At 64.4% G+C, this 226,775-nt stretch carries 208 protein-coding genes, 3 tRNA genes and 3 pseudogenes (2 of these 214 only partly in view); 118 read left to right on the top strand and 96 right to left on the bottom strand.

The window, feature by feature from the left end; translation table 11 throughout:
• Nucleotides 1-670, top strand: the 3' portion of a protein-coding gene (locus tag AXW83_RS21545; protein ID WP_066617132.1) for a beta-1,6-N-acetylglucosaminyltransferase. Its footprint begins 269 nt before the window's first position; 670 of the gene's 939 nt are visible here — the last part of the coding sequence; its start codon lies beyond the left edge, outside the window; its stop codon occupies nt 668-670.
• Between the two features lie 134 nt (nt 671-804).
• On the opposite strand, the gene AXW83_RS21540 is transcribed toward AXW83_RS21545, so the two are convergent.
• Genes AXW83_RS21540 through rfbF form a run of 4 tightly spaced genes read right to left on the bottom strand, consistent with a single transcriptional unit; the run spans nt 805 to nt 4,495 of the window.
• Nucleotides 805-2,094 carry an NAD(P)H-dependent oxidoreductase gene (locus AXW83_RS21540; RefSeq protein ID WP_066617129.1) on the bottom strand — a complete coding sequence of 430 codons (1,290 nt, stop codon included), beginning with the start codon at nt 2,092-2,094 and terminating at the stop codon, nt 805-807.
• On the bottom strand, nt 2,091-2,660 hold the full coding sequence (rfbC, locus tag AXW83_RS21535; RefSeq protein ID WP_066617126.1) for a dTDP-4-dehydrorhamnose 3,5-epimerase: 570 nt from the start codon (nt 2,658-2,660) through the stop codon (nt 2,091-2,093). Before rfbC ends, AXW83_RS21540 begins: the two co-directional genes overlap by 4 nt.
• On the bottom strand, nt 2,611-3,717 hold the full coding sequence (locus AXW83_RS21530; protein WP_066617123.1) for an NAD-dependent epimerase/dehydratase family protein: 1,107 nt from the start codon (nt 3,715-3,717) through the stop codon (nt 2,611-2,613). The genes rfbC and AXW83_RS21530 overlap by 50 nt, the downstream gene beginning before the upstream one ends.
• Nucleotide 3,718: 1 nt before the next feature.
• A complete protein-coding gene (gene rfbF / locus AXW83_RS21525; RefSeq protein ID WP_066617121.1) occupies nt 3,719-4,495 on the bottom strand; it encodes a glucose-1-phosphate cytidylyltransferase in 777 nt (258 codons plus the stop codon).
• Nucleotides 4,496-5,113: 618 nt separating this feature from the next.
• On the opposite strand from rfbF, the gene AXW83_RS21520 reads away from it, so the two are divergent.
• Nucleotides 5,114-5,863 (top strand): WecB/TagA/CpsF family glycosyltransferase, encoded by a 750-nt coding sequence (locus AXW83_RS21520; protein WP_168166131.1) that lies wholly within the window; start codon nt 5,114-5,116, stop codon nt 5,861-5,863.
• Nucleotides 5,864-5,911: 48 nt separating this feature from the next.
• On the opposite strand, the gene AXW83_RS21515 is transcribed toward AXW83_RS21520, so the two are convergent.
• The 3 genes from AXW83_RS21515 to AXW83_RS21505 all read right to left on the bottom strand — a co-directional run bounded on the left by AXW83_RS21515 (nt 5,912) and on the right by AXW83_RS21505 (nt 9,912).
• The gene (locus AXW83_RS21515; RefSeq protein WP_066617116.1) at nt 5,912-6,769 is read right to left on the bottom strand and encodes a hypothetical protein; all 858 of its coding nucleotides are present in this window, start codon (nt 6,767-6,769) and stop codon (nt 5,912-5,914) included.
• 28 nt (nt 6,770-6,797) lie between these two features.
• Complete coding sequence (locus tag AXW83_RS21510) at nt 6,798-8,222, bottom strand: polysaccharide biosynthesis/export family protein (RefSeq protein WP_082767310.1); 1,425 nt, start codon at nt 8,220-8,222, stop codon at nt 6,798-6,800.
• Nucleotides 8,223-8,511: 289 nt separating this feature from the next.
• Nucleotides 8,512-9,912: an oligosaccharide flippase family protein gene (locus AXW83_RS21505; RefSeq protein WP_066617109.1), complete on the bottom strand. Its 1,401-nt coding sequence runs from the start codon at nt 9,910-9,912 to the stop codon at nt 8,512-8,514.
• A gap of 629 nt (nt 9,913-10,541) precedes the next feature.
• On the opposite strand from AXW83_RS21505, the gene AXW83_RS21500 reads away from it, so the two are divergent.
• The 5 genes from AXW83_RS21500 (at nt 10,542) to AXW83_RS21485 (ending at nt 14,239) form a co-directional block, all read left to right on the top strand.
• Nucleotides 10,542-11,660, top strand: coding sequence for a glycoside hydrolase family 5 protein (locus AXW83_RS21500; protein ID WP_066617107.1), 1,119 nt, complete (start codon nt 10,542-10,544; stop codon nt 11,658-11,660).
• A gap of 34 nt (nt 11,661-11,694) precedes the next feature.
• Nucleotides 11,695-11,892: a hypothetical protein gene (locus tag AXW83_RS27305; RefSeq protein ID WP_156640285.1), complete on the top strand. Its 198-nt coding sequence runs from the start codon at nt 11,695-11,697 to the stop codon at nt 11,890-11,892.
• A 115-nt stretch (nt 11,893-12,007) separates the two neighbouring features.
• Nucleotides 12,008-12,367 (top strand): DUF883 C-terminal domain-containing protein, encoded by a 360-nt coding sequence (locus tag AXW83_RS21495; protein WP_066617105.1) that lies wholly within the window; start codon nt 12,008-12,010, stop codon nt 12,365-12,367.
• Between the two features lie 3 nt (nt 12,368-12,370).
• Nucleotides 12,371-12,799 (top strand): hypothetical protein, encoded by a 429-nt coding sequence (locus tag AXW83_RS21490; RefSeq protein ID WP_066617103.1) that lies wholly within the window; start codon nt 12,371-12,373, stop codon nt 12,797-12,799.
• 180 nt (nt 12,800-12,979) lie between these two features.
• Nucleotides 12,980-14,239, top strand: coding sequence for a sensor histidine kinase (locus AXW83_RS21485; protein WP_168166130.1), 1,260 nt, complete (start codon nt 12,980-12,982; stop codon nt 14,237-14,239).
• Between the two features lie 21 nt (nt 14,240-14,260).
• Here AXW83_RS21485 and AXW83_RS21480 read toward each other — a convergent pair whose 3' ends face one another.
• Both AXW83_RS21480 and AXW83_RS21475 read right to left on the bottom strand, forming a co-directional pair.
• Nucleotides 14,261-14,641 (bottom strand): response regulator, encoded by a 381-nt coding sequence (locus tag AXW83_RS21480; protein WP_156640283.1) that lies wholly within the window; start codon nt 14,639-14,641, stop codon nt 14,261-14,263.
• A 162-nt stretch (nt 14,642-14,803) separates the two neighbouring features.
• A complete protein-coding gene (locus AXW83_RS21475) occupies nt 14,804-15,304 on the bottom strand; it encodes a DUF992 domain-containing protein (protein WP_066617091.1) in 501 nt (166 codons plus the stop codon).
• A gap of 105 nt (nt 15,305-15,409) precedes the next feature.
• Here AXW83_RS21475 and AXW83_RS21470 point away from each other — a divergent pair, with 105 nt between their 5' ends.
• Nucleotides 15,410-15,649, top strand: coding sequence for a hypothetical protein (locus AXW83_RS21470; RefSeq protein WP_066617089.1), 240 nt, complete (start codon nt 15,410-15,412; stop codon nt 15,647-15,649).
• 16 nt (nt 15,650-15,665) lie between these two features.
• Here AXW83_RS21470 and AXW83_RS21465 read toward each other — a convergent pair whose 3' ends face one another.
• Both AXW83_RS21465 and AXW83_RS27300 read right to left on the bottom strand, forming a co-directional pair.
• Nucleotides 15,666-16,388 carry an extensin-like domain-containing protein gene (locus AXW83_RS21465; RefSeq protein WP_066617088.1) on the bottom strand — a complete coding sequence of 241 codons (723 nt, stop codon included), beginning with the start codon at nt 16,386-16,388 and terminating at the stop codon, nt 15,666-15,668.
• Between the two features lie 140 nt (nt 16,389-16,528).
• On the bottom strand, nt 16,529-16,693 hold the full coding sequence (locus tag AXW83_RS27300) for a hypothetical protein (RefSeq protein WP_156640281.1): 165 nt from the start codon (nt 16,691-16,693) through the stop codon (nt 16,529-16,531).
• A gap of 191 nt (nt 16,694-16,884) precedes the next feature.
• Here AXW83_RS27300 and AXW83_RS21460 point away from each other — a divergent pair, with 191 nt between their 5' ends.
• Nucleotides 16,885-17,103 (top strand): DUF1328 domain-containing protein, encoded by a 219-nt coding sequence (locus AXW83_RS21460; RefSeq protein WP_066617086.1) that lies wholly within the window; start codon nt 16,885-16,887, stop codon nt 17,101-17,103.
• Between the two features lie 156 nt (nt 17,104-17,259).
• Here the strand turns inward: AXW83_RS21460 and AXW83_RS21455 are convergent, their stop codons facing one another.
• On the bottom strand, nt 17,260-18,054 hold the full coding sequence (locus AXW83_RS21455; protein ID WP_066617081.1) for a response regulator: 795 nt from the start codon (nt 18,052-18,054) through the stop codon (nt 17,260-17,262).
• 197 nt (nt 18,055-18,251) lie between these two features.
• Here AXW83_RS21455 and AXW83_RS27295 point away from each other — a divergent pair, with 197 nt between their 5' ends.
• The 3 genes from AXW83_RS27295 to AXW83_RS21445 are packed head-to-tail and all read left to right on the top strand — an operon-like array spanning nt 18,252 to nt 20,717.
• Nucleotides 18,252-18,518 carry a NepR family anti-sigma factor gene (locus AXW83_RS27295; protein WP_236841733.1) on the top strand — a complete coding sequence of 89 codons (267 nt, stop codon included), beginning with the start codon at nt 18,252-18,254 and terminating at the stop codon, nt 18,516-18,518.
• A complete protein-coding gene (locus AXW83_RS21450) occupies nt 18,505-19,065 on the top strand; it encodes a sigma-70 family RNA polymerase sigma factor (RefSeq protein WP_066617076.1) in 561 nt (186 codons plus the stop codon). Before AXW83_RS27295 ends, AXW83_RS21450 begins: the two co-directional genes overlap by 14 nt.
• Nucleotides 19,065-20,717: a sensor histidine kinase gene (locus tag AXW83_RS21445; protein WP_066617074.1), complete on the top strand. Its 1,653-nt coding sequence runs from the start codon at nt 19,065-19,067 to the stop codon at nt 20,715-20,717. Before AXW83_RS21450 ends, AXW83_RS21445 begins: the two co-directional genes overlap by 1 nt.
• A gap of 9 nt (nt 20,718-20,726) precedes the next feature.
• Here AXW83_RS21445 and AXW83_RS21440 read toward each other — a convergent pair whose 3' ends face one another.
• Entirely contained in the window at nt 20,727-22,181 is a 1,455-nt protein-coding gene (locus AXW83_RS21440; protein ID WP_066617067.1) for an AMP nucleosidase, read from the bottom strand.
• A gap of 276 nt (nt 22,182-22,457) precedes the next feature.
• Here AXW83_RS21440 and AXW83_RS21435 point away from each other — a divergent pair, with 276 nt between their 5' ends.
• The 4 genes from AXW83_RS21435 to AXW83_RS21420 all read left to right on the top strand — a co-directional run bounded on the left by AXW83_RS21435 (nt 22,458) and on the right by AXW83_RS21420 (nt 25,273).
• Nucleotides 22,458-22,997 carry an SRPBCC family protein gene (locus AXW83_RS21435; RefSeq protein WP_066617064.1) on the top strand — a complete coding sequence of 180 codons (540 nt, stop codon included), beginning with the start codon at nt 22,458-22,460 and terminating at the stop codon, nt 22,995-22,997.
• Between the two features lie 70 nt (nt 22,998-23,067).
• Complete coding sequence (locus AXW83_RS21430) at nt 23,068-23,550, top strand: DUF1579 domain-containing protein (RefSeq protein ID WP_066617062.1); 483 nt, start codon at nt 23,068-23,070, stop codon at nt 23,548-23,550.
• Nucleotides 23,551-23,577: 27 nt separating this feature from the next.
• Entirely contained in the window at nt 23,578-24,009 is a 432-nt protein-coding gene (locus tag AXW83_RS21425; protein ID WP_066617059.1) for a VOC family protein, read from the top strand.
• Nucleotides 24,010-24,058: 49 nt separating this feature from the next.
• Entirely contained in the window at nt 24,059-25,273 is a 1,215-nt protein-coding gene (locus AXW83_RS21420; RefSeq protein ID WP_066617057.1) for a TIGR03862 family flavoprotein, read from the top strand.
• A gap of 13 nt (nt 25,274-25,286) precedes the next feature.
• Here AXW83_RS21420 and AXW83_RS21415 read toward each other — a convergent pair whose 3' ends face one another.
• Complete coding sequence (locus AXW83_RS21415; protein WP_066617056.1) at nt 25,287-25,739, bottom strand: tetratricopeptide repeat protein; 453 nt, start codon at nt 25,737-25,739, stop codon at nt 25,287-25,289.
• Between the two features lie 175 nt (nt 25,740-25,914).
• On the opposite strand from AXW83_RS21415, the gene AXW83_RS21410 reads away from it, so the two are divergent.
• Entirely contained in the window at nt 25,915-26,136 is a 222-nt protein-coding gene (locus tag AXW83_RS21410) for a hypervirulence associated TUDOR domain-containing protein (protein WP_066617054.1), read from the top strand.
• A 29-nt stretch (nt 26,137-26,165) separates the two neighbouring features.
• On the opposite strand, the gene AXW83_RS21405 is transcribed toward AXW83_RS21410, so the two are convergent.
• Nucleotides 26,166-29,621, bottom strand: coding sequence for a class I SAM-dependent DNA methyltransferase (locus AXW83_RS21405; protein ID WP_066617050.1), 3,456 nt, complete (start codon nt 29,619-29,621; stop codon nt 26,166-26,168).
• Between the two features lie 362 nt (nt 29,622-29,983).
• On the opposite strand from AXW83_RS21405, the gene uvrB reads away from it, so the two are divergent.
• Nucleotides 29,984-32,668: an excinuclease ABC subunit UvrB gene (uvrB, locus tag AXW83_RS21400; protein ID WP_082767306.1), complete on the top strand. Its 2,685-nt coding sequence runs from the start codon at nt 29,984-29,986 to the stop codon at nt 32,666-32,668.
• A gap of 39 nt (nt 32,669-32,707) precedes the next feature.
• Here uvrB and AXW83_RS26775 read toward each other — a convergent pair whose 3' ends face one another.
• Entirely contained in the window at nt 32,708-34,249 is a 1,542-nt protein-coding gene (locus AXW83_RS26775; RefSeq protein WP_082767305.1) for an RNA-directed DNA polymerase, read from the bottom strand.
• A 956-nt stretch (nt 34,250-35,205) separates the two neighbouring features.
• On the opposite strand from AXW83_RS26775, the gene AXW83_RS21395 reads away from it, so the two are divergent.
• Nucleotides 35,206-35,610, top strand: coding sequence for a baeRF12 domain-containing protein (locus AXW83_RS21395; RefSeq protein WP_066617047.1), 405 nt, complete (start codon nt 35,206-35,208; stop codon nt 35,608-35,610).
• 67 nt (nt 35,611-35,677) lie between these two features.
• Here the strand turns inward: AXW83_RS21395 and AXW83_RS21390 are convergent, their stop codons facing one another.
• Together AXW83_RS21390 and AXW83_RS21385 are read right to left on the bottom strand one after the other, a co-directional pair.
• Nucleotides 35,678-36,526, bottom strand: a complete 849-nt coding sequence (locus AXW83_RS21390; RefSeq protein ID WP_168166129.1) for a dihydrodipicolinate synthase family protein — start codon at nt 36,524-36,526, stop codon at nt 35,678-35,680.
• A gap of 32 nt (nt 36,527-36,558) precedes the next feature.
• Complete coding sequence (locus AXW83_RS21385) at nt 36,559-37,398, bottom strand: IclR family transcriptional regulator (RefSeq protein ID WP_082767304.1); 840 nt, start codon at nt 37,396-37,398, stop codon at nt 36,559-36,561.
• Nucleotides 37,399-37,627: 229 nt separating this feature from the next.
• On the opposite strand from AXW83_RS21385, the gene AXW83_RS21380 reads away from it, so the two are divergent.
• The 9 genes and pseudogenes from AXW83_RS21380 (at nt 37,628) to AXW83_RS27895 (ending at nt 44,137) form a co-directional block, all read left to right on the top strand.
• Nucleotides 37,628-38,566: a PfkB family carbohydrate kinase gene (locus AXW83_RS21380; protein WP_066617041.1), complete on the top strand. Its 939-nt coding sequence runs from the start codon at nt 37,628-37,630 to the stop codon at nt 38,564-38,566.
• On the top strand, nt 38,563-39,618 hold the full coding sequence (locus AXW83_RS21375) for a tagatose 1,6-diphosphate aldolase (RefSeq protein WP_066617038.1): 1,056 nt from the start codon (nt 38,563-38,565) through the stop codon (nt 39,616-39,618). Before AXW83_RS21380 ends, AXW83_RS21375 begins: the two co-directional genes overlap by 4 nt.
• A gap of 25 nt (nt 39,619-39,643) precedes the next feature.
• Nucleotides 39,644-40,408 carry an SDR family NAD(P)-dependent oxidoreductase gene (locus AXW83_RS21370; RefSeq protein ID WP_082767303.1) on the top strand — a complete coding sequence of 255 codons (765 nt, stop codon included), beginning with the start codon at nt 39,644-39,646 and terminating at the stop codon, nt 40,406-40,408.
• Nucleotides 40,409-40,458: 50 nt separating this feature from the next.
• Entirely contained in the window at nt 40,459-41,142 is a 684-nt protein-coding gene (locus tag AXW83_RS21365; RefSeq protein ID WP_066617036.1) for an amino acid ABC transporter permease, read from the top strand.
• The gene (locus tag AXW83_RS21360; protein ID WP_066617034.1) at nt 41,142-41,801 is read left to right on the top strand and encodes an amino acid ABC transporter permease; all 660 of its coding nucleotides are present in this window, start codon (nt 41,142-41,144) and stop codon (nt 41,799-41,801) included. Before AXW83_RS21365 ends, AXW83_RS21360 begins: the two co-directional genes overlap by 1 nt.
• The gene (locus AXW83_RS21355) at nt 41,785-42,513 is read left to right on the top strand and encodes an amino acid ABC transporter ATP-binding protein (RefSeq protein WP_066617032.1); all 729 of its coding nucleotides are present in this window, start codon (nt 41,785-41,787) and stop codon (nt 42,511-42,513) included. Before AXW83_RS21360 ends, AXW83_RS21355 begins: the two co-directional genes overlap by 17 nt.
• 78 nt (nt 42,514-42,591) lie before the next feature.
• Nucleotides 42,592-43,410, top strand: coding sequence for a transporter substrate-binding domain-containing protein (locus tag AXW83_RS21350; RefSeq protein ID WP_066617029.1), 819 nt, complete (start codon nt 42,592-42,594; stop codon nt 43,408-43,410).
• Between the two features lie 321 nt (nt 43,411-43,731).
• Nucleotides 43,732-43,905: pseudogene (locus AXW83_RS27900) on the top strand (hypothetical protein); the annotation flags it as partial.
• 70 nt (nt 43,906-43,975) lie between these two features.
• Nucleotides 43,976-44,137: a hypothetical protein gene (locus tag AXW83_RS27895; RefSeq protein WP_236841999.1), complete on the top strand. Its 162-nt coding sequence runs from the start codon at nt 43,976-43,978 to the stop codon at nt 44,135-44,137.
• A gap of 354 nt (nt 44,138-44,491) precedes the next feature.
• On the opposite strand, the gene AXW83_RS21340 is transcribed toward AXW83_RS27895, so the two are convergent.
• Together AXW83_RS21340 and AXW83_RS21335 are read right to left on the bottom strand one after the other, a co-directional pair.
• Complete coding sequence (locus AXW83_RS21340) at nt 44,492-45,157, bottom strand: GntR family transcriptional regulator (RefSeq protein WP_066617023.1); 666 nt, start codon at nt 45,155-45,157, stop codon at nt 44,492-44,494.
• A 54-nt stretch (nt 45,158-45,211) separates the two neighbouring features.
• The gene (locus AXW83_RS21335) at nt 45,212-46,621 is read right to left on the bottom strand and encodes a flagellar biosynthesis protein FlgA (protein ID WP_066617014.1); all 1,410 of its coding nucleotides are present in this window, start codon (nt 46,619-46,621) and stop codon (nt 45,212-45,214) included.
• A gap of 183 nt (nt 46,622-46,804) precedes the next feature.
• On the opposite strand from AXW83_RS21335, the gene AXW83_RS21330 reads away from it, so the two are divergent.
• The 5 genes from AXW83_RS21330 (at nt 46,805) to AXW83_RS28310 (ending at nt 51,588) form a co-directional block, all read left to right on the top strand.
• A complete protein-coding gene (locus AXW83_RS21330; protein WP_066617012.1) occupies nt 46,805-47,839 on the top strand; it encodes a 4-hydroxythreonine-4-phosphate dehydrogenase PdxA in 1,035 nt (344 codons plus the stop codon).
• A 70-nt stretch (nt 47,840-47,909) separates the two neighbouring features.
• Nucleotides 47,910-48,905 carry a tripartite tricarboxylate transporter substrate binding protein gene (locus AXW83_RS21325; RefSeq protein WP_066617010.1) on the top strand — a complete coding sequence of 332 codons (996 nt, stop codon included), beginning with the start codon at nt 47,910-47,912 and terminating at the stop codon, nt 48,903-48,905.
• Between the two features lie 172 nt (nt 48,906-49,077).
• Nucleotides 49,078-49,566, top strand: coding sequence for a tripartite tricarboxylate transporter TctB family protein (locus AXW83_RS21320; protein ID WP_066617006.1), 489 nt, complete (start codon nt 49,078-49,080; stop codon nt 49,564-49,566).
• A 32-nt stretch (nt 49,567-49,598) separates the two neighbouring features.
• A complete protein-coding gene (locus tag AXW83_RS21315; RefSeq protein WP_066617004.1) occupies nt 49,599-51,113 on the top strand; it encodes a tripartite tricarboxylate transporter permease in 1,515 nt (504 codons plus the stop codon).
• 160 nt (nt 51,114-51,273) lie between these two features.
• Entirely contained in the window at nt 51,274-51,588 is a 315-nt protein-coding gene (locus AXW83_RS28310; protein ID WP_442855201.1) for a type 2 periplasmic-binding domain-containing protein, read from the top strand.
• Here AXW83_RS28310 and AXW83_RS21305 read toward each other — a convergent pair.
• Nucleotides 51,506-52,381, bottom strand: a complete 876-nt coding sequence (locus tag AXW83_RS21305) for a LysR family transcriptional regulator (protein WP_082767302.1) — start codon at nt 52,379-52,381, stop codon at nt 51,506-51,508. The two genes, AXW83_RS28310 and AXW83_RS21305, sit on opposite strands and share 83 nt — an antisense overlap.
• Nucleotides 52,378-53,253 (bottom strand): LysR family transcriptional regulator, encoded by an 876-nt coding sequence (locus tag AXW83_RS21300; RefSeq protein WP_082767301.1) that lies wholly within the window; start codon nt 53,251-53,253, stop codon nt 52,378-52,380. Before AXW83_RS21300 ends, AXW83_RS21305 begins: the two co-directional genes overlap by 4 nt.
• Nucleotides 53,254-53,367: 114 nt before the next feature.
• On the opposite strand from AXW83_RS21300, the gene AXW83_RS21295 reads away from it, so the two are divergent.
• From AXW83_RS21295 to AXW83_RS21280, 4 genes are read left to right on the top strand one after another with little or no spacing between them, the layout of a single operon-like run.
• Nucleotides 53,368-54,894: an ABC transporter substrate-binding protein gene (locus tag AXW83_RS21295; protein WP_066620989.1), complete on the top strand. Its 1,527-nt coding sequence runs from the start codon at nt 53,368-53,370 to the stop codon at nt 54,892-54,894.
• 46 nt (nt 54,895-54,940) lie between these two features.
• Complete coding sequence (locus tag AXW83_RS21290; protein ID WP_066616985.1) at nt 54,941-55,876, top strand: ABC transporter permease; 936 nt, start codon at nt 54,941-54,943, stop codon at nt 55,874-55,876.
• A gap of 3 nt (nt 55,877-55,879) precedes the next feature.
• The gene (locus AXW83_RS21285; RefSeq protein ID WP_066616983.1) at nt 55,880-56,692 is read left to right on the top strand and encodes an ABC transporter permease; all 813 of its coding nucleotides are present in this window, start codon (nt 55,880-55,882) and stop codon (nt 56,690-56,692) included.
• A 39-nt stretch (nt 56,693-56,731) separates the two neighbouring features.
• A complete protein-coding gene (locus AXW83_RS21280; protein ID WP_066616981.1) occupies nt 56,732-57,652 on the top strand; it encodes a serine hydrolase in 921 nt (306 codons plus the stop codon).
• 85 nt (nt 57,653-57,737) lie between these two features.
• On the opposite strand, the gene AXW83_RS26760 is transcribed toward AXW83_RS21280, so the two are convergent.
• Nucleotides 57,738-58,492, bottom strand: a protein-coding gene (locus AXW83_RS26760; RefSeq protein ID WP_156640278.1) for an IS5 family transposase whose coding sequence is annotated in 2 segments (ribosomal slippage) — nt 57,738-58,159 and nt 58,159-58,492 — 756 coding nt in all. Because the reading frame shifts where the segments join, the coding sequence is not laid out codon by codon here.
• Nucleotides 58,493-58,810: 318 nt separating this feature from the next.
• Here AXW83_RS26760 and AXW83_RS26755 point away from each other — a divergent pair.
• The gene (locus tag AXW83_RS26755; RefSeq protein WP_442855256.1) at nt 58,811-59,839 is read left to right on the top strand and encodes an NAD(P)H-dependent flavin oxidoreductase; all 1,029 of its coding nucleotides are present in this window, start codon (nt 58,811-58,813) and stop codon (nt 59,837-59,839) included.
• 36 nt (nt 59,840-59,875) lie between these two features.
• Here AXW83_RS26755 and AXW83_RS21260 read toward each other — a convergent pair whose 3' ends face one another.
• The 7 genes from AXW83_RS21260 to AXW83_RS21230 all read right to left on the bottom strand — a co-directional run bounded on the left by AXW83_RS21260 (nt 59,876) and on the right by AXW83_RS21230 (nt 66,052).
• Nucleotides 59,876-60,622 (bottom strand): aspartate/glutamate racemase family protein, encoded by a 747-nt coding sequence (locus tag AXW83_RS21260; protein ID WP_066616975.1) that lies wholly within the window; start codon nt 60,620-60,622, stop codon nt 59,876-59,878.
• Between the two features lies 1 nt (nt 60,623).
• On the bottom strand, nt 60,624-61,346 hold the full coding sequence (locus AXW83_RS21255) for a maleate cis-trans isomerase family protein (protein ID WP_236841732.1): 723 nt from the start codon (nt 61,344-61,346) through the stop codon (nt 60,624-60,626).
• Between the two features lie 48 nt (nt 61,347-61,394).
• Nucleotides 61,395-61,955 (bottom strand): TIGR00725 family protein, encoded by a 561-nt coding sequence (locus tag AXW83_RS21250; protein WP_082767299.1) that lies wholly within the window; start codon nt 61,953-61,955, stop codon nt 61,395-61,397.
• A gap of 27 nt (nt 61,956-61,982) precedes the next feature.
• Entirely contained in the window at nt 61,983-62,981 is a 999-nt protein-coding gene (locus tag AXW83_RS21245; RefSeq protein WP_066616972.1) for a carbohydrate kinase family protein, read from the bottom strand.
• Nucleotides 62,978-63,802 carry a carbohydrate ABC transporter permease gene (locus AXW83_RS21240; protein WP_066616970.1) on the bottom strand — a complete coding sequence of 275 codons (825 nt, stop codon included), beginning with the start codon at nt 63,800-63,802 and terminating at the stop codon, nt 62,978-62,980. Before AXW83_RS21240 ends, AXW83_RS21245 begins: the two co-directional genes overlap by 4 nt.
• Nucleotides 63,799-64,632, bottom strand: coding sequence for a carbohydrate ABC transporter permease (locus tag AXW83_RS21235; protein WP_066616968.1), 834 nt, complete (start codon nt 64,630-64,632; stop codon nt 63,799-63,801). The genes AXW83_RS21240 and AXW83_RS21235 overlap by 4 nt, the downstream gene beginning before the upstream one ends.
• Nucleotides 64,633-64,747: 115 nt before the next feature.
• On the bottom strand, nt 64,748-66,052 hold the full coding sequence (locus AXW83_RS21230; RefSeq protein ID WP_066616965.1) for an extracellular solute-binding protein: 1,305 nt from the start codon (nt 66,050-66,052) through the stop codon (nt 64,748-64,750).
• 158 nt (nt 66,053-66,210) lie between these two features.
• On the opposite strand from AXW83_RS21230, the gene AXW83_RS21225 reads away from it, so the two are divergent.
• Entirely contained in the window at nt 66,211-67,005 is a 795-nt protein-coding gene (locus AXW83_RS21225; protein ID WP_168166128.1) for a GntR family transcriptional regulator, read from the top strand.
• A 50-nt stretch (nt 67,006-67,055) separates the two neighbouring features.
• On the opposite strand, the gene AXW83_RS21220 is transcribed toward AXW83_RS21225, so the two are convergent.
• The 3 genes from AXW83_RS21220 to AXW83_RS21210 are packed head-to-tail and all read right to left on the bottom strand — an operon-like array spanning nt 67,056 to nt 70,589.
• Entirely contained in the window at nt 67,056-68,453 is a 1,398-nt protein-coding gene (locus AXW83_RS21220; protein WP_066616960.1) for a CoA transferase, read from the bottom strand.
• 31 nt (nt 68,454-68,484) lie between these two features.
• On the bottom strand, nt 68,485-69,432 hold the full coding sequence (locus AXW83_RS21215; protein ID WP_066616958.1) for a Bug family tripartite tricarboxylate transporter substrate binding protein: 948 nt from the start codon (nt 69,430-69,432) through the stop codon (nt 68,485-68,487).
• A 20-nt stretch (nt 69,433-69,452) separates the two neighbouring features.
• A complete protein-coding gene (locus tag AXW83_RS21210; RefSeq protein WP_066616952.1) occupies nt 69,453-70,589 on the bottom strand; it encodes a PrpF domain-containing protein in 1,137 nt (378 codons plus the stop codon).
• Between the two features lie 119 nt (nt 70,590-70,708).
• Here AXW83_RS21210 and AXW83_RS21205 point away from each other — a divergent pair, with 119 nt between their 5' ends.
• From AXW83_RS21205 to AXW83_RS21170, 8 genes are all read left to right on the top strand, one after another.
• Nucleotides 70,709-71,587, top strand: a complete 879-nt coding sequence (locus AXW83_RS21205; protein WP_168166127.1) for a LysR family transcriptional regulator — start codon at nt 70,709-70,711, stop codon at nt 71,585-71,587.
• 277 nt (nt 71,588-71,864) lie between these two features.
• Nucleotides 71,865-73,739, top strand: coding sequence for a molecular chaperone HtpG (gene htpG / locus AXW83_RS21200; protein ID WP_066616945.1), 1,875 nt, complete (start codon nt 71,865-71,867; stop codon nt 73,737-73,739).
• Nucleotides 73,740-73,975: 236 nt separating this feature from the next.
• Nucleotides 73,976-74,623 (top strand): 3'-5' exonuclease, encoded by a 648-nt coding sequence (locus AXW83_RS21195; RefSeq protein WP_156640274.1) that lies wholly within the window; start codon nt 73,976-73,978, stop codon nt 74,621-74,623.
• Between the two features lie 537 nt (nt 74,624-75,160).
• On the top strand, nt 75,161-76,564 hold the full coding sequence (locus AXW83_RS21190) for a bifunctional enoyl-CoA hydratase/phosphate acetyltransferase (RefSeq protein WP_066616939.1): 1,404 nt from the start codon (nt 75,161-75,163) through the stop codon (nt 76,562-76,564).
• A complete protein-coding gene (locus tag AXW83_RS21185) occupies nt 76,561-77,754 on the top strand; it encodes an acetate/propionate family kinase (RefSeq protein ID WP_066616933.1) in 1,194 nt (397 codons plus the stop codon). Before AXW83_RS21190 ends, AXW83_RS21185 begins: the two co-directional genes overlap by 4 nt.
• Nucleotides 77,751-78,524 carry an enoyl-ACP reductase FabI gene (gene fabI, locus AXW83_RS21180; RefSeq protein WP_066616930.1) on the top strand — a complete coding sequence of 258 codons (774 nt, stop codon included), beginning with the start codon at nt 77,751-77,753 and terminating at the stop codon, nt 78,522-78,524. Before AXW83_RS21185 ends, fabI begins: the two co-directional genes overlap by 4 nt.
• A gap of 78 nt (nt 78,525-78,602) precedes the next feature.
• On the top strand, nt 78,603-80,999 hold the full coding sequence (locus AXW83_RS21175) for a phosphoketolase family protein (protein WP_066616928.1): 2,397 nt from the start codon (nt 78,603-78,605) through the stop codon (nt 80,997-80,999).
• 246 nt (nt 81,000-81,245) lie between these two features.
• Nucleotides 81,246-81,950: a site-specific integrase gene (locus AXW83_RS21170; protein ID WP_210179733.1), complete on the top strand. Its 705-nt coding sequence runs from the start codon at nt 81,246-81,248 to the stop codon at nt 81,948-81,950.
• On the opposite strand, the gene istB (AXW83_RS21165) is transcribed toward AXW83_RS21170, so the two are convergent.
• From istB (AXW83_RS21165) to AXW83_RS21130, 9 genes are all read right to left on the bottom strand, one after another.
• On the bottom strand, nt 81,947-82,789 hold the full coding sequence (istB, locus tag AXW83_RS21165; RefSeq protein WP_066620442.1) for an IS21-like element helper ATPase IstB: 843 nt from the start codon (nt 82,787-82,789) through the stop codon (nt 81,947-81,949). The genes AXW83_RS21170 and istB (AXW83_RS21165) overlap by 4 nt on opposite strands.
• 20 nt (nt 82,790-82,809) lie before the next feature.
• Nucleotides 82,810-84,309 (bottom strand): IS21 family transposase, encoded by a 1,500-nt coding sequence (gene istA / locus AXW83_RS21160; protein WP_066614042.1) that lies wholly within the window; start codon nt 84,307-84,309, stop codon nt 82,810-82,812.
• Between the two features lie 44 nt (nt 84,310-84,353).
• The gene (locus AXW83_RS21155) at nt 84,354-85,058 is read right to left on the bottom strand and encodes a threonine ammonia-lyase (protein WP_066616927.1); all 705 of its coding nucleotides are present in this window, start codon (nt 85,056-85,058) and stop codon (nt 84,354-84,356) included.
• Nucleotides 85,055-85,228 carry a hypothetical protein gene (locus AXW83_RS27290; protein WP_156640272.1) on the bottom strand — a complete coding sequence of 58 codons (174 nt, stop codon included), beginning with the start codon at nt 85,226-85,228 and terminating at the stop codon, nt 85,055-85,057. Before AXW83_RS27290 ends, AXW83_RS21155 begins: the two co-directional genes overlap by 4 nt.
• Nucleotides 85,225-86,265, bottom strand: a complete 1,041-nt coding sequence (locus tag AXW83_RS21150; protein ID WP_066616926.1) for a succinylglutamate desuccinylase/aspartoacylase family protein — start codon at nt 86,263-86,265, stop codon at nt 85,225-85,227. Before AXW83_RS21150 ends, AXW83_RS27290 begins: the two co-directional genes overlap by 4 nt.
• 108 nt (nt 86,266-86,373) lie before the next feature.
• Nucleotides 86,374-87,156, bottom strand: a complete 783-nt coding sequence (locus AXW83_RS21145) for a transporter substrate-binding domain-containing protein (RefSeq protein ID WP_066616925.1) — start codon at nt 87,154-87,156, stop codon at nt 86,374-86,376.
• Between the two features lie 42 nt (nt 87,157-87,198).
• Nucleotides 87,199-87,930 carry an amino acid ABC transporter ATP-binding protein gene (locus AXW83_RS21140; RefSeq protein ID WP_066616922.1) on the bottom strand — a complete coding sequence of 244 codons (732 nt, stop codon included), beginning with the start codon at nt 87,928-87,930 and terminating at the stop codon, nt 87,199-87,201.
• Nucleotides 87,917-88,564 (bottom strand): amino acid ABC transporter permease, encoded by a 648-nt coding sequence (locus AXW83_RS21135; RefSeq protein WP_082767538.1) that lies wholly within the window; start codon nt 88,562-88,564, stop codon nt 87,917-87,919. Before AXW83_RS21135 ends, AXW83_RS21140 begins: the two co-directional genes overlap by 14 nt.
• Nucleotides 88,564-89,226: an amino acid ABC transporter permease gene (locus AXW83_RS21130; protein ID WP_066616918.1), complete on the bottom strand. Its 663-nt coding sequence runs from the start codon at nt 89,224-89,226 to the stop codon at nt 88,564-88,566. The genes AXW83_RS21135 and AXW83_RS21130 overlap by 1 nt, the downstream gene beginning before the upstream one ends.
• A gap of 141 nt (nt 89,227-89,367) precedes the next feature.
• Here AXW83_RS21130 and AXW83_RS21125 point away from each other — a divergent pair, with 141 nt between their 5' ends.
• Both AXW83_RS21125 and AXW83_RS21120 read left to right on the top strand, forming a co-directional pair.
• Nucleotides 89,368-90,165 (top strand): IclR family transcriptional regulator, encoded by a 798-nt coding sequence (locus AXW83_RS21125; protein WP_082767296.1) that lies wholly within the window; start codon nt 89,368-89,370, stop codon nt 90,163-90,165.
• Nucleotides 90,166-90,637: 472 nt separating this feature from the next.
• Nucleotides 90,638-91,918 (top strand): amidohydrolase family protein, encoded by a 1,281-nt coding sequence (locus AXW83_RS21120; RefSeq protein WP_156640270.1) that lies wholly within the window; start codon nt 90,638-90,640, stop codon nt 91,916-91,918.
• Between the two features lie 4 nt (nt 91,919-91,922).
• On the opposite strand, the gene AXW83_RS27285 is transcribed toward AXW83_RS21120, so the two are convergent.
• The 3 genes from AXW83_RS27285 to AXW83_RS21110 form a co-directional block, all read right to left on the bottom strand.
• Nucleotides 91,923-92,105 carry a hypothetical protein gene (locus tag AXW83_RS27285; RefSeq protein ID WP_156640268.1) on the bottom strand — a complete coding sequence of 61 codons (183 nt, stop codon included), beginning with the start codon at nt 92,103-92,105 and terminating at the stop codon, nt 91,923-91,925.
• Nucleotides 92,106-92,908: 803 nt separating this feature from the next.
• Nucleotides 92,909-93,454, bottom strand: coding sequence for a hypothetical protein (locus tag AXW83_RS21115; RefSeq protein WP_066616909.1), 546 nt, complete (start codon nt 93,452-93,454; stop codon nt 92,909-92,911).
• 33 nt (nt 93,455-93,487) lie between these two features.
• Nucleotides 93,488-93,721, bottom strand: coding sequence for a hypothetical protein (locus AXW83_RS21110; protein ID WP_066616906.1), 234 nt, complete (start codon nt 93,719-93,721; stop codon nt 93,488-93,490).
• A gap of 172 nt (nt 93,722-93,893) precedes the next feature.
• Between AXW83_RS21110 and AXW83_RS21105 the strand changes: the two genes are divergently transcribed.
• The 6 genes from AXW83_RS21105 (at nt 93,894) to AXW83_RS21080 (ending at nt 97,282) form a co-directional block, all read left to right on the top strand.
• On the top strand, nt 93,894-94,508 hold the full coding sequence (locus AXW83_RS21105; protein ID WP_210179617.1) for an SOUL family heme-binding protein: 615 nt from the start codon (nt 93,894-93,896) through the stop codon (nt 94,506-94,508).
• A gap of 314 nt (nt 94,509-94,822) precedes the next feature.
• Nucleotides 94,823-95,458 (top strand): isochorismatase family protein, encoded by a 636-nt coding sequence (locus tag AXW83_RS21100; RefSeq protein ID WP_066616903.1) that lies wholly within the window; start codon nt 94,823-94,825, stop codon nt 95,456-95,458.
• A 292-nt stretch (nt 95,459-95,750) separates the two neighbouring features.
• Nucleotides 95,751-95,827, top strand: a tRNA-Arg gene (locus tag AXW83_RS21095).
• A 246-nt stretch (nt 95,828-96,073) separates the two neighbouring features.
• Nucleotides 96,074-96,586, top strand: a complete 513-nt coding sequence (locus tag AXW83_RS21090) for a hypothetical protein (protein ID WP_156640266.1) — start codon at nt 96,074-96,076, stop codon at nt 96,584-96,586.
• A 261-nt stretch (nt 96,587-96,847) separates the two neighbouring features.
• Entirely contained in the window at nt 96,848-97,096 is a 249-nt protein-coding gene (locus AXW83_RS21085) for a hypothetical protein (RefSeq protein ID WP_066616890.1), read from the top strand.
• A 113-nt stretch (nt 97,097-97,209) separates the two neighbouring features.
• Nucleotides 97,210-97,282, top strand: a tRNA-OTHER gene (locus AXW83_RS21080).
• 16 nt (nt 97,283-97,298) lie between these two features.
• On the opposite strand, the gene AXW83_RS21075 is transcribed toward AXW83_RS21080, so the two are convergent.
• From AXW83_RS21075 to AXW83_RS21045, 8 genes are all read right to left on the bottom strand, one after another.
• On the bottom strand, nt 97,299-97,634 hold the full coding sequence (locus AXW83_RS21075) for a hypothetical protein (protein WP_066616888.1): 336 nt from the start codon (nt 97,632-97,634) through the stop codon (nt 97,299-97,301).
• Between the two features lie 410 nt (nt 97,635-98,044).
• Nucleotides 98,045-98,356 carry a hypothetical protein gene (locus AXW83_RS21070; RefSeq protein WP_066616886.1) on the bottom strand — a complete coding sequence of 104 codons (312 nt, stop codon included), beginning with the start codon at nt 98,354-98,356 and terminating at the stop codon, nt 98,045-98,047.
• A complete protein-coding gene (locus AXW83_RS27280) occupies nt 98,353-98,529 on the bottom strand; it encodes a hypothetical protein (RefSeq protein ID WP_156640264.1) in 177 nt (58 codons plus the stop codon). Before AXW83_RS27280 ends, AXW83_RS21070 begins: the two co-directional genes overlap by 4 nt.
• On the bottom strand, nt 98,526-98,987 hold the full coding sequence (locus AXW83_RS21065; RefSeq protein WP_066616883.1) for a hypothetical protein: 462 nt from the start codon (nt 98,985-98,987) through the stop codon (nt 98,526-98,528). The genes AXW83_RS27280 and AXW83_RS21065 overlap by 4 nt, the downstream gene beginning before the upstream one ends.
• A 37-nt stretch (nt 98,988-99,024) precedes the next feature.
• Nucleotides 99,025-99,807, bottom strand: a complete 783-nt coding sequence (locus AXW83_RS21060; RefSeq protein ID WP_066616881.1) for a hypothetical protein — start codon at nt 99,805-99,807, stop codon at nt 99,025-99,027.
• Nucleotides 99,808-99,868: 61 nt separating this feature from the next.
• Nucleotides 99,869-100,246 (bottom strand): hypothetical protein, encoded by a 378-nt coding sequence (locus AXW83_RS21055; protein ID WP_156640263.1) that lies wholly within the window; start codon nt 100,244-100,246, stop codon nt 99,869-99,871.
• A gap of 12 nt (nt 100,247-100,258) precedes the next feature.
• The gene (locus AXW83_RS21050) at nt 100,259-100,507 is read right to left on the bottom strand and encodes a hypothetical protein (protein WP_066616869.1); all 249 of its coding nucleotides are present in this window, start codon (nt 100,505-100,507) and stop codon (nt 100,259-100,261) included.
• Between the two features lie 3 nt (nt 100,508-100,510).
• Complete coding sequence (locus tag AXW83_RS21045) at nt 100,511-100,900, bottom strand: hypothetical protein (RefSeq protein WP_066616866.1); 390 nt, start codon at nt 100,898-100,900, stop codon at nt 100,511-100,513.
• A gap of 96 nt (nt 100,901-100,996) precedes the next feature.
• Here AXW83_RS21045 and AXW83_RS21040 point away from each other — a divergent pair, with 96 nt between their 5' ends.
• The 6 genes from AXW83_RS21040 to AXW83_RS27275 all read left to right on the top strand — a co-directional run bounded on the left by AXW83_RS21040 (nt 100,997) and on the right by AXW83_RS27275 (nt 104,343).
• On the top strand, nt 100,997-101,263 hold the full coding sequence (locus AXW83_RS21040; RefSeq protein WP_066616855.1) for a helix-turn-helix domain-containing protein: 267 nt from the start codon (nt 100,997-100,999) through the stop codon (nt 101,261-101,263).
• Between the two features lie 2 nt (nt 101,264-101,265).
• Nucleotides 101,266-101,556, top strand: coding sequence for a hypothetical protein (locus AXW83_RS21035; RefSeq protein WP_066616852.1), 291 nt, complete (start codon nt 101,266-101,268; stop codon nt 101,554-101,556).
• The gene (locus AXW83_RS21030) at nt 101,556-101,954 is read left to right on the top strand and encodes a helix-turn-helix domain-containing protein (RefSeq protein WP_066616849.1); all 399 of its coding nucleotides are present in this window, start codon (nt 101,556-101,558) and stop codon (nt 101,952-101,954) included. Before AXW83_RS21035 ends, AXW83_RS21030 begins: the two co-directional genes overlap by 1 nt.
• Before the next feature lie 223 nt (nt 101,955-102,177).
• Nucleotides 102,178-102,606, top strand: a complete 429-nt coding sequence (locus tag AXW83_RS26750) for a BLUF domain-containing protein (protein WP_082767295.1) — start codon at nt 102,178-102,180, stop codon at nt 102,604-102,606.
• A gap of 160 nt (nt 102,607-102,766) precedes the next feature.
• Complete coding sequence (locus tag AXW83_RS21025; protein ID WP_066616846.1) at nt 102,767-103,666, top strand: glycosyltransferase; 900 nt, start codon at nt 102,767-102,769, stop codon at nt 103,664-103,666.
• A 497-nt stretch (nt 103,667-104,163) separates the two neighbouring features.
• The gene (locus AXW83_RS27275) at nt 104,164-104,343 is read left to right on the top strand and encodes a hypothetical protein (protein ID WP_156640261.1); all 180 of its coding nucleotides are present in this window, start codon (nt 104,164-104,166) and stop codon (nt 104,341-104,343) included.
• Between the two features lie 38 nt (nt 104,344-104,381).
• Here the strand turns inward: AXW83_RS27275 and AXW83_RS27890 are convergent.
• Together AXW83_RS27890 and AXW83_RS28060 are read right to left on the bottom strand one after the other, a co-directional pair.
• Nucleotides 104,382-104,564, bottom strand: a pseudogene (locus AXW83_RS27890) (SOS response-associated peptidase); the annotation flags it as partial.
• A 649-nt stretch (nt 104,565-105,213) separates the two neighbouring features.
• Entirely contained in the window at nt 105,214-105,336 is a 123-nt protein-coding gene (locus AXW83_RS28060) for a hypothetical protein (RefSeq protein ID WP_257722105.1), read from the bottom strand.
• A 404-nt stretch (nt 105,337-105,740) separates the two neighbouring features.
• Here AXW83_RS28060 and istA (AXW83_RS21010) point away from each other — a divergent pair, with 404 nt between their 5' ends.
• The gene (gene istA / locus AXW83_RS21010) at nt 105,741-107,240 is read left to right on the top strand and encodes an IS21 family transposase (RefSeq protein ID WP_066614042.1); all 1,500 of its coding nucleotides are present in this window, start codon (nt 105,741-105,743) and stop codon (nt 107,238-107,240) included.
• A 20-nt stretch (nt 107,241-107,260) separates the two neighbouring features.
• Nucleotides 107,261-108,103, top strand: coding sequence for an IS21-like element helper ATPase IstB (gene istB, locus AXW83_RS21005; RefSeq protein WP_066620442.1), 843 nt, complete (start codon nt 107,261-107,263; stop codon nt 108,101-108,103).
• A 264-nt stretch (nt 108,104-108,367) separates the two neighbouring features.
• Here the strand turns inward: istB (AXW83_RS21005) and AXW83_RS27270 are convergent, their stop codons facing one another.
• Nucleotides 108,368-108,565 carry a hypothetical protein gene (locus AXW83_RS27270; protein ID WP_156640259.1) on the bottom strand — a complete coding sequence of 66 codons (198 nt, stop codon included), beginning with the start codon at nt 108,563-108,565 and terminating at the stop codon, nt 108,368-108,370.
• Nucleotides 108,566-108,725: 160 nt separating this feature from the next.
• Here AXW83_RS27270 and AXW83_RS21000 point away from each other — a divergent pair, with 160 nt between their 5' ends.
• From AXW83_RS21000 to AXW83_RS20970, 7 genes are all read left to right on the top strand, one after another.
• A complete protein-coding gene (locus AXW83_RS21000; RefSeq protein ID WP_066616837.1) occupies nt 108,726-110,369 on the top strand; it encodes a hypothetical protein in 1,644 nt (547 codons plus the stop codon).
• Nucleotides 110,370-110,383: 14 nt separating this feature from the next.
• Nucleotides 110,384-111,538 carry a phosphatase PAP2 family protein gene (locus tag AXW83_RS20995; RefSeq protein WP_082767293.1) on the top strand — a complete coding sequence of 385 codons (1,155 nt, stop codon included), beginning with the start codon at nt 110,384-110,386 and terminating at the stop codon, nt 111,536-111,538.
• Nucleotides 111,539-111,695: 157 nt separating this feature from the next.
• A complete protein-coding gene (locus AXW83_RS20990; RefSeq protein ID WP_066616831.1) occupies nt 111,696-113,699 on the top strand; it encodes a S8/S53 family peptidase in 2,004 nt (667 codons plus the stop codon).
• Nucleotides 113,700-113,945: 246 nt separating this feature from the next.
• A complete protein-coding gene (locus AXW83_RS20985) occupies nt 113,946-114,248 on the top strand; it encodes a hypothetical protein (protein ID WP_156640257.1) in 303 nt (100 codons plus the stop codon).
• A gap of 39 nt (nt 114,249-114,287) precedes the next feature.
• Nucleotides 114,288-114,536, top strand: a complete 249-nt coding sequence (locus AXW83_RS20980) for a hypothetical protein (RefSeq protein ID WP_066616825.1) — start codon at nt 114,288-114,290, stop codon at nt 114,534-114,536.
• Nucleotides 114,537-114,650: 114 nt separating this feature from the next.
• Nucleotides 114,651-115,292 carry a LysE family translocator gene (locus AXW83_RS20975; protein WP_066616822.1) on the top strand — a complete coding sequence of 214 codons (642 nt, stop codon included), beginning with the start codon at nt 114,651-114,653 and terminating at the stop codon, nt 115,290-115,292.
• 61 nt (nt 115,293-115,353) lie between these two features.
• Nucleotides 115,354-115,677, top strand: a complete 324-nt coding sequence (locus AXW83_RS20970; protein ID WP_066616819.1) for a HigA family addiction module antitoxin — start codon at nt 115,354-115,356, stop codon at nt 115,675-115,677.
• Nucleotides 115,678-116,059: 382 nt separating this feature from the next.
• On the opposite strand, the gene AXW83_RS20965 is transcribed toward AXW83_RS20970, so the two are convergent.
• Nucleotides 116,060-116,860, bottom strand: a complete 801-nt coding sequence (locus AXW83_RS20965) for an alpha/beta fold hydrolase (RefSeq protein ID WP_066616816.1) — start codon at nt 116,858-116,860, stop codon at nt 116,060-116,062.
• 305 nt (nt 116,861-117,165) lie between these two features.
• On the opposite strand from AXW83_RS20965, the gene AXW83_RS20960 reads away from it, so the two are divergent.
• Nucleotides 117,166-119,016, top strand: coding sequence for an ABC transporter ATP-binding protein (locus AXW83_RS20960; RefSeq protein WP_066616807.1), 1,851 nt, complete (start codon nt 117,166-117,168; stop codon nt 119,014-119,016).
• Between the two features lie 118 nt (nt 119,017-119,134).
• On the opposite strand, the pseudogene AXW83_RS26740 reads toward AXW83_RS20960, so the two are convergent.
• Nucleotides 119,135-119,338, bottom strand: a pseudogene (locus tag AXW83_RS26740) (class II aldolase/adducin family protein); the annotation flags it as partial.
• A 430-nt stretch (nt 119,339-119,768) separates the two neighbouring features.
• Nucleotides 119,769-120,095: a hypothetical protein gene (locus AXW83_RS27265; protein ID WP_156640255.1), complete on the bottom strand. Its 327-nt coding sequence runs from the start codon at nt 120,093-120,095 to the stop codon at nt 119,769-119,771.
• A 22-nt stretch (nt 120,096-120,117) separates the two neighbouring features.
• Here AXW83_RS27265 and AXW83_RS20950 point away from each other — a divergent pair, with 22 nt between their 5' ends.
• The 6 genes from AXW83_RS20950 to AXW83_RS20925 all read left to right on the top strand — a co-directional run bounded on the left by AXW83_RS20950 (nt 120,118) and on the right by AXW83_RS20925 (nt 135,817).
• Complete coding sequence (locus tag AXW83_RS20950; protein WP_066616801.1) at nt 120,118-126,612, top strand: Calx-beta domain-containing protein; 6,495 nt, start codon at nt 120,118-120,120, stop codon at nt 126,610-126,612.
• A 42-nt stretch (nt 126,613-126,654) separates the two neighbouring features.
• On the top strand, nt 126,655-128,394 hold the full coding sequence (locus AXW83_RS20945) for a type I secretion system permease/ATPase (protein ID WP_066616787.1): 1,740 nt from the start codon (nt 126,655-126,657) through the stop codon (nt 128,392-128,394).
• Nucleotides 128,391-129,716, top strand: a complete 1,326-nt coding sequence (locus tag AXW83_RS20940; RefSeq protein ID WP_066616773.1) for an HlyD family type I secretion periplasmic adaptor subunit — start codon at nt 128,391-128,393, stop codon at nt 129,714-129,716. Before AXW83_RS20945 ends, AXW83_RS20940 begins: the two co-directional genes overlap by 4 nt.
• Nucleotides 129,717-130,162: 446 nt before the next feature.
• Entirely contained in the window at nt 130,163-131,008 is an 846-nt protein-coding gene (locus tag AXW83_RS20935; protein WP_066616771.1) for an ImuA family protein, read from the top strand.
• 13 nt (nt 131,009-131,021) lie between these two features.
• Nucleotides 131,022-132,461, top strand: a complete 1,440-nt coding sequence (locus tag AXW83_RS20930) for a Y-family DNA polymerase (protein ID WP_335339325.1) — start codon at nt 131,022-131,024, stop codon at nt 132,459-132,461.
• On the top strand, nt 132,458-135,817 hold the full coding sequence (locus tag AXW83_RS20925) for an error-prone DNA polymerase (RefSeq protein ID WP_066616766.1): 3,360 nt from the start codon (nt 132,458-132,460) through the stop codon (nt 135,815-135,817). Before AXW83_RS20930 ends, AXW83_RS20925 begins: the two co-directional genes overlap by 4 nt.
• On the opposite strand, the gene AXW83_RS20920 is transcribed toward AXW83_RS20925, so the two are convergent.
• Together AXW83_RS20920 and AXW83_RS20915 are read right to left on the bottom strand one after the other, a co-directional pair.
• Nucleotides 135,811-137,661: an AI-2E family transporter gene (locus AXW83_RS20920; protein WP_236841731.1), complete on the bottom strand. Its 1,851-nt coding sequence runs from the start codon at nt 137,659-137,661 to the stop codon at nt 135,811-135,813. The genes AXW83_RS20925 and AXW83_RS20920 overlap by 7 nt on opposite strands.
• Nucleotides 137,662-137,986: 325 nt before the next feature.
• Nucleotides 137,987-138,277 (bottom strand): hypothetical protein, encoded by a 291-nt coding sequence (locus AXW83_RS20915; RefSeq protein WP_066616764.1) that lies wholly within the window; start codon nt 138,275-138,277, stop codon nt 137,987-137,989.
• Nucleotides 138,278-138,493: 216 nt separating this feature from the next.
• Between AXW83_RS20915 and AXW83_RS20910 the strand changes: the two genes are divergently transcribed.
• The 3 genes from AXW83_RS20910 to pgm all read left to right on the top strand — a co-directional run bounded on the left by AXW83_RS20910 (nt 138,494) and on the right by pgm (nt 143,520).
• Nucleotides 138,494-139,987, top strand: a complete 1,494-nt coding sequence (locus AXW83_RS20910) for an amidase (protein WP_156640249.1) — start codon at nt 138,494-138,496, stop codon at nt 139,985-139,987.
• A gap of 51 nt (nt 139,988-140,038) precedes the next feature.
• A complete protein-coding gene (locus tag AXW83_RS20905; RefSeq protein ID WP_066616762.1) occupies nt 140,039-141,625 on the top strand; it encodes an ABC transporter substrate-binding protein in 1,587 nt (528 codons plus the stop codon).
• A 245-nt stretch (nt 141,626-141,870) separates the two neighbouring features.
• A complete protein-coding gene (gene pgm, locus AXW83_RS20900; protein WP_066616761.1) occupies nt 141,871-143,520 on the top strand; it encodes a phosphoglucomutase (alpha-D-glucose-1,6-bisphosphate-dependent) in 1,650 nt (549 codons plus the stop codon).
• 18 nt (nt 143,521-143,538) lie between these two features.
• Here the strand turns inward: pgm and AXW83_RS20895 are convergent, their stop codons facing one another.
• From AXW83_RS20895 to AXW83_RS20885, 4 genes are all read right to left on the bottom strand, one after another.
• Entirely contained in the window at nt 143,539-143,802 is a 264-nt protein-coding gene (locus AXW83_RS20895) for a hypothetical protein (protein WP_066616760.1), read from the bottom strand.
• Nucleotides 143,803-143,846: 44 nt separating this feature from the next.
• Entirely contained in the window at nt 143,847-144,017 is a 171-nt protein-coding gene (locus AXW83_RS27255) for a hypothetical protein (protein WP_156640247.1), read from the bottom strand.
• Nucleotides 144,018-144,229: 212 nt separating this feature from the next.
• Complete coding sequence (locus AXW83_RS20890; protein WP_066620982.1) at nt 144,230-146,515, bottom strand: NADP-dependent malic enzyme; 2,286 nt, start codon at nt 146,513-146,515, stop codon at nt 144,230-144,232.
• Between the two features lie 124 nt (nt 146,516-146,639).
• Entirely contained in the window at nt 146,640-148,478 is a 1,839-nt protein-coding gene (locus AXW83_RS20885; RefSeq protein ID WP_066616758.1) for a methyl-accepting chemotaxis protein, read from the bottom strand.
• 102 nt (nt 148,479-148,580) lie between these two features.
• On the opposite strand from AXW83_RS20885, the gene mutS reads away from it, so the two are divergent.
• Nucleotides 148,581-151,331, top strand: coding sequence for a DNA mismatch repair protein MutS (gene mutS, locus AXW83_RS20880; RefSeq protein ID WP_082767292.1), 2,751 nt, complete (start codon nt 148,581-148,583; stop codon nt 151,329-151,331).
• Between the two features lie 18 nt (nt 151,332-151,349).
• Here mutS and AXW83_RS20875 read toward each other — a convergent pair whose 3' ends face one another.
• The 5 genes from AXW83_RS20875 to AXW83_RS20855 all read right to left on the bottom strand — a co-directional run bounded on the left by AXW83_RS20875 (nt 151,350) and on the right by AXW83_RS20855 (nt 154,585).
• A complete protein-coding gene (locus tag AXW83_RS20875) occupies nt 151,350-151,640 on the bottom strand; it encodes a type II toxin-antitoxin system RelE/ParE family toxin (protein ID WP_066616756.1) in 291 nt (96 codons plus the stop codon).
• Nucleotides 151,630-151,887, bottom strand: coding sequence for a type II toxin-antitoxin system ParD family antitoxin (locus AXW83_RS20870; RefSeq protein ID WP_066616753.1), 258 nt, complete (start codon nt 151,885-151,887; stop codon nt 151,630-151,632). Before AXW83_RS20870 ends, AXW83_RS20875 begins: the two co-directional genes overlap by 11 nt.
• A gap of 49 nt (nt 151,888-151,936) precedes the next feature.
• The gene (locus AXW83_RS20865; RefSeq protein ID WP_066616750.1) at nt 151,937-152,803 is read right to left on the bottom strand and encodes a C40 family peptidase; all 867 of its coding nucleotides are present in this window, start codon (nt 152,801-152,803) and stop codon (nt 151,937-151,939) included.
• 39 nt (nt 152,804-152,842) lie between these two features.
• A complete protein-coding gene (locus AXW83_RS20860; protein WP_066616742.1) occupies nt 152,843-153,196 on the bottom strand; it encodes a MarR family transcriptional regulator in 354 nt (117 codons plus the stop codon).
• An 81-nt stretch (nt 153,197-153,277) separates the two neighbouring features.
• The gene (locus AXW83_RS20855) at nt 153,278-154,585 is read right to left on the bottom strand and encodes a leucyl aminopeptidase family protein (protein ID WP_082767537.1); all 1,308 of its coding nucleotides are present in this window, start codon (nt 154,583-154,585) and stop codon (nt 153,278-153,280) included.
• 193 nt (nt 154,586-154,778) lie between these two features.
• On the opposite strand from AXW83_RS20855, the gene AXW83_RS20850 reads away from it, so the two are divergent.
• Nucleotides 154,779-155,654 (top strand): tetratricopeptide repeat protein, encoded by an 876-nt coding sequence (locus AXW83_RS20850; protein ID WP_066616740.1) that lies wholly within the window; start codon nt 154,779-154,781, stop codon nt 155,652-155,654.
• A gap of 22 nt (nt 155,655-155,676) precedes the next feature.
• Here the strand turns inward: AXW83_RS20850 and AXW83_RS20845 are convergent, their stop codons facing one another.
• From AXW83_RS20845 to AXW83_RS20830, 4 genes are all read right to left on the bottom strand, one after another.
• Entirely contained in the window at nt 155,677-156,492 is an 816-nt protein-coding gene (locus AXW83_RS20845) for an ABC transporter permease (protein ID WP_066616738.1), read from the bottom strand.
• Nucleotides 156,489-157,319, bottom strand: coding sequence for an ABC transporter permease (locus tag AXW83_RS20840; protein ID WP_066616732.1), 831 nt, complete (start codon nt 157,317-157,319; stop codon nt 156,489-156,491). The genes AXW83_RS20845 and AXW83_RS20840 overlap by 4 nt, the downstream gene beginning before the upstream one ends.
• Nucleotides 157,320-157,541: 222 nt before the next feature.
• Nucleotides 157,542-158,672: an ABC transporter substrate-binding protein gene (locus AXW83_RS20835; protein ID WP_066616730.1), complete on the bottom strand. Its 1,131-nt coding sequence runs from the start codon at nt 158,670-158,672 to the stop codon at nt 157,542-157,544.
• Between the two features lie 29 nt (nt 158,673-158,701).
• Entirely contained in the window at nt 158,702-159,808 is a 1,107-nt protein-coding gene (locus tag AXW83_RS20830; protein ID WP_066616728.1) for an ABC transporter ATP-binding protein, read from the bottom strand.
• Between the two features lie 129 nt (nt 159,809-159,937).
• Between AXW83_RS20830 and AXW83_RS20825 the strand changes: the two genes are divergently transcribed.
• Together AXW83_RS20825 and AXW83_RS20820 are read left to right on the top strand one after the other, a co-directional pair.
• The gene (locus tag AXW83_RS20825) at nt 159,938-160,447 is read left to right on the top strand and encodes a 2'-5' RNA ligase family protein (RefSeq protein ID WP_066616726.1); all 510 of its coding nucleotides are present in this window, start codon (nt 159,938-159,940) and stop codon (nt 160,445-160,447) included.
• A gap of 74 nt (nt 160,448-160,521) precedes the next feature.
• The gene (locus tag AXW83_RS20820) at nt 160,522-161,292 is read left to right on the top strand and encodes a GAF domain-containing protein (protein WP_066616724.1); all 771 of its coding nucleotides are present in this window, start codon (nt 160,522-160,524) and stop codon (nt 161,290-161,292) included.
• 84 nt (nt 161,293-161,376) lie between these two features.
• Here the strand turns inward: AXW83_RS20820 and AXW83_RS20815 are convergent.
• Nucleotides 161,377-161,452 (bottom strand) — tRNA-Ala (locus AXW83_RS20815).
• Nucleotides 161,453-161,666: 214 nt separating this feature from the next.
• On the bottom strand, nt 161,667-162,068 hold the full coding sequence (locus AXW83_RS20810; protein ID WP_066616722.1) for a TIGR02300 family protein: 402 nt from the start codon (nt 162,066-162,068) through the stop codon (nt 161,667-161,669).
• 163 nt (nt 162,069-162,231) lie between these two features.
• Between AXW83_RS20810 and aroA the strand changes: the two genes are divergently transcribed.
• The 3 genes from aroA to AXW83_RS20795 all read left to right on the top strand — a co-directional run bounded on the left by aroA (nt 162,232) and on the right by AXW83_RS20795 (nt 165,223).
• Complete coding sequence (aroA, locus tag AXW83_RS20805; RefSeq protein WP_066616718.1) at nt 162,232-163,572, top strand: 3-phosphoshikimate 1-carboxyvinyltransferase; 1,341 nt, start codon at nt 162,232-162,234, stop codon at nt 163,570-163,572.
• 23 nt (nt 163,573-163,595) lie between these two features.
• The gene (gene cmk, locus AXW83_RS20800; RefSeq protein ID WP_066620973.1) at nt 163,596-164,222 is read left to right on the top strand and encodes a (d)CMP kinase; all 627 of its coding nucleotides are present in this window, start codon (nt 163,596-163,598) and stop codon (nt 164,220-164,222) included.
• Nucleotides 164,223-164,356: 134 nt separating this feature from the next.
• The gene (locus AXW83_RS20795; protein ID WP_236841730.1) at nt 164,357-165,223 is read left to right on the top strand and encodes a DUF1194 domain-containing protein; all 867 of its coding nucleotides are present in this window, start codon (nt 164,357-164,359) and stop codon (nt 165,221-165,223) included.
• Nucleotides 165,224-165,230: 7 nt separating this feature from the next.
• Here AXW83_RS20795 and hrpB read toward each other — a convergent pair whose 3' ends face one another.
• Nucleotides 165,231-167,729: an ATP-dependent helicase HrpB gene (hrpB, locus tag AXW83_RS20790; protein WP_066616715.1), complete on the bottom strand. Its 2,499-nt coding sequence runs from the start codon at nt 167,727-167,729 to the stop codon at nt 165,231-165,233.
• A gap of 43 nt (nt 167,730-167,772) precedes the next feature.
• The gene (locus AXW83_RS20785; protein ID WP_066616714.1) at nt 167,773-168,561 is read right to left on the bottom strand and encodes a class II glutamine amidotransferase; all 789 of its coding nucleotides are present in this window, start codon (nt 168,559-168,561) and stop codon (nt 167,773-167,775) included.
• 166 nt (nt 168,562-168,727) lie between these two features.
• On the opposite strand from AXW83_RS20785, the gene AXW83_RS20780 reads away from it, so the two are divergent.
• Nucleotides 168,728-170,152: a sodium:proton antiporter gene (locus AXW83_RS20780; protein ID WP_066616712.1), complete on the top strand. Its 1,425-nt coding sequence runs from the start codon at nt 168,728-168,730 to the stop codon at nt 170,150-170,152.
• Nucleotides 170,153-170,271: 119 nt separating this feature from the next.
• Nucleotides 170,272-170,487, top strand: coding sequence for a hypothetical protein (locus tag AXW83_RS20775; RefSeq protein ID WP_066616709.1), 216 nt, complete (start codon nt 170,272-170,274; stop codon nt 170,485-170,487).
• 4 nt (nt 170,488-170,491) lie between these two features.
• Here AXW83_RS20775 and AXW83_RS20770 read toward each other — a convergent pair whose 3' ends face one another.
• The 3 genes from AXW83_RS20770 to AXW83_RS20760 form a co-directional block, all read right to left on the bottom strand.
• Nucleotides 170,492-171,487, bottom strand: a complete 996-nt coding sequence (locus tag AXW83_RS20770; RefSeq protein ID WP_156640245.1) for an Lnb N-terminal periplasmic domain-containing protein — start codon at nt 171,485-171,487, stop codon at nt 170,492-170,494.
• Between the two features lie 154 nt (nt 171,488-171,641).
• Nucleotides 171,642-173,252, bottom strand: coding sequence for a phosphoenolpyruvate carboxykinase (locus tag AXW83_RS20765; RefSeq protein WP_066616705.1), 1,611 nt, complete (start codon nt 173,250-173,252; stop codon nt 171,642-171,644).
• 208 nt (nt 173,253-173,460) lie between these two features.
• Nucleotides 173,461-174,252 (bottom strand): HugZ family pyridoxamine 5'-phosphate oxidase, encoded by a 792-nt coding sequence (locus AXW83_RS20760; protein ID WP_066616702.1) that lies wholly within the window; start codon nt 174,250-174,252, stop codon nt 173,461-173,463.
• A 142-nt stretch (nt 174,253-174,394) separates the two neighbouring features.
• Between AXW83_RS20760 and AXW83_RS20755 the strand changes: the two genes are divergently transcribed.
• From AXW83_RS20755 to trxA, 15 genes are all read left to right on the top strand, one after another.
• Entirely contained in the window at nt 174,395-175,096 is a 702-nt protein-coding gene (locus AXW83_RS20755; RefSeq protein WP_066616699.1) for a response regulator transcription factor, read from the top strand.
• A 37-nt stretch (nt 175,097-175,133) separates the two neighbouring features.
• The gene (locus AXW83_RS20750; RefSeq protein ID WP_066616698.1) at nt 175,134-176,933 is read left to right on the top strand and encodes a sensor histidine kinase; all 1,800 of its coding nucleotides are present in this window, start codon (nt 175,134-175,136) and stop codon (nt 176,931-176,933) included.
• A 7-nt stretch (nt 176,934-176,940) separates the two neighbouring features.
• A complete protein-coding gene (locus AXW83_RS20745) occupies nt 176,941-177,402 on the top strand; it encodes an HPr kinase/phosphorylase (RefSeq protein WP_066616696.1) in 462 nt (153 codons plus the stop codon).
• Between the two features lie 109 nt (nt 177,403-177,511).
• Nucleotides 177,512-177,913 (top strand): PTS sugar transporter subunit IIA, encoded by a 402-nt coding sequence (locus AXW83_RS20740; RefSeq protein ID WP_066616692.1) that lies wholly within the window; start codon nt 177,512-177,514, stop codon nt 177,911-177,913.
• 11 nt (nt 177,914-177,924) lie between these two features.
• Nucleotides 177,925-178,257 (top strand): HPr family phosphocarrier protein, encoded by a 333-nt coding sequence (locus AXW83_RS20735; protein WP_082767290.1) that lies wholly within the window; start codon nt 177,925-177,927, stop codon nt 178,255-178,257.
• A gap of 116 nt (nt 178,258-178,373) precedes the next feature.
• Nucleotides 178,374-178,631, top strand: coding sequence for a DUF4258 domain-containing protein (locus AXW83_RS20730; RefSeq protein WP_066616690.1), 258 nt, complete (start codon nt 178,374-178,376; stop codon nt 178,629-178,631).
• Nucleotides 178,628-178,825 carry a DUF2283 domain-containing protein gene (locus AXW83_RS20725; protein ID WP_066616688.1) on the top strand — a complete coding sequence of 66 codons (198 nt, stop codon included), beginning with the start codon at nt 178,628-178,630 and terminating at the stop codon, nt 178,823-178,825. Before AXW83_RS20730 ends, AXW83_RS20725 begins: the two co-directional genes overlap by 4 nt.
• 164 nt (nt 178,826-178,989) lie before the next feature.
• Nucleotides 178,990-180,390 carry an adenosylhomocysteinase gene (ahcY, locus tag AXW83_RS20720; protein ID WP_066616687.1) on the top strand — a complete coding sequence of 467 codons (1,401 nt, stop codon included), beginning with the start codon at nt 178,990-178,992 and terminating at the stop codon, nt 180,388-180,390.
• Between the two features lie 412 nt (nt 180,391-180,802).
• Nucleotides 180,803-183,229 (top strand): sensor histidine kinase, encoded by a 2,427-nt coding sequence (locus tag AXW83_RS20715; RefSeq protein WP_066616683.1) that lies wholly within the window; start codon nt 180,803-180,805, stop codon nt 183,227-183,229.
• Nucleotides 183,226-184,770, top strand: coding sequence for a tRNA (adenosine(37)-N6)-threonylcarbamoyltransferase complex ATPase subunit type 1 TsaE (tsaE, locus tag AXW83_RS20710; protein WP_066616680.1), 1,545 nt, complete (start codon nt 183,226-183,228; stop codon nt 184,768-184,770). The genes AXW83_RS20715 and tsaE overlap by 4 nt, the downstream gene beginning before the upstream one ends.
• Nucleotides 184,771-185,017: 247 nt before the next feature.
• Nucleotides 185,018-185,725: a nucleotidyltransferase family protein gene (locus AXW83_RS20705; RefSeq protein ID WP_066620964.1), complete on the top strand. Its 708-nt coding sequence runs from the start codon at nt 185,018-185,020 to the stop codon at nt 185,723-185,725.
• On the top strand, nt 185,718-188,810 hold the full coding sequence (gene addB / locus AXW83_RS20700; RefSeq protein WP_066616678.1) for a double-strand break repair protein AddB: 3,093 nt from the start codon (nt 185,718-185,720) through the stop codon (nt 188,808-188,810). The genes AXW83_RS20705 and addB overlap by 8 nt, the downstream gene beginning before the upstream one ends.
• A complete protein-coding gene (gene addA, locus AXW83_RS20695; protein WP_066616670.1) occupies nt 188,807-192,325 on the top strand; it encodes a double-strand break repair helicase AddA in 3,519 nt (1,172 codons plus the stop codon). The genes addB and addA overlap by 4 nt, the downstream gene beginning before the upstream one ends.
• Nucleotides 192,322-192,981: a DUF1345 domain-containing protein gene (locus tag AXW83_RS20690; RefSeq protein ID WP_066616668.1), complete on the top strand. Its 660-nt coding sequence runs from the start codon at nt 192,322-192,324 to the stop codon at nt 192,979-192,981. Before addA ends, AXW83_RS20690 begins: the two co-directional genes overlap by 4 nt.
• A gap of 114 nt (nt 192,982-193,095) precedes the next feature.
• Nucleotides 193,096-193,416 (top strand): thioredoxin, encoded by a 321-nt coding sequence (gene trxA, locus AXW83_RS20685; protein WP_066616666.1) that lies wholly within the window; start codon nt 193,096-193,098, stop codon nt 193,414-193,416.
• A 78-nt stretch (nt 193,417-193,494) separates the two neighbouring features.
• On the opposite strand, the gene AXW83_RS20680 is transcribed toward trxA, so the two are convergent.
• The gene (locus tag AXW83_RS20680) at nt 193,495-193,890 is read right to left on the bottom strand and encodes a DoxX family protein (RefSeq protein ID WP_066616664.1); all 396 of its coding nucleotides are present in this window, start codon (nt 193,888-193,890) and stop codon (nt 193,495-193,497) included.
• A 275-nt stretch (nt 193,891-194,165) separates the two neighbouring features.
• Between AXW83_RS20680 and AXW83_RS20675 the strand changes: the two genes are divergently transcribed.
• Nucleotides 194,166-196,310, top strand: coding sequence for a transglycosylase domain-containing protein (locus AXW83_RS20675; RefSeq protein ID WP_066616662.1), 2,145 nt, complete (start codon nt 194,166-194,168; stop codon nt 196,308-196,310).
• Between the two features lie 10 nt (nt 196,311-196,320).
• On the opposite strand, the gene AXW83_RS20670 is transcribed toward AXW83_RS20675, so the two are convergent.
• The 3 genes from AXW83_RS20670 to AXW83_RS20660 form a co-directional block, all read right to left on the bottom strand.
• Nucleotides 196,321-197,517 (bottom strand): multidrug effflux MFS transporter, encoded by a 1,197-nt coding sequence (locus tag AXW83_RS20670; protein WP_066616660.1) that lies wholly within the window; start codon nt 197,515-197,517, stop codon nt 196,321-196,323.
• Nucleotides 197,518-197,578: 61 nt separating this feature from the next.
• Complete coding sequence (locus AXW83_RS20665) at nt 197,579-198,319, bottom strand: M48 family metallopeptidase (protein ID WP_066616659.1); 741 nt, start codon at nt 198,317-198,319, stop codon at nt 197,579-197,581.
• A gap of 43 nt (nt 198,320-198,362) precedes the next feature.
• The gene (locus AXW83_RS20660; protein ID WP_156640243.1) at nt 198,363-199,664 is read right to left on the bottom strand and encodes a polyhydroxyalkanoate depolymerase; all 1,302 of its coding nucleotides are present in this window, start codon (nt 199,662-199,664) and stop codon (nt 198,363-198,365) included.
• Nucleotides 199,665-199,841: 177 nt separating this feature from the next.
• Between AXW83_RS20660 and AXW83_RS20655 the strand changes: the two genes are divergently transcribed.
• Both AXW83_RS20655 and AXW83_RS20650 read left to right on the top strand, forming a co-directional pair.
• The gene (locus AXW83_RS20655) at nt 199,842-201,194 is read left to right on the top strand and encodes an ActS/PrrB/RegB family redox-sensitive histidine kinase (protein WP_066616657.1); all 1,353 of its coding nucleotides are present in this window, start codon (nt 199,842-199,844) and stop codon (nt 201,192-201,194) included.
• A gap of 78 nt (nt 201,195-201,272) precedes the next feature.
• A complete protein-coding gene (locus AXW83_RS20650) occupies nt 201,273-201,839 on the top strand; it encodes an ActR/PrrA/RegA family redox response regulator transcription factor (RefSeq protein ID WP_066616654.1) in 567 nt (188 codons plus the stop codon).
• Between the two features lie 21 nt (nt 201,840-201,860).
• Here the strand turns inward: AXW83_RS20650 and AXW83_RS20645 are convergent, their stop codons facing one another.
• Nucleotides 201,861-202,895 (bottom strand): aldo/keto reductase, encoded by a 1,035-nt coding sequence (locus AXW83_RS20645; protein WP_066616651.1) that lies wholly within the window; start codon nt 202,893-202,895, stop codon nt 201,861-201,863.
• Nucleotides 202,896-202,899: 4 nt separating this feature from the next.
• Complete coding sequence (locus AXW83_RS20640) at nt 202,900-204,084, bottom strand: MFS transporter (protein WP_066616648.1); 1,185 nt, start codon at nt 204,082-204,084, stop codon at nt 202,900-202,902.
• Between the two features lie 96 nt (nt 204,085-204,180).
• On the opposite strand from AXW83_RS20640, the gene AXW83_RS20635 reads away from it, so the two are divergent.
• Nucleotides 204,181-205,194, top strand: a complete 1,014-nt coding sequence (locus AXW83_RS20635; protein ID WP_082767288.1) for a LysR family transcriptional regulator — start codon at nt 204,181-204,183, stop codon at nt 205,192-205,194.
• Nucleotides 205,195-205,208: 14 nt separating this feature from the next.
• Here the strand turns inward: AXW83_RS20635 and AXW83_RS20630 are convergent, their stop codons facing one another.
• A complete protein-coding gene (locus tag AXW83_RS20630) occupies nt 205,209-206,264 on the bottom strand; it encodes a glycosyltransferase family 2 protein (protein WP_236841729.1) in 1,056 nt (351 codons plus the stop codon).
• A gap of 119 nt (nt 206,265-206,383) precedes the next feature.
• Here AXW83_RS20630 and AXW83_RS20625 point away from each other — a divergent pair, with 119 nt between their 5' ends.
• Nucleotides 206,384-207,559 carry a glycosyltransferase gene (locus AXW83_RS20625; protein WP_066616645.1) on the top strand — a complete coding sequence of 392 codons (1,176 nt, stop codon included), beginning with the start codon at nt 206,384-206,386 and terminating at the stop codon, nt 207,557-207,559.
• Between the two features lie 13 nt (nt 207,560-207,572).
• On the opposite strand, the gene AXW83_RS20620 is transcribed toward AXW83_RS20625, so the two are convergent.
• Nucleotides 207,573-208,682, bottom strand: coding sequence for an AbrB family transcriptional regulator (locus tag AXW83_RS20620; RefSeq protein ID WP_066616642.1), 1,110 nt, complete (start codon nt 208,680-208,682; stop codon nt 207,573-207,575).
• Nucleotides 208,683-208,964: 282 nt separating this feature from the next.
• On the opposite strand from AXW83_RS20620, the gene AXW83_RS20615 reads away from it, so the two are divergent.
• The 3 genes from AXW83_RS20615 (at nt 208,965) to AXW83_RS20605 (ending at nt 212,396) form a co-directional block, all read left to right on the top strand.
• Nucleotides 208,965-209,993, top strand: a complete 1,029-nt coding sequence (locus AXW83_RS20615; protein WP_066616639.1) for an amino acid ABC transporter substrate-binding protein — start codon at nt 208,965-208,967, stop codon at nt 209,991-209,993.
• Between the two features lie 169 nt (nt 209,994-210,162).
• A complete protein-coding gene (locus AXW83_RS20610) occupies nt 210,163-211,353 on the top strand; it encodes an amino acid ABC transporter permease (RefSeq protein ID WP_066616636.1) in 1,191 nt (396 codons plus the stop codon).
• Nucleotides 211,350-212,396: an amino acid ABC transporter permease gene (locus AXW83_RS20605; protein ID WP_066616633.1), complete on the top strand. Its 1,047-nt coding sequence runs from the start codon at nt 211,350-211,352 to the stop codon at nt 212,394-212,396. The genes AXW83_RS20610 and AXW83_RS20605 overlap by 4 nt, the downstream gene beginning before the upstream one ends.
• Nucleotides 212,397-212,454: 58 nt before the next feature.
• On the opposite strand, the gene AXW83_RS20600 is transcribed toward AXW83_RS20605, so the two are convergent.
• Nucleotides 212,455-213,015, bottom strand: coding sequence for a GcrA family cell cycle regulator (locus AXW83_RS20600; protein ID WP_066620960.1), 561 nt, complete (start codon nt 213,013-213,015; stop codon nt 212,455-212,457).
• A 538-nt stretch (nt 213,016-213,553) separates the two neighbouring features.
• Here AXW83_RS20600 and AXW83_RS20595 point away from each other — a divergent pair.
• Genes AXW83_RS20595 through AXW83_RS20585 form a run of 3 tightly spaced genes read left to right on the top strand, consistent with a single transcriptional unit; the run spans nt 213,554 to nt 216,749 of the window.
• A complete protein-coding gene (locus AXW83_RS20595; RefSeq protein WP_066616625.1) occupies nt 213,554-214,774 on the top strand; it encodes an aspartate aminotransferase family protein in 1,221 nt (406 codons plus the stop codon).
• Between the two features lie 44 nt (nt 214,775-214,818).
• Nucleotides 214,819-215,739 carry an ornithine carbamoyltransferase gene (gene argF, locus AXW83_RS20590; RefSeq protein ID WP_236841728.1) on the top strand — a complete coding sequence of 307 codons (921 nt, stop codon included), beginning with the start codon at nt 214,819-214,821 and terminating at the stop codon, nt 215,737-215,739.
• Complete coding sequence (locus AXW83_RS20585; RefSeq protein ID WP_066616619.1) at nt 215,739-216,749, top strand: Hsp33 family molecular chaperone; 1,011 nt, start codon at nt 215,739-215,741, stop codon at nt 216,747-216,749. Before argF ends, AXW83_RS20585 begins: the two co-directional genes overlap by 1 nt.
• Nucleotides 216,750-216,751: 2 nt before the next feature.
• Here the strand turns inward: AXW83_RS20585 and AXW83_RS20580 are convergent, their stop codons facing one another.
• The 3 genes from AXW83_RS20580 to AXW83_RS20570 form a co-directional block, all read right to left on the bottom strand.
• Nucleotides 216,752-217,630 (bottom strand): transglutaminase family protein, encoded by an 879-nt coding sequence (locus AXW83_RS20580; protein WP_066616616.1) that lies wholly within the window; start codon nt 217,628-217,630, stop codon nt 216,752-216,754.
• A gap of 158 nt (nt 217,631-217,788) precedes the next feature.
• Nucleotides 217,789-218,067, bottom strand: a complete 279-nt coding sequence (locus tag AXW83_RS20575) for a hypothetical protein (RefSeq protein WP_066616613.1) — start codon at nt 218,065-218,067, stop codon at nt 217,789-217,791.
• A gap of 119 nt (nt 218,068-218,186) precedes the next feature.
• Nucleotides 218,187-219,992 (bottom strand): ABC transporter ATP-binding protein/permease, encoded by a 1,806-nt coding sequence (locus AXW83_RS20570; protein ID WP_066616610.1) that lies wholly within the window; start codon nt 219,990-219,992, stop codon nt 218,187-218,189.
• A 213-nt stretch (nt 219,993-220,205) separates the two neighbouring features.
• Here AXW83_RS20570 and AXW83_RS20565 point away from each other — a divergent pair, with 213 nt between their 5' ends.
• The 3 genes from AXW83_RS20565 to AXW83_RS20555 all read left to right on the top strand — a co-directional run bounded on the left by AXW83_RS20565 (nt 220,206) and on the right by AXW83_RS20555 (nt 222,862).
• Nucleotides 220,206-220,961, top strand: a complete 756-nt coding sequence (locus AXW83_RS20565) for a Crp/Fnr family transcriptional regulator (protein ID WP_066616607.1) — start codon at nt 220,206-220,208, stop codon at nt 220,959-220,961.
• Between the two features lie 112 nt (nt 220,962-221,073).
• The gene (locus AXW83_RS20560) at nt 221,074-221,847 is read left to right on the top strand and encodes a class I SAM-dependent methyltransferase (protein WP_082767286.1); all 774 of its coding nucleotides are present in this window, start codon (nt 221,074-221,076) and stop codon (nt 221,845-221,847) included.
• A 124-nt stretch (nt 221,848-221,971) separates the two neighbouring features.
• The gene (locus AXW83_RS20555) at nt 221,972-222,862 is read left to right on the top strand and encodes a glutaminase (RefSeq protein WP_066620951.1); all 891 of its coding nucleotides are present in this window, start codon (nt 221,972-221,974) and stop codon (nt 222,860-222,862) included.
• A gap of 56 nt (nt 222,863-222,918) precedes the next feature.
• On the opposite strand, the gene gyrB is transcribed toward AXW83_RS20555, so the two are convergent.
• The 3 genes from gyrB to recQ form a co-directional block, all read right to left on the bottom strand.
• Nucleotides 222,919-225,342 (bottom strand): DNA topoisomerase (ATP-hydrolyzing) subunit B, encoded by a 2,424-nt coding sequence (gene gyrB, locus AXW83_RS20550; protein ID WP_066616605.1) that lies wholly within the window; start codon nt 225,340-225,342, stop codon nt 222,919-222,921.
• 117 nt (nt 225,343-225,459) lie between these two features.
• Complete coding sequence (locus AXW83_RS20545; protein ID WP_066616603.1) at nt 225,460-225,777, bottom strand: Rdx family protein; 318 nt, start codon at nt 225,775-225,777, stop codon at nt 225,460-225,462.
• A 62-nt stretch (nt 225,778-225,839) separates the two neighbouring features.
• A protein-coding gene (gene recQ / locus AXW83_RS20540) for a DNA helicase RecQ (protein WP_066616600.1) crosses the window boundary here: on the bottom strand, nt 225,840-226,775 show its 3' portion. 897 nt of this gene lie beyond the right edge of the window; only the last 936 of its 1,833 coding nucleotides appear in the window; its start codon lies off the right edge, out of view; its stop codon occupies nt 225,840-225,842.

The following is a 226,775-nucleotide window of genomic DNA, read 5'->3' as shown; positions in this document are numbered from 1 at the left end:
CCTGAGCGGTCAGGACTATCCGATCCGACCTCTGCCGGAGCTGGCAACTAGGCTCGGCGAGACCGAGTACGACGCGCACTTTTATCATTTCGACGCGCTGGACCCTGTGCAGGCCCGGTCCGGCCCGATGTCCTGGCCGCCGCGCGAGGTGAAGAACCGCTATCTGTTCCGCTATGCGCTACTGAAGCCGTTCACCTCGCCAACCGAGCGCATGATCTACAAGATCCCGCGCCACTTGCTGGAACTGACCGACAATTACAGGCTGGAATCGGGCTACGGTCTGTGCTGGGGGCGCAAGCCTGACAAGACGCCGTTCGGCCCAGACTTCTCTTTGATCGGCGGCAGCTATTGGATGACGATCAACCGCCGCTGCGTCAAAGCGCTGCTGGACTTCGTCGACGAACGGCCCGATATCACCGCCTATTTCCGGGACCTGATCGCGCCCGAGGAAGCGTTCATCCAGAGCGTTCTGGTCAATGACAAGCGCTTGAACATTTCCCCAACCGAACTGCGCTATTTCGACTTCATGAACAGCGAGCATGGCCGCCCGAAAACGTTCGGCGGCGACGACATCGAGATGCTGCGTGAGAGCGGTTGTTATTTCGCTCGGAAATTCGACGAGACGGAAAACCCAGGAATCCTGGAACTGGTCGACAGCAAGCTGCTGTGACGATCGAGACCAGGCTCGCCAACTCGTCGCCAAGCGTCCTGTTCTCCAGCTAAAAAAAATAAGGCCCCGGATCTAGATACGATCCGGGGCCTTATTTTCACTTCGGCCGAGGCAGAGGCGAATTCAGCGCCCGCTCAAACCGGGAAAGCCTGGTTCTGCTTGCTGCGCAGCGCATCGATCACGCGACCTGGCGGCAGCTCGACATCGGCATAGGTCAGGACCTGATCCTTCTTGACGTCGCGCACCAGCTTGCAGCCCTCGGCGATGCCCATCGGCAGCAACTTTTCCGCCGACGAGATCTTGTAGGTCTCGCACTGACCATAGGTCTGGTAGCCGCCGATGCCATCGATCTCGCCGCCAGCGACGAGGTCGATCTTCGCCGTCGCGACGACGTCGACCAGGGGCTCGGAAATCGGCTGGAGAACCGCATCGCCGCAGAGCACGACGCGGGCGACCGAAAGCGGCACCTCGAAATGGCAGAGATGGTAAGGCGTATAGAACGAGTAGAGCGGCCCCTCGCCAAGCTTGTAGAGGTTGAGGTAGTGGCGCTGCTTGGGATCGTCATGGGTGGCGAGCACATAGACGCCCGGACCCGGCTTGGAGCCGACGACATAGTCGACGACGCCGCCGAGACTGCGCAACTGCTCGACATCGTACATCTTCGTCAGTTCGTCGACATGGCCGAGATGGTCAAGACCGACCATGCCGCGCTTGGCAATAGTCATGCCGGTGGCGTTGGCCACGATCGCCTGCTCGAAATTGATCTTCGTGCCGTCGGCGAAGCTTGTGACCATGTAGGGGTTCTGCCCCCATTTTTCGGCAAAACCCTTCTGGGTCGTCGGGTTCCGGTAGGGGTCCTGCAGGCCCTTTACGTTGCCGCAGACGAGCGGCGTCAGGCCGATCGACTTGACGAAGCGAAAGAGATTCATCTCGACGCCGGGCTGGTCGCCGTCGCTGCCGGTCAGGATGATGCCGGCGGCCTCGGCCTTCCGGCGCAGGATCGAGCCGACGGTGCCGTCGAGTTCGGCGTTCATCGAGACGATGTGCTTGCCGGCCGCGATGGCCGCCAGGGTGACGACCGCGCCGTATTCGATTGCTCCTGTCGCATCGATGACGCATTCGACGATCTTCGAGTCGGTGAGCACCGCCGGATCGTCGGTGATCGCGTAGGTACCCTCCGCGATGCAGGCATCGAGTTCGGTGCCGCTGGCGATCTGCTTGATCCCGGCAACGCCGGCGTTCTCATAGGCGAAGCGGGCCCGCTCGACATTGCGGTTGCAGATGGCGACGAGCCGCAATCCCGGCACGGAATTGACAATCTGGTTGGCGATGCCTTGCGCCATGAAGCCGGCGCCGAACATCGCGACATTGACCGGCCGGCCGGCCTTGGCGCGCTCGGCCAGCTTGGTATCGACGATAATCATGCGAAAGCCTTTCCGATCAGGTCGATGCCGTGGAAGTCCTTGTCGAACAGGGGCCAGTTACGGTCCTTGTCCGACACCTCGACCGGCTCGCGCGGCCAGACGATGCCGTGCCAGGGATCGTCATAGCGCATACCGCGCTCCGACTTCGGGTCGTAGGTGTCGCTGACGAGGTAGAGCGCCTCGGCATCGTCGCTTAGCGTGATGAAGCCATGCGCGAAACCGCGCGGGACATACATCATGGTGCGGTTCTCGGCGTTGAGCTCGGCACCGAACCATTTGCCGAAGCTGGGCGATTGCGGGCGCAGATCGACGATGACATCCCAGAGGCTGCCGCGAATGCAGCGCACGACCTTGACCTCCGCCGAGGGCGGAAGCTGGTAATGCATGCCGCGCAGCGTCCCGGCACGGGCGCTCAGCGAGGTGTTGATCTGCTTGAAGCGTGTCTCGAGGCCGGCCTGGGCGAATTCGTCCTCGCAGAAATAGCGTGCGAAGAAGCCCCGATCGTCGCCGCGCTTCTCAAGCTCGATCGTGAAGGCGCCCGAAAGCGGTGTTGGCAGAAACTGCATCGAAACCTTCCTTTTGCCATCTCAGATCGTCGGTCAACATCTTCTCGTCGAGCATGCATTCGAGCATCTTGAGACGGATCATGTAGGACTGACGGAAATTCTTGTTGTCGAAACCGAGCTGATTCAAACCGTCGCGAAGGCCCGCGATCGAGCTTTCCAGCGTCTGGAGCGGCTGGTGGTCGGGCGCCAGACGGCGGAACTGCTCGAAATCGACCTTGTAGGAGCGCTTGTCCGGCGGGGCCGAGGTGTTGATCGAGACCTTGGTGCCGGGCACGGCGTCCTTCACAGCGTTCGCCAGCTGATGAACCTGATAGTTCCAATCCTCGGAGCCGACATTGATGCAGAGATAGTTGCCGCTTTCGGCCGTATCGCGGATCAGCGCCCATTCAATGGCACGCGCCATGTCGCGGACATGGATCAGCGGGCGCCAGGGCGTCCCGTCGCTGAGCACGGTGATCTCGCCCGAGGACAGGGCGCAGGCGACGAAATCGTTGATCACCAGATCCAGCCGAAGCCTCGGCGACATGCCACAGGCGGTGGCGAAGCGCAGGCAGCTGATTGCCATGCCGGAGTTGGAGAGCGAGAGCAGGCCCTTCTCGGTGTCGATCTTGGAGCGCGCATAGGCGGTGAGCGGATTGACCGGGTCGGTCTCGGAGCGGGCCCGACCGTCCTCGGCAAAGCCGTAGACGCTGCAGCTCGAGGCGAAGACGAAGCTCTTGACGCCGGCACTCGCTGCCATCCGTCCGAGATTCACGCTCGCCTGATGGTTGATGTCGTCGGTGACCTGCTCGAATTTGCCACCCATCGGATCGTTCGAGACGGCGGCGAGATGGACCACCGCGTCGAAGCCGGTGAGATAGTCCTCGGTGATGTCCCGGACATCGCCGAAATCCTGCTGATCCAGAGCTCGCTCGGGCATCGGATTGTAGGTCGTAAGGCACTGGGCGAACCAGGCGCTGTCATAGCCGGTCAGGTGGGCCTGCGGAAACACGCTGCGCAGATGGCCGCACACGACGGGGCCGACATAGCCCATATTGCCGGTAATCAGGATCTTCATGTCAGTTGTCCCACATCTTCCAGGGCGCCTTGCCGCTGGCCCAGAGTGCTTCGAGCTTGTTCTTGTCGCTCAACGTGTCCATCGGCTGCCAGTAGCCGGGATGGTGATAGACGCTGAGTTGCCCGTCATCGGCGAGCTTCTCCAGCGGCTCCTGCTCCCAGACCGTCGTATCGCCTTCGATATACGAACCGACCTTGGGGTTGAGAACGAAGAAGCCGCCATTGACCCAGTTGCCGTCGCCATCGGGCTTTTCACGAAATGCGGCGACCTTGTTGCCCTCGATGCGCATCGCGCCGAAGCGGCCGGGAGGCTGGACGGCGGTGACGGTCGCCAGGCGGCCGCCTTTTTCATGGGTTTCGATGACGGCCTTCAGGTCGACATTGCCGACACCGTCGCCATAGGTCAGGCAGAACGCCTGATCGTCACCGACAAAGGGCAGGATCCGCTTGATGCGGCCGCCGACCATCGTGGTCGGTCCGGTGTCGATCAGCGTCACACGCCAGGGCTCGGCCTTCGATTTGATGACCGTGGTGTTGCCCGTCGCCAAATCGATAGTGAAATCAGACAAGGCCATCTGGTATCTGAGGAAATAGTCGCGAATATAATCGCCCTTGTATCCAAGGCATATGATGAAATCATTGATCCCATGATGACTGTACATCTTCAAGATATGCCACAGAATTGGGCGGCCGCCGACTTCGACCATTGGCTTTGGTCTGACGGACGTTTCTTCAGCAAGTCTTGTTCCAAGTCCACCAGCCAGAATAACGGCCTTCATGAGATAGCCCCCTATTGGTCCAGATCCGATGCCCTCAATATGTGACATCGGCTACGAAAGCCACTGCGTTCGGACGGTTACCTTAACGCCTCACACCCTATTTCATCGCGACGCAGACATAGTCGTCGCACCGCATCAAAACAGGCCACGACTGTCGCATTATAGAAAGCAACGGCCCTCGTCACGAAGGGTGCCGTAGCGTCCGCCTGCGCACGCCGATGGTTCGCGATTGCAGCGGCACGCGCAAGCCTGAGGAGAGCAGCAAATTGGTTGTCATGCTCCGGGGCTCAGCGTCAAGCCGGCAACCCGGCGTGTCCACCCTACGGAGAACTGCGCCTGAAGGCACTCCGTCGTCGCGAAAAACAGCGAAGCGGAGATCGAAACGGCTTTCAGCGAAGACGCAATGATTCCACAGAAAAGTCATCTCACCCTCGTAGCTCGTTAATCATGAACTCCATCAAACTGTCGCGATGGCCATATGCCGCTATTCATTTTTAACTTGCCCCGGATACATCTGGAGGAAAGGACCAAATTCGATATCTCGCGACTCGCGGGGCTCGCGGCAGGGTGATGTTCGTGGCGCGACAAGCGCCTCGCAGAACGACAGGCAAGACGGTGTTGGACAAGGTTTTTGGCGTTCCGATCTCCGAGCAATCGATCGTCCAGATCGCTCGGCAATTGACGGCAGAGCCTGTGCCGACCAATGCGGGACTGCGCCTCGTCTGTACGATCAATCTCGACCATGTCGTCAATCTGAGACGCAGCGCGCGGTTTCGAGACGCTTATGCCAAGGCGTGGATGGTCACCGTGGATGGAACGCCCGTGTTCCTCTATGCCAAGATGATCGGCGCCCATCCGATCGAACGCGTCACCGGATCGGACCTGTTCATCCAGATCCTGAACCTCCTGCCGAGGCGGGAGTGCCGGCTTTTCTTCGTCGTCTCCAGCCACCAGACTGAGGCGGGAATTGTGAGGAAATTGCTGTCACAGGGCTTCGAGCGGGACCGCGTCGCTTTCGACATACCTGAATTCGGCTTCGAGAAGAGCGAAGCCCAGTCGGAGCGACTGGCGCAGCGGATCCGGGAGTTCCAGCCCACACATATCTTTTTCGGCGTCGGCTCGCCCAAATCGGAGGTCTGGCTGGCGGAAAGAGTGGACCAGCTCGGCGACGCCTATGCCTTCGGCTTCGGAGCCGGCCTGGATTTCTATGCGGGAACGGCACGCCGCGCGCCTCTCGTGTTCCGCAATCTCGGCCTGGAGTGGTTCTGGCGGTTCACGCTACAGCCCAAGCGGCTCTTCAGGCGCTACTTCATCGATTCACGATATTTCGTCGGAGCTGTTATCGACGACTGGCGCAGCCGCCACTGAGCCGTATCCGGAAGCTTTGGCGAGTTCCGGGCTCTGCGCCACGCAGGGCTATCGCGTCTTCTTCCAGGGATTGAAGAGCAATGTCCTGGCCGAATAGGCGAATGCCTCGGTGAATTTGGCCAGACTCAATCGGCCCTGGACGACCAGCACGACGCCGATCATGACCTTCCGCACCATTTCATACATCAGTCGGCCATGCTGCCGCGCGAAGCGCGCCAGAACGTAGAGCCCGCCGCGGTAGTATTTCGCGACGCTTTCAAGGTCCGACTGCTTATGCCCGACGAGTTCCAGATCGATGAAGGCGCTCCGTTTGGCCGACAGAGCCGATCGCAGCGCGAAATCCGTATCTTCGCCGCCCTGGTTCGGGGTGCCCAGGCCCAGCACGGGATCGAAGCTCTTCACCTCCGCGGCGACCGCCGACCTGACGAAGATCGAATTCGACGTCGAACGCCGGATGATAGTCCGGAAATTCGCACCCTCGAAGGGCAGCGGCGCCGGCGCCTCGACCGGCGACAGTGATATCCTGCAGATCGCGAGCCCGATGTCGCCGTCGGATGCGAAAAGGCCGGACATGCCGGCGAGCAGGTGCTGCGGATACCAGCAATCGTCGTCGGGAAACGCGACCACGCCGTCAGCGGAAAAAGCGCCATCCTTCAGGGCGAGTTCCAGCATCTCGTTACGCGCGGCCGAGAGAGAGACCCGGTCGGCCCGCCAGATCACGGATGCGTCATAGGTGAATTTCGCGGATATCTCGCCGCATTCGACTTCGGTGCTCCGCTGCAGCAGGACGTAATGCTTGACGTCCAGTCCGGGGGCCATATTCCGCTCGACCGACCGAACCATCGTCCAGAAGTCGGCGCTGCGTCCCGACTGCATGTCGGTCGTGGTGAACAGGACGACGCGCATGATCCTCAAACTATCCGATTCGCGGCCATCATTTGGAACGGCCAGCTTCCACGTCGTATTCGTTCTGTAGCGAGATTTCGACAGTGTCACCCGGAAGCAGGGCCGAATCCTCGTTGCCCGCGATCTCCTGCTTCTGGTCGATCAGCGAGCGGAAGATCGTGATCTTGACCTTGGCCCCGGGGCCCCTCACCAAGCGGGATTTGAGCAGGCTGGTGTGCTCCAGCTTGTCGGCGTTGGCTGCGATCCGCGCCTGCAGGCTGCCGTAGCCCACGACCTGATCCTGCCTCTCGTTGACGAGCGCGAGGCGATAATTATTGTCGAAACGGTCCAGATTTCGCTCCGCATCGGAGAGATCGCGAACGGCCTGGTCGAGTTGCACCTTCGTCTGCAAAAGGCGGGTCGAGGAGGTCAGCTGAATGCGGCGGATTTCCATAAGACGCGACAACGGAACGGTGCCGCGCTTGTTGAATTCGAGCATCTGCTCGTATTCCTTGGTGTCGGCCTGAGAGCCCTCCTCCTCAGCGGAGGTCAACTGCGTCAGGGTCCTGACCTTGTCCTTGTACTGCTTCACCAGCGCCAGGATGTGCTTCTGCTCTTTCTGGTAGTCGTCCTGCCGGCGACGCAGCGTCTCCGTCTCGGCCCTGACGATCCCGTCAATGTAGTCGCGCTGCAGCGGGATATCCTTGGTATCGATCGCGCCGATCTGGGCCTTGCCCTCGATCTCCGCATCGAGACGGGCCAGACGCGCCCGAACGCGGGTGGCCTCGGCCCAAAGCGATTCGTAGAGCCCCTTGAAGTCAGCCGATTCCGTGAAGGGGTTCACGAGACGGTAGCGCATGATGTCGAAACCACCGGCAAGGGCGACCGCCTGACGGACGCTCATCCCGGGCCTGTAGATCAGTTCGCCGGGCCTGCCGACATCGCCCGAGACATAGACGGGGCGGAATTCGGCGATGGTGACGTTCACGTCGTCGGCAGCCAGCGCGACGTAACCCTCGCGGCCGTCGGGAAAGCGCTGCTGGAGCGGGCGGCTGATCACCAGATCCCGGATGATCGCCTTCGCATCGGCGATCGGCATTCCGATGACGCGCACGCGCCCCGCCAGCGGCAGAGCGACCTCACCGTCCATCTCGACGATGGCCTTCTGGCGCAGTTCGGGGAAACCCCGGACCGACAGTTCAAGAACATCGCCCACGTTCAGGTTGTATTGCACAGGCGTGGCGGCCAGCAGCGACGCGGCCGGCTTCTGAGCCGGCAAAGGCGCCTGAGCCATCGCTTGCGGCGACATTGCGAGAACCAACGAAACGGCGGACAGAAAAATCTTCGGCAGCAAGATAACGTCTCCCTGAAGCGCCATTGCGCTCAAATCTGGTTCCGGCAGCCCGCCTTTGCCGTACACTAAGCCCGTGCCGAAACTAGAAAAAAAAGCGAAACGAAGCAAGCGGCGGGCCATGAAACCTCAATTTTGGTTAAGTTAACCCATTCGCTCATCACGGGTCCGTGACAGCGTCGCCGATACGGACAGTATACAGTTCGATGAACCAACAACTTGATCCGGGATGCACTCGCAGGGAATTCTCATATCCGAGCCGTCGCCTGGCTTTGGCCGAGAGTGAGCTTGGCCGGATACTCCATCTGCCCGACCATGACCGATCTGGATGCAGCCTCCCTCGATCATTCCGCCAGAACGACCCTAACATGCGAGCACGCCGCGCCGGTGTGCGCCGCCCTTCAAGGCGAACTCACATCAGCTTGCGAAGGAACTGATCGACCCGCAGCGCGGATGGGGCGAAACGACAAAGGATCAGCACCTGAAGCGCTCCGAAGACCGCCCCCATCGAGATGACGGCGAGCATCCAGGGCAAAAGATCGAGCGCGCCGATCCAATGGGTCGAGATCAGGATCGCGCTTAGTGCTGCCAAAGGCGTGAACAGGACCAGCACGGTGAACCTGCCACCGACATGGAAGCGGCGGGCGCAGTAGAACAGGAAGGTGCCGGCGCCGATCGCCTCGACCAGGGTCAGGATGCCGAGGAACAATTCCACCGTGCCCGGCATCGTCATCAATGTCAGCGAGGCCGGAATAAGCGCGAGCGTCGCGACGACGGAACCCAGCGAGACCAGTTTCGTGCGGCCGGTCGAATAGGCCGAGGGAATCGGGATCAGCATCATGATCTTCACGGTGACGTTGATCGCCGCGATGCAGATCAGGACGCGGCTGGGTTCATAGGCGGCACCGAAGATGATGGCGATCGCGGTGGGGCCGGCCGCGACGATCGCGATCGCATAGGCATAGGCCACCAGCGAAATCAGCACGGCCCAGACCCGATACGCCTCGACGAGCCCTGATCCCCGGACGTTGAGATTGGTGAAATGGGCGGCGATGCTCGTCGTCGAAATGCGCCAGAGCACCGTGCGAGGCAGCTGGATGATGCTCATGATCACGCTGTAATGCGCGACCGCCACGGCTCCCAGCGTGGCGCCGACGACGAGGCGGTCGAGAACGCTCATCGACGATGCAATGCCGTTGGGAACGAGCGGCAGGCCGAAGCGGAGAACCTCGGCGCTCGCAGCCCTGTCGAAGCCGAGTCGCCATCGGGCTGGTGCCATGACCTGCGATAGCAGCGTTGTCCAGATCACGGAAACCAGCGAGCCCCACAGCACGCAGCTGTAATCCCTGAGATAGAACGCCAACGCGATCGTCGAAGCGGTCAAAACGATCTGGGTGCTGATGATGATCGTCGCCTCGACCCCGTATTTATACAACCGCAACAGGCGCTTGACGCTAAGATTTTCGAAGCTTCTAATAAATATTATCAAAATTACGAGCAAATACGTCTGATAGTTATGCTCGAATGATAGCATAGAAAATTGGGTGTATACAGCAAGCGGCATGATAACCGCGACCAACAGCGCCTTTATCATGTTGATCGCGTGAACCGTTTGCAGGAACGATTTGTAGCGCTTGCCCGTCCCGCCTCGATACGCCGTCTGCGGCAAACCAAGATCCGTCATCATGTCGCCGATCGCCAGCGTCACCTGCAACGTCACGGCGAACCCGAACTGCTCCTGCGGCAGAATCCGCGCCAGGGCCACATTCCGCATCAAGGGCAAGAGGACCTCGACGACGTTGGCCCCCAGCATGCCAAAACCTGATCGCATCAATTTTCCAGTCGGAGAGCGGGTAGTCGCGGCGTTTCAACCACCACTTGGATGACCTGAATATGAACCGCGGACTCTTAACGGTCGGTGGGCTCTTCGAGATCACTGTCGAGTGCCCGCTCCGAGGATGATAGGCAACCCTGTCTGGTGGTGATCGGGCATGACGAATCTGATGAGCGAGAGATAGCTCAGAAACGAAGTTGGCGTAGCGGAAATCCGCCGTGCAACGAGCTTGCCAATCGCATATATCGCAGCTTGAATCGCCCAGTTGTCATCAGAGCGCGACCAGTTTTCATGCGAGCCGTGACCACAACAGCGTCGGCGAACGCGGCGTTTGGCGCTGCCGCACCGTTGCGGTTCCGGCCGCCGATGACGAACGTTAGATGCGGCAGGAGCCTCGATTTTCGCGGGCGAACCGGGATGAACCAATCCGGCCGGCTGGCGGAGTTCGCCGCAAAAACCGAGCGCAGGGCGTGAATCTGTGCGAGGCTGAGCATTGCAACCGCACGTGACCGACCCCACGCAAACCAAGGTGTTCAATGAGTGATACGACAGCTTTCCGAACCGGGCGCCGCTGGAGGTCGAAAGCATTTCGCGATCTGGCGCCTAATTTGGCCAGCATTGCTGTTGCGCTTCTTGTCATTCTCGCAAGCCTGACATTCGCGAACCATGCCGGGGCGCAGGCGACAGGCTTCAAGGATCGTCTGTCGCGCGGAATCAATCTGGCGCATTGGTTCGCTCAGACCTTCTCCGAATTCTCCTATGATGCAGCGGAGAAGTATATCACTCCGGCTCAGGTCGATGCGCTGGCGTCTGCCGGTTTCACCCATGTCAGACTTCCGGTCGTCATGGGTCGAGCCTTTGCCGAAACCGAAGACGGCGCGAAGTTCAGATCGATCCTGATCGACAAGATCAATCTCCTCAACGATCGGCAGCTCGCGGTCGTGCTCGACATCCATCCGACCGATGAAGAGAAGGGACGGATCGACGGCAATCCCGCGAGCGGCGCGCTGGCAAAGGGCTGGGCGCTGCTGGCCAGAGAGCTGTCGGTCATCAAGCCGGACCGCCTCGCTTTCGAGGTGATGAACGAGCCCTTCCCGATGAAGGGTGCGAAATGGGCCGCGCTGCAGGAAGAGGCCGCGCGGGCGATCCGCGCGGCAGCGCCGGAGCATGCGATCATCGTCAATCCGGGCAGCTGGAGTTCGATGGACGACTACAAGGACTTCAAGCGGATCGACCTGCCCAACCTGATCTACACGGTCCATATCTACGACCCTAATCTGTTCACGCATCAGGGGGCCGCCTGGGGCTGGACCGCCTTCGCCCAGGTCCAGGCCCTCGACTGGCCGATCGCCCCCGGTTCCGCGCAGAGCGCGACGGATGCCGCAGCTCAAGGCGAGGCGCGTGGAATTCTGACCGACCAGATCCGTCGAGGGATGTATACCGAGGGGTGGCTCAGGGAGCGGATCGGCCAGCTGAAGGCGTGGCAGAACGCCAATGGCGGCGTGCCGATCTGGGTCGGCGAGTTTGGGGTCTATCGCAAATTCGCCCCGCGCGAGGCCCGGCTGCGCTGGCACAAATTCATGCGCGAGGAGTTCGATAGGAACGGCTGGGGCTGGGCGGTTTGGGATTATCTTGGCGATTTCGGCGTCCTCAAGGCCGGGGCACCGAACCGGCAATTCGATGATGAACTCATCGGGAGCCTCGGACTTCGCACCAGCGCCAAATAGCGCCGGCATCACTCACAGAGCCGGGCTTCGGGGCGTGCCGCGCCTGACCCCGATCTTCGTTAGGCGCCGCCTGACGGTCTCGCCATTCCTCGCCTTTGTCGGCTCTGGGGGGCCGATCAGGGGGGTGCTCTCGACTCCGATCCTGCTCATCGCCATGGTGGCGCGGAAGGAATTCTCGCGCTATCGCAAGACTCACGAGACGGTCGAGCAGACCCAGCTCAAGGCAGCCTGAGACGGGCGAAAAGGGAACACAACCGGCCCGCGCGCGTTTGCCGAGGAAATGCGTCGTTACCGGCGCACATTGATCTTCCGACATCAATTCACCGAGAAACAGGGGACCATCCGCCATGGCCACCACCACATCCGCAAAACGCGAGGCCACCGCGGCCGCCAAGAGCATCAAGGACGACGTCGTCGATGGCGCGGCGGACGTCGCAGCCGAGGCCAAGACGGCCGGACGGCGCATCAAGCGTGAAACCGGAGAGATCGAAGCCAGCCTGACGCGCAGTGCCGAGGAGCTTGCCGCAACCGTGACCAGCACGCTGCGTTCGGTCGGGGTCGATACCGACAAGATGGTCGATGTCGCAAAGGAACAGGCGACCGACCTGCAACGCCTGATCGTTCAGGAGATTCAGGACAGGCCGCTCCGGGCCCTTGGCCTTGCGGCCGCGGTCGGCTTGTTCGTCGGCTTCCTGTCGGCGCGATAGGTCATGTTCGGGGGGCTGGGAGCCTATATCGCGTCGGAGGTGTCCGGCGCTGTCAGGCGCAATCTGATCGTCTACGGACTTTACGGCTTTGCCGGATTGCTGGTGCTTTGTGCCGGTGGGTATGCCCTGAATGCGCTGCACAGCGTGCTGCTGTTTCGCTACGGTGCTGTCGCCGCCAGCCTTTGGATTGCCGGCGGGCTGCTGGTTGCTGGGCTGATCAGTTTCGGCATCGCCATCTCCGTCAAGAATCGCAAACGTCCTTCACGACCGATGGCGACGACGGCGCTGATGGCGGCGCCCGTCGCGGCGAAGCTGCTTGGTTCGAAGATGAGTTGGCGGACGGTCCTGGTTGGAGGAGTGATCGTGCTGGGCGCCGTGCTCGGCAGGCAGTTCTTCAGCGGTGGTGGCGGTGAAGACGAAGGCGATGCGTGACGCAGGCCCCGGCCTTGCGCTGCTTGTCTTTTGACATAGGGTTTGTCGATTTCGTCCTGTATCACGGTATTCATGTCGTCCCAGGTGAGACCCCGCCGCTTTGCGCTGCCCACCATTCCGGCTCTCGGTTCCCGTGTCAGATCCGCGACCACAACTATCGTCGCCATCAGCGTCGTCGGAGTGGCGATCATTCTGGCGGCCTGGATCAATTCCCAGGCGAAGGTCACGGCCGATCGCGTCTCGCATTCGATCGCGGTGCGTGAGGGGGCGGAACGCTTTCTCGGCCACGCCCGTGACGCCGAAACAGGCCAGCGCGGCTATCTTCTGACCGGCGACACCACTTACCTCGCTCCCTTCACCAGCGGGCGCGCTGCGGCGCTGCCGGAGCTCGATGCCCTCGACAAGCTTGTCGAAGACGATCCTCAGCAAAGGGATCGAATCAGCAAGGCCCGAACCGAGATTCGCCTGAAATTCGCCGAGCTGGATGCCACGGTCGCGCTGGCTCGTGCGGGTCAGCTCGCCGAAGCGATGGCTCGCGTTCGAGAAGGTCTCGGCGTATCGGCAATGGAGGCGTTACGCACGACCGTGCAGCAGATTCAGCTGACGGAGAACGTGCGGCTGGTAGCGCTGAACCGCCGGGAAGAGCAGCGGCGCCTCCTGGCAAGCATAGGGATTGTCATCGCTCTGGCAGGCCTGGCCTTTACAGCCTGGCTGCAGTTGCGAACACGGCAACGCCGGACCGCGCAGTTGGCAGTCAATAACGCTCAATTGGAGCGCATGGTCAGCGAACGCACCACCCAGCTCGAGAATGAACGCCTCCGGATCGAGGCTCTGCTGCGCGACGTCAACCACCGGGTCGGCAACAACCTGGCCATGGTTTCGGCACTCCTAAACGTCCAGAGCCGACAGACCCGCGAACCGACCGTCCGCAACGCCCTCGGGCAGGCCCAGTCACGGATCCAGGCGATCGCGGCTGGGCAGCGCCGGCTGCGCCTCGACATCGAGACAGACGAGATCGATGCCCGGCCCTATATGGAGGATCTGCTGGCCGAGATCGGTAAGGCTGCGGAGGGACGGCCGATCACGATCGATCTCGTCATGGATTCGATCAGACTGCCGGGGCGTGACGCGGTTTCCTATGTCGTTATCGTCAACGAACTGGTTACCAACGCGATCAAACACGCCTTTCCCGACGGCATGGCCGGCACGATCAGCGTGCGCTTCACCGAAGAGACCCATGAGGGTCAAGCGGTGCTGGCGCTCATCGTCGAGGATGATGGTGTCGGCGTCGCCAAGGGTACGGAGGCCAGGGGCCTCGGCCAAACGGTCATCGCGAGCCTGATGCGCAGTATGCGGGCGACGATGACATCCGACATGAAAAACCCGGGCGCGGAACGCCCGGGTTGCAAAATGGTCCTGACTTTTCCCAAGCGGACCTGATCCGACCTCACCTGACAACTGTCAGGCATTTTCCAAGGCATTCGCCACGAAGCTGACGATCTCGTTCGTCGAAAACGGCTTGCGCACGAAACGTACGTCGCGCAACGGGGTCGGAACCTCATCGGGCGTCGAGCCGGAGACGAAGGCAAAGGGCGTACCCTTGTGCAGCAGGCTGGCGGCGATATCGAAGGTCTTGCCACCGACAACGTCGATATCGAGCAACGCGCAGGAAACCTTCAGTTGGGCGGCCTTGCGCGCTTCTGCAACCGATTCGACGATGATGAGTTCGGCGCGACCACCAAGCTTTTCCATGACCGCGTACTCGATATCCATGGCGATGAAGGGATCATCTTCCACGATCAGGATGCGGATATCAGACATGAATCCAGCCTCCCTTTCCAAGTTGAACTTCTAGTGACCCATGGCAAACGTTATAATTGTAACGATGTTCCTTGAGGGGCACAGTTCAATGCAGGGATGTCGGCCAATTCGACCGAATTCGCCCTGACATGGTTAGCGAAGCGTAGCGGAACTGCGCCCTACGCCTCGCCATCCTTTGCGAATTCAGCGCCGCCCGCGCGGGCGCGCCAGGGATAATTCGAAGCCGGTCACGCCAATCGCGACATTGATGCCACGCGAACTCTGCAGCGAAAGCGGCTGGAGCGTCACTTCATTATTATTGCCGCCCATGAGCAGGTTTCCAGACCCGCCGACGCCGGCCGATGCTCCCGCAGTCGCTCCGCCATACCGCCCGTTGAGAATACCGAGCGGCGCGCGCGCATAGGGGCCATAAACGGTCCAGCTCATGGTGCTGCTGCGGATCGTACCGAGGTCGAGGCCGAAATTACGGACGACTCCGACATAGCGCTGCGCAGGGCCGCGACGCGGGGAGAAGCGGCAGTCCATGGGCCGCTGCGAGGTGACCACGAGCCCGATACCCGCACCGACATTGCAGCTCAATCGCCCGGCAGGCGCGCCAGTCTGAGCAGACGCTGCCGAGGCAAAACCGAAGGACGCGGCGATGAGAGTCGCAGCGGCGAGACTGCCCGCAAGCCTGGTGGTCATGGTGATACTCCTGATGACATCAACCTCGGAAACGCCGCAAAGGCTCCGCAGTTCCTGTTTAACACGGAACTAAGTTCGGGAGATTGCGTTTCAACGCGGCCACCAATGGGTGAGACGATGATCATCGATGTATGCGGCGAACAGCCGGCACATGATGCGCGTGAGCGGAGGGAAACCCTGTCGATGCCGCCCTTCTGGGAGCTGGAACAGTTGATCGCTGGCGGCTGCGACCTCGAAACCGCGCTTTCGCTGATGTCCGCCCGTAGAAGCTGCGGCTCCATCGCTTCACGCTGGCTCTCGGCCGGAACGGACTCATTTCCCCTGCTGATGCGCCTCGCATCCTGATCGAAGGCGCGCGACGCTACTGACAGAAGCGTGTCGCACGCGAACGGCGCTCCTGAATGTCGACATGCAGGTGGTTGGCATGGGCGGCATCGGCACCCGGCCCCAAGCTGGTGTTGAAGGCTCCGCAGGCCGATTGCCGGATTGCGGTCAGGAAACGGTCCTGCACAAGCCCTCCCGGCTTCTCGACCACGACGGTGACGGTTTCCTGCTTGGTCTTGCCGAGCTGGAAGGCAAAGATATCCAGGGCCTGTCCCGTCGAATGCTCGCTCAGCGGCCCGGCCGTGCCCCGGTTCCTGCGACGGCACTCGTGCCCGCCGCCGACGCGCAACGCGGCTATATCACGTTCGAAATGGCCTTGGGCCAGCGGCTGGACGCTGGTATCCAGCCACTCGGAGACGCGTAGCGCCATGGCGCAGCCGATCGTGACCGGCGGCTCGAACGCGACCTCGCCCGCGCCCGCCTCCTTGCGCAATGCCAGCGCCGTAACGACGACAGGATCGACGACGGCACATCCCGGGTCGGCCGGCATCCTCGCGGTCGAAACCTTGACGCGGTCGCCATGAACGGCACGCAAGGTGCGCAGGCAGGCCGATTCGCCAGGTTGCGCCGGATCGCCCGCGGGTTGCTTCGCCTCGACGGCCGGAGGCTGGCTGTTGGCGGCCGGGGGCGACGCCTTCGGTGGTGCCGGCGGCGCGGGATCGACCTTCGGCCCGATATCGGGAGGGCGGGGTGGCGGCAAGGTTCCGGCACTGCTGCGACCGGCAGCTTGAGCAAGGGCCTGCGGAGCAGGACTCAGCAAGCCTGCACCCAGGACCATCAGCCAGACAATAAGGACAGCGACCAAGCGGAAAAGAGCCAATCTAGCCAGAGGCTCGCATGTCAACTGTCGAGAGCTGACGCGCCAGCGACGGCGACGCCCGTCGCGATGGCAAGCGCCACAGCCATCATGTCTGCAACGAGTGGACCGGCGCTCACCAGGCCCCCGAACAAGGCCGACGCAATCGCCGCAGCCGCCATCAGGGCAGCAAGAAACATCATCGCCATCGGCCGTCTCCCGCTTGCTCCGCGTGAAAAGCTGTACGCGGAATACGATTTGTTAACCTTGTCGCGCAACGCAGGCAGGGCAGAGTTGTTCCGGACTCATGCTCGCAATGAGTCGTCACGGTTGCAGGAACATCGCAGGGTTGAGGCGGTTCAATTGAGACGACATCTACAAACCCGAATCGAGCCAAGCTATGACCGCCTGGGCCACGGCTTTCCTGATCGTCGCGCTCGTATCGGCAACATTGGCCTTCGGCGGGGTGCCGGGGCTGGCCGTCTCGATCGCGAAACTGATCTTCGTCGCCGCCGTGGCGGCCGCCGCGATCACGTGGCTGCTGGCGAAGCTGCGTAGACGGGCCAGAGATCGGCTTGCGTATGGGTCGACGGCTCCCCGGGCAGAGCGTGAGGAGTAACCCATGCGCTGGATCGCGCCACTGATCATGATCGTGCCCTTTCCCGTCCTGCTGGTGATCTACTTCCTCGGCTGGTGAGGGTTGTCGCCGAACAGCAAAAAGCCCGGGGCAAACCCGGGCTTTCAGCAAAGCTGAACGATCGAAGCTGTGTTTGCGTTATGCCGCCTTGCGGCCGGCCCGCCTGTCAAAGAACAGCGCCTGGCTGATAGCGGCCTTGACCGCCTCGGGCTGGAACGGCTTGGTGATGAGGAATGCAGGCTCTGGCCGATCGCCGGTCAGCAGGCGCTCGGGATAGGCGGTGATGAAGATCACGGGCACGTCGATGGCGCTCAGGATCTCGTTGACGGCATCGAGGCCGGAACTGCCATCCGCGAGCTGGATATCGGCCAAAACAAGACCCGGACGCTTCTTGGCGACGAGTGCGATAGCCTCGCGATGGGTGCGAGCGACACCGGTGACGGTGTGGCCCAACTCCTCGACCATCGTCTCGATGTCGAGCGCGATGATGGGCTCGTCCTCGATGATCAACACGTCGGTCGCGACCTGTTCAGCGATCTCCTGGCCGGCGGTCTGTACGAGATGGGCGGCGTCTGGCGCCGATACATCCATGATCGAGGCGACCTCCTCCAGCGAGAAGCCTTCGACCGTGCGCAGCAGGAAGGCCTGACGCGGACGCGGGGTCAGGGCCTCGAGATTGCGTTCCGCCGAGGACCGATCCAGTTCGACCGGTCCGGAGTTGACGTTGAGACCGACCGACGACCACAGCTTCAGGAAGATGCGATAGAGCCCGATGCGTGGATTGACATCGCGTGGAAAGGCAGTCGGATCGAGAACGAGCGCCTCGAGCATCGTCACGACATAGGCGTCGCCGCTCGCCTGCGTGCCGCTCAGTGCCCGTGCAAACCGGCGCAGATAGGGCAAATGAGGGGCAATTTCTTTCGCAATCGACATGAATGTGTCCTCTTAAACGTGCGGGAAATGAGCACCGACGCGCTGTTTCTGACAAGCGATTTATTTTTGGGATGCGCCGGAACCTTTCGGGGTAACCCCCGTTCTCATGTCGCATGAGTGTAAGCTTGCCTCATCGGCGCAAAAGCCATCAACGAAATGCCAAGGCTTGTGGACGAGATTTAGGATCGTGGTGGGACATGCTGGAAGAGCGAGCCCGCCCGGTATGTGGGGCTGACATGAATGGCACTGAAACGACAATGACAAATCAAGGCGGGGCAGGTGAATACGAACCCGAGATGGTGCTCGATCCGCGCGTGCAGGAATCGATCGGGCGCTCGCTGAAGGCGCATTACGACGATCTGATCAATGCGCCGATCCCGGACAAATTTCTGGTTCTGCTCGCCCAGCTCGAAGCCAAGGAACATAGCGCCTCCGCCGGAGATTTGTCCGATGAGCGGCACTGATTTCAAGGACGGCCTGATCAAGGAAATCCCGAACCTGCGCGCCTTTGCGGCCTCGCTCTCGGGATCGATGCAACTCGCCGACGATCTGGTCCAGGATACGCTGCTCAAGGCATGGGGCAACTCGGAAAAATTCGAGCCGGGCACGAGCCTGCGCGCCTGGCTCTTCACCATCCTGCGCAACACCTACTATTCGCTTTACCGCAAGCGCGGACGCGAGGTGCAGGACAGTGAGGGCACCTATGCCGAGCGCATGGCCGTGCATGGCAACCAGGAAAGCCATCTCGATCTCGCCGATTTTCGCAAGGCGCTGGCAAAACTGCCCGAGGAGCAGCGCGAGGTTCTGATCATGGTCGGGGCGACGGGGCTCTCCTATGAAGAGACGGCCGAGATCTGCGGTGTCGCTATCGGCACGATCAAGAGCCGCGTCAATCGTGCCCGAACCAAGCTCGCCGAGTTGCTTTCAATCGGAGGGATCGATGATCTCGGGCCCGATCGCAAAAGTGCCGCAGCCGTACAGAGGGTCGGCTCCGAAATCGTCGGTTTCTGATGCGGCTGACGGCCTTCAAAACCGTCCGCGGCCGCCTGCTGGCGCTGCTGGTGGCGATCGCACTTCCGATCGCCTGCGTCACGGCGATCGCGGCGATCACCACTTATCGCACCGTCATCGCGGCAATCGAAGCGTCGCAGGCGCGGGCGGCGGATGATTTCGCCATCCGCACCCGCGTTTGGTATCGCGGTGCGCTGCGCTCGTTGCTGGCATCGACCGCGACGATCTCGGTGGATCGCGCCAGCCTGGATGGGTGTGAACGCATCGCTAGAACCATGCTGACCAGAGTTCAGGGTTACCGTGCGTTGCATATGGTGCTGCGCGATGGACGGACGTGCGACGTCTCCCTCGACAGTAGTGTTTCAACCGCCGATCTGGCGGCGGGGGCGGCGATGTTGAGGACACGACCGCCGATTGTTCCCTGGGGCGGAGCCGAGTTGTCCAAAACTCGCTACGACACGCTCACCGTGTCTGACAAGCGCTACCTTGCCGTCTATGCCCGCAACGAAAACACCGAACAGGATGTCCAGGAAGCCTTGCTGCTGGTCGATCCATTGCTGCTCGATCAGGTCTTCGACCTTGGCGAAGACAGCGACAGCCTGCTGGTCGCGCTTGTGACGCATGGCGGCGATATCGTCACGGCGCGCGGCCTTGCCGATCGGGATGCGAACTGGCTTCCGGCGATCGAGCGTGCTCCGCAGGAGCGGGCCCGCTGGGAGGCGCAAAGCCGTGATGGCAGGAAGCGGGCCTATGCCGCGCGGATGGTGGCGGAACCGGATTTCTACGTCATCGCAAGCTTCGACGATGCGCCCGCGCTGGCGGCGCGCACCCAGTTCCTGGCCCTGCTGATCGCACCTCTGCTGACGCTGGTTCTGCTCTGCGTCGTATATATGCGTGCCATCGACAACCATTGCATCCGCTGGTTGCGCGAAATCGAAACGGCGGCGCGGGCGCGAGCGGGGCAGAAGCCTGTCCGCGCGGCCGTCGCAGACGACATGCCGTCGGATATCCGCAGCGTCGCCGATGCCTTCAATCACATGGTCGAAGACCAGGAGGTCCGGCAGCGGCGGCTGCAGACCGCGCTCGACGATAACCGCTTTCTGGTGCGCGAACTGCACCACCGGGTGAAGAACAGCTTGCAGGTGGTGCAAAGCTATATCGGCCTGACCAAGCGCGACTATCGGGGCGAAGCGCGGCTGGCGCTGTCGGATGCGGAATGTCGCGTGCATGTGCTCTCGGCCGCGTATCGCTTCACGCTCGCCGATGGCGAAATGCAGCCGGTGCGGATCGACCTCTTCCTCGACGACGTCGTGACGATGATGTCGAACCTGATGCGCCGGCGCGACCAGTGGATCACCAGTCGCATCGAAACCCGGGCCCTGCTCACCGTCGATCGGATCATCCCGCTCGGCTTCCTGATCGTCGACGTGGTATCGCGCGCCCTGCGCGACACGCCGGGAGTCAGCATCTCCATCCATGTCGGCGACATCGACGCCTCGACGATCGAGATCGCGCTGAACGCCGATCGCGACATCGCCCATACCGCGCCGCCGAAGCTGTTCGCGGGGCTCGTGGCGCAGATCGAGGCGACGCAAACGACGGCGCCGCAGGGCGCAATGCTCGGCGTCTGGCGCGTCAGCCATGCCGCCTGAGCTGCCTGCCTACCGGAACGGCGGCTCGTCGAAGCTGCGCAGCTTGCGCGAATGGATCGTCGACCCGGCATCCTTGAGCTTTTCCAACGCCGCAAGCCCGATCCGAAGGTGTTCGCTCACCGCCCGCTCATAGAAAGCGTTGGCGGCGCCCGGCAGCTTGATCTCGCCATGGAGCGGCTTGTCGGAAACGCAGAGCAGCGTGCCATAGGGTACCCGGAGCCTGTAGCCCTGGGCGGCGATCGTGCCCGATTCCATGTCGACCGCGATGGCGCGCGACAGGTTGATGCGCTTGCGTTCCTTGGTCCAGCGCAGCTCCCAGTTGCGGTCGTCCTGCGTCACGACGGTACCTGTGCGCAGCCGGTTCTTGAGCTGGTCGCCCTGCTCGCCGGTGACCTCGGCCGCAGCCTCCTGCAAGGCGACCTGCACTTCGGCCAGCGCCGGGATCGGGATATCGGGCGGCACGAGTTCGTCGAGAATGCCGTCCTGCCGCAGATAGGCATGGGCCAGCACGTAGTCGCCGATGATCTGGGTCTGGCGCAGGCCGCCGCAATGGCCGACCATCAGCCAGCAATTGGGCCTGAGCACCGCGAGATGGTCGGTGATGTTCTTGGCGTTGGACGGGCCGACGCCGATATTGACCAGCGTCACGCCATCGCCCTCAGCCCGGATCAAATGATAGGCCGGCATCTGGAAGCGGTGCCAGGGCGCCGCCATCACGCGCTCGGCGGCGCTGACGTCGATGCCGTCGCGCTCGATCCGGACTCCGCCCGGCGTCACCAGCGCCAGAGCCGTGCCGGCCTCGATCTCGGCAAGGCCGAGCCTGACGAACTGATCGACATAGCGGTGGTAATTGGTCAGCAGCACCCAGGGCTGCACGGCGCGCCAGTCGGTGCCGGTGTAGTGCACCAGCCGGCGCAGCGAGTAATCGACGCGCACCGCGTCGAACAGCGCAAGCGGCCGTGGCTCGCCCTCCACAATGTCGAAGGTGCCGTCGGCGATCTCGTCGCCGACCAGCGAGAGCAGCGGCGTCGGGAAATACCGGGCAAGTTCGGCGGCCGTCGCCTTGCCGCGCCCAAGCTCGTCACCGCCGTCGAGCGCATAGGGATAGGGGATTTCCTGCGGGCTGATCCCGGTCTCGATCGTCGCGCCGTAATCGGCGACCAGCGGCTGGAGCTGGTCGAGCAGATAGGCCCGGAATTCGGCCGGCTGCGTCACAGTGGTCGAGTAAACGCCGGGCGCCGCGAATTTCGCATAGCCTCGCCGCGTCGCTGCCGGCAGGGCCGAGGGCGCGTAGGTTACGCGCAGCTGCGGATAACGGTAGCGCGAGCGCTCGTCGGCGCTGGGCGGTTGGCCGGTCTCGAAGAAGCGCTGCAGGTCTCCGCGCAGGGCCGCCTTCGCCTCTCCATAGAGCCGTTCGAGCCGGTCGACGGCGGCGTCTGGCGTGGCGGCGGTCTCGAACGTCATGGGCGAATACGTCCTCTCGTTCGGTCGAGCTTCTAGCCGCGCAACGACGCTCCTGACAACAGCCGGTATGCCGAGGTGATCGCATTCGACTGTCTAACCCTTATCCTGAGGAGCCGGCGATGGCTGGTCAGGATGGGGCCTATGGGTGGAGGGTCACCGAGGATCGGTCGGGAGCGGTTGACAGGTCCGGCCGGCGGCATTACTGAACCATCTAGTTAAGTATCCGAGTATCATCTACTGGCTCCGTCCAAATTCGGTCCCTGCGAGGATAGGCCCATGCTGAAGACGATCCTTCTGTCGATCGCGGGCTTGCTGGCCACCGGCATCGTCGTGGTCCTGATCCTGGCGGCGATGCGACCCGACAGCTTCAGCGTGCAGCGTGCGACCACCATCAACGCGCCGGCCGAGCGGATCTTTCCGCTGATCGCCGACTTCAGGCAGTGGGGCGCATGGTCGCCCTGGGAGAAGAAGGATCCCAATCTGACGCGCAGCTTCAGCGGGGCGCAGAGCGGCGTCGGTGCCCGCTATGCCTGGGCGGGCGACAAGAATGTCGGCGAGGGCGGCATGGAGATCGTCGAGGCGACGGTGCCCAGCCGGATCGGGCTCAAGCTCGATTTCCTCAAGCCCTTCGAGGCCCATAACGACGTCGTCTTCGCGCTGGTGCCGCAAGGCACCGCGACCACGGTGACCTGGACGATGACGGGACCGACGCCGTTTTTCTTCAAGATTGTTCATGTCGTCATGAACATGGACAAGATGGTCGGCGGCGATTTCGAGAATGGGCTCGCCGCTCTGAAGGCTCAGGCCGAGCGCTGAGCGCAAGGCCGAAGAATCGCGCGGCCGCAGAGCCGCGTCTCTCAGAACCCGAACCCAAGGAGGATGCCCGATGCATGCCGAACCACAGAAGGAACACGCCTGGCTCCAGCAATTCGTCGGCGAATGGATCTCGGAGATGGACTGCTCGATGGGGCCCGACAAGCCGCGCCATAAATCGCAGGGCACCGAAAGCGTCCATTCGCTCGGCGGGTTGTGGACGATCGGCGAGGGCACGGGCGAGATGCCCGACGGCAATCAGGGCTTCACGCAGATCACGCTCGGCTTCGATCCTGCCAGAGGCCGGTTCGTCGGAACCTTTGCCGGCTCGATGATGACGCATCTGTGGATCTACGAGGGCACGCTCGACGAGAGCGGCAATGTGCTGACGCTGGACACCGAGGGACCGAGCATGGCGGGCGACGGCACGATGGCGAAGTATCGCGACGTCGTCACGCGGGTCAGCGCCGACCACCGCATCCTGACATCGAGCATGCCGGGCCCGGACGGGACCTGGATTGATTTCATGACCGCCCATTACCGCCGCAAGGCCTGAGAGCCACTCAACGACGAGGAGGATGCCATGAAACTCTCGACCTATCTGATGTTCGACGGCAACTGCCGAGAAGCCTTCACCCGCTACAACGAAGTCCTGGGCGGCAAGATCACCGCCATGATGGACCACCGGGGCACGCCCGCCGAGGCGCATGTTCCACCGCAATGGCACGACAAGATCATGCATGCCTGTCTGGAGATCGACGGCCAGATGCTGATGGCGTCGGACGCCCCGCCCGAGCGCAGCGACGGGCCGATGCGCTCGGTCTCGGTCAATGTCACCGTCGCGACGCCCGAGGAGGCGGAGCGCGTCTTCGCAGCCCTGGCCGAAGGCGGGACGGTGACGATGCCGATCGCCGAGACCTTCTGGTCGCCGCGTTTCGGCATGGCAAAGGACCGTTTCGGCACGAACTGGATGGTCAACGCCGAGCAACCGGCCGAACTGGCGAATTGCGGGTAGGATCGATGTCGCGCTTGACCCGCGATCTTGCCCGCTGCAAGCCCTGCCGATGCAAAACAGAACCATCGCGATCGTCGGCGCGGGACCGTCGGGGTTGATCGCGGCCGAGCGGCTGGCGCAGGCAGGCCACGCCGTGACGCTCTACGACCGCATGCCCTCGCCGGCGCGGAAATTCCTGCTGGCGGGGCGGGGCGGGCTGAACCTGACGCATTCCGAACCGCTCGACATGTTCCTGACGCGCTATCGCGCCGCGCAGCCCTGGTTGGAGCCGGCCCTGCGGGCCTTCCCGCCGAAGGCGCTGCGCGACTGGGCCGACGCGCTCGGCGCCGACAGCTTCGTCGGCACGAGCGGCCGGGTCTTTCCGCGTGCGATGAAGGCCTCGCCCTTGCTGCGGGCCTGGCTGCGCCGGCTCGACGGCCTCGGCGTGAAACTGGAGACGGGGAAGTTCTGGACAGGCTGGAGCGCCGACGGCGCCCTCACCTTCCGGGATGGCGCGGGCGAGACCAGCGAAATCCGCCCCGATGCAACGCTGCTGGCGTTGGGCGGCGCGAGTTGGCCGCGTCTGGGTTCCGATGGCGGCTGGGTGCCGATGCTCGCCGCGCGCGGGGTCGCGGTCGTGCCGCTGCTGCCGGCCAATGGCGGTTTCACGATCGGCTGGTCGGCGACGATGCGCGAGCGCTTTTCGGGCGCACCGCTGAAGCGCATCGTGATCCGCTGCGGCGACCGTCAGGCGACCGGAGAGGCGATGATCGACGGCAATGGCATCGAGGGCGGGGCCGTCTATGCCCTGTCGGGCAGCTTGCGCGAGGCGGTCCTGCGAGACGGCCGGGCTGCGATCACGCTCGACCTGCGCCCCGACATCGAGACCGGCCGGCTCGCCGAGCGCCTCGGACAACGCCGCAAGGGCGAGACGCTGAGCAACCATCTGCGCAAGGCGGCGGGGCTTTCGCCGGCCGCCATCGCGATCCTGCGCGAAAGCGCGGGTCCGGCCCTGCCGCAGGAGCCGGCGGCGCTGGCCGCCCTTATCAAGGCCGCGCCACTCACCTTGACCGGGCTTGCCCCGATCGACCGCGCGATCTCGACCGCCGGCGGCATCGCCGCAACCGAGATCGACGCGGGCTTCATGCTGAAATCCCTGCCCGGAATCTTCGTCGCCGGCGAGATGCTCGACTGGGAAGCGCCGACCGGCGGCTATCTGCTGCAGGGCTGCTTCGCGACCGGCGTGGCGGCGGCGAGCGGGATGGAGGCTTGGCTGGCCGCCTGACGCCCGGCGCGGATTACTTCGCTTCCGCCCTGCCGATCGCCTCGGCAAGATCCTGCCATTCATGGCAGCGGCCACAGAGTGTCGCCAGCCGGGCGAGATTAGCCTTGGCCGAAACCATGTCGCCGGTCTCGATGAACCACTCGCCCTGATATTCGAGCGCCGGCAGAAATGTCGGGTCGCGCCGCAGCGCGGCGTCGTAGAACTGCTTCGAGACCGGATAGTTCTTCAACTTGCGGTGCGAATAGGCGATCCAGTTCAGCAGTTCCGGCGAGTCGGGCTTGGTGACCAGCAGCTTCATCAGGGTCTCGATCGCGGGTGCGTAGTTCTTCTCCTCGATCCAGCGCCTGGCCTGGCGGTATTCGGGATCGGTATCGAGATAGGTCCAGTCCGGCCCGACGGCGAAGGCGGGCGTGGCGGCGAGCATGAGCGCCACGAACCCAGGATACAGCAAACGCCGGATCATCATGATGGCCTCCCCGTTCGGCCATCAATCACAGCATGGCGGCAGCCCTCGCGCCATGCCGATCCGGGGGGCCCGTCGTCACGACCCTGCGATTGTCGCCGGCGTGGCCGGAGAGCTGGGGTGATCCATAGCCGTCGCTTCAGCGTTTCATCACGATCGATCGCAACGGAGCTGCATCATGACCAAGGCGCTGGAACCCGGAACGGATGTCACCTGGCGCTGGGGCGCCCATGTCGCTCGTGGCCGAGTAGAGCAGGTCTTCACCACGCCGGTGAGCCGCACGATCAAGGGCACGGAGGTCCGCCGCAACGCGATGCCTGAGAACCCCGCCTATCTGGTGACGCAGGCGCGGGGCGGCTACGCGCTGAAATCGCATAGTGAGGTCGAGGTGGAGGGGTAGGGGTAGGTAGGGGCCATCGGCGGCTCCCACTAGCCCGCCGCCGTGAGGCGCCTCGCGAAGCTGCGGCCGCCGTCGCCGGTGGCGATCTCGCCGACGCGGGCGAGCGAGACGAGGATGTCGCGGATGGCGCGTTCGACCTTGCGGCCCTGCCTGAAGCGCAATGCGATCTCGGTGGCGTCTAGTGCGCCGGAGGCCGTCGCGAGCGCAGCCAGGACGGCGGCGACGCGCTCGACCGGCTCGGTCGGGAAGTTCGCCTTGGCGAGCGCGACCAAGGCCGGCGACAGAACCTCGTCTGCCGCGAGTTGTTCGCCGCCGCTGCCATCCCTGGCAAATCGCGGGCGCTGATAGTCCGGCCGCAGCCAGCGCACCTGTCCACGCGCCTCCTCGCGCGACCGCTGCGCGTTCAGGGCCACGAGCCGCGTGAGGATGTCTTCACCGGAGAGATCGGCCGGCCAGCCATAAGCGGTGGCGACGGCTGAATCGATCGCGTCGTGATGCTCGTTCAGGATCAGGACAAGCCCCTTGTCGCGGATCATCTCTTCTTCGGCAGTCAGCGCCTGCCCCGCAAGGATGGCCTCGCGGACATTGTAGAGTCTCGTCAGCGTCAGTTCGGGATGCTCGTCGAGCACCTGCTTGCGAAGCGCGTCGAGTGCCTCCGCGGGACGACGGATCGCCTCCTTCCGCTGTTCGTCCGTTTCCGGAAAGGGAAACGGGTCGAAGCAGCGCGATTTCACATAGACCGCGTCGCGCTCGTAGACACCCAGTTTGCCGGCGCTCCCGAGATACCAGACATCATGGATTCGCGACGACAGCACTCCGAGATGGAAGGCGTCCGACAGCCCGACGGCAATGAGCTTGTTGTCCGGCAGGATCGAGGCGTCGAGAAACTGAAAGACGCGGTGCTTTGCGGTCTCGACGGTGGCGATGTAGCGCTGGAGATGGATAAGCGCCGGACGAAGCTCGCGGCGCGGTTCGCCGAAAATCCACCATTCGTTGCGGTAGCTTTCGCGGTTGTTGGCGTCGCGTCCGATCGACCTGCCGTCCTTGTCGACCGCCTCCTTCACCGTGCGCTTGACGTGCTGATAGACCTCCGGGAAGCGCTCGCGCACCTCGTCAACGCCCAGGCCGAACAGATCGATCACCATCTTGCCGCGCGATCGCGCCATCAGGTCGCGGCCATTGCGGTAGGGCCGGATATGGGCTTCCAGCCCCGGCCGCCGGCCGAGCCCCAGCGCCTCCGCCTCGGCTGGCGTCACGATGAAGCCGGCGCCGTGAAGCTTGACGCCCGGTGAGCAGAGACCGTCATTGGCCATGAGGCCGAGCGCCTGCGTGACATCGACGCCAATCGTCAGGTCGGCATTGATATGTCCGGCCGTCTCGCTCATCCCGATCAGCGGCTGGTCTGTGTCGAGGGCGCTCTCGGAAACCACCTCGCGCAGCCGGCCCTCATGTGCGCCGGCCTCGACCACGGTCATCGCGATGCGCACCGCCGCCGTGTCCCGCCCAGCCTTGGTCCAGGGATGGTCCGGGATCGCCATCAGCAGCGAAACCGGCTTACGGCCCGCAAGGTGGCGCGCCACGACACGGCGCTGGAAGAGCTGCGTGATCGAATTGGTGGTGACGAGGCCGAAGCGCCTGAGCGCCGTGCCCTTGCGCGTCAGCAGTTCGGCGGCGCGGTCCCACCAGTACATCACGAAATCGGCGCTCTGGTTCATCTGCGGATGTGCCGCCCAGAGTGCCTCGACATAGGCGTCGCCAAGCCGCGCCCGCAGATCCTTGCCGCCGATGAAGGGCGGGTTGCCGACGATGAACTCGGCTTCGGGCCACTCCGGCCGGCGCGGACTTGGCAGGCTCTCGCTTCCAGCGACGACCGCCGGCAGCGGCCAGCCATCCCAGGCGAGGACGGCGTCGCGGCGGTGGATATGGTCGAGCTTTTCGAGGATGGGCTCGCGGGGCGCGAAGCCGCGCGTGCGGAAGTGCCATTGCAGATGGCCGATCCAGAGCACGAGATCGGCGATCGCCACCGCGCGCCGGTTGAGCTCCATGCCGAGGAACTGGTGCGGCCCGACATGGCGGTCGCCGAAGCCGCCGAGCTTCTCGGCGCTGCCGAGTTCGCCCGCCGCCTCCAGCACCTCGCCTTCGAGCTTTTTCATTAGCTCCTGCGCGACGTGCAGGAAATTTCCGGTGCCGCAGGCCGGGTCGAGCACGCGCGTGGCGCACAGGCTCGTGTGAAATCCCTCGATCAGCGCCAGCGCGGCCTTGCGGTCGCCGGCGTCGCGCGCCCGCTGGGCCGCGCCCAGAACGGCGCGCCAATCCTCGCGCAAGGGCGCGATCACGGTCTCGACCACCAGCCGCTCGACATAGGCGCGCGGCGTGTAATGCGCGCCGAGTTTTGCGCGCTCCCTGGGGTCGAGCGCCTGCTCCAGCAGCGTCCCGAAGATCGCCGGCTCGACTTCCGTCCAGTCGTGCTCCGCGGCGGCGAGCAATTCGCCGATCTCCTCACGGCCAAGCGCGAACACCTTGGCGTGCTCGAAGAGCTTGCCGTTGAAGTGCTTGACCTGTTCGCGCAGCGACACCGAGAAGGCGCCCTTGTCCATCGCCTGCCACAGCTCGCCGACCAACGGCACGAAGGAGGTGGGGTTCCCGAGACAGTCGCGCAGCAGCGCCTTGAAGCCGTCCTTGCGGATCAGCCCGACATCCTCGGCGAACATCGTGAACAGGCAGCGCATCAGGAACAGCGCGACATCCTCGGGATCGTTCGCCCGTTCGAGCGATTTCGAGACCGCGGCCAGCCGCTGCGCGATCGCCCGCGTCACGCGGGCGGCGTGGCGACGGGGGTCGAGAGCCTGGGGATCCTCCCAGATCGCGGCGATGCGCTCGCGGATGGCGGGCTCGCGCAGATCGTCGAGGAAAACGCGAAAACCCTGACGGTCGGGAAACTGGACGTAGTTCTTCCCCTGCCCGGTGAAGTCGGCATAGAACTCGAAGCAGTGCCCGACATCGCAGAGGATCAGGAAGGGCGGCCAGCCATGGCTTGCCGGCAGCGCGCGGGCATAGTCCTGCGCCTGGCGGCGCGCATTCAGCATCAGCACGTCCCAGGCGCGGTCGGCGCCGCGGCGCCCGCGCGGGCCGGGCGTCGGCAGGTCCAGCCCCGGCAGGGCGCCCTGCGCCGGCAGCAACTCCTTGGCCTGCCCCTTCAGCCGGCTCTGCTTGGCCTCCAGCACGAAGGCGGATTTCTTGTAGAGGTCGATCCGCCCGGTCGAGCCGCCACCATCGGCCTCGCGGAATTTGACGGGGTACTCGAAGCGATAGGTCACCGCCTCGGCGTCGCTCATCGGCGGCTGCGGCTTCTCGACGCCGAGCAGGTCGCAGAACTCGTTCAGGAACGGTGCATAGGCGGCGCGCTCCGCTCCCTCGGAAACACGCCAGCGCGCGATGAAGCGCTCGATGCGGGCGGCATCGGCCTGCGATTGTTGATCCGGCAATGATGCAACTCCAGATTGTGTATCTGAAGAATTGCAACTCTATCTAAACAAGATGCCCGATGATGCAATCTTGGGTTGTATCGATTCGAATCAGATCGATCGACGTACCGCTCGTCATTCCGGGGCAGGCCGAAGGCCCGAGCCCGGAACCGATAATTACGGGTCGAGGCAGATAGGCGCGACGACGACGGCGCCCTTTTCCGGCGACTTCGGTGGATATGGGTTCCGGGCTCGGCCCTTCGGGTCGCCCCGGAATGACAAGGGGGCTGAAGCCGCCTCTCCTGACAGCTCCTGTCACCAATCCGCCCCGCCATGCGCCCTGCCCCCTCGCGCGCGGGCCGCTTCCGCCCCATATTGGCGCCATGTCGAAAAGCCCCGATGCTCCCGCCAAGCCAAAGCCTGCGAAAAAGCCGGCCAGCGCCCGCACGCCCAATTCCAAGGCCTCGCGCCAGGAACTGAAGCCGCTGGAGGGCTATCTCGCCGATCTGCTCAACCCGGCGATCAATCGCGGCAATGCGGTGCCAGGCGGCGCGGCCGGCTTCTCCGACAAGCCGCAGGCCGGATACGAGGCGAAGCCGAGCTACGCCACGGAGCGGCCAGGCGGCGAGGAGAGGCCCAAGCGCAAGCTCACGAAAAGGGCCGATTCCGCCTTCGACGGGATCGAGGGCGAGACCGCGGCGAGCCTGACGGCGCAGTCGCTGCAGAGCCTGCTGGAGACCGGCAGCCCGTTCATCGACCCCGGCAAGGCCTGGACGCCGCATCGGCCGCCGCGCCCCGACAAATCCGAGGGCGGCATCCGCTTCCGCATGCAGGCCGAGTTCGAGCCGGCCGGCGACCAGCCGGTCGCGATCGCCGATCTCGTCGATGGCATCCGCCGGCAGGAGCGCGACCAGGTGCTGCTCGGCGTCACCGGCTCCGGAAAAACCTTCACCATGGCGCAGGTGATCGAGAAGACGCAGCGCCCGGCGCTGATCCTGGCGCCGAACAAGACGCTGGCGGCGCAGCTCTATGGCGAGTTCAAGAGCTTCTTTCCCGACAACGCGGTCGAGTATTTCGTCTCCTATTACGACTACTACCAGCCCGAGGCCTATGTGCCGCGCTCGGACACCTTCATCGAGAAGGAATCGTCCATCAACGAGCAGATCGACCGGATGCGCCATTCCGCCACGCGCTCGCTGCTGGAGCGCGACGACGTCATCATCGTGGCCTCGGTCTCCTGCATCTACGGCATCGGCTCGGTCGAGACCTATACGGCGATGACTTTTGGCATCAAGCTCGGCGAGCGCATCGAGCAGCGCCAGCTCATCGCCGATCTGGTGGCGCTGCAATACAAGCGCACCCAGCACGATTTTACGCGCGGCAGCTTCAGGGTCCGGGGCGACAACATCGAGCTGTTCCCGGCCCACTATGAAGACCGCGCCTGGCGCATCGGGCTGTTCGGCGACGAGGTCGAGAGCATCGCCGAGTTCGACCCGCTGACCGGGCAGAAGACGGCCGACCTGGAATTCGTGAAGGTCTACGGCAATTCGCACTACACCACGCCGCGCCCGACGCTGACTCAAGCCGTCAAGTCGATCAAGGAGGAGTTGCGCGGCCGGCTCGACGAGCTCAACCGCATGGGCCGCTTCCTGGAGGCGCAGCGGCTCGACCAGCGCTGCACCTTCGACATCGAGATGATCGAGGCGACCGGCTCCTGCAACGGCATCGAGAACTATTCGCGCTATCTGACCGGCCGCAAGCCGGGCGAGCCGCCGCCGACTTTGTTCGAATATCTTCCCGACAATGCTCTCGTTTTCACCGACGAAAGCCATGTCACCGTCCCGCAGATCGGCGGCATGTATCGCGGCGACTTTCGGCGCAAGGCGACGCTGGCCGAATACGGCTTCCGCCTGCCCTCCTGCATGGACAACCGGCCGCTGCGCTTCGAGGAATGGGACGCGATGCGCCCGCAATCGGTGCATGTCTCGGCCACGCCCGGCTCCTGGGAGATGGAGCGCACCGGCGGCGTCTTCACCGAGCAGGTCATCCGCCCCACGGGGCTGATCGACCCGCCCGTCGAGATCAGGCCGGCCAAGCACCAGGTCGCCGACCTGCTCGACGAGATCAAGGAGGTCACCGCCAAGGGCTATCGCTCGCTGGTCACGGTGCTGACCAAGCGCATGGCCGAGGACCTGACCGAGTATCTCCACGAGAACGGCACGCGGGTGCGCTACATGCACTCGGACATCGACACGATCGAGCGCATCGAGATTCTTCGCGACCTGCGGCTCGGCGCCTTCGACGTGCTGGTCGGCATCAACCTGCTGCGCGAGGGCCTCGACATCCCCGAATGCGGCTTCGTCGCCATTCTCGACGCCGACAAGGAGGGGTTCCTGCGCTCAGAAACCTCGCTGATCCAGACCATCGGCCGCGCCGCGCGCAATGTCGACGGCAAGGTCATCCTCTATGCCGACCACATCACCGGTTCGATGGAGCGGGCGATGGCCGAGACCTCGCGCCGCCGCGAGAAGCAGGAGGCCTACAACGCCGCCCACGGCATCACGCCGCAGACGATCAAGCGCGCCATCGGCGACATTCTCGGCTCGGTCTATGAGCGCGACCACGTCACGGTCGATGCCGGGCTGAGCACGCCGGCCGCCGGCCACAACTTCAAGGCGGCGCTGGCCGACCTCGAAAAGCGCATGCGCGAAGCCGCCGCCGACCTCGAATTCGAGACCGCCGCGCGCCTGCGCGACGAGATCAAGCGCCTGCAGGCGACCGAGCTGGCGATCTCCGACGACCCGCTGGCGCGGCAGGGCGACGTCGAGGCGTCGGCCGGGCGCTACAAGGGCGAGCGCGCCTATGGCGCCAGCGCCAACCTGCCGACGCGGGCGCGCAAGCCGACCGACGCGGATATGGGGCCGCATAATTTCGGTGGGGGGGAGGGCCGGCCGGTGGCGAAGGGCGCGCGGCCGAAGAAGCCGGGGCTGGATGAGATGGGGCCGCGGGTGGAGGCAAGGCCGGTGGGGGCTGGGGAGGAGCGGGGGAAGCGGCGGGGGAGGAGGTAGCGGCAGGGAGAAGGTTAAGCGCGACCATCCGATACCGATCTAAGCGCCGTTCTTTGCCCATTTTGCAATTATCTGATCGACTGGCCTGTCATAAGAAAATCTGCTTATAAAGACCCTCCGCTCATCTCGAGGAAAATCATGCATACAGAATAAGAATGACATCTTCAGCCACTTATCCATTCCCTCAAAATCTTCTTTCATTTCCCTGAGCCAGTCGATTGCTTCGTTTTGTTTTGCTGCCAAAACTATTTCCCTTTTGGCGAATGAACTAGACGAGTTGTACATTTTGGCTATTTTATTGAAATGATTTATATATCTATTTTTTGAGAACAAATTTAATATAGACATTTTAAAATATTCGTTTTCAATAATTTCATCCTTTTTAAGCAATTCTATTAGCTTTGAACCAATATCTTTCCATTGAGATTGCTCAATGGATTGCACTGATCCAAGATATGAGCAGATTCCTGCAAAGCATGGTGTCAGTCTATCAATGTTATCGAGGGTGGCAGATATAGCCCCTGGATGGCCGATTTGAGAAATTCGCCTATAAAACCAGCGGAGCCTTATATAATCTACTTCATCTTGATTTAGGTATTCATATATTATATTTGTAAGCGTTTCCTCAGATATTGACGCCCAGTCACTCTCGCTGATCGAATTAAACGTTATTATTGCATATGGATTACCACGTGAATATTTTGATATTATTTTCAATAACCCATCTTCGTCTGAATTTATAGGCCTGTCTTCAATCATTTCATTTGAAAATTCAATAAATTTTTCGTACTCATATATTTTTGTCTTGTGTCTTTGCAATGTAAGTCTTTGCTGTTTATCTAGTATTTGCGCCACAGTTCCTATAGCCCTTTGAGCCGACTTACTATCTTTACAGAAGATTATTATATCATCAGCGTATCTTATAAATTCCAACCCCGACGTAAGCATGCTGTTATCTACCGGAATCAGTGAGGCTTCCGCTATCAAATGAGCAGCGTGCGGCCCGATCGGCACCCCCCTTGATACGCCTGCTGTGGTTGATTCTAGTAGATTAATCACCCACTTAATAGCTTGATTGGGCAGGCCCGAGGCTATAAGTTGATTTTCTACGGCGTGATGATATATTTGATTATAGAAATCCGATATATCGCAATATAGAATAAATCTATTATCGAATGAACGCCTTTGCGATTGCGTCCAGAAATCATTCCAAGCAGATCCTGATCTATATAATCCGAAATCCGACGTTGGTAAAAATCTATAACTAAATACAATTCCTTCGCGAAGCCGCCTCGCTTCAATATTATTTCCATATTGGAATATCAATGCAGATAGTATTATCGTATCCTGAAGATCAAGTTGGGTTGCTTGCCGATAGGAGATTTCGTCTTTTGGGACAATAAATCTCCGATGCGCGCCGGTTGCAAGTTGCGCGAGCGGTTTATTTGCGATCTCGTTAGCAAGTTCTCTCTTATTTGCTAAAAGAGCGGACATTTCTGCGATTCGAGGGAAAAGATCGCCGTCAGAATGATCTGCGACGAATTGAATCGCCCATTCGAGTGACTGAACGGTCAACGTCAACGTTGTGCCCCCAAAATAAAAACTGTGCGCCCTCCGAAGCTAGGTTGCGTAGGCGGCAAACGCAATTCGCCATAGCAGGGTTAGACGCGGCAACTGAACCAGCGAGACGCTGAGCTCTCCACAGCGCGCCGTAAGCCCTCAGCGCCTCATGCGGACAACGTTCATCCCCTCCCCCTTGTAAGAGAGGGGGCCCCGCGCTTCCTCTTCGAGCGGACGGATGACATTAATCCCCGGCATCCACACTGCATCCATAATCCCACCACCTCATCCCCGAGGGGCAGCCATCCGGAGGTGTGCCGTTGGTGGGGGTGGGGGCGGCGCCTGCGGGTGGAGTCACGATCCACTTCCGGGAGGCTTCGGGGCACCGCCCTGGGGGTACTACGGCCCCTGTGCGAGGAGCTCGCTATAAGGATGACGGGACGACGAACTGCCGGCAAAGGTCGCGACAAGCCTCAGGCGAACTGGCGCCCGAGCTTTCAGATCGAAACCCCGAAATCCCGATAAGCGCGGCCCGGAGTCGTCAAATCGCCGACGAGCGGAGCGCCACGGGGCGTGCGGAGGGTGGCTCAATCCCTCCGCGCCGCTTCTGGTTCAACGAAGCGGCCCTATAACCCCGCGCCTCGCGGCGCTCCGCTCGCCCCTCATGATCAACCGACGCGCAGCAGCGCGGGCGGGGGTTCTGGCGCGCTCTCCCCCGAGCCGAGGAAGATCAGCACCAGCACGATCTGCTTGAGGCTCCAGTTCAGCCGGCCGAGCGCCTCGGCGACCGTCTCCGCCGGGTCCTCGGGCGCAGGCGGCGCGACCGGGGCGGGCGGCGTGGTGGAACGATACGCTCTCCCTCTGGTTCATCATGACCAGGTGGAGCGCTGCCGGGTCCCGGACTCGCTCCCGCGTTAGCATCTCAGCTTTTGCTGCGCTTCACGTCTGGTCGGATCACCTGATTTTAGGAGACACTGATGCAGCTACCACATGGTGCCGTTGTCGCGCTGATCGACGGGAAGCATTTCGAGCTTCATCGGAACAGCGGGGACGAAGCGAGCCCGGTTCTCTCTTCGATACCGACGCCCAATCTGGACGAGAGCAACAAGGGAGGCGGAGCGGGACGAGACTCCAGTTCCGCGAATCCAACAGGACATCAGATCGATGAAGATGCCCACGCCGCCGCGGCGACCGAATGGCTCAATCAGCAGGTGCTCGGGCACAAAATCGAGAAGCTGGTGATCGTGGCCTCGCCTCGGACACTGGGCGAGATGCGTCTGCATTATCACAAACAGCTTGAAGTCGCGCTTGTGGCGGACCTGTCCAAGGATCTTATCGGGACAAGTGGCCCGGATCTGGTCGCGGCTCTGCAAGCCGCATAACAGGCGACGAACGGCGTCGGCGCGACATTTCGATCGCGTCGACGCTCACCCGAACAGCTCCTGCTCGTCATAGCGCTTCGAGGGTGCGCACCGCAGTTCGGATCGCTTCCTTCTCCGATCTCAAGACACCGGCCATGGGAGCTCGCGGGTGACCGGACGGGATACCCTGAACCGACTGAGCGACCTTCACGCGAGCGGGCAGGTTTTTGGCAGACAGATGACTCCAGAGTTCGCAAAGCGCCGCATTGATCGCAAGCGCGCGGGAGCGGTCTCCCTCTTTGACGCTGCGCCACAATTTGACGTTCGCGCCGGGCGCTGCGCTCGCAATCGCGGCAATCGAGCCCGCGACCTGAAGGTCGTAGCAGCTCATCAATGAGCCATCGATCGCACCGAACACGCGCTCCGCGCCCACCAGGCGCACGAGGTCCGCGAACCCGCCGAGATCCTTGTCGCTCTGCTTGACGGCGCGAACGCTGGGGACGGAGGTCATGATCCGTGCCGCCAGGTCAGGCCGAATTTGAGCCCAGGCGATCACGTTGTAGACGACGATCGGCAGGTGGGTCGCGGCGGCGACATCAGCGTAGAAGGAAACCATGCCGTCGTCGTCGGGCGCGAAGATGTAGTGGGGCGGCGCGACCTGAAGTCCGGCAAGCGGCAGTTCGGACAACAGGCGGGCGCGCTGCGTCGCGGCACGACTGCTGTCGGCCATGATGCTCGTCATGACCGGCACGCGGCCAGCGGTGATGTCGAGAGCCAGTGCGGACAGGTCCAGGACTTCGCGCTCGTCCAGGGCGAAGCCTTCTCCGGTGCTGCCGCCGACGACCAGCCCGTCGACGCCCTCATCGAGCATCCATTCGACCTGTCGGACGAAAGCCGGGCGGTCGATCTCGCCGGCGGCGTCGAAAGGCGTCGTCAACGGGACGACGATGCCCCGCACATCGAAAGGCGTCACCGAGACCTCCCGACTGCCGTGGGTTCGTAGCCGAGCTGACGCGACAGCTGGACCGCCGTCGCAGTCACGAGTTCGGCTAGCGCCGGCACGCGTTGACGTGTGACGCGATCCATCGGCCCCGTCACGCTGACCGCCGCGAAGACGTGGCCCGACGCATTGCGAATCGGCGCAGCGACACAGCGCACCGTCGGCTGGTGCTCGCCTTCGTCGATCGAGTAGCCGCGCTGGCGCGTGTCGGCGAGGTCCTTCCGCAGCGCATCGGGGTCGGTCAGCGTGTTGGGCGTATAGGGCAGAAGCCCCTGCCTGATGACTTTTTCGATCGTCGTGGTCTCCTGGAACGCCAGCGCTGCCTTGCCCACTCCGGTGCAGTAGGACGGCGAGATCGACAGCGTCGTGGTCCAGTTCACACTGTTCCCGCCCGGCTCGCGATGCTCGACGATGACCATGTTGGTGCCGTCGAAAATGCACAGATGCGCGGATTCCCCGCTGATGTCGCCGAGCCGGTCGACGAGTGAGCGAGCCTCGCGGTGCAGGTCGAGATTGGCGAGCACGATACTGCCGAGCTCGAACAGGCGAATGCCCATCCGGTAGCGGTCGCGACCCTTATCCTGCTCCAGCAGCTTGACCTCGCGCAGGCTCGTCACCAGCCGATGCACGGTCGTCTTGGGCATTCGACAGCGTTCGGAAATTTCGCTGAGGCTGAGCGAGCGATCGTAGCGCGAGAAGCAGTCCAGCACCGCCATGGCCTTGTGCATCGATTTCAGCGAGCCGCGTGTGTCGGCGCTCTCCGAGGAGGCGCCAGCGTCCTCGTCGCTAATGGCCGCTTGGGCTTTCATTCGGTCTCCCTCGCCATGCACCGGACGCGTCGGACGGCACCATAATCGCTGGCCCCCGAAATGAGAATCAGAATTGACATCCGCATTCCGGAACAGCTAATTTGGATCAAATTCCGGAATACGGAATAATAATCCGATTTGGAAACGCCTTCTTGATGACCATCAGCTGGATTGGCCCTGCGGCCCGTCCGTGCCCGACTGCGCGGACCTGGCACGGCGGAGGCATGCGATGACCTCGGTGCTCTGCGTCGGCATTGCCGTCTATGACGAGATCTTCGCGCTGCCGGCCTTCCCGACCAGGCCGACCAAGATCTTCGCCTCCGACTTTGCCTCGGCCGCCGGCGGCCCGGCCGCGAATGCGGCGATCACCATAGCCAGGCAAGGCGGAACCGCAGCGCTCTGGGCCCGTATCGGCAACGACATGCAGGGCGAGCGCATCGTCGCGGATCTGATCCGCAGCGATGTCGACGTCTCCCGGATCCGGCGCGTCGACGATGCGCGCTCCGGCATTTCGGCGGTGGGCGTGACGCAGGACGGCGAGCGCATGCTGCTCGTCTTCGCCGATCCCAATCTCGATACGGACGCCTCCTGGCTGCCCTTCGACGACATCAAAGGCTATGACGCCGTCCTCGCCGATGTGCGCTGGCCGATGGCGGCACTTGCCGTGATCGAGCGCGCCAACGCGCTGGGCAAGCCGACGATCCTCGATGCCGACCTGACATCCGATCCCGCAGCACTCGCCGGCCTTGTGCCGCTGGCCTCTCACGTCGTGTTTTCCGAGCCCGCTCTCGCCCAAATGACGGGCGGCGGTGCTGACACGGAGGCCGCGCTACGCGGTCTTTATAGTGCCGGCGGCCATGTGCTGGTCGGCGTCACGCTCGGCGAAGGCGGTGCCTGCTGGATCGACGCCAACGGCTTCCAGCATGAACCTGGCCTGCCGATCCGTGCCATCGACACATTGGCGGCGGGGGATGTCTTTCACGGCGCCTTTGCACTTGCGATCGCCCGTGCGCTCCCGGCCCGCGAGGCCATGCGCTTCGCCAATCTCGTAGCCGCTGTGAAATGCACGCGATGGGGCGGGGGAGCGAGCATTCCGACCGCAGCCGAAGTCGCGAGCTTCGTCGCCACGCAAACCTCATCCATCACTCCCACCAAGGATTTCGCATGACCAGTTCCCTGTCGGCGGGCAAATATCGCTCGCTTCGCCGCCTCTCCGATGCGCAGGGTCGCTTCAAGATGATGGCGGCCGATCAGCGCCCGCCGATCATCAAGGCGATCGACCAGAAACTCGGCGCCGGCTCCGCCAGCTATGAGCGTGTCGGCGGCGTCAAGCGCGCCCTCGTCAAGGCGCTCGCGCCGACGAGCACCGCCGTGCTGATCGACCCCGACTATGGCTACAGCCTGGCCTTCGATGCCCTGCCTTCGGCGCCCGGCCTGCTGCTGACGCTCGAAAACTTCGCCTTCGAGGAAAGTCCCGGCGGCCGCAAGACCTTCGTGATGAAGGATTGGGGCGTCGACAAGATCAAACGGGCCGGCGCCGACGGCGTGAAGCTGCTGCTCTGGTACCGGCCCGACTGCGCGGCGGATGTGCGCGAGCATCAGCACAATCTCGTCCGTGAGGTTGGCGCGGCCTGCAAGGCCTATGATCTCGCCTTCCTGCTCGAGTTGCTGGTCTTCCCCTTCGCCGGAGCCGCCGACCACACCACCGACTACATCGAGCACAAGGACAAGCGTCCTGAACTCGTGTTGCAGAGCGTCCGCGATTTCGCTTCGCCGGACTATGGAGTCGACATCTACAAGCTCGAAAGCCCGCTGGCGGCCAGCAACCTCCCCGACCCGACCAGTGGCGGCACCGATGTTGCCGAAGCGCAGCGCTGGTTCGACGACATGGGCAAGCTGATCGACAAGCCCTGGGTCATGCTTTCAGCGGGCGCGGGCATGGAGGAATTCCGCCGCGTGTTGCACTATGCGTTCAAGGCGGGCGCCAATGGCTTCCTCGCGGGCCGCGCGATCTGGTGGCAGGCTTTCCTGCAGCATTATCCCGACCTCGCGGCGATGGAACATGCGCTCGCGACTGAGGGCGCGGGCTATCTCGCCGAGATCAACAAGATGACCGACGCCATGGCGCGTCCCTGGATGCAGAGCCCCGCCTTCGCGAAGGGGGCCACGCTCGACGATGCCGGGCAGACTTTCCCGAGCCGTTATCCCGCTTTCGCGTGAACGCGCACCACACAAGGAAAATACGATGATCAACGACCTCAAGGGCAAGCGCATTCTGGTGACGGGATCGAGCACCGGCATCGGCGCGGCCGTCGCGAAAGCCTATGCCGAACGCGGCGCGCATGTGGCGGTGCACTACAACCAGAGCAAGGATCCTGCCGAGGCTCTCATAGCCGAGATCAAGTCGGCCGGCGGCACTGCCATCCTCATCGGCGGCGACGTCTCCAGCTCAAAGGAGGCGATCCGAGTCGTCGAGGAGGCAGCTGCCGGGCTGGGCGGACTCGACGTGCTCGTCAACAATGCCGGTGCGCTGGTGAAGCGTGCGCCGCTCGACGAGCTCGACGACGAACTTTACGATCGTGTGCTCGATCTCAATGTCCGCTCGGTCGTCTTCGCTTCGCAGGCGGCAGCGCGGCATATGCGCAAGGCCGGCAAGGGCAGCATCATCAACACGAGCTCGGTTGCGGCCCGCAACGGCGGTGGCCCCGGGGCGCTGCTCTACGCCAGCGCCAAGGCCTTCGTCCTGAATGCGACCCGCAACCTCGCCAAGGAACTCGCCGGCGCGCATATCCGCGTCAACGGCGTCTCTCCCGGCGTCATCTCGACCCCGTTCCACGAACGCTATTCGACCCCGGAGCTCCTCGAGGGCATGCGCAAGACCATTCCGATGGCGGTGATCGGCACGCCGGAAGACTGCGTCGGGGCCTATCTCTTCTTCGCCTCGGACGCGCTCAGCGGCTACGTCACGGGCCAAGTGCTGGAAGTGAATGGCGGACAGTTCATGGCCTAGACCGCAATGCGCCTGAGGAAACCCAAGGACAGAGGGCAAAGCCCCGGACCATGAACTACGTTTTCGACTTCTCGTTCCTGCGCGACTATTGGCCGATGCTGGTGGAGGGCATGCTGCTCACCGTCCAGCTTGCGCTGATGGCGACAGTGTCGGGCTTCCTTCTCGGCACCGCCTGCGCGGTGGCCAGCACCAGCCGCTCGCGCATCCTGCGCGGGCTTGTCGGCCTCTATGTCGAGATCATCCGCAATACGCCGCTGCTCGTGCAGCTCTTCGTCGTCTTCTTCGGCCTGTCCTCGCTCGGGTTGAAGCTGTCGGCCACGACCTCGGCCGTGATCGGGCTGACGATCAATATCGGCGCCTATTCCAGCGAAATCATCCGCGCAGGCATCGAGTCGATCCATCGCGGCCAGATTGAGGCCGGCGACTGCCTGGCGCTGTCGCGCTGGCAGGTCCTCGCCGCGATCGTGCTGCCGACCGCGATCGAGAAGGTCTATCCGGCGCTGGCGAGCCAGTATGTCCTCTTGATGCTGGGCACCAGCATTGCCTCCCAGATCTCGGCCGAGGAGCTGACGGCTGCCGCCAGCCGCGTCCAGTCGGACACCTTCCGCCCGTTCGAGGTCTTCCTCGTCATCGCAGGCCTCTATCTTGGTCTGTCGTTCCTGATGCGCGGCCTGTTCTGGGCCGTGGGCCAGTTCGCTTTCGCGCGGCGCCGGCGGCTGGGAACACCGCTGTGATGGCCGCGCTGCTTGGCCTTTCTCCTGCGCACTGGAACGCGCTGCTCGACGGCCTGAGCTGGACGGTCTTCCTGTCGCTCGTCGGCTTCCTGGCCGGAGGCATCGTCGGTTTCGGCGTCGCGCTGGCGCGCATCTCGGACAATGCGATCATTCGCTGGGTCGCACTGATCTATGTCAATCTGATCCAGGGCACGCCCCTGCTTGTGCTCATGTTCGTGCTCTATTTCGGGCTGCCGATCCTGGGGCTGGAAATGCCGCCGCTCGCCGCGGCCTGCATCGCGATGACGCTGTTCTCGGCAGCTTATCTCGGCGAAATCTGGCGCGGCTGTCTTGAATCGGTGCCGCGCACGCAATGGGAGGCGGCGGACTGTCTGGCGCTGGCCCGCTGGGAGCGCATGCTGCTGGTCATCCTGCCGCAGGCTCTGCGCATCGCCACCCCGCCGACCGTCGGCTTCATGGTGCAGATCGTCAAGAACACGTCGATCGCTTCGGTCATCGGCATGGCCGAGATGACCTATATCGGCAAGCTCATCAACAACGCCACCTTCCAGCCCTTCCGGACCTATCTGGTGATCGCGGCACTCTATTTCGCGCTTTGCTATCCCTTGTCCTGGCTGAGCCGGCGGCTCGAGAGAAAACTCAATGTCGCCCATCGTTAGCTTTCGCGACGTCCACAAGAGCTTCGGCAGCGTTCCGGTGCTGAAGGGCGTCACCTTCGACATCGCCAAGGGCGAGGTCGTGGCCCTGATCGGGCGCAGCGGCTCGGGCAAGTCGACGGCGTTGCGCTGCATCGACCATCTGGAGACGATCAGCCAGGGCGAGATCACCGTCTGCGGCCACCGCGTCAGCGACCCGCGCATCGACCTGCGCAAGCTGCGCCAGGATGTCGGTATCGTCTTCCAGAGTTACAATCTCTTCCCGCATCTGACGGTCGAGCAGAACATCACGCTGGCGCCGCGCTGGGTAAAGAAGGCCGACAAGGCGAGCGCCCGCACGCTGGCCATGGAAGTGCTTGAACAGGTCGGTCTGGTCGAGAAGATCGACGCCTACCCCGAGCAGCTCTCGGGCGGCCAGCAGCAGCGCGTCGCCATTGCCCGTTCGCTCGCCATGCGCCCGCAGGTGATGCTCTTCGACGAGGTCACCTCTGCGCTCGATCCTGAACTGACCGGCGAGGTGCTGAAGGTCATCGAGGATCTGGCTCGAAAGGGCATGACGATGCTGCTGGTGACCCATGAAATGGCCTTCGCTGCGCGCATCGCCGACCGGATCATCTTCATGCATCAGGGCCAGATCCACGAAAGCGGCTCGCGCGAAATCCTGCGCGCGCCGACCACGCCGGAACTGAGGAATTTCGTCGGAGGGGGCCTTTAGCACCTCCAGCCGACCAAGGCCGCGCAACGACGGCTGTGTCCAACGATCCACAACAACAAACCGAGGAAACGCACGACCATGAACCGCCGCACAGCTAATTTTCTGTTTTCGGGCCTCGTCGGCCTGTCGCTCGCCGGCCTTGCCGTCGGCCCCGCTTTTGCCGATGGGCTCGACACGATCATGCAGCGCAAGAAGCTGATGGTCGCGATCGACCTCGGCAACCCACCGCACGGCATGATGGACAAGGACTTCAAGCCGACAGGCTCCGATGTCGAGACAGCCCATCTGCTCGCCAAGGATCTGGGCGTCGAGCTCGAGATCGTCCAGGTCTCGACCCCCAACCGCGTGCAGTTCCTGCTGACGAACAAGGCCGATGTCGTGATTTCCGCGCTCTCGATCACGGAAGAGCGCAAGAAGGTCATCGATTTCTCGACCGCCTATGCCGAGCTGCAATGCGTCGTCGCGGCGCCCAAGGCGATGAACATCGCCGCCTATGCCGATCTCGGCGGCAAGGGCGCGATCGCCGTCACGCGCGGCACGGTCAACGATCAGGAGCTGACGCGCGGCACCGCCAGCGTCAAGGACGTCAAGATCACGCGCTTCGAAGACGATCCGACCTCGACCGTCGGCATCACCTCGGGACAGCTCCAGATCTATGCCACCTCGCTGCCGCTGCTGAACCAGTTGCGCAAGGACAACCCATCGCTCGATCTGGACACCAAATTCGTGATGAAGGGGTTTCCGCTCGGTATCGCCTTCCGCAAGAACGAGCCCAAGCTCGCAGCAAAGCTGAACGAGTGGGTCACCGCCAATCTCAAGAACGGCAAGCTGGTCGAAATCTACGGGCGGTATCACGGCGTCAAACTGGTGCCCGAGGAACTGGCCGCGAAATCCTAACAATAATCAAAACATGCTGATCGCCCCGAGCCCAAAGCTCGGGGCAGACATGTTCTTGCCGACACAACAAAGCGTTGCCTACGCAAGGCAGTCGCGTTCAGCTTGGTGGCGCTTGGAAGTCATTCTCCTGGAGCTGGTCCGGCTGCGCCTGCGCGATCTCGTCCAGCATGTCGAGAAGGGCAAGAAGGCGATCGTCTATTCGGACTTCACTGATGAGATCGGCGAGGGTTCGAGCTTGAGCTGCCCCAGGTCGGCGAGGCCGACTTCGCGCGCTTCAAGGCCAAGGCGCGCCACGTCCTCAGGAAGCACGAGGACCACATCGTGCTGCAAAAGGTCCGCCATGGTCGCCCGCTGACGCCGACCGACCTGGCGGAGCTGGAGAAGATGCTGCTCGACGCCGGGATCGACGATGCAGTCGACATCACGCGCGCCAGGGAAACAAGCCAGGGCTTCGGCCGCTTCGTGCGCTCGCTGGTCGGGCTCGACCCGCAAGCCGTCAGTGCCGCCTTCAGCGAGTTCCTGGCGCCCGGCACCGCGACCACGGCGCAGATTAGAGTTCATCGGCATGATCATCGAGCACCTGACCTATCAGGGCACGATGGACCCCGGCCTGCTCTACGAGCGGCCCTTCATCGACCTCGCGCCGACCAAGCAGGTCTTTGAAGAACCGCGAATCGGCGGGATCTTTTCCGTGATCCGGGAGCTGAACGAGAGTGCTGTCGCGTAATGAGCCACAACCGCGGCGCGCCCGACACGATTCGAACGTGCGACCTGTGCCGCATTGGGCATGGCTCCCTCGAAAATCCCTCGTTGCCGATGGCCCGGCAATCGGCTATCCCACCTTCTGCGCAAGCGCCCGTAGCTCAGCTGGATAGAGCGTTGCCCTCCGAAGCTGGGTTATCGCCGCAGCCGCCTCTAAAATAGCCCTACATTTACAAGAACTTGAGCTTCGAATTCGCACGTGAAGTCCGATCACAACTCGGTCGGCACGACCGCGCCACGCTCAGCCTTGATCGCGGGCTCGAAAGGGCGAGAAAATCGGACGCAGCCGATCATCACGTGTCGGCTAAGTCATACCCGATCAGAGAACCTCGCGGACCCGCAGCAAGGTCGCATCCATGTGGAGCCCGATGATACGGCTCAGCTCAGCCCCATCGCGCTTCAGTAGCGCCGCCATCATCTCTTCGTGCTCGGCCACGGCGCCGGCCCATTTCACTGGCCCCTCGTTCCCGACAAAGCGGAGCCGCTTGATCCGCGATTGCAGGGTAGTGTGCATCTCCATCAGCGCGGCGTTGTCGGAAGCCGCCACGATGGCACTGTGGATGGCCTGGTTGAGCTTGAAGTATTCCAGCCGGTTGCGGCTCTCGTAGAGTGTCAGCATCTCCTTGTGGAGGGTGTGGATCGCCTCGATCGTCGCGTCGCTGGCCTCTGCGCAGGCGATTCGGCCGCCGAGCTGTTCCAGCGCCTTGAGGACTTCCAAGATGTCGGCCAAATCGCGAGCCGAGAAGCGACGCACGATCGCGCCCTTGGCCGGCAGGATCTCGACCAGCCCCTCGCTCGCGAGCGTCTTAATCGCCTCGCGCAGCGGCGTCCGCGAAACGCCAAGCTGCGCACCGACCACGCCCTCGTTGATGCGTTGCGTGGGGGCAAGCCGCCCCTCGATAATCATGTCGCGCAGGCGCTCCAGCACCTCGTCATGGAGGGTGCGGCGCATGATCCGGGGATAATCGATCGCAGGTTCGCTCATCGAAGTTCCATACGCCTATCGATGCGCCGGTTACGACACGCACACCTGGCACTGTCAAACCGCACGCGCCATTTCGGTGGCAAAAATCGCATCCTGCCGGTGGCGCATCGCCAACAGGCCGGAATCGCTGTTGATCTCGACATCGCCGAGGCTGACGGCGTCGCCAGCCCGCACGGCCCGCACGAGAGTTCGGTCGGCCACAAGATAGAAGGGAGCGGCGCGGTCGGGCGCGAGAGCTGAGGCTGGCCGGACTTCAGCACCGACATCGACGATGCTGTGATGATGACCGCCCATCGTCAGCACCGTGCCGGCGGCGAGGTCGCGCTGAGCCACGGCGACGAGATCTTGCCTGGGCCGATAATCATCGCCATAGCCGGAGCGGCCGAGCCCGACGGCATCGAGTATGGAGGTCGCGACTTCGACGCCAAGCAGATGGCGCGGGAGATAGAGCATCGCGGTCCTGGCCGATCGCCCGACGACGTGACCCTTGCCGGCCAGCATCTCCCAGGTCTCCGCATTGTCGCAGGCCACGACGATGAAAACACCCCCGGCGAAGCTCGCCTCCTCAGCGAGCCGCAGATGGTGGAACACGTCGATCCGTCGGCTGCCGGATATCAGTCCGCCTTCATGCGTAGCCGCGAACAGGTCGGCCAACTCCGGAATGCGCGCTGGTGGCGCGTGAAAGGTCGCGACATCGGCCGACAAGTCGAGCGCATTGGCGACCAGCGTCATCTCGCAGAGATCGGGCACGGCGCGCAGCGGAAAGACATGGCCCAGAATGCGAGCGCGCTCGGCGGCAGTGCCGACGACGGCGGATGGCTCGCCCCCAAGCCAATGCTGTCGCAGCTCAGGCAAGGTGTTGGTCACGCCGTTACAGGCGACGGAGCCCGTCGCGGGGTCGAAGACGAAGTCGTATTCGCTGGATTTGCCCGCGGCGATGATTTCGAGGCCGAGCACCTCGGCCCAACTTGCGAGAGCGATCAGCAAGCTGGGTTGGTCTCCGTCAACGGGCGTGAGCACAACGCCCTTCTCACGGGCAAGCCAGGCGAGGCCCGGACCGACGACGCTGTCGGCCTCCTTGGAGACGAGCGCGACATGGCGTCCGGCCTCGATCGCCATAAGGCTGTGCCGGGTCGCCGCTTCCGGGCTGCCTGTCGCCTCAGCCAGAAGCTGGAAGGGCAAAGCGATGACAGTCTCGAGCCGCCCCGAAGCGACGCATTTTCCGCTGTCCCAGGCGGCCCGCGCCTGAGCGGGCGTCTCACACAGAGAGATATCGGCCTTGCCGAATCCGGCTAACGCGAACGCATTCGCTGCTGCTTCCGCAGTGATATCGACGGCGATGCGCGCATTCACCAAAGGGATTTTCCGGGCCTGGGCGAGATAGCTGCGGCCGAAGCCGCCACTGCCAACGAGGCAGGTTTCAACAGGCTGCGCGATGCTCGCGTAATGCGCGTGAAAGTTCATCCTGTCCTCCGAAGCGGCGTTGTGACCCGGCGACTCTGCGCCTTGACCCATCTCTACACCACCCTGATTATGCTGCATACAGCATACTTGTGACGATCGAAGGCCTATGCTAACCAAAAGGTCTTGCGAGACGTCGAGGCGAGAACTCGGGACGCAATCTCGGGGCAAAAAGCGAGCAGGGCTATGGACAAGAGGACGCAAAGCGGATTGCCGGTGATTGCCGTCGCGATGGGCGATCCCTCGGGCATCAGCCCGGAATTAACCGCGCGCATCCTTGCCGAACCGGATCTGCGGCAGGCCGCCCGCTATGTCGTTTTCGGCGACGCGCGCCTGCTGGAATTGGGCATTGAGGACGGGGCAGTTGATCCGCTGGTTCGCGTCGTCCGCGATGGCGATGCGCTGCCGCTCGGCGACCAGCCCGTTTTCATCGATCTCGGCAATCATGATCCGGCCGATCTGCAGCGCGGCAAGGCGACATTCGCAGGCGGCAAGGCCGCAACCGAGAATTTCCGTCGTGCCCTGCAGTTCGCGGCTGCGGGCCAAGCCGATGCCGTCTTCTTTACGCCGTTCAACAAGGCGGCAATGCGCTTCGCCTATCCCGGCTATGACGACGAGATCCGCTTCGTGCGTGACGCCATAGGCTTCGAGGGCGCGGCAAGCGAGTTCAATATCCTCGACAAGCTCTGGAATGCGCGGGTGACCTCGCATATCCCGCTCTCCGAGGTGGCCGCCAACATCACACAGGAGCGCATTCTGCGGGCGCTGACGCTGGCCGACGCCAATCTGCGTCTCGCCGGCTTCAACCCGCCGCGCATCGCGGTTGCCGGCATCAATCCCCATGCCGGCGACGGCGGCAATTTCGGGCGCGACGAGATCGAGACCATCGAGCCGGCGGTCAGGGAGGCCAAGGCGAAGGGCTTTACGGTCGAGGGGCCGTTTCCGTCTGATACCGTGTTTCTGCGGGCCCGAAACGGCGATTTCGATGCCGTTCTGACGATGTATCATGATCAGGGCCAGATCGCCATGAAGCTGATCGGCTTCGACAGCGGCGTGACGCTAATCGGCGGCTTCCCGTTCCCGATCTGCACGCCTGCCCACGGCACGGCCTATGAGATCGCAGGCAAGGGAGTCGCCAATCTCGGTGCGACACGCGCCGCTCTCGCGCTAGCTATTAAGATGGCGCAGGACGGCAAGGCGAAGGCAAAAGCCGCCGCCTGACGCAGGGTTTCTTTCAAAGATCGCCAATCAAGAGCGGCTGCGAAATATCGATCATCCAGGGAGAAAAAGCATGAAGACCATCAGCATCACAGCCGCGCTCGCTGGAGCTCTCGCCATCGGCGGTGCCGGCAGCGCACAGGCCTGGCAGCCGACCAAGCCGGTCGAATTCGTCGTCACCTCCGGCGCCGGTGGCGGCACCGACAACTTTGCCCGCATGATCCAGTCGATCATCAGCAAGCACAAGCTGATCGACCAGCCGATCGTCGTCGTGAACAAGGGCGGCGGCTCGGGCGCGGAGGGCTATGTCTACGGCAAGGGCGCCAAGGGCGATCCCAACCGCGTCATCTTCGGCACCAACAACGCCTATCTGCTGCCCTATGTCGCCAAGCTCGGCTACAAGTATACCGACCTGACCCCAGTCGCTGGGTTGGCGCTCGATGAGTTCCTGCTGTGGGTCAAGGGCGATGCGCCCTTTACGGATGCCAAGAGCTATCTCGAGGCTGTGAAGGCTAAGCCAATGGGCTTCAAGATGGGTGGCAGCCAGTCGAAGGACACCGACCAGACGCTTACTTCGATGATCCAGGACGCGGCCGGCGTGAAATGGATCTATATCCCGTTCCAGGGCGGTAGCGCGGCGGCCGTGCAGCTCGCCGGGGGTCATATCGACTCCAACGTCAACAACCCCAACGAAAACATCGGCCAGTGGAAGGCCGGGCAGGTCAAGCCGCTCTGCGTCTTTTCGCCGGTGCGCCTCGCCAAGAGCGATCCGGTCTTCGAGGGCAAGGGCTGGGGCGACATCCCGACCTGCAAGGAGGCCGGCCTGCCGCTCGAAACCTTCCAGATGCCGCGCACCGTCTGGCTGCCGGCCGAGGTGCCCACTGACGCGGTCGCCTTCTACGCCGATGTGCTGGAGAAGGTCTCGAAGACGCCGGAATGGCAGGAGTTCGTCGCACGCACCGCGCAGACGGCGAAGTTCATGAAGGGCCAGGAACTTGCCGATTTCGTCGCCAAAGACGACGCCGCCAATAAGAAGGTCTTTGAGAACGAAGGCTGGGTCGCGAAGTAGACCCTTCATGCGCTGCGTCATTCCAGACAAGCTGCGAAGCGAAACCGAACCGAAATCCATCGGACGCCGGTCCTGGGAAGGATTGCTCCGTGATGGAACCCGGATTTCCGCTGCGCTGCGTCCGGGATGACGTTGTGTTTCAACGGCAATGCGACAACGAGGAATTGGGTCGATGATCACCCGCTTCTGGGCCGAGATCGTCACTGCACTGGCGACGCTGGCCTTCGGACTTGTCATCGTCAAGGGCGCGCTCGAATTCGGCATCGGCTGGGATTCGGCCGGCCCGCAGCCGGGCGCCTTTCCGTTCTACACGGGAGGGCTGGTCGCGCTAGCGAGTCTCGGAACGCTGGCTTTTACTGCAGCAAGGCGCCTTGCCGACGCCGAGTGGCTTACCGAGGCTTTCCTCGACCGCGAGCGCGGCATGCGGGTGCTTTCCTTCCTGCTGCCGCTCACAGCCTTCGTCGTGCTCAGCGCCACGCTTGGCATGTATGTCGCGACGATCCTCTATCTTGTTTTCACGATGCGCTTTCAAGGTCATTACGGCTGGCTCGGCACGCTGGCGACAGCGCTTGGAACGGCAGCCTTCTTCTATCTCGCGCTCGAGAAATTCTTTCAGATCAGCCTGCTCAAGGGGCCGCTCGAGCCTCTTCTTGGCCTGTGACCGGACTGCAACGCGAAACGGTGCCGTAGGCCATGGATAACATCGCCAATCTAATGCACGGCTTTTCAGTCGCCCTGACTACGCATCATATAATATTGATGATGGCGGGCGTGCTGCTGGGAGTGCTCGTCGGCGTGCTGCCGGGCCTCGGCGCGCCCAACGGTGTTTCGCTGTTGCTGCCGCTAACCTTCAGCATGGACCCGGTCTCGGCCATCATCCTGCTGACGTCTCTCTACTGGGGCGCGCTCTTCGGCGGCTCGACCACCTCGATTCTGTTCAACATCCCCGGCGAGCCTTCTTCGGTCGCGACGACATTCGATGGCCACCCCATGGCCAAGCAGGGCCGAGCCACGGAAGCACTGTCCTTCGCCTTCCTCTCTGCCGGCTTCGGGGCGCTTGCTGGCGTCATCCTGATCACGCTGCTCTCCGGCTGGGTCGCGAAGTTCGCACTTAAATTCTCCTCGCCTGAATATTTCGCGGTTTATTTCATGACCTTCGCCAGCTTCATCGGGCTCGGCGGGACCTCGCCACTCAAGACGGTCGTCTCCATGGGCGTCGGCTTTACCCTGGCCTCTATCGGCATGGACTCGGTCTCCGGCAATGTCCGCCTAACCTATGAGTTCGACGTGCTGCTCGCCGGCGTCTCGTTCCTGATCGCGGTTATCGGCCTGTTCGGCATCGGTGAATTGCTTCTGACGATGGAGGAGGGCCTCAAATTCGAGGGCGTCGCCGCTAAGGTCCGCATCCGCGACGTTCTGCTCACGGCGGCCAAGCTGCCGCGCTATTGGGTGGCCCTGCTGCGCTCCAGCGCGATCGGGATCTGGATGGGCATTACGCCCGGTGGGCCGACGGCAGCCTCCTTCATGAGCTATGCCATGGCGAAGCGCTCGTCTCGCAATCCGGACAAGTTCGGCAAGGGCGAGCCTGAGGGCGTGATCGCGCCGGAGACAGCGGACCATGCCGCCGGCTCCGCCGCGATGCTGCCGATGCTGGCGCTGGGCATTCCGGGGTCAGCGACGGCCGCCGTGATGATGGGCGGCCTGATGATCTGGGGGCTGAACCCCGGCCCCACGCTGTTCACAGACCGTCCCGACTTCGTCTGGGGCCTGATCGCCTCGATGTATCTCGGCAATGTCGTCGCGGTCGTGGTCGTGCTGGCGACGGTTCCCTTGTTCGCATCGATCCTACGCATCCCGTTCTCCATCATCGGGCCTGTGATCGTAGTGATCTGCTTCATCGGCGCCTTCACCGCTGCCAGCAAGGAGTTCGACATCTGGCTGGCGCTGGCCTTCGGCCTCGTCGGCTATGTTTTTAAGAAGCTCGATTATCCTATCGCGCCGCTGGTGCTGGCCATGGTCATCGGTGACAAGGCCGAGGACGCCTTCCGCCAATCGATGATCTTCAGCCAAGGCTCGTTGAGGATCTTTTGGTCCAACCCGCTGGTCTCGACACTCATGGCGATCGGCCTGACCCTGCTGGTGCTGCCGGTAATCGGACACGTCAGCCATTACTTGCGTCGGCGAAACGCAGCGCGCATCGCGCGTTGAACATCTCTGCAGAAAACGCCGCCATAACGAACCTAAAACGAGCATCCCGAGACGTGCCGCCGGCGTCGTCACGCGCTTCGAAGACGATCCGACCTCGACCGTCGGCATCACCTCGGGACAGCTCCAGATCTGTGCCACCTCGCTGCCGCTGCTGAACCAGTTGCGCAAGGACAACCCATCGCTCGATCTGGACACCAAATTCGTGATGAAGGGGTTTCCGCTCGGCATCGCCTTCCGCAAGAACGAGCCCAAGCTCGCAGCAAAGCTGAACGAGTGGGTCACTGCCAATCTCAAGAACGGCAAGCTGGTCGAAATCTACGGGCGGTATCACGGCGTCAAACTGGTGCCCGAGGAACTGGCCGCGAAATCCTCGGCGCGCCTGGCCACGCTCGCTACTTGCTCAGCAGAATTTCGACGAAGCGCGATGCGAGCCGTGACAAGGGCCGGCTCCGCACTGTCATCAGACAAATGGTGATCGGGATTTTCGGCGTCACCAAAAGTCGCGTTAGACCGTCGAAACGTTGCGCTTCGATCAGAAGGCTGTCGATCAAGGTCACATCGCCGTGCTGCGCCATTAGATGGGCCGCCGAGATGCTGTAGGGCACGGTCATGAACGGCGCATAGTTGAGCCCCGCGTCTTCGTGTGCGCGGGCAATTAGCCAGCCCAACGGCGACTTTTCCCGGTCGAAACAGATTAGTCGCCGGCTCTTGAGATCGTTGAGGCTGACGGAGCGGCCGAGCGCGAGAGGATCATCGTCGCGAACTAGAGCGATGATCATAGCCTGCGTCAAAGGCGTCAGTGCGATGTCGTCGGTGACCCGCGGCGAGAACATAACGCCGATATCGGCGTTCCCCTGTGACAGCTCCTTCGGTGCGTCGCCCATGATCAGTTCGATCCGCGCCTGTGGATACTCGGTCACGAGTCGTCGAAGCGCCTGCGCAATCAGGCCCTGGCCGATGCTGGGCGTAGAGGCAATCCGCAGTGGCAGGGCTCGTCCAGACCGGAGTTCGTCCACAGCCTGGCGCAGATCGTGCCATTCATCCTCGACAGCGCCGAGAGCACGCATCAGGGCGTGCGCCTGCGGACGAAGCATAAGGCGGCCGTCTCGGCGCTCGAACACAGCGACACCCAAGCCTACCTCGCTGCGCGCAATGATCTTGCTAACGGCCGATTGCGTCAGGTTAAGTTGCCTAGCTGCTTCGACGGTGGTCCCGCAGCGATCAACCGCTCGCAGCACACGCGCATGGAAAGGCGTCAGCCCGCTCATGTTGCGGCTTCGGCCAGACGGTCCAGCAGGATCCGCGCGGAGCGGTCGAGCGGCGTGCCATCGCGGTGATGCGCATAGGCGGTCACGAGCGGGCTGGCCGCAAGCGGTCGGATGGAGAGATCTTCGGTCAATCCGCTGCTGATTACGAAGCCATCGACAACGGCAATCCCGACGCCCTCGCGCGCAAGATGGCAGGCGGTGTCGGTATGGCGAACTGTGATCGCGACACGGCCGGCAAGGCCGCTTTGGGCAAGAGCGGCCTGGAAGCTGTCCGAGCGGCTGACACCATCCGGTCCATAGCTGATCAACCGCTGGTTATCGAGATCGGCATGCGCAAGTGTCTCGCGGCTCGCGAGCGGATGCTCTTGTCCAAGCACGCAGACGAGCGAGCTGCGGCGCAGTTCGATGTCAAGCAACCCGTCGATCGCCATGGGACCGTAGGAGATGGCGAGATCGACGTCGTCGGCGACGAGATGATCGCGAACATGATCGAAGACGACCTCGACGGCCGCACTGTCAGCCAGGGCAATCCGTGCACTGGCGATCGCAGGCGGGAGGATGCTATGCGCGAGCCCCGGCACGGTCGCGATGCGCAGCCGGTCCGCCATGCCGACGTGGATCATGTCCGCCTCGTGTAGCGCGCGGCGAAGTGAGCCAAGGGCTGGTCGCGCCAATCGCGTCAGCTCGATTGCCTCTGGCGTTGGCGTTAACCTACCCTGGACTGATGCGACGAGGCTTAGATCAAGTTCCTGCTCGGTCTGATGCAGCGACTTGATGACTGCGGACTGGCTGATGCCGAGTCCCTGCGCCGCCTCACCGGTTCCACCCAACCTAACGAACGCGTTGATCACATGCAGGGCGTTGAGCTTCATCGCCCCTATTCCATTCGGTTGATGATCTTGCCGAATCTTTCATTGGCGAGACTAGGCCCGACCGTGTGAGGGTGCAACATGCCGCGGGACAGCGGCCAAGATCAGGGGATCTGCATGACCACATTACGCTCCATGGTATCTGCCGCCGCGCTTAGCCTAGCGATTTTTGCTCCATCGCTGACCGTCGCGCCGTCTCCCGCTTTCGCCAAGGGCATTCTGAAGCTCGCGCAGACCCAGGATCTGGTCTCACTCGACCCAATCGCGACCAGCGACAATGCCTCGATCTTCGCGCAGCTCCTCGTGTTCGACACGCTGCTACGCCCGAGCAAGGACGCGACCAAGCTCGAACCTGGCCTGGCGGAAAGCTGGCAAGTCAGCGCCGACGGTCTCACATACAGCTTCAAGCTGCGTGAGGCGAAGTTCTCGGACGGCACGCCGGTCACGGCCGGCGACGTTGCCTTCTCCCTGAAGCGGGCTGGCAGCGACGCCAGCAACTGGAAACGCTTCTTCGCCGGTATCGATCAGATCGAGACGCCCGACGATCGCACAGTGGTTCTGAAGCTCAAGAAGGTCTTCACGCCCCTTCTCAACAACCTCGCCCTGTTTTCGTCGGCGATCCTGCCGCAGAAGGCGTTCGAGGCAGCATCTGGCACGTTCTTCGAGAAGCCAATCGGCTCGGGGCCATTCACGGTCGCCGCTTGGAACAAAGGGCAGGGTCTGTCGCTAAAGAAGAACGCAAATTACTGGCAGGCCGGCAAACCCGACCTCGACGGGGCCGAGCTGATGGTCATTCCCGAGGGCAACAGCCGCGTGCTCAAGCTGCAGGCCGGCGAGATCGATGCCGCGCTCGAAATCCCTCTGAACCAGATGCAGGGCCTCAGCCGGGCTGGCACAATCAAGACCGCTGTCGCCAACGTGCTGCGCAGCGACTTCGTCCTCATGAACACAAAGAAGAAGCCCTTCGACGATGTCCGCGTTCGACAGGCTCTCAACTACGCCATCGATAAGGAAGGGCTCGTCAAGGCACTGCTATACGGGGCGGGTAAAGTGTCGAATTCACCGATGCCACCGATGGCCTATGCGGATCCTGATCTCAAGCCCTATGCCCACGACATCGCCAAGGCCAAGGCCCTGCTCAAGGAGGCGGGCTATGCCGACGGCTTCAAGACATCGCTGTTGGTGCATTCGGGCCGGCCGCTCCATCGCCAGCTCGGCCAGGCCTTGCAGAGCGCGCTTGCACAGATCGGCGTCACCGCCGAAATCCGGCTCGTCGAGGGCGGCACACACTGGTCCACGACCAAGGCCGGCGACTACGAGATGGCCGTCTCCTACGCGTCGAGCGACACGATCGACCCCGACCAGATGGCCGGGTTTCTGATCGTCAATCCCGAGCGCGCCAACGCCTACCACACCGAATGGAAGAGCGAGCGCGTCAACGAGCTCTACGAGAAGGAGCGCGCCACCAATGACGGGCCGGAGCGCGGCGCGATGTTCAAGGAGATGGTCAAGCTTGCCCATGAGGGCTCGCCGTCAATTTTCCTGTTCTATCCGGGCACGTCCTATGCCTATCGCAGCAATGTCGAAGGTTTCGAGGTGCTGCCGACCTCCAATTTCCGGCTGGAGGACGTCAAGCTGAAGTGAGGCTCGGGGCGGCCCCCGGGGCCGCCCCACTCTTCAGTCGCGCATCATGCTCAATTACATCCTTAAGCGGCTGGTCCAGCTCGTGCCGGTGCTGTTTGGCATTACGCTGGCCTGCTTCTTTCTTCTGCGGGCACTGCCGGGAGACCCGGCGACGCTGCTGCTCGGCGCGCGTGGCGGGCCCGACGAGATCGCGCTGATGAAGCAGCGGCTTGGGCTCGACCTGCCGCTTTGGCGACAATATCTGCTCTTTCTGGGAGATATCTTGTCGGGCAGCCTCGGCCGCTCAGTCGTTTACGGCCAGTCCGTCACAACCCTAGTGCTGGAGCGCCTGCCGGCGACGCTGTCGCTCGTGGCCTACTCCACGATCATCGCCGTGGCGCTGACGATCCCGCTGGCGTTGTTGTCGGCCGTCAAGCGCGACCGGGCGGCGGACGTCCTGATCAAGCTCGTTTTCACGGTCCTCCTCGCGATCCCGTCCTTCTGGCTGGGTCTCGTGCTGGTCGTCGTCCTGGCGATCTGGGTGCCGTTGTTCCCGACCTCGGGTTATGGCACGGGCATCTTCTCGCGCCTGCACCACCTCACACTTCCAGCCTTCGTCATTGCACTAGCGACGGCATCTCTGACCATACGCAGCCTGCGCAGCGGCATACTCAACGTGCTTGGCTCCGACTACGTCACCACCGCCCGTGCCAAAGGTAATGCGACGGGTCGCATGATGCGCGTGCATGTGCTGCCGAATGCGCTGATCAGTTCGATCTCAGTGCTCGGCGCCCATACCAGCTGGGTAATCGGCGGCACGGTTGTGATCGAGACCGTCTTCGCCCTACCAGGGCTCGGCTCGCTGTTCGTCGAGTCAATCTTCGCCCGCGACTACCCGCTGATCCAGGGTTTGACGATCGTCTTCGCCGTGCTGGTCGTCCTGATCAATCTTGCGACGGACATCGCCTATGCGCTGGCCGATCCGCGCATCCGGCTGGAATGACGCATGAGCAAGCGCCGCCTCGACCCGACGCTCCTCGTCGGCCTTGCCATGCTCCTGCTGCTCTGCCTGTTCGTCGGCCTCGGACAGGTCTGGACGCCGCACGATCCCTTCTTCGTGGATTACGGCAACACCCTGCAGCCGCCCTCTGCAACGCATTGGTTCGGCACCGACGACCTCGGCCGCGACGTCGCGTCACGCGTGATGGTCGGCGGCCTGGTCGACCTGCGGGTCGCGCTAGTCTGCGTCATGGCCCCCGCCATCCTCGGCATCGCGATCGGCGCGCTGTCGGGCTTTATCGGCGGGCGTGTCGACACGGTGATTATGCGCATCACCGACATCTTCTGGGCCTTTCCTTTCCATGTGCTGGTGATCGCCATCGTCGGCGTTCTTGGGCCCGGCGAGTCCAACCTGTATCTCGCCTTCCTGCTGGTGAACTGGATCTCGTTTGCTCGGATCACGCGCGGCGAGGTGCTAGTGCTGCGCGAGCTTGAATTCGTTCAGGCAGCGCGCAGTTTCGGTTCTACCAACACACGTATCGTGACACTGCACATCCTGCCCAACGCCGTGACGCCGGCGATCGTGTTCGCTATGGCCGACATTGTTTTAACGATCCTTGCCGTGACCTCGCTGTCGTTCCTTGGCCTCGGCATTCAGCCGCCGACGCCCGAATGGGGGCTGATGATTTCCGACGGCCGGCAGTTCCTCTTCGACGCTTGGTGGATAGCGACCTGCCCAGGCCTCGCCATCGTCTTCACCGGTGTAACCTTCGCCTTGATCGGCGAGGGTCTCGATACGGCGCTCAGGCCAAGGGGCTGAGGCGCTTCCGATTTCTCCGCTACGCAATGCGAGACGATCATGAGCTTCTTCACCGAGAGTTCCAAGCTGCAGCGGATTGGCGCGCTGATCGAGGGACATGCGGCACCGATCTATGCTGCGCGCGGCATCCCTTTCGAGCAGTTCGCATATGTTTTGACACAGCCAGGCGAGGATGGCGGCAAACCTCAAGGCGCGGCCTTGCGAGCCGATTGGCGATGCTATCCCTGCTCGCTGGTGAAGGTGTTCCACCTCGTCGCTGCCCAGATGCGACTGGAGGACGGCCGCCTGTCTCCCCACAACGAACTCGACCGGGCGATGCGCGACATGATCCTGTGGTCGTCGAATTCGGCGACCAACTACATCATCGACCTGCTAACGGGCACGACCGGCGATACGTTGCTCGACGAACAAGCAATGACCGATTGGCGTGAGCGCCGCGAGGAGATCAATCGGATATTCGAAGCCCTGCATTGGCCGGAACTCGACGGCATCAATCTCAACCAGAAGCTCATGGACGATCTGCGGTATGGCCGCGAAAAGGTGGCGCTCGACCTTTCGCCTGCTGGTCACAACTGTTTGACGCCGATCTCGATGGCGCGCCTGATGCACGAAATATTCAGCGAGACCACGCTGCTGACGCCCGCTCGGCGCGCGATCGTCCACGACCACCTCGCGCGCGATCCAAACAGCACCTATCGTGCTCGCGGCGTCTACCAGTTGCTAGGCTATCTCGGCGACGCGTTGCCCGAGGGCACGCACATCTGGTCCAAGGCCGGCCGCACGCGTTGGCTCGGTGATGAGCGCGCCGCGTTTCGCCGGCACGATACACTCCGCGCCATCCTGCCGAGCGGTCAGGAATTCCTGCTCACTGTCTTCACACAAGGCGAGGCGATCGCCGAGGACGACAGCTTCCTGCCTGCGATCGCTTCGCTGGTCGCTACCGAGTTGCTTCGCGAATGACGCGACGCCGTCAATGAGCGTTGCCGCAAAAAGGCTTGCGGCTGAAGGACCAGGTCCCTCCGAAGCTAGGCTCAGGACTCGTTGCTCACAGCCAGAAGATGACGGCTGCGGCGATACAGATGGCCGAGAAGAATGTGTGAGCACATCGGTCGTAGCGTGTGGCGATGCGTCGCCATTCTTTGAGCTTGGCGAAGAGGTTCTCGACCTTGTGGCGCTGGCGGTAGAGCGTCTTGTCGTAGGGATAAGGGATTTTCCGGCTTCTGCTAGACGGAATGCAGGGTTCGATGCCTTTGGCGACCAGCGCCTGGCGGAACGCGGCGCTATCATAGCCGCGGTCGGCGATGAGGGTTTTGGCTGGCGGCAGGGCAGCGAGCACGAGGCTCGCGCCCTTGTGGTCGCTCATCTGGCCTTCCGAGAGCAGCATGATGATCGGGCGGCCGGTATCGTCGCAGACGGTGTGGAGCTTGGAGTTCAGCCCGCCCTTGGTGCGCCCGATACGACGGGGAACAGCCCCTTTTTGAGCAGGCTCGCCGCCGTGCGGTGCGCCTTCAGATGCGTCGCGTCGATCATGATCCGCTCCGGCTTGGGCCCTTCGCCGGCGAGCCCGGCGAAGATCCGGTCGAAGACACCGAGCCGGCTCCAGCGGATGAAGCGGTTGTAGAGTGTCTTGTGGGGACCGTAGTCCTTGGGCGCGTCCTTCCACTGCAGGCCGTTGCGGATCACATAGACGATTCCGCTCACTACGCGCCGGTCATCGACCCGCGGAACCCCATGCGACAACGGAAAATACGGCGATATCCGCGCCATCTGCCGCTCGCTCAGCAGAAACAAATCACCCATCACGGCGTCCTCCCAGACACCGTGAATCACATCTCAAACCAAATTAATAGGTCCTGAGCCTAGTCTAGGTTTGCCGACGGCGCTGGCTAAATACCCTCACATTCACAAATGCTTCCGCGACTAGTTCGGGACTCCAGCACGATCACAAGTCGGGTTGGCACAACCGCGCCACGTCACTCTGAGCGATCCTTCTTGACCGCTCGGAAAAAGCCGTCGTCTTGTGTGCGGTGTTCAACCTAAATGGAGCTCTGATTAGTGAAGCTCGACAGCCGAATTCAAGACCTTTTCGGCATCGAATTGCCGATCATACAAGCGCCCATGGCTGGCTCAGTCGGGTCCGCTATGGTAATTGCTGTCTCTGAGGCTGGCGGGTTGGGATCACTTCCTTGCGCGACACTCGATGCAGCGCAATTGCGAGATGAGCTTGGCGTAATCCGCAACGCCACTGCACAGCCTTTCAACGTAAATTTCTTTTGTCATCGCCCGCCAAGCATCGACCTGGCTCGCGAGGCCGCGTGGAGACGACGGCTTGAGGCCTATTACCACGAACTGTGCGTCGATCCCGCCCACCCGGCACCTATAACGATGCTTAACTCGTTCGATCGCGAGATGTGTGACACATTGCTAGAAAGCAATCCTCGCGTCGTCAGCTTCCATTTTGGCCTGCCAGACCCCGTGCTCGTCGACCGAATCAAGGCATCGGGAGCCAAGCTCATTGCCTCCGCAACATCTGTCGAAGAGGCTCGCTGGCTGGAGCATCGAGGCTGCGACGCAATTATCGCCCAAGGTTTCGAAGCTGGGGGCCATCGCGGAATGTTCCTGGAAGACGACATCGCGTGCCAAACCGGCTTGATTGCTTTGGTGCCGCAGGTCGTCGACGCCGTCCGTGTTCCTGTTATTGCTGCCGGCGGTATCGCAGATGCTCGCGGCATTATGGCGGCGTTGGCTTTGGGGGCATCCGCCGCTCAGATTGGAACAGCATACCTTCTCTGCCCTGAGGCCAAAACTAGCGCAGTTCACCGCATTGCGCTGAAAGATGCCAAAGATAACGCGACGGCGCTAACGAACGCTTTTACCGGCCGCCCTGCGCGGGCTTTCATGAATCGCATAATTCGTGAAGTCGGACCAATCTCGGAGTTGTCACCGGACTTTCCTCTGGCAGCTGCTGCAGTAACTCCGCTGCGCTTGAAAGCCGAGGCTGCCGGTTCCAGCGACTTTTCTCCGCTTTGGTCTGGCCAGGCAGCTGTGTTGGCCCGAGAACTTCCTGCGGGGGAGCTCACACGAGCTTGGGGCGCTGCCGTAGCTGCTGGGCTAGGCCCAAACAACGGCCGGCTGACTGCGCGGTAAGCTGGCCCGCCACCGGCCTTGGGCGTCTCTGGCCGATCAATTTGCGTGTGCGATCCATTTGGCGAGCGGGCCGGGAAGGCCCAAATTCTCTTTCGGTGCCGGCCGACTAAAGCTGCCGGTGCTGGCTTTGAGTGGCCGCAGCGCGACCAGTGTCTCGGCCTGCTTCACTGCCGCCTGGACCTGATCAATCACCGGCACTGAGATCCGCGCTCGCACCTTGGCCGCAAGACCAGAAAGCGGTGCGCCTGCTAGGATAATCGCGTCGCAATTTGTCTGAACAGCAGTCTCGTTGGCCAGCGAGACCAAAAGCTCTTCTTTCTCCTCCTGCACGTCCGATATTGTGCGGAATGCGCCATCGAGCATGCGAATGCCGACACAACGCTGCGCCATCCCATGTATTTCGACGCATTCTTGATACCAAGGGCCAAGTGCGGTTGCGAAGGTCACGATGGCGAAGCGCCGGCCGAGCATGCAGGCCGTCAGCATCGCCGCCTCGGCCATTCCGACCACAGGGACCTCAAACAGCTCACGAGCTGCGAATAATCCTGGGTCTCCGAAAGCGGCTATCACCGCCGCATCATAGCCACCGGCCCGTTCAGCCAGCATCTCGAGGACGACGGCACCGCCGAGTTGTGCCTCGGCGCGTGTCGAAATGTAGGGGACGCCACGTGAGGCGGTGGCCGGAACGAGTTCGGTGTCGGGCGAGACCACCTGCTTTGCCGCATCCATCAAAAGCGCAGTCAAGCTCGCACTGGTATTAGGATTGAGCAGTAGGATTTTCATGTCAGGACGCCCTCGCGGTCAGCCGCGGATCGCGAAACAGCCGGCCCCATGGCGCCAAGAGCTCGACCGAGACGCCGGCCGCCATTAGACAGCCCCACAAGGTTACCGCGACCGAATCTAGCATCAGCGGCCCCTCCTTCGTCTCCGCCTCCGTTGCGACGCGGGCGCCATTCATGTTGGTGCATAAAACGGTGACGACGTCCGGAGCGGCAGCGGCGACCTCCGCGATCAGCCCCGCGATGACCTCTTCGGAGATGGTTCCGAAAGCGAAATTATCGCGGATGCGCAGATGCCGCTCCGCGGGGCAGGCAATGCCAGCCGCAGCGAAGGTCGCAATGATCTTCTCTTGGACATCGTCGGTGTATGGTGAGACCACTGCCTGGCTGGTGGCGCCAATACGTTCAAGGATGTCGACCAAGGCAAGAATGCAGGTGCTTGCCCTGATCCCAGTTGCTGCCGTGATGCGCTGGGCCAGCGCTCGATCACGCTCGATTCCAAGCCAACTTGCCGAGGTGCCGTTCCAAGCGATGACATCGACCTTGGCATGGGCGAGCAATTCGGCGGCGCGAAGGATCTCGCTATCGTCGAACTGAGCCAATGCGCTCGGATCTAATGCGATCTCCGTCACCTTAAAGCGACTGAAATGGGCGCTAATGCCGGGAACGCCTGCCAGCATCGCATTCGTCACCGGCTCCAGCACGGTATTGGAGGACGGCGTAAGCATGCCAATTCGCAGCATTGTGTCAGACCTGCACAGGCTGAGAGATGTTGCTCATGGCCGGTCCGGAATGGCTTCGCGGCTGGCGTCGGTCGCCAAGGCGAAAGCCATCTCCACCGCAGCAGAGGGTGTCTCTGCGATCGAGATTTCCACGGTTTGGCGCTCGTCCAGATATTTCCCGTCCTGCAGGCAGGGAATGATGCGGTCGGCCCAGCCCCCAGAACCCTTTAGGATGACGACGGGACGAGCCTCGGCATAGGCGATGGTCAACTCGTTCAGGGTGCCGCAGCTACCGCCAATCATGATTAGTGCGTCGCATGAGCGAGCGGTCAACAGGTTGCGAGCGCGGCCGAGCCCGGTTGGAAAGACCAGATCGACATACGCGTTGGCGGTCTTAGGATCCATCGCCGGCAGGAAGCCTACAGTGAGACCATCTGCAGCCTTCGCGCCGCGCGAGGCTGCCTCCATGACGCCAAAGCGCCCGCCTGTGACGATGACCCCACCCCGCTCGGCGACGAGTCGGCCGACCTCCTCGGCCGCAGCCATTGTCTGAGTGGAGACGATGTCGTTCTCGTGCTGCTCGTTCTTGCCGATCACACCAATGGTCACGCGCATGGCTTTGCTTTCTTTCGTGCAGGTTGGTCAGGATGAAAGATGGGCCCGCAGTGCTGCGAGCCGACGGTCGGCTTCGTCTTTGCGGGCATCGAGCAGGCCGGAGATCCCCGGCGCGGCAATTGCGAAGCTGGCGGAGACGGTGCCGTAAAGCACGGCCTCGGTAACGTCGCCGGTCAGGTGCATGCCTGCTAGGAAGCCGCCACAGAAGGAATCGCCCGCACCCGTCAGGTCGACTACCTTCGCGCCCGGCAGCGCGGGCATGTCATAGGGTTGAAGATCCTGCAGGATGATCCGACTGCCTTGGGCGCCGCGCTTCAGGACGATCCTGCGGGCGCCACGATGCTGCATCTCCGCGAGCACCGAACCTTGGCTGCAGCCTCCGCCGGCTTTCGCAACATCGTCTTCGCTTGGCAGAACGGCGTCGATACGTGCGAACAGAGCGCTGGCCTCATCGCGACTGAGATCGCGCTCATCATACCAGGGGGAATCGACTTGGATCCATGTGTCGCTAGTAGCGCGGACCCGCTTGGCAATTGATTGGTGGCGTTCGACGGGCATCGCTGCGCAATGTATCGCAGAGGCTGCTGGCAGCCATTTCGCGGGTATATCGGCTCCATCGGGGGCGAAGGCTGTCCAGATCGCAAACCGTTGGGCCATGCCGGCGATGCCGTAGTCGATGAACCGCTGGCGCTCGATCAACGGAATTTTCTCCACAACGTCTGGAGGAAAGGCGCGCACCCGGCTGCCGTCCGCGGCGTAGCAAAAGGCCACATTCATGCCGTGCGGCTCCAGCACGTGCCTGATGCCATCGAGCAGCATTCCACGTTCTGCCAGCATATCGAAACAAGCTGCTGGAAAGTCCGAGCCGGCTCGGGAAACGAGCCCGACCCGGTCGTGCCAGATCTGAGCGGCAAGAGCAGAATAGATGACATTGCCGCCATAGCTTTGCGGCAGTCTGACACCTTCGGCCGTAATTACATTATCCAGCGTCAGGCTGCCGGCGCAAACGAGAAGATCGCGCGTCACTTGACGGCTCCCGGAGCGAGGCCGATCAGCAGATACCGTTGTCCGAGAAATGCGACGAGCAGAGCTGGCACGATTGCTAGAATCGTCGCCGCAGCCAGCTCGCCCCAGCTGACGTAGACTTCGCCGACGAACGTCGAGATCGCAACCGGCACGGTAAAGGTGTTGGACTTCGCGAGAATCACCGCAAACAGGAATTCGTTCCAGGAGGTGATGAATGCGAAGATCGCCGACGCAGCCAAGGCCGCCTTTGCGATCGGCATCACAATCAGGCGAAAGACCTGCCAATCCGTAGCACCGTCCATGATCGCGGCTTCCTCGATCTCGGGCGGGACTTCGTCGAAAAAGCTTTTCGTCATCCAGAGCACGATGGCGACGCTGAAGACGCTGTGAGTCAGCGCGATTGCACCGAGATGCCCGAGCAACCCCGTCTGCTGGAACACGACGTAAAACGGGATCACGAGCGCCACCGGCGGCATCATGCGGAACGAGAGCATCCAATACGACCAGGCGGGGGATTTGGGCTTGCGCCGTCCCGAGAGCCCGTATGCACCCAGCGTCCCAACCGTCAGTGCGATCGCAGTCGAGACGACGGCGACGATGACGCTGTTGCCGATGAAGGTGACGAACTTGCCCGACCCACTCAGAACATTCGCGTAATTGGCAAGCGTCGGCGCGAAATCGATGATCGAAGGTGGCCAGGTGAATATATCGCGGCGCAGCTTGAATGAGATCACCAGCACCCACAAGATCGGGGCGAGGAACAGCAGCAGGATCGAGAGACTGGCTGCATAGACGAGGGCGTTTCCCAGCGAGCGCCTCATGCGCGCCGCCCCGAAAGGCCGGTCCGGCTGTTCCACATCACCATCAGCAACGCGAGGGCTCCGACCACGACCAACATCAGCGTGGCCACGGCCGAGCCGTAGCCCAGATCGAAGAAGGTCATCGAGGTCTGGTAGACGAGATAGGAGATCGTCTCGGTCGCGTCTCCCGGGCCGCCCGCAGTAGTGGCGTAGATCAGGTCGAACACCTTGATCGCGTCGATGATCCGGAAAATCGCGACAGTGGTCACGATCGGCGCGATCAGGGGCAATGTGATGTAGCGAAATCGTTTGAGAGGACCGGCGCCGTCGAGCTTGGCTGCCTCGTAGAGTTCCACCGGAATGACCTGGAGACCCGCCAGCACGAAGAGAACGACGAAGGGGATCCACTGCCAGGCGCTGATCACGATGACGGTTTGAAGGGCGAAAGACGGGTCGGCCAACCACAACGGCGGATCCAGCCAGCCGAGCAGCTGCAGCACGTATTTTACAATCCCAAAATCGTCCGAGAGAAACAGCCGCCAGATCATTCCCGCGAATACCGGTGCGATCATCATGGGCGCCAGGAACAGCGTCCTGACGATGCCCAGACCCGGCAGTCGGTGGTTGAACAACAGCGCGATCGCGATGCCGGCGACCAGCTGCAATAAAACGCTTCCGACGACGAACCAGCCCGTGGTCGCGATGGTGCGCCAGAAATGGCCGTCTTGCAGCAACCGGAGATAGTTACCGAGGCCGATGAAACGCCAGCTGCCTGGCCGCGTCAGGTTCCAGTCGAACAGGCTCGCGCCGACGAGGCCGATGAGCGGCAGAGCGATCAAGAGCAGGCTCATGAGGGCAGCCGGCACAAGGAACAGCGAAGCCGAATTCAGGCGGAGACCGGTCCGTGCCCCGTAAGAAGTTGTCACGCTCTGTTGCATGTCGTCGGGACGCGTCGCTACCCAGGCGTTACTTCATCGGTTGCCCGGCATCGGCAACGATCTTGCGGATCTTTTCATTGGCAAGTTTGAGCGCCTCTTCAGGCGTGCTCTTCCCCAGAGCGGCATTGTTCAGTTCGAGACCGAGTGCTTCCTCGATCTGAGGATAGAATGGGTAGCGAGGACGATAGTCCGGGAAGACCTGGCCAGCGCGTTCAGCAGCGGCGACCTCGGCAACCCAAGGGTAGAGCTTCTGCACCTGCGGATCCTGGAGTGCCGAATAGCGCACAGGCGTTCCATTGAGCAGCGCCAGTCGAGTCTGGATGGGGCCGCTGGTCAGCCATTTGATGAAGCGCCAGGAATCTTCGACCTTCTGCGTCTTGGCATTGATGCCGAGCGCCCAGCCGCCGAACGGAATGACGGGTGGGGCCTCTGCTGTTAGGCGCGGCATCGTGGTGTAGCCGACCTTGCCCGCGATGCTCGAGACCTCGGGCTTTGCGAATTCGGGGCCGTTGATCGAGAACGTTGGCGCCATCGCAAGCCGACCCGACTGCATGGCGACAGTCTGGTCGTTCCAATGATGTCCGACCGCGCCATTGGGGGCATACTTCAGCCAACCGAGATAGTGCTTGAGGACTGCCAGCGCCTCCGGCGAATCGAGTGTCGGCGCGAAATCCTCCGGTGGGTTCTTGAGCAGGCGGCCGCCTGCCCCGGTATAGGTCGACAGAAACCACGAAACGATCGGCCCGCCACGCTGGTAGGCCATGGAGATGCCGAACTGGTTCTTGGCCTTGTCAGTCAGCTTCTCGGCCGCAGCGTCGACATCTGCAAAGGTCACAGGCGCCTTGAGACCGGCCTGATCAAACAAATCTTTCCGATAATAGTTCAGGAAGTAATACGCCCCGAAAGGCATGCTCCAGGTCTTGCCGTCCCATTTCGACAAGGCATTCAGCGCGCCTGGCAAAATGTCGGCGGCGTCGTCACCCTTGATGTCGCGTGCGATTAACTCATCCAGCGGCCGGACATAGCCATTCTTGGCCCACTCACCGAGCCAAATGATATCTTGCGCATACACATCTGAATTGGCGCTGCCGCTGACGAAGTCGGCCATCGAGCGCTGCCGGAGCTGCGGGTATGGCAGCACCTGTAGATCGACCTTGATGCCGGTTTCCTTGACGAAATCCGGCACTAACGTCTCGATCAGTTTAAAGCTCGAAACTGCGGTCACGACGATTGAGCGATCCTGCGCGTGGGCAGTCGGCACTCCGGTCGCCGCGATGGCCGACAGGCCAGCCAAAGCGAAAACGAAACGGCGAGAAAAAATCTGCACTGTCATCGAATATCCCCTGCGGCTTGGCCAGGCCGGGCGCGACGTCCGGCATTGACATCATCTGACGACGATCGTCATTTGATGACAAGGGCCATTTTGCATTTTGTATGCTATTATTTGCAACCTGCTCATATATAACGATAATCCGTGCGGGAGATATGGATTTGGCACTTGTTCGGGTGAAGCGAACAGCCGCGACCGCCACACCACGGCGTCGTTTCAGAACAAGCATTCACGGTGAACTCACGGCCGAGCTGCGCAAGATGATCGTTCGCCATGAGTTGCAGCCGGGAGAATGGATCGCCGAAGCGCAGCTGAGCCAAGCGCTCGGCGTTTCGCGCACGCCTTTGAGAGAAGCGCTCAAAGCGCTGGCCGCCGAGCGACTGGTTGTCCTGCACCCGTTTCGGGGTGCCACGGTCACCGACTTATCGCTTGAACAAGTCGAGCACCTTTTCGAGACGCAGGCGATTCTGGAAGCTCAGGCGGCGCGCCTCGCGGCCTCCCGAGCGAGCGCTGCCGAGATTGCGGCGTTCGAGAAAAAGCATCTTCGGATGCTGGGTTACTTTACGCGTGGCGACCGAAAGCCCTACTTCGAGCTCAACCAGGAACTGCACCGCGATCTAGTCGCGATGTCGCATAATCCAGTCATCATTGAAACGCATGCCGTCATCCTGACCCAGGTCGAGCGCGCGCGGTTCGCAGCACTCGACATCGGTCACCGGTGGGAGGAATCCGTAGCGCAGCACGAAGCTATCCTGCTGGCTTTGAAGGCGCGCGACATAGAGCACCTCGGACAACTGGTCGGCATCCACGTCATCGGAACTGGGCAAACAGTTCGAGTAGCACTTCGGACTTTAGAAACGGACCTCCCACTCGCTGCGGTCTGCTCACAAAGCGAACCTTCGCCGCCAGCTGCTCGTAACAATAAAACCCGGTCTATGGCAGGACGTGGGAGCTAAATTCGCATCACAGTTGGAAACGTTCAAGTTACTCCGAACGACGGACTAATCTAGCTCTGCCAGCGGGCTGGATCAGCGCCGAGTTCGGGATTTGCGCGTTGCAACTTCGCAGGTGTCGCCGACAGCTTAGCGGCTGGGACGATGCCGCTTACGACGCGCCCGTCGGGCAATTGGTGCTGGCAGAAGAACGCCGCCGCCGGTTGTGACTCCTGTGACGAGCCTCCATGCTCCAGCCGGCCCAGCCCACGAAGCCAATACGCCGTGCGGGCCAGCGACGCTTCCACAAGCCAGCTGCCTCCCTGCTCGGCTCGACGTTCGAGCGCAATGATGGCGCCGAGCGCCATCAACTGGCCCGTCGCATGATCCAGGGCCTGACAGGGCAGTTCGAGAGGATGCTTGCTGCCGGCCGCAGCCATTTCTGCTTTGTTGAAACCCGTAGCCGTCTGCACCAGAGAGTCGAAGCCGCGGCGGTTCTTCCACGGACCTGTGGTTCCGAACGCGGATAGCTGCACATAGATGATACCTGGGCGACGTGTTGCTACCGCTTGAGGGCCGAAGCCGCGCCGTTCCAGTGCGTGTGGGCGATAGCCCTGAAGAAAAATATCTGCCTCCGACAGTAGCGTCTCAAGTCGGGAGCACTGCTGCGGATCGTCGAGGTCGAGGTTTGCGCTGAACTTTCCCCGATTGGTATCGAGGACCAGTTGCGGGATTGCGGGAAGCTTCTGGGAACTGATTGCCAGAACCTCTGCTCCATGAGCGGCAAAAGCCCGGCCACAGACAGGCCCAGCGATGACACGCGTCAGGTCTAGCACTTTGAGCCCGCTCAGCGGCTGCGAAGCCGCTGCATGCGTCGTATCACGCGGTGCATCTCCGATCCGCTCGATCCGGAGTAATGGTCCCTGCGCCGAGTATCCGGCCTGGGGGTGCGCATCCCATTGCTCGAAACTTTGCAGAGCCGCTCCGACGCCCCCCGCGACAATCAGGGCCTCTTGTAGCGCCATTGCGTCCCACCCGGCGATAGCGAGGGCAAAGGTCTCTAGATCGGGGTCGTCTGGCAGAGCTAGCAGGCGGGTCAGCAGCCGCTTGTGATGCGGAAACGAGATATGCGGACGAAACCAGCCACCGTCGCTTGTGCGAAAAATTCCGGAGAGCGGATCCCGGAATCCCTTGGCTGCAATGCCATCGATGGAGATGAACCGCTCGCTTCGAAATTCGGCGACGGCATGGTCCATCGCGACACTGACGGTTTGGCGAAGGCCCGTGAGGCGACGATGGCGTCGCGAAGCCGCGAGGCCTAACGCCGCCACCGTAACCTGGGCGGCCGCGCCGACGCGAAACGACGACGGCAGCCCGGGCTCCTGCCCGGTCAACTCGACATCGCTCAACGCGGCCGGCGCGCCGCCGACCGAGGCCCAGATGTCAGACAGGATGTCGAAGACTGACTTCATTAGCGTAAGCTTGGCAGTTTCCGAGGTTCGCTCAATCGATCAATTTCAGCGACCGTAGGGTGGTGGTCACCTTTTTGTCCTCGTTGGCCAGGAACTCGGCGAACTTATCCGACGGCATATAGAGATCGACCCAACCGCGAGCTTCGAGCAGCTTCTGCCAGCGTTCGCTTTTCACCATGCTGCCGAGCGCCTTGTCGAGCTTGGCGCGGTCGGCGTCGGAAATTCCGGCCGGAGCGAGAAAGCCGCGCCAGTTAACCAGGTCGACGTCAAATCCCTGTTCCTTCATCGTCGGCACGTCGATGCCCGGCAGGCGGGTCGGCGAGGCGATTCCAATGGCACGCAGCGCGCCAGACTTAATCTGGCTGGCAAACTCATTGTAGCCGCCGGCCGCCGTGGAGATATGGCCGCCCATGACAGGCGCAAGCAGTTCACCACCGGCGCCCATGACAACATAGTTCATCTTGGAGACGTCGCCGTTGAAGGACTGGACGACCGCGCCATAAAGAAGATGATCGCTGCCGCCCGCGGCAAAGCCGCCGAGGGAGAGGGTCGCAGGGTTCTTCCTGTAGGCCTCAGCGAGATCCGACATGTTCCGGATGGGAGAGTTCTTACCAACAACGATGGTCAGGTATTCGCCCGTCATCAAAGCGAGCGGCTTCGTCTGATCCATGCGGACGGGCGATTTGCTGGTCACGATCGAGCCGACCATGCCGATGCCAGTCGCGATCAGATTGACGCCGTTCTTATTCTTCGTCACGAACTCCGCAAGGCCGAGGGTGCCTCCGGCGCCCGGCCGGTTATTGACCTGGATCGATGTCACGATCCCCTCTTCCATGAGTGCGCTTTGGGCTGCGCGTGCCAGCTGATCGTAACCACCGCCCGGGCCGGCCGGCGCAATGATTTCGAGCGATGGCAGCTCTGCTGCGTGGCCGGCGACAGCGCTGCAGGCAAGCGACAGCGCGACAAGAAGACGCTTCATAGTTTCCTCCATTTTTTTAGTTAGACGTAGCCATAGACAACCCCGGCCATCAGTTTGTTGGCCGTCGAATAGACGATTGTGCGTTCCGCATACGAGACCGACTGCCTTTGCTGAACGATCGCTCCAACGCTGAGGACGCCTGACGGACTGCCGACCCGCACCTCTGGAGCATTTGCGATTCTGGCAAGCGCGTTTGGGATCGTGCTCGGCGCCAGCGCGGTCGCGGCCAAACACATCGCTGCTGTCAGCGGCACGGCCTTATGCGCTTTGCCCATCGAGATCATCCGGATTCCAATGTCGTAGTCGCCTGCGCTTACGGGTGTGCCGTCGATCGCAATGTAATCGACAGGAGAATTGACAATTCCGATCTTGGGGCTTGCTTGAGCAGCGGCTGCCGGATCATCTGCAAGCCCCATTCTGACAGCCCCTTCTCGCCTCAAAACTTCCAGCAGCCGAGCCGTCTCTGCATCGGCATCGATCTCGGCGGGCGAGCTGGCCGGCGCGACTCCAAGCTCATGGGCGGCGACGAAGATGCAGGGCAAAGACGCGTCTGCCGCGCTTATCGCAACGCTGCGTCCGGCGACCATGACGTTCTCGATTGGAGCGCCAGAACGGCAGAGGGGACGCGGCGGCATCAGGTATTCGAGCGCGACACGCCAATTGCCTCCCGACACACCTGGCATTTGGAAGTCGCCCTCGTAATCGGGCATCGCATCCTGGAGCGCGAAGCGAGAGTTCACTAGGATGCCCGCATTCATGTTGCGCATGCGGATGAGGGCCTCGCCCTTGTCCGGCATCTCGATCAACCCCGCTTCGAGCGAGAATTGGCCAACGGCGGACGACAGGTTGCCGCAATTGGCGCTGTAGTCGACGAGAGGCGAATCGACTGAAACCTGACCGTGCAAATATTCGATATCGGCCTCGTCATCCTCAGATCTCCGGACGATGATGACTTTGGAAACCGATGAGATGCCGCCGCCGAGGCCGTTCAGTTGACGGCCATATCGATCCGGGCTGCCCATGACCGACAACAGGAACTGGTCACGCGCCGGCCCCGCCGGCGGCAACGCGTCTTCGCGGAAAAACACGCCCTTGCTCGTGCCGCCGCGCATGTAGATCGCTGGCGTGGCCTTTCGGGTTATTTTGGCGGCGGTCATGTCTGCTCTCCTGCATTGATACTGCGCTCAAGCTGACAGCCGGTAAAATATATCTTTCTCACTTCTGTGATCTGATTTTGCTATCAGTGGCCATGGACATCCGCCGACTTCGATATTTCGTGACCCTCGCCGAGGAGCTCCACTTCCGACGGTCAGCCGAGAAGCTCGGCGTCTCACAGCCGCCGTTGTCGATGGCCATCCAATCTCTGGAGCGCGAGTTGGGCTTGGCGCTGTTTCACCGGACGCGGCGGACGGTGTCTCTAACCGCCGCTGGCCAGCGCTATCACGCGGACGCAAAGCGGATTCTGGCGTCTTTGTCGGAAGCCGCTCTTTCAGCGAAGCGTGCTGCAGAGGGTGAAGATGGGCAGCTTCGCATCGGCCTGACGCCGTCGGCCGCTTTCAACCGGATCGTTCCCTCGATCCTAAGGACTTACCGCGCCCGATTCCCTGCCGTCGATTTTTCCCTCTCGGAGGCCAACACGCTGGTCCATATCGAGGCAGTGCGCGCCGGCGCCCTGGATGGAGCGTTCGTCAGGCCGACCGATATCAAGCTGGCGGGCCTCGTGGCGACGACCGTTGTTGAGGAGCCAATGTTGGCTGCAGTCTCGTCCAGACACCGGCTCGCCGACGCCGAGACGATCTCCTTGTCGGCACTCAAGGGAGAAACGATCATCTTGCGGCCACGCCCCATCGGTGAGCGGCTAGTCGAACGGATCGTATCGGCGTGCGAGGGAGCGGGCTTCAGCCCCATCATCGCGCATCAGGACGCGCCGCAGATGACGTCCATTTTGAGCCTGGTCGCGGCAGAGCTCGGGATCACCTTCGTTCCGGCATCGATGGCGGGCGTTTACTCCGATTTCGTTGTCTACAAACGTGTCAGCAGCGACGTCCTGCCACCAGCACTGCTTTCACTCGTTAGGAGACCGATACCGACGCCAACCCTCACTCATTTTGAAATCATCGTCGAACAGCACAAGAGCCGGGACTCTCCCCAATAAGCAGCGCTCACAACATTCATGCCGATTACAGCAGGGTTCGTCCGAGCCTGGGGGCGGGACCTACGTCACTGATTAGCCGTCGCTGATGTTGCACTCTTCGATCGCGACTGGTGAGTGTCGCCGTTCGCAGTCTAGCAGTCCGAACGCTGCAATCGGCCGACATTGCCTGCCGAGAATCGAGCGCCATGCTAGCGAAGGATCAAGACTTCTGCCCTCTTGAAAACCCATTCTGACGCGTCCAAATCGGCGCCATCAATTTCGAAGTCCGAGAGCCGTTATGACGAACGCGACCACAGAGAACCACAGCTTCGAAGCCGACGTTTCTCGCCTGCTGCACATGATGGTTCACTCGGTCTATTCGGACCGGGACGTCTTCCTGCGCGAGTTGATTTCCAACGCGGCGGATGCCTGCGAGAAGCTGCGCTATGAGGCGATTGCAAAGCCAACGTTGATCGCAGACGAAGGCAAACTTGGCATCACGGTTGCCGCCGATCCGGAGGCAAACACGCTCTCGATCAGTGACAACGGCATCGGCATGAGCCGCGATGAGATGATTGAGGCGCTTGGCACGATCGCGCGCTCAGGCACGCGTGCCTTCATGGACCAGGTCGAAGCGGCCAAGAGCAAGGAAGGCGCTCAACTTATCGGGCAGTTCGGCGTCGGGTTCTATTCGGCCTTCATGGTCGCGGGAGAGGTCACCGTTGTCAGCCGCCGCGCCGGAAGCGATGAGGCCTGGACGTGGACATCCGACGGCAAGGGCGAATTCTCGGTCTCGCCCGCCGCGCTGGACGACGCGCCTACGCGCGGCACGCGAGTGACGCTTCAATTGCTGGACGACGCGAAGACCTATGCCGAACGCTGGACATTGGAGCGCACCATCAAGGCCCAGTCGGGCCATGTTCCGGTGCCGATCACGCTTCTGGATAAGCCGGGAGCCGAGCCGACCTCACTTGCCGATGGCGCAGCTCTTTGGACAAAGTCGAAGAGCGAGATTACCCCGGCGGAGTATACCGACTTCTATCGCAGCGTGGCCGCGCAGTATGACGAACCTGCAGCGACCGTGCATTTCCGGGCGGAAGGTCGGCACGAATATACCACTTTGGCCTTTATCCCCGGCAGCAAGCCGTTCGACCTGTTCGACGCTGATCGCAAGGGCAGGATGAAGCTTTATGTGAAGCGCGTCTTCATCACCGAAGAGGCGGAGCTGCTTCCGCGCTATCTGCGGTTCGTGCGGGGCTTGGTCGACACCGCCGATCTGCCTCTGAACGTCTCGCGCGATATGATTCAGGACAGCCCGCTGCTCGCGGCGATCAAGAAGGGCGTCACCAATCGCATCCTGTCGGATCTTGGCAAGCTCGCCGAGAACGAACCCGCTACCTTCGCGGCGATCTGGGAGAACTTCGGCGCGGTCGTGAAGGAGGGCATCTACGAGGATTACGAGCGGCGCGAGCAATTGCTTGGGCTTGCGCGCTTCAGAACGACCGCTTCCGGCGAGGGCGTGCGAAGCCTCAAGGACTATACCGGTGCCCTGAAGGAAAACCAGACCGCGATCTACTACATTGTCGGCGATGATCTCGTCCGGATTTCCAGCTCGCCGCAGCTAGAAGGCTTTCGAGCGCGCGGGGTTGAGGTGCTGTTGCTGAATGATCCGGTTGACAGCTTCTGGGTTTCGAATGCGCCAGATTTCGAGGGCAAGCCGTTCAAGTCGATTACCCAAGGCACTGCCGATCTCGGGTTGATCCCGCTTGTCGATGGCGGTGAAAAGCCTGCAACCGAAACTTCACCTGAAGTCGATGAGCTGATCGACGCCCTCAAGAAGATCCTCGGAGCGGAGGTCGCCGATGTTCGTGCGTCCGATCGCCTTACCGATAGCGCTGTCTGTCTCGTGGCGCCTGACAAGGGACCCGACCGGCAATTCGAGAAGATGCTTTCGGCTGCCGGGCGGCTCGACTGCGCAGCCAAGCCGATCCTCGAGATCAATCCGCAGCACTCGCTGTTGACGAAGCTCGCAATGCTCGAAGATGACGCGCTGCGCGACGACATCGCTCACCTGCTGCTTGACGAGGCGCGCGTCCTGGACGGAGAGCGGCCCGCCGACGCCCAGCTCTTTGCCGCTCGTTTAGGACGTTTGATGGCGTCGTCCCTCAAGTAGATCTTGATGGATACACGCGTGGTCGCGGCATTGGCTCAAAGCGGTGTCCGCGACCCTGCTGGACGTCGGCGCGGTTCGGGCGGACGTTCAGCGCCTACGCCGCGCTGTCAGTAGTGAATCAGCGAGTAGATAAAGCTCGCCGCCCTCGACAGCGCTCGGTGATATCGTGCAGTCGAATCGATGGCGTGGGCACGGAGAGTCCGACTTTGAATAGCATTCCTAGCGGGCGTTTTATCGTGCTTGATTTCGAGACCACCGGCCTAAGCCCCGCAATGGGCGCGCGGGTGATTGAGGTGTCAGCTCGCGAAGTCGTGGATGGCCGAGCAGGCCACGAATTTCTAACCTTCGTCGATCCAGGCGTCCGCGTGCCTGCCGAGATAACGCAGATCACTGGCATCACCACTTCGATGCTCATTGGCGCACCGACCTCGGCCGTAGCCATGCTTCAATTGACGTCTTTCATCGGATCATCGCCGATCGTCTGCCACAACGCCGGCTTCGATCGGCGATTTTACGAATACGAGGCATGCGAGTTTCTCGATGGGCAGCCTGTTCGCGCTTTCTGCACTTTGCTGTTGGCCCGGCGCTTATTTCCGGGGCGGAAAAGCTATCGTCTAGGCGGCCTCATCGTCGAGATGGGCATCGCGTCCCCTGGTCGCCTTCATAGGGCGAGTGCGGATACCTTTGTCACGGCGCACCTATTCGATCGTATCTGCGCGGACGCACGCTCTCGCTGTCGCGCCGAGCACTTTGATCACGACGTATTGCACCGGCTGCAGCGGATCCGGATCGCAGGAGCACATGACTGGTTGGCGTCGATAGGCAATTTTTCCGCTGCCTCTCTCGGCACCGGTGTGAATTTTATCGAGCGACAGCATAGCTAGCAGAGCAACGAAAATTGCTCCGTTCAAAGAGCAAACCGCCGCTAGCGACTGGCCCCTGAACCTCGACGCCAGTTTTCATTACTGCGGTATTTCCGACGCAATAATGCTACGAAATCCTCGACCAAATCGAGCGCGTCGTGAGTTATCGCGGCTCGTGTGCCGACGGTCGGCATTAACTGAACGGATTCAGGCTCATCGCGTCCCATTCCGAAGCTAATACCGCGGCCTCGGCTACGCGCTGCTTCAGCACGGTTGTGCGATCATCCTGGTATCTTCGATTGACGCGACGTGGGTCGACCTTTGCGACGCGCTGCGTGGGGTTCACGTCGATACCGGCAGCAGGCCACTACGATTGGTGCGGAGACAGGTCAGTTATCGAACGCTTCTAATCTCTTCGCAAGAGAACTACGCGTCTCACCACTGACACTATTCGGAATACACATTCCTGCCTCCGGCTTTTCGCTTTGCGCAATAACATACGACCACTGGTCGACCGCAAGACGCTTCTTGCCTATTTGCTGCAACGCTGAGGCCCACATGGACCAGACCGTCATCAAGAACCGCACCTTCGACGAGTTGCTAATGGGCGAGAGCGCTTCGCTCGTGCGCATCGTCGGGCGCGACGACATCGACCTGTTCGCGGCGGTCTCAGGCGACGAGAACCCCGCCCATCTCGACGCCGTCTTCGCAGCGACGGATCTCTTCGGCCACATCGTCGCCCATGGCATGTGGACGGCGGCTCTCGTCTCGGCCGTGCTAGGCACCCGGCTGCCCGGGCCCGGCACGATCTATCTCGGCCAGGATCTGCGCTTTCGCAAGCCGGTCGAGCTTGGAGACACCATCACGGTCACCGTGACGGTGCAGGAGAAGCGGCCGGAGAAACGCATCGTCCTGCTCGACACACGCTGCACCAACCAGAGCGGCGAGGAGGTGCTGACCGGCACGGCGACGGTGATCGCGCCCGGCCATGCGATCGAATGGCCCCGCATGAAGCTGCCCGAGGTCTCGCTGCGGCGGCACGACCGCTATGACAGCTTCGTTGAGGATGCGCGCGCCCTGCCGATGATCCAGGCCGCCATCGTGCATCCCTGTTCGCCGGAGGCGATCCTGGCGGCGGTCGAGATCCGTGACGAGGGTTTGCTGGAGCCTTTGCTGATCGGGCCCGAGGCCAGGATCCGTGCTGCAGCCGAAGCGGCGGAGGTCTCGCTGGACGGAATCGCCATCGAGTCGGTCGAGCATAGCCATGCAGCCGCAGCGCGGGCCGTAGAACTTGCGGCGTCCGGCAGGGTCGCGGTCCTGATGAAGGGCAGCCTGCACAGCGACGAACTGCTCGCCGCCGTGGTGGCATCGGGCTCGGGCCTGCGCACAGAACGGCGCATCAGCCATGTCTACGCCATGAGCGTGCCCGCCTATGCCAAGCCGCTGATCGTGACCGACGCGGCGATCAACATCCAGCCGACGCTGGAGCAGAAGCGCGACATCTGCCAGAACGCGATCGACCTCCTGCACTTGCTCGGCATGGCGCAACCGCTGGTCGCCGTGCTCGCCGCGGTGGAAACGGTCAACCCGCAGATGCCCTCCACGCTGGACGCTGCCGCGCTGACCGTGATGGGGGCGCGCGGCCAGATAACTGGGGCGCGCGTCGATGGCCCGCTCGCCTTCGACAACGCGATCAGCCCTGACGCCGCCAAGACCAAGGGCATCGTCTCGCCCGTCGCCGGACAGGCCGACATCCTGCTCGTGCCGGATCTTGAAGCGGGCAACATGCTGGCCAAGCAGCTGATCTATTTCGCCGGGGCGGATGCGGCAGGCCTCGTTCTCGGCGCGCGAGTGCCGATCATCCTGACCAGCCGCTCGGATTCGCTGAAAACCCGCATCGCCTCGGCGGCGCTGGCCAAGCTTGTTGCCTCCCGGCGCGGACCGGGGAAGGCTTCCGCATGACCGGCACCATGCTGATGACCTTCAACGCCGGCTCTTCCACGGTGAAGATCGGCCTCTTCGCGCTGGGCCCGAAGGGCGCGGAGCGGATCGGCAAGGGCATGATCGATTTCCGCCGCGCGCCGCTGCGCTTCACGCTCAGCGAGGGGCCCGACACCTTCGACATCGCGCTGGAGGCAAAGGCCGGCGACCAACTCCATGAGGTCGTGAGCGAGGCCTTCTCCCGCCTCTCCTGGCATTTCGACCTCGACAGCATCGCCGCCATCGGCCATCGCGTCGTGCATGGCGGCGACGGTTTCACCGGGCCTGTCCGGCTGGATGACGCCGCGATCGCCGCGATCGACGCGCTGACCCCGCTGGCTCCTCTGCACCAGCCGCAGGGCCTGCGCCTGATCCGGGCGCTTCGGCATCTGCGTCCGCAACTGCCGCAGACGGCCTCCTTCGATACCGCCTTCCATCGCGGCCATGCCGATGTCGTTCGCCGCTTCGCGATCCCGCGCGCGCTGCACGATCAGGGCATCAAGCGCTACGGCTTCCACGGCCTGTCCTACAAGTTCATCGCCGCCGAACTCGCGCGGCGCGAGCCCGCGCTCGCAGGTTCGAAAGTCGTCGTGGCCCATCTCGGCAGCGGGGCCAGCCTGTGCGCGCTGGACGGCGGCATCAGCCGCGACACCAGCATGGGTTTTTCCGCCCTCGACGGCATTCCGATGGCGACGCGCTGCGGCGCGATCGACCCCGGCGTCCTGCTTCACCTGATCGGGACGCAGGGACGTAGCGCCAAGGACGTGGAGGACATCCTCTACCGCCAGTCGGGACTGCTGGGCGTCTCCGGCATCAGCGCCGACAGCCGTGAATTGCTGGAGAGCGAGGCCCCGGAGGCCAGCCAGGCGCTCGACCTCTTCACCTTCCGCATTGCCGGCGATATCGCCAGGCTGGCGGCGACACTCGGCGGACTCGATGCGATCGTCTTCACCGCCGGCGTCGGCGAGAACCAGCCGCGGATCCGGGCGGCGGTGAGCGCGCGCCTGGCCTGGCTCGGCCTGACGCTGGACGAGCCCGCCAATGCGGCCAATGCCGGCACGATCAGCAACGCGGCCAGCCAGATCGCCGCTTTGGTCATCGCGACCGATGAAGAGCAGGTGATCGCGGACGAAGCCCTGTCCGTCCTCGCCATCGAAGGAACGAGTCCATGAGCCCCATCGTCGATCTCTCCGGCAAGCGCGGCCTCGTCGTCGGCATCGCCAACGAACACAGCATCGCGGCCGGCTGCGCCACGGCCTTCCGGCAGGCAGGCGCCGAACTCGCCGTCACCTATCTCAACGAGAAGGCCCTGTCCTTCGTGCAGCCTGTCGCCGAGGCGCTTGGGGCAGCGATCGTCGTGCCCTGCGACGTGCGCATTCCCGGCCAGCTCGAGGCCGTGTTTACGCGCCTCGAACAGGACTGGGGCCGGCTCGACTTCCTGCTGCACTCGATCGCCTTCGCCCCGCGCGAGGATTTGCAGACCAGTCTCGTCAACTGCACGGCCGAGGGCTTCGCTGTGGCGATGGACGTCTCCTGCCACTCCTTCATCCGCATGGCGAAGCTCGCCGCGCCGCTGATGAGCAATGGAGGTTCCCTGCTGACGGTGAGCTTCTACGGCGCCGACCGCGTCGTCGAGAACTACAACCTGATGGGACCGGTGAAGGCCGCGCTGGAATCGAGCGTGCGCTATCTCGCCGCCGATCTCGCGGGCCAGAGGATCCGCGCCAACACGATCTCGGCCGGTGCCATCAAGACCCGCGCCGCCTCGGGCATCGGCCGCTTCGACGAACTGCTCGACAAGGTGCGCGAGCGCACGCCCGCCCAGCGCCTGGTCGGCATCGAGGATGTCGGCCGCGTCGCCGCCTTCCTAGCCAGCGAGGCGGGAAGCTCGCTCACCGGCTCTGTCGTCTATGCCGATGGCGGCTTCCACACGATTGCCTGATGGAACCATCCGGCGCGACGCCGCTTCCGCCTTGAGCGAGCGCGGTTCCTTTGACCGACCAACACGCGGAGCAGCCCGATGTCCGGAGACGATGCCGAAGCCCTGGCGACACGATCGCCGGCTCTGACGCCGGCCGCGCTGGACCTGATGGATGGGTGGTGGCGCGCCGCGAACTATCTTTCGGTGGCGCAGATCTACCTGCTCGACAACCCGCTGCTGCGCGAGCCGCTCAGGATCGAACACGTCAAGCCGCGCCTGCTCGGCCATTGGGGCACGACTCCGGGGTTGAACTTCATCTATCTCCACCTCAACCGCGTCATCGAGGCGAAGGATGTCGACGTCCTCTACATCGCCGGCCCCGGCCATGGCGCGCCGGGCGTGGTCGCGAGCACCTATCTGGAAGGCACCTATAGCGAGGTCTATCCAGACATCTCACAGGATAATGAGGGGCTGCGGCGCTTCGTGCGGCAGTTCTCGTTTCCCGGCGGCATCCCCAGCCATGCCGCGCCGGAAACCCCGGGCTCGATCCATGAGGGCGGCGAACTCGGCTATTCTCTGGCGCATGCTTTTGGGGCGGTTCTCGACAATCCCGATCTGATCGCAGCCTGCGTCATCGGCGACGGCGAGGCCGAAACCGGACCGCTTGCGGCGTCCTGGCATTCCAACAAGTTCCTCAACCCGGCCACTGACGGCGCCGTCCTGCCGATCCTGCACCTCAACGGCTACAAGATCGCCAATCCGACCGTGCTGTCGCGCATCCCCGCCGACGAACTCGCGGCGCTGCTGCGCGGCTATGGCAACGCCCCGCTTTTCGTGGAGGGTGACGAGCCCGAGGCGATGCATCAGGCGATGGCGGCCGCCCTTGACGAGGCCTTCGCCGCGATCGCGGCGATCCAGAAGGCGGCGCGCCAGGACGGCGTAACCGAACGGCCGCGTTGGCCGATGATCGTGCTGCGCAGCCCCAAGGGCTGGACCGGACCCAAGACCGTCGACGGCCTGAAGAGCGAGGGCTTCTGGCGCTCGCATCAGGTGCCGTTCAGCGACATGTCCAAGCCGGAACACCTGCAACTGCTCGAAGACTGGCTGCGCAGCTATCGTCCCGAGGAGCTTTTCGACGAAACCGGACGCCTCCAGGCCGGGATCGCGGCGCTGGCGCCTTCCGGCGACAAGCGCATGAGCGCCAACCCGCACGCCAATGGCGGGGCGCTACGCAAGCCGCTGCGGATGCCGGACTTCACGGCCCATGCCGTGCCAGTCGCGCATCCCGGCGAGAGCACGGCCGCGGCGACGCGTGTGATGGGGGCGTTCCTGCGCGACGTGATGAGAGCCAACGAAGTCAGCCGGAACTTCCGGGTCTTCGGCCCCGACGAGACGGCTTCGAACCGCCTGCAGGCGCTGTTCGAGGTCACGAACCGGGCCTGGAACGCCGAGACGCTTCCGCAAGACACGCATCTGGCGCTTGACGGCCGCGTGATGGAAGTGCTGAGCGAGCATCTCTGCCAGGGCTGGCTCGAAGGCTATCTCCTGACCGGGCGGCACGGCCTGTTCTCCTGCTACGAGGCCTTCATTCACATCGTCGATTCAATGTTCAACCAGCATGCGAAATGGCTGAAGACGGCCAAGGAGGTGCCGTGGCGCCGGCCGATCGCCTCGCTGAACTACCTTCTGACCTCCCATGTCTGGCAGCAGGACCATAACGGCTTCAGCCATCAGGACCCCGGCTTCATCGACCATGTCGTCAACAAGAAAGCGGATATCGTGCGGGTCTACCTGCCGCCCGACGCGAACACCCTGCTTCACGTCACCGACCATTGCCTGCGGAGCTGGGACCGGATCAACGTCATCGTCGCCGGCAAGGCGCCGGCCCCGCAATGGCTCGACATGGATGCGGCGATCAAGCACTGCAGCCAGGGCATCGGCATCTGGGAATGGGCGAGCAACGACCGTGGCGGGGAGCCGGACGTGGTCATGGCCTGCGCCGGCGATGTGCCGACCCTCGAGACCCTCGCCGCCGTCACTTTGCTGCACGAGCATCTTCCCGATCTGAAAGTGCGCGTCGTCAACGTCGTGGATCTGATGACGCTACAGCCACGGACGCAGCACCCGCACGGCCTGACGAATGCCGATTTCGATGCGCTCTTCACCACCGACAAGCCGGTGATATTCGCCTATCACGGCTATCCCTGGCTGATCCACCGCCTGGCCTACAAGCGGTCCAACCATGCCAACATGCATGTGCGCGGCTACGAGGAGGAGGGCTCGACGACGACGACCTTCGACATGGTCGTCCGAAACCGGCTCGACCGCTACCATCTCGTCGCCGCCGTCATCGACCGCGTGCCGACGCTCGGCGCGGCCGCCGTCTACGTCAAACAGACGATCCGCGACAAGCTGATCGAGCACGGGCGCTACATCCGCGAGCACGGCGTCGACATGCCCGAGGTGAGCGACTGGCGCTGGGCACCCAATGCGTGAGAGCACATCTCTGAGCATACGCGGGCATTTGAGAGCATTGCCTACTCACAGCAGTCGTGATCCGCGCACTAAACGTCGGAAGCCTTTGATGCTGCTGGCGTTGCGCAGACCTACATCTTCAGCATCGCGTGCCTCGGCACACTAGCGGCACATCCAGCACTAAACTCTCCGTGCGGGGCTGGAATAACCCTTGGCCCCGTGGCGCCGGCGTCCTTTTGTCTTGAGACAGAAGGAGGCACGGTCCGCATGGCATCGATCAGAAAACTTCGAGGCCGCTGGCAGGTCCAGGTTCGTCGTCGCGGTATGGCTCCGAGAGCGAAGAGCTTCGACCAGAAAGCTGACGCTGAGAAGTGGGCGCGGTCGCTCGAGAGCGAGCTCGATCGAGCCGGCATGCTGCCCGACACTCGCATAGCTGAATCTACAACGCTCCGGTCGATCCTTGAGCGCTACGTGCTTGAAGTTTCGCCTCGCAAGCGCAGCGCTCATACCGAGATCTCGAGGATCAAGGCATTGCTGCGTCGACCGATCTGTCACCGGACGCTGAACCTTCTCTCAACCTCCGACCTTGCGATCTATCGCGATGAGCGCCTTAAGATCGTGTCGCCCTCGACGGTAATCAGGGAGTTGAACACGATCAGCCATGCGCTTGACACTGCGACGCGAGATTGGGGAATTTTTCTGCATCGCAACCCCTGCAAACTTGTGCGACGCCCCAGCCCGCCCAAGGGACGCAACAGACGCCTGACGGGAGATGAAGAGCAGCGCCTGCTCGACGCCGCAGACAGGGGTAGAAACATCTACATGCGCGATCTGATCGTGCTGGTGTCAACGGCGGTCGGATTCCAGGCCATCGGGGCGGAGTCAAAGCAGGCCAGTGGCGGCGCGGGCGGACGATATGCAAAGGGCCCCGATCGGGGCCCTTTGCATATCGTCGTGCTCGTTTCTGATTAGCCTGTGGTGATCTCTCCGGTTTCGGGATCGACGTGCTCAGCAGTGGCCTGGTTTTGCTCCGCCACGGCGAGGCTGCGCCGTCGGCCGGCAGATTGCTTCAGCCGATAGCTGTCGCCGTTCATTGCCAGGATGCTGACGTGGTGGGTGAGCCGGTCGAGCAGCGCGCCTGTGAGACGCTCCGATCCCAGGATCGAGGTCCAGTCCTCGAATGGTAGGTTCGAGGTCACGATGGTCGAGCCGCGCTCATAGCGCTGCGAGAACGTCTCGAACAGGAGTTCGGCCCCGGTCGGCGACAACGGTACATAGCCGAGCTCGTCGACGATCAGCAGCTTGACCGCCTGCAGATCGCGCTGAAGCTTGAGCAGGCGTCTCTCGTCGCGGGCCTCCAGCAACTGGTTGACCAGCGAGGCCGCCGTCGTGAACGTGACGGAGAAGCCCTTCTGGCAAGCCGCCAGCCCAAGCGCCAGCGCGACATGGGTTTTGCCGGTACCGCTGTTGCCGAGCGCGATGATGTTCTCACGGCGCAGGAGATAACCGCAGCGCGCCAGCTCCAGCACGAGCATCTTGTTGAGGCCAGGGATGGCGGCGAAGTCGAAGGTGTCGAAGCTCTTCACCGCCGGGAACCGCGCTGCCCGGATGCGCCGCTCGACCGTGCGGCGCTCGCGATCAAGGAGTTCGAGCTCGATCAGGCGCAGCAGATAGCGGGGATGATCGACACCATCACGCGCGCATTCGCGGGCAACCTTGTCATACTCGCGCAGCACCGTCGGCAGTTTGAGCTGCTTGAGATGGTGGGCCAGGAGGACCTGGGGCGTGCTGCTGGTCGTTCCCGTTGGCATCGCGTCGCTGGTGGTGCCGGTCATGCCGCTTCCTCCGGCAGGAGCACGGCATAGTCGGCAGCCGAGGTCGTCCTCACCGTCGTCCTGGGCAGATGAGGATAGGCCGACAGGTCGAGACGAGCTGGCCTGCGCTCGATCCGCGCCAGCGCGATCAGCTTGACCGCGTCGAAGCCGATGGCGCCGAGCGTGATCGCCTCGGTCACGGCGAACGTCACGACCTCAAGCGGCAACGCCTCCAGCAGCCGCAGCACCTGGATGAACTCGCGCTTGCCGCGATTGCCCATACGCGCCTCCAGCAGATGGCGCAGATGCTGGAAGACCTCGGGCAGAGCCCAGTCTTGCAGCGCCGCCGCCTGGTCGAGTGCATTGGGCTTGGTCTCGATCAGAGCGAGATAATGCAGCGGGTTGGAGACGAACACGCCTTCGCCGTAGCAGCGCGGGTGACGGGCAATCTCGGCCCCGCGGCACAGGATCACGACCGCGTCGACGAAGCCCTTCACCATGACGTCCTGGAAGCCATAAGCGGTCGGCACCGAGTAATCGTTGGAGCGGTAGCGGACCAATGCGGTCGATGAGACCCGGCCGCTGCGCTTCTCGCACGGTTCCAGCGGCACGGCCGGCAGGTCGCGCAACCCCGCCAGATCGGCGACAAGCCGTTCCCCGATCGTCCCGGCATGCCGTCCGGCGCGTTCGCCCTGCCGGAGGCGGCATTGCTCGGCCAGTCTGGCGTTCAGCGCCTCGAAGCTCGCCACCACCGGGATCGGCGTCATGAAGTTCGAGCGGGCGTACTTCACCAGCCCCTCGACCTTGCCCTTGTCGTTGCCCTTGCCGGGACGGCCGAAGCGGTCCCGGAACAGGTAATGGCTGACCAGTTCGGTGAAGGCGCGAGTTCGCTCGCGCTTGCCGTCGCCGCAGATCTTCGCCACCGCGATGCGCGTGTTGTCGTACAGGATCGACAGCGGCACCCCATCGAAGAAGCAAAACGCCGAGACGTGCCCGTCCAGGAACGCTTCCGTTGTCTCGCGGGGATAGGCCTTCACGAAGCAGGCATCCGACTGCGGAAGGTCCATGCAAAAGAAATGGATCTTCTGCCGGACCCCGCCGATCACGGCGATCGCCTCGCCGAAATCGACCTGAGCGTGCCCGGGCGGATGCGCCAGCGGCACGAAGGTCTCGCGCCCTCGCGCCCGGCCGACCCGCACATAATCCTTCACCACGGTGTAGCCGCCAGCAAAGCCATGATCGTCGCGCAAGCGCTCGAAGATCCGCTTCGCCGTGTGGCGCTGCTTCACCGGCGCGCCCCGGTCAGCCTCCAGGATCGCGTCGATCACCGGCAGTAGCGGGCCGAGCTTCGGCTTCTCGGCAGGCTTCGTTCGCGTGTACCCCGGCGGCAGCGAAAACCGGCACATCTTTGCGATCGTCTCGCGGCTCAGACCAAAAACACGCGCCGCCTCGCGACGGCTCTTCCCCTGAATGAAAACAAAATCACGAACCGCCGCGTAGACCTCCACAGCGAACATCCCCGCCAACCCCAAAAGGGATCAGCCTATCCAGTGGCCGACTTTTACGCCGCCCGCGCGACCACAAACGGCGGCGCTCCAATGGATGGTTTTGTCACCGCCCTGCACACGAACCACAGTGAGCGAGCCGCGCTTTCCATCTCTTCATCGCTGACCAAAACGATCTCATCCACGTTGCTTCGGACGACATCGAAGATCGCTTGATCGGTTTTCCGGCACGACATTGTCGCGACGCGTGTATCGAGCCGGTCAAGTGCAACAAGCTGACCGGCTTTGAGGCAGGCATGCAGTGTCGGCGATCCGACCGGCTCAATACCGATGATGCGCGTCGTTGGACGCCTCGCCTTGATCGCCGTCGAGAGGCCGCTGATCAGGCCGCCGCCGCCGATGGCGACGAGAATTACGTCGACATCGGGCATATCGTCGAGAATATCGAGACCAAGCGTGCCCTGTCCCGCCACCACGATGGGATCGCTGAAGGGATGGGCATAGGTCGCGCCGGTCCGTTCCGCGTAGCCAAGCGCGGCGGCATTGGCGTCGTCCCAGACATCGCCGACAATCTCGACCGAGGCACCCCATTGCTTGAGCTTCGCCACCTTGTCGGGAACGACATTGGACGGCAGGAATATCTGCGCCCGAGCGCCAAGCACATGCGCCGAACGCGCGATGGCGAGCCCGTGATTGCCGCCCGAGGCTGTGACGATGCCGCGGCCGAGCTGGCTTTCGCTGAGCGTCAGCAGCCGGTTCATCGCGCCGCGCGCTTTGAACGACCCGCCGCCTGCAGCAGCTCGAGCTTAAGTGTGACGTCAATGTCGTGGCGATCGCCAGCGCTTTGCTGCGTGTAGCGAAGCGTCGGCGTCTTCCGGATATGGGGCGCGATGCGCCGGCGTGCCTCCTCGATGGCGCCGAGGTCGATCATGACAGCGTCCCTCGATAGGGCGACGCGACAATCAGGCAGCAATTGCCGGGCCTGACCCTGCCCGGCTGACGTCGGCCATAGAGAAATCCGTCGGCGGCGTAGTGCAGCGTCTCGGGAGCGCGCGCGGGGTCCCAGGTGCAATGGATACGGCCAGCCGGCTGGCCTGCGCTGACCTGTTCGCCATTGGCATGGAAGGGTTCGAAGATGCCATCTGCGGATGCGTAGACATAGGCCGCTGTGCCGGGCAGTTCGAGAATGACGCCGTCACCGCAACGCTGCTCCGGCGCGTCGCGCGAGACAATTCCAAGATGATCAAGCACATTGGCGACTCCGCGCCGGCAAACCCCCAAAGCTTCGAGCGAGACGGTGCCGCCGCCAGCCATCTCTGTTCCGACGGTGACCAAACCCGCACGGCACGCGGCGGCCGTCGCCGTGCGGGGCTCTCCGAGGTTACTGATGACTACGGTCATGGGCGCGTCGAACGCCCGCACCGCCGCGACGTTGCGCTTGTGCAGCTCCGGGTCGTCGGTCGGCTCGACGATCGCGCTCGGGATGATGTCGAGGGAGGAGCCACCGGAATGCAGATCGAGGAAAGCGTCACCGAGCGGCAGGATGTGGTCGCTGACGAAGGCCGAGATCTGCTGCGTGATGGTGCCGCGCGGATCCCCAGGAAAAGTGCGATTGAAATTTAGCCCGTCGATGGGTGAGGTGCGCTTGCCGGCGATGACCGCATGGACATTGTTGGCCGGCATCAGGATCAGCCGACCCTGGACCCGGCCGGGATCGAGATTACGGATCATGTCGCAGATCGTTATCGGCCCCTCATATTCATCACCATGGTTGCCACCTTCGAGGATCGCGGTCGGACCCGAGCCGTTCTTGATAATCGTGATCGGAACACGCGTCGCGCCCCAGGCATCGTCATCTGGCGAATGGGGAATCATCAGGAAGCCGGTCTGCTTGCCATCGCGCTCTGGATCGACCGTAAGGAAGGCGCTGGAGGGACGTGGCGTCGGCTTCTGGCGTATGCTGCTCATGGCTGGCTCTCGGACGTGGCGAAGGGTTCGGAGCACTGGCTCCGGTCGCTTGGGTTGGGTCGGAGAAGCGGCCGAGCGCTTTCGCGCCCGACCGGTTTGGCGCTAAACTCAGAGCGTGGGTAGCGGGTCCATCGGGATGTCGAGATACGTCCGATGAAGCCGTTCAAGCTCGCCGTTCATCGTGTTGAAGAAAATGAAGCCGTCGAGCCAGCGCACGAGGTTATGCTGATCCATCTGCACGCCCATATGGGCCGGGCTGCGCCGAATGGTAAATTTGCGTTCGAATTCCTTGCCTGGATTCTGCTTGGCGAGCGCCTGCGCGACGATGCTGTTAGTGGCAAGCAGATCAGCTTGGCCGGTGATGTAGGCGGCTGCGGCGGTCGCGTCGTCCTCGGTGCGCATCAGGCTCGCCTTTGGTGCGGCAGCGCTGATCGCCAGCTCCTGGGTCGTGCCCTTGGCGGCAGCAATCCGAGCCGAGCCAATTGTTTCAGGGCTGCTCACGGTCGAGGATTTCGCCCCGTAGACGGCGAGGAAGGTGTTGGCGTAGGGCGCGGTGAACTGGATTTGCTTAGCCCGTTCGGGCGTCAACCCCATCACCGAGATCACGATATCGACCTTGTCGGTAAGCAGGAACGGGATGCGGTTGGCGCCCGTGATCTGCTGCATCTCGAGCTTCACGCCCAGACCCTTGGCGACCATCTCGGCCATCTCGATGTCGAAGCCGACCGCCTTTCGGTTCGCATCCTGCGAGCCGAAGGGCGGCGCGTCGAGCGGCACACCGATACGGACGACACCCTTGGACAGAATGTCTTGGAGTTTGTCGGCCCGGGCTTCCGCGGAGCCGACGACGGCGATGGCCAGTGCGGCCAGGCCTGTGAAGAATGAACGCATATGTCTCTCCCCTAGTTGAGCAACAGATCGCTATCGGCTTCCTCAGTGCAGGACCGCACTGAGGAAGGTCTGCAGTTCGGGCGTCTTGGGCGCGGCGAGGACCGCAGCGGCCTGACCCTCTTCGTGAATTCGGCCTTCGTGCATGAAGACGACGCGCGAGCCGAAATGACGCGCGAAGCCCATCTCGTGGGTGACGAGGATCATGGTCATACCCTCCTGCGCCACGGACTCGAGCACTTTCAGCACCTCCCCGGTCAGCTCGGGGTCGAGCGCGGAGGTGACCTCGTCGAACAGCATGAGCTTAGGCCGCATGGCGAGTGAGCGCGCGATCGCGACACGTTGCTGCTGACCACCTGAAAGCTGGGAGGGAAAGGCATCGAGCTTGTCCTCAAGGCCGACGCGCCGCAACACTTCGCGTGCTAGTTCGCGAGCTTCCTCGGGCCGCTGCTTCTTCACGACGCGCGGCGCTAGCGTGATGTTTTCGCTGACGGACAGATGCGGGAACAGGTTGAAACTTTGGAAGACGATGCCGACTTCCTGCCGCAGCTTGCGCAGATTGGTCGCAGGATCGTTGACCCGCACGCTGTCAACGCTGATGCTACCGGCCTGGATTGGCTCCAGGCCGTTGATGCAGCGCAGCAGCGTGCTTTTGCCCGAGCCCGAACGCCCGATGACAGCCACGACCTCGCCCTTGGCGATGTCCAGCGAGACATCCTTGAGCACGGGCACCGTGCCGTAGCTCTTATTGATCGCCTTGATTTCAACGAGCGACATCGAGCTTCCGCTCGAGTGAGCGGCTCCATTGGGTCAGAGGGAAGCACAGGGCGAAATAGATGCAGGCGACCGTGATGTAGACCGCGAACGGCTTGTAGGTGCCGGCCGCCGTGAGCTGACCCTCCCGCGTGAGCTCAACCAGCCCGATCGTCGCCGCCAGCGAGGTGTTCTTGATGAGCTGGACCAGGAAGCCGACCGTCGGCGGGATCGCGATCCGAACCGACTGTGGCACGATCACGTAACGCAGTTGCTGAGCCATCGAGAGACCCAGCGAGGCGCCCGCCTCCCATTGCGTCTTGGCGATCGACACGAGGGCGCCGCGCCAGATCTCTGCCAGGAAGGCGGAGCCATACACAGAGAAGGCGACGGCCGCCGCCAGCCACGGGTTGACTGAAATCCCGATCAGCGGGAGGCCAAAGAAGATCAGGAAAAGCCAGACGAGCAGCGGGGTGCCCTGGACGATGTGGATATAGGTCGCGACAAGCCAGCGAAGCGGCGCGATCGGGGAGATGCGGGCGATGGCGAGGACCAGGCCAAGGACTGCCGATCCTGCAAAAGCCGTCACAGTCAGGGCTAGCGTCCAGCGCGCTGCCGCGATCAGATACATCACATCGATATAGGAGAAGGTCCGGATCATCGCCTGACGAACGCCCAGTAATAGATCCCGGCGAACAAGCCGCGGAAGGCGAACGCGAGTCCGAGATAAAGCACGCCAATCACGGTGTAGACCTCGAAATCGCGGAAGGTGCGCGACTGCACAATCGAGGCGGCGTGGAACAGGTCCTCTACCGAGATCTGCGAGGCGACGCTGGTCGCCAGCATCAGCAGCACAAACTGGCTGGCGAGCGCCGGGAACATCGCCTTGAGCGCCGGGAATACGACGATGTAGCGGAAGACCTGAAATCCTGAAAGGCCGAGCGAATGGCCGGCTTCGACCTGTGCCTTGGGCACGGCCTCGAAGCCCGCGCGGACTATCTCGGTGGTATAGGCGCCGAGATTGATGACCAGTGCGATCATCGCCGCCGTCAGCCCGTCGAGCCGGATGCCGAAGCTCGGCAGGCCGAAAAAGATCAGGAAGAGCTGGACCAGCAGCGGCGTGTTACGGATGACCTCGACATAGGTGGCTACGGCGCGCTTTAGCCAGGCTGGGCCATAGACCCGCGCCGCCGCACAAGCGACGCCAATAACCAGGCCGCCGAGCATGGCGCAGGCAGACAGCAGCAGCGTGACCCAGACGCCATCAAGAATGGACTCCCAGGCCGCAAAGACATCGCGAAACTGAAGCCCATATCTCATTGGGACGCCCGCCCCCGTGGCATCCGAAGCGATTCGGCGGCTTGCATCAAACGGCAGGATCGGAAGGTCGCAGGCGTTGCCATCAGTCCCCTCTTTACGAGAAGGCTAGGTTGGCTTCTTATTTGATGTCAAGCTTCATATATGAAATTGCACGTCATGACCGATCGCTCAGAACCCGACGATAGCGACAAGATCGCTTACGCAGCCCCGGCGCTAGAGAAAGGGCTCGATATCCTTGAGCTATTGGCGGAGGTGGGTGAACCTCTATCGACGCGCGCCATCGCCGAGCGTCTTGAACGCTCGAAAAGCGAAATCTTCCGTATGGTATTTGTCCTGCAGCAGCGCGGCTATCTTGTGCGCGAGGCGGGCACGGACCGACTGGCACTGTCCAGGCGGCTCTTCGATCTCGGGATCAGGACGCCGGGAGGGCGGCAGCTAACCTCGATCGTCCTACCGTTGATGGAGCGCTTCAGCGAGGAAAGCGGCCAGGCGGCGCATCTGGTCGTGTTGAGCCGAGGACAGACCGTGGTTCTCGCTACGACATCGGGCCACCTCGATGCGACTGTGATCGTCCGGCTAGGCTATGGTCGCCCTGCGCTGGAAGCCAATTCCGGTCTGCTCATATTGGCATTTCAGTCCGAGGTTCGCCGACGGGCTCTGATGCGTGAAACGAGATCTGAGGAGCAGGATCAAATTGAAACGCCGCCTCTGCTCAACGTTTTTGCGGAGATCCGATCGCTCGGCCATCGCATCGCACCAAGCCGCGACATTATGGCGGTGACCGACATCGCCTGCCCCGTGATCGGCCCTGCCGGCCACGCCGAAGCCGCTATTCTTGTTCCGTCGTTGCAACGGCATGGCTTTGTCACGGACGAGAATGCGATCCTGAAAGCGTTGAAATCAGTTTGCGGAGAAGCAGGGGCCCAGCTTTCACTCTGACGGGCGACTGGCTCACCTCGCCACAACCGCGGCGCGCCCGAGTGGATCCGAACGTTTGACCTTTGCCGGCCTGGCCGTCAGGTCACAGCCTGCGGAGGCGCAATGGCAGCTTTCTTCGGCGCGAGGTTTCGCCATGCGCCGATAGCGGCGCGTTTAACACCGGTGGAAGCCGGCATCCTAACACAGGAGCACCCGCCTCGAATCGAGGAGCAGCGGACGATGCGCGAAACCAGGGCCAGCCGGACGAAACCCCGAACCGCCGCCCTGCGCCGGCCTCGCAGCGTTTGCCTTCGCACAGCGCGGTTAGCCTGGAATCCGCGGCGATAAGGCTCGAAGCGGGTTCGCCGGAGTGCGGCGGCCTGAGCCAGGCATGGGTGATGGCGCGGTCCTACATCCTGTTGCCGTTCAAGACCCCCGAACGGCATAGAAAGTGCATGCATTTCGGACGGTCTCAGTCGTTTGCATGCAGCCTATGTCCAACGCCCTCGATCTTGTCTTTCGTCAGGTCATCCTTCCCGGCCATCATAAGCCTCTGGATGTCGGCGTAGCCTCCGGGCGGATCGCGGCGATTGCACCGCGTATCGTCGCCGATGCGCCGGAGATCGCCATAGGCGGGCGAGCCGTGCTGCCAGGTCTCGTCGACAGCCATGTTCATCTCGATAAGGCCTGCCTGCTCGGCCGTTGCGGCCATGTCCATGGCGGGCTTGGCGAAGCGATAGCAGCGGTTGCTGCGATGAAACGTGATTTTTCAGTGGAAGACGTCTACGAGCGCGGCACGCGGGTGATCGAGAAGGCGATCGCAAAGGGCACCACCCGGATGCGCACCCACGTCGAGGTCGATCCGCGCGCCGGGCTACGCGGCTTTGAGGCAATCAAGGCGCTTAAAGCGGACTACGCCTGGGGCCTGGAGCTTTCAATATGCGTCTTTCCCCAGGAAGGCCTGACCAATGATCCGGGCACCGAGGATCTGCTCGTCGCAGCCCTGCGCGATGGCGCCGACCTGCTTGGCGGCTGCCCTTATACCGATAGTGCCCCACGGTCGCAGATCGCCCGGCTTTTTGAGCTGGCCGAGCAGTTCGACGTCGATCTCGACATTCATCTCGATTTTGATCTCGACCCGAGCTGGATGCTTCTCGATGACGTTTGTCGCCAGGTCGAGCTTCACAAATATCAAGGCCGCACCACAATTGGCCACGTGACGAAGCTTTCGATGGTGGAACCCACAATCCTCGCCAGAATCGGGCAGCAGCTCGCTGCAGCGGGCGTCGCTGTAACAGTCTTGCCGGCAACCGATCTTTATTTGATGGGGCGGGAGGCCTCGCACGCAACTCCGCGTGGCCTGACGCCTGCGCATCGCCTTGTCGAGCAGGGCGTTGTCTGTTCCGTTGCCACCAACAATGTCCTCAACCCTTTCACGCCGTTCGGTGACGGCTCGCTGATACGGATGGCCAATTTCTTTGCAAATGTCGCCCAGGTCGGGCCGGACGGATTTCAAGGCTGTCTTGATTTGATCACGACGTTGCCCGCGCGGCTGATGAACCTCACCGATTATGGGATAGCTATCGGCAACCCGGCCGATCTGATCGTCCTAGATGCGCAGACGGGAAGCGACGCGCTTGCCGAGATCGCCGAGCCCATTATGGGTTTCAAAAACGGCCGGCAGACTTTCGAGCACCCCTCCGCCACTCTATTCCCAGCCGAGCCTGACCGAGAGCCACATCCGCGGCGCGCCCGACACGATTCGAACGTGTGACCAATCAGGCCAAGCGCTTGCCGTCGCGCTGAAGCAGCAATACTCTTTTGAACAGTTCAGCACGGACCATGTGCTGCGCAGCAGATTTTTGCTTCTCTTGTGCCTTCTGGTTTTCACGCTCGCTCGTTCGAGTGCGGAAGCTATCACGTCGGGGGATGCCAAATTCGCATGCGGCGAAGCTGCGCACGAGACATTGACCAATGATGTCCCTGGCCGGGTGCGGTCGCTTATCATCTCGAACTGCATCAAAGCCTTGCAAGAAAAAAACCCCAATGCCGCCTGCGACCGCGTTCCCGCGGGCGTTGGAAAGTATCGCGGCGCGTCAGTCGTCACTTGTCAGACAGCGAGAACAATCTTGTGACGCTCTGCATCGGGGGTTCTCGCGACTGACTGAGAGCCCCAACCGCGGCGCGCCCGACACGATTTGAACGTGTGACCTTTGCCGGCCTGGCCGTCAGGGCACAGTCTGCGGAGGCGCAATGTCAGCTTTCTTTGGCGCGAGAATTTGCCATGCGCCGATATCCGGCGCGTTTCCCACCGGTGGAAGCCCGGCGTCCTGACACAGGAGCGCCCGCCTCGAGACGAGGAGCAGCGGACGATGCGCGAGACCAGGACCAGCCGACCGAACCCCAAGCCGCCTCCCTCGCTTGCGCCGGCCTCGCAGCGCTTGCCCCGCCTTCGCAATCGCGAGCGCGGGCGGCGCCTCGGCGCAGGAGACCGGCGATGCGCGCGCCGGCCGGGCCGTGGCCACCGCTGTGCCTGCCCTGCCACGCGATCGACGGGGCGAGCCGCGACCCTGCCCGTGTCACGCCCGATTTTGGCGCCGTGGCCGACATGCCGTAGCGGACGGCGCTGTCGCTGAGGGTCTTCCTGCAGACGCCGCATGGCGCGATGCCGCGCTACCAGCTCACCGCTACCGAGACCGACGACGTCATCGCCTATGTGCTGAGCCTGAGGGCGCGCTAAGGGAGGGCGCGCAGCTGGCGTCGATCAAAGCTCCGGCAGCGGAGCCCGCTGCGCGCCTGCCTCCTCCATCATGGCCTCTACCTCGTCGGCGCCGATCCGGCTGGCCGCGTCGAGTCGACGAGCGATGGTCTCTTGGGCTGTGCGCATCGCCGGCCTGTAAAGGATGGCGGTGGCTGCGCGGGCGCAGTGTTCGCGCAGCAGGCCGGCATCGGGCGGCTGCAGCAGGGCGATGAAGGGCTGCATCTGGTCGAGATCGTCCCCGTGCGATCGCAGTTCGCCGGGATACCATTTCCGCCCCTGGGCCCCGTTCCAGTAGATCATCTCGCCGCACTGGCCGGCGCTGAGGATCGTGACCTCGATCTCGGCGCGGCGGAGATCGCCAGCGCGGTGAGCCTGGAATCCGCGGCGATAAGGCTCGAAGCAGGTTTCGCCGGAGACGCCTTGCGGCGGCCTGAGCCAGGCATGGGTGATGGCGCGGCGGTGATGCCAGCCGACGACGATGTGCCCGGCCTCGTGAAAGGCGCAGGCGGCCCGCCGGATCGCGGGGGGAATGGCCTCCAGTTTCGGCATGGCCTCTGGTGTCGTCGCTGGGCTCGGCGCGGCTCAGATCTGCGCGCGGCCCGCTTGCGTGAGGGTGACCGTGCCGTTGGGCCCGTCCTCGAACCAGCCAAGTGCCTGGCCGTGCTCGTAGCTCGCCACGACCGCCGTGGTCTCCCAGCCATTCATTGCGGCAATCGAGAGCAGGTTGCCGGCCGCCAGCAACTCGCCTGGCTCGGTTTCGAAATGGGCGAAGACATCCAGCGCCAGCCTGGCCTTGTCCGCATCGCTCGTTGCCATCGCACCCGTCTCCCGCCGCATCGCTGGGCAAGATGTCCGCGCCGCCGCTCCGAAGCAAGCCCGGCCGGCGCGACGTCCTGGCGGGCGTCGATCGGGGCGCGCCTGTGGTAGCGTCTTCAAATTGAAGCGCGCCCAACCGACGGAGCGCCATCACAGCGATGCGGACCGAGCCATGTGGACGTTCAAGATGCTGGCGCTCACGGGGCTCGGCGCCGTCGCCGGGATCGCGGGGATCGCGGTCGGAATCTGGATCTATGTGATGAGCACGATCGAGCAGCCGGCCTACGCTCGGGTTACGCAACACGGCGCCATCGAGATCCGCGACTATCCCGCGCTCGTTGTAGCGGAGGTGACGCGGCGCGGCGACCGCCAGGCCACGGTGCGCGCCGGTTTCTCGCCGCTCGCCGGCTACATCTTCGCCAAGAGCCGTGAAGGCGAGACCGTCAGCATGACCGCTCCGGTGATCCAGACGCCGGCGGCCGCTGCCGATCAGAGCTGGCTGATCCGCTTCGTGATGCCGTCCAAATACACGTTGGAAACCCTGCCGAAGGCGGCGGGGGATGATGTGCGCCTGCTGGAGCTGCCGACGGCGCAGCGCGCAGCGATACGCTTCTCCGGCGTCGCAACCGATGCGCTGATCGCGCAGAACGAGGCGGTGCTGCGGGCCTGGCTGACGCAGCGCGCGATAGCGATCCAGGGCGCGGCGACCTATGCGTATTACAACGACCCGTGGACGCCTGGTCCGCTGCGTCGCAACGAGGTGCTGTTCGAGGTGGCGGGGCCTTAGGGTCGGCCGAGTGGGGCCGCAGACCAGCGCAAAGCCAGCATACCGCGAGGGCGGCCGATTTAGATCGGAACCGAGCGTTATTCCGGGATGGAGCAGCAGTAAAGAGCGGAGGACGCGGGCGAGGTTGTGGCCAAGGGGCCGAGAAGACGTCGTCTCACCGGGCGGAGCGGGCGAACGAGATCGTCAGCGCAGACGGGGTGCCGGAGGCTTCAGCATGAGCCGCGGCATCGAGCTAAATCGACCTTGCATGCATCTCTAGTCCGTCTAGCATTCCCCCCATAGCGATCACGCCTACGACGACTAAGGGACGAGTGATGACGGACGACTATGCACGCCGGAGCTATGGCGAGATCGAAGTCGGATTCGGCAAGAAGCCGGGCATCGTCGTCGTCGATTTCATGCTCGCCTTCACCGATCCTCAATATCCCCTCGGCGGCGCTCCGCTGGTGATGAGGGCTTTCGAAAACACGATCAAGCTGCTGGAGGTGGCGCGCCGCTACGGGGTGCCGGTCGCAACGTGCAACACCGCCTATATGAACGAGCGCGAGATGCCATACTGGAAGATTACCGCCGTTCGCGACACTTTTCGGCACGATCATCCCAGCGCGCCAATCGATCCACGTGTTTACGATCCCGCTTACGATCTCGCCGTCGTCAAAAAAGGTCCATCGATCTTCTTCAACACGGGCGTCGCGGACTATTTCACGAAAGAGCGCGTCGATACGGTGATCGTCACCGGCTGCAACACAAGCGGCTGCATCCGTGCCTCGTCGCTCGACAGCTTTAGTTATCGCTACCGGACCATCATCCCCGAGGATTGCGTGGGCGATATCGAGGAGCAACCCCACAAGGACAATCTGCGTGATCTCGGGCGTCGCTATGCCGATGTTTCCAACCTGGAGACGGTTCTCGCCCAGATCGAAAACTGGCATCAGCAGAACACGCACTGACCGTTTCGAGGCTAGACGGCTGCAGGCTCGCTGGATCAGCCGCTTGATTGACATTGATCTCTCAGATGCGCAGTCGGTAGCCTTAGCGGCTGCCCGCTTCTGGTTGTTCTTAGACTGCGTCTGGAACCTGTCGCTAGCAAACCCGTCGCATTCGCACGAACACTCCTGCAGCCACAACCGCGGCGCGCCCGACACGATTCGAACGTGCGACCTGTGCCGCATTGGGCATGGCTCCGTCGAAAATCCCTCGTTGCCGATCGCCCGGCAATCGGCTATCCCACCTTCTGCGCAAGCGCCCGTAGCTCAGCTGGATAGAGCGTTGCCCTCCGAAGGCAAAGGTCACACGTTCGAATCGTGTCGGGCGCGCCAATAACCTCAGATACTTAGCTACCCGCGACTGCCTCTCGAAAAATCGCGGGTAAGCAATAGGTAAGCAGGCGGTGGCATTTCGCCGCTAGCGCTGCGGCTTCTAATTGCCCGATTGCCGGGGTGGATTCCGGGATGCGATTTAAAATTGAGGCCGCTCGGCGCCAACTCGGAACAGCGCTCCATCTCTTCATTGAGAATATGGACCCGGTGTCGGTCCAGTGCCTTGCCGGGGGCGGAGGCGAGGTGATGGAGTTCTATGCCGCAAAGGCGGGCGGCCAGAGCTTCATGAGCGCCATTCTCGAAGCAAACCCCGACTTCGATGAGAAGCTCGCCCACAGGTCGCAACGGCTCTATTGGAACGCATTTAAGCATCCCACGCGCTACGAGAAAAATGCGCTGACTGAACGCGACGACGAGAGCACGCTTGCCGAGTTCGGCGAGGAACGTAACATCGAATCCCTCATGATGGGCTGGACCGATTACGGGACGGCGGTGGGGAAGATGCCTGTCGAGGCGCAAGTTTTCCAAGTATGGGCGTTTGCCCGCAAGCCGCCGGCAAGCGCAGTGGCGAGGCGCCGAGATCAATGCTGCCGCCTGTTCCCTGATTTGGATAAGGCCCCCCTTGTCGAGCAAAAGAGGCGCTTGATCGCCAAATTCACATGGGCGCGAGACCAATTCGAGGTGATGGGCAGTCCCAAGACCGAGCTACGGCCGCTTTTGCTCCATTGGCCTCCCAGCCCCGAAACCAATCATCGATAGGCCTTAGTGCCCCGCCCGTTTCGCTGGCAAAATCGGAACGTTAACTCGACCTCGCCGGACTCTTAACTGTGGGCACCGCGCGCCGCGCCGAGGGGCAGCACGACGGGGGTAGTTGGTCTCACCAGAAGTCCGATCATGTTGCGGCCGGTAGGTTAACTGCTGGTGAAGCGCCTACCCGACCCCTGCCTCGCACCGCACAAGAAAGATGGACGCATTCCAAGGCATGGCATAACCCAGGGTCAGGTTCATTGGAGAGCGGCCATGACGGCGATGTGGAGCTTGGGCGTGCCGCCGGTCCGCAAGGACATCAGCGACGTAGTCGAGGTTACAGACGGCGCTATCCTCGCCCGCGCGCGCTATCGCCCAGCCGGGCAAATCTGGGAAACCGATGCTTGGGTACACGAGGACGGCAAGGAGGCCCTGATGTGGCGGCCGACGCACTGGCGGACGGCGCACCCAATTCCCAAGGAGCCGCTTGCGCCATCTGACCCGGTTTTCGAGATCGGCTAAGGAACTCTACTGTTGGCGCTGGGGCGCTTGCGGCTAAGGGAAATTCTGCAATTAGGGACGATTCTATAGTCGGATTGACGCCACTCTTGCCATCGTCGCATCTGGTTGACGACGCGGGTGTAGCTCAATGGCAGAGCAGCAGCTTCCAAGCTGAAGACGAAGGTTCGATCCCTTACGCCCGCTCCAAAACGTCTGCTTTGGCTTATAGCGCCGACTTGGTTTTTTTGGCGTTGACGGCCGCTACAAAGGTTCGAAGGGCATCCGGGTCCCACCCTATGTCGCTGATCGCGGTCTGGACCGTCGCGTCTGACAGGTCAACCGTTCCACGCTTTGCCCATCTTGGAATTGGATCTGGCTTGGCTGCCGCGCGCATTGTTTCAGACAAGCCAGCCAGCATGACCAGGGCAGCCTCATGAGGCGTTCTGCCGGACTTGACACCCGCGCTTTGGAATTCGACGCGCTGACTGCTGTCTACTGTGGCCGGCGGTATGCCAAGCCGCGAAAGCGCCAGATTGAAACGAGCGATGTACCTCAACATGCGATCCGGTCTCCTTCACCGTCAGCCGCCGGGATCTGAAAATTAGTTATATCGCGCTGAGCCGGTCGCGCCCTGCAAGGACTGCGTAAGTTTGACGCATTATGGCAGTTTATTGGCGATTCGTTAACCATGTGAAAGTGCAGGTTCGTTAGCGGCTGGGATTGGCCTGCCAGCCAGCTGCTCATTGGAGCAAGAGCCAAACCGCTAGGCCTACCAAGCCTGCCAATGCGCTCAGGCCGATTGACAATGCCAAGTTTTGAAGGAAACGGGCGAGCTTCATCTTAAGCGAAACTGGCTGCTCTCCCTGGTTCTCCATGACATTGCTCCAAATAGGGAAGAACGCATATCAAGATGTGCCACGTCGCCATCTTGGGCAAGCGGCGTAACCCGGTTTGACCCGATGGCGATTGTCACGAGCAGAAGCCCTCGACCCATTCCGCCTCGGTCAAGATCGGCTCAAGCCCATTGGGCTCATCGAACAGGAAGCCGGCGCCTTGCGTATTGATGGCCGTCTGCAAGCGGTCGCGTTCGCCGTCTAGCTGATCCAGCGCGTCGATCAAACCTGCGATGATGGCCTCGATGCGACGGCGGGCCTGGAAGTTGTTGGCAGGGGAATGCGCCAGCCGGCGATTGCTGGCGAGCACCTCGGCGAGCCGTTCACCAACGGCAGCAAGCAAGGCCGGATCGGGACGGACAATGACGGGATCGAATGCGAGGCTCATGACCGGCGCCCCAGCGGAATGACGCGCCGGCCGATGACCAATTCGCCATCGATGTAAACGACGGGCAGATGGCCGTAGCAGCCGAAGGTCGGGAGTGTGACCGGCTTGACCGCGAATGACGATCGAGCAGGCTTGCGCTTGCCCTGACGGGCGGAGATGCGGATGGGGCTCATGATTGCACCGCCAGCGCTGCCATGCGCTCGATCGCCGCCGCGAGGGCAAAGGCCTCGTTGACGCCGTACTCATCCAGCTCTGGCGAGGGCTTTGCGGCAATGCCGCGAAGGGTCGGATCAAACCGCCAGAGCATGACGCGCGCCCACAAAGCGAGCCCGGCCAGGGTGACGGGCGCGACGGCCATGATGCGGCTGGCCGCCACTTCGGTTCGGGGCCAAAACGCTTCGCATTGCTCGCCGAGGGCGCGGGCTTCGTCCGATCCGTCGCCCGTCGCTTGGAAGCGCGACCATAGCGAATCCGCTTCGCTGATGATGCGATCGAACTCGGCGCCGAGGCTAAGCAGCTCGGCATCGGGCGAGGTTGCGGCAAAAGCCGGCGGGCTGCACCGTGCGGCCAGCACAGAGGCGGCGGTAGCGGTGCCGGCAATGGAAGCGCGGCGGGTCGAAGCTCTGGGCATCGTAGAGCACTCCTCTATGAAGGGATGGGTCGGAGGGTCAGGCGGCGGCGCTGGCGTGCCGCAGGATCGATGCGGCGATCTGGCCGTGCCAGTCCCTGCCCGGAATCGACAACCGGTAAGGGTGGCCCACGCCATCCCAGATGTGCAGCGCCTCGGCCTTCATGATCAGGCCCTCCATGGTGCGGTCGGGCTCGGCCATGATGAGGCAGAGATGCGCCTCCAAAGCTTTCGCTGCGGCGGAATGCGCCTTCCAGGCATCGTCGTAATGAGACGCGTCCCTGATGCGCGTCGTCTCCGCTTCGTAGGCTTTGGCGAGCGCCAGGCAGTTTTCGCTCTCGGCGAAATCTGCCTCCCATTCGGCACGCGTCAGTCCATCGACCGGCCCTGCCGCAAGCTTCTTGCTTTTCAGGACACGGCGGGCACGGTCCGCATTGCAGCGGAAGTGGAACGCGGGGATGACCCGACGTGGGTGGGCCTCTCCGGGCCGCGTCAAGGAGCCGCCGTGAAAGTGCTTCTCCCAGGGATTCCCGTACAAGCTACCAGTGCCCGGCTCGGTAATGTCATCGGGCGCAAGCGGCCACAGCGTCGCCCATTTGGCCTCGGTCGCGTCCTGATGCTTGCGCGCCGCATGGTACTTGTCCGCGAGGGCGGGCAGTTCCTTGGTCAGCGTGATCAGATCCGGGTTTTCGGCGACAGTGGGGCAGGCGGCTACAGTGGCGGTTGCAGCGGTCGTAGATGCGGCGGCAAGGCCGAGCAGCATTCTGCGGCGGTTGAGAGCGGGCATGCCTTCGGCGGCTGCCCCAACGTGTGCGTTGAGCATTGGTCTTCTCCCGATGATGTTTGAGGTTGACGCGAGCTATCGCCGACGCCGGCAGTCTTCGTCAGTTGCGCTCGGTGAACTTCGACACGAGGTCGAGCGCGTCGTCGTCGTTATCAAGGTCGTGGCAGGCCAGAATGCGCTTGCGATTCCGATTGATCAGTTCGTCCGTGGGCTTGCCGGCGCGGACATCGTCGAGCGCGTCGAGATAGAGCCCGCACACCATCTCGGACAGCGCATTGATCTTTCGGCCGGCGGCATTGAGACCGCCATCTGGCGACGCGTGAAATCTCGCGTTGAACAGGTTGGCGTTCACGACCGACAGGATCGTGTCCAGCGCTTCGGCCAGGCTGATCGCCTGCGACAGCTTCATTGGGGGCTCGGCTTCCTGCCCGTCCTCCGGCGCGAGCGGGTATGTCTCTGCAGGCGAAGAGTGTTCCATGGCGGGCTCCTGTCAGGCTGCGAGGGCGATGGGGTGGCATCGGATCAGATCGGCGCGAAGCCAGTTCAGGATGCGCAGGCAAAGCGCCTTGCGGTCCGCGCAGCCCATGGCGTTGGCGGCACGAAGCGCGAGCCGAACGAAGGACTGCGTCATCCTGAGGAAATCGGCCCGGACGACGGGTGCGCTGTAGAGGGCCGCGCGGGCGAGCTGGTCGCGCGCTGCCTCGATCCAGTAGTTGAAGGTGAGCAGGCGAAGATCCATCGGTCAGGCTCCCATGCTGGACAGGGCGGCGCGCAGGGCATCGGCGCGCGCGGGGTTGAAGTGCTGCCGGTAGTTCTCGCGCTCGATCTCCCAGCGGATGGCGTCGGGGTCGTTCCCGAAGGTCGCGGCGATCGAGACGGCCTCGGCGGCGCGAGCGGCGAGGCGAGCGCGGACGGCGATTTCTTCCTCGGCGGCTTTGCGCAGGTAGAAAGCTTCGGCCTTGGCTGCGGCCCATGCCTTCTTGAGGAAGCGGGACATGATGGCGTGGCGGGCGCTGGAAGGCTCGCGACGAGCGCTGCTCAGTTGCAGCGCGAAGCGGGCCTCGTGGTGGGCGCGGCGCATGATGGCGGCGAAGTCGAAGGCGATGCGGCCGTTGTTGGAAACGAGAGCCATTTGCTGTATCCAGATTGCGGACCTGTATCTAAGATACAGCATTGCGGTATCCTGTCAACAGGGCTGCAATTCTAATACAGCTTTGGGGAATCAATCATGATCCGACTGACACCGCGCTTGCTCAAGGCTGCCCGCGCACTCCTCGGATGGCAGCAAGATCACGTTGCTGAAGCGTCGGGCGTTTCGAAATCAACGATTGGCGCGTTTGAGGCAAAGGACGAGACGGCTAAAATGGCAACGATGAACAATAAGGCGCTCGTCGAATCCATAATTTCGGCGGGCGTCGAATTCATCCCCGAGAACGGCGGTGGCGCGGGCGTCCGGCTGGCGAAGCGCGCGGATGGGACGAGCGGGGAGCACTGACGATGGCGCGCGGCCTTCAGATTCCCAATGCCAAAGCTCGGGCTCAATCGATCAACGGTGCACAATTCCAGTTCGGCCTCGATGAGGTGAAGCTAAGCCCCGACCGGTTTGCAGAACTGTTCTGCAACCGCCGCACGAAGCGCGTCCATGAATGGCTAGACGACGAACTGCCCATCCCGCCATGGGTGCCAGCGCTACTGGCGGCCATGCAATCTCCGGAAGGCCGCAAGCGCGCAATCGCCACGGCCGAGCATCTTGTTGCTGCCGGTGCATCAGCTGAACGCCAATCGTGATGAAGCCGGGTCCGGACCCGATCGACCGCCATGTAGGGGGGCGGGTGCGGATGCACCGGATGTTGGCCGGCTTCAGCCAGGTAAAGCTCGCCGATGCGCTTGGCATCACGTTCCAGCAGATCAAGAAATACGAGAAGGGCTCCAACCGGATCAGCGCGAGCCGGTTGCAGCAGATCGCCAACATGGTGGGCGTTCCGGTGTCCTTCTTCTTCGAAGATGCTTCTACAGGGCAAAACCAACCACCTGCGCTCTCGGATGCGGCCTCAACTGACCCGCTGACCGATTTCCTGGCGACTTCCGAAGGCGTGCAACTCACCAAAGCCTTCGTCCGCGTCAAAAGCGCGAGCGCTCGCCGTCGCATCATCGAGTTGGCAGAGGCTGTGGCGGAAGACGGTTGAGCCTGGCCTCCGAGCCGGCTCAGCGCGACGCCAACCCAACAGTGGCTTGCTTGAAATCCCTTAAGATCGATCGAAGTCGCGGCTTGCCTGCAGGCTTTGGACTGAGTCTATCTTGCAACACCCTCGCTATATCTCAGCACGTATGGTGCTTTCCGTTGGATTCAATTGAACATCGGGAATCTTGTCACGTTGGCCTTCCGCGACTGGGAGAAAGGATCGACACATGACAATGCCAGTTTCTCAGTTCGTTTACGCCTCGACATTCGTTCCGGGGCGAATCACCAGCGCGCGCTCTGCCTTCCAAGACATTATCCGAGCCGCTCAGACCTCTAACGACGCGAACGAAATCTCCGGATGCTTGATCTTCGACGGCCGCTTTTTCGTCCAGATGCTAGAGGGGGATAGTGCGGCTATTGAAAATGCTTTTCAACGTCTCCGGCGAGATCGACGCCATCGCAATATCGCTGTGATCGGAATGAGATCGGATCAGGCACGTAGTTTCGGTGCGTATCCGATGATTGGATTATGGTATTCAAATAACGTTGAATTATGCTTTGTTGAAAACGATGATGAAAATCGGAATCTATGCCAAACTAATGCGATAGCGCTTGCGTCTCACCTGTCAGAATATCGGCCGCATCACGACTGGTGACAGGTTGGTCCAGCAGGGCGCCAGCACATTCGACGCATGTCTCGCCTCAGACTGACGTAGATGCACAAAAATTATATATGGAACGCTAGTAGGTAAAATTGCGTTAGGGGTTCGTGTTAACTACAATTTGATCTCTACCACGTGGCTTGAGGGCGCTGAAATGTCCGAGCTAAGCGTAAGCGTTATTTTGCCCTGTTATAACGGCGAGGCTACGATCAGCGAACAGCTGGACGCCCTTTGCAGGCAGGCATTTGACGAGCCATGGGAACTCGTCGTCGTCAATAACGGCTCCACCGACAGATCGATGGCCATCGTCGATGGCTACCGAAGCCGGCTACCACTGCGCATTGTCGACGCTCACGACGGTGTTGGTGCTCGTCTTCCCGTCGACCATTCCTATCGCACTGGCTTTGCAGCCGCGAAAGGCGCCGCATTTATTTTATGTGAGGCGGACGACATTGTCGGCGACAACTGGCTTGCGGCCATGGCCGAGGCGCTAACCAAGCACCTCTTTGTTGCTGCAGCGCTTGATTACCGGCATCTCAATCGACCCGAGCAGATCGGCGCAGAAACGCAATCCCGAGAGTCCGGCCTTTTGACAAGCGCCTTTCCACTATTCATCCCGTCGAGCATCGGCTGCGCGATCGGGCTTCAAAGGGTGGTCTACGAGCGAATCGGAGGCCCCGAGCCAGAGTGCGGGGCATCCTGGGACATCGATTATTCATGGAAGGCACAAAAAGCAGGCTTTGCCCTGCATTTTGTTCCTAATGCCGTCGTTCATTACCGCCTGCGCGAGCATCTTTCGGCACAGTTTCGTCAGGCGTTGAACTGGGGCGGAACACAGGGCTGCTTGGTTCGGAAATATGCAGCGCCATTGAGCGCATATTGGGTGTTTCGCTACGTTGGATCCGGCGTGAAGCGCGTCTTGCGCTCAGCCGTGAAGGGGCCTGCAGCAATGCTCAAACGAGATGCCAAAGACCGCTGGGTTTGGGAAATGGGCTGGTCGATTGGCTTCCTGCTCGGCGCGCGCCATTTGGTTGGCATCAGAGCTTCACGCTAGTTCCTGGTTTAGTCTGGATGATGCGGATTTCTACCCCGTCTTGATAGCTCCGCTGGTGTTTGGAATTGCCCCTAGCGCGCAATCGCAGCAGCAGCGAACAGTGCGCCCCCCCGGAGCAGGAGCGGCGATCGATCGAGGCTATCTCAGCAGAAAGTTAGAGACAGGCGTCGCCAGTACGCGAGAGAATGCCACCGGGAAAAGCGGGCCTGATGCCGTGGCGCGGTCGGCTGGCGCGTTAAACGGGTGACGAGCCACCCCCCGACCTCAAGATAGGTGACCGCGTTACGCATTCGTTCGGCTTCGTCGACCACTCGGGTAGCGGCAACTACGAGGTGCTCCGTGTTCTCCCCGAGGGCATGGACGGAGAGCCGCAATACCGCGTGCGGGGCACAGATGGCTTCGAGCGTGCAGTCGGCCTCAACCAAATCACCAACAGCACCGTCACCGGATCGTCGGGTGCGCGATCTAAACTATGAAGCCCGCAGTGGAGCGCCTTTGTGACTGAGCTGATCCAAGTCCCCGAGGTCGTTCCAGTTTCTGAAATTGCAGCCGCATCGCCGGACGTATCGCATTCCGATCCCCGCTACATCGAAAAGGCACTGCTCGGCTCAGCCGGCATCGCCTCGGTCGTGTGGCTTGGGCTGCTTGGGTGGCTTATCTGGTGGCTCCTTATCTGAGCACGCCAAAGCACATCATGCGATAGCCGGCTCACCGTCCTTTTCACCCCTCGCGCCACGACCTGCATCGCACCATCAGGCAGGGGTCGCTGCAAGGCTGCGGCCTCGGACCATGATGCCGTCATCCACGTCTCGATCTCGTCAGGCGGCGACAGGATTACCGGCATAGCCTTGGGATGGATCGCACCGACCTCTTGGTTCGGTGTTGTCGTCAGGAAGGCTATTGCGGACGCGCTCGACAAATTCGGAGTAGATCTAATCCCGGAGAACGGTGGCGGCGTTGGCGTGCGCGTCCGGGCTGGCTCAGCTTGGCTTAATTGGCCAGAACGCTCCATTCATGGAAAGCCCGACACCCCCGAAGGAGCACCGGGCGCTGCGTACCGGCCTGGGTAGCAAGCAAGCCTCCTACAGCTTTGGTGGAAACGCTGCACAACGGGGTCGGTTCTCCGCGAGCGCCGCCCTTGACTCCCTCAGCGCATGTTCACATTCTGTTCTCATGCCGCTTGTGTTCCCCCTTCGAGTCCGGCGCTTCGGCGGCACACCTGGCTCTATCGACGCCCTATTAATCACCGACGCCCGTGGCCGGTCGATCAACATCCCATGCGAGGAGGCGCCTCTGAGGCGCGAGGTTGCCAAGCTTTTCACCCCTGCAGAGGCTGAGGCCCTGGCCGTGCATATCGCGCGGTTTTTAAGCGATGAGTGGGCGGCGCAGATTCTGGTGCACCAAAACGCGGCGGGTGATCCGCGGAAGCCGAAGGGGTAGCGACTCGACTCTCACGCCGCGATGACCGCTTATGCCGCGCGGCCGCGGGAGATGGCTATGAGAGAACAACAAGTGTTGGAAGCTGGCGGCGTCGCCGCCAATTGCAATCACGTGAGGAAGCCGAAGCCGGGCGCCCCGAGCGTTGCCATCCTGTCTGATTCACGCGCGAGACTGGCCGTCGCCAGATTGCGCATGGCGATCCGCGCCGCGAAGCGGAAGCGGAAGACCACGTAGAGTCGCCGCCGGCGGAGGCGATTGCGGTAGCTACGCCGGCGGCTGCTACACGCTCCCGGACCGAGAGCGTGTTATTCGATATCAGCCGCTTTCGGCCTCAAGCGCCATGACGGCAAAGCTCGAGACCTCTTGGTTCGGTGTCGTCGGTCAACCGACCAGTCGCCCCGCATCATGGGCCAAGACGGATAACCGCCATTATGGGGCGTGCCCGCGCTGGCTACTGACGACCTACGCGTAAATTGATGTCTGGATCACTCCGAGAGCGACCGGATCGCGGCGATGACTTCATAGTGTGCAGGGCGGTGACAAAACCATCCATTGGAGCGCCGCCGTTTGTGGTCGCGCGGGCGGCGTAAAAGTCGGCCACTGGATAGGCTGATCCCTTTTGGGGTTGGCGGGGATGTTCGCTGTGGAGGTCTACGCGGCGGTTCGTGATTTTGTTTTCATTCAGGGGAAGAGCCGTCGCGAGGCGGCGCGTGTTTTTGGTCTGAGCCGCGAGACGATCGCAAAGATGTGCCGGTTTTCGCTGCCGCCGGGGTACACGCGAACGAAGCCTGCCGAGAAGCCGAAGCTCGGCCCGCTACTGCCGGTGATCGACGCGATCCTGGAGGCTGACCGGGGCGCGCCGGTGAAGCAGCGCCACACGGCGAAGCGGATCTTCGAGCGCTTGCGCGACGATCATGGCTTTGCTGGCGGCTACACCGTGGTGAAGGATTATGTGCGGGTCGGCCGGGCGCGAGGGCGCGAGACCTTCGTGCCGCTGGCGCATCCGCCCGGGCACGCTCAGGTCGATTTCGGCGAGGCGATCGCCGTGATCGGCGGGGTCCGGCAGAAGATCCATTTCTTTTGCATGGACCTTCCGCAGTCGGATGCCTGCTTCGTGAAGGCCTATCCCCGCGAGACAACGGAAGCGTTCCTGGACGGGCACGTCTCGGCGTTTTGCTTCTTCGATGGGGTGCCGCTGTCGATCCTGTACGACAACACGCGCATCGCGGTGGCGAAGATCTGCGGCGACGGCAAGCGCGAGCGAACTCGCGCCTTCACCGAACTGGTCAGCCATTACCTGTTCCGGGACCGCTTCGGCCGTCCCGGCAAGGGCAACGACAAGGGCAAGGTCGAGGGGCTGGTGAAGTACGCCCGCTCGAACTTCATGACGCCGATCCCGGTGGTGGCGAGCTTCGAGGCGCTGAACGCCAGACTGGCCGAGCAATGCCGCCTCCGGCAGGGCGAACGCGCCGGACGGCATGCCGGGACGATCGGGGAACGGCTTGTCGCCGATCTGGCGGGGTTGCGCGACCTGCCGGCCGTGCCGCTGGAACCGTGCGAGAAGCGCAGCGGCCGGGTCTCATCGACCGCATTGGTCCGCTACCGCTCCAACGATTACTCGGTGCCGACCGCTTATGGCTTCCAGGACGTCATGGTGAAGGGCTTCGTCGACGCGGTCGTGATCCTGTGCCGCGGGGCCGAGATTGCCCGTCACCCGCGCTGCTACGGCGAAGGCGTGTTCGTCTCCAACCCGCTGCATTATCTCGCTCTGATCGAGACCAAGCCCAATGCACTCGACCAGGCGGCGGCGCTGCAAGACTGGGCTCTGCCCGAGGTCTTCCAGCATCTGCGCCATCTGCTGGAGGCGCGTATGGGCAATCGCGGCAAGCGCGAGTTCATCCAGGTGCTGCGGCTGCTGGAGGCGTTGCCGCTTGAGGTCGTGACGTTCGCCGTGACCGAGGCGATCACGCTCGGCGCCATCGGCTTCGACGCGGTCAAGCTGATCGCGCTGGCGCGGATCGAGCGCAGGCCAGCTCGTCTCGACCTGTCGGCCTATCCTCATCTGCCCAGGACGACGGTGAGGACGACCTCGGCTGCCGACTATGCCGTGCTCCTGCCGGAGGAAGCGGCATGACCGGCACCACCAGCGACGCGATGCCAACGGGAACGACCAGCAGCACGCCCCAGGTCCTCCTGGCCCACCATCTCAAGCAGCTCAAACTGCCGACGGTGCTGCGCGAGTATGACAAGGTTGCCCGCGAATGCGCGCGTGATGGTGTCGATCATCCCCGCTATCTGCTGCGCCTGATCGAGCTCGAACTCCTTGATCGCGAGCGCCGCACGGTCGAGCGGCGCATCCGGGCAGCGCGGTTCCCGGCGGTGAAGAGCTTCGACACCTTCGACTTCGCCGCCATCCCTGGCCTCAACAAGATGCTCGTGCTGGAGCTGGCGCGCTGCGGTTATCTCCTGCGCCGTGAGAACATCATCGCGCTCGGCAACAGCGGTACCGGCAAAACCCATGTCGCGCTGGCGCTTGGGCTGGCGGCTTGCCAGAAGGGCTTCTCCGTCACGTTCACGACGGCGGCCTCGCTGGTCAACCAGTTGCTGGAGGCCCGCGACGAGAGACGCCTGCTCAAGCTTCAGCGCGATCTGCAGGCGGTCAAGCTGCTGATCGTCGACGAGCTCGGCTATGTACCGTTGTCGCCGACCGGGGCCGAACTCCTGTTCGAGACGTTCTCGCAGCGCTATGAGCGCGGCTCGACCATCGTGACCTCGAACCTACCATTCGAGGACTGGACCTCGATCCTGGGATCGGAGCGTCTCACAGGCGCGCTGCTCGACCGGCTCACCCACCACGTCAGCATCCTGGCAATGAACGGCGACAGCTATCGGCTGAAGCAATCTGCCGGCCGACGGCGCAGCCTCGCCGTGGCGGAGCAAAACCAGGCCACTGCTGAGCACGTCGATCCCGAAACCGGAGAGATCACCACAGGCTAATCAGAAACGAGCACGACGATATGCAAAGGGCCCCGATCGGGGCCCTTTGCATATCGTCCGCCCGCGCCGCCACTGGCCTGCTTTGACTCCGCCCCGATGGCCTGGAATCCGACCGCCGTTGACATCGAGACGCTGCCCTACAGTTCGAAATCGCGCCGTGCTCCCATCTTGCGATGCGCCATGTGTTCGATTTTGCAACCGACCGTCTGCACGATTGGAGATTGGGAGAGAAGCCTATCCGCAACGGTCGTGCCGGTCCCTAGTCTAGTCCCGTACCAGATCCCGCCTGCCGATCCTGTCGGCCATGCGGATCAGCCATAGAATCGTCTCGCGTTCCTGCGTGGCGAGAGCCGATGAATTCGATGCCTTGAGCGCAGCTTCTCGAAATTCAGACCATCTCAAATGGAAATCCGCCAGGTCCCGAATAGGCATAGGTTCAACTCCGACGGTTTTCTTATCCATTGCGTTTTCTTCAACTGCCATAAGTCGCAGCATATTCAGCCGGCCTCAGTGCTGGCGCGTGAAAAAAGCGTGAACCGCGTTGTGGTCTCTCGCCTTGCATTGCTAGTCTGCAGGTCTTGGATCTGCGGGTGGCGGACTTGCGGGGGCGGGCTCGAGCGTCATGGACGGCAAGCTTCTGGAGATCAATCTGTTCGGAGCCTGCTCGGTTAAGTCGAGCGTGGCGGATGGATTCGAGATAACAGGCGCCAAGCACAAGGCGCTGTTTGCGCTGCTGGCCACCGCGCCGTTCGGACGTCGAACGCGTTCGTTCCTGCAGGAAGCGCTGTGGGGCGTTGCCTGCTACGATACCGGTCGCCAGAGCCTGCGCCGGGCGCTTGCCGACATCAAGGCCCTGATGGGCTCGGGCTTCGCCGAGTTGCTGACAAGCACCAATTCCGAGGTGACGCTCGACCTGTCGCGCGTCACCTTCGTCGGCCATCCCGCACAGGGGCAATTCCTGGAAGGGCTCGACATCCGCGAGGCGGGCTTCAGCCAATGGCTGGGCGGCATACGCCAGAACCCGACCCAACTCCACGGACTGTTCAGCCTCGCCCTGAGCGGTGGTGGCATTTCGGTTCTTCCAGCGATCGCCGTGCTGCCTTTCCGTGCCGTGTCCAACGATGCCGCGGATGTGACCATCAGCGACTGGCTCGCCGAGGAAATGTGCCGGTCGCTCAGTCGCTCGCGGCTGCTCGCTGTGATCTCCCACCTCTCCTGTCGCGAGTTCGCGCGCGGCGGCATCGATATCGCGCTGGTGCGCTCGCGTCTTCATGCGGATTTCTGCGTCACCGGCAGCCTCAGGCGATCCGCGGGAATGCTGGTTCTGGATGCCGACTTCATCGATGTGCGCTCAGGCCGGATTCTCTGGACGCGGCAGATCACCAGTTCGATCGATACCTTCTTCCAGTCCGCCGACGACGGCATCGCCGCCATCGTCGGCTCGATCGGTGCCGCCATCGCCGACGAGGCGCTGAGCCATATCGCGAGCCAGCGTCTCGCCGATGTCGAGGATCACCGCCTGGTCATCGCCGGGGTCAGGCTGATGAACCGCTCGACGCTTCACGATCTGGCGCGGGCGCGCGAGCTTCTGGAGGAAGCGCTGCGACGTGCGCCTTACGCCGCCGAAACCCATGCCTGGCTCGGCAAATGGTACATCCTCAGCGTCTTCAATGGCTGGAGTACGGACATCGAGGCAGATAAGCAGCGTGGAATCGACTGCACGGCCCGGGCTCTCGATCTATCGCCCGACAACGCGTTCTGCCTGACGATCAGCGGTCTCGCACAAAACAACCTGCTGAAGCGGTTGGACGTTGCAGAACAGCGCTACAAGGCGGCTCTGGCGAACAACCCCAGCGAAGCGCTCTCATTGTTGCTGCGCGGAACGCTGCATGCTTTTCGCGACGAGGGCGGACCCGCAGTCCAGGCCGTCGACAAGGCACGGCGCCTCTCGCCTCTCGATCCGCTCCGCTACTTCTACGAATCGTTGAGCGCGACTGCTTATCTGTCGGCTGGACAATACCAGACGGCGCTCGAACTCGCCGAAAGCTCGCTTCTTTTGAATGATCGACACTCGTCTACGCTGCGAACCAAGATCGTCGCACTCCATAATCTGGATCGCACCGAAGACCTGCGCGAGGCCGGTCGGATGCTTCTGAAGCAGACGCCCGATTTCACGATCGACGCTTATCTCCGAAGCCATCCGGCGGCGGATTCCAGATTTGGTCGCAAAGCTGCTGCTGCCCTTCGGGCGGCTGGCTTGTCGTAACGGGATGCAATGCCATGTCGAGTGCTGCAGGAACTGCGGGTACGGCCGGAACTGCAGGGACGGCGGGGACGGCGGGGACGGCCGGTACGGCGGGGACGGGCTTGACCGGCATCGGCAGTTTCATCTCAGGCACGGTCGTCAGTCCCCTGCTCGCCCAGGGTTTGACGGTCAACGCCCAGGCGATCAGCCACATCGCCGGGTCCGATGATATCGGCTCGGCCGCAGCGGGTGTCTATGCCGCGCTTCCGATCGGTCCGGCGGCGAACATGGAAAGCTGGGCCGCCTGGGTGCGCGCCTCGCTATATCTCACCGACGTCCTGAAGCGCCTCGACTGGACGCCGGGGAAGCGCCGCACGGCGGCCGGCCTCGAACCGTTCAACGGCATCGAACTGAGCTATGGCCGAAAGCCTTTGATCGCGCTGCACCGGCCACCCGCCGATCTCTTCCGGCGGCAACTCAAATACATCCGCAGCTATGCCGACCAGCGCTCAGACAGGGCGGCCGAGATCCTGACCCAGGTCGGATATCCGATCGACTATTTCGCCAGCATCCTCGGATTGAATGCCGACGCCAATCGCTCGACCTTCGAGTTGATCGGCATCACCCAGGTCGTCACCTCGCACGTTGCCATGGTGGCCAAGCACCATCTTGCCTGCCGCCGGCCGGACCGTCTCGGAGCCACGGTCATGCCGATGATCCCGACGCCGGCGCATGGCACCTTCCCAAGCGCCCATGCCGCCGAAGCCTTCGCGGCAGCAACGGTCCTGGAAGGATTGCTGAAGAAGCTCGACGCCAGACCGCCCGCCGAGCGGCACTACCCGCAGAGCGGGAGACTGATCAGGCTGCTCTACAAGCAGGCGGAGCGGATCGCGGTCAACCGGACCGTGGCCGGCGTGCATTACCCGATCGACACGTGGGCCGGAGCCGCGCTTGGCGAGGCGGTCGGGCAGATCATTCTGGCCAAGTGCCAGGGCGGCCATGCCACGCCCCGGATCTACGAGGCCCGGGACAGCGATTTCCTCCTCGCGGATTTTCTGCCCGGGATCACCGGCGGCAGTGGGGATCCTGCGACGAAGGGTCTTGTCCGCGCGGCTGCCCCCGGGCCCGTTCAGAGCAGCCCGTTATTCGCATGGCTATGGGCCAAGGCTCTCAACGAGTTCAAGCTCTGAAATCCGGCCGCCGGAGCGCTAGACGATGACCCCTGACGGCCCCGAATCAGAAGTTCCATTGCGGTTTACAGGCGCCTACGAAGACTGGACCTTCGGCCGGGGCGCGGCTTATGCCAATCTGGACGTCCCTCTCTCGGACGCACGATTTGTCCCCGCCATGATCGCACTGCCGCCCGGCAAGGCGCTCATCGACCTCGCGGGCGAGGCGCACCTTCACGACAAGGATGGCGGGGCCCGCTCCGTGCGGATCCTGCTCCCGATGATCTGGGCCGGCCTGCCGACGCAGACCACCGGGATGACGTATTGGCCCGTCGTTCTGGACTTCGAGGATCGCGGCGAGCGCCGTACGCTCGATATCTGCTGCATCAACCGCAGTCTCGAGGGCCTGACGAAGCCAATCCGGAGTGGCCAGGCGGCAAAGGGCTTCGGCGACGGGCCGGTTTTCAACCTGAACGCGCCGTTGCCCGAGGCAAGCGTCACGACCCTTGCCGATACGCAGACCAGGCCGCCCTACACCGCAGATCCGGCGCTGCTGGCAAAGCTCGGCAGCGGCGGGAAAGCCGCCATCGTTGCTGTAATCGATGACGGCATTCCGTTTGCGCACAGCAATTTCCGCGATGCTGCCGGTACCAGCACGCGTGTCGAATTCTGCTGGCTGCAATCGGCGGATGCGTCGGCCGATGGCCGGGTTCTGTTCGGCCGCGAGTACACGCGCGATGATATCGATACCCTGGTGGGGGATCACGGGCCGGACGAAGACGCCGTCTATGCCAGGGCCGGAGCCGCGGAGAACTCGTGGCTACGGACCGCCTCGATCAACCACTTCGCCTCGCATGGTGCGCATGTTCTCGATGCGGCGGCCGGGCGCCGAGGCGAGAGCGAGGATGTCGATCTCGATCTGCTGCGCATCATCGCCGTGCAACTGCCCGCGGCGATCACCGCCGATACGACCGGGTTTCGCAAGGACGCCTTCGTCATCAGCGCTCTGCATTATATTTTCGACCGGGCTGACGCCGTTGCCGCGGCCTGTTTCGGCACGGACACCGCGCCGCTGCCGCTGGTCGTCAACTTCAGCTACGGCTTCACCGGCGGGCCCCATGACGGCTCGGATCCGCTCGAACTGGCTGTGGCGCAGTTGGTCGCCGCCCGGGAGGCGCAAGGCAAGCCGACCACGCTCGTCATGCCATCAGGCAACAGCTTCGGCGAGGGGATGAACGGCGAGATCACGGCGAGCGCACTGAACACGGGGATTGCCTGTCCGGTGCCCTGGCGGCTTCAGCCCAACGACCACACCTCCAGCTATCTTGAGATCTGGCTGCCGGCTGCCGGCGACGCCGCATCGGCGCCCACCTTCGCGCTTGCCGTCGCCGGTCCCGATGGCATCCCATGCGAGACCGCCATTCCGCTGACGGTCGCGCTGGCACCTGTGGCCGGCGACACGCCGCCCGCGCCGCAAGACCTGCGTCACCATGGGGTGATTGTCGGGCAGTGCCTGACCGGCCGCTACAACGACCGCTGGTCGCGGGTTCTGATCGCGCTCGCCCCGACCGAACCCGATGATCCGAGCCTGCCGGCCGCACCGTCGGGATGCTGGACGATCAGCCTGACCTTGACGGGCGGCGGTCCGTTAGCGAGCCCGGTTTTTTGCCGCATCCAGCGCGACAACGATCCCTTCGGCTACAGCCGGGGTGGGCGCCAGAGCTATTTCGACGATCCGTTGGATCAGCGCTTCGGGCAGGACGGGGCGCCATCGCGGGTCGAGAATCCACCGGAGGCCCTCGTGCGGCGGTTCGGCACGCTGAACGGCATCGCCACCCATGGGCACGTGACCGTCGTCAGCGGCTATTATGGCGATACGGGCAGAGCCACCGAGTACGCGGCCGCAGGTCGCCGCCGCCCGCCAGGTAGCCCACCGGGCGCCGGCGACGTGCGCCTGTCGGCGATATCCGACGCATCGACCGCCCTGCGCGGCGTGCTCGCTGCCGGCACCCGCAGCGGCAGTGCGGCGCGGCTGTCCGGCACGAGCATGGCGGCGCCGCAGGTGGCGAGGGCGCTTGCCGTGCAGAGCATCTCCTCGTCGCCTGCGCCGATGCAGAGCATTCCCGTCACGTATCCGATCGAACCGATCGAGCTTGCTGAACGGCCGATCCGGCTTGGCTAGGCAGGTTCGATCCCGCCCTGCGGAGTTCGTGGACGGTACAGACGCGCTGCACATGCATAGTTGAAGCAACGCAGGCAAATGCGGTCGATGTCCGGTGTCGGCTCACCGGCATATTCTGATCTGAAACGCCGCGGCAGCACCCGGCGATAGCCTTCCACCTTCCCGCAATACTCACAGTTTCCTCACGCGCATCCCCGTCGGAACTGGCCTTAGATGATCCTGTCGATCAGCAGCAGGAGACAGGTCATGGCGTCCCAAACCTTCCCTCGGAATTCCTCGACGGCGGCCCGCCTTCACCCGAACGGGGATTTCATCTCCGGCACTGAAGGCGCCCCTGATCAGCGGCGCTTCAAAATCGATCCAGATCCATTCGACGTTCGTTTCGTCGAAGCCAACATGCGGGCGAACGATAAAGCGATCTCACGTCCATTTTTTGATGAAGAAAAAGCCGATGCGAAGCCCCCAAGCCAATCAGAATTCTACTTTCTTCTTGTTTTGAGCTGGGCGTGCATCGGCGCATTTTCTGTCATCACTACCTTTGTCCCGTGACATCATGAGCAAGCCCCCGATCGATCCGAGGCACCTGCCATGAACGCTTCCCTCGCGTTCACGGAGGTCATCGGCTTTTTGGCTGCCGGCGCAACGGTCGCAGCGTTCTGTTGCAAACAAATGCTTTCGCTGCGCGCCGCAGCCATCGCGGCCAATCTGCTGTTCATCACCTACGGCGCGCTGCTTGGGCTCATGCCTGTCCTGGCGCTCCACTGCATTCTTCTGCCTCTGAATGTTGTTCGCTTCGGCTCATGTCTTCAAGACAAGCGGCATCAGCTTACTCAATAAACGGCGTGAAACGTATCGAGTGAGGCGTCTGTTTTTACGCGTGAAACAAGGTATCGACCGATATCCGCAGCAATACTTCCTGAATTCTGCTCTCTACAGATAGAGAAGAATCGAATGTTTAACTCAGATATAAAGATCATCATAATGCAGATCTCGTCTCTGGCGATTCCATATGCGTTTATGCTTGTATCTCCGGGGCCAAATCTTCTGGTTGTTTTGCGGGTGGGCCTTGCATCGTCGGTCGCGCGTCCTCTTGCGGCCGCACTCGGAATCGCGTGCGGCGCGACCATCGCAGCGGCGATCGCAGTCCAGGGCTCGGCCCTTATCGACCGAACCGACCAGCTCGAAATCCTTTTCAGCCTGATATTTGCCGCGATGCTTGTCCGCTCCGCGATACGACTGCTGCAGCAAGCACAGAAAAGCGACGTCGAGCTTCAACGCAATTCTGTCAAGCGGATATCTCAGGCGTTTGCTCTCGGCATGGTCGCGTCTCTGTCGAATCCGATCACGATACCCTTCTTTTTCAGTTTTTTTATTGCCAATCCGAAAATCGGTTCTTCGGGTGAGACGGCGTGCGCCATCGTCTTCGTCATGGCTGTCTCATGGTTCTCGTTCATTGGGATATTCTGCAACTACTTTTCCAGACGGAAAACAGGCTTATTTCTTTATCCATATATTCGCACAGCACTTGCGGTCGGCATGGTTTTCTATGCGGTTTATATTATAGTTAATGTATTACTAAAATCAATACAGTAAAATTTGGTAAGATTACTATCCGCGACGGTGAATTCTGGACAGATTAGCATTGGAGAATGACATGCAGGAATCAAAGAACGTCATCAGAAATCTCATGGATTCCGTTCAAACATTTTCGTTGCGACGGAAGCGATTGCAGCCCGTTCGGCATCCGGGCGCCATTATTCAGTCCGAGTGGCTGAAGCCGCTAGGCCTGAGCGTCTTCGAATTCGCCACGATCTGGGAGATCAATCCGTATGTTCTCTATGAAATCATTGAAGGCGATCGACCGGTCGATATGATCGTCGCAGAAAAACTTCAGAATGCATTCAATATACCGATGTCATATTGGATGCAGGCCCAATATGATTATGACTACGTTTCCGGTAATGAAAAAAATAGGTGATAATCCGATATTAGGTGACGTGGCATATAAACATTATCCCATGTCGAATTCTATGCCGATTTGAATGGCAAAACGTTTACAGAGCCGGATTTCATCCTGCGGTGAAATCGTCATGAGCTCGGCCCGCAGATTCAATTGATTGCCCGAAACCAGACGTTCTACATGTCGGCTGAGGGCACAGATGTCTGTCGCTTATTCAGATGCATAACCGGCCAGGTGCTCGCATTACACAAGCCCGGCAAGCTAAGAATTCTCTCCGTTCTGTCGCCACAGCGCTCAGCTGCGAGCCGGAAATGCCGTCCCCGCCCGGACCAAACGCGCCAAGAGCTGACGTTGGCCCGACGCGTAGAAGCGGACACGCCGTCACCGATTTCAGGTTGCCTCATGCGCCTGAAACATGGGCCGCGATGACTGCCGCGATCTCGCCCGGATGCGTCGAGATCATGAAGTGGGAGGCCCCCTCAATCGCGCGCGTCCTGCCCCATCCGACGCTCTCGCCGATCAACGCATTGGCACGACGCACCGACGGATGACTTAGAGTACCGTAGCAAACGAGGACGGGAAGCTTCAGCTCGGCCAGGAATGCGCGGTTCAACGCGAGAGCGTAGGCGCTCTCCCAATCGCGCAGGTTCACAGGGGTCGTCGCGACTGCGTAAGCACGTACGCGCTCCGGCCAGGAGACCCAGGTACCACGACCACCATAGAAATCGATCATCGCGGCAATGGCACACTCGTCACCGTCCATGAATGATGCGCGGTACGCATCGGTCATCGTCCGGAACATGCGATAAAACTCGTCTTCTCCGCACGCGGGAAGAATGCTTGGCGCCGGTGCTTCCAGGATCGTCAGACTGGCGAGCGTCACCCTTCGCCGAAGGGCGACGGCCAGCCCTGTCAGACCGCCGAACGAGTGGCCCACGAGATGGATCTGTTGGCCCGCTCGCTCGATAACGCGTTCGACGGCTCCGGCAACGTGCCCGATGCTTGTGTCGTCCGCAGTGCGCCGTTCAGCGCTGCCCCCGTAGCCTGGCAGGCTCGTTGTGACGGTGCGGAAATGCCCGCCCAACGCCCTTACGACCGGTCGCCATGCGGCGCCGGTGCTGCAGGATCCCGGCACCAGAACGAGCGTCGGCCCTTCGCCCGCTTCGTCGTAATCGATTGCGCCAAGTGGGTCTTCGATCATTGGCGCTCGCAAGCATGAAATGCGCCACCGCCGCTAAGTGCCGAAATGGCGCGCAGATCGGCGGCGAGCCCAAGCAGCAGATGCAGGGACCATGATGCGATGGTCATCGAGACGAGGTATGTTGCATGCTCGCCGACAGATCGGCGGCGAGCCGCTCTCACATGGCGTCAGAGCAAGGCGCTCTTCAGGAGGCGCGCGCGGCCTTGACCCGACTGGATCAGAGAACTCGCGCCTGTCAGAGAACTCGCGCCTTATGGCGACCATTCGAGGTTGCCACGGCGGCGCCGCTGCAATCATGAGGAACGATGTTCAGGTTTTTCGATTCACTTGTTAATTCGACAGCATTACCCCCGGGCCAGCCTCCCAGCGGACTCCTATCGTTTTATTGGCATTTTGTTCGGCAGGCTAAGGGCCTGTTCGCCGCGCTGTTCCTGATCGGCTTCACGCTCGCCATCATCGAAGCGGTGGTGCCCTATCTGATCGGCCGCCTCGTCTCCGTGTTGTCCTCGGTCGCGCGCGAGCAGGTTTTCGAAACGGCCGGCCATCTGCTTCTGATCATGGCGGCGATCGTACTCGTCGTCCGGCCGCTAGGCACCATCCTGTTCCGCCTGCTTGTGAACCACTCGATTGCGGTCTCCTTCACGACGCTGATCCACTGGCAGAACTACTGGCATGTCGTTCGCCAGCCACTCGCCTTCTTCCAGGACGATTTCGCCGGACGACTGGCCAACCGGGTGATGCAGACAGCTCGGCCGCTGCGGGAAAGCATCGTCGCCTTCGTTCGAGCGGTCTGGCAGATTGTCGTCTTTGGCGCGACCGCGATTGGTCTTCTCGGCACGCAGGACCTTCGCCTGGCGGCGCCGATGATGGTCTGGTTCCTGTTCTACGGCGGGATCCTAGCCTACACGCTGCCGAAGGTGCAGGTCCGATCCCGCGAGACCTCGGAGACGCGCTCGGCGATCTCCGGAAAGGTCGTCGACACGTTCACCAACATGATGACGGTCAAGCTGTTCGGGCGCCGAGCCGAGGACGACGCGTATATTCGCGACGGATTCCTTCGCTTCCAAGCTGCTTTCGCGCACCAGCAGCAGCTCAACACCCTCTACGTGTTCTGCTTGATCAGCCTCAACGCGGTCCTTCTGGTCACGACCGGCGGTATCGGCGTCTGGCTTTTTTCCGAGGGGCGCGTCGATGCGGGGACGCTGACGACTGCTGTTCTCCTCACCACCCAGATCATCGCCATGTCAGGCTGGGTGGCGTTCGAAATCGCAGGGATATTCGAGAACATCGGCATCGTGCAGGAGGGCATGAAAACCATTGCCCAGCCACTCAGCCAGCTCGACAAGCCCGATGCGCATCCGCTCGAGGCCGGGCATGGCGAGATCCGGTTCGAGACCGTGCATTTTCACTACAGCCAGCCCCATCGCGTGGTCGACGGGCTGACTCTAACCATCGGCGCCGGTGAAAAAATCGGTCTCGTCGGGCGCTCGGGCGCGGGCAAGTCGACGCTCATCAATCTGCTGCTGCGCTTCTATGAGCCACAATCGGGCCGTATCCTGATCGACGGGCAGGATATTGCCCATGTCACCGAAGAATCTCTGCGCGCCCGTATCGCGGTGGTGGCTCAGGACTCTTCGCTTTTGCATCGCTCCATCGGCGAGAACATCCTCTATGCCCGCCAGGACGCCGATGAAGGTATGATGCGCGATGCTGCCCGAAAGGCGCAGGCAGATGCCTTCATTGACAAGCTGGTGGACGGCAAGGGACGCCACGGTTTCGAAGCCTTTGTCGGCGAGCGCGGCGTCAAGCTCTCCGGCGGGCAGCGCCAGCGCATCGCCATCGCCCGGGTGATCCTGAAGGACGCGCCCATCCTCCTGCTCGACGAGGCAACGTCGTCCCTCGACTCGCAGGTCGAGGCCGCGATCCAGGAAGCGCTGGCGGCGTTGATGCGTGGCAGAACGGTCATCGCCATCGCCCATCGGCTTTCCACGCTTCAGCTCATGGACCGCCTGGTGGTTATGGACGCTGGTCGGATCGTCGAACAGGGGACACATGCGGACCTGCTCGCCGCCGGCGGGCTCTATGCCGACCTTTGGGCGCATCAGTCCGGCGGCTTTATCGTGCCGCAACGTCCTCAGGCTTCTCGGAAGCCGTAAACCTCCTTGCGGCGCACGCAGCGCCGCCGGCGCCGAAACGGCGGGCTGCGTTGGCGGGTCCTGCATGGCGCCGCGCGCGACGACCGAAGCGAACCATCCGGCAAGGGATACTGCAGTTGAGCGCCGTCTGGCCGGCAAAGATCAGCGGGGCGCCCTCGGTCATCGAAAGCGCGGTCGCGTAAGGCATATGCGTATGGAAGGCGACCCTGGCGCGCGGGATGGCCTTGTGGATACGGGCGTGGATGTAGAAGGCTGTCGCCTCGGGCTGGCCTTCGCCGGCAATGACATTGCCATGGAAATCGCAGATCAGCAGCTTCGAGGCTACCTGCTGGGATCGCTCACCATTCTCTTCGTCGCCTATCTCTCGGTGGCATTTCCGTTGATGTATAGAGCCTTCGTCGGGTCGCTTCAGCACGTCAACATCGATGTCGAGAATGCGGCGCGTGTCTTCGGCATGTCCAGGACACGAGCGTTCATGGAAACCACCATGCGGCGGTCAGTCGCGGCCGTCAGTCTTAAGCAGAGTTGTCGGCCGGCAAGCTTTCGCATCACGGAACGTAGGTGGGTCCCAAATTGTCGCCACCGAAGGGCGCATTGCCTTTCCCGTCCGCTTCCAGCCGCCTTTCGATTGCCGACATAGCCGCCATAGAGCGGCACGAGACGGCCCCGCTTTGAGCTAACGGTCACATAAATGAGCGCAAGCCCAGCGATCAGGCCCCGTCTTACCGTCTTCGGCGAGGGCAACAGTGCCGTTAAACCCGATGCGGCTGCGTCGCGGTTAATCGTTTGCTAAAAATCGCTATTGCGTTCGTCAAACTGGGAAGATAGCTTTTCCTTGCGGTAGCTTTTACTTTGAGGGACTGGGTCTCTTTAGCCTGTGCAGTTAGGGCATTCAGCCGATTTGAATCGGGCGCATTCATAATGTGTGCGCCTACGCTTCGCTGGTTCTGTAAGATGCCCGTCTGACGGTTGCCGACTTCCACATTCGTTTCGATTCTATTCAAGACGCGGCCTGCGGCGACGCTGGTGACGCCGAAATGTGTGGTCTGCGATTGTCTCGCGCTCATGGCGACGACCATCCTTCGATCGGTGAGGTAGGTTATGAGTGGCACGATCTTCCAGGCCGCGACGGAGGTTAACTTCGGCGAGCGGGACGGACGTATCACGGCCACGTTCCTGCGAACCGGCGATCTCAGTTCGCCCGTCAACGTCACCTACGATGTGACTTCGGAATCCGCGGCGCAAGGAGCCGACTTCATCGGCTCATCGGGCGTCGTCAGGTTCGAGGCGGGGCAGGATCGCGTCACCGTCCCCTTCGATCTCGTCAATGACGCACTCAACGAAGCGACCGAGACGTTCATCGTCTCTTTGGTCAGTCTGGACAGCGGGACGCTCGGCGTGCCCCGGACGTTGCGGATCAATATCCTGGACGACGAGAACCCGGTTCTGCCGCCGGTCAATCCGCCGCTCATCTCGGACTACCAGGTCGTCGTCGAGCCCGTCATCCGGAATCTGGACCAGCCGCTCAACTTCGAATTCTCGCCGATAAACCCAAACATCGTCTACGTGGCCGAGAAGGGTGGGCTTATCCGCACCTTCAATACGCAGACCGGGGCGGATCTGGGCGCGTTCATCGACCTCCGAGGTCAGGTCAACGAATTCAACGACCGTGGGCTGCTGGACATCGCGCTCCACCCTGATTTCGCGAACAACCCTTACCTCTATGCGTTCTACGTGGTGGATCCGCCCGGCGTCGGCGCGGACTACCCCGGAAACCGCTTTGCCCATGTGGTCCGCTTCACGGCCGATGCCGATGAGGGTTACCTGCGGGTCGTTCCCGGCAGCGGCGTCGTCATTGCCGGTGCGACGGGGCAGACGCGCGCCGACATCAACGGCAGCGGCAACCAGGATTTCTCGGATCCGGCCTTCGCTTCGCTGCCCTCATCGGAAAGGTACCTCAACCCGAACGCGTCCCAACCCCCGCTGGTCGTCGGCGGCATCAAGCAGGACTACATCAAGGTCGATTCGATGACCCATGCCGGCGGGTCGCTCGCTTTCGGGCCCGACGGGAAACTCTATATCTCGATCGGAGACGGCGCCTCGCCCAACTACGCCGACCCGCGCGCACCGGACGTCCAGAACCTCAACAGCCTGTCCGGCAAGATCCTGCGGGTCGATCCGCTGACCGGCGACGGATTGACCGACAACCCGTTCTACCAACCGGGCCAGAACCTCGACTCCAACATTTCGAAGGTTTTTCAATACGGATTGCGAAACCCGTTCTCGATCGCGTTCGACCCCGTCGGGCGGCTTTTCATCACGGATACCGGCTGGAACGCCTATGAGGAGATCAACTCCGCCGGCCCCGGCGCCAATTTCGGATGGCCCTGGTTCGAGGGCCGCGAAGGCGGGGTGCTGAGTCAGACCAGTGGCTATAATGCATTGCCGAATGCAGCGGCGTTCTATGCAGGCGTGAACAACGGCTCGATCCTTGTGGTTCCGCCCTATGCGAGCTTCGGGCATGCGGGAGCCGTCCCAGGCTTCCAGAATCAGGCCATCACCGGAGGTTCGCTCGTCTATTCGGGCAACCGTTATCCGACCGAATTTCAGGGCGACTATTTTTTCACGAACTTTCCCTTCGGCCATGTCTTTACGATCGATTCAAACAATCGCCAAGATGTCAAGTATCTCTATACTTCGAGTTCGGCATTCGCGCCCGTGCATTTTGTCCAGGGGCCGGATGGATACGTCTATTATGCAGATCTGGGCGAGCGCGAGGAAGCGGGGGCAACGACCGGCGGGATCGGGCGGCTTCAGATCTTTTCCGCAGATGGGCCAAGAGTCAGTGTCGCCGGGACACCGGCCTCGGTCACCGAAGGCACCAGTCCCAGCGCAACCATCACCTTCAGCCTGAACGAGATCCAGGCGAGCGATGTGCTCGTTACCTACTCGACCCTCAATGGCAGCGCGGTTGCCGGCTCCGACTTCACCGGCGTGAGCGACGCCACGATCATCATCCCGGCCGGCCAGACCAGCGTTTCGACCACGATCGCCATCCTCAACGACACCGCCTTTGAGTCCCTCGAGACGTTTTCCGTGGCACTCGCCAGTGCGAGGCTCAACGGCGCTGCCATCGCTGTCGGGGCACCTGCGACAGTCTCCATCCTCGACAACGAACCGATCCCGACCGGGACCAATCTTCTCGTCAATGGATCGCTCGAGGCGTCGAGCGTCGGGGTCAACGGCTATGGCGCGTTCCAGACCATTCCGGGCTGGACTGCGCTGACCGGCGGCACGATCGAGTTGTGGAACGCCCATAACGGCGTGGTCGCAAGCAGCGGCACCAACTTCGCCGAACTCGACTTCGACTATGGTTACGATGGCTTTACGCAGAGCGTGCAGACCGTCGCGGGTCAAGCTTACGCGCTGACCTTCGATCTTCGAGCCCGGCCGAACGTTGCCTCCACGACGCAAGGCGTCGAGATCGTCTGGAACGACGTGGTCGTGGCGACCACCACGCCCGGCACTGCCTGGGCCCCCTTCACCGTGGCCCTGACCGGCACCGGCCAGGACCGCCTCACCATTCGCGAGGTCGCCAGTGAGGGAACCGACGGCTTTGGTGCGTTGCTCGACAACTTCCGGCTTGTCTCCAGCGGCGGCCCTCCGGTTCCCGTCGTTCCGCAGGTCTCGGTCGCGGCCGTGCCGGCTTCCGTTACAGAGGGCACCAATCCGAGCGCGACCCTGACCTTCAGCCTGAATACCGCCCAGGCCAGAGACGTGATCGTGACCTACTCGACGGTGAACGGCACGGCCGTCGCGGGCTCCGACTTCACCGCTGCCACCAACGCCACGATCACCATCCCGGCCGGCCAAACCAGCATCTCGACCACCCTCGCGATCCTGAACGACACCATCTTCGAGCCGAGCGAGAGCTTTACGGTCGCACTAGGCGGCGCCACCCTGAACGGCGCGGCCATCGCCACGGGCGGTCCGGCGACGGTGACGATCCTCGACAACGATCCCGCTCCGGTCGTGCCGCAGGTCTCGGTTGCGGCGGTACCGGCCACGGTTACCGAAGGCACGAGCGCTAGCACCACCGTCACATTCAGTCTGAACACTGCCCAGGCCAACGATGTGATCGTGACTTATTCGACGGTGAACGGAACCGCAGTCGCGGGCTCCGATTTCACCGCTGCCACCAGCGCCACGATCACGATCCCCGCAGGACAGACCAGCGTCTCGACCACGCTTGCCATCCTCAACGACACAAGCTTCGAAGCGAGTGAGAGCTTCACGGTAGCGCTCGCAAGCGCTACGCTGAACGGCGCTCCAATCACCATCGGCGGGCCTGCGCCGGTGACGATTCTCGACAATGACAGCCTTCCGACCGGGACCAACCTGCTCGTCAACGGCTCGCTGGAGATGGCCAGCGTCGGGGCCAACAATTACGGCGCGTTCCAGGCGATCCCGGGCTGGACGGCCATCGCGGGCGGGGGTTCGATCGAGCTCTGGAACGCCCATAACGGCGTCGTCGCCACAGACGGCACCACCTTCGCAGAGCTCGACTACAACTGGCTGCGCGACGGCTTCGGACAGAGCGTGCAGACCGTCGCGGGCCAGGCCTACAATCTGAGCTTCGACCTGCGGAGCCGGCCGGGCGTCTCGACCACGACGCAAGGGGTCGAGATCGTCTGGAACGACGTCGTCGTGGCGACCACGACGCCCGGCGCAGCATGGGCGGTGTTCAACGTCGCCCTGACCGGAACCGGCGGCCAGGATCGTCTCGCCATCCGCGAGGTCGCAAGCCAGGGCGGCGACGGTTTCGGCGCGCTGCTCGACAACTTCAAGCTTGTGACCAGCGGTGGCCCCCCGGTTCCGCCCGCTCCGCAGGTCTCGGTCGCGGCCGTGCCGGCTTCGGTGACAGAAGGCACCAGTCCGAACACCACCCTGACCTTCAGCCTGAATTCGGCCCAGGCCAGCGATGTGGTTGTGACCTACTCGACGGTGAACGGGACCGCGATCGCCGGATCGGATTTCGCTGGCGCCACCAGCGCCACGATCACGATCCCGGCCGGGCAGACCAGCGTCTCGACGACGATCGCGATCCTGAACGACACCACCTTTGAGCCGAGCGAAAGCTTCTCCGTCGCGCTCGGTGGCGCCACGCTGAACGGCGCGGCCATCGCCACGGGCGGCCCGGCGACGGTGACGATCCTCGACAACGATCCCGCTCCGGTCGTGCCGCAGGTCTCGGTCGCGGCCGCGCCGGCCACGGTCACCGAGGGAACGAGCCCAAGTGCGACCATCACCTTCAGTCTGAACACCGCTCAGGCCAACGATGTGATCGTGACCTACTCGACCGTCAACGGCACGGCCATTGCCGGATCCGACTTTACCGGCGCCACCAGTGCCACGATCACCATCCCCGCAGGACAGACCAGCGTCTCGACCGCCCTCGCCATCCTCAACGACACAAGCTTCGAAGCGAGCGAGAGCTTCACGGTAGCGCTCGCAAGCGCTACGCTGAACGGCGCTCCAATCACCGTCGGCGGGCCTGCGACGGTGGCGATTCTCGACAATGACAGCCTTCCGACAGGAACGAATCTCCTCGTCAACGGCTCGCTGGAGATGGCGAGTGTCGGGGCCAACAATTACGGTGCGTTCCAGTCGATTCCGGGCTGGACCGCAATCGCGGGTGGAGGCTCGATCGAGCTTTGGAACGCCCATAACGGGGTCGTCGCCACTGATGGTACGACCTTCGCCGAGCTCGACTACAACTGGCTGCGCGACGGCTTCGGCCAGAGCGTACAGACGGTCGGCGGCCAGGCCTATAATCTGAGCTTCGACCTGCGCTCCCGGCCGGGCGTCTCGACCACGACGCAAGGGGTCGAGATCGTCTGGAACGACGTCGTCGTGGCGACCACGACGCCCGGCGCAGCATGGGCGGTGTTCAACGTCGCCCTGACCGGAACCGGCGGCCAGGATCGTCTCGCCATCCGCGAGGTCGCAAGCCAGGGCGGCGACAGTTTCGGCGCGCTGCTCGACAACTTCCGGCTTGTCTCCAGCGGCGGCCCTCCGGTTCCCGTCGTTCCGCAGGTCTCGGTCGCGGCCGTGCCGGCTTCCGTTACAGAGGGCACCAATCCGAGCGCGACCCTGACCTTCAGCCTGAATTCGGCCCAGGCCAGCGACGTGATCGTGACCTACTCGACGGTGAACGGAACCGCAGTTGCGGGCTCCGATTTCACAGGCGCCACCAGCGCCACAGTCACCATACCGGCCGGCCAAACCAGCGTCTCGACGACGCTCGCGATCCTGAACGACACCATCTTCGAGCCGAGCGAGAGCTTCTCTGTCGCGCTCGGAGGCGCTACCCTGAACGGCGCAGCCATCGCAACCGGCGGTCCAGACACCGTCACCATCCTCGACAACGATCCGGCTCCGGTCGTGCCGCAGGTCTCGGCCGCGGCCGCGCCGGCCACGGTTACGGAAGGCACCAATCCCAGCACCACCCTGACCTTCACCCTGAACACGGCCCAGGCCGGCGACGTGGTCGTGACCTACTCGACGGTGAACGGAACCGCAGTCGCGGGCTCCGACTTCACCGGCGCCACCGGCGCCACGATCACGATACCCGCCGGCCAAACCAGCATCTCGACGACACTCGCGATCCTGAACGACACCACGTTCGAGCCGAGCGAGAGCTTCACCGTCACGCTCGGCGGCGCTACGCTGAACGGCACCCCAATCGCAATCGGCGGTACCGCGGCCGTCACCATCCTGGACAACGATCCCCTTCCGACCGGCACCAACCTGCTCGTCAACGGCTCGCTGGAGATGGCCAGCGTCGGGGCCAACAATTACGGAGCCTTCCAGTCGATCCCGGGCTGGACCGCAATCGCCGGCGGAGGCTCGATCGAGTTGTGGAACGCCCATAACGGGGTCGTCGCCACAGACGGCACCACCTTCGCCGAGCTCGACTACAACTGGCTGCGCGACGGCTTCGGACAGAGCGTGCAGACCGTCGCGGGCCAGGCCTACAATCTGAGCTTCGACCTGCGGAGCCGGCCGGGCGTCTCGACCACGACGCAAGGGGTCGAGATCGTCTGGAACGACGTCGTCGTCGCGACCACGACGCCGGGCGCCGCCTGGGCGGTCTTCAACGTCGCCCTGACCGGAACCGGCGGCCAGGACCGCCTCGCCATCCGTGAGATCGCAAGCCAGGGCGGCGACGGTTTCGGCGCGCTGCTCGACAACTTCAAGCTTGTCGCCCCCGCGCCACCCTCCGTTCAGTCGTTCAGTGCTCTGACCGTGTCGGATGTCTTCGAATTCGCCCCCGCCGATCCGGCCGACAGCATGATCGTCGCCTCCAGGTTCGGCGAAGATCTGCCGCAGACCGCAGAGGTGAATTTCGACAGCGGGTTCATACCCGACACGATTGCGAATGAGCCCGACGCAAAAATCGCCGCAGATCCGACAGCGCTCGACCCGACATGGCCCGCCGACAGCAGCGACGAGGCCGATCCAAACGCGATCTGGAGACCGGACGGGACGTCGCAGCTGCGCCCCGAGGACTTCTGGATCCAGCCGACCTTCTAGACACAGAATTTCATCATCGTTGCGTCGAGTTGATCATTTCCCATGCCGCGCCGCGCCGCCACCGCTTCCGCCGCCTCGATCGTCGCCACGGCACTCGCCTCCTGCCGGGGCGCCTTCGTGGCTGTCGGCGTGTTCTCCGGCCTGATCAACCTGCTGATGCTGTCCGGCTCGCTCTATATGCTGCAGGTCTATGACCGGGTCCTGAGCTCGCGCAGCGTGCCGACGCTGATAGGGCTCTCGCTGCTGTTGCTCGCGGCCTTTGCGCTGCAGGGCTTTCTCGAGGCCATCAGGCTTCGGCTCCTGTCGCGCATCGGGGCACGCTTCAACGAGCAGGTTTCGCCTGCCGCCTTCGCCGCGGCGCAGAAGCTGCCCTTGATGGGAGGGCGCCCCGAACAGGCGATGCAGCCGATCCGCGATCTCGACCAGATCCGCGCCTTCCTGGCCTCGCTGGGGCCGACGGCCTTCTTCGACATGCCGTGGATGCCGCTGTTCTTCGCCGGATGCTTCCTGCTCCATCCCTGGCTGGGCTGGCTCGCGGTCGGTGGTGGCCTTGTCGTGGTCCTCCTGAGTGTCGTCACCGAGCGCAGCAGCCGCGCCGCGATGAAGGCGCAGGCGGCCAGCTCGGTCGCGCGCCACGCTATCGCCGAGGCGAGCCGGCGCAATGCCGAGGCCCTGACCGCCATGGGCATGGCGGAGGCCTTTGAGCGCAAATGGCGGCAGGCCGACCGACACCATGTCCAGAACTGGCTGGCGGGGGCCGACGCGACAAGTGGCATCGGCTCCCTCGCAAAAGTGCTCCGGATGGCACTGCAATCGGCGGTGCTCGGGCTGGGCGCCTATCTCTCGCTGCGGGGCGAGATTTCGGGCGGAGCCATGATCGCCGCCTCGATCATGGCCTCGCGCGCACTCGCGCCGATCGAGGTCGCGATCGCGCATTGGAGGGGCTTCGCGGCGGCCCGCCAGGGCAAGGCGCGGCTAAAGCAGGTGCTCGACTCTTCCGCCTTCCTGTCGCTGCCACGAACGGAGCTGCCCAGACCTGAACGTGGCCTCTCTGCCGAAGCGCTTGTCGTCGCCGCGCCCGGCCGCCAGATGCCCATCCTGCACGGTGTCTCGCTCCAGCTGGAGGCCGGCCAGGGCGTCGGCATCATCGGGCCCAGCGCGTCGGGCAAGTCGACGCTGGTGCGCACCCTCGTCGGTGCCTGGCATCCGCTCAAGGGCGAGGTCAGGCTCGACGGCGCGGCGCTCAGTCAATGGGAGCCGCGAGCGCTCGGCCACCATATCGGCTATCTTCCGCAGGACATCGAGCTGTTCGATGGCAGTGTCGCCGACAATATCGCGCGCTTCCAGCCGGACGTCTCGGACGACACCATCGTCGCCGCGGCGAAGGCGGCCGGCGCTCATGATTTGATCGTCAAGCTCGAGAACGGATACGAGACGATGATCGGCGAGGGCGGCGCGGCGCTGTCGGGCGGCCAGCGCCAGCGCATCGGGCTGGCACGCGCGCTTTATGGCGACCCCTTTCTGGTCGTCCTCGACGAACCCAATTCCAACCTGGACCATGACGGCGACGAGGCGCTGACGATGGCGATCAGGAGCGTGCGCAGCCGCGGCGGCATCGTCGTCGTCGTGACGCATCGCCAGACCGCGATCGCCGGCGTCGATCACATCGCGATGATGGCCGATGGCCGCATCACTGCTTTCGGATCCAAGGAGGAGATCCTGCAGAAGGTGTTGCGCCAGGGTGGTCTGCCGGGGATCCAGCGCCAGGCCGTGGCATCATGACGAAAAAGCCGGACCTCATCGACGACGAACCCGCGTTCGGACGGACCCTCGTTCGATTGACACTGGCGGGTTGTGCGGGCGTCTTCATCTTCGCCGGCACCATCGGTGTCTGGGCGGTCGCGGCGACCTTGTCGGGCGCCGTCGTCGCGCCGGGCCAGTTCGTCGTCGACGGCAACGTCAAGAAGGTCCAGCACCAGACCGGCGGCATCGTCGGCGAATTGAAGGTCCGTGACGGCGACCGGGTCGAACAGGATCAGGTTCTCATCCGGCTCGACGACACGGTCACGCGTGCCAATTTGCAGGTCGTGGTCAACCAGCTCGATGAGTTCGCGGCCAGGCGACCGCGCCTCCAGGCCGAACGCGATCGCAGGGACGAGATCATCATCGCGCCCGCGCTGGCGCGTCGTCTCGCCGAGCCGGACATCGCCGAACTCGTCTCATCCGAGCAGGCGCTGTTTTCGGCGCGGCGTGCCGCGCGGGACGGCCAGAAGGCCCAGCTCGCCAAGCGCATCGGCCAGCTCAGGGACGAGATCGCCGGCCTCACGGCACAGCAGGCGGCACGCGACCGCCAGGCCGTGCTGATCGAGGAGGAACTGCTCGGCGTGCGCGACCTCTACGCCCGCAACCTCGTCGCCCTGACTCGCAAGAGCGCGCTCGAACGCGAAGCGGCGAGTCTGGACGGACATAAGGGCCAATTGATCGCGGCCCTGGCTCAGGCGCAGGGAAAGATCGCGGAGACCGAGCTCCAGATCATCCAGATCGACGATGCGCTGCGCGAAGAGGTGGCGAAGGAACTTCGCGAAGTCCAGGGCAAGACGGCCGAGCTGATCGAGCGCAAGGTCGCGGCCGAAGACCAGCTCAAGCGCATCGAAATCCGCGCCCCTAGCGCCGGCTTCGTGCATCAGCTCGCCGTTCACACGGTCGGCGGCGTGATCACGCCGGCCGAACCCGCCATGCTGATCGTGCCCGCCGAGGACGACTTCCAGATCGAGGCGCGGATCAATCCTCCCGACATCGATCAGATCGGGCTCGGCCAACACGCCCAGATCCGCATCCACGCCTTCAACCAGCGCACAACGCCCGAGCTGGCGGGCACCGTCACGCGCATCTCGGCCGACACCAGCCGCGACCCGCAGACGGCGGCGACCTTCTACACCATCCGCGTCTCGGTCCCGGCGGAAGAACGCGCCCGTCTCGCGCCGAACCGCATCGCGGCCGGCATGCAGGCCGAGATCTTCGTCAGAACCGAGGACCGCACCCCGCTCGAATTCGTCATCAAGCCGCTCAAGGACCAGATCGCCAAGGCGTTTCGGGAAAGATGACCCAAGAACGGCAATTTGCTGGAGCATTTGGCGTTCAGGTTGAGTGTTATCCGGCGTCTACCAGGTAGCTTCGCCATTCGGTTCATAAGATGCCACGACGTTGTGTTGCTCATCTGACTTAGGTGCCATTGCAGTGGATCTGCGTCGAAATGGCTGTACCGATCGTCGTTTTGACGTCAGCATGTCCGAGGGGGCGTCCTGCTATCGTGAGACCCATGCCGGCTGCGGCGCCATGGCTCGCGTACGTGTGACGCAAGTCGTGATACGCACGCCGCTCAGATCAGCTGTTCTCTTAACGAGCGCCCAAGGGCTCTTGAGGTCGCTACGCGCCTACGCTGGAACATCGCCTGCGGATCATCATTGCCTTGGCCGGTGGAAGGGCGGACTCGCCTTTACGGATCGATGAGTTTAAATAAGAACAAATAGCGAACATTGGTCTTGTCCACATGCCCTCGAACAACAAGCTCCTGGCCGATCTGCGATGCAGCCTTGCCGAGGCTGCGCTGCGCTCCGGGCGTGCCGTTGGGGCGCAGGTGACGTTTGGCGCCTCGGTTCTCGACATGCCGCTCGGCGGCGGCATCGCGCGCGCTGCTCTGCATGAGGTTTATGCGGGAGGTACGCCCGACCTTGCCGCCGCGACCGGGTTTTCCGTGGGGCTGGGGATCAGGGCCGCTCAGAACCGCCCGATCCTGTGGGTCAGGCAGGATTTTCTCGATGCCGAGACGGGGCGCCTGCATCCGCCCGGGCTTATCGGACTCGGTCTCGATCCCTCCCGCATCCTGCTGGTGCGCGCGCGAGATGCGGCGGGCGTGCTGCGAGCCGGAGCCGAGGCTGCGCGTTGTTCGGCGCTGGGGGCGGTGCTGATCGAGCTTTGGGGCGAGCCGCGTCTGCTCGATCTGACAGCCAGCCGCCGGCTGGCGCTGGCGGCTGAGGCCTCCGGCGTTACGACGGTGCTGCTGAGGGCTTCATCCGGACGGCAGGCCAGCGCCGCCAACACCCGCTGGCAAGTTGCGGCCCTGCCATCGCGGGCCCTGGAGGCCAATGCACCGGGCGATCCGGCTTTCAAAATCAGGCTGCTGCGCCATCGCGGCGGCGTCAGTGAGCGTGAGTGGCGTGTGGAGTGGTGCCGTGACCGACAATCCTTCCAGGAGCAACCCGCCTTTCCCGAAAGAGCCGCAAGCCCGAAGAGACCTGCCCATGTCCCGCCGTTATCTGGCTTTGTGGTTTCCTTTCCTGCCGACCGACCGGCTGAAGAGGCAATGCGGAGCAATGGGCTCCGTCAGGCCGGGTGAGGCACCGCGAGTCGTGGTCGAGACTCAAAACAACGCATTGCGCCTCGTCGATTGCGACGCGAACGCCGTTCGGCTGGGTCTTGCGCGCGGATTGACGCTGGCCGATGCGCGCGCCCGAATTCCCGATCTCGTCGCGGTCGATGCGGACCGCCACGCCGATCAGCGCCTGATCGATCGGCTTGCAGCTTTCTGCGACCGTTTCACGCCGCTGGTCGCGCTCGATCCGCCTCACGGCCTAGTGCTCGACATCACCGGATGCGCCCATCTCTTCGGTGGTGAGGCGCCTCTGTTGGCGTTGATCGCCGGGTATCTGCGCCGGGGTGGCCTCGCTCATCGAGCCGCCATCATGAGCACGCCCGAGGCTGCCCACGCGCTCTCGCGATTCGGAGCGGGCGGCATCGTTCCCGTAGTCGAGGATGAGACCGTGATCCGTCCACTGCCGGCCGCTGCGCTGGAGATCAGCGCAGAGACTGTCATCGCCTTGTCCCGCGCCGGGCTGAAAACCGTGGGCGATCTGGCCGATCGTCCGTCGAGCGCGCTGTCGGCCCGCTTCGGCGAGGATCTGGCGGTCCGGCTCCGGCGGACGCTGGGCCGGGAGGATGCGCGCATCACGCCGCTGCGACCGCCGCCGGCCTGCATGGTCGAGCGGCATTTCACCGAGCCGCTGCTGGATATGGCGGGGCTGGAGGAGGTCGTGGTGCGGCTGATCACGGATGCCGGCCGCGTACTTGAACAGCGCGGCGAAGGCGGGCGGGCCTTCGAGTTCAGCTTTTTCCGCAGCGATGGCGCAGTTCGGCGGCTCAAGGTCGAGACGGGCCGGCCGTCGCGGGACGCAAAAGCCTTGTTGCGGATCTATCGCGAGCGCATCGAGACGTTGTCGGACCCGCTCGACCCCGGTTTCGGCTTCGACGCCATCCGCCTCGGCGTCCCGATCTGCGAACCCTTGAACACCCATCAGCCGAGCCTCGATGGCCATGCCGTGGAGGACGACGCGGTCGCCGATCTGGTCGACCGGCTGGTTGCCCGGTTCGGCCGCGACCGTGTGCTGCACTTCGTTGCGCAGGACAGCCACGATCCACGCCGCGAGGCAAAGGCTGTCCCGGTCGCTGCGCCGCTTGCTGCCAGGATCGCCTGGCCTGCGCCGGAGCCGAGCGGACCACCCTCGCGCCCGCTCCAGCTGTTCGAGCCACCGCAGCCGATCGAAACCCTGGCGCAGGTGCCCGATGGCCCGCCGCTGCGCTTTCGTTGGAGGCGCGTTTTGCACGAGATCGCCCGCGCCGAAGGTCCCGAGCGGATCGCGCCGGAATGGTGGCGCGATGGCCCTGCAGAGCCGACGCGCGATTATTACCGTGTCGAGGATGCGCTGGGCCGCCGGTTCTGGCTGTTCCGGGCGGGACTCTATGAGCGGGATGAAGGACCACCGCGCTGGTTCCTGCATGGGCTGTTCGCATGACGAGCTATGCCGAACTGGCAGCCGCGACCAATTTTTCCTTCCTGCGCGCCGCCTCGCCGGGGCCGAACCTGGTCCTGACGGCGCTGCTGCTCGGCCATGCTGGACTGGGCATCGCCGACCGCAACACGATGGCGGGTGTGGTCAGGGCCTGGAGCGCCCTGAAGGAGTTGCGCGAGCATGGCCTGCCCGCACCCGAAAAGATCCGCGAGGGCGGCAGCCCCGGCGAATATCTCTGGCTGGAGAACCCGGCCTTCGCCGATCTGCCCTTCACGCCCGAACATCTCAAGGCGATGGCGCAAGCCTTCAAACTCGTCACCGGCACCCGGTTGGTCTTTGCCGACGGCACGCCCGACATCGTCGTCTATCCGGCCAATCGGACGGGCTGGGGCCGGCTTTGCAGCCTGCTCAGCCATGGCAACCTCAAGCCAGGGGTGAAGAAGGGCGAATGCCGTCTCATCCTCGACGATCTGCTTACCGACGCGCGTGATCTCCTGCTCGTTCTGATGCCGGCGCGCAGCCTCGACGACCTGCCGGCGCTTCTTGCCCGGCTCGACGAGGCCGCTCCCGGCGCTATCTGGCTCGGGGCCGCCATGCATCGACGCGGCGACGATCGCCGCCGCCTTGCGCGCCTGAAGGCGATCGCGGCCGCGACCCGCACGCCGCTGCTGGCGACCAACGACGTTCTCTATGATGCGCCCGAACAGCGCGACCTTCAGGATCTGCTGACCTGCATCCGCGAGGGCACGACCATCGATCGGGCCGGCCGCCTTCTCGAGGCCAATGCCGAGCGCCATCTCAAGACGTCACAGGAAATGGCCAGGCTTTTTCACGATGCGCCAGAGGCGATCGAGGAAACCGGCCATCTGCTCGGCCGGATCGATTTTGATCTTGGCGAACTGACCTACGAATACCCCGACGAGCCGGTGCCGCCCGGCTGGGAAGCTCAAAGCTGGCTCGAGGAACTGGTCAGGCGTCGCGGCGAAATCCGCTATCCGCTGGGTGTGCCAGACGAGGTGCGGAGTCTGCTCGACAAGGAACTCGCGCTGATCGCCAAGCTCAACTATGCGCGCTATTTCCTGACCATTCGTCAGATCGTCGAATTCGCCGACAGCCGTGGCATTCTTTGCCAAGGGCGCGGCTCGGCGGCCAACTCCGCCGTCTGCTATGTGCTCGGCATCACGGCGGTCGACCCCGCCGAGGGAAATCTGCTGTTCGAGCGCTTCCTCTCCGAGGAGCGCCGCGAGCCGCCCGATATCGACGTCGATTTCGAGCATGAGCGGCGCGAGGAGGTGATCCAGTGGATCTACGAAAAATATAAGCGCCATCGGGCCGGCATCGCCGCAACCGTGATCCGCTACCGGCCGCGCAGCGCCATCCGCGACATCGGCAAGGCGCTGGGGCTGACCGAGGATGTCACAGCGCGGATCGCCTCGACGCAATGGGGCAGTTGGGGCACCGGGATCGGTGATGCTCATATCCGTCAGGCCGGGCTCGATCCGGCAAATCCGACGATCCGCCGCGCCGTCGATTTCGCCATCCGCCTGCTCGGCTTCCCCCGCCACCTTTCGCAGCATGTCGGCGGGTTCGTGCTGGCGCGTAACCGGCTCGACGAGATGGTCCCGATCGGCAATGCCGCGATGGCCGACCGTACCTTCATCGAATGGGACAAGGACGACATCGACGCGCTCCAACTGATGAAGGTCGACGTGCTGGCGCTGGGCATGCTGACCTGCATCCGAAAGGCCTTCGACCTGCTGCGCGAGCATGAGGGCAAGGATCTTGGGCTGGCCGATATCGGGGCCGATGACGGGCCGACCTACGACATGCTCTGCGAGGGCAAGTCGCTCGGCGTCTTCCAGGTCGAGAGCCGGGCGCAGATGAACATGCTGCCCAGGCTAAGGCCGCGCATCTTCTACGATCTCGTCATCCAGGTCGCCATTGTCAGGCCGGGGCCGATCCAGGGCGACATGGTGCATCCTTATCTGCGGCGCCGGGCCGGGTTGGAGGAGGTCAGCTATCCTGCGCCATTGCCCGATCAGGGTCCTGCCAACGAACTATTCGAAGTCCTGAACAAGACCAAGGGCGTGCCGCTTTTCCAGGAGCAGGCGATGAAGCTCGCCATGGTCGCGGCGAAATTCACCGACATCGAGGCCAACGGCCTGCGCAAGGCGATGGCGACCTTTCGCAATGACGGCACCATCGGCAATTACGAGCACCTGATGGTCGAGCGCATGGTCACGCGCGGCTATGAACGCGCCTTCGCCCAGCGTTGTTTCGACCAGATCAAGGGGTTCGGCAGCTACGGCTTTCCCGAGAGCCACGCCGCCTCCTTCGCCAAGCTGGTCTACATCTCGTCCTGGCTGAAGAAGCACCATCCGGCGGCCTTCGCCTGCGCGCTGCTGAACTCGCAGCCGATGGGATTTTACGCGCCGGCGCAGATCGTGCGGGAGGCGGGTGAGAATGGCGGCGTGGAGGCGCGCGCAATCGACGTAAATGCCAGCGATTGGGACAATGCGCTGGAGCGCGACGTGCAAGGAGCGCTCGCCCTTCGCCTCGGCTTTCGCCAGATCGAGGGTTTCACCGAGGAATGGGCCACCCGCCTCTCCAATGCGCGCCAGGCCGGCTATGCCGATGTCGAAGGCCTTGCCCGGCGTGCCGGTCTTCCGGCACGCGCCATGCGCCTGCTGGCCGATGCCGATGCGTTCCGCTCGATCGGCATGGATCGGCGTGAGGCGCTCTGGGCCGTGCGGCGCCTGCCGGATGATGAAGCCCTGCCGCTCTTTGCCGTGGCGCAGGCGCGTGAACTCGGAGAGGAGCCGGACATGAGGCTGCCGGCCATGGCGCTGGCCGAGCATGTCGTCGCCGACTACCAGACGGCGCGCTTGTCCCTGAAAGGCCATCCCATGGGCCTGCTACGGCCGCGCTTCAGACGGGAAGGCATTCTCAGCAGCCAGGAAACCGAGGCGAAGGCGGATGCCGCTTTCGTGCGAACCGCAGGCATCGTGCTGGTGCGCCAGCGCCCCGGCAACGGCAAGGCGATCTTCGTCACGCTGGAGGACGAGACCGGCGTCACCAATGTCGTGCTCTGGGCACGCCTGTTCGAGCGCTACCGGCGCGAAGTCATGGGCGCACGCCTGCTGCTCGTCGAAGGCAGGGTTCAGAAAAGCCCCGAAGGCGTGACACATCTGATGGCGCAGCGCGTCCTCGACCGAACCGCCGATCTCCTGAGCCTATCCGACACGCACCGCGCCGAGATTGCGATGACCCGGGCCGACGAAATTCAAAATCCGCCAATCCCACGCCAACGCCACCCGCGCAATGTCCAGATCATGCCGAAGTCGCGGGATTTTCATTGAGCACTGACCAGAGCTTGTGGGCCGACGGACGCGCGATCTATGCAAGCTTTGCTGGCGCCTCGCAGCGTCGTCTCGATGTGATCGGCAAGGGTTGCTTCACCGAGGCCGCCGGCGCTCGGCTGTGCCGAGAACGAAGCCAGAATAACGGTGATGGAGGGCAGTCGTCGACGCAAGCGCTTGGTCGCATAACGCATGTGGGCCACGCTTTCCCTGTTCAAATAACAGAGACAGACCAAAGCAGGCTCGGACTGAACAAGCGCCGACAACTTCGTGGTCGACAAGGTGTCGGGGGGTAGCGCGCGCGCCGACAGGCCATGCTTTCCCAGGATCTGGACCAACATCAACGCCGCCGCTTCGTCGAGGCTGGACTGCGCGGCGATCACGACAATTCGTCCTTCGCCGCGGAAAGCTTCGTCGATCTGATCTCCCGCCAGGATAGGCAAATCGGCGGTCCCATCCGCCTCGTTTGTCTCGTCCACCGCTGCTCCCGCTTCCGCATCCGTGGTCACTTCGCCGGAGCTGGGTTTCAGATCATCGTGATCGGAAAGATCGTCCAACACTTCGCGAACCGTATCCAGGATCTGCGACTGGCGCCCCAGATCGAGAACACCACGAGACACGTCCGCCGCCGCCAGTCGCAGGCCCTCCAGCGCGACCTCGTCATAATAGGCCGAGAGAGAGCGCTCCTTGAGGACCTCTTCGGCTTTGTCGGCGGCCTCGGCAGGATCTCCAGCCAGGACACGCTGGTAGAATATCTCCGGCGCCGACAAGGGGGGCCGATCCCCCAGCAGCACATCCAGAAATTCCAGGCGGTCGACATGGCGGCCAAGCACGACGAGACAGACTGTCAAGGGCGTGGCCAGGACCAACCCGACCGGGCCCCACAGCCAGGTCCACAACGTTGCGGCGACGATGATAGCGACGGGCGACAGCCCCGTCGAGCGACCATAGACAAGAGGCTCGACGACATGCCCGGCAAGAGGTTCGGCGATCAGGAAGAGGCCGGCCGTCCAGGCCAGCATGGTCCATCCAGGATCCACGGCGGCGGCGATCACCATCGGAAAAATCGCCGAGAGAACGGCGCCCAAATAGGGCACGAATCTCAGGATCGCAGCGAGGATGCCCCAAAGAAGCGCGCTGGGAACGCCGATAAGCCACAGACCTGTGCCGATGAGTACTCCAAAGCCGGAATTCAACAACAACTGGGTCAGAAATAGTCGGCTCAGGCGCTTTCCAGCGTCGTCGAACGCCGCAGTGGTTTTCTGCAGGTCATATGTACCCGTCAACCGGATGAAGCGGTTTCGAAGATCCTCGCGCTTGAGCAGGATGAACACGACGAAGATCAGAACGAGACCCGTCGTGGTCAGCGGTTGAATGAGAGGCGTCAGAAAGGCGCGCAAGGTCTCGAGCGCGCCGGGGCGAGGTTGGTGAACCTCGACGGGGATCGGTCTGTTTTCCGGGGCCGCTGACGGCAGCTGTGCTGGCGCGGCGTTTGGCCTGTCGAGCTCCTTGCTGAGGTCCTGAAGTACATCGGCCGCACGCGAGAGCACGCCTGCTCCAGGGCCGGCGCCCCTCAGGGAGGCGATCTTCTCCCGTATGGTATTCTGATAGATCGGCAGGTCTCCGACCAATTGGGTCGCCTGGCTGGCCATGGCCATCGCCAGGCCGACGATGATCGCAAAAGCACACAGCACCACGCTGATCACCGCGATCGATCGCGGCAAACGAAGCTTTTGTAGAAGTTTAACGAGAGGGGCGAGGACAAAACTGAACAGAATCGCCAACGCTACCGGGACGAAGACCTCGCGCCCCACGTAAAGCGTCGCGATGATCAACACACCCATTGCCACGCTCTCGAGCCCAGCTGAACCTTCAGCCGCTGGACGACGTTGTGGCGAAGCAAGTGTCATTTCGGAGCCTAGCGAGCGAGTGTTGTTTGCCACGATGCCTGCATGTGTCTGTCAGCGGCCCACGCTGCTGCGGCTTTTAAAGGCGAAACGGCGTACTTTGTTCCTTCATCAAAAGACGAACCCGAAGCCATGGTCGATCCGATCGCCTTCGGATCACCGGTCTTCGCGCAGGTTCGAGGCTGAAGCCACGTCGTGGGACGCCGGGAAGATGAAATGCCAATCAGACCTCTGACCGATCGGTGCTTCCTGACGGCGGCCTCTAGCGTTTGGGCCTCGCGCTCCCGTCGATGATCGTGAAATCGTCGCCATCAAGCCCCTTTCTGGGCGGCGCCTTTGCCGCCTCGGGTTCACCGGGACCGGCATTCTTGACCGCTGCGAAGCCGTCGGGGTCATCCTTTTCATAAGGCGCATGCGGCCCCGTCGCATGCGTCGAGAGCGGGTTGGGGCCAGCGCGTCGCTGCTCCTGCGCTCCCGTTTGCCCCGGTCGCTGCGGCGTGCGGTAGGTTGCCGGCGCATCGGTTGGTGGTTTGCCGATCGGATCGGTGGTCATCGCCCCATCTCCCATATTTTGCTTGCGTGTTTCCCGTGAGAGCAACGGCAGCGCACCCCAACTGTTCCGTGAAAATCACCGGACCGGGGCGGCCCCATTCAACAACTGCACAGGCCGATCGATGCGCAGACTGGCACATTGCTTGCTGACAGCCTCGCCAGTCCCGGCATAGCATCCGCGCTGGCAGCCCAGATGTCGTCAAGGAAGGCTTATCTCGTGACCGAACCCTGTGATCTCGGCGCCGTGGACGCGCGCGCCCTGATCGGCACCAAGAAATTATCCGCCCGCGAACTCGTCGAAAGCTGCATACGCCGCATCGATGCTGTCGATCCCGCGGTGAACGCCATGGTCGCGCGTGACGACGAGCGGGCTCGCGAGGCCGCCGCTGCGGCCGACGAAGCAACCATGCGTGGCGAGCCGCTCGGCGCGCTGCATGGCCTGCCCTTGGGTGTGAAGGATCTGGAGAACGTCGCGGGCCTGCGCACGACCTATGGCAGCCCGCTCTTCGCCGATTTCGTGCCGACGGAGGACCAGCTCATCGTCGCCAAGACCCGCAAGGCCGGCGCGATCGTGCTCGGCAAGACCAACACACCGGAATGGGGCGCCGGCGCCAATACCCGCAACGCGGTCTACGGCGCGACGGGAAATCCGTTCGATCCGATGAAATGCGCGGCGGGCTCATCGGGCGGCTCGGGCGTGGCGCTCGCGACCGGCATGGTGCCGATCGCGACCGGGTCCGACACCGGCGGTTCCCTGCGCAACCCCGCCGCCTATAACGGCATCGTCGGCTTCCGGCCGTCGCCTGGCCTTGTGCCGAGCGAAAAGCGCCCGCTCGGCTGGAATCCGCTGAGTGTGCTTGGCCCGATGGCGCGTACCGTCCCCGATCTATGCCTGCTGCTCTCGGCCATGGTCGGCGACGATGCCTGCGATCCGCTGGCGACGACGATCCATGGCAGGCAGGTGCGCCGCCCGGAGGATTTCGCAAGGCCGGACACGATCGACCTTGCTTCGCTCAAGGTCGCGGTCACGCCCGATTTCGGCTTCGCTCCGACGGAGACGCATATTCGCGAGGTTTTCGCCGACAAGATCGCCGCCTTTTCCTCGGTCTTCGCCGTGACGGAGGAGGCGACGCCCGACTGCACAGGCGCGGACGAGACCTTCGAGGTGCTGCGTGCGGTGTCGTTCCTGGCCGCCATGCATGAGCGGGTGCGCGATACGCCGGAGCTCGTCGGCCCCAATGTGCGCGCCAATGTCGAGGAAGGACTCCGCTACAACGCGCTCGACATCACCCGCGCACTCAAACAACAGACGGTGCTCTACAAGAACTGGCAGCGCTTCTTCGGCGGCTACGACGTCATCCTGACGCCTGCGGTCACGCTGAGCCCGCGGCCATGGTCGGAACTCTACCCGGCCGAGATCGACGGCAAGCCGACCCGAACCTATTTCCACTGGCTCGCCATGGCCTATGCCGTGACCAATGTCGGCCATCCGGCGATCTCGCTCCCCGTCGGGCTCGATCGCAACGGGATGCCATTCGGCCTGCAGATCGTCGGCCCACGCGGCGGCGACGCGAAGGTGCTTGCGGTCGCGGCCGCACTGGAGTCACTCTTGGCCGGCGACCCGCTGACCGCCCGCCCGGTTCCGGACATTGCAAGGCTTGAGCGTGCGCCGAAATTACGTGACAGCCCGAATTTCATGGGCTTCGACTAGGGATTTTCGACCAAGCGATCGTCGCGACGACCATAGAACGGGGAGAAGAGAATGAAGCGCCGTCAGTTTCTGCAAGGCACGGCTGCAGCCGCGCTGCTCTCTCCCGCGTTCGTCAAGGATGCACTCGCCCAGAGCCCCAACGCGACCGTGCTGAGGATGGCGCCTCAGGCCAACCTGACCTCACTCGACCCGGTCTGGACGACCGCGACCGTCACCAACAACCATGGCTATTACGTCTACGACACGCTTTATGGTGGCGATCTGAATCTCAAGCCGCAGCCGCAGATGGCGGAGGGCCACGAGATCTCCACGGACGGCAAGACCTGGAAGATCAGGTTGCGCGACGGGCTCGCCTTTCATGACGGCCAGCCCGTCAGGTCGGCGGACTGCATCCAGAGCCTGAAGCGCTGGGGTCAGCGCGATCCTTACGGTCAGCTGCTGCTCAAGGCGGTGGAAGCCTGGAACGCGCCAGACGAGCGCACGATCGAGATCAAGCTGACGCGGCCCTTCCCGATGATGCTCGACTGCCTCGCCAAGGCCGACAACCCGCCCTTCATCATGCCGGAGCGGCTGGCGCAGACCGACGCCACCAAGCAGGTCACCGAGATGACCGGTTCCGGTCCCTACAAGTTCGTGGCCGCGGAATACGTCTCCGGCAGCCGTGTCGTCTACGAGAAGAACGAGGCCTACAAGCCGCGCAGCGAACCGGCGAGCCGCAATGCCGGCGGCAAGGTCGCACACTTCAAGCGGATCGAGTGGCCGATCCTGCCCGATCCCGCCACGGCCGCGGCCGCGCTGACCAAGGGCGAGATCGACTGGTGGGAGCGCCCGCTCGCCGACCTGCAGCCCTTGCTGGCCAGGAGCCCGGACGTCACCCGCGAGGTGATCGACAAGGCCGGTCGCGGCTCGATCATGCGTCTCAACCACCTGCAGCCGCCCTTCAACAATCCGAAGGTCCGCGCCGCCGTCCGCATGGCGGTGAATCAGGAGGACTATATGCGTGCGTCGCAGGGCGACGACACCACGACCTGGCAGGTCTGCCGCAATCTCTGGTGGCGCGGCACGCCCTATTATACGGGCGAACTCGAGGATCTGATGCCGCAGAGCCTCGACAAGGCGAAGGTGGCGCTGAAGGCGTCAGGCTATAATGGCGAGAAGGTCCTCATCATCAACCCGACCGACTTCCCCGATATCGGCCCGCTTGGCGACGTGACCTTCGAACTGCTCAAACAGCTCGGCATGAACGTCGAGATGGCGGCGAGCGACTGGGGCACCGTGATCCAGCGCCGCAACAGCCGGGAGCCGGTCGAGAAGGGTGGCTGGAGCATTTTCCACACCACCGGTGCCGCCATCGGCTGGGGCAATCCGGCCCTGTCGAATCTCGTCCGCGGACCGGGCGAGAAGGGCTGGTTCGGCTGGTGGACGAACGCCCAGGCCGAGCAACTCGCAGAAGAATGGCTCTATGCCCCAGACGAAGCCGCGCAGAAGAAGGCGGCGGTGACGCTCGGTCGGCTGGCACTGGAGGAATGCGGAACCATCCCGCTCGGCCAGTTCGTCATCCGCACGGCGTATCGCAAGACCCTGACCGGAATGCTGCCGGGCTCGGCGCCATATCCCTGGGGTCTGAAGCGCGTCTGAGCGGTCCCTGTAGGTCGGAGGTCGCGTTCGAAAACCAAAGCCTGCGCCGGAACGGCGCAGGCTTTTCGGTTTGAGGCGCGTGCTGGTCAGCCCCGTTGCTCGACCCGGCGGGTCGTCCCCAGATGAAGCAACCTTTGGCTGGTTCGCCTGTTAAGCCAAGCCTGTGAAACCCCTGCAAATCTCGCCAAGTCCCGCTGGACCCTATAAGCGAGCAGCATCGCTGCATGGACTGAGGAAAGCCCCCGATGACGTCGACAATCAGCCCACTCGCGGGAAAACGGCTCGATCCTAGCCAGCTCGTCGATATTGCCCGGTTGACCCAGGCCTATTTCGACCGTCCCGATCCGGCCGAGCCCACACAGCGCGTCGCCTTCGGCACCTCGGGACATCGCGGCTCGTCCTTCCTGCTCTCCTTCAACGAGGCCCATATCCTAGCGATCGCGCAGGCGATCTGCCTCTATCGTCGGCAGAACGGCATCGACGGCCCTCTCTTCCTCGGGATCGACACCCATGCGCTGTCGCGGCCGGCCTTCGAGACGGCGCTCGAAGTGTTCGCGGCCAATGGCGTGGTCGCTATGGTCGACGAGCATCTGCGCTTCACACCGACGCCGGTGATCTCACACGCGATCATCGCGCATAATCGCGGCCGCAGCGCGGGACTGGCCGATGGCGTGGTGATCTCGCCCTCGCACAATCCGCCGGCCGATGGCGGCTTCAAATACAATATGCCCCATGGCGGCCCGGCCGATACCGACGCCACCGGCTGGATCGAGCGCAAGGCCAATGAACTGATGGCCGGCGGGCTCGCCGGCATTGAGCGCATGCCCTACCCGAAGGCGCTCGCCTCGGAATTCGTCCGCAAGCACGACTACGTCACTCCTTATGTCGAGGATCTCGCGGCGATCGTCGATATGGAGGCGATCCGGTCATCGGGCGTCAGCATCGGCATCGACCCGCTCGGCGGCGCCGGGCTGGACTATTACGCGCCGATCATCGAGCGCTATGGCATCAAGGCGACCATCGTCGACACCACGCTCGATCCGACCTTCGCCTTCATGCCTGCGGATTGGGACGGCAAGATCCGGATGGACTGTTCCTCGCCCTATGCGATGACCCATCTGATCGGCATGAAGGACCGCTTCGACGTCGCCTTCGCCAATGATACAGATGCCGACCGGCACGGCATCGTCACCCGCAGCGGCGGGCTGATGAACCCCAACCATTACCTGGCGACGGCCATCGCCTATCTTTTCACGAACCGTCCGGGCTGGCGCAGCGATGCGGCGATCGGCAAGACCATCGTCAGCAGCGCGATGATCGACCGCGTCGCCGGCAAGCTCGGGCGCCGGCTGGTCGAAGTTCCTGTCGGGTTCAAATGGTTCGTCGACGGACTCTCTGACGGCAGCTTCGGCTTCGGAGGCGAGGAAAGCGCGGGCGCATCCTTCCTGCGCCAGGACGGCACAAGCTGGACCACCGACAAGGACGGCATCATTCTCGGCTTGCTCGCGGCCGAAATCACCGCCAGCACGGGATCGGACCCCGGCGAGCGCTATGTCGGTCTGACGAAGGAACTCGGCGAGCCGCATTACGCCCGCATCGACGCAGCTGCCACGCCCGCGCAAAAGGCCATCCTGAAGACCTTGTCGCGCGAGCAGATCAAGACCGAGACGTTGGCCGGCGAGCCGATCACGGCGATCCTGAGCGAGGCGCCCGGCAATGGCGCAGCGATCGGCGGCGTCAAGGTCGTGACCGGCGATGGCTGGTTCTGCGCCCGCCCCTCGGGCACCGAGGAGGTCTACAAGATCTACGCCGAGAGTTTTCGCGACGAGGCGCATCTGCGCCGGATCCAGGACGAGGCGCAAGCGGTCATCGCCGAGGCCTTCACGGCGGCCTGAGCCGCCGCGCCGCCAGCGTCAAGGGCAGAGATAACCCCTCTGCCCGTCCGGAACGCAGCGCGATCCGTTCGGCAGATTCAAGGCACCCGACCGGTCACGGCGGACATACGCCCCATTGGGAAGTTCGAAGCCGCCGGACTGATCCACGGTGACCCGCGCGCCGTCGGGGAGAATCAAGCCGCCTGCGCCATCGTTGGCAATGCGCTTGACCGAGCCGGCAACGGGGGCCGGCTCGGGATCGATCACCGTGATGCGGCGCTGTGAATCGACGCAGGCCGACATCAGGGCGGTGCATCCGAGCAAAACCAGAAAACCTGCTGGACGTGTCATGATTGGGTGAGCTCCGCGTGATTGCATTCAGCGCCGTAAAGCGCCCGTGCCGGGATGAGATCGAGCGCGATGTTGTCGTCCGCGCCACGAGACTCAACGCGCTTCGGATCGGCCAGTTTCGTCAGAGCGGCCTTTATGTCTGATTGCATTGTCGTCTTTGCGTTCATCCGCTCTGCCTCCCTTCTGGCTTCCAACGCCTCGACAGCGCTTCGGCTTATTGCGCGGCCAGTCCTTTAATTATTGTGACGCCTGATGCGGCAATCGCATGGCCGCAGCGGGGCGCAGCGCAAAAAGCGGCTGCCGTGAGCCGCAAGAAGGGGTACTGAACGGACGCCTTTTTGCGGGACCCAATGAAGATGTCGCAAAGACGGCCGACGGCTTAGCCGCCGATGTTGAACGCAGCCAGCGCCGCCATGTTGACGATGTCGGAATCTTTGGCGCCGAGCGGCACGATCTGGACCGGCTTGTCGAGGCCAACGATCAGCGGGCCGATCACGGTCGAGCCGCCGAGCTCCTGCAGCATCTTGGTCGATATCGAGGCCGAATGGAACGCCGGCATGATCAACACGTTCGCCGGCCCGGTCAGACGGCAGAACGGATATTGCGCCATCAGGTCGCGGTTGAGGGCGACATCGGCCGCCATCTCGCCGTCATACTCGAAATCGACGCGCTGAGCGTCGAGCAGCTTGACCGCCTCGCGCACCTTCTCGGAGCGCTCTCCGGCGGGATGGCCGAAGGTCGAGAAGGCGAGCATCGCGACCTTGGGCTCGTAGCCGAGCCTGCGCGCGACGCCCGCGGCCTCGATCGCGATCTCGGACAGCTGCTGCGCCGTCGGCATCTCGGTGATCGCCGTGTCAGCGACGAGCACGGTGCGTTCGCGCGAGAGCACGATCGAGATGCCGATCAGGCGATGGCCCGGCCGGTCGTCGATGACGCGCCGGACCTCTTCCAGCGCGATGGAGTAGTTGCGGGTCACGCCGGTGACCATCGCGTCGGCATCGCCTAAGGCGACCATGGCAGCGGCGAAATGGTTGCGGTCCTGGTTGATCAGGCGCTGGCAGTCGCGGAACAGGTAGCCGTGGCGCTGCAGCCGCTCGTAGAGATACTGCGCATAGGCCGAATTGCGCTTCGACAGCCGCGCGTTCTGGATCTCGATGCCCTTGGCGGCGAGATCCACGCCGAGGCCGGCGGCGGTTTCGTTGATGCGCTCCTCGCGTCCGACCAGGATCGCCTTGCCGAGTTCCTGCCCGACGAAGGACATCGCCGCGCGGATGACCTGCTCCTCCTCGCCCTCGGCGAAGACGACACGCTTGGGGTAGCGCCGCACCCGCTCGAAGATCCGGTTCAGCGTACCGGCGATGGGATCGCGCCGCGCCGAGAGCTGGGCCTTGTAGGCGGGAATGTCGACGATCGGCTTGCCTGCGATGCCGGTCTCCATCGCGGCCTTGGCGACCGCCACCGGCACGACATGGATCAGCCGTGGATCGAACGGCACCGGGATGATGTAGTCCTTGCCGTAGCGCGGGCGGGCGCCCTGATAGGCGGCAGCGACCTCGTCGGGAACATCTTCGCGCGCCAGCGAGGCCAAGGCTTCGGCGGCGGCGATCTTCATCTCCATATTGATGGTCCGGGCGCGCACATCGAGCGCGCCCCGGAAGATATAGGGAAAGCCAAGGACGTTGTTGACCTGGTTGGGGTAGTCCGACCGCCCTGTCGCCATGATGGCGTCGTCGCGCACCGCCGCGACCTCCTCGGGCGTGATCTCCGGATCGGGATTGGCCATCGCGAAGATGATCGGATTGGGCGCCATCGAGGCGACCATTTCGGGCGTCACCGCGCCTTTCTGCGACAGGCCGAAGAAGGCATCGCAGCCATCCATCGCCTGCGCCAGCGTACGCCGGTCGGTGACGGCGGCGTGGCCCGACTTCCACTGGTTCATGCCCTCGGTACGGCCCTGGTAGATCACGCCCTTGGTGTCGCAGAGGATGACGTTGTCGGGCTTGAAGCCCATCGCCTTGAGCAATTCAGTGCAGGCGATGGCGGCAGCGCCCGCGCCGTTGATGACGAGGCGGGTCGATTTGATGTCGCGCCCGGTCAGGTCGAGCGCATTGATCAGGCCAGCGGCGGCGATGATCGCGGTTCCGTGCTGGTCGTCATGGAAGACGGGAATATCCATCAGTTCGCGCAGGCGCTGCTCGATGATGAAGCATTCCGGTGCCTTGATGTCCTCGAGATTGATGCCCCCGAAGGACGGGCCGAGATAGCGGACCGCGTCGATGAACTTGTCGGCATCTTCGGTATCGACCTCCAGATCGATCGAATCGATGTCGGCGAAGCGCTTGAAGAGGACAGCCTTGCCTTCCATCACCGGCTTGGAGGCAAGCGCACCGAGATTGCCGAGCCCAAGAATCGCCGTCCCGTTGGTGATCACGGCGACGAGGTTCGAGCGCGTCGTGTAGTCGTAGGCTTTCGAGGGATCCGCTGCGATCGCCAGCACCGGCACGGCGACGCCGGGCGAATAGGCCAGCGACAGGTCGCGCTGCGTGGCCATCGGTTTGGTCGGGACGATCTCGAGTTTGCCGGGCCGTCCCTGTGAATGGAAGAGCAGGGCCTCCTGGTCGGTGAAGGTGGGGCGGGCGCGTTTGATCGGCGGCTGGTCTGACATGCGATTGTTCTTTTTGAGCGTTTCCTGAAGGAGGCGGACCATACGGGAAGGCCCTGCCCCACCACAAGGCGCACGGCACGATCAATCGTCATGCGACGCCTGAATGAGGCCCATCGCGCGATTGTCAGAGCCGGCCGCGAACGCTCTTGACGAATTCGCCGACATAGTGGTCGAGCGCCAGGGTCTGCTCCCCGACCTGGCGCGCAACCTCGACGACACGAGCGGCGGCGTCCCCCGTGGTGCGGGCCTCATTGCCGACGGTTCCGACGCTGGTCGTGACGGCATTGGTGCTGCCGGCCACGGCCTGTGCATCGGCCGCGATGGTCGAGGCAATGTCGGCCTGCCGGCTGACCACATCGGCGATGATGCCCGAGGTCTGCTCGATCGTCGTCATGGTGCCTTCGATATGGGCGACGGCCTCCGACGCGGTCGCCGCCGCGCCGCGGATGTCCTGCAGCGTCTCCGCGATGTCGCGGGTCGCCTTCTGCGTCTGTTCGGCGAGGTTCTTGACCTCGCCTGCGACGACGGCGAAGCCGCGACCGGCGGCGCCGGCGCGGGCGGCCTCGATCGTCGCGTTCAACGCCAGCAGATTGGTGCGCTGCGCGATGTCCTCGATAAAATCGAGCACCGCGCTGACCTTGTCCGCGGCATCTGTCAGGCCGGCGACATCGCGACGCGTGCTGCGGACATAGCTCGCCGCATCGCGCACCGTCTGGTCTGCATGGGACGTTTGCCGTGTGAGTTCGCGAATCGAGGCGTCGATCTCCTCGGCGGCGACGGCGACGCTGCTGACCCGCAGCGAAGCCCCCTCCGCTTCCTTCGTCACGTCGACGGCGCGCAGGGTCGTCTGGTTGGCGCTGGCGGCCATACGGGTCGCGGCCTCCTGCATCCCCTCCACCGAACGCCCGACCTCCTGGAGCGCCTTGCCCACGGTCACCTCGAGCTGGTCGGCAAGTTCCCCAAGTGCCGCCTTGCGGCTGTCATCGACCGTGCGGCGCCGATCCTCCAGGCTCCGCTCGGCCGTGACATCAGTCAGGATTCCGTCCCAGCAGACCGAACCGTCGGGCATATGGCGCGCCGCGGCGTCGGTCCGCAGCCACACGATCGATCCATCGTCGCGGCGGTGGCGAGCCTCGAATCGCCAGGGTGCCGTCGAATGCTCCGCGGCGAGCCGTTTATTCGCCTTGTCGAGCGTCTCGCGATCCTCCGGCACCATCCAGCGAAGCCAGCTCGTCGGATCGCGCTCGACTTCCTCGCGCGTGACGTCGAGCAGCTTCTCGATGCCGGTGCTGGCGAATTTGTAGGACACCGCCCCACTCGGCTTGATGACCTTCTGATAGAGTACGCCCGGTGTGTTGGCGGTGAAGGCCTCGAGCCGGCTCAGGGTCTCGACGCGCTCTGCGTCGGCACACAGCAGGAAAACCACAAGCCCGGTGCCGATGAAATTCAGGATCATCATCGTCAGAACCACCTCGCGCAGCGATATCAGAATGCTCACGAAATCAGGCAGGAATACTGACGAAAGGGGCACCGAAACGGCTGCGATCAGGCCAGGTATCCAGAAATCACGGACAACGAGCTGATGCCTCCAGCGGACCGCATAAGTCCAGAACATCAGGCCGCCGGTGACGCAGATCGCCATGCCAACGAGGCCGCCCGTCATCCCGATGCCACCTTGGGCGATGCGTAGGGCTGCTACAGGCACCAGCGACAGAATCGCGCCGACAGGCCCGCCGAAAACCGCGGCCAGGACCAGGACGGCGTTGCGCGCGTCGAAGATGATACCCGGCGACACGACCACCGGATCCATCATCCCTGCCACGCCGGCGATCGCGAAGACAACGCCGACAATGCCGTCACGGAACCATGGCGGGCGATCGACCCGCGGCAAAAGCAGCGTCAGCGCGAGCGCTGCAAGCAGCACGAATGACAGGCATCCGATCAGATTCAGAACAGTCGCCATGCGGGGCTTTCAGCCGATAGTGTAATGCAGTTCTAGTTTCAATTGTTGAAAGCCGTCCTAACAGGTGGCGGCGCGCGCGGTTTTTGCTAGCGTCCGCCGGCCATGCGCCATGACATCACCGCTTCCGCCAAAATCGCCGAGCAGCCTGAGATTCGGGCCATTGCCGCCGCGAGTGCCGATGCCAGCCGCGTGACGCCGATGATGGCGCAATACATCGAGATCAAGGCCGCCAATCCCGATTGCCTGCTGTTCTACCGGATGGGCGATTTCTACGAGCTGTTCTTCACCGATGCCGAGATCGCCTCGCGCACACTCGGCATCGTGCTGACCAAGCGCGGCAAGCATCAGGGCGAGGACATTGCCATGTGCGGTGTGCCGGTCGAGCGCGCCGACGATTATCTTCAACGTCTGATCGCTGCCGGCCACCGCGTCGCCGTCTGCGAACAGATCGAGGATCCAGCCGAAGCAAAGAAGCGCGGCCCCAAATCGGTGGTGCGGCGCGACGTCGTCAGGCTCGTCACGCCCGGCACGATCACCGAGGAGCGGCTGCTCGAGCCCGGCCGTGCCAGCCTGCTGCTGGCAGTGGCGCGACGCAAGGCGAGCGAGGCCGGCGCGCTCTACGGCTTGGCGGCGATCGATATTTCGACGGGCCGCTTCAGCGTGATGGAAACGGCACAGGAGGGGCTGGCGATCGAATTCGCAAGGCTGGAGCCGCGCGAGATCGTCTGCCCCGACGCGATCTACGACGACCCGGAGCTGAAGGCCTTCTGGCGCGAGGTCGCCGTGCCGGTGACGCCGCTGGCACGCGAGGGCCTTGATGCGGCATCGGCCGAGCGGCGCCTGCGCGAGTTCTTCGGCGTCGCCACGCTCGATGCCTTCGGCACGTTTTCGCGTGCCGAGATCGCGGCGGCCGGCGCGGCGCTTGCCTATGTCGAGCGCACGCAGTTCGGCGCGCGCCCGCCGCTCTCGCCGCCGGTGCGCGATGCCGGCAGCGCGACCATGTTGATCGATGCTGCGACGCGCGCCAATCTCGAACTGACGCGGACGCTGTCGGGCGAGCGCTCCGGCAGCCTGCTCGCCGCGATCGACCGCACGGTGACGCCGGGCGGAGCGAGGCTTTTGGCCGAGAGACTGGCCGGGCCACTGACGAACCCGGCCACGATCGGCGCGCGGCACGACGCCGTCGAGATGCTCGTCGCCGACAGCGCACTACGTGACGATCTGCGCCGTGCGCTTGCCCGCGTTCCCGACGTCGCCCGTGCCCTCGCGCGACTAGCGCTCGATCGCGGCGGCCCTCGCGACCTTGCCGCGCTCGGCGGAGGCCTGAGCGCGGCACGCGAGATCGCCGCACTGCTGGGCGGCAGGCAGAACCTACCGGAGGACCTGTCCAATGCCGCGCGGGCGCTTGCACGGACCGACCCGGTTCTGCCTGCCAGACTGACCGAAACGCTGGCCGAGGAACTGCCGCTCAACCGCCGCGACGGTCGCTTTGTCCGCGAGGGGTACGATCCCGCGCTCGACGAACTCCGGCTGCTGCAGGTCGATTCCCGCAAGGTCATCGCGCAGTTGCAGGCGCGCTATGCCGCCGAGACCGGCTGCCGTACGCTCAGGATCAAGCATAATTCCATGCTCGGCTATTTCGTCGAGGTGCCCCAGGCCGTCGGCGAGGAGTTCCTGAAGGAACCCTGGCGCGCGACCTTCGTCCACCGCCAGACGATGTCGGATGCGATGCGCTTCTCTTCGATCGAACTCGGCGGGCTCGAGGCCAAGATCGCTTCAGCCGCCGACCGAGCGTTAAAGCTCGAACTTTCGGTCTTCGCTTGGCTGAACGAGGCGGTTCTGGCCGATGCCGAGCCCATCAAGCAGGCGGCGCTCGCACTAGCCGAAATCGACGTCGTCGCCGGGCTGGCTGATCTCGCGATCCGCGAAGGCTGGACCCGCCCGAGCATCGATTCGAGCGCGGCCTTCGCCATTATGGGCGGGCGCCATCCCGTCGTCGAAGCCGCGCTGAGGCGCGACGGCAAGCCCTTCGTCGCCAACGATACCGAATTGTCGCCGCCGGACACGAAGGGCGACGGCGGACGAATCTGCCTGATCACCGGCCCGAACATGGCCGGCAAATCGACCTTCCTGCGGCAGAACGCGCTGATCGCCGTGCTGGCGCAGATGGGCGCCTTCGTGCCCGCAGTGAGCGCCCATATCGGCATCGTCGACCGGCTGTTCTCCCGCGTCGGCGCCGCCGACGACCTGGCGCGCGGGCGCTCGACCTTCATGGTCGAGATGGTCGAGACGGCCGCGATCCTGAACCAGGCGGGGCCGCGCGCGCTGGTCATTCTTGACGAGATCGGGCGCGGCACCGCGACTTTCGACGGTCTCTCGATCGCCTGGGCCGCGATCGAGCATCTGCACGAGATCAATCGCTGCCGGGGCCTGTTCGCGACGCATTATCACGAGCTAACCGCCTTGGGCGATCGGCTCGCACGCGTCACCAACGCCACCGTGCGCGTGACCGAATGGAACGGCGAGGTCATCTTCCTGCACGAGGTCGTGGCCGGGGCTGCCGACCGCTCCTACGGCATCCAGGTCGCAAAACTCGCCGGCCTGCCGCCAGCCGTGGTCGAGCGGGCCCGCGCGATCTTGAGCGAACTGGAGAAGACCGAGCGCGAAAAGCCGGTCGCCTCGCTGGTCGATGATTTGCCGTTGTTCGCTGTCCCGCTCAGGCGGCAGGCTCAGCCTGCGCCGGCTTTGCCGGCCGAAGACCCGCTGCGGGTGGCGCTCGGTGGGCTCGACCTCGACGAAATGACGCCGCGAGAGGCGCTGGAGGCGCTGTATCGGTTGAAGGGGCTGGGGTGAGGAGCAAAGCGTCTTCAGCTACTGCAACTCGCGTTCCCAGTCCCGACGCTCGTGGAGAACACGCAAAAGCAGGATGTCGTCGCCCTCGACAGCATAAACAATCACGTGACTGCCGTGGAAATGGACGCGAACTGGCGGACTGATTTCCAGGCGCTCCCGCGCCATTGAAGGCATAGTCTCCAATAGCTCGAAGCACGCGGACAGCTTGGCGGCATAAATCTCCGCCTGCTTCGTACCGAAGCGCTGCGCGCTTTCAAGAAAGATATTAATCAGATCCGCTTCAGCTTGCGGTGTGCGCTTAACCGGCATCGAGACCCATGGCTCTCGCGCGGCGACGGGCTTCGTCCCACACCTCGTCCAGCGTTCGCGTACTGATCCCGCTGGCCCGCCCCTCATCGACCAGGCGCTGGAATTCCGCGATCTTCTCCCGCCGCTCCTGATCCCGCCGAATCAGATCGCGCACATAATCGCTGGCGTTTCCGTACCGCCCCGTCTCGGTCTGGGCCTCGACCCAGGCCTTCATCTGGTCGGGCAGGGATACGTTCATGGTCGCCATGGCGGGTCTCCTTCGCGGCGACCTTAGCGCTTTTGGCAAAGATTGCCAATCAGACCGTGCCAGTGGGCCGCCTCATGCTCGTGATCGCGCCAAAACTTTTCGCCTGAATCCGGTCGCGGGCCACGCGCAGCGGCTCACTCATCACGGTCATCGAATAGGCTGTGGCGTGCAGCAGGGTCGTCGCATCGGTCATGATGCCGACATGGCCTTTCCAGAAGACGAGGTCGCCCCGCTGCAGGCCTTCCAGTCCCTCGTCCAAGGGGAGGCTTTCGCCGATCCCCGCTTCAAGCATGTCGGAGTCGCGGGGGGAGGCGATCCCGGCCGCCGCGAGCGAAAGCTGCGTCAAGCCGGAGCAGTCCAAACCGAGGCTGGTCTTGCCGCCCCACAGATAGGGAACGTGCAGGAAGCGTTCTGCGACCGCGACGAAATCGGGCTCGAACACATCGATCGGCTGGAGATGCGCCCGCCAGACATGGCCGCCATCGGCCAGCACGCTGAAATCCCCGGATTCGCGGAACACTGCCACGCCGGCCCCGAGCGACAGCGCGTCCACAGGCGGAAGTTTCATGGAGGCGCCCGGATACACGAAGGTCCGCAAGGCGCAGACGCGATGCGTCGGGGCGGGGATATCCTTGCGCAGCACGTTGTCGGGCAGATACCCGACATAGCCGTCCGATTCGAGCTGGCCCCAGGCCCAGCCCTCGAAAACCTCGTAGACCTGCACCAATTCGCCGGCCAGCGCCTCGGTGTCGAGCGGCGCGTCGGGCCGCGGTTCGCGGCGCAGGGGGGCAGAAGAAGAGATGACCCGTTTGGGGACGGGATCGACGAATTCGCGTGCCTCGACCTGGCCCAGCAGATGGCGGGCGGCGAGATCAGGGCGGGCGGGCGTGAGGCGGCGGTCGAGAATCGTGGTCATCGCGGCAATCTAGCCGGGACCGGCGCGCGCGCGAAGCGGTCAGGAACCGCCGATCTCGCGCGCCCGCTCCACCACCCGGTCGGCCAGCCCTTCCACGGCCAGCGCGCCTGCGACCGTGCGCTGGATGATAACGTTGCGGCGATCGAACTCGTCGCGCTTGCGGCTGACGAGGCCGAGCTTGCCCATCGTATCGAGCGCCCGCGTGATCACCGGCTTGGTGACGCCGAGCTGTGCCGCGAGCCCGCGCACGGTATGGGGCGGCAGTTCGAGATAAATGGTCAGCAGGATCGCCGTCTGTCGGGCCGAGAGATCGGCCTGGCCGTCGCGGACCAGATCGAGATGCACCTGCCGCCAGAGCCTGAGCGCCTGCGAGGGCCTGATCTCCAACGGCATGATACGGCGCAATCCCGATCGTTACGGGTCCGTATCATTATCGCAGTTGCGAAGCGGCGCAACCAGGATCCTGCAAGAGGCTTAACCAGCAGGATAAAGCTGCTTCGCCAGTGCATAGGTCAGGCGCGCCGCTTGGCATTCACCACCCTCGGGACGGCCGGGCTTGGCGGAAGGGTTCCAGGCGAAGATGTCGAAATGCGCGTAGGAGCTGGCCTTCTCGACGAAGCGGTTCAGGAACAGCGCCGCGGTGACCGAGCCCGCGTGGCTGCCGCCTGAAACATGGTTGAGGTCGGCGATCCTGGAATCGAGCAGCCCGTCATAGGCTGGCCAGAGGGGCATCCGCCAGACCGGGTCGTTCACGGCCATGCCGAGGCGGCCGATCTCCTGCGCCAGTCCCTCGTCATGCGTGTAGAAGGGCGGCAGATCCGGCCCGAGCGCGACGCGGGCCGCACCCGTCAGCGTCGCGAAGTCGATCAGCAGTTCGGGAGCCTCCTCGTCGGCCAGCGCGAGCGCGTCGGCCAGGATCAGTCGGCCCTCGGCATCGGTGTTGCCGATCTCGACCGAAAGACCCTTGCGGCTAGGCAGCACGTCGCCAGGGCGGAAGGCGTTGCCGGAGACGGCGTTTTCGACTGCCGGCACGAGCAGGCGCAGGCGTACCGGCAGCCGGGCCAGCATGATCATGCGCGCGGCTGCGATCGCAGCCGCTGCCCCGCCCATGTCCTTCTTCATCAGCAACATGCCGGCCGAGGGCTTGAGGTCGAGACCGCCGGTGTCGAAGGCGACCCCCTTGCCGACCAGCGTCAGCCTGGGATGGCCGGGATCGCCCCAGACCAGATCGACGAGCCGGGGCTCGCGCGGCGATGCACGGCCGACCGCATGGATCATCGGGAAATTCCTGGCCAGCAACTCGTCTCCAACGATGCTGGTGACGGTTGCGCCGCAGGTCTGTCCGAGATCGCGGATCGCGGCCTCGATCTCAACCGGGCCCATGTCGTTGGCGGGCGTGTTGACGAGATCGCGCGCCAGCCCGACCGATTCGGCGATGATGCTCAGTTCCTCGCCATCGACGCCGTCCGGCACGACAAGGCGGGCCAGAGCCGGCGCCGGCTTGCGGTAGCGCTCGAAGCGGTAGCCCTGCAGCAGCCAGCCGAGAGCGGCCAGGCCGTAGTCGTCGATATCGCCGGTGAGCGCGTAGTCGCCGACCGGCAGCAGGGCTGCGAGCCGGCCGGGCGCGAAGGGGTCGCGCCGGCGTGCCTCGGCCGGCTCGACGCCGAGCAGCACCGCCGCCATCGCGCCCGTCGCGTCCGGCAGGATCAGGTACTGTCCTGGCCGCGCCGAAAAGCCCTGCGCCTCGGCGAAGCGCCGGCCTTCTTGGCCGAGATCCGCCATCAGCGCCGGCCAGCCGGTTTTCGACACGATATGGACAGGAACGGCGGCAGGCGAAGCGGCGATGAGGAGGCTGTGCACGAGGAGACGATCCTGTCGAAGGAGCCGGCGATGGGTGCCGGTTAAGAATGCATTAGGGTTAACGTTTTATCACCGGAGCGACCAGACCCCGCCCTATGTCGAGGCGCAGCGACCGATGTCTTCAAGCCTTCCAGCACCTGTCCGCCGCCTTCGCCGTGCCGGCCTTCCCGCCCTGATCTGCCTCGCCGCGCTGGCCTTGGCCGGCTGCCAGAGCCGGACTAGCGCCAGCCTCGGCGACGTCACCGGCTCGATCGGCAAGAGCGCGACGCAGCCGCGCAATGCAACCGAATGGCGCAGCGAGAGCGACAGATGGGGCAAGCGCTACGAGGCCAATGCCAAGGACCGCGACGCGGCCTTCTACTATGCGCGTGCGCTGCGCGGGCTCGACCAGAACGCCCAGGCACTGGCGGTGCTGCAGGGCGCGGTGCTGACCCATTCCAACGACCGCGAGATGCTGGGCGCCTATGGCCGCTCGCTCGCCGACAATGGTCGCCTCAAGGAGGCCGACGAGGTGCTGTCTCGCGCGCATTCGCCCGAGCAGCCGGACTGGCGCATCCTCTCGGCGCAGGGCACCGTCGCCGACCAACTCGGCGAGCATGACCGCGCGCAGCAGATCTATCAGGCGGCCCTCAAGATTGCGCCGGGCGAATCGACGGTGATGTCCAATCTCGGGCTGTCGCTGGCCTTGTCGAAGCGCCTACCGGAAGCCGAACGCGTCCTCAGCGAAGCCGTCGCGACCGGACGCGGCGATGCCCGAATCCGCCAGAATCTCGTCCTCGTGCTCGGCCTGCAGGGCCGCTTCGGCGAAGCCGAGGCGCTGGCACGCCAGGATCTGAGCCCGGAGGAGGCCGCCGCGACCGTCGCCTATCTCAAGCGCAGCGTCAGCCAGCAGAACAGCTGGGAGTTGCTGAAGGGCGGCGCCGGACGGGCGAAGCCGGCCGCGGCCGCACGCACGAAGCCGCAGGCGGCGAGCGAGGCTTCGCCGGGCTGAAGTACGGCGTCCGGAAACTCAGTCAGGCGCCCACCTTCGCCAGCACGTCGGCGCGCAGAAAGCGCTCGATAAACAGCATGAACAGCACTGACGGCACGAGCAGGATCAGCGCCGTGATCGAGGCGACCTGATAATTGCCGCCCATCGCCGCGTTGTAGAGCAGCAGCGGCAGCGTCGTGACCTGCGGCACGCCGACGAAGAAGGTGCCGGTGAACTCGTCGAGCGATTCGAGAAACACGAAGATGCCGCTGGCGATGATGCCAGGCGCCGCCAGCGGCAGCGTGACGGTAAAGAAGGCGCGCAGCGGCGAGGCCCCGATATTGCGGGCCGCCAGTTCCAGATCCTTGTCGACCGCTGCGAAGGCCGCCGCCGCGATCCAGACGGAAAACACCAGGCCATGGGTAGCATGGACGAGCACGACGGCGAAAACCGTGCCGTTGATGCCGATATTGTAGAAGATCCGCGCGACATTGATGTAGATCGCCACCGACGGAAACGCCTGCGGCAGCAGGAACATCACCATGAACAGCGCCCGCATCGGCAGCTTCAGCCGCGCCAGCGCGTAGCCCGCCGGGATCGACAAGGCGAGCGCCAGCACGACCGTCAGGACCGCAATCCAGACCGAGGTGCCGAGCGATGCCATGGCATCGCCCGTCGGGCGGAAGACCTGTTCCCAGTAGCGCGTGCCATAGGTCACGGGCAGCTTGTAGGGCGTGTACCAGCGTTCGGCCACGGACCAGAGCGCGAGGTTGGCGAGCGGGCCGATCAGCACGAAGGCGAAGGCCGCGAGCAGGCCGGCGGCCAGCACCATGCGGGCGGACGAGACGAGGCGGGTCATCGCGGCGCCTCCTGCGACAGGCCTCGCCTGAGGTAGAGGATCGCGGCGCCCGCGCTGATCAGATAGGTGATGACGCCGAGCGCATTGGCGGTGGCGTAGTCGCCATAGGCGTTGATCCGGAAGGCCATATCGACGGTCAGCATGGTCGGCTGCGAGCCCGACACCATCATCGGCACCGACAGCACCGACAGCATCGTCACGAAGGACAGCACGAGCGCGACCAGCAGCGTCGGCATCACCTGCGGCAGCGCCAGTTCGAGCAGGACGCGAACCCGCGAGGCGCCGAGATTGCGGCCGGCCTCCAGCGTCGCCCGGTCGATCGAGGCGAGCGCGCCGGCCAGCAGCAGCGCGACGAAGGGCGTCTGCTTCCAGACGAAGGTTGCGATGATGCCGCGCCAGTCGAGGAAGCTCACCGCCTGCAGCGGCTCCATCAGCCCCAGCGAGACGAAGGTGTTGTTCATCAGCCCGTTCTTGGCCAGGAAAGTGCGCATGCACTGCGCCGCCACGATGAAGGGGATGAACAGCGGCCAGCGATAGAGCGCCTTCAGTGTGCCGACGATGAAGCGGTTCTCGCCCAGCGTCAACGTGCCGGCGATGACGATCGCGGCGAGCGCGGTCAGCGCGCAGGAGGCCAGGACGATGACAACCGTGAAGACGATGTCGGTGGAGTAGAGTTCGAATGCCTTGGCGAACCATTCCAGCGTGAACGACCCATCCCTGGTGAAGGCCGAGACCAGCGAGAAGCCGAGCGGATACAGAAACAGCGCCGCGACGAGCGCGAGGCCCGGAGCGATCAGGATCAGCGCCAGATTGCGTTGGGAGAGCATGGGCGGCGCCGGTTGGGGATAGGGAACGGCCCGGCAACGTGCCGGGCCGATGATGAAACGTCAGACTGAAAACGAGCTCGGAACCACCGCCGTCATCCCGGACGCAGCGAAGCGGAGATCCGGGATCCATCGTAGAGAACGACAGCGCTCTATGATGGATCCCGGATCGGCGCCGCTGCGCGGCTTGTCCGGGATGACGACGTGTTTCCGAGGCCTACCGTCTCAGTTCGAGACCTTCTTCTCGTAGCCCTCGAGGATGTCGTTGAAGTAGGGCGCGATCGGGAAGGCCTTGCCGTTCTTGGCGAGATCGGCCGGGGTCACGTCGGTGAAGAGCTTGTCCCAGGCGGCCTTGTCGAGCTTGCCTTCGAGGTTCTTGGCATCGATACCCGGATACCAGTTGAACTTCTTGACGATGCCGTCGGCCTGCACCTGCGGGCTGGTGGCGAGCGCGATGAAGGCCTCGGCCAGCTTTTTCTGGGCCGACTTTTCGGGGACCGCGTAATACATCGGCTGGCCGGGCATACCGGGCGAGACGAGCTTGAGCTTCATGTTCGGCGGCAGCTTGCCGTCGGCCTGCCAGGAATAGAACATGTCGACCCAGACCGGGCCGATCGCAATCTCGCCGCGGTTCAGCATGTCGAGCGTGCCGGCATTGCCGGGCGTGATGACGGCGTTCCTGTTGAACTCCTTAAGGTCGGCGAAGGCCTTGTCCCAGGTGGTCTTGGTGGCCGCGTCATAGGGGCCCTTGATCAGCTTGTCGGCGTCGCCGCCGAAGGCATAGACCCAGCCGGCGACGAAGGAGACGCCCGACATGCCGCCCTTGATACCGTTATAGCCGAACTGCTTGGGGTTCTTCCTGGCCCATTCGGCGAGTTCCGCGAAGGTCGCCGGCGGCGTCTTGACCATGTCGGCGTTGTAGGCGAGCGCCGTCTGCGACTGGAACATCGGGATGACGTAGCCGGTCACGTCGGAGCCAAGCGCGTTTTTCGTCGCCTCGCCGGTGGCGAGCTTCGCGGTCTCGACATTGCCGGTGTATTTGTTCAGCAGGCCATCCTTCACCATCGTGCCGGCGGCTTTCTGGTGGATCACGACGACGTCGAAATCGGCCGCGGCGGCACCCTTCTGGGCGTCGAGCTTCTCGAAGATCTTCTGCGAGCCGGAATCGCCGGCGCCGGTGCCGACCGAGACGACCTTCACGCCGGGATGAGCCTTCTCAAACATCGGCCCGAGATAGTCCTTGACGTAGTCGACCATGTTCTGGTCGCCGGCCGAAGCCACGTTGAGCGTCTGGGCCGAGAGCGGCGAGGCCGCCATCAGCGCCGCGAGCGAGCAGGCAATCGTGAGGATGCGCATGGGTCGGGTTCCTTTTTGGTCGAGTTCGGTCAGGCGGCGATCCCGGCCTCGGATGCCGGGAAGATGTGGAGGCGCTGCAGCGGAATGCGCAGGCCGATTGTGGTTCCGGGTTCGTGGCGATGAGAGTCGTCGACGGTGATCTGGCGGCCCGCTGCCTCGACGCGGTAGCGGTAGACTCCGCCGGGATAAGCACGTGCCGCGATCCGCCCGGGGACGACGAGGTCGCCCGAAGCGGGGGCGTCCGTCGCATCGAGGCAAGCGACGTCGTCGCGGAAATAGGCGACGGCGTCTCCCGTCGACAAAGCCGCCGAGGCTTGTCCGGCAAGCGTCGCGGTCGCGTCGCCTGCGCGCAGCGAGGCTCCGCCTTCCGAACGCTGCACCTGCAGCGGCAGGACATTCTCTGCCCCCATGAAATTGGCCACGAATGCGGTCGCAGGATGGTCGTAGACGTCCTCGGGGGTGCCGACCTGCGCGATCGTGCCAGCCTGCATGATCACCAGCCGGTCGGCCATGGTCATGGCCTCCTCGCGGTCATGCGTGACATGGACAGCCGTGAGGCCGAGCCGCTGCTGGATCGCACGGATCTCGTGGCGCATCGTCATGCGGATTTTTGCGTCGAGATTCGACAGCGGCTCGTCGAGCAAAAGAATGCCGGGATCGATCGCCAAGGCGCGGCCGAGAGCGACGCGCTGGCGCTGACCGCCCGACAGGGCGGTAACCTTGCGGTCCTCGTAGCCGGCGAGCCCCAGCATGGCGAGGAGTGCCGTTACCTTGCCAGCGATCTCGGTCCTGGATGCGCCGCGCAGCTTCAGCCCGTAGCCGATGTTCTGCAGCACGGTCATATGCGGCCAGAGCGCATAGGACTGAAACACCATGGCCATGCCACGCTTCTCTGGCGGCAACGTCGCGATATCCTTTCCGCCAACGACGATCGAACCGGATTCGACAGGCACGAAACCGCTCAGCGAACGCAGCAGCGTAGTCTTGCCGCAGCCGGACGAACCAAGAAGGGCGGTGAAGCTGCCGGGCGTGAAATCGAGGCTGACACCGTGCAGCACCCGCGTGCCGCCATAGGCGACATGCAGGTCGCGCACGGCAATGGCCGCACCGCTGCCCTGCCCGTACTGCAAGTCCATCGGCAAGATGCCATCTCCCTGACCGCGATCTTTTGCGGAATTATTGGAACGTCTCTTCCAATTTCCGGTACGATTGGAATAAATATAACGCTCCGCACCGGCCGTGTGCAATAGCTTTGTGAACCCCTGATGACAGCAGCGATCCACTCCATCTGGCTGATGCCCTGCTCCGCCGACGGCGCGATTCTTTCCGACATCGCAGCGGGGTTGTCGCACCGCTTCGGCACGCCGCTCTTCACGCCGCATCTGACGATGAAGGGCGACAGCGACCTGCCCCTGCCGACGCTCGAAGCCGAGATCGCGCAGGCAGCCGCGGAGACCGCGGGCTTTTCGGAGGCTGTTGCGGAAATCGAGACCGGCGAGGCCTATTTCCGTTCATTCTATGCGCGCTTCGCCGTCACCCCGGCTTTGGCAAAGCTCAAGCAGCAGCTCGACGGGCAGGCGACAGACGTCTTCCTGCCGCATGTCTCGCTGCTCTACGGGCCCGTCGCTGCCGAGCAGAAGGCTGAAGCGGCCAAGGAGACGGCGAGGGCACTGGTCGGCCGGACCATCCGCTTCGACCGGCTTTGCGTCGTCACCTCCGGCCAGGACATTCCGATCACCCAGTGGCGAAGCGTCGCGGCGGCAAGGCTCGGTTGATGCACCCACTCGAAGGGCCCAACAGCCGACCCCCGTTGGCAGAATCGTAAGAATGCCGTGCTCTCAATCTGCCGGTGAAACTGATCCTGCCAATCGCCATCGCAAGCCCCGCCGCGCTGCGCGAGCAGTCGCGGCTTGACGCTCTCGCCTCGTACGACGTGCTGGACACTCCGCCGGAGGAGACGTTCGACAGGCTGACGCGCCTGGCCAAGCTTGTCTTCAACGTACCGATGTCGACCGTGACCTTCATCGACGGCCACCGGCAATGGTTCAAGTCGCAACAGGGCATGGCAACCTGCGAGACCGATCGTGCGCCGGCCTTCTGCAATGTCGCGATCCAGTTGCCGGATGCGCTCATCGTACCAGACGCGACGGCTGACCCGCGTTTCGCCGACAATCCTTTCGTGCGAGGCGAGCCGAACATCCGCTTCTATGCCGGGATGCAGCTCCGCTCGTCCGACGGCCATGCGATCGGCACGATTTGCACGATTGACACCCGCCCGCGCAGCTTCAGCAAGCAGGACAAGGCGATCCTGACGGATCTGGCCGGCATCGCCACCGACCTGCTCGAATCGCGACGGCAAGCCGCCATGGCGACGCCGGGCAGCCGGTCTGAAGGCGCTCACCGGGTCATGAAGGCCGGGCATCTGGTGTTCAACAGCGGCAAAACGACACTCAGATGCACCGTTCGGTCGCTGTCGCCCAAGGGCGCGGCGGTGGATGTGATATCGACGGTGGGGATCCCGGATCGGGTCGCGCTCCTGATCGATTCCGACGCCACTTCAAGGCTGTGCGATATCGCCTCGAAAGCGGATCGGCATCTTGAACTGGCGTTCGAGAGCTGATCGCCCGTTCGGGCCGGGAACAGATCAGAACGAGAGGCAACGGCACTGTGAGACCGTTACCTGCCGTCCATTTTGAAAAAGAGATGGTGGAGCCAGGCGGAATCGAACCGCCGACCTCTTGAATGCCATTCAAGCGCTCTCCCAACTGAGCTATGGCCCCACTAGCCGGCTGATTTGGGGGTCAGACGGTATCTTGTATCGAGAGCCGGGCGGCGCCGCATCGCTGCGGCAGGTCGGTCTCTCTGGTCGCCACGAGCGCGACGCAGCGCTCTATAGGCGGGGTTGCCCGAAGACTCAAGCGCCTAATGTCGCGCAATCGTCATTCGCCAGGATGCGTCTGCGACCGGAACCGGCGGGCACGGCAGCGACGGGGATCAGACGTCCTCGTCGCCCTCGATGTCGCCGTCGATCAGATCGGCGACGTCGTCGTCGCCTTCCTCGTCCTCTTCCAGGAAGGTGTCGTCATCGGGCGCGACGTCGTCTTCGACCTCGATGTCGTCCTCGCTGGTGACGACGGCTTCCTTCTCCGTCGCCTCGGCATCGGCCTCGTCGAGCGAGACGAGTTCGACTGCGCCGTCGGCAACCTCCGCCTCTTCCTCGTCATCGGCCGGCTTGGCTGCGGCGACAGCGGCCGCAGCCTTCGCCTGCGGCTCGAAGATCGAGCGCGGGAAGGATTGTCCCGTATAGGGCGAGACGATCGGGTCTTTGTTCAGGTCGTAGAATTTGCGGCCCGTGGTCGGACAGACACGCTTCGTTCCAAGTTCCGGTTTCGCCACTGCGTCGGACCTTCAATCATTCATGTTCTGAAAAGCAGGCGCGTCCGTTAGTCGGGGCAGCGGCCCCTGTCAAATGCTGATTTCGTCCCGACCATGCGTGACGCCGGGCGCAGGCTCATGCTAGGCCCCTGCCTTCCGATCGACATGCCCTCGAAGGCGAGACGTGGCCCACGCGCAGCACCCCATTCCCGTCACCGCCCGCAGGACCGGGCTGCTCCGCGGCCATGTCCGCGTGCCCGGCGACAAGTCCGTGTCGCATCGCGCCATGATCTTCGGCCTGCTGGCGATCGGCGAGACGACGATCAGCGGCCTGCTCGAGGGCGAGGACGTGATGCGCACGGCCGATGCGGCGCGCGCACTCGGCGCCATCATCCATCATGACGGGCCCGGCGCCTGGCGTGTCCGCGGCGTCGGCGTGGGGGGCTTGCGCGAGCCGAAGGGAACGCTCGATTTCGGCAATGCCGGCACCGGCTCGCGCCTGATGATGGGGGTCTGCGGCGCCCATCCGATCACCACGATTTTCGATGGCGACGCCTCTTTGCGCAAGCGGCCGATGCGCCGCATCCTCGATCCGCTCGAGCTGATGGGCACGACCATCGTCTCCCAGGGCGAGGGCGGGCGCGTGCCGTTGACCTTGCGTGGGCCGAGGGAGGCGGTGCCGATCGTCTACCGCACGCCGGTCGCCTCGGCGCAGATCAAGTCGGCGGTGCTGCTGGCAGGGCTGGCTGCGCCGGGCGAAACCACCGTGATCGAGACAGAGGCGACGCGCGACCACACTGAGACGATGCTGCGGCATTTCGGAGCGCAGCTCGTCTCGACGCCGGAGGGTGCCCATGGCCGCAGGATCGTGCTGACAGGCCAGCCCGAACTCCAGGCCGCGCCGATCGTCGTGCCGGCAGACCCGTCCTCGGCAGCGTTCCCGCTGGTCGCGGGCCTGATCGTGCCCGGCTCGGACATCGTGCTCGAAAGCGTAATGACCAACCCGCTGCGCAGCGGCCTCTTGACCACCCTGCGCGAGATGGGCGCCGACATCACGGTCGAGAGCGAGGCGAATGAAGGCGGCGAGGCGGTCGCGACGTTGCGGGTGCGCGCGAGCAGCCTGCGCGGCGTCGAGGTGCCGCCCGAGCGGGCACCTTCGATGATCGACGAGTATCCGGTGCTGGCGGTCGCGGCCTCCTTCGCCACCGGCACGACGCGGATGCGCGGCCTGCAGGAACTGCGCGTCAAGGAGTCCGACCGGCTCGCCGCCGTCGAGGCAGGCCTTCGGGCGGCCGGCGTGACCTGCGCGATCGAGGGCGACGATCTCGTCGTCGAGGGTTCCGGCGGTACGGTCGCCGGCGGCGGCACGGTCGCGACCCATCTCGACCACCGCATCGCCATGAGCTTCCTGGTGATGGGGCTGGCGACGCAGGCCCCGATGCAGGTCGATGACGGCGCCATGATTGCCACCAGCTTCCCCAGCTTCATCGCGCTGATGAACGGGCTGGGCGCCGACATCGGATGAGCGCCGGCGGCGACAGCGAACGGCTGGTCATCGCGGTCGACGGCCCGGCCGCCTCGGGCAAGGGCACGCTGGCGCGCCGGCTCGCGGCCCATTACGGGCTGCCGGCGCTCGATACCGGACTGCTCTACCGCATGGTGGCTCGCGCCCTGCTCGATGCCAGCCAGCCGATCGATGATCCCGTGGCGGCGGCTGCTATGGCCTCCCGGTTCGACGAGGCCGGTTTCGGCGAAGACGTCCTGCGCGGCCGCGAGATCGGCGAGGCGGCGTCCGTGGTCGCGGCTTTCCCCGGCGTGCGCAGCGCGCTGATCGAGCGCCAGCGCCGTTTCGCCGCCCAAGAGGGCGGTGCCGTGCTGGACGGGCGCGATATCGGCACTGTGATCTGCCCAGACGCGCCGGTGAAACTTTTCGTCACAGCCACACCCGAGGTGCGCGCTGCGCGTCGCCATCGGGAACTGGCCGGGCGCGGCGAAGTTGCCACTTTCGCAGGCATCCTGGCCGATATCCGCCGTCGCGACGCGCGCGATTCGGGCCGAAGCGATGCTCCGCTCAAGGCTGCTGCCGACGCGGTCATCCTCGATACATCCGCCCTGACAGTGGAGGAGGCCGTCGCCGCCGCGATCGACATCGTCGACAGACGGCGCCGGGTCTGACGTCGCACCCGACATTTGACGGTGCGACGAAACAAAAGGCTGGGCCTGCCCAGCTTTCGTCCTTGGCGATAATCGAAAGCCGGCGCACACTCGCCATTATAGTCGCCTGACGCGCTGCCTTGGATATGGGCGCCTTGCCCTTCCCGGCCTTCCGCTTCGGCGAAGCGATGATGGAGGTGGCGATGCGGCGTTGGCTGTTCGGTCTCTTGAGTCTCACGGCGGCCGGTCTGTGGACCGTCGCGGCACCCAATGCGCAGCAGCCGGCCACGCCCGGCGAGGAGGTCGATGTCGCGCTGGTGCTCGCGGTCGATGTCTCCTATTCGATGGATCTCGACGAACTGGCCTTGCAGCGCAACGGCTATATCGAGGCCTTCCGTTCGAAGCAGCTGCACGACGCCATCGCCAAGGGCGCGGTCGGCAAGATCGCCGTGACCTATTTCGAGTGGGCCGGCGGCAATTTCCAGCACATCGTCAAGCCCTGGACGATCATCGACACGCCACAATCGGCGATCGCCTTCGCCGAGGAACTGGGCGAGGCGCAGACGCGTCGCGGCCGGCGGACCTCGATCTCGGGCGCGATCGACCTGAGCGTCGAGCTGCTCGAGAAATCCAATGTCGCGGCCTTGCGCAAGGTGATCGACATCTCCGGCGACGGCGCCAACAATGACGGCCGCCCGGTCACGGTCGCCCGCGACGAGGCCCGCGACAAGGGCATCAGCATCAACGGGCTGCCGGTGATGCTGAAGCAGGCGAGCTATTTCGACATCGACAATCTCGACGTCTACTACTCCGAATGCGTCATCACCGGCGTCGGAGCCTTCGTCATCCCAATCCGCGAGCGGCACCAGTTCGTCGACGCCACCCGCACCAAGCTGGTGCGCGAGATCGCCGAACTGCCGGCCTCATCGGAGGCGACCATCCAGAAGGCCCAGTCGACCAGCCAGCAGAACGCATCCTGCATGGCCGGCGAGCGGCAATGGCGGGATCGGATGGGGAATTGAAGAAGCGTCACGTCCCGCGCGGCTTGGCTCGCGTCGTCGGCGGCGCCGCGGAGGGGTCGTCCGGCCAGGGATGGCGGGGATAACGCCCCTTCATCTCGGATTTCACCGCGGCCCATGAACCGCGCCAGAAGCCCGGCAGGTCGCGGGTGATCTGGATCGGCTTGTGGCCGGGCGAGAGCAGCTCCAGCACCAGCGGCACGCGCCCTCCGGCGAGCGCGGGATGGCTGGCGAGGCCGAAGAGCTCCTGTACGCGCACGGAGATGGTGGGGCCGGCCTCGGCGGCGTAGTCCACTGCGAGGTTCGAGCCGGTCGGTGCGGCGAAATGCGTCGGCGCCTCGCTGTCGAGCCGGCGCTTCAGATCCCAAGGCAGAAGGTCGGCCAGCGCTGCGTCGAGGTCGCTGTTCTGGATCGCGCCGAGCGAGGTCCGGCCAAGAAGGTGCGGGGCAAGCCATCGCGCCGCATCTGCGGCGAGGCCCACATCGCTCAGGTCGGGCCATGGGTTTTCGCTGCCGGCAGCCTGACGCAGGAAGGCGACGCGTTCGCGCAATTGCAACTGGCCCTTGCTCCAGGGCAGCAGGCCGATGCCGAGCGCAGCGATGCCCTCCGCCAAAGCCAGGGCGTTGTCGGGCGAGGCCTGGACCGGCATCGGCCGCTCGCCGAGAATCAGGGCGCCATAGCGACGCACAGCCCGCACGCGCAGCGCACGCGACGCCCGGTCGAAGCTCGCCTCCATGCGTTCCTCCACGGAAAACGAGGCCAGTCCCTCGTCCACCAGAGCGACAATCTCCTCTTCCGTGATCGCCGTCGCCGCCATGATCCGGGCCTGCTGGGCCGAGCCCGTCATTTCCGCGACGACGAGCCAGGCTTCGCGCGCCAGCCGCTGCGACGGCTCCAGCGCCGCACCCCGGCCATTGGCGAGGAGATACTGGCCCGATCCTGGGCTGCGCGCCTTGGCGATGCGCTCAGGATAGGCCAGCGCCAGCAGGAAACCGGGCGACAGGGCCCGCTGCTCTGCGCGCGGGCCGGCTTTCTCGGCCGTGCGGGCCCAGCCCTCGGCAAGCCGGCGCATGTCGGCGGCGCGGCCGCCGCGCTCGCGGCCAAACCGGTCGAGACGCTCGGCGAGATCGAGTGCGTCGCCGCCGAGCCCGCGCTCGACCAGCAGGGCGGCGAGATCGGCCGCCGTTCCCGCCTGCCCGAAACTGGCCGCGGTCACGACCATGCGCGCCATGCGCGGCGGCAGTGGCAGGGCCTGCAGGGCGCGGCCATCACGCGTGATCCGGCCGTCGGCGTCGAGCGCGTGCAGGCTCGCCAGCAGGGCTCGCGCCTCCTTCAGGGCGGGCGCCGGCGGCGGATCGAGAAAGGCGAGGCTCGCGGGCTCGCTGACGCCCCAGGCGGCGCAATCGAGCAGCAGGGGGGCGAGATCGGCCGAGAGTATCTCGGGCCGGGCGAAGGCTTCCAGCGCGCCGGTGCCGGCTTCCTCCCAGAGCCTGTAGCAGATGCCGGGTTCGGTGCGGCCGGCGCGGCCCCGGCGCTGGTCGGCGGCGGCGCGGCTGACGCGGCGGGTCTCCAGCCGGGTCACGCCGATATCGGGCTCATAGACCGGCACGCGGGCGAGGCCTGAATCGATCACCACGCGCACGCCCTCGATCGTCAGCGAGGTCTCGGCAATGGCTGTCGCCAGCACAACCTTGCGGCGGCCCGCTGGCGCCGGCAGCACGGCGCGGTCCTGCTCGCCCTGGTCGAGCGCGCCATAGAGCGGGGCGATCTCGATCGAGGAATCGCGGATGCGCTCGCGCAGCCGTTCCTCGACGCGCCTGATCTCGCCCTGCCCCGGCAGGAAGACCAGAGCTGAGCCGCTTTGCTCGTTCAGCGCCTGCAGCACGGCGCTCGTGACCTGATCCTCGATCCGCTTCAGCGGGTCGCGGCCGAGATAGCGTGTCTCGACGGGAAAGGCCCGGCCCTGGCTCTCGATGACCGCAGCCTTGCCGAGCAGCTTTGCCACGCGCGCCCCGTCGAGCGTCGCCGACATCACGAGGATGCGCAGATCCTCGCGCAGGCCCGATTGCGCGTCGAGCGCCAGCGCCAGCCCGAAATCGGCATCGAGCGAGCGCTCATGGAACTCGTCGAACAGAACGGCCGCTATGCCGTCGAGCGTCGGGTCGTCGAGGATCATCCGGGCGAAGACGCCTTCGGTAACGACCTCGATACGGGTCTTCGGGCCGATCTTCGAGCCCAGCCTGACGCGCAGGCCGACGGTCTCGCCGACCCGTTCGCCCAGCGTCTGCGCCATGCGGTTGGCCGCGCCGCGGGCCGCAAGCCGGCGCGGCTCGAGCACGATCAGCTTGCGGCCCTTGGTCCAGGGCTCGTCGAGCAAGGCGAGCGGCACGCGCGTCGTCTTGCCGGCGCCCGGCGGCGCGACCAGCACGGCATTGGGCGCCGCGCGCAGGGCTGCGGCCAGTTCGCCGAGTACCGCGTCGATCGGGAGTGTCGTGTCGAAGGCGCGCATGGGTTGGCGATGTGGGGCAAGGCGCGGTTGCGCGCAAGCGCCGCTAAGCCGCCTTCTGCAACCCCGCCTCAAAAGGCGACGCCTCGACCGTGCCCGCCCTCACCGTCACCAGCGTGTTGCAGGGCAGCGCCTGCCAGCAATCGCGCGCGGCATCGACCGGCTCGGAGGCGACGACGACGCTGTCGCCGCGGTTGCAGAGATAGAGCGTCGGCGGCCGCGCATCCGACGACCAGCGCACGGCATGGATCGCTTCACCATCGGCGAGCGCGGCGGCGCAGCGCAGCGGCTCAGTGACGCCCGCCGCCCGCATGAGAGCCAGCGCATCCCCAAGTGCCCCGGCCAACGCCTGGCCGGGCTCGGCGCCTTCGGAAAGCCGGGCGAGCGCGAGCAGGAACAGCACCTCGGAATCGGTCGTGCCGACGCGGGCGCCGTAGAGCGCGTCAGGAATCAGGCTCTCCAGCCTGCGCCTGATCAGCCCGTAGCCGCCGATCTGGCCGTTATGCATGAACAGATAGCGGTCATGGGCGAAGGGGTGACAGTTGGCTCGCGTCGTCGCGGTGCCGGTCGCGGCGCGCACATGGGCGAAGAACAGATGCGAGCGGACCTGCCTTGCGATCGAGAGCAGGTTCTCGTCCGACCAGGCCGGGCGCACCTCGCGATACTGGCCGGGCTCGGGCCGGTCGCCATACCAGCCGACGCCGAACCCGTCGCCATTGGTGCCTGTCTTGCTCTCCTCGGCATGGAGCGACTGGTGGATCAGCGAGTGGCACGGTGCCGCGACGAGATCCTCCAGGAACACCGGTACGCCAGAATAGGCGAGGAAACGGCACATGCTCGGCCTCGAATCAGGTGGTCGTGACCGACCGGACCGGAGAACGATATTCTACGGAGGTGAATGGTGCCATAACGCAGCCAGTGCGGCCGCGCGATTGCGAGTCCCCCACCCATCCGCTAACCAACTACAGGATAACAGACGACTGCGCATGAGCGGCGGGGGAATGGCCTTGACGACAGTCCTGACGCGTATCAGCGCGGCGCTCGCGCTGTGCCTCATCTCAGGCGCGGCCCATGCCGCCGGCGATATCGGCGGTGCCACGATGGGCGTGGCCTGGGCCCTGCCCTTCGCCGGAATGCTGCTCTCGATCGCGCTCGGGCCGATCCTGTTCCCGCATTTCTGGGAGCTGAACTACGGGAAATTCGCGGCTTTCTGGGCGGCCCTCGTGCTGGTGCCGCTGGTCCTGCTGCGCGGCTTCGAGCCGGCGCTGGGCGCGCTCGCGCACACGGCGCTGCTCGAATACATCCCCTTCATCATCCTGCTGTTTGCGCTGTTCACCATCGCCGGCGGCATCCTGATCATGGGCAATCTGCACGGCACGCCCGCAACCAACACCGCCCTGCTGGCGATCGGCACGCTGATGGCGAGCTTCGTCGGCACGACGGGCGCCTCGATCATCATGATCCGCCCGGTCCTCCGTGCAAACGACAGCCGGCGCCACAACGTCCATGTCGTGGTGTTCTTCATCTTCCTGGTCTCGAACATCGGCGGCTCGCTGACGCCGCTCGGCGATCCGCCGCTGTTCCTCGGCTTCCTGCGCGGGGTCAACTTCTTCTGGACGACGACGCATCTGCTGCCCGAGACCGGGCTTGCGGTCGCGATCCTGCTGGCGCTGTTCTTTGTCCTCGACAACTGGTTCTACAAAAAAGAGCAGGGCATGCCCTCGCTGAAGGACCCGACGCCCGACCGCGACATCAAGCTCTACGGCAGGGTCAATTTCATCCTGCTCGGCGGCGTCATCGCCGCGATCCTGATGTCGGCGAGTTGGAAGCCCGGCATCGTCTTCGATATCGCCGGCTCGAAGGTCGAGCTGCAGAACATCACCCGTGATCTGATCTTGCTCGCGCTGGCAGGGGCGTCGCTCACGCTGACTCCCAAGCCCGTCCGGGCCGGCAACGAATTCACCTGGGGACCGATCCTCGAAGTCGCCAAGCTTTTCGCGGGCATCTTCGTCTGCATCATTCCGGTGCTGGCGATGCTTCAGGCCGGCCGGAACGGCGCCTTCTCCGGCCTCGTCGCGCTGGTGAGCAATCCCGACGGCAGCCACAACACGGTCGCCTATTTCTGGCTGACAGGCATCCTGTCGTCCTTCCTCGACAACGCGCCGACCTATCTCGTCTTCTTCGAGCTGGCAGGCGGCAACCCGCAGGCGCTGATGACGACGGGCGCGCTGACGCTGGCCGCGATCTCGGCTGGCGCCGTCTTCATGGGCGCCAACACCTATATCGGCAACGCGCCGAACTTCATGGTCTACGCCATCGCCAAGGACCGGAAGGTCGCGATGCCGAGCTTCTTCGGCTACCTGCTGTGGTCGGGCGCGATCCTGATCCCGCTGTTCATGGTGCAGACGCTGATCTTCTTCAGGTAGGATCAAACACTGCCGTCCTGCTCGGGCTTGTCTCGCACCCAGCCCTTACTACGTCGAGATTGGCATAACCGAAGACGTCAATGGTCGGGACAAGCCGACCATCAAGGGAGTCAGCACTCATGATCAATGTGCTGGAATTCATCCTTGTCATCGTAATCAGCGTCGCGATGCTGTTCTTCGTCGTCGCACAATCCTTTATTGACGTCTCGAAAGGCCCGCCATTTGGTGTGCCAGTTTACGTTTACGCTTTGCTGCCGATCATCTATCTGATCATTCGGCTGTTAATCTGGTTTCTGATGCGAAGACGTTCGCTTAGAAGCGGCAAGCACTCCTGATCCGCTACCGCCCCGGCGGCACGCCTTCGCGAATCTTCGCGGAGAAATTCGGATCGTCGAGCGCCACCGTCCGCGCCCTCTCGCCGATCCGAGCCTGCCGAACGAGCTCTTCGAGCGGGATGTCGGTGCGCACCGCCCCGATGCGATGCAGATAGCCCGGCAGGTAGCCCGAGAGCAGCACGCGCGGATCGAGCGGCAGCGAGAATTTCCAGGCGGGCGCGACCGAGCCGACCAGCGTGTAGACCACCGTCGTGCAGTTGGTCGTCAGCGTGTTATACCAGCGCGGCTCCGCCGCCAGCCGGTTGACGTCGGCGACATAGGCCAGCAGCACGTCGCGCGCCTGCTGCGGCGTCGCGGCGATCCGGAACAGCCGGACATCCTCCTTGCGGGCATGGCTGCGCAGCCCCACGACATCGCGCTCGCTGGCTGCGACATAGGCCATCTCATAGGTTCGGAAGAAACCCGCCAGCGCCGACCATTCTTCGGTCGTCTCGCGCCTGACCTCGATCGAGAAGGTCAGCGGATCGGCGTCCCGGAAGGTGAAGCTGACGAGAAGATGCGCGATAGCCTCGCCCGACCAGTAGGACAGGAACAGGTCGATGCCTTCGACCTTGCTCAGATCGTAGCGCCGGGTTTCCCAATTCTGGTCGTAGTCGGTTTCCGTACGCCAGCGGAAGTTGCGCAGGTTCGACACGGTCAGCACATCGCCCTCGCGCACGATCTGCGGCAGCCGGGCAAGCTCGGGAATCCAGTTGCGCTGATGCGAGGGCGCCAGCCCGCTCCACCAGCCGAGAAGGCTGACGAAAAGGACGGCAAAGGAGAGCGGCAGCCGCGCCGCGCCGGTCCAGAGGCCCGTTGCGCCGGCCAATCCCGCCAGTCCGAAGCCGACCGCGGCGATCGTCGCCATGCTGCCGGCCAGCCGGAAGAACAGCAGGCCGGAAGCCCACGCCGTCGCGCCGAGGATGACGAGCGTGGCGAGGAGGCGGAAGGCGAGGATCATGGCGCGGGTTGCTCCGTCATTCCGGACAAGCGGCGAAGCAGCGCCGATCCGGAATCCATCATAGAGCACCGCAGCACTTTACGATGGATCCCGGATCTCCGCTTCGCTGCGTCCGGGATGACGGCGAGTGCTACGCCGAACCTCGATGCCCGCTTCACGCCGCCAGCGAGTTCGCCGGCGCGGCGGCTTTCACCGCATCGTCGACATGGCCCTCGAAGCGCTTGAAATTCTCGGCGAACATGGCGACGAGGTTCTTGGCCGTCTCGGAGAAGGCCGCCTTGTCCTGCCAGGTCTTGACCGGATACAGGATGTGCGGCTCGACGCCGGGCACCGAGGTCGGCACCGCGAAGCCGAAATAGGGGTCGCGGCGGAAATCGGCGCGGTTGAGCGAGCCGTCGAGCGCCGCCGTCAGCAGCCGGCGCGTCACCCGGATCGGCATCCGCCGGCCGACGCCGTATTTGCCGCCGGTCCAGCCGGTGTTCACCAGCCAGCAATCGACATGGTGCTTGGCGATGAAGTCACGCAGCAGGTTGGCGTATTCTGACGGGTGGCGTGGCAGGAAGGGCGAGCCGAAGCAGGTCGAGAATTCCGGCTCGACGCCGACGAGCCCACGCTCGGTGCCGGCGACCTTGGCGGTGTAGCCGGAGAGGAAGTGGTACATCGCCTCGGCCGGGGTCAGCTTGGCGATCGGCGGCATCACGCCGAAGGCATCCGCCGTCAGCATCACGATGTTCTTAGGGACTCCGGCCCGGCCGGTGCGCGAGGCGTTGGGGATGAAGTCGAGCGGATAGGCCGAGCGGGTGTTCTCGGTCTTGCTGCCGTCGTCGAAATCGACCTCGCGGGTCAGCGGGTCCATCACGATGTTTTCCAGCACCGTGCCAAAGCGCTGCGAGGCGGCATAGATCTGCGGCTCGGCCTCGGCCGAGAGCTTGATCGTCTTGGCGTAGCAGCCGCCCTCGAAATTGAAGATGCCGTTCTTCGACCAGCCATGCTCGTCGTCGCCGATCAGCGTGCGGTCGGGATCGGCCGAGAGCGTGGTCTTGCCGGTTCCCGAGAGGCCGAAGAAGATCGCGGAATCGTCCTTGGAGCCGACATTGGCGGAGCAGTGCATCGGCACCACGCCCTTGGCCGGCAGCGTGTAGTTCAGATAGGTGAAGACCGACTTCTTCATCTCGCCGGCATAGGCCGAGCCGCCGATCAGGACGATCTTGCGGGTGAAGTCGATCGCGATCACGGTCTCGCTGCGGCAGCCATGGCGCGCAGGGTCGGCCTTGAAGCTCGGCAGGTCGACGATGGTCAGTTCCGGGACGTAGCCGGCGATGTCCTCCGCCTCGGGGCGGATCAGCAGGTTGCGAATGAACAGCGAGTGCCAGGCGAATTCAGTGAAGACGCGCGCCTTGACGCGATGGGCCGGATCGGCCCCGCCATAGAGATCTTGCGCGAACAGGCCCTTGCCCTCGGCATGAGCGATGAAATCGGCGAGCAGCGTCTCGAAATGCTCCGGCGACATCGCATTGTTGTTGTCCCACCAGATCGTGGATTCGGTCTGCGCGTCGCGCACCGTGAACTTGTCCTTGGGGGAGCGGCCGGTGTGTGTTCCGGTATCGGCGCAAAGCGCGCCGCCGCTGGCGAGTTCGCCTTCGCCTCGCTTCAGCGCGACCTCATAGAGCTGCGGCGCGTGCAGGTTCCAGGAGACGGATTTCAGGTTGCGGAAGCCGAACGTCTCGGCGCCGTGGGCGGCGTTGAACTGACCGATGGTCTCCACTTTAGTCCTCCCGACGCGCGACCGATCGGGTCGCGGGCGTTATAGTCAAAGATGCACCGTCAAAAGGTGGCTGCACAGACGATGGGTTCGAAATTCGGTGGCAGCGTCATTAGGCTCATGATGACGGCGGCTCAAGCCGGCGGAAAGTCCTGAAGCGGGAAAATCCGATTTAAATCCATTGAATTAAGCGGGCTTGGTGAATCAGCGCTCAGCCGGCGGCACGCGCTTTGGCGGCAAGCTGCGCCAGGACGCGGCGCAGATCGGCAGGCTCCGCGACCAGCTCGGGAAAGGGCAGGCGCAACACCGAGTCGCCAAGCGCGAGGTCAGCCCCGTCGGGATCGAGGCCTGTGACGCGCCAGGCTCCGGCGCGCCCGCGCAGCAGCGCCGTAGCGCAGAGCCGGACCGCATCGGCGTGGTCCGCGTTCATATGGGCGACGGCGCTCTCCTCGATCGGCGAGATTGCCTCGACCTTCGTCGCCTCACTGAGGATATCGCCGGGCGTCAGCGCATAGGCCCGGGCGAAGCCGCCATTCAGGCTCGCAGCCTCGATCGCCAGTGAAAAGAACGAGAAATCGCCGAAATCGACGTAGAGCGCGGCCTTAGGCTGGCGCGCCAGGAAGCGCCTTCGAATGCGTTGGCCCTCGGGCGTCGCGCGCTCGATCCGCCTGGCCCGCACCTTCAGGGTGATGCGGGCATGGGCGAGCGGGTCGCCCTTGCCGCCCGGCGCGATCAGGAGCGAGGCGCGCGGATCTGCGATGAGATGGCCGGTATGGGCTGAAAGCGCCGAGACCAGGATCAGCGGCGTGCCGTCGCTATCGGTCGCCACAGTGGTCAGGCTGGCGGCGGGGTGACCGTCGCCGCCGAGCGTTGCCAACATGCCGAAACGTGCGCTCCTGACGAGGCTGCGGGCCAGAGTCCGCGCCGTGTCGTCGGTCGGTCGGATCGGGTCGCGCGGCTGCTCCGGAGCGTCCGGCTCGGAGCTTGCTGGGGCTTGCGCCATGGAACCTCTGCCCCTGCGAGCTCTTCTTCAGGGCAAGACATAGGCAAACCGCCTTGCCGTTGCTAGATTGCAGCCACGGTTTGGCCGCTCTCTCACGGGAGTGGACCTGTTTATTGCAACGCGGCCAAGAGACAAAGAGCTTATGCCAACCATTGCGCTGGTCGATGACGACCGTAACATCCTGACCTCGGTTTCCATTGCGCTCGAGGCCGAGGGCTACCGCATCATGACCTATACGGACGGTGCGACAGCACTCGACGGGCTGAAGCAGAACCCACCGGATCTGGCGATCTTCGACATCAAGATGCCGCGGATGGACGGAATGGAGCTGCTGCGCCGCCTGCGCCAGAAATCCGACCTGCCGGTGATCTTCCTGACTTCGAAGGACGAGGAGATCGACGAGCTCTTCGGGCTGAAGATGGGCGCCGACGACTTCATCCGGAAGCCGTTCTCGCAGCGCCTGCTGGTCGAGCGCGTCAAGGCGATCCTGCGCCGCTCCGGCGCCAAGGACACCAGCACGCCTGCCCGTCCCGAGGACGCCAAGGCGCTGGAGCGCGGCCTGCTGCGCATGGACCCCGAGCGCCACACCTGCACCTGGAAGGGCGAGCCGGTCACGCTGACCGTCACGGAATTCCTGATCCTGCAGTCGCTGGCGCAACGCCCCGGCGTGGTGAAGAGCCGCAACGCGCTGATGGACGCCGCCTATGACGACGAGGTCTATGTCGACGACCGCACCATCGACAGCCACATCAAGCGCCTGCGCAAGAAGTTCAATCAGGTCGATATCGACTTCGATATGATCGAGACCTTGTACGGCGTCGGCTATCGCTTCAAGGAAGGCTGAGCGCGGCCTCGATACGGAAGGCAGGCACTTCGCAGCGATGGCGACGATCGAGGACCAGCGTCCAACGACCCAACGCAAGCCGCGCGCGACCTCGGCCCTGCGCAAGCGCGTGCTCGTTTTCGGCCGCCGGACCTGGCGCGCCATCTCGTCGCGTGCGGCTTCCAGCCTGACGCGCCGCATCGTCGTACTCAACCTCGGCGGCCTGGTGGCACTGCTGGTGGGCTTCCTCTACCTCAACCAGTTCCGCGAGGGCCTCATCGAAGCACGGGTCCAGAGCCTGCTCACCCAAGGCGAAATCATCGCCGGCGCGATCTCGGCCTCGGCCACGGTCGAGACCGACACGATCACCATCGATCCCGACAAGCTGCTGCAGCTCCAGGCCGGGGAGAGCGCCGGCATCGCCGAAGACCCTCTCGATTTCTCGATCAATCCCGAAAAGGTCGCGCCGCTGCTGCGCCGGCTGGTGACGCCGACCAAGACGCGTGCCCGCATCTACGACAAGGACGGGCTGCTGACGCTGGATTCACGCAATCTTTATTCGCGCGGCGACGTGCTGCGGCTCGATCTGCCGCGCGTCGGCGAGCGCGACGAGCCGCCTCTGCTGGAGCGCACCTGGAACCTGCTGCGCAACCGTCTCGGCAAGGCCGACGTCCCGACCTATGACGATTTCGAGAACGCCAATGGCCGCGCCTATACGGAGGTGGCGCGAGCGCTGAACGGCACGCCGGCCAGCGTCGTGCGCGTCAATACGCGCGGCCAGACCATCGTCTCCGTTGCCGTGCCGGTCCAGCGCTTCCGGACGGTGAAGGGCGCGCTGCTGCTCTCGACGCAGGGCGGCGACATCGACGCCATCATCGCCTCGGAGCGCTATGCCATCTTCCAGGTTTTCGCCGTCGCGGCGGGCGTGATGATCGTGCTCTCCGTCTTGCTCGCCGGCACCATCGCCGAGCCGATCCGCAAGCTCGCCGACGCGGCCCAGCGCGTTCGCAAGGGCTTGAAATCCCGGGAGCAGATCCCCGATTTCGCCAGCCGCCACGACGAGATCGGCCATCTCTCGGGCTCGCTGCGCGACATGACGAAAGCGCTCTACAGCCGCATCGAGGCGATCGAGAGTTTTGCAGCCGACGTCGCCCATGAATTGAAGAACCCGCTGACCTCGCTGCGCAGCGCGGTGGAAACGCTGCCGCGCGTCAAATCCGAGGAATCCCGGGGGCGCCTGCTTGAGGTGATCCAGCATGATGTCCGCCGGCTAGACCGGCTCATCTCCGACATCTCCGATGCTTCGCGCCTCGATGCGGAGCTGGCGCGCGACGACGCCGCGCCGATCGACCTGGCGCAGATCCTCGAAACCGTGGTTTCGGCGCAGAACGCGACACGGCGCGAAGGGCAGCCCCTGATCGCACTGGAAACCGAGCGCCGCAGCCAGCGTGCCGGGGCACGCGCCGGCTTCCAGGTGCTCGGCCACGATTCCCGGCTGGGGCAGGTCGTGGTCAACCTAATCGACAATGCGCGTTCCTTCTCGCCGGCCGACAGGCCGGTGCGGGTCGTGCTCGCCCGCGTCGGGCCCGACGTCGTGATCACCATCGAGGATGAGGGGCCAGGGATCGAGCCGCACGCGCTGGAGCGCATCTTCGAGCGGTTTTACACCGACCGTCCCAATGAGGGTTTCGGCCAGAATTCGGGCCTGGGCCTGTCGATTTCCCGGCAGATCGTCGAGGCCCATCGCGGCGCGATCCATGCCGAGAACAGGCTCGGCCCGGCCGGGCCGGACGGCGACAAGCCGAGGCTCGGCGCGCGCTTCGTCGTACGCCTGCCGGCCGTGCAACAGGCGGCCTGACCCCATCATGACAGCGCGCGGCGGCGGGCCAGACCGCATCCATGCCTCGACCGTCGCCATCGGCGAGGCTGGCGTGCTGATCCGCGGTGCATCGGGCGCGGGCAAGTCGGTGCTGGCGCTGGGGCTGATCGCAACGGCGCAGCAGGCCGGAGGTTTCGCCCGGCTCGTGGGAGACGACCGCATTAGCCTGGCCGTTTGCGGCGGCCGCCTGCTGGCCCGCCCGGTCTCGCCGCTGGAAGGCCTTATCGAGCGGCGCGGACTCGGCCTGACACCGGAACCATATCTGCCCTCGGTCGTCGTCCGGCTGATCGTCGATATCGCCGGCACAGAGCCTGCCCGTATGCCGGAGCCCGAGGATCTGGTCGAGCGGCTCGCCGGCATCGACCTGCCACGCCTGACGGTGCCTGGCCAGGCAGGCGACGAGAGGCTGGTGCTGGCTGCCTTGCGACTGTTTCTGGACGGCGATTAAGCTCGTATTTTAACAAGTTTCGATCGATCCGCTTGCGCATATCTCGCACCTGCCGCATAAACCGCGACCTTGTCCGGGCGCCTTCAAGCGCTCTCAGGCGCCATAGTGAATGATCGGACTCGTCCTCGTGACGCATGGGCATCTGGCGACGGAATTCCGCGCCGCGCTCGAACATGTCGTCGGCCCCCAGGCCAATCTCGCCACCATCGCCATCGCTCCCGATGACGACATGGAGGGGCGTCGCCGCGACATCATCGCCGCCGTCGAGGCGGTCGAGACCGGCCGGGGCGTGATCGTGCTGACCGACATGTTCGGCGGCACGCCCTCTAACCTCGCGATCTCGGTGATGGAGCCCGGCCGCATCGACGTCGTCGCCGGCGTCAACCTGCCGATGCTGATCAAACTCGCCAGCGTGCGCGAGGAAAAGACCCTCGACGAGGCCGTGACCAGCGCGCAGGATGCGGGCCGCAAATACATCACCGTCGCCAGCCGCGTCCTGGCCGGGAAATGAGGCCGACGCCGATGGGCGCGATGGACGAGACCGACGAGGATTGCAACTGCCCCGACGTCGAGATTCCGGCCGGGGCGATTTACGGCGAGTTCCAGATCGTCAACAAGAAGGGCCTGCACGCCCGCGCCACCGCGAAATTCGTGCAATGCGCCTCGGGCTTCGACGCCGACGTCACCGTGACCCGCTGCGGCGAGACGGTGGGCGCGACCTCTATCATGGGCATCCTGACGCTGGGCGCCGGCATCGGCTCGACGATCACGGTCGTGGCGAAAGGCCGCGAGGCGGAGGCGGCGCTGAAGGCTCTGGAGGCGCTGGTGGTGGATCGGTTCGGCGAGGGGGAGTAGGCGCTGTCACATTTGACCGGGTCGTGGCGGACGCAAACTGGCCGGAATGCCATGTGCGGTGCATATCTCGATCGAGCGTGAACCTTTAGGCAGGCCTCGATCCTGGAACGCTTGCCATGACGTCAATTGCTACTTTCACCTACACCTTCCATGCGGAGGTGATGCTCCAGGAGCGGGAGATCGCGCGTGCTTGGGTAGAGCAAGCGATCTTGCAACCGGACGCAATCGAACAGGACCCCAAGCACGCGGACCGATTGCGAGCCTTTCGCGCTGTTCCCGAACGCGACGGACGCGTGCTGCGTGTGGTATATGTTCGGTCCGATACGGCGTATCGCGTGATCACGCTGTTTCTCGATCGAGGCCGCAGACGATGAAGACGCACTACGATGCTGAAGCTGATGCGCTTTATCTCCGCTTCGCCGAAGCTCCGGTGAGCGAAAGTGAAGAGGTGCGGCCGGGCATTGTCTTCGATTTCGATGCGGAGGGGCGGATCGTCGCTGTCGAGATTCTCGATGCGTCGGAGCATCTGGCGAGCGGCGCGGATTTGCGGACGCTGACGGCGGCCTAATCGGCCTTTTTTCTTCACGGTCGGACAAGCCCGAGTGCCACGGCGCGCGCCGGCCTTACTAGCACACCAACACATAAAGACATCTTTATATCTTTGATTGCGTTCCGCCGCGCACGCTGCTAAGACCCGCCGGTCATTCAAGAACGAGCAGTGGAGCACGCCCCGTGTCGAAGACCGATTACGTCGTCAAGGACATCAGCCTCGCGGAATACGGCCGCAAGGAAATCAACATGGCCCAGGACGAGATGCCGGGCCTGATGGCCATCCGCGAAGAGCACAAGGGCAAGTTCCCGCTCAAGGGCGCGCGCGTCGCCGGCTGCCTGCACATGACCATCCAGACCGCCGTGCTGATCGAGACGCTGACGGAACTCGGCGCCGATGTGCGCTGGTCGTCCTGCAACATCTTCTCGACCCAGGACCATGCCGCCGCCGCGATCGCCGCGACCGGCGTGCCGGTCTTCGCCATCAAAGGCGAGACGCTGGAAGAATACTGGGAATACGTCCTCAAGACCGCGACCTGGGGCGACGGCGGCACGCCCAACATGATCCTCGACGATGGCGGCGATTTGACCATGCTGATCATCCTCGGCGCCGAGGCCGAGGCCGGCAAGGCCGAGTTCCTCGACAAGCCAGGGAATGACGAGGAGACGATCTTCTTCGCGCTGATCAAGCGCGAGCTGAAGGCCAATCCGGGCTGGTTCACCAAGACCCGCGCCGCGATCAAGGGCGTCTCCGAAGAGACCACCACCGGCGTGCACCGCCTCTACGAGCTGGCCAAGGCCGGCCGCATGCCCTTCCCGGCAATCAACGTCAACGACTCGGTCACCAAGTCGAAATTCGACAACCTCTATGGCTGCCGCGAGTCGCTGGTGGACGCCATCCGCCGCGGCACCGACGTCATGATGTCGGGCAAGGTCGCCTGCGTCGCCGGCTATGGCGACGTCGGCAAGGGCTCGGCGGCTTCGCTGCGCCAGGCCGGCTGCCGCGTGCTCGTCACCGAAGTCGACCCGATCTGCGCGCTGCAGGCGGCGATGGAGGGCTACGAGGTCGTCACCATGGAAGACGCCGCCCCGCGCGCCGACATCTTCGTGACCGCCACCGGCAATCTCGACGTGATCACCGTCGACCACATGCGCGCTATGAAGCACCGCGCTATCGTCTGCAATATCGGCCATTTTGATTCGGAGATTCAGGTCGCCGGCCTGAAGAACTTCAAGTGGGACAACGTCAAGCCGCAGGTCGACGAGGTCGAGTTCCCCGACGGCAAGCGCATCATCCTGCTGTCGGAAGGTCGCCTGGTGAACCTCGGCAACGCCACGGGCCACCCGTCCTTCGTGATGTCGTGCTCGTTCTCGAACCAGACTTTGGCCCAGGTCGAACTCTGGAACCACCACGCCAAATACGAGAACAAGGTCTACACCCTGCCCAAGCATCTCGACGAGAAGGTCGCGGCGCTGCATCTGGCCAAGGTCGGCGCCAAGCTGACCGTGCTCAACGACGCGCAGGCAAAGTATCTCGGCCTGGCCCCGACCGGCCCGTTCAAGCCCGAGCTTTATCGCTACTGACGATCGGCTCACGCCCTCAATATGGGAAGGCCCGGCGCTCGTGCCGGGCCTTTTTTGTGACCGACAGCCCGCGCAAAACACCACTAATAGACCCCGAGGGAGGCGTTCCCTCTACTTGTAGATCGTACTGCGTTGCCTGCGACACAGTCCCGAGAATCCTTGGATTCACCGTCCATTAAGCACTTCCTGCCGGACTCTCGCGACGACTACAGTGGCGCTGATTCGGACACGCGGTTTTCAGCGCGCCGGATCGAATGCTCGATAGGGTTGTCGTGTTTGCGTGCGTGCGTCCGGTCCGGATGACGGCGCGCAGCCGCGATTCCGGGTCGTCGTCACGGCAGCCCAGCGATTGAACGACGGAAGCAGGATGACACGCTCGAGGCCAACCAGACGAAGCGGTAGACGATCACACATGCTGCTGGTGGCCCTCGGCGCGGGCGCAACGCCCGCCGATGCTTTCGCGCAGGCTGCGCTGACGCCGTTCCGGCTGGAGCTGCTGAGCACCAGCAGCCTCTCGGTGATCATGGCGGGGCTCATCACTTTCGCCGCAACGACCTCGATTCTCTATGTCCGCGAGCGGTCGCGCTGGCAGCGCCGAGAGGCCGAACTCGCAGGTGAACTCGAAGCGACGCGCGGCCATCAGGATCGTCTTGCGGCGCTCCTGGCTGCCGACCCGCAGGTCGTGGTGAGCTGGAACGGCCGCGATGCGGTGCCGGTCTTCGAGGGCGACAGCGGCTTCCTGGGGGCGCCCGGCGCGACCCTGGCGCTGGCTTATGGCGCCTGGGCGCCACCGGCCGGGGCGAAGAGGCTCGAGCTGGCAACGGATGCGCTGAAGGACCGCGGTGAGGCCTTCGGATTCACCTTGCGCAGCAAGACCGGCCCTTTCATCGATGTCGAAGGCCGTCCGGTCGCCGGCCGTGCCGTGATCCGCTTCCGCGAGGTCACTGGCGAACGCGCCCGGCTGATGGCGCTGCAGACGCAGCTGGAACAGCTCACCGCCGAGCATACGGCGCTGACGACCCTACTCGCGGGCCTGCCCCAGCCGGCCTGGCTGCGCGGTCCCGATGGCCGCATGACCTGGTCGAACGCCGCCTATGCCCGCGCCGTCGAGGCGCCCGACGGGGCGGAGGCCGCGCGAAAGGGACTCGAACTGCTTGATCGCAGCGAGCGCGACGAGGCCGCCAGGGCAAGGCGGGAGGGCCGCATGTTTTCGGCGCGCGCGCCCGTCGTGGTCGCCGGCCAGCGCCGTACGCTCGACATCATCGAGATGCCCACGCCGACCGGCTCCGCCGGCATCGCGACCGATATGAGCGAGTTGGAGGCCGTGCGGGCCGATCTGCAGCGCCAAATGGACGCGCATGTGCGCACGCTCGACCGGCTCAAGACGGCGGTCGCGGTGTTCGATGCCTCGCAGCGTCTGGTCTACGCCAATTCCGGCTACGAGACGCTCTGGTCGCTCGACGCCGCTTTCCTGCAGGGCGGCCCGTCCGACAGCGAGATACTCGACCGGCTGCGGGCCGAGCGCCGCTTGCCCGAACTCGGTGACTATCGCAGCTGGAAGACGGGGGTGCAGGCCGCCTATACCAGCCCGCGCGCCAATGAGGACTGGTGGTATCTGCCCGATGGCCGCACCATCCATGTCGTCGCGAGCCCCAATCCCCAGGGCGGCGTGACCTATCTCTTCGACGACGTGACCGAGCGCTTCACGCTGGAATCGCGTTTCAATTCGCTGTCGCGGACCCAGCGCGAGACGCTTGATTCGCTGCGTGAGGGCGTCGTCGTGTTCGGTTCCGACGGCCGGCTGAAGCTCTCCAACCCGGCCTTTGCCCTTGCCTGGCGGATCCAGGCCGATCTCGCCGCGGCCGCGCCTCATATCGACGAGGTGGTGAAGCTCTGCAAGCCGCTCTACCCGCAGGACGAGGTCTGGAGCGAGCTGCACAGCGTCGTCACCGGCGTGCGCGATGCGCGCGAGGACTATGGCTGCCGGATGGAACGCCGTGACGGCACTGTCCTCGATTGCGCGGCGGCGCCGCTGCCCGATGGCGCCACGCTGATCTCCTTCGCCGACGTCACCGCGTCGGTGAACGTCGAGCGCGCGCTGACAGAGAAGAACGAGGCGCTGGAGACGATCTCGCGGCTGCGCGAGGACTTCGTCCACCACGTCTCCTACGAGCTGCGCTCGCCGCTGACCAACATCATCGGTTTTGCCCAGCTGCTCGGGACCGAGACGATCGGGGCGCTGAACGAGAAGCAGCGCGATTACGCCTCGCATATCGTGCGCTCCTCGGGCGCCCTGCTCGCCATTATCAACGACATCCTCGACCTCGCCACGATCGACAACGGTGCGCTGACGCTCGATCTCGCCGAGGTCGATGTCGCCGAGACGATCGCGCAAGCGGCGGCGGGTCTCCACGATCGCCTGACCGACAGCCGGCTGACGCTGAAGGTCGATATCGCGCCGCAGACCGGTCCGCTGCGCGCCGACGGTAAGCGCCTGCGCCAGGTGCTGTTCAACCTGATCTCGAACGCCATCGGCTTCTCGTCGCCCGGCCAGACGATCACAGTCAGCGCCCATCGCAGCGCAGGCCATGTCCACATCACCGTGGCCGATCAAGGCGTCGGTATCCCAGCCGAAGTCCGGGACAAGGTCTTCGACCGATTCGAGAGCCATTCGCTGGGCTCCAAGCATCGGGGTGTCGGGCTCGGCCTTTCGATCGTGCGTTCGATCGTCGAACTGCATGGCGGCCGCGTCGAGCTCGATTCCGCGCCCGGGCGCGGCACCCGCGTCACGGCGGTGATCCCCTCCGAAGGCCTGACGATGTCGGACGCGGCCGAATGAGCGAAGATGCCGCGAGGGCGGGCTCGCACCGGCTCGTCCTGCAGGACGAGGCCGCAACCGCCACGCTCGCGCGCGATCTCGCGGCGATCCTCAAACCCGGCGATATCGTCGCATTGTCCGGGCATCTGGGGGCGGGCAAATCCGCGCTGGCGCGGGCGATCCTGCGCGAAATGGCCGGCGATCCCGATCTCGAGGCGCCGAGCCCGACCTTCACGCTGGTCCAGAGCTACGACACGCCGCGCGGGGCCGTGCTGCATGCCGATCTCTACCGCGTCCGCTCGGCCGGCGAGCTCGACGATATCGGTCTGATCGAGGAGCTCGACCGCCTGATCACACTGGTCGAATGGCCCGACCGCGCCGGCACGCGCCTGCCGGCGGGCCGGCGCCTCGACATCGTGCTCGACATCGACCCCGACAATCCCGAAACGGGCCGCATCGCCCTGCTCTCGGGCGGCGTGCTCTGGCGCCAGCGCCTCGCCATCGCCGTCGCGACACGCAGGCTGCTCGATAGTGCCGGCTGGGGCGAGGCACAGCGCAATTTCATGCAGGGCGATGCGTCCAGCCGCGCCTATGAACGCGTGACCCGCGAAGATGGTACGATGGCCGTTCTGATGGTCTCGCCGCCGCGGCCCGACGGACCGGCGATCAGGCTTGGGAAGCCCTACAGCGCCATCGCTCATCTTGCCGAGACGGTCGATGCCTTCGTCGCCATGGACAAGGGCCTCGCCTCGCTCGGCTATTCGGTGCCGGCGATCTATGCGCAGGACCTGTCGACCGGGCTGCTTCTGATCGAGGATCTCGGCCATGAGGGCGTGCTCGACGCAGGGGTTCCGATCCCCGAGCGATACGAGGCCGCCGCCCGGCTGCTCGCCGATCTGCACCGTCATACGCTGCCGACGATCCTGCCCGTCGCCGAGGCGCGCGACCATGTCGTGCCCGAATACGACCGTGGTGCGCTCGCGATCGAAACCGAACTGCTGCTGGAATGGTACGCGCCACATGTCGCGGGCGTCACACTACCGGCCGTGACCCAGGCCGAGTTCACCCGGATCTGGTACAAGCTGTTCGACGAGATCCTCGACGGTCCCACGACCTGGACGCTGCGCGATTTTCATTCGCCGAACCTGATCTGGCTGCCTCAGCGCGAGCGTCACGCGAAGGTCGGCCTGATCGATTTCCAGGACGCCGTGCTCGGCCACCCGGCCTATGATCTCGTCTCGCTCGGCCAGGATGCGCGCGTCGATGTGCCCGCCGCACTCGAACTGAGGCTACTCGCCGGCTATGGCGCGGCCAGACGCAATGACGACCCTAGCTTCGACCTGTCGGCTTTCGCCCGCGCCTATGCGATCCTCGGCGCGCAACGTAACACCAAGATCGCCGGTATCTTTGCGCGTCTCGACAAGCGCGACGGCAAGCCGGCCTATCTCGCCCATCTGCCGCGCATCGAAGCCTATCTGCGCCGTAATCTCGGCCATCCGGCACTGGCCGAACTCCGGGGCTGGTACGAGACGCATCTGCCGAAGCTTTTTGCGGGGGAGTGAGGCTTCTCGGCCTGTCATACCCTCCGCGTCATCCCGGACAAGCCGCGTAGCGGCGCCGACCGGGATCCATCATAGGGCACCGTGTCGCCTTACGATGGATCCCGGATCTCCGCTTCGCTACGTCCGGGATGACGGCGCGTTTGGCTCCGAGGGCTTGTATGTCGATGGACCGTGATGCTGATAGCGTAGCGCCCAACGACAGGAGATTCGCGTGACGCCAGCCGCCTCGACGCCGATCCGCCGGGCCATGGTGCTGGCGGCGGGCCTGGGCCAGCGGATGCGGCCGATCACCGACACTTTGCCCAAACCCCTCGTCCGCATCGGCGACAAGGCGATGCTCGACCATGCGCTCGACCGGCTCGCCGAAGCAGGCGTCGAGGAGGCGGTCGTCAACGTCCACCACCTGGCTTCACAGATCGAGGCACATGTCGCCGATCGCACTGCGCCGCGCGTCACGATCTCCGACGAGCGGACGCTCCTGCTGGAGACCGGCGGCGGCGTCAGGAAGGCGCTGCCTCTGCTCGGCCAGGAGCCGTTTTTCCACATCAATTCGGATTCGCTCTGGGCCGAGAGCAGCTTCTCCAATTTGAACGCGATGGTCGCTGCCTGGAACCCTGCACGTATGGACATGCTGCTGCTGCTCGCCGAGCGCGAGGGCAGTGTCGGCTTCGACGGCAAGGGCGATTTCTTTCTGGGCGAGGACGGGCTGCTGACACGGCGCGGTACGGCCGCCAGCGCACCTTACGTCTATGCCGGCGTCGCCGTCATGAAGCCCGACCTGTTCGCGGGAACGCCCGAGGGGCCGTTCTCGCTCAATCTGCTGTTCGACCGTGCCATCGCAGCGGGCAGCCTGTACGGACTTGTCCTGCGCGGCCGCTGGCTGCATGTCGGCACGCCTGAGGCGATCGCGCCGGCCGAGGCGGCCTTCGCGGCGGCGCAGGGCTGCGATGACTGAACTCAACCTCTTCACCATCCCCGCCGGCGCGCCCTTCCTCGACGTGCTGGCGCAGGCGATGGTCGAGGGTCGCTTCGGCCCTATCCACGACCCGGCCGACCCCGCCGCGATGGCGCGCACCACGCTTTATCTGCCGACACGGCGGGCGGCACGTGCCTTCGCGGCCTGCCTCTCGGACAAGCTCGGCGGACGCGCGCTGCTGCTGCCGCGGATCGTGCCGCTCGGCGATGTCGACGAGGCCGAGACCGCCCTGATCGGGGCAGGGGCCTGGAGCGGCGAACGTCTCGCGCCGATCGATCCGCTGGTCCGGCGCATGGTACTGACGCGGCTTGTCGAGGCCTGGGGCCGCAGCGCCAACCGCAGCCATCTCAAGCTCGACCCGTCCGAGCCGTCGCTCGTGCCCGGCACGCTGGCGGAGGCCTATGGGCTCGCCGGCGATCTCGCGACGCTGCTCGACCAGTTGCAGACCGAGGGTGTCCCGGTCGAGAAACTCGCGACGCTCGACGCCGCGCGCTTCGACCGGATCTGGCAGCTCAACGCCGATTTCCTCGCCATTCTGGGAAAGGCCTGGCCCGACATCCTCAAGGAACGCGGCGCCTGCGACCCGGCCGGCTTTCGCAACCTGATGCTCGCAGCCGAGCGGCAGAGGCTGGAAGCCGGCGGCGCGAAGGGACCGATCATCGCGGCAGGAACGACCGGCACGGTCCCGGCTACGGCGCAGCTTCTCGCCACGATCGCGCGCTTGCCCAACGGCGCGGTGGTGCTGCCCGATCTGGATCTCGATCTGCCGGAAGCCGCCTGGAACGCCGTTGCTGCCGAGCCGGCGCATTCCCATCCGCAGGCGGCGCTGCATCATCTGCTCGGCACACTGAAGGCGACGCGCACGGACGTCGTCGCTCTTGCCGAGCCCGATGCGCAACGCGCCGCGCGGACGACACTGCTGCGCAAAGCGATGTTGCCCGCCTCGGTGACCGAGACATGGGCCGGTGTGGAACACGACGGAGATGCGCGGGCCGGTTTTGCCGATCTTCGCATCGTCGAGGCGGGCAACGAGCGAGAGGAGGCGCTGGCGGTGGCTATCGCCCTGCGCGAGACGCTCGAAATCCCCGGCGCCCAGGCGGCGCTGATCACGCCCGATCGCGGGCTTGCCGAACGCGTCGGCGTCGAGTTGAAGCGCTGGGGCGTCGAGGTCGACGATTCCGCCGGCCTGCAGCTGGCGCGCTGGCCGGCCGGCGCGCTGATGGGCGCGATCCTGGAGATGGCGCTGGCGCAGGCAAGCCCGGCGAGCCTCGTGCCGCTGCTGGCGCATCCGCTCTGCCGGTTGGGCCTCGCGCCCGAGGCGGTGCGGCGCGGGGCGGCGGCGCTGGAAATCGGCTCATGGCGCGGCAAGGCCGTCGCCAAGGGACTGGCAGGCTTGCGCGCCGGGCTCCCGGCTCTGCGCGCGAGGGAGGACGAGCGGCATGTCCCCGCGCCACGCCGGCGGCTGACCGGGCAGGACGAGGCCGCAGCATCCCTGCTGCTCGACAGGCTCGACGAGGCGGCCGGCCCGCTGATCGCGGCGCTGCATGCGCCCGAGCCGACCCTCGCCGACGTGGCAAAAGCGGCCCGCGCCGCCGTCGCCGCCTTCAGTGTGACGCCGGAGGGGCGGGCACTCGCTTTCGCCGGTCCGGATGGCGAGGCGCTGTCAAAGCTCTTCGACGATCTTGTCGGCGCACAAGCCGATATGCCGGAAGGCGGCCGGGCCAAGGACCATGTCGCGATCCTCGAAGGCCTTCTGACTGAGCGCGTCGTCAGGCGCGCGGGCGCCGGCCATCCGCGCGTGAAAATCTGGGGGCTGCTCGAAGCGCGACTGCTGGAGGCCGACCATATCGTGCTCGGCGGATTGAACGAGACCGTCTGGCCGCCGGAGACCAAGACCGATTCCTTCCTCAACCGGCCGATGCGGGCCGAACTGGGCCTGTCGGCGCCCGAGCGCCGCATCGGCCAGACGGCGCATGATTTCGGACAGGCGCTGATGGCGCGCAGGGTGACGCTGACGCGCGCGCGCAAGGCCGGCGAGGCCGAGACCATCGCCTCGCGTTTCTGGCAGCGGCTGAACGCCGTGACGCCGGCACCGATCTGGACCGACGCGCTTGCACGCGGCGCGGAACTCCTGGCCTACGGCGCCACGCTGAGCGCCGCTGCCGATGTCAGGCCGATCGCACGGCCTGCACCGCGTCCGGATCGTCGGTTGCAGCCGCTCTCGCTCAGCGTCACCGATGTCGAGACACTCTATCGCGACCCCTATCAGATCCATGCGCGCAAGATCCTGAAACTCGATGCGCTGGACGCGCTGGTCGAGGACCCCACCGCCGCCGATCGGGGTTCACTGCTGCACGACATCGTTGGACAATTCGCCGAGACCTATCCGCAGCAATTGCCTGCCGATGCGCTCGGGCAGCTGATCGCCATCGGCGAGCGCCTGTTCCGGACGTTTGACGAAACTCCGGAGGTGCGGGCCTTCTGGTGGCCGCGCTTCCTGCTGACAGCGGGCCATTTCATCGCCTGGGAAGAAAGACGGCGCGGCGATCTTGCTTTGGTCGGTGTCGAGCGCGGCACTTCGGCGACCTTTCCGCTCGCCGACGGTGCGATCTTCCGCCTGAGCGGCCGGGCCGACCGGATCGAGGTGACGCGCCTGCCGAGCTTGCGGATCATCGACTTCAAGACCGGCGCGCCGCCGAGCAAGGCACAGGTCGAGAAGGGCTTTGCCCCGCAGCTGACGCTGGAGGCCGAGCTTGCGGCCCGCGCCGGTTTTCGCGACCTGATCGGCCCGACGCCGGTCGCGGATGTGCTTTATCTCAAGCTTCATCACGATCCGAAGGGCTGGGCCAGGGACAAGCCGCTCGCCTTCGAGGGCGAGACACTGGCCGATGTCGCGGCGCGCCATCTCGACAGGCTGCTGGAGCATCTCGACGCGCTGCGCAGCGGCCGCGACGCTTTCGTGTCGCGCCGCGCGCCCGACTACATCAAATATGCCAGCCCCTACGATCAGCTTGCCAGGGTCAAGGAGTGGTCGGCTGGGCCTGGCGACGAGGGCGAGGCATGAGGCCTGGCTGGAACGTCCCCGAGCAGACGAAGCAGCGCCAGGCACTGGCGGCCGATCCGCGCCTCAGCGCCTGGGTCTCGGCCAATGCCGGCTCGGGCAAGACCTATGTTCTGGTCAACCGCGTGCTGCGGCTTCTGCTCGACGGCGTGGCGCCCGGCCGCCTGCTCTGCATCACCTATACCAAGGCGGCAGCCGCCAACATGGCCAACCGCGTCTTCAAGGCGCTGGCCGAATGGTCGACCCTGCCCGAGGCCGACCTGATCGCGAGGCTGACGGCGCTGACCGGTCGCGCGCCCCCCGCCGAGCAGCGCGCGGCGGCACGGCGCCTCTTCGCGCAGGCGCTGGAGACGCCGGGAGGCCTCAAGATCGAGACGATCCACGCCTTCTGCACGCGGGTGCTGCAGGCTGCGCCCTTCGAGGCGAATGTGCCGCCGCGCTTCGAGGTCGCCGACGACCTCGATCAGGCGGAGATGCTGCGCGATGCGCGGCGCGAATTGCTGGCTTTCGTCGCGGCCCACCCCGACAGCGCGGAGGCGGGCGCGCTCGATCTGCTTGCCCGGCAGGCGGCGCAGGACACGTTCGAAACGATGATCAGGGAGGCGCTGCACCAGCGCGCGCTGTTCAGCGATGCCGACGGGCGTGCGCGCGATGCCGGGGAGATGCTGGCGGGGATCTCGGCCTTCCTCGGCATCCCGCCGGACCTGCAGGCCGACGAGGTGCAGGGCCGCTTCCGGCTCGATTTGTCGCTCGCGAGCGGCTTGCCGGACCTGATCGCCGGGCTTGAGGCCGGCAGCTCCACGCGCCAGAATTTCGCCACGACGCTGCGGGCCCTGCTTGCTGGCGAGGATGGTGGCGATCCGGTGGCGCTCTGCCGGCGCGGCTTCATCACCGGGGACGGCAACATCAACGCCAACCTCCGCGGCAAGGGCAAGTCGGAGTTCGAGCCGGCGCTGCTGGCCACACTGGAGAGCCTGTCCGAGCGCCTTCTGGGAGCCGCCGATCAACTGAACGCCATCGCCATCCGCGACCGCAGCCACGCGCTGGCGCTGCTGGTGACGCGGATGCTCGCCTCCTATCGCCGCCTGAAGAGCGAGCGCTCGCTGCTCGATTTCAACGACCTGATCGCCAAGACGCGCTCGCTGCTGACCCGGGTCGAGGCGGCCTGGGTGCTCTATAAGCTCGATGCGGGAATAGAGCACATCCTGCTCGACGAGGCGCAGGATACCAGCGAGGCGCAATGGGCGATCCTGGGCACGCTCGCCGACGAATTCAGCAGCGGCGCCGGTACGCGCGAAGGCGATCCGAGGCCCCGCACCGTCTTCGTCGTCGGCGACGAGAAGCAGTCGATCTACGGCTTCCAGGGCGCGATGCCGAAGGCCTTCGGCGAAGAGCGCAGGCGGCTCGGCCAACAAATCGCCGAGGCCGGGCAGCATTTCGAGACGGTGAGCCTCAATACCTCCTTCCGCTCAGCGCCTGATATCATGCAGGCGGTCGATGCCGTCTTCGCTCTGCCGGAGCATGCGCGCGGCCTCGTCTTCGACGGTGCCGGACGGCCGGAACTGCACGATACGGTCCGGCAGAATGATCCGGGCTGCGTCGATCTCTGGCCGCTCGCGCTGGACGACGAGGGCGAGCCGCCCGATGCCTGGACGACGCCGGTCGACGCCGTCGAGCGCAGGAGCGGTACGGCCAAGCTCGCCAGCCGGATCGCTGCCGCGCTCGGACGCTGGACGCGCGAGCACCATGACGACCTCGGCCGCCCCTTTGAGCCCGGCGACGTGATGATCCTGCTGCGCACGCGCGGGCCGCTGTTCGAGGCGATCGTCCGGGCGCTGAAGGACGTCAACGTGCCCGTCACGGGCCGCGACCGGCTGACGCTTGCCGACCATCCGGCGGTCGAGGATCTGCTCGTGCTGGGGCAAACGCTGCTGCTGCCCGACGACGATCTCACGCTCGCGACCGCGCTGAAGACGCCGCTGATCGGGCTCGACGACGACGATCTGCTGCGGCTGGCGCCCGAGCGGACCGGCTCGCTGCGGCAGGCGCTGCGCGACGCGGCGGCGAGCGAGCCGCGCTATGCCGCGGTCGAAGACAAGCTCGTAGCGCTGGCGCGGGAAGCGGAACGCTGCGGACCGTTCCGCTTCTTCGCCGGGCTGCTCGGACCGGGCGGCGGACGCAACCTCGCGCTGGCGCGACTCGGTGCCGAAGCCGGCGACGCGCTCGACGCTTTTTTGACCGCCGCGCTCGACCATGAGCGCCGCTATGGTCCCTCGCTCGCAGGTTTCCTGCAGCATGTCGCGGTCACCGCAGCCGAAGTGAAGCGCGATCTCTCGACCAGCGCCGGCGAGGTCCGCGTCATGACCGTTCACGGCGCCAAGGGGCTCGAGGCCAGGATGGTGATCCTCGCCGACCTCGCCAGGCAGCCCGATGCCAAGCGCCTACCCAAGATCATGGCAGTGGCGGCGACGGGCCGTCCGCTGGTGCCGATCTGGCCGCCCGCGAGCAGCGAGGATTGCGACGCGACGCGGGCTGCGAAGGCCGCCCTCATCGACCAGTCGATCGAGGAGCACCATCGCCTGCTCTATGTCGCGATGACGAGGGCCGAGGACCGGCTGATCGTTTGTGGAGCGCAGCCCAAGGGCGAGGCGCCCGAAGGCTCCTGGCACAGCATGGTCGAAACCGGGTTGGCGGGCTCCGATCAGGGCCTGCGCGAGGTGCCCGCGCCGGACGGGCATGGCAGGATCCGGCGTTTCATGACATCGACGCCGATGGCGGCGGAAGCACGAGACGCCGCACAGGCTCTGCCGACGGTCGCGACGCCGGCCTGGCTGCGCCGCGCCGCGCCCGGCGAATACGAGGTCGCGCCGCCGCTGAAGCCGTCCAATGCGCTCTCGGCCGCCGATGCTGCGGACCGGCAGGGCGACGGTCCCTTCGTCGCCGAAGCTGCAGCCGCCGGCCGGCTCGCGCATCTGCTGCTCCAGATCCTGCCGGACGTGCCGCCGGAGCGCCGCCGGGCGACCGCGGAGGCGCTTGTCGCCGCACGCGGAGCCGGCGTGCCGTCCGAACGGCGCGCCATGCTGGTGCGGGATGCGCTGGCGCTGCTGGCGGAGCCGGCTCTGGCGGCCTTGTTCGGGCAGGGTTCGCTTGCCGAGGTGCCGATCGCCGGCTCGGTCACGCTGCGAAAGAACGAGGTTAGGGCGGTCTCAGGGCAGATCGACCGGCTCGCGGTGACCGGAGATTGCGTGCTGATCGCCGATTTCAAGACCGCCGCGCGACCGCCCGCGACGGCCGATGCCATTGCGCCGCGGACACTGGCGCAGCTTGCGGTCTATCGGGCGCTGGTCCAGGCGATCTATCCCGGTCGGACAGTCCGCGCCCTGCTGGTCTACACGGCGACACTCACCTCGCTCGAGCCTGAACTCCACCTGCTCGATGCCGTTCTGGCCAACCTGGCTGATGACGGTGATCCGGCGCCCTTCCCAAGTCCGCGCGACCTGCCTACACCGGGCTCATGAGGCTTCTCCCCCGCTCGCTGCTGGTTCGCCCGCGCCTGCTGATCGCGCTGGGCGCGATCGTCGTGCTCGCTCTGCTGCTACCGCACGACTGGCGCTGGACGACGCGGCTTCTGATCGCCTGGGATGCGGGCGCGGTCCTCTATCTCGGGCTCCTCGCTTCGACGATGCTGTGGGAGACCGTCGACCAGATCCGAGCGCGGGCCGAGCGCCAGGATGAAGGCGCCGCGGCGATCCTGGTGATCGCCTGTCTCGTCGCCAGCGCGAGCATCGCTGCCATCGGCGTCCAGTTCACCGAACTCGGCAGCGTGCCGGCCGCCGAGCGCGGCCTGCATCTCGCGCTCGGCGGCTTCACAATCCTGTGCTCCTGGACGCTGCTGCACGCCTTCTTCACGCTCCACTATGCAGGAGCCTATTACGACAAGGACGCCAAGGAACCCTGCCTGGATTTTCCCGGCAAGCGCGATCCGGACTATGTCGATTTCCTCTATTTCGCCTACACGATCGGCTGCACCTCGCAGACCTCGGACGTGGCGGTAACGGGCCGTGCCGCGCGCGGGCTCGTCTTGATCCACTCCGTTCTCGCCTTCATCTTCAACACCAGCATTCTGGCGCTGGGGATCAATGTCGGTGCAAGCCTCGTCTCTGGCGGTTCGTGACGCTCCCGACACGGCTCCGCCCTGCGGCGCGCGCGCCTTGACCCCGACCATGCGCGTTCATAGCTTCAGCCCCAACGCAGCGAGGCTGCCAACACTACGAAAGGCGACTGGGCCATGGCGACGATCAAAGTGACCGATGCGAGCTTCGAGGCCGACGTCCTAAAGTCCGCCGAGCCGGTCGTGGTGGATTTCTGGGCGGAGTGGTGCGGTCCCTGCCGTATGATCGGCCCGGCGCTCGAGGAGATCGCAGGCGAGATGGACGGCAAGGTCAAGATCGTGAAGATGAATGTCGATGAGAACCAGGCGATTCCGGCCCAGTTTGGCATTCGCTCGATCCCGACCCTGATGCTGTTCAAGGACGGAAAGCTGGCTTCGCAGAAGGTCGGCGCAGCGCCCAAGAGCGATCTTTCGCGCTGGATCGCCGGAGCCGTGTGAACTGACTCTCCGATCACGAAAAGCCCGCCTGTCCATCCGGACGGCGGGCTTTTCTTTATAACGCGGGCGTCAGGCGTCTCAGTCTTTGCGCGAATCGACGCTCCAGGCGCCGGCGCCGGCGACCATCAGATAGAGGAAGATGAAGCAGTAGAGTATGGCCGCATCGCCGCCGTTCAGCAGCGGATAGATGCTGCGGGGCGCATGGAACATCCAGTAGGCATAGGCCATCTCGCCGGCGAGGATGAAAGCGACGGGACGCGTTCCCAAGCCGATCAGGATCAGGAGGCCGCCGAAGGTCTCCAGGATCGCGCCGAACCAGAACAGCGTGAAGGCGGCCGGCAGACCGCTGGCGGGAGGAGCGGGGAAGCCGAACAGCTTCTGCGTGCCATGGGCAATGAAGATCAGGGCCGTGACGATGCGCAGGATCGCGAGCATCTGGGGAGCGTAACGGCCCAAAGAATTGAAAGCGTTCATGGAAAGGAGCTCTTTCTCGGTAAAGCGGCTGCAATTAGTCATGGCTTAACAAGCCCACTCAGCCTTTTTGCTGCTAATCGCTTATGACGCAACATCTCGTGGCCGGATCGCCGATTTGTGAAGCGCGGCTGCAACAGTGTCGATCCGTCGCCGCCGACAATGTCGGGGGACCGCGGATCGCTTAACCGCCCCTTAAAAGCGCCATGTTTCACTCCTGTCTGACGTCGATGCGGGTTTTACCGCGACATCGCGGCAAACGGCTTGAACAGGACGCCATGAACGACCGGACCAGACGCGGCGAGCGGCGCGAGCCGTCCTTCGGAAGCGGCCGCGGCGATAGCCGCGACGATTTCGACATGCGCCTGTCCGACGACGACCGGCCTGCCCGTGGCCAGCGACAGCCGGCGCGTTCCGAGAGCCGTGGCGAACCCCGTCGCGAGAAGCGGCGCGGCGGTGGCGGGGGGCGACGCGGGCGCAAGGGCCGCTCCGTCCTCGGCCACCTGGTCTACTGGACCTTCGTGCTCGGCCTGTGGTGCGCCATCGGGCTCGGCGGGCTGATCGCCTATCACGCAGCGCAATTGCCGCCGATCAACCAGCTGACGGTGCCCAAACGCCCGCCCAACATCGCGATTCTGGCGGCCGACGGCTCGCTTCTGGCCAATCGCGGCGAGACCGGCGGGCGCACGATCACGATCGGCGAGGTGCCGCCCTATCTGCCGAAGGCGTTCGTCGCGATCGAGGACCGGCGCTTCTACGACCATTTCGGCATCGATCCGATCGGTCTCGCCCGAGCGGCCGCGACAAATCTGCGCGGACGCGGCGGCATTCAGGGTGGCTCGACGCTGACCCAGCAGCTCGCCAAGAACCTGTTCCTGACGCAGGAGCGGACGGCGGCGCGCAAGATCCAGGAGGCGATCCTGGCGCTCTGGCTGGAGCGGACCTATTCCAAGAACCAGATCCTCGAACTCTACCTCAACCGGGTCTATTTCGGCTCAGGCGCCTATGGCGTCGAGGCCGCCGCGCAGCGCTATTTCAACAAGTCCGCCCGTTCGGTGACGATCGCGGAAGCCGCGATGCTGGCGGGGCTCGTGCAGGCGCCCTCGCGGCTCGCGCCCAACCGCAATCCCGAGGCCGCCGAGAAGCGCGCCCAGCTCGTCATCGCGGCGATGGCCGATCAGGGCCTGATCTCGCAGGCAGCCGCCAAAACGGCGTTGGTCGCCCCCGCCGAAGCGGCCGAGCGCATCGGCGCCGGTTCCGTCAACTATGCAGCCGACTATGTCATGGACGTGCTCGACGATTTCATCGGCGCGATCGAAGGCGACGTCACGGTGCTGACGACGATCGACACCAAACTGCAGTCATCCGCCGAAACCTATCTTGTGGAAGCTCTGAACGCCCAGGGCGCCAAGCTCGGCGCGAGCCAGGGCGCGGTCGTCTCGATGGCGCCAGACGGCGCACTGAGAGCACTGATCGGCGGGCGCGATTACACCCGGAGCCAGTTCAATCGCGCGGCCGCCGCCAAGCGCCAACCGGGCTCCGCCTTCAAGCCTTTCGTCTATCTGACCGCGCTCGAGCAGGGCCTGACACCCGATACGATCCGCGACGATTCGCCGGTCTCGATCAAGGGTTGGCAGCCGGAGAACAACACCCGGACCTATCGCGGCCCTGTGACGCTGCAGACCGCCTTCGCCCATTCGCTGAACACGATCGCGGTCAAGCTGAACCAGGAAGTGACGCCGCGCGAGGTCGTACGCACCGCCCAGCGGCTCGGCATCTCATCTGCGCTGCAGGCCAACCCGTCGCTGGCGCTGGGTACATCCGAGGTGACGCCGGTCGAGCTGACGACCGCCTATGCCACCTTCGCCAATGGCGGTCAGGGTGTCCTGCCCTATGTCATCCGCGAGGTGAAATCGCTCAACGGGAAGGTGATCTATGCGCGCAAGGGCAACGGCTTCGGCGCCGTCGTGCAGCCGCAGACCCTGGCGATGATCAACACGATGTTCCACGAGACGATGCTCAGCGGGACCGGGTCCAAGGTCAATCTCACCGGCTGGGAGGTTGGCGGCAAATCGGGCACTACCCAGGATTTCCGCGATGCCTGGTTCGTCGGCTTCACGGCCCGGCTGGTCACCGCTGTCTGGATCGGCAACGACGACAACAGCGCGATGAAGCGCGTCTTTGGCAGCGGCCTGCCGGCCGAGATCTGGGGCCGCTACATGAAGGCCGCCCATGCCGGCATGCAGCCGGCGCCGCTGCCCGGCGGCCTGTGGCGCAGCGGACCGAAATCGATCTTCGATTCGGGCGCACCGGTCGCCGGCGTCAGGCCGCCGGCCAATACCCAGACGGCCGAGAGCGACCGCGCCTGGATCCCGCCCGCGCCGCAGGAGAAGAACCTGCTGCAGCGGCTGTTCGGCGGATAGCCCGCGCGACTCAGGTCTTCACGGCCCGGATTCCCGCGCTGGCATGGAAGATCGCGAAGGCGGAGATGCCCAGCGCCGACATCACCAGCGGCATCGGCAGCGCCGATGTGCCGAGCAAGGCACCGACCAGCAGCCCGACGCAGGCCGAGAGTAGCATCTGGCACAGGCCATTGAACGAGGACGCGGCGCCCGCCCGGTCGGGAAATGGCATCATCGCCGAGGCCTGCGCCTGCGGCATCGTCAGGCCGATGCCGCAGGCATAAAGCGCCCAGGGCAAGGTGACGCCGAGCGCACCGCCGAAGCCGGTGGCGATGCAAGCCAGCATCGACAGGCCGCCGCCGGCAAGGCAGGCGACGCCGAGGCCGATTACGCCGTCCATGCCGCGACGTCCGACGAGGCGCTGGGCAATGATCGTCCCCAGGATGAAGCCGAGCACGCCGAAGGCGAAGGAGAGGCCATAGCTCACGGGCGACAGTCCGTAGAGGCCGACCAGCACGAAGGACGAGCCCGAGATGAACGCAAACAATCCGGCGTAGGCTATGCCCGTCAAAGCGACATAGACGCGAAAGGCGCGATTCTGCAGCAGGACGCCGAAGCCGCGGAAGATCGAGAGGAAGGAGAGCGGCTGCGGCGAGCGGGTGCGTAAAGTCTCGGGCATGATCGTGGCGATGACCGCTATCAGGATCAGCGAGAAGAGAAGCGTCGCTATGAAAGTCGAACGCCAGCCATAGGCGTTCTGCAGGACCCCGCCGATCACCGGCGCCACTGCGGGAACCAGTCCCATGATCATGCCCATCCGCGCCAGCTCGCGCCCGGCGCGAGGGCCCTCATAGAGGTCGCGCACCATGGCCCGACCGAGCACGATGGGGCCCGACGCACCAAAGGCCTGCAGCGCGCGCGCCGCCGTCAGCGCGCCGATCGAGGGCGCGAGCGCGCAGGCAAGTGTCGCCACGAGGAAGAGGCAAAGCCCGATCAGCAGCACCGGCCGACGGCCGACCCGGTCCGAGATCGGCCCCCAGACGATCTGGCCCGCGGCGAAGCCGAACAGGAAGAAGGACAGCGTCGCCTGCGCTCCTGAGACATCCGTGTTCATGACCCGGACGATCTCGGGCAGAGATGGCAGGTAGAAATCGGTCGAGAGCGGCCCGAGCGCCGTCAGCATGGCGAGGACGGCGGTCATCGCCAGCGTATCGGGACGGAGTTTCATGGAGACGAAGCTCTGAAGGCGGGGGAGGTTGTCTAGGCCCGGGCTCGATCGGTGTCGAGGCTCACCCGAAACCGTGCAGGCCCGCGCCATGCCGCTTCAGCCAGGCTTCCGCCTCCTCGGTGCGCGGGCAGAGCTTGTGGGTCAGCGCCCAGAAGCGGTGCGAGTGGTTCATCTCCTTGAGATGGGCGACCTCATGGGCGGCGAGGTAATCCAGCACCAAAGGTGGCGCCAGGATGAGGCGCCAGGAGAAATTCAGATGGCCTTTCGACGAGCACGAGCCCCAGCGGCTTGTGGTGTCGCGGATGGTGATCTTGCGCGCCGGGATGCCGAGCGTGCCGGTATGGACCCGCACCGCCCGCTCCAGATCCTCCAGCGCGGCGCGGCGCAGGAAATCCTTGACCCGGCGCGGGACGTGAACGGCCTCGCCGGCCACCGCTATGATCGGCGTGCCGTCTTTGTCGGTCGTCGCCTGGGTCAGGCCGCGCACCTTCGACCAGTGCACGATGCGGTGATCGACCCCCCTGAAGGGCACGATCGCACCGGCCTCGAAGGGTACGGAATCAGGCCGCTTGGCCATCCGCGCCGCAATCCAACCGCCATGCTTCTCGGCGAACAGCTTGCCGGCGCCGAAATCGGCCCGCTCGGGCAGCGTCAGCGTGATCTCGCCCGTCGCCTGTGAGACTCGCAGCGTCATCCGGCGCGCGCTCGCACGCCGCTTCACCGCGACGGGAAAGAGCGTACCGGCATGGGGAACCTCGATCCGGTCGGGATCGGGCTTGCGCTTGAACAGTGAGAGCCGCATCGCCCGTGATGGTGCCGGATTCGCGGGCGCTGCGGAAGAGGCTTCAGCTCGCGATCTTCAGCGCCTTGCGCGCTTCGACGGCGCTGGCGTCGCGGCGGCTTTTGGCGGCCTCCATATCGAGGCTGACCATGAAGTCGGAGATGCGCGGCGCGATCTCGGATCGAAAGCGCGAGCCGTTGAAGACACCGTAATGGCCGACGCCCTTCTGGAGATAATGCACGCGCTTGTCGTCCGGGATGTTCGGACACAGGTCATGGGCGGCCTGCGTCTGGCCGACGCCGGAGATGTCGTCGTTCTCGCCCTCGACCGTCATCAGGGCGACGCCCCGGATCGCCGAGCAGTCAACCGGCTTGTCGCGATGCATCATCGTGCCCTTGGGCAGATTGTGCTCGACGAACACGGTCTCGACCGTCTGCAGATAGAATTCGGCGGTCAGGTCCATGACCGCCATGTACTCGTCGTAGAAGTCGCGGTGCTTCTCGGCCGAGTCGCCGTCACCCCTGACCAGGTGCTTGAACATGTCGTAATGGGCCGTGACATGCCGGTCGAGATTCATCGCCATGAAGCCCGAGAGCTGCAGGAAGCCCGGATAGACTTCACGGAAGAAGCCCTGATGCGGGAAGGGTACCTTGGTGATGCAATTGTCGCGGAACCAGTCGATGCCGCGATCCATGGCGAGCTTGTTGACGCCGGTCGGCGAGCGCCTGGTATCGATCGGCCCGCCCATCAGCGTCATCGAACGCGGCGCACAAGGATCGTTCTCGGCCTCCATGCGGGCTGCGGCGGCGAGTACCGGAACGGAAGGCTGGCAGACGGCCATGACATGGGTGTCGGGCCCGAGTTTCTGCAGCATGGCGATGACGTAGTCGATATAGTCGTCGAGATCGAAACGGCCGGCGCTCAACGGTACAAGCCGCGCATCGACCCAGTCGGTGATGTAGACCTCATGGCCGGGCAGGAAGGCCTCGACCGTACCGCGCAGCAGCGTGGCGTAATGGCCCGACATCGGCGCTACCAGCAGAACCTTGGGCTGCGGCTTGCGCCGTCCCTCGATCTTGCGGTCGAAATAGACCAGCTTGCAGAACGGGCGCTCCCAGACGATGCGCTCCTCGACCGGAACCTTGACGCCGTTGATCGTCGTCTCCGGCAGATCGAAGGCGGGCTTGCCGTAGCGCCGCGTCGTGCGCTCGAACAGCTCGGACGCGGCCGCCATCGTGCGCCCGAAGGGCGTATAGGTCAGCGGATTGGCGGGATTCTTGAAGGCCAGGTTCATGGCGTCGGAGAAACCCCGCGCCGGCCCGACCATCATGTGAATGGCTTCATAGGCATGGTAGGCATACGACATGGCGGCCCCATACATGCGAGAACAAACCCCTGCAGGCGCATCGAACCGATGATGCGCCGCAGCATGAACGCACCGTAGGTCTATTTTGTTCTCATTCAAGCCGGCAAAAGGCTAAGACTTTCCTGCGATGCTGATTTGCCACAGACGATCGCCCCGCATCGGCCCTAGATCCGCGCCATGACCGAATTCGATTTCTCGGCTCCCGCGCTCGCCCGGTCGAACCGGCATCTTCGCCTCGACACGCTGGTGCGGCTGCGTTGGCTCGCCATCGCCGGCCAGAGCCTGGCGGTGACGGGCGTGCATTTCGGCCTCGGCTTTATCCTGCCCTTCGGCTGGTGTTTTGCCGTCATCGCCGTATCGGCATGGCTCAACATCGCGCTGCGGATCCGCTTTCCGCTTAGTCATCGGCTGAATGAAGGCGCTGCGACGGCGCTGCTGGCCTTCGACATCATCCAGCTCGCCGCCCTGCTTTATCTCACCGGCGGACTGCAGAACCCCTTCTCCATCCTCTTTCTTGCGCCGGTGATGATCTCGGCGACAGCCCTGCCGCCGCGGCGTACGCTGCTGCTCGGCATCCTCGCGGTCGTGCTGGCGACGCTGCTCAACGTCACCTATCTGCCGCTGCCCTGGGCCGGGCCCGGGCGCCCGGTGCTGCCGTCCTACTATCAGGCCGGGACCTGGATCGCGCTCGTTCTGGGTATCGCCTTCACCGGCATCTATGCCTGGCGGGTCGCCAAGGAGGCGCGCGATCTCTCCGATGCGCTGACTGCGACCGAGCTCGTGCTGGCGCGCGAACAGCATCTTTCGCAGCTCGATGGGCTCGCCGCCGCCGCGGCTCATGAGCTCGGGACGCCGCTCGCCACCATCGCGCTCGTCGCGCGGGAACTCTCACGCCTCGCCCCGGCCGAGGGTGAGATGGCCGAGGACATCGTGCTGCTGCGCGAACAGGTCGAGCGTTGCCGCGGTATCCTCGCCAAGCTTTCGAGCCTTCAGGACGACGATGCCGGTCCCCTCGACCAGCTGGGCCTGAGGCTGCTGATCGAAGAGGCGGCCGGGCCGCAGCGGCCGTTCGGTATGCCCTTCGAGATCGAGATGCTCGGCGAAAAGCCCGAGCCCATTTGCCGGCGCAATCCGGGCATGATCTACGGCCTCGGCAATATCGTCGACAACGCCGTCGATTTCGCCCGTTCGGCGGTAACGATCACGGCGCGCTGGACCCAGAGCCATGTCACCCTGACCATTGCCGATGACGGACCGGGCTTTCCGCCCGATGTGCTGATGCGGGCCGGCGAGCCCTATCTCTCGCGCGGCGCGGGCGAGAACCGGGCCGGCGGCGGGCTTGGACTCGGGCTTTTCATCGCCAAGACGCTGCTGGAGCGCGGTGGCGCCTCGATCGAATTCTCCAACCTGCCGCAGCCTGCGAGCGGTGCTTCGATCCGCATTGTCTGGCTGCGCGCGGTTTTCGAAGCCGATCTCAGGCCGGCAAGGCCTACCAACCCGGAAGCTTCGGCACTACATGGGGTTAGCTGAGCCGCCACATCAAGGGTCGTGCAAGCGACAGCGGTGTTAGAATTCCGATGGGACAGGCCCGCCGGAAGGAGAGTTTCGATGCAAGACGTGCTGGACGAATTCGCCCCCGCCGGGACTGCTGCGGACATGTCGCTGCTGCTCGTCGATGATGACAAGCCCTTCCTGACCCGGTTGGCGCGGGCGATGGAGGGGCGCGGCTATTCGGTGCGGACCGCCGAAAGCGTCTCGGCGGGTCTCGCGGCAGTCGAGGAGGCGGCGCCGGCCTTCGCGGTAATCGATCTGCGCCTCGCCGACGGGAACGGTCTCGACGTCATCGCCCGCCTCAAGGAGCGCCGGCCCGATGCGCGCGGCATCGTTCTGACCGGCTATGGCAACATCGCCACCGCCGTCAGCGCCGTGAAGCTTGGCGCTTTCGATTTCCTGGCCAAGCCTGCCGATGCCGACGAGATCCATTCGGCGCTCGCCGCGGCGCGCGATTCGCGTCCGATGCCTCCCGAAAACCCGATGTCGGCCGACCGCGTGCGCTGGGAACACATCCAGCGCGTCTACGAACTCTGCAACCGCAACGTCTCGGAAACCGCCCGCCGGCTGGGGATGCATCGCCGGACGCTGCAGCGCATTTTGGCCAAGCGCGCGCCGAGATGAGGCAGGCGCTTGCCGCCGTGCTCACACAGCAGGCGGGTTGATCTGCCTGAACCCTCCCTCGCGCCAATAGGGGTAATGCGGATAGGCCGGCGTCACGGCGCTCGCCGCATCGAGCCGGGCGACCTGCTCGGTTGTCAGGCTCCAGCCGACCGCGCCGAGATTCTGGCGCAGCTGCTCCTCGTTGCGCGCCCCGATGATGACGCTGGAGACGGTTGGGCGGCGCAGGAGCCAGTTCAGCGCGATCTGCGGCACCGTCCTGTCCGTTTCAGCAGCGATCGCATCCAGCTCGTCAACGATGCGATAGAGCCGCTCGTCATCGACCGGCGGGCCGAAATCGGCAGTCTCGTGCAGGCGGCTGCCGGTGGGCAGGGCCTGTCCACGCCGGATCTTGCCGGTCAAGCGGCCCCAGCCGAGCGGGCTCCAGACCATGGCGCCGACGCCCTGGTCGAGGCCGAGCGGCATCAGCTCCCACTCGTAGTCGCGGCCGACCAGCGAATAATAGACCTGATGGGCAACATAGCGCGAGCGGCCGTGCCGGTCGGACGCTGCGAGCGATTTCATCAGCTCCCAGCCCGAGAAGTTCGAGGCGCCGACATAGAGCAGCTTGCCGGCCCGCACGAGATCGTCGAGCGCGGCGAGCGCTTCTTCGACCGGCGTGCGCCCGTCGAATGCGTGGAGCTGCAGCAGGTCGATCCGGTCGGTGCGCAGCCGCTTCAGCGCCGCCTCGACGCCGTCGACGATGCGACGGCGCGAACTGCCGCCCTGCAGCGGGCCGTCGCCGAAGGGCAGGCCGAGCTTGGTCGAGATCAGCACATCGTTGCGCCGTCCCTCCAGCGCCTCGCCCAGGATTTCCTCCGAGGCGCCGTTCGAGTAGACGTCTGCGGTGTCGAACAGAGTCAGGCCTGCCTCCAGGCAGATGTCGATCAGGCGCCGTGCCTGCGCGACGTCGGTGTCGCCCCAGGCGCTGAACAGCGGCCCCTGTCCGCCGAAGGTGCCGCAGCCGAAGCTGAGCGCGGGGACTTTCAGCCCGGAGGCTCCGAGATAGCGGTGTTCCATGGTGTCAGGCTCCCTGTGAGACGGCGTTATCGTGACGCGCCGAGCGACGCTTGAGGGCGAGTGCGAGCCCCGCCAGGGCCAATGCCGCGAGCGGAACGAGCGAGGCGATCAGCGCGATGCCGGCGAGTCCCGGCCCATGCGAGATCACAAAACCACCGAGCCAGGCGCCGAAGGCGTTGCCGAGATTGAAGGCGGCGATGTTGAGGCTCGAGGCCAGCCCCTGCCCGGCGCCACCGGCCTGCTGCAGCACCCACATCTGCAGCGGGGCCACGGTCGCGAAGGCGGCCGCGCCCAGCGCGAAGGCCGCGACCACCGCACCGATCCGGCCATGGAAGGCGAAGCCTGAGGCAAACAGCGCCAGCGTCAGCAAAGCCAGCGTGCCGATCAGGGCCGGCGCGAGGCTGCGATCGGCCCAGCGTCCGCCGAGCAGGTTGCCGGCGACGAGGCCGGCGCCGAAGACGAGCAGGATCGGCGAGACCGCCGCCTCGCTATAGCCGGCAAGCTCGACCAGCAGGGGCTGGATATAGGTGAACACCGCGAAGATGCCGCCGAAGCCGAGCACCGTCATCAGCAGGCCGAGCTGCACCTGCGGCCGGGCCAGCACCGCCAGTTCCTCGGACAACGCCGGCAGCACCTCGACCTTGCGCTCGCGCGGCACGAACAGCGCCAGGATGACGAAGGCGAGCACGCCGATCGCGGTCACGGCCCAGAAGGTCGAGCGCCAGCCGAAGGCGAGCCCGAGCCAGGAGCCGAAGGGCACGCCGAGCAAGGTCGCCAGCGTCAGCCCGGTGAACATGATCGCGATCGCCGAGGCCTTGCGCTCGGGCGGCACGAGGCCGGTCGCGACGAGCGAGCCGACGCCGAAGAAGGTGCCATGCGCCAGTGCGGTGACGATCCGGGCCGCCATCAGCCAGCCGAAGCTCGGCGACAGCGCCGCTGCGAGATTGCCGAGCGTGAAGATCGCCATCAGAACCAGCAGCACGGTCTTGCGCGGCAGAGTCCGGGTCGCGATCGTCAGGATCGGCGCGCCGACGAAGACGCCGAGCGCATAACCGGTCATCAGCAGTCCGGCGGTCGGGATCGAGATGCCGAGATCGCCCGAGACCTGCAGCAGCAGGCCCATGATGACGAATTCGGTGACGCCGATGCCGAAGGCGCCGACCGTGAGGGCATAGAGGGCAATGGGCATGACGCCTCCGCAGCAAGGATGAGGCCGCAAGATGGCGTGTCCACGGCTTATGAATTAGATTGCCTGTGGGACATGCAATTGTGAGATGAAGTCATCATGCCGCGTCAGGAGATCAATCGCTCGGGAGAGATGGAGGTCTTTGCCCGCGTCGTCGAACTCGGCGGTTTCTCGCCGGCGGCACGCGCCATGCGGATGACGCCCTCGGCGGTCAGCAAGCTCGTGGCACGGCTGGAGGCGCGGCTCGGTGTCAGGCTGATGATCCGCTCGACGCGCAAGCTCCAGCTCACCGACGAAGGCGCGACCTTCCACGTCCATGCGCTGCGCGTGCTGAGCGATCTCGACGAGGCCGAGCGTTCCGTCGCGGTCTGCCAGATCCCGCGCGGGCGTCTCCGGGTGAATTCGAACGTCCCGTTCGGCCGGCATTATCTTCTGCCGCTAGCGCCGCGCTTCATGGCGGCTTATCCCGGAGTGCAGCTCGACATCACCATCACCGATCAGGTCATCGACCTGATGGACGAGCGCGCCGATGTGGCGATCCGCGTCGGCCCGCTGCGGTCCTCGCAGCTGCTGGCGCGCAAGCTCGGTGAAGGCGCGATGGCGGTCGTCGCCTCGCCGGACTATCTGGCGCGCAAACCGGCCCCCGAAGGCGTCGCCGATCTCCAGCGCCACGACCTGATCACCTTCAACTTCGCCCGCCATTGCGACGAATGGCTGTTTCGCGTCGATGGCAAGCGTCTCTCCGTGCCGGCCCATGGCCGCGTCACGGTCGGTGATGGCGAGAGCGCCAGGTTGCTGGCGCTGCAGGGGCAGGGTCTGGCGCGGCTGTCGCTCTTCCATATCGGCCGCGACATCGCGGAGGGGCGCCTCGTCCCGGTGCTTCAGGCGTTCAATCCCGGCGATGTCGAGGAGGTCAACGCCGTCTATGTCGGCCATGGCGGCAAGCTGCCGGCACGGGTGCGCGCCTTCATCGACTTTCTGGTCGAGACCGTGGATCTCGCGGCGCCGCCGTTGGCCTTGGCACCGGCCGTGGACCGCCAGTCCGCCCTTGTGTCGGCTTTCAGGGGCGTGTCCGCCTCGATATCTGGGGCCGCCATCCCGCCCCAAGTGTAACGAAGCCGGGCGGCTCAGTTCTTTTCGGGCTGACGGTATTGCTCGTTCTGGACGCCGAATTCCGAGATCAGCCGGCCGAGCGCGACCTGGACGTGATAGAGCCCGATCAGGGCCGATTTCGTGCGCAGCCCAAGAAGGATCGCGCGAAAAGGCGCGGCGCCGAACAGGGCGAGGGACTTTGCCAAAACCTGCAGGCGTCCGACCGGGCCCGGCTGGCTGCGCCGGTCGATCGCGGCCGAGAGCGCGCCGTTGCGCAGGCCTCGCGCCCAGATCCAGTCGAACTGCGTGCGGCGCGCCGGCATGACCTCGCGCTGGCTCGCCTCCTGCACCCACCAAAAGCGAAACCCGACCGCGCCGGCGCGGGTGAAGAAGTCGGTGTCGCCGCCGCCGGTGAAATCGAAACGCTCGTCGAGGAAGGGGAAGCCCAGCCGTTCCAGTACGGGACGGCGGATCAGGTAGTTCGCGCTTGAATAAAGCCGCTCGACCGGCCCTGACGCGGTGTAGTGCGAGCGGAATACCGGATGCGCCGCCAGAAAAGCACGCGAGGTATCCTCGAAGACCGAGGTTACCGAGCCGCCGAACAGATCGGCCGGAGCCTGATTGGCCGCCGACAGGAAGGCGTCGAGCCAGCCCGGATCGGCCTCCTCGTCGTCGTCGATGCCGAGGATCTGCTGCAGCGCCGGAAAACGCGTCAATGCGCAGCGCCAGGCGGCGTTGTAGGCCTTGCAGTTGCCCTGCCGCGGCTCGACGATGACGAGCCCCTCGAACAACCCGGCCTCAAGCAGGGCCGTGGCGCGGGCGGCGCCGGCCCGCTCGACGCCCTCGTTCTCCACGACGACGACCGCGAACTCATGCCCACCGGTTTGAGCGGCAAGCGAGCGCAGCGTGCGTTCCAGCATGTCGGGCCGCTTGAAGGTCGGCACGCAGACCACGCTCTGGATGGCGCGCAATACGTCGTCGGGCGAACGAGCGACGATTTCGAAGGTCTCGGGCGCGTCGAAGCCGTTCACGAGCGCAGGCTGCGCCATGCTTTCCGCCCCGGCGATCTGGACATGCTGCGTCATCGTCATCGAACTGCGCATGAATCGCTTAAGGTTCCGTCTCTAGGATGCTCGGCGATGCGCGGCGGCCTGGCCTTACGGCGTGGGTCCGCCTGTCTCGCGCATGATCCGTCGGGGGACGATCCGCCTTGCGCCTTGCCTTTCTCACCACGCTGATCCCGGTCGCACGGCCCGATACCGGTTTCGAGATCGCCAATGGCGGAATCCTCGATGCTTTGCGCGCCGCCGGGCATGACGTGACCGCCTTCGGTTTCCTGCGGCCAGGCGAAACCCCCGCCGATCCGGACCGGGCCGTGGTCGTCGATGCCGTCGATATCGAGAACGCGGTCGTTCCGCCCGGGCGAAAGCTGCTCTGGCTCAGCACCGCGCTTGCGACAGGTCTGCCCGTCGCCTGCGCCAAGCTCTGGCTCGCGGGGCGGGGGCGGCTGGTCGAGGCCGTGCGTGCCCGCGGACCCTTCGACGCCATCGTGCTGAATTCGGTGATGCTGCCCGGTGCCTTCCCCGAGTTGCTGACGCTCGGTCCATGCGTGTTGGTGGAACATAATATCGAGCATGTCTCGAACCGGCATACGGCCGGGCATCAGACGAATCCCGTGATGCGCTGGCTCTTTGCCCGCGAGGGCCGCCTTCTGGAGCGTATCGAGCGCAGGCTTTGGGACAAGGCGCGCTTCGTCTGGACGCTGGCCGAGGAGGACCGCGCGGCGCTCGGTCCGGCCTTTCAGGACAAGTCCGCCATATTACCTCTGGTCACGGCCGCCGCAGCGCTGGCGCCCACTGGACTCGTCGAGGCGTCCGCCGCCTATGACATCGGCCTGATCGGCACCTGGACCTGGGCCCCGAACTTCATCGGGCTCGACTGGTTCCTGCGTGAGGTCTGCCCGCTTCTGCCCGGCGACGTCACGGTCGCGGTCGCGGGCCGGTTTCCCGCCGAGATGCCGCCTCTGCCGCCGCAGGTGCGGCTGGTCGGGCGCGTGCCCGACGCCGATGCCTTCCTGCGCTCCTGCCGCATCGTGGCACTGTCGAGCCGGGGTGGCACCGGCGTCCAGCTCAAGACGGTCGAGACCTTGCAACTGGGCTTGCCAGCCGTAGCGACGACACTGTCCTGCCGGGGCTTCGCGCAGGTTCCACCCAACGTCACCATCGCCGACACGGCGCAGGATTTCGCTCAGGCTCTCGAGGCCAGGCTCGCCGTCATCCGCGTCGGCGACCGGCAGCGCCACGACAGCGCCGCCTTCCTGGCGACGCAGCGCGCTGCGCTTGCTGCCGGTCTCGATCAGGGTTTGAAGGCTGCAGGAGCGGCTTGACCGAGGCTTTCTCCTACTCGGCCGGCTTGACCGCTCCGCGCCGCATGATCGCGCCGAACAACGGGCCCGCGCCGACCATCACCAGGAAGACGCGGACGATGTGGTGCGCCGCGACGAAGGCAACTTCGGTGTGCAGCGCCAGCGCAATCAGGCTCATCTCGGCAAGCCCACCTGGCGAATAGGCCAGGATCAGCGGCACGTGGCCATGAACCGAGACCCGGGCGACGAGCCATGCGAAGGCGAGCGTCAACGTCAGCAGGATCACGGTCGAGCCGACCGAGAGCGCCAGCACGCGCAGAATTGTCCTCGGCGCGGTGCCGACGAAGCGGCAGCCGATGGTGACGCCCAGCACGAGCTGCGCGGCGTTGACGATCTCGAAGGGCGGGACCGAATCGCTCCAGCCGAAAAGATGCACGAGCGCGCTGACCAGCATCGGTCCGAGCAGAAACTTCGCGGGCAGCTTCAGCCAGTGCCCGATTAGAACGCCGGCGATGCCGCAGCCGACGAGCGCCAGTTCAGCGAAAACTGGCGTCTGCGCGATCGATGGCCCGGAGACGCGAGCGCCGCCAAGCTGGACCCCGCCGATCCACTGCACGATGAAGGGCAGCGTCATCACCACGAGCAGGATACGGGCGGAGTGGATCAGCGCGATGATGCTGGCATCGCCGCCCTTCTCCTCGCCGATCGTCACCATTTCGACCAGCCCGCCCGGCATCCCGGCGAAGAAGGCCGTGACCGGGTCGAAGCCGCCGACGCGGCGGAAATAGGCGACACAGGTGACGGCGCAGGCCGCCATGAACAGCACGAGACCGATCAGCGTCGGCAGCCAGTTCAGCAACTGAGCAATGACCTCGGGCCGGAAGCCGGCACCGAGCATGACGCCGATGACGGCTGTCATAGGCGGCCGGATCACGGCAGGAGCCGCGACGGGGAGGCTGAGCAGAGCGGCACTGGTGCACACCACCATCGAGCCCAGCATCCACGGCAAAGGCAGACGCGCCTGCACGAAGAGCCAGCCGCCGACCCCGCCCAGCAGCAGCGCCAGCGCGAAGCGCCGATAAGGAAAGCGCGCAGGCGCCAGGGCCTTCAGCCCATCCGACAGATCCGATAGCAAATCCCGCATGCGCTCGACCTAACCTCCGCGACGGCGTGAGCGGGCTCGCAGCCCGTCGTATCTGACGCGGCTCCTACACAGCTTTGCGAGAGCGCGACAGGCCGGCAGCGGAGTGCCGCCTTGCCGAGGGCGCATCGACCGCCCGAACGGCAGAGGAGGCCTCGTCCGGCCTATTGTCTCTCGGCGTTCGCAATCTCTATCCATCGCCAGTGACTACCCTCCCCGGCCCGGCTGTTGCATAGTCGCGATCGGCACCAAAAAGCCGGCAACGGATTCGGGGAACGAACGAACATGAAGACGATATTGGCAGCGGCCGCCATGCTGGCGGCGAGCGCGACGCTTGCCGGCGCGCAGCAACTCGCCCCGAGCCCGACGCTCGACGCCATCAAGGCGCGCGGCACGCTCGAATGCGGCGTGCATCTGGGCCTGCCCGGCTTCTCCTTCGCCAACGACAAGGGCGAATGGACAGGGCTCGACGTCGACTACTGCAAGGCGCTGGCGGCGGCCGTGCTCGGCGACGCCACCAAGGTCAAGTTCACGCCGACCTCGGTGCAGCAGCGCTGGCCGATCCTGCAATCGGGCCAGGTCGACCTGCTCTCGCGCAACTCGACCATCACCTTCTCGCGCAACGCATCGCTGGGCCTCAACTTCCAGGGCATCAATTTCTACGAGGGCCAGACCTTCATCGTCCGCAAGTCGACTAACGCCAAGAGCGCCGCCGATCTCGACGGCGCCTCGGTCTGCGTCGCCGCCGGCTCGACCGAGGAGAAGAACGCCGCCGACTGGTTCCGCGAGCGCAATCTCAAGGTCGCCATCACCAATTTCCAGAAGAACGACGACGCCATCACGGCCTATGATTCCGGCCGCTGCGACGCCTATACCGCCGGCGTCGGCGCGCTCGCCGGCCAGCGCGCCAAGCTCAAGGTCCCTGGCGACCACATCATCCTGACCCAGCCGATCTCCAACGACCCGCAGGGGCCGGTGACGCGCTGGGGCGACGAGCGCTGGCAGCTTGTGGTGCGCTGGGTGCTGAACGGCATGATCGCGGCCGAGGCGCTCGGCGTCACCTCCGCCAATGTCGACGAGATGAAGGCCAACTCCAAGAACTCGGAAGTCCGCCGCCTGCTCGGCGCCGAGGGCGGCTTCGGCGCAATGATGGGGATCTCCAACGACTGGATGTACAACGCCATCAAGCAGGTCGGGAACTATGGCGAGAGCTTCGAGCGCACCGTCGGCCAGGGCTCGACCCTGAAGATGGAGCGCGGCCAGAACCAGCTCTGGACCAAGGGCGGCCTGCTCTTCACCTCGCCCTTCCAATGAGATCGGCACGGCCCACCTGCGTATGACGATCTGTGCGGAAACACGACCGTCATTCCGGACAAGCCGCGTCAGCGGCGCCGATCCGGAATCCATCGTAAGGCGCGACAGCGCTCTATAATGGATTCCGGGTCTCCGCTTCGCTACGCCCGGAATGACGGCGTGTTTCCAGATGAAACCCGCCAAAGGGCCTGACACCTTGGCCAAAGCCCTCGCCCTTCTCAACGACAAGCGCGTCCGCGACGTGATCTATCAGGTCGCGGTCGTCGTCGGGCTCGTCGGCCTGACCGTCTACTTCGTCCACAACGCCTCGCAGAACATGGTCAAGGCCGGCATCGCCTCGGGCTTCGACTTCCTGTGGCGGACATCGGGCATCGACGTGCCCTTCGTGCTGACGAGCTATACCCAGGCCGACAACATCCTCGGCCTGTTCTGGGCCGGCGTCGCCAACACCATGCTGGTCACGGTGATCGCGCTGGTGCTGTCCACGCTGCTCGGCTTCCTCATCGGGCTGGCGCGGCTGTCCTCGCACTGGCTGCTCTCGACCGTGGCCGGCGCCTATATCGAGTTCGTCCGCAACATCCCGCTGCTGTTCTTCGTGCTGTTCTGGTATTTCGGCGTGATCGCGTCGCTGCCGGCGCCGCGCGACAGCCTGCGCGTCTTCGGCATCGCCTTCCTCAACAATCGCGGACTGACTATTCCGCTCCCCGACGCGCCCGGCAATTTCCGCTGGGCGCTGATCGCCATCCTGCTCGCCTGGCTGGCGCAATGGCTCGTCGCCCGCTGGGCGCGGCACCGCAAAGAAGCGACCGGGCGCGACGCGCCGGTGCTGGCGATCGGGCTCGGCCTCGTCGTTCTCGTCCCGGTCCTCGCCATCACCTGGGCGAGCCTGGCGACGCGCTGGGACATTCCCGTCCTGCGCGGCTTCAACTATCGCGGCGGCTTCGTCGTGATCCCGGAATTCGTCGCGCTGCTGGCGGCGCTGGTCACATACACCGCCGGCTTTATCGCCGAGATCGTGCGCGGCGGCATCCAGGCGGTGCCGCACGGCCAGATCGAGGCGGCCTCGGCGCTTGGCCTGCAGCGGGGCCAGACCATGCGCTTCGTCACCATCCCGCAGGCGCTCAGGGTGATGATACCGCCGCTGACCAACCAGTATCTCAACGTGCTGAAGAACTCGTCCTTCGGCGCGGCCATCGCCTATCCCGACGTGGTCAGCCTGTTCATGGGCTCGGCGCTGAACAATACCGGCCAGGCGATCGAGATCATCGCCATGGCGCTGGCGGTCTATCTCGTCATTGGCCTCGCCGTCTCCGCCTTCATGAACTGGTACAATGCCAGGATCGCGCTGGTGACGCGATGAGCACGCAAGCCCTGCCCATCTGGCGCAAGCGCCTGTTCGGCACCCCGGCAACCGGGGTCGTCACGATCCTGCTGGCGCTGCTTTTCGCCTGGCTTGCCATCCCGATCATCCGCTGGGCGCTGATCGACGCGACCTGGGTCGGCACCTCGCGCAGCGACTGCGCGCCGGGCGGGGCCTGCTGGGTCTTCATCCGCGCCCGCTTCGGCCAGTTCATGTACGGGCTCTATCCGGCAGATCAGCGCTGGCGCGCCGATCTCTGCGGCCTTGCCTTCGCGTTCGCCGGCGCCGGCCTCTTCATGGCGCCCGCGCGGCTGCGCCTCAAGCTAGCGCTGGCCGCGCTCGTGGTGCTGCCGCCGCTCGGCATCTGGCTGCTCGCCGGCGGCTTCGGGCTGCGCTGGATCGAGACGCGCGAATGGGGCGGGCTGATGCTGACCCTGTTCATCTCGGTCTATGCCAGCCTGATCGCGATTCCGCTCGGCATCCTGTTCGCGCTCGGGCGCCAATCGCAGCTGCGGGTGATCCGCCTGGTCAGCATCCTGTTCATCGAGTTCTGGCGCGGCGTTCCGATCATCGCGGTGATCTTCCTCGCCTCGCTGCTGCTGCCGTTGATCCTGCCGAGCGGCATCGGGATCGACCGGCTGGCGCGCGCCGTCATCGGGCTCGGCCTCGTCATCGCCGCCTATATGGCCGAGGCGATCCGCGGTGGGCTCCAGGCTCTTCCGCCAGGCCAGCGCGAGGCCGCGACCGCGCTCGGCCTCGGCTACTGGAAAGCGACGGGGCTGATCGTCCTGCCGCAGGCCCTGAGGATCTCGCTGCCGGCGATGACCAACGAGATCATCGCCTTGCTGAAGAACACCACGCTGGTGCTGGTGGTCTCGATCCTCGATCTGCTCGGCATCGCCCAGGCCTCGCTCGCCGACCCCAACTGGGTCGGCATGAGCATGGAGGCCTATGTCTTCTCAGGCGGCATCTACTGGCTGCTCTGCTACGCGATGTCACGCTTCAGCCGGCGGCTGGAGACAGCTGCCGGGCAGCGGCACTGACCTGAAACAAAAAAGCCGGCCTTGCGGCCGGCTTCCGATCAGTTGCAGGGCAAGCGCCTCATCCCCGCACCACCATCTTGCTGCGGTCACGCCGACGATCCGCCGCCGGCTGATAGGCGATCTTCGCATGATGCGTGCAATAGGGCATCCCGACCTGCGAGCGCCCGCCGCAGAAGCGGAATTCCGGCGTCGTCGGATCGCCCATCGGCCAGCGGCACATGTATTCGCGCAGATCCATGATGGTGACGCGCTCGGAGAACGGCACCACGACATCCTCGGACGGCGCGGGCGCCTGCTGCTCCTCGGGCTCGACTTCCGCCGAGTATTGGGGCGCGAGCGCGTTGGCGCCGCGCGTCATGCCGGCGGCGCCCTGCCCCGTCATCGGGTGGCTCGGCGAGCGCGTCTGCGGCGCCTTGCGGGCCGGGTTGGCGCGTGGCGCGTTCGAGGCAGCAGGGCTCTTGGCGCGACCCGACAGGCCGAGGCGGTGAACCTTGCCGATCACGGCGTTCCGCGTGACGCCGCCGAGTTCGCCTGCGATCTGGCTGGCGCTCAAACCGTCGCTCCAGAGCTTCTTGAGAAGCTCGACGCGGTCTTCCGTCCATGCTCCGGCTTCGTTCATCGGCATCACCTGCTTCTTTGTCGGCTCGCTGCTACGCAGCGGGCTTAAGGGCGGATCATGGCGGAATCCCAAGGCGGCGGCGGCCGTCGCAAAACGGAAGCCGTTACACCCGAAACTGACGAGACTGGGGACGCCGCACGAGATGTCGTATCTGACGAAGAGGACCATACAAGATGGCGGGACTCGGCGACAAGAGTCCCCGAATCAGAAATCGTGTTTTCCCCAGACCATTCGCAAATTTCCGGTCAAGAGGCCGCTGCGCTTTTGCTGACGCTGCGGCACGGAATTGACAGCGCCGAGCCCTTTTGCATAGTGGGTAGCGCGTGGCCGCCCCTGTGGGCGGCATTTATTGTTTCTGGCGGATCAAGGTCTTCGACGATGGCGATGACGGCGCGACGAGATTGCGGGAGCTGGCTGCGACGATGATGTCGCCGTCGGGTCGCACAGGGTCGTCACCATAAGCCCCGGCCTCCCGCAACGCCGTTCCGGTCCCGCCTCCATCCTGTCTCGATCATTCCCGTCACGAGGATCGCCTCCCATGACCTCCGCTTCCGTTTCCGCCACCTCCTCCGTTTTGCTGCCGACCTATGCTCGCGCTCCCGTTGCCTTCGAGCGCGGCGAGGGCGCGTGGTCGATCACCGCTGACGGCACGCGCTATCTCGATTTCGGCGCCGGCATCGCCGTCAACGCGCTCGGCCACGCCCATCCGCATCTGGTCAAGGCGCTGACCGAGCAGGCGGGCAAGATCTGGCACACCTCCAACCTCTATACGATGCCCGACGGCGAGAAGCTGGCCCGTCGGCTCTGCGAGGCGACTTTCGCGGAACGCGTCTTCTTCACCAATTCGGGTGCCGAGGCGAATGAGTGCGCCATCAAGATGGCGCGGAAATACCATGCCGCGAAGGGACATCCCGAGCGCTTCCGCATCATCACCTTCGAGGGCGCCTTCCATGGCCGCACGCTGGCAACGATCGCGGCCGGCGGCCAGCAGAAATACATCGACGGCTTCGGCCCCAAGGTCGACGGCTTCGACCAGGTCGCCTTCGACGACGAGACCGCGCTGAAGGCCGCGATCACGCCGGAGACGGCGGCGTTGATGATCGAGCCGATCCAGGGTGAGGGCGGCCTGCGCTCGGTGCCGCCGCGTTTCCTCAAGCTGCTGCGCGAGCTCTGCGACGAGCACGGCCTGATGCTGATCTTCGACGAGATCCAGACCGGCGTCGGCCGCACCGGCAAGTTCTTCTCGCATGAGCATTACGGCGTGACGCCCGACATCATGTCGATCGCCAAGGGCATCGGCGGCGGCTTCCCGATGGGCGCCTGCCTCGCCACCGAGGAAGCGGCCTCAGGCATGACCCTGGGCACGCACGGCACCACCTTTGGCGGCAATCCGCTCGCCATGGCGGTCGGCAATGCCGTGCTCGACGTGGTGCTCGAGCCGGGCTTCATCGACAATGTCGCCCAGATGGGCCTGCGCCTGCGCCAGTCGCTGGCTCAGCTCAAGGACCAGCACCCGGACGTGATCGAGGAAATCCGCGGTGAGGGCCTGATGCTCGGCCTGAAGTTGCGTACCCTCAATACAGACTTCGTCGCGGAGGCGCGCGCCGCAGGCCTGCTCGTCGTCGCCGCCGGCGACAATGTGGTGCGCCTGCTGCCGCCGCTGATAATCGGCGAGGCGGAGGTGTCGGAGGCCATCGCCCGGCTCGACCGTGCCGCGCACGGCATCGAGAGCGCGCTCAAGCGCCCAGCCGCCGAGTAAGCGACAGCCCGTCTCATCACCTCATCGACCTGAAGGAAGCGCCCGTGACGCGCCATTTCCTCGATCTTTCCGATTTTTCCGCGACCGAACTGCGCGCCATCCTGCGCAAGGGCGGAGAGATCAAGGCGCGCCGCCGCACCTCCGAGGCCGCCGGCGACCGCCTGCTCGACGGCAAGGTCATCGCGATGATCTTCGAGCAGCCGTCTTTGCGGACCCGCGTCTCCTTCGACGTCGGCATCCGCGAGCTCGGCGGCTCGCCGATGATGGTGACGGGGCAGGAGATCGAACTCGGCGAGCGCGAAACCATCGCCGACACCGCCCGCGTGCTCTCGCGCTATGTCGATGCGATCATGATCCGGATGCTCGACCATGATGCCGTGGTCGAGATGGCGAAATACGCCACCGTGCCTGTTATCAACGGCCTGACCAAGCGCCAGCACCCCTGCCAGGTCATGGCCGACGTCATGACCTTCGAGGAGCGCAAGGGCTCGATCCAGGGCAAGCGCATCGCCTGGACCGGCGATACCAACAATGTCCTGACGTCTTGGGTCCATGCCGCCGGCCGGCTCGATTTCGAGCTTGCCATCGCGACGCCCGAGGAACTCGCGCCGCCGCCGGCCTTGCTCGACTGGGCCAAGAAGCAAGGCGCCCGGCTCAAGCTCACCTCGCGGCCGGAAGTGGCCGTCGAGGGCGCCGATTGCGTGATCACCGATTGCTGGGTCTCGATGGGTGATGAGGAGGGTACGCGCCACAATCTGCTGCGGCCCTACCAGGTCGACGAGCGGCTTCTCGGGCGCGCTGACAAGGATGCGATCTTCATGCACTGCCTGCCCGCCAGCCGCGGCGAAGAGGTCACCGACGCCGTGATGGATGGGCCGCAATCGGCCGTATTCGACGAGGCCGAGAACCGGCTGCACGCGCAGAAGGGTATCCTGGCCTGGTGCTTCGGCGGAGTTTCCGCCTGATGGCGACTGATGATATCGGCGCGGGCGCAGCCGCGCTCGACGACAGGGTGGTGCCGTTCACGGTGCCCGATCTCGACGTTCGGGGTCGCGTCGTGCGGCTCGGCCCCTCGATCGACACCATACTGGGCCGGCATGGCTATCCCGAGCCGGTCGCGCGCGTGCTCGGCGAGGCCGCGGCGCTGACCGTGCTTTTGGGCACGGCGCTGAAGTTCGAGGGCCGCTTCCAGCTCCAGACCAAGAGCGATGGAGCGATCTCGATGATGGTCGTCGATTTCAATGCGCCCGACACCTATCGCGCCGTCGCCCATATCGACGAGGCCAAGCTGGAACAGGCGATCACGACGGGGGCGTTGAGCACGGGCGATCTGCTCGGCGAAGGCCATCTCGCCATGACGGTCGACCAGGGCTCGGCCACAACGCGCTATCAGGGCGTGGTCGCGCTGAACCGCCAGAGCCTGGAAGAGGCGGCGCATCAGTATTTTCGCCAGTCGGAACAGATTCCGAGCCGGATCCGGCTCGGCGTCGGTTCGATCGTCACCGCAGGTGGGGGCCGGCAATGGCGCGCGGGCGGCCTGCTCGTCCAGTTCATGCCGCATTCGGTCGATCGGCTGCGCGCCGCGGATATTCACCCCGGCGACGCGCCCGAGGGCCATCAGATCATGGCTGCCGATGATCCCGACGGTATCCGCGACGATGCCTGGGCCGAGGCACGTTCACTGGTCGAGACGGTCGAGGACCACGAACTGCTCGACCCGCTGCTGGAGAGCGAGCGCCTGCTCTACCGCCTGTTTCATGAGCGGGGCGCACGCGTCTTCGAGCCGGTTCTGGTTCAGGAAGCCTGCCGCTGCTCGCGCGAACGCGTGCTCGGGATGCTGCGCGGCTTCTCGGCCGAGGACCGCCGCGCCATGATCGCTGATGACGGCACGCTCGGCGTCACCTGCGAATTCTGTTCGCGGCGCTATGAATTTGATCCCGCCGAGGTCGAGGCCGGGCTTTCGACCGAGGGGTGATTTTACGCAGGCGCGTCGATCACCTCGATGGTGACGCCGACGCTCAAGCCCAGAAACGAGCCGGTGAGGCCGGTGAAGCTGCCCGAAACCGGCGAGGCATCCTCCGGCACGCGCGCGACGGCGACTCGCAGCAGCTGACGGTCGGCGACGAGGTCGTTGGTCGGGTCGAACTCGACCCAGCCATCGCCGGGGATGAAGACTTCGGCCCATGCATGGGTCAGTCCCACTGTCGAGACCAGGCCGGCCGCATCGGGAGAGCGGTCGTGGATGTAGCCGGTCACGAAACGTGCGGCGAAACCCAGGCGCCGGGCCAGTTCGATGAAGAGCCAGGCGTAGTCGCGACATGAACCCGCCGCCTGGCGGATCGTGTCGGCGGGGTGCTGCGTGCCCTCGTCATAGCGCACCGCATAACTCAGTCCGGTATAGATCGCATGGGCCAGGTCGCGCAGCAGATGGCCTGAGCCGTCGCCCATCATGGCGCGAAAGTCGGCAAGCCACTGGTCGAGTATCCCGTCGGGATCGGCTGCGGCGAGAGCGAGATACGGTTGAAGCACCGCGCGTTCGGCCTCGGTATAGACGACGCCAGCGACGGTCGATGAGGTCTCGATCTCGGTGCGCGGCAGGGCAGAGCCGAAACGCTGGATCACCAGTTCGCTTACGATATCGAGAGTGTCGGCAGGCCCGTCGAAATTCGCGATCGCGACGGAATTGCCATACGCATCGTGCATCCAGCGCAGCCGCGCCTGAGGCGCGATCGACAGAGCCGTATCGACGACGCGCAGATCGAAGCTGTCACGCGGACGCAGCATCAGACGGTGTGGTCCGAAATTGACGGGCCCGGCATAATTATACGTCGTTGCATGGCGAATGCGCAGATACATGGGAGACTCGCGGGGGACCTGCAGGCTCGGATCGTCAACAGTCGCAATGCCGGCCAAAAAACAAGCCGCCCGGAGGCGGCCTGGAGGTGCATGGCGCGGGGAGCGCTTGTTGGTGAACGCGATCGCTTTCCAAAGGTTCCAGCCTTGCGGAAAGAACCTTAGCGCGAGACGATCCTGACGGGAGCTTCCAGCTGGGCCTGCTGCGAGGTCTGGATCGCGCGCTTGGCCGTGCTGACCGGCTTCTGGCGAGGATCGACCGCAGCAAGCTGCTGATCGGTCAACTGGTTGCGCTCGACTTTCGCCTGCGCGACCGTCGCAGAACTCTGGTCCGTGATGCTCTGGAGGCTGGCGCCAAATGTCATGGTCGCTACGGCGAGACCCATGAAGCCGAAGAAAAGGACGGCGCGCTTGATGGGGGCAAGGCTGTTATTCAACATCTGTCTCTCCCGACGCCAGCACCGGCCAAAATGGACGGCTTCTGAGGAACACAACCCGATTGGGCCGGTCTGGTTCCGTTTCGCGCGGTCAGTCCAGAAAAATTGCGATCGTGGGTGCCTCAGGCCTCGTCATTAGCGGCGAGCCTGGTCTTGAACAGGCGCCAGAGCGACTTGCCAAGGCGACGATGGGTCAGGTGGGCGCCAGCCAGGCGCTTCTCCAGCGTGATCTTGCGGTCGTGGAAATCCTCCAGTCCCGGGCGATGGCCGACGCTGATGACGGTCGCATGAGCGAGTTCGCCCTCGAGCAGGCCCAGCAGCGAGTTCTGGCTGTCCTCGTCGAGGGCCGAGGTCGCCTCATCCATGATGATGATGTCGGGACGCTGGATCAGCAGGCGCGCAAAAGCGACGCGCTGGCGTTCGCCGCCAGACAGAATCCGGTCCCATTTGTCCTCCTCGTCGAGGCGACGGGAAAGATAGCTCAGGCCGCAGCGCTTGAGAGCGGCCAGAATGGTCTCGTCGGAAACCGGCTTGTCGCCCTCCGGATAGAGCAGGACAGTGCGGAAGGTACCGATCGGCAGATAGGGCTTCTGCGGCACGAAGGCGATGGATTTGCCGCGCGGGACCTCGATCGTGCCCGAGCCCCATGGCCAGAGACCCGCGAGCGCGCGGATCAGCGTGCTCTTTCCAGTCCCGCTCTCGCCGACGATCAGGACCTTTTCGCCCAGTCCGATCACGACCGAGGCGTCGGTGATCACCGCGCGGCCGTTGCTATGAGCGATCGAAAGATTCTCGATATGGATTGCGCCATCCTCGCTCTCGGCCAGCTTGATACGGGTGTCGCCCTCCATGATCGTGCCTATATCGAGTCCTTCGATCGATTCCTGCAATTCGTCGACGCGGGCAACGGAGGCGAACCATTCGGCCAGCCGGACGAAATTGTCGACGAACCAGATCAGCGCCGCCTGAACGGCGCTGAAGGCCGCGACGACCTGCATCACGGCACCCAGCGAAACCTCGCCGGAGAGATATTTCGGCGCGATCAGAAGCAACGGGACGATTGGAAACAACGCGCCGTTGGTGTTGAGGACGAGCGCGATCACGCCCTGCTGGCGGATGACCAGCAACCAGGCGGCGACGACGCGGCCGTAGTTCACCCCAACCGAATTACGTTCGTCGGCGTCGCCCTTGATCAGCGCGATGCTCTCGGCATTTTCCCGCAGCCGCGTCATTTCGGCGCGGAACTGGGCCTCGGCCTCGTTCTTGGCCGAGATCTTGCCGACCAGGGGTCGCCCGGCGAAATAGGCGGCGAGCGAAGCCACGACGGCGTAGACGATAGCGGCAAGCGCCATGTAACTCGGGATCACCACCGCGACACCGCCGAGTGTGAAGCTTGCCGAGCCCGCCACATGCCACAGGATCGCGGCGAAGGTCGCGGCGGTCACGGCGGCGCTGATCAAACCGATCGCGAACTCGACGAGAGGTTCGATCGCGAGGCGCACATCGTCGGCGATGCGGTATTCCGGCGCGGCCTGTTCCTTGGCGATGAACTGCAGCCGGTAATAGCGCTGATCGGCGATCCACCAGCCGGCGAGCCGATGCGTCATATATTCCCGCCAACGCGTCTGCAGCAACATGCGGCTTATCACCAGCGCCGACAGGGTCAGAGCCGAGACGGCGACCAGAAGCGGCAGCCAGGCGACGACCGTCCAGACCGTGGCGATGTCGCGCTTTTCCAGCGCATCGAAGAACAACCTATTCCAGGCATTGACGCCGACGGCCGTCGCGATCTGCGCCGCGACGAAGATCAGCACCGTTATGGTCAAAAGCCAGGCCCGCAACCTGGTCTTGCCGGTCCAAAACTTCAGCGCAGTCCGAAAGAAGCTGCGCATCCGCGAGCGCGCGATGCCATGCTGCAGGTCGGTCATGCGCAGGAAACTCCTCGTTCGACGGCTTGGACGACGCCTCGATACCGTGCGGCGATAGAACGTAAGGCGCGATCGCAAGTTCCTTGTCGCAGCAGCTCATGCTGCGTCGCACAATCATGCGACCGCGTCATTTTCTCTTTTTAGGTAATCTGCTTTTAAGATGGGGTTCCTCCCACCTCTTGCGCCGACCGTTTCGGGACATCGATCCAGACGATGACAGCGACCGCCAACCAGAACCGCCTCGGCGTGCCGTGCCTGGCCTGCCCGCTCCGGCTCAAGCCCGCATTCAAGGACAAGACCGATGACGAGGTGCGGTTCATCCAGGCGATGAAGATCGATCATCGCCACTTCCCGGCAGGCGCCGACATCATCCATCCCGGCCAGGAGGACGCCGAACTCTATACGCTCTTTTCCGGCTGGGCCTTTCGCTACAAATCCCTGCCGGACGGGCGCCGCCAGATCCTGAACTTCCTCCTGCCCGGCGATCTCGTGGGGCTGCAGGCCGCCTTGCTGAGCGCCGCCCAGCACGGCATCGAGGCCCTGACGGATGTCGAGCTTTGCGTTTTTCCGCGCAAGCGCGTCTGGGACCTGTTCGTGCGTATGCCGAGCCTGTCCTATGAAATCGCCTGGCTCGGCTCGCGCGAGGAGAGCCTGATCGACGAGAACCTCACCTCCGTCGGCCAGCGCAATGCCGGCGAGCGGATCGCCGCGCTGCTGATTTCCCTCCATCGCCGCGCCGATGCGCTGGGCCTCGTCAACGACAACTGCTTCCATTTCCCGCTGACCCAGCAGCAGATGGCCGACGCGCTCGGCCTTTCGCTCGTCCATACCAGCAAAACCTGGTCGCGCCTGCGCAAAGCCGGCCTGTTCTCGATTTCAGGCGGGCGCCTGACGCTGCTGAACCCACGCCTGACCGCGCGCATGGCCTCGATATTCGAGCGAGAGATCGAACCAAGGCCGCTGATCTGAGTTCACCCAGGCGATGCCGCTGGCTTTGCATCGCCCTTGACGCTATGTGACGGGAAGGTAACGTCACCCGATCGTCATTGTTGCGGCATGTTGCGGCGACGTCAGAGGTTTCATGTCCCAACTCCTCCAGCACCCCAGGCCTGGGCGCGGCCGGTCGAGCGTCGCGGCGCGCATCGAGGATGAGGTGCGCGTGACTGCCGCCGATTTCGTCGACAGCGTGGCCGAAGCTCGCCTCAAGGTCGCTGCCGTGCGCTACAAGGTCGAGGATGAGGTTCGCAGCAGGGCGGGGAGACTTAAGACGAGGGTCAGTGCGGCGCGCGTAAAGTTCGGCGACGAGGCGCGGTTCATCAAGTCCTGGATCGACGACCCCCGGCGCACCGGTTCGGTGACACCGTCGAGCCCGTTTCTGGCGCGACGCATGGCTTCCTTTGTCGATCCCGAGATCGACGGTCCGGTTATCGAGATCGGCCCCGGCACCGGCCCGGTGACCGAGGCGCTCATCGAACACGGCATCGACGAGGCCCGGCTGATCCTGGTCGAATACAGCCCCGAATTCTGCGCCCTCCTGCGGAAACGCTTTCCCCGCGCCACGGTAGTCGAGGGCGATGCCTATGCGCTTTCGACGACGCTGCAGGGACATCTGCAGGAGAAGGCGATCGCAGTCGTCTCCAGCCTGCCACTGTTCAACAAGCCGCCTGCGATGCGTGCCGCGCTCGCCAAGGATGCCTTCGGCCTGCTCCAACCGGGCGCGCCCCTGATCCAGTTCACCTATTCGGTGATCTCGCCGATTCCGCGCAAGGGCTCCGGCCTCAAGGCCTTCGTCTCCGACTGGGTGCTGCGCAACATCCCGCCGGCGCGTGTCTGGGTCTACCGTCAGATGGCGTGAGGCGGCTAGGCCGGCGCCTTGACCTGCCCCTTCCGAGCGGGCTTGTCTGGCTGCTGTTCGCGACGGGCAGGGGGTTGGCGGCGTGACGGATATCGCGCGGCTGGTCCGCGACATCGCAGACGAGATGGCTGCCGCAACGGGGCGTGGAGAGGTCGCGACCTATATCCCGCCGCTGGCGACGATCGATCCCGGGCGCTTCGGGCTTTGCATCGTCACCGCCGACGGCGCGGTCCATGCCGCCGGCGATGCGCAGGAAGCCTTCTCGATCCAGAGCGTCTCGAAGGTCTTTGCCCTGACGCAGGCGCTGGGCAAGATCGGCGATACGCTCTGGCGCCGCGTCGGGCGCGAGCCGTCGGGCACGCCGTTCAACTCGATCGTCCAGCTCGAACGCGAGCAGGGCATTCCGCGCAATCCTTTCATCAACGCCGGAGCGCTCGTCGTTGCCGACGTCAATCTTGCAGGCCACGAGCCGCGCGTCGCGATCGGCGAATTGCTGCGTTTCATGCGTTATCTCGCAGATGACGATACCATCACCATCGACGAGGCCGTGGCGCGCGCCGAGCAGGCAACGGGCTTTCGCAATGTTGCACTGGCCAATTATATGAAGGCGTTCGGCAATCTGTCGCAGCCCCCCGAACGCACGCTCGGCGTCTATTTCCATCAATGCGCCATCGCCATGAGTTGCAGGCAACTCGCCATGGCAGGGCGCTACCTGATGCATGGCGGTCTCTACGAGCCCGGCGGCGCGCGCGTCGTCTCGGCTCAGCGGGCGCGCCGCATCAACGCGCTGATGCTGACTTGCGGTCATTACGACGCCTCGGGCGATTTCGCCTTCCGCGTCGGTCTCCCAGGAAAGTCGGGTGTCGGCGGCGGCATCCTTGCGATCGCGCCGGGAAAAGCCTCGATCGCGGTCTGGTCGCCGGGGCTCAACGCCAGCGGCAATTCGCTGCTGGGGACGCTCGCGCTGGAGCGCGTGGCGGAGGCGACGGGGTGGTCGGTGTTCGGGGCGGGGTGACGTCAGAGAACCGGGCGCGGCGGGAAGATCACGCGCTCATACCCCGACACGATGCCTCAGGTATCCACCGTCGCGTTCAGCGCATTGCTCTGGATGAACTCGCGGCGCGGCTCCACCACATCGCCCATCAGCTTGACGAAGAGGTCGTCGGCCTCGTCGTTCTGGTCGTTCTTGACGCGCAGCAGCGAGCGGGCGTCGCGGTCGAGCGTCGTCTCCCAGAGCTGGTCGGGGTTCATCTCGCCCAGCCCCTTGTAGCGCTGCAGCGACACGCCCTTCTTGCCGATGGCGGTGACGGCGTCGAACAGGTCGGTTGGGCCGTTGACGGCATGGTCGTCGCCCTTGCGGCTCAGCACGCCGGGCTTGGCATAGGCCTCCTGCAGTGACGCCGCCGTTGCGTCGAGCTTGCGCGCCTCGGCGCTGGCCAGCAGACCGGCATCGAGCGCCGCCACCTGCTTCACGCCGCGCACCATGCGGGAGAACTGGAAGCCGCCATCGGCGGCCTTGCCCTCCCAGCCGCGCTCCAGATCGTCGGAGATCGCGTCGAGACGCCTGGCGACATAGGCGGCGGCCTCATTGGCCTTGGCCTCGTCGTCCTCGCCCAGCGGATGCAGCGCGCCGGCGATCGCCATCTGCTCGACGACACGGCGGTCATAGCGCGAATGCAGCTGTCCCAGTGTGAAGCGGATGCCGCGGGCCTCCTCGATCAGGCCGCGCAGATCGGCGCCACCGCGCTCGGACCCGTCGCTGGTCTTGAACACCGCGCCGTCGAGCGCCGTCTCGACGAGGTAGTCCTCCAGCGCGCGCTCGTCCTTGAGATAGGTCTGCGACTTGCCGCGCGCCGCCTTGTAGAGCGGCGGCTGGGCGATGAAGAGATGCCCGCGCTCGATCACCTCCGGCATCTGCCGGTAGAAGAAGGTCAGCAGCAGCGTGCGAATGTGGGAACCGTCCACGTCCGCGTCGGTCATGATGATGATCTTGTGGTAGCGCAGCTTCTCGATGTTGAACTCCTCGCGGCCGATGCCGGCGCCGAGCGCCGTGATCAGCGTACCGACCTGCTCGGAGGAGAGCATCTTGTCGAAGCGCGCCCGCTCGACGTTGAGAATCTTGCCGCGCAAGGGCAGAACCGCCTGATATTCGCGGGCGCGGCCCTGCTTGGCCGAGCCGCCGGCCGAGTCCCCCTCGACGATGAAGAGTTCGGACTTGGCCGGGTCGCGCTCCTGACAGTCGGCGAGCTTGCCAGGCAGCGAGGCGATATCGAGCGCGCCCTTGCGGCGGGTCAAGTCACGGGCCTTGCGGGCGGCCTCGCGGGCGGCTGCGGCCTCCGCAACCTTGCCGACGATCAGCTTGGCCTCGGGCGGGTGCTCTTCCAGCCAGGTCGAGAGCGCCTGATTGACGACGTTCTCGACGACGGGACGGACTTCCGACGAGACCAGCTTGTCCTTGGTCTGCGAGGAGAATTTCGGGTCGGGAACCTTGACCGAGACGATCGCGGTCAGACCTTCGCGGCAATCGTCGCCGGTGAGCGCGACCTTCTCCTTCTTCAGGATGCCGGAGCTTTCGGCATAGCCGGTGATCTGGCGCGTCAGCGCGGCGCGGAAGCCGGCGAGATGGGTGCCGCCGTCGCGCTGCGGGATGTTGTTGGTGAAGCAGAGCACGTTCTCGTGGTAGCTGTCATTCCACCACAGCGCGACATCGACGGTGATGCCGTCCTTCTCGTTGCTCAGCATCACCGGCCTGGAGATGATCGGCGTCTTGGCGCGGTCGAGATAGCGCACGAAGGCCTCGACGCCGCCCTCATACATCAGCTCCTCGCGAACCACCTCGGCATGGCGGGCATCGGTCAGGATGATGCGGACGCCGGAGTTGAGGAAGGCGAGTTCACGCAGACGGTGTTCGAGCGTCTTGTAGTCGAACTCGATCATCGTGAAGGTTTCTTGGGATGGGGTGAAGGTCACCTCCGTGCCGCGCTTGTCGCCGGCGGGGCCGACCACCGCCAGTGGGTCGACCGCATTGCCGTGGCGGAACTCCATGAAATGCTCGTTGCCGCCGCGCCAGATGCGTAGCTTCAGCGAGACCGAGAGCGCGTTGACGACGGAGACGCCGACGCCGTGCAGGCCGCCCGAGACCTTGTAGGAGTTCTGGTCGAATTTTCCGCCGGCATGGAGCTGGGTCATGATGACCTCGGCCGCCGAGATGCCCTCTTCCGTGTGGATATTGGTGGGGATGCCGCGGCCATTATCGGTCACGGTGACCGAACCCTCGGCATTCAGCGTCACAGTGACGATGTCGGCATGGCCAGCCAACGCCTCGTCGATGGCGTTGTCGACCACCTCATAGACCATGTGGTGCAGGCCCGAGCCGTCGTCGGTGTCGCCGATATACATGCCGGGACGCTTGCGAACGGCATCCAGGCCTTTGAGAACCTTGATGGAATCGGCGCCATAGGCGGCGTCCTCGAGGTCGCGGGCAGCATCAGACATGTCTTGGTCCTTCGGCGGGCGTCGATGCACCCGCGATCGTCTTGATTCGTATCACGAATATAGGGGTTCCCGGCGGCTTTTTCACGCGTGCACGCGCATGTGCGCGAGGGGAATCCGTCAGGAACGCGAGCCGGCGACGGGCTCGGCCTTCGCGCTGTCGATATGGCCGAGGTTGCGCGTCGGATCGAGCCGGTCGCGCACGCGCTGCTTCAGCACCTTGGAATCGGGAAAGCCACCCTCAGCCACCCGCTCCCAGATCGTCTCGCCGTCATAGGTGATGTGGAAGACGCCGCCCTTCCCGGGCACGAGTGCGACCTCGCCAAGATCGTCCACGAAGGTGGAGAGCAGTTCCTGCGCCAGCCAGGCTGAGCGCAGCAACCAATGGCACTGCGTGCAGTAGGTGATCGCGATGCGGGGCGGCGTTTTGCTGGTCATGCCCGGTTTCTCGCCGAAAGCGCCAGTTCAGGCAAGCCTTGCCTGTTCGCGAGCGGCTTCAGCTATCCGTTGAACCCGGCGATCGCCTCCAAAAAGGCCTCGCCATACTGCGTCAACTTGCGTTCGCCGACGCCTTCGATCGCACGCATCTGGTCGAGGCCCGCCGGCCGGGCGCGGGCCATGGCGATCAGGGTCCGGTCGGTGAAGATGATATAGGCCGCCACGCCCTCCTCGCGGGCGATCGAGAGCCTGAGCTGGCGCAGATGCTCGAACAGCGCCGCGATGCCCTCGTCGAGCCCGTCGGCGCGGGCTGCGGCCCTCTCGGCCGGGCTGCGTCGGCCCGCAATCGAGTCCTGGCGCAGCGCGATCGCCTCGCGACCGAACAGGATGTCCTCGCCCTTCTCCGTCAGCGCGAAGCCGCCATGCTCGGTGCTGGCCTCGGCCAGAGCGCCCGCCGCGAAGAGTTTTCGCGTCAGCGCGGTCCAGGCGCTCTTGGCCTTGTCCTTGCCGACCCCGAAGGTCTTCAGTCCGTCATGGTTCTGGCGCCGGATGGTCTCGCTCATCGTACCGGTCAGGATGTCGGCGAGATGGGCCGCTCCGAAGCGCTGGCCCGAGCGCGCCACCGCCGAGAGCAGCTTTCGCGCATCGAGCGTCGCATCGGTCAGGACCGTTTCGCTGCCGCAGAGATCGCAGCGGATCGGCGCATTGCCGTGACGGCAGGTTTGCGTCTCCTCGCCGAAATAGGAGAGCAGCGCGCTGCGCCGGCAGAGCGCGGATTCGCACAGGTCGATCATCGCGTTGAGGCGCTTGTGCTCGATCTTGCGGCGCTCGTCGTCGATCGCCTTCTCGTCGATCTGGCGCCGCCGCAGCGCCATGTCCTCGGTGCCGTAGAGCGTCAGCGTGTCGGCGGGCAGGCCGTCGCGACCGGCACGACCGATCTCCTGGTAATAGCTCTCGATCGAGCCCGGCATGTCGGCATGGATGACGAAGCGGACATC

This window comes from Bosea sp. PAMC 26642 (assembly GCF_001562255.1).
Classification (GTDB): domain Bacteria; phylum Pseudomonadota; class Alphaproteobacteria; order Rhizobiales; family Beijerinckiaceae; genus Allobosea.
The sequence above is the reverse complement of the archived record's forward strand: the minus strand, read 5'-3'. Positions and strand labels throughout refer to the sequence as shown.

What these genes read in the sequence shown, in the direction of transcription:
- AXW83_RS21540 (WP_066617129.1), bottom strand. Translation starts at nt 2,094, where the DNA reads ATGATTATCGTCGATACCAAGCTGGCCGAGCGCGCCAAGGCCGGCCGG.
- rfbC (WP_066617126.1), bottom strand. Translation starts at nt 2,660, where the DNA reads ATGCAGTTTCTGCCAACACCGCTTTCGGGCGCCTTCACGATCGAGCTT.
- AXW83_RS21530 (WP_066617123.1), bottom strand. Translation starts at nt 3,717, where the DNA reads ATGAAGATCCTGATTACCGGCAATATGGGCTATGTCGGCCCCGTCGTG.
- rfbF (WP_066617121.1), bottom strand. Translation starts at nt 4,495, where the DNA reads ATGAAGGCCGTTATTCTGGCTGGTGGACTTGGAACAAGACTTGCTGAA.
- AXW83_RS21515 (WP_066617116.1), bottom strand. Translation starts at nt 6,769, where the DNA reads ATGCGCGTCGTCCTGTTCACCACGACCGACATGCAGTCGGGACGCAGC.
- AXW83_RS21510 (WP_082767310.1), bottom strand. Translation starts at nt 8,222, where the DNA reads ATGGCCCGCCGCTTGCTTCGTTTCGCTTTTTTTTCTAGTTTCGGCACG.
- AXW83_RS21505 (WP_066617109.1), bottom strand. Translation starts at nt 9,912, where the DNA reads ATGCTGGGGGCCAACGTCGTCGAGGTCCTCTTGCCCTTGATGCGGAAT.
- AXW83_RS21495 (WP_066617105.1), top strand. Translation starts at nt 12,008, where the DNA reads ATGGCCACCACCACATCCGCAAAACGCGAGGCCACCGCGGCCGCCAAG.
- AXW83_RS21490 (WP_066617103.1), top strand. Translation starts at nt 12,371, where the DNA reads ATGTTCGGGGGGCTGGGAGCCTATATCGCGTCGGAGGTGTCCGGCGCT.
- AXW83_RS21475 (WP_066617091.1), bottom strand. Translation starts at nt 15,304, where the DNA reads ATGACCACCAGGCTTGCGGGCAGTCTCGCCGCTGCGACTCTCATCGCC.
- AXW83_RS21470 (WP_066617089.1), top strand. Translation starts at nt 15,410, where the DNA reads ATGGGTGAGACGATGATCATCGATGTATGCGGCGAACAGCCGGCACAT.
- AXW83_RS27300 (WP_156640281.1), bottom strand. Translation starts at nt 16,693, where the DNA reads ATGGCGATGATGTTTCTTGCTGCCCTGATGGCGGCTGCGGCGATTGCG.
- AXW83_RS21460 (WP_066617086.1), top strand. Translation starts at nt 16,885, where the DNA reads ATGACCGCCTGGGCCACGGCTTTCCTGATCGTCGCGCTCGTATCGGCA.
- AXW83_RS21455 (WP_066617081.1), bottom strand. Translation starts at nt 18,054, where the DNA reads ATGTCGATTGCGAAAGAAATTGCCCCTCATTTGCCCTATCTGCGCCGG.
- AXW83_RS27295 (WP_236841733.1), top strand. Translation starts at nt 18,252, where the DNA reads ATGCTGGAAGAGCGAGCCCGCCCGGTATGTGGGGCTGACATGAATGGC.
- AXW83_RS21450 (WP_066617076.1), top strand. Translation starts at nt 18,505, where the DNA reads ATGAGCGGCACTGATTTCAAGGACGGCCTGATCAAGGAAATCCCGAAC.
- AXW83_RS21445 (WP_066617074.1), top strand. Translation starts at nt 19,065, where the DNA reads ATGCGGCTGACGGCCTTCAAAACCGTCCGCGGCCGCCTGCTGGCGCTG.
- AXW83_RS21440 (WP_066617067.1), bottom strand. Translation starts at nt 22,181, where the DNA reads ATGACGTTCGAGACCGCCGCCACGCCAGACGCCGCCGTCGACCGGCTC.
- AXW83_RS21435 (WP_066617064.1), top strand. Translation starts at nt 22,458, where the DNA reads ATGCTGAAGACGATCCTTCTGTCGATCGCGGGCTTGCTGGCCACCGGC.
- AXW83_RS21430 (WP_066617062.1), top strand. Translation starts at nt 23,068, where the DNA reads ATGCATGCCGAACCACAGAAGGAACACGCCTGGCTCCAGCAATTCGTC.
- AXW83_RS21425 (WP_066617059.1), top strand. Translation starts at nt 23,578, where the DNA reads ATGAAACTCTCGACCTATCTGATGTTCGACGGCAACTGCCGAGAAGCC.
- AXW83_RS21420 (WP_066617057.1), top strand. Translation starts at nt 24,059, where the DNA reads ATGCAAAACAGAACCATCGCGATCGTCGGCGCGGGACCGTCGGGGTTG.
- AXW83_RS21415 (WP_066617056.1), bottom strand. Translation starts at nt 25,739, where the DNA reads ATGATGATCCGGCGTTTGCTGTATCCTGGGTTCGTGGCGCTCATGCTC.
- AXW83_RS21410 (WP_066617054.1), top strand. Translation starts at nt 25,915, where the DNA reads ATGACCAAGGCGCTGGAACCCGGAACGGATGTCACCTGGCGCTGGGGC.
- uvrB (WP_082767306.1), top strand. Translation starts at nt 29,984, where the DNA reads ATGTCGAAAAGCCCCGATGCTCCCGCCAAGCCAAAGCCTGCGAAAAAG.
- AXW83_RS21395 (WP_066617047.1), top strand. Translation starts at nt 35,206, where the DNA reads ATGCAGCTACCACATGGTGCCGTTGTCGCGCTGATCGACGGGAAGCAT.
- AXW83_RS21385 (WP_082767304.1), bottom strand. Translation starts at nt 37,398, where the DNA reads ATGAAAGCCCAAGCGGCCATTAGCGACGAGGACGCTGGCGCCTCCTCG.
- AXW83_RS21380 (WP_066617041.1), top strand. Translation starts at nt 37,628, where the DNA reads ATGACCTCGGTGCTCTGCGTCGGCATTGCCGTCTATGACGAGATCTTC.
- AXW83_RS21375 (WP_066617038.1), top strand. Translation starts at nt 38,563, where the DNA reads ATGACCAGTTCCCTGTCGGCGGGCAAATATCGCTCGCTTCGCCGCCTC.
- AXW83_RS21370 (WP_082767303.1), top strand. Translation starts at nt 39,644, where the DNA reads ATGATCAACGACCTCAAGGGCAAGCGCATTCTGGTGACGGGATCGAGC.
- AXW83_RS21365 (WP_066617036.1), top strand. Translation starts at nt 40,459, where the DNA reads ATGAACTACGTTTTCGACTTCTCGTTCCTGCGCGACTATTGGCCGATG.
- AXW83_RS21360 (WP_066617034.1), top strand. Translation starts at nt 41,142, where the DNA reads ATGGCCGCGCTGCTTGGCCTTTCTCCTGCGCACTGGAACGCGCTGCTC.
- AXW83_RS21355 (WP_066617032.1), top strand. Translation starts at nt 41,785, where the DNA reads ATGTCGCCCATCGTTAGCTTTCGCGACGTCCACAAGAGCTTCGGCAGC.
- AXW83_RS21350 (WP_066617029.1), top strand. Translation starts at nt 42,592, where the DNA reads ATGAACCGCCGCACAGCTAATTTTCTGTTTTCGGGCCTCGTCGGCCTG.
- AXW83_RS27895 (WP_236841999.1), top strand. Translation starts at nt 43,976, where the DNA reads ATGATCATCGAGCACCTGACCTATCAGGGCACGATGGACCCCGGCCTG.
- AXW83_RS21340 (WP_066617023.1), bottom strand. Translation starts at nt 45,157, where the DNA reads ATGAGCGAACCTGCGATCGATTATCCCCGGATCATGCGCCGCACCCTC.
- AXW83_RS21335 (WP_066617014.1), bottom strand. Translation starts at nt 46,621, where the DNA reads ATGAACTTTCACGCGCATTACGCGAGCATCGCGCAGCCTGTTGAAACC.
- AXW83_RS21330 (WP_066617012.1), top strand. Translation starts at nt 46,805, where the DNA reads ATGGACAAGAGGACGCAAAGCGGATTGCCGGTGATTGCCGTCGCGATG.
- AXW83_RS21325 (WP_066617010.1), top strand. Translation starts at nt 47,910, where the DNA reads ATGAAGACCATCAGCATCACAGCCGCGCTCGCTGGAGCTCTCGCCATC.
- AXW83_RS21320 (WP_066617006.1), top strand. Translation starts at nt 49,078, where the DNA reads ATGATCACCCGCTTCTGGGCCGAGATCGTCACTGCACTGGCGACGCTG.
- AXW83_RS21315 (WP_066617004.1), top strand. Translation starts at nt 49,599, where the DNA reads ATGGATAACATCGCCAATCTAATGCACGGCTTTTCAGTCGCCCTGACT.
- AXW83_RS21305 (WP_082767302.1), bottom strand. Translation starts at nt 52,381, where the DNA reads ATGAGCGGGCTGACGCCTTTCCATGCGCGTGTGCTGCGAGCGGTTGAT.
- AXW83_RS21300 (WP_082767301.1), bottom strand. Translation starts at nt 53,253, where the DNA reads ATGAAGCTCAACGCCCTGCATGTGATCAACGCGTTCGTTAGGTTGGGT.
- AXW83_RS21295 (WP_066620989.1), top strand. Translation starts at nt 53,368, where the DNA reads ATGACCACATTACGCTCCATGGTATCTGCCGCCGCGCTTAGCCTAGCG.
- AXW83_RS21290 (WP_066616985.1), top strand. Translation starts at nt 54,941, where the DNA reads ATGCTCAATTACATCCTTAAGCGGCTGGTCCAGCTCGTGCCGGTGCTG.
- AXW83_RS21285 (WP_066616983.1), top strand. Translation starts at nt 55,880, where the DNA reads ATGAGCAAGCGCCGCCTCGACCCGACGCTCCTCGTCGGCCTTGCCATG.
- AXW83_RS21280 (WP_066616981.1), top strand. Translation starts at nt 56,732, where the DNA reads ATGAGCTTCTTCACCGAGAGTTCCAAGCTGCAGCGGATTGGCGCGCTG.
- AXW83_RS26755 (WP_442855256.1), top strand. Translation starts at nt 58,811, where the DNA reads ATGGCTGGCTCAGTCGGGTCCGCTATGGTAATTGCTGTCTCTGAGGCT.
- AXW83_RS21260 (WP_066616975.1), bottom strand. Translation starts at nt 60,622, where the DNA reads ATGAAAATCCTACTGCTCAATCCTAATACCAGTGCGAGCTTGACTGCG.
- AXW83_RS21255 (WP_236841732.1), bottom strand. Translation starts at nt 61,346, where the DNA reads ATGCTTACGCCGTCCTCCAATACCGTGCTGGAGCCGGTGACGAATGCG.
- AXW83_RS21250 (WP_082767299.1), bottom strand. Translation starts at nt 61,955, where the DNA reads ATGCGCGTGACCATTGGTGTGATCGGCAAGAACGAGCAGCACGAGAAC.
- AXW83_RS21240 (WP_066616970.1), bottom strand. Translation starts at nt 63,802, where the DNA reads ATGAGGCGCTCGCTGGGAAACGCCCTCGTCTATGCAGCCAGTCTCTCG.
- AXW83_RS21235 (WP_066616968.1), bottom strand. Translation starts at nt 64,632, where the DNA reads ATGAGCCTGCTCTTGATCGCTCTGCCGCTCATCGGCCTCGTCGGCGCG.
- AXW83_RS21230 (WP_066616965.1), bottom strand. Translation starts at nt 66,052, where the DNA reads ATGACAGTGCAGATTTTTTCTCGCCGTTTCGTTTTCGCTTTGGCTGGC.
- AXW83_RS21220 (WP_066616960.1), bottom strand. Translation starts at nt 68,453, where the DNA reads ATGAAGTCAGTCTTCGACATCCTGTCTGACATCTGGGCCTCGGTCGGC.
- AXW83_RS21215 (WP_066616958.1), bottom strand. Translation starts at nt 69,432, where the DNA reads ATGAAGCGTCTTCTTGTCGCGCTGTCGCTTGCCTGCAGCGCTGTCGCC.
- AXW83_RS21210 (WP_066616952.1), bottom strand. Translation starts at nt 70,589, where the DNA reads ATGACCGCCGCCAAAATAACCCGAAAGGCCACGCCAGCGATCTACATG.
- htpG (WP_066616945.1), top strand. Translation starts at nt 71,865, where the DNA reads ATGACGAACGCGACCACAGAGAACCACAGCTTCGAAGCCGACGTTTCT.
- AXW83_RS21190 (WP_066616939.1), top strand. Translation starts at nt 75,161, where the DNA reads ATGGACCAGACCGTCATCAAGAACCGCACCTTCGACGAGTTGCTAATG.
- AXW83_RS21185 (WP_066616933.1), top strand. Translation starts at nt 76,561, where the DNA reads ATGACCGGCACCATGCTGATGACCTTCAACGCCGGCTCTTCCACGGTG.
- fabI (WP_066616930.1), top strand. Translation starts at nt 77,751, where the DNA reads ATGAGCCCCATCGTCGATCTCTCCGGCAAGCGCGGCCTCGTCGTCGGC.
- AXW83_RS21175 (WP_066616928.1), top strand. Translation starts at nt 78,603, where the DNA reads ATGTCCGGAGACGATGCCGAAGCCCTGGCGACACGATCGCCGGCTCTG.
- AXW83_RS21170 (WP_210179733.1), top strand. Translation starts at nt 81,246, where the DNA reads ATGGCATCGATCAGAAAACTTCGAGGCCGCTGGCAGGTCCAGGTTCGT.
- istB (WP_066620442.1), bottom strand. Translation starts at nt 82,789, where the DNA reads ATGCCAACGGGAACGACCAGCAGCACGCCCCAGGTCCTCCTGGCCCAC.
- istA (WP_066614042.1), bottom strand. Translation starts at nt 84,309, where the DNA reads ATGTTCGCTGTGGAGGTCTACGCGGCGGTTCGTGATTTTGTTTTCATT.
- AXW83_RS21155 (WP_066616927.1), bottom strand. Translation starts at nt 85,058, where the DNA reads ATGAACCGGCTGCTGACGCTCAGCGAAAGCCAGCTCGGCCGCGGCATC.
- AXW83_RS27290 (WP_156640272.1), bottom strand. Translation starts at nt 85,228, where the DNA reads ATGATCGACCTCGGCGCCATCGAGGAGGCACGCCGGCGCATCGCGCCC.
- AXW83_RS21150 (WP_066616926.1), bottom strand. Translation starts at nt 86,265, where the DNA reads ATGAGCAGCATACGCCAGAAGCCGACGCCACGTCCCTCCAGCGCCTTC.
- AXW83_RS21145 (WP_066616925.1), bottom strand. Translation starts at nt 87,156, where the DNA reads ATGCGTTCATTCTTCACAGGCCTGGCCGCACTGGCCATCGCCGTCGTC.
- AXW83_RS21140 (WP_066616922.1), bottom strand. Translation starts at nt 87,930, where the DNA reads ATGTCGCTCGTTGAAATCAAGGCGATCAATAAGAGCTACGGCACGGTG.
- AXW83_RS21130 (WP_066616918.1), bottom strand. Translation starts at nt 89,226, where the DNA reads ATGAGATATGGGCTTCAGTTTCGCGATGTCTTTGCGGCCTGGGAGTCC.
- AXW83_RS21125 (WP_082767296.1), top strand. Translation starts at nt 89,368, where the DNA reads ATGAAATTGCACGTCATGACCGATCGCTCAGAACCCGACGATAGCGAC.
- AXW83_RS21120 (WP_156640270.1), top strand. Translation starts at nt 90,638, where the DNA reads ATGTCCAACGCCCTCGATCTTGTCTTTCGTCAGGTCATCCTTCCCGGC.
- AXW83_RS21115 (WP_066616909.1), bottom strand. Translation starts at nt 93,454, where the DNA reads ATGCCGAAACTGGAGGCCATTCCCCCCGCGATCCGGCGGGCCGCCTGC.
- AXW83_RS21110 (WP_066616906.1), bottom strand. Translation starts at nt 93,721, where the DNA reads ATGGCAACGAGCGATGCGGACAAGGCCAGGCTGGCGCTGGATGTCTTC.
- AXW83_RS21105 (WP_210179617.1), top strand. Translation starts at nt 93,894, where the DNA reads ATGTGGACGTTCAAGATGCTGGCGCTCACGGGGCTCGGCGCCGTCGCC.
- AXW83_RS21100 (WP_066616903.1), top strand. Translation starts at nt 94,823, where the DNA reads ATGACGGACGACTATGCACGCCGGAGCTATGGCGAGATCGAAGTCGGA.
- AXW83_RS21090 (WP_156640266.1), top strand. Translation starts at nt 96,074, where the DNA reads ATGGAGTTCTATGCCGCAAAGGCGGGCGGCCAGAGCTTCATGAGCGCC.
- AXW83_RS21085 (WP_066616890.1), top strand. Translation starts at nt 96,848, where the DNA reads ATGACGGCGATGTGGAGCTTGGGCGTGCCGCCGGTCCGCAAGGACATC.
- AXW83_RS21075 (WP_066616888.1), bottom strand. Translation starts at nt 97,634, where the DNA reads ATGTTGAGGTACATCGCTCGTTTCAATCTGGCGCTTTCGCGGCTTGGC.
- AXW83_RS21070 (WP_066616886.1), bottom strand. Translation starts at nt 98,356, where the DNA reads ATGAGCCTCGCATTCGATCCCGTCATTGTCCGTCCCGATCCGGCCTTG.
- AXW83_RS27280 (WP_156640264.1), bottom strand. Translation starts at nt 98,529, where the DNA reads ATGAGCCCCATCCGCATCTCCGCCCGTCAGGGCAAGCGCAAGCCTGCT.
- AXW83_RS21065 (WP_066616883.1), bottom strand. Translation starts at nt 98,987, where the DNA reads ATGCCCAGAGCTTCGACCCGCCGCGCTTCCATTGCCGGCACCGCTACC.
- AXW83_RS21060 (WP_066616881.1), bottom strand. Translation starts at nt 99,807, where the DNA reads ATGCTCAACGCACACGTTGGGGCAGCCGCCGAAGGCATGCCCGCTCTC.
- AXW83_RS21055 (WP_156640263.1), bottom strand. Translation starts at nt 100,246, where the DNA reads ATGGAACACTCTTCGCCTGCAGAGACATACCCGCTCGCGCCGGAGGAC.
- AXW83_RS21050 (WP_066616869.1), bottom strand. Translation starts at nt 100,507, where the DNA reads ATGGATCTTCGCCTGCTCACCTTCAACTACTGGATCGAGGCAGCGCGC.
- AXW83_RS21045 (WP_066616866.1), bottom strand. Translation starts at nt 100,900, where the DNA reads ATGGCTCTCGTTTCCAACAACGGCCGCATCGCCTTCGACTTCGCCGCC.
- AXW83_RS21040 (WP_066616855.1), top strand. Translation starts at nt 100,997, where the DNA reads ATGATCCGACTGACACCGCGCTTGCTCAAGGCTGCCCGCGCACTCCTC.
- AXW83_RS21035 (WP_066616852.1), top strand. Translation starts at nt 101,266, where the DNA reads ATGGCGCGCGGCCTTCAGATTCCCAATGCCAAAGCTCGGGCTCAATCG.
- AXW83_RS21030 (WP_066616849.1), top strand. Translation starts at nt 101,556, where the DNA reads ATGAAGCCGGGTCCGGACCCGATCGACCGCCATGTAGGGGGGCGGGTG.
- AXW83_RS26750 (WP_082767295.1), top strand. Translation starts at nt 102,178, where the DNA reads ATGACAATGCCAGTTTCTCAGTTCGTTTACGCCTCGACATTCGTTCCG.
- AXW83_RS21025 (WP_066616846.1), top strand. Translation starts at nt 102,767, where the DNA reads ATGTCCGAGCTAAGCGTAAGCGTTATTTTGCCCTGTTATAACGGCGAG.
- istA (WP_066614042.1), top strand. Translation starts at nt 105,741, where the DNA reads ATGTTCGCTGTGGAGGTCTACGCGGCGGTTCGTGATTTTGTTTTCATT.
- istB (WP_066620442.1), top strand. Translation starts at nt 107,261, where the DNA reads ATGCCAACGGGAACGACCAGCAGCACGCCCCAGGTCCTCCTGGCCCAC.
- AXW83_RS27270 (WP_156640259.1), bottom strand. Translation starts at nt 108,565, where the DNA reads ATGGATAAGAAAACCGTCGGAGTTGAACCTATGCCTATTCGGGACCTG.
- AXW83_RS21000 (WP_066616837.1), top strand. Translation starts at nt 108,726, where the DNA reads ATGGACGGCAAGCTTCTGGAGATCAATCTGTTCGGAGCCTGCTCGGTT.
- AXW83_RS20995 (WP_082767293.1), top strand. Translation starts at nt 110,384, where the DNA reads ATGTCGAGTGCTGCAGGAACTGCGGGTACGGCCGGAACTGCAGGGACG.
- AXW83_RS20990 (WP_066616831.1), top strand. Translation starts at nt 111,696, where the DNA reads ATGATCGCACTGCCGCCCGGCAAGGCGCTCATCGACCTCGCGGGCGAG.
- AXW83_RS20985 (WP_156640257.1), top strand. Translation starts at nt 113,946, where the DNA reads ATGGCGTCCCAAACCTTCCCTCGGAATTCCTCGACGGCGGCCCGCCTT.
- AXW83_RS20980 (WP_066616825.1), top strand. Translation starts at nt 114,288, where the DNA reads ATGAACGCTTCCCTCGCGTTCACGGAGGTCATCGGCTTTTTGGCTGCC.
- AXW83_RS20975 (WP_066616822.1), top strand. Translation starts at nt 114,651, where the DNA reads ATGTTTAACTCAGATATAAAGATCATCATAATGCAGATCTCGTCTCTG.
- AXW83_RS20970 (WP_066616819.1), top strand. Translation starts at nt 115,354, where the DNA reads ATGCAGGAATCAAAGAACGTCATCAGAAATCTCATGGATTCCGTTCAA.
- AXW83_RS20965 (WP_066616816.1), bottom strand. Translation starts at nt 116,860, where the DNA reads ATGATCGAAGACCCACTTGGCGCAATCGATTACGACGAAGCGGGCGAA.
- AXW83_RS20960 (WP_066616807.1), top strand. Translation starts at nt 117,166, where the DNA reads ATGTTCAGGTTTTTCGATTCACTTGTTAATTCGACAGCATTACCCCCG.
- AXW83_RS27265 (WP_156640255.1), bottom strand. Translation starts at nt 120,095, where the DNA reads ATGGTCGTCGCCATGAGCGCGAGACAATCGCAGACCACACATTTCGGC.
- AXW83_RS20950 (WP_066616801.1), top strand. Translation starts at nt 120,118, where the DNA reads ATGAGTGGCACGATCTTCCAGGCCGCGACGGAGGTTAACTTCGGCGAG.
- AXW83_RS20945 (WP_066616787.1), top strand. Translation starts at nt 126,655, where the DNA reads ATGCCGCGCCGCGCCGCCACCGCTTCCGCCGCCTCGATCGTCGCCACG.
- AXW83_RS20940 (WP_066616773.1), top strand. Translation starts at nt 128,391, where the DNA reads ATGACGAAAAAGCCGGACCTCATCGACGACGAACCCGCGTTCGGACGG.
- AXW83_RS20935 (WP_066616771.1), top strand. Translation starts at nt 130,163, where the DNA reads ATGCCCTCGAACAACAAGCTCCTGGCCGATCTGCGATGCAGCCTTGCC.
- AXW83_RS20925 (WP_066616766.1), top strand. Translation starts at nt 132,458, where the DNA reads ATGACGAGCTATGCCGAACTGGCAGCCGCGACCAATTTTTCCTTCCTG.
- AXW83_RS20920 (WP_236841731.1), bottom strand. Translation starts at nt 137,661, where the DNA reads ATGGGTGTGTTGATCATCGCGACGCTTTACGTGGGGCGCGAGGTCTTC.
- AXW83_RS20915 (WP_066616764.1), bottom strand. Translation starts at nt 138,277, where the DNA reads ATGACCACCGATCCGATCGGCAAACCACCAACCGATGCGCCGGCAACC.
- AXW83_RS20905 (WP_066616762.1), top strand. Translation starts at nt 140,039, where the DNA reads ATGAAGCGCCGTCAGTTTCTGCAAGGCACGGCTGCAGCCGCGCTGCTC.
- pgm (WP_066616761.1), top strand. Translation starts at nt 141,871, where the DNA reads ATGACGTCGACAATCAGCCCACTCGCGGGAAAACGGCTCGATCCTAGC.
- AXW83_RS20895 (WP_066616760.1), bottom strand. Translation starts at nt 143,802, where the DNA reads ATGTCGGCCTGCGTCGATTCACAGCGCCGCATCACGGTGATCGATCCC.
- AXW83_RS27255 (WP_156640247.1), bottom strand. Translation starts at nt 144,017, where the DNA reads ATGAACGCAAAGACGACAATGCAATCAGACATAAAGGCCGCTCTGACG.
- AXW83_RS20890 (WP_066620982.1), bottom strand. Translation starts at nt 146,515, where the DNA reads ATGTCAGACCAGCCGCCGATCAAACGCGCCCGCCCCACCTTCACCGAC.
- AXW83_RS20885 (WP_066616758.1), bottom strand. Translation starts at nt 148,478, where the DNA reads ATGGCGACTGTTCTGAATCTGATCGGATGCCTGTCATTCGTGCTGCTT.
- mutS (WP_082767292.1), top strand. Translation starts at nt 148,581, where the DNA reads ATGCGCCATGACATCACCGCTTCCGCCAAAATCGCCGAGCAGCCTGAG.
- AXW83_RS20875 (WP_066616756.1), bottom strand. Translation starts at nt 151,640, where the DNA reads ATGCCGGTTAAGCGCACACCGCAAGCTGAAGCGGATCTGATTAATATC.
- AXW83_RS20870 (WP_066616753.1), bottom strand. Translation starts at nt 151,887, where the DNA reads ATGGCGACCATGAACGTATCCCTGCCCGACCAGATGAAGGCCTGGGTC.
- AXW83_RS20865 (WP_066616750.1), bottom strand. Translation starts at nt 152,803, where the DNA reads ATGACCACGATTCTCGACCGCCGCCTCACGCCCGCCCGCCCTGATCTC.
- AXW83_RS20860 (WP_066616742.1), bottom strand. Translation starts at nt 153,196, where the DNA reads ATGCCGTTGGAGATCAGGCCCTCGCAGGCGCTCAGGCTCTGGCGGCAG.
- AXW83_RS20855 (WP_082767537.1), bottom strand. Translation starts at nt 154,585, where the DNA reads ATGGCGGATCTCGGCCAAGAAGGCCGGCGCTTCGCCGAGGCGCAGGGC.
- AXW83_RS20850 (WP_066616740.1), top strand. Translation starts at nt 154,779, where the DNA reads ATGTCTTCAAGCCTTCCAGCACCTGTCCGCCGCCTTCGCCGTGCCGGC.
- AXW83_RS20845 (WP_066616738.1), bottom strand. Translation starts at nt 156,492, where the DNA reads ATGACCCGCCTCGTCTCGTCCGCCCGCATGGTGCTGGCCGCCGGCCTG.
- AXW83_RS20840 (WP_066616732.1), bottom strand. Translation starts at nt 157,319, where the DNA reads ATGCTCTCCCAACGCAATCTGGCGCTGATCCTGATCGCTCCGGGCCTC.
- AXW83_RS20835 (WP_066616730.1), bottom strand. Translation starts at nt 158,672, where the DNA reads ATGCGCATCCTCACGATTGCCTGCTCGCTCGCGGCGCTGATGGCGGCC.
- AXW83_RS20830 (WP_066616728.1), bottom strand. Translation starts at nt 159,808, where the DNA reads ATGGACTTGCAGTACGGGCAGGGCAGCGGTGCGGCCATTGCCGTGCGC.
- AXW83_RS20825 (WP_066616726.1), top strand. Translation starts at nt 159,938, where the DNA reads ATGACAGCAGCGATCCACTCCATCTGGCTGATGCCCTGCTCCGCCGAC.
- hrpB (WP_066616715.1), bottom strand. Translation starts at nt 167,729, where the DNA reads ATGCGCGCCTTCGACACGACACTCCCGATCGACGCGGTACTCGGCGAA.
- AXW83_RS20785 (WP_066616714.1), bottom strand. Translation starts at nt 168,561, where the DNA reads ATGTGCCGTTTCCTCGCCTATTCTGGCGTACCGGTGTTCCTGGAGGAT.
- AXW83_RS20780 (WP_066616712.1), top strand. Translation starts at nt 168,728, where the DNA reads ATGGCCTTGACGACAGTCCTGACGCGTATCAGCGCGGCGCTCGCGCTG.
- AXW83_RS20775 (WP_066616709.1), top strand. Translation starts at nt 170,272, where the DNA reads ATGATCAATGTGCTGGAATTCATCCTTGTCATCGTAATCAGCGTCGCG.
- AXW83_RS20770 (WP_156640245.1), bottom strand. Translation starts at nt 171,487, where the DNA reads ATGATCCTCGCCTTCCGCCTCCTCGCCACGCTCGTCATCCTCGGCGCG.
- AXW83_RS20760 (WP_066616702.1), bottom strand. Translation starts at nt 174,252, where the DNA reads ATGGCGCAAGCCCCAGCAAGCTCCGAGCCGGACGCTCCGGAGCAGCCG.
- AXW83_RS20755 (WP_066616699.1), top strand. Translation starts at nt 174,395, where the DNA reads ATGCCAACCATTGCGCTGGTCGATGACGACCGTAACATCCTGACCTCG.
- AXW83_RS20750 (WP_066616698.1), top strand. Translation starts at nt 175,134, where the DNA reads ATGGCGACGATCGAGGACCAGCGTCCAACGACCCAACGCAAGCCGCGC.
- AXW83_RS20745 (WP_066616696.1), top strand. Translation starts at nt 176,941, where the DNA reads ATGACAGCGCGCGGCGGCGGGCCAGACCGCATCCATGCCTCGACCGTC.
- AXW83_RS20740 (WP_066616692.1), top strand. Translation starts at nt 177,512, where the DNA reads ATGATCGGACTCGTCCTCGTGACGCATGGGCATCTGGCGACGGAATTC.
- AXW83_RS20735 (WP_082767290.1), top strand. Translation starts at nt 177,925, where the DNA reads ATGGGCGCGATGGACGAGACCGACGAGGATTGCAACTGCCCCGACGTC.
- AXW83_RS20730 (WP_066616690.1), top strand. Translation starts at nt 178,374, where the DNA reads ATGACGTCAATTGCTACTTTCACCTACACCTTCCATGCGGAGGTGATG.
- AXW83_RS20725 (WP_066616688.1), top strand. Translation starts at nt 178,628, where the DNA reads ATGAAGACGCACTACGATGCTGAAGCTGATGCGCTTTATCTCCGCTTC.
- AXW83_RS20715 (WP_066616683.1), top strand. Translation starts at nt 180,803, where the DNA reads ATGCTGCTGGTGGCCCTCGGCGCGGGCGCAACGCCCGCCGATGCTTTC.
- tsaE (WP_066616680.1), top strand. Translation starts at nt 183,226, where the DNA reads ATGAGCGAAGATGCCGCGAGGGCGGGCTCGCACCGGCTCGTCCTGCAG.
- AXW83_RS20705 (WP_066620964.1), top strand. Translation starts at nt 185,018, where the DNA reads ATGGTGCTGGCGGCGGGCCTGGGCCAGCGGATGCGGCCGATCACCGAC.
- addB (WP_066616678.1), top strand. Translation starts at nt 185,718, where the DNA reads ATGACTGAACTCAACCTCTTCACCATCCCCGCCGGCGCGCCCTTCCTC.
- addA (WP_066616670.1), top strand. Translation starts at nt 188,807, where the DNA reads ATGAGGCCTGGCTGGAACGTCCCCGAGCAGACGAAGCAGCGCCAGGCA.
- AXW83_RS20690 (WP_066616668.1), top strand. Translation starts at nt 192,322, where the DNA reads ATGAGGCTTCTCCCCCGCTCGCTGCTGGTTCGCCCGCGCCTGCTGATC.
- trxA (WP_066616666.1), top strand. Translation starts at nt 193,096, where the DNA reads ATGGCGACGATCAAAGTGACCGATGCGAGCTTCGAGGCCGACGTCCTA.
- AXW83_RS20680 (WP_066616664.1), bottom strand. Translation starts at nt 193,890, where the DNA reads ATGAACGCTTTCAATTCTTTGGGCCGTTACGCTCCCCAGATGCTCGCG.
- AXW83_RS20675 (WP_066616662.1), top strand. Translation starts at nt 194,166, where the DNA reads ATGAACGACCGGACCAGACGCGGCGAGCGGCGCGAGCCGTCCTTCGGA.
- AXW83_RS20670 (WP_066616660.1), bottom strand. Translation starts at nt 197,517, where the DNA reads ATGAAACTCCGTCCCGATACGCTGGCGATGACCGCCGTCCTCGCCATG.
- AXW83_RS20665 (WP_066616659.1), bottom strand. Translation starts at nt 198,319, where the DNA reads ATGCGGCTCTCACTGTTCAAGCGCAAGCCCGATCCCGACCGGATCGAG.
- AXW83_RS20660 (WP_156640243.1), bottom strand. Translation starts at nt 199,664, where the DNA reads ATGTCGTATGCCTACCATGCCTATGAAGCCATTCACATGATGGTCGGG.
- AXW83_RS20655 (WP_066616657.1), top strand. Translation starts at nt 199,842, where the DNA reads ATGACCGAATTCGATTTCTCGGCTCCCGCGCTCGCCCGGTCGAACCGG.
- AXW83_RS20650 (WP_066616654.1), top strand. Translation starts at nt 201,273, where the DNA reads ATGCAAGACGTGCTGGACGAATTCGCCCCCGCCGGGACTGCTGCGGAC.
- AXW83_RS20645 (WP_066616651.1), bottom strand. Translation starts at nt 202,895, where the DNA reads ATGGAACACCGCTATCTCGGAGCCTCCGGGCTGAAAGTCCCCGCGCTC.
- AXW83_RS20640 (WP_066616648.1), bottom strand. Translation starts at nt 204,084, where the DNA reads ATGCCCATTGCCCTCTATGCCCTCACGGTCGGCGCCTTCGGCATCGGC.
- AXW83_RS20635 (WP_082767288.1), top strand. Translation starts at nt 204,181, where the DNA reads ATGCCGCGTCAGGAGATCAATCGCTCGGGAGAGATGGAGGTCTTTGCC.
- AXW83_RS20630 (WP_236841729.1), bottom strand. Translation starts at nt 206,264, where the DNA reads ATGACGATGACGCAGCATGTCCAGATCGCCGGGGCGGAAAGCATGGCG.
- AXW83_RS20620 (WP_066616642.1), bottom strand. Translation starts at nt 208,682, where the DNA reads ATGCGGGATTTGCTATCGGATCTGTCGGATGGGCTGAAGGCCCTGGCG.
- AXW83_RS20615 (WP_066616639.1), top strand. Translation starts at nt 208,965, where the DNA reads ATGAAGACGATATTGGCAGCGGCCGCCATGCTGGCGGCGAGCGCGACG.
- AXW83_RS20610 (WP_066616636.1), top strand. Translation starts at nt 210,163, where the DNA reads ATGAAACCCGCCAAAGGGCCTGACACCTTGGCCAAAGCCCTCGCCCTT.
- AXW83_RS20605 (WP_066616633.1), top strand. Translation starts at nt 211,350, where the DNA reads ATGAGCACGCAAGCCCTGCCCATCTGGCGCAAGCGCCTGTTCGGCACC.
- AXW83_RS20600 (WP_066620960.1), bottom strand. Translation starts at nt 213,015, where the DNA reads ATGAACGAAGCCGGAGCATGGACGGAAGACCGCGTCGAGCTTCTCAAG.
- AXW83_RS20595 (WP_066616625.1), top strand. Translation starts at nt 213,554, where the DNA reads ATGACCTCCGCTTCCGTTTCCGCCACCTCCTCCGTTTTGCTGCCGACC.
- AXW83_RS20585 (WP_066616619.1), top strand. Translation starts at nt 215,739, where the DNA reads ATGGCGACTGATGATATCGGCGCGGGCGCAGCCGCGCTCGACGACAGG.
- AXW83_RS20580 (WP_066616616.1), bottom strand. Translation starts at nt 217,630, where the DNA reads ATGTATCTGCGCATTCGCCATGCAACGACGTATAATTATGCCGGGCCC.
- AXW83_RS20575 (WP_066616613.1), bottom strand. Translation starts at nt 218,067, where the DNA reads ATGTTGAATAACAGCCTTGCCCCCATCAAGCGCGCCGTCCTTTTCTTC.
- AXW83_RS20570 (WP_066616610.1), bottom strand. Translation starts at nt 219,992, where the DNA reads ATGACCGACCTGCAGCATGGCATCGCGCGCTCGCGGATGCGCAGCTTC.
- AXW83_RS20565 (WP_066616607.1), top strand. Translation starts at nt 220,206, where the DNA reads ATGACAGCGACCGCCAACCAGAACCGCCTCGGCGTGCCGTGCCTGGCC.
- AXW83_RS20560 (WP_082767286.1), top strand. Translation starts at nt 221,074, where the DNA reads ATGTCCCAACTCCTCCAGCACCCCAGGCCTGGGCGCGGCCGGTCGAGC.
- AXW83_RS20555 (WP_066620951.1), top strand. Translation starts at nt 221,972, where the DNA reads ATGGCTGCCGCAACGGGGCGTGGAGAGGTCGCGACCTATATCCCGCCG.
- gyrB (WP_066616605.1), bottom strand. Translation starts at nt 225,342, where the DNA reads ATGTCTGATGCTGCCCGCGACCTCGAGGACGCCGCCTATGGCGCCGAT.
- AXW83_RS20545 (WP_066616603.1), bottom strand. Translation starts at nt 225,777, where the DNA reads ATGACCAGCAAAACGCCGCCCCGCATCGCGATCACCTACTGCACGCAG.